Below are 230,686 nucleotides of genomic sequence, written 5' to 3'. Positions count from 1 at the left end.
TTATTGTGCGCTGCTTTTTCATAAGGGGGCCTTATTAAAGGATCCACATGGTATATTGATTCAGCAAACGCAAAATGTGCAGGCGGCGCGTCAAATCCGATTCACCAATCTACAGGAAATTACGGACCAAGCAGCACGGATTAAAGCATATATCGACGCTGCAATTGCCATTGAAAAAGCTGGCTTAAAGGTAGAAATGAAAAAGCATGAGGATTATGTTATTCCAGATGAACTGCGAGAAAAGTTCACAGAAAATCCCGCGCTTCAGGCTGCCTTTGAAGCTTTGACACCGGGTCGCCAGCGGGCATATATTTATTATATTTCGCAAGCGAAGCAGTCCAAAACGCGAACCTCCAGAATTGAAAAATATACGGAAAAAATCTTAGCTGGAAAAGGGATGAATGACTAGTTTTGTAAAATGATGTCTATCAAGCATGACTGAGAATCGGGCGCCCCCGGTACTTTTTTGGTCGTGCGTGGCTTTGTTAGTGTGGATAAAAATATATAACAGTTTTAGGTGTCATACCAATGGTGTGGCACCCATTTTTTTTTCAATTACATTTGGTTCTATGGTTTCGTTTTCAAAAATGCAAGGGTCGGATTGGCTAATTTAGACATAGCCATTAATGCCTAATTTTTAGATTTGTCAGTCAAAAGACAATTATAATAAAAAATTCAACAATATTTTTGTAGTGAAAGCGCTTTATACTGATGTACGTTGTCATTGTAATCATTTTAGTAAGACATCTTAGAAAGGAGCAAAGAAGTTAGTTCTAAGTATTAGTTAAAATGACGAAGGAGTGAACGGATTGAAAGCAATATGGAAAAAGTCTATGGCTTTGTTGTTTGCTGTCATGCTGCTACTTCCGGGAACGTTGCCAATGAATGGTACCGTGCTGGCAGAAGGAAGCACCGGATCGCAGGGAGAACAGGCCGCAAAAGTAGATACTGTTAAAGTGGAAAATACGTTTCAATCAAAGATAGAACCGAAACAAGAGATTACCTTTGAAGAAGGTGATGTCGAGGTTATTCAAGGTGATGGCGAGCTAACCTATAATGAAGATGGTTCCATCACATTTGATGTAACTTCAAAGGACCGTAATAAAATAGTTCTTCGCAATGTAGAGGACATGAAGGATGGCATCATTGAAGCGGATGTTAAAGCAGACAAGGATTTAGGGAGATTTGGGTTTATTTATCGAGTCCAAGATGAAACCAAATATAAATATACGGGTACAGAAGATCAAAATAATCAGTATTTTAGTCAAATCTTCAATCCTGTGAATAAATGGACAGGTAAAACAAAAGGAACAGCGCTGGAGGCAGACCAAACCTATCGTCTACGCATCAAGTTTGTAGATGATGTAGCAACGCTTTATGTAGATGGCGAAAAGATTGATTCCTGGTCTCAGCCGGAAGGTGCAAATGAAGCAGGTGCGATTGGTTTTGAAAAATGGCGTGGTGCTGCAAACATTACGATTTCGAATGTAACGGTGCAGGAATACCATGCACCAGAGCCACCTGATACGGAGCCGATTTTGGAAACCATTCAATCTGATTATCTGGATGTAACGATTGATCAAATTTTCCCACGGGTTACGGAATATAAGGTTGGAGAAAAAGTCATGCAAGGACAGGAAACTCCTGTGTATGGATTAAAGGTCAATAATGTGCTCTATTATCCAGATGTACATTTTGAAAAGGTGAGCGAGCAAGAAGCACGCTATACGATGACTTTTCAAGACGAGTACGAGGACATGGATGCAAGTGTAACCGTATCATTAAAAGTGAAAGATAATAAGGTGATTTATCAATTTGAAGAGATTGAAAATGCAGGGGATACACCAATTGAAACCGTTGCATTTAATGACATGAATTTAATTTCAGCTGATGCATCTCAGACAGATGCCGCAGCAAAATTAACGAAGCTTAGTGGTGACGTGAATAAACCGGGTGATACAGATGTCGCTATTACAGAAGATATGAAGGACATTGGTACAACTGCAACGTATTACACTGGATTTTTAACAACTGGTGAATTAAGTGCTGGTGTTTGGAGTAGCTCAGAGGCAGATGGTCATAGCAATTTGGTCGCTAGCCGTTATGAAACAGAAGCTGGTGACAAGGCGATGGGGATTGGATCCAACCAACTGTATTACCATCGATCCTTTATGCCAAAGGCTCCTGAAGAATTGCCTTCTATCAAAATTGCCTTTGCGGAGGATTTAAATGATGATAATAAGGTGGATTGGCAGGATGCGGCAATTGCTTACCGTGATATGATGCAGGATATTCCGGGATCAGAGAATGTGAATAATAATGTTGCGATGCGAATTGCCATGAACTTTGGTTCCCAGGCTCAGCATCCATTTCTAGAGACAGCAGATAATATCAAAAAAGTTCATTTAGCAACAGATGATCTAGGACAAGCTGTTCTGTTAAAAGGTTATGGAAATGAAGGGCATGATAGTGCACATCCAGACTATGGTGATGTAGGTCAGCGTATGGGTGGCGAAGCAGATTTAAAGACATTAACAGATATTGCAGAACAATATGATACTGAAATTGGTGTTCATATTAATGCACAGGAAACGTATCCAGAGGCAAAAGCATTTAATGATGACTTCATTGAAGGACCAGGCTCACTTGGCTGGAGCTGGCTGGATCAGTCATATGTTATTGATAAAATTAAAGATTTAGCATCTGGCACGCGTGCAAAGCGCTTGGATGAATTAAAAGCAGCCGCCCCTGGAATTGATTTCATTTACTTGGATGTTTGGTACCAGGATCAGTGGGAATCCAACCGTATTTCCGAGCAATTGGTTGAGCGTGGCTGGAGAGTATCCACTGAATTTGGAACTTCTATGCCAAACTATTCCACTTGGCAGCACTGGGCAACAGATAAGAACTATGGTGGTTCGACCAGTAAAGGCATTAACTCAGACGCACTGCGTTTTATTAGTAACCACCAAAAAGATTCTTGGGTTTTAAACTGGCCGGAAGCGGGCGGTACAGCAGACCATCCATTATTAGGTGGTTTTGAATTATCTGGTTTTGAAGGCTGGCAATCAGAAAAGAACTTTGATCAATTCATTCATATGACATATGATACGAATTTACCTACGAAGTTTTTACAAAAGTATTATGTAACGAATTGGGAAAAGGTTGAAGGAGATGCAACGAAAACCAATTTAGAAAAGAAGATTACGTTACAGGATCCGAGCAATGGGGACAAAGTAGTCGTAGAAAGAAAAGACAACTCCAGGGACCGTACCATCGAATTAAATGATCGAGTGATTTTGGACGGGCATCAATATCTTATCCCTTGGGTGAAACAGGACTTTGAAAATCCGACACCAGAGGCAGAAAAATTATATCACTGGAATTTAGAAGGTGGCACATCTACTTGGGAATTGCCTGATGCATTCCAAGACGCAGAAGAAGTGGCTTTGTATAAGCTAACAGATCAAGGACGTGCTGATGAGCAAATCTTACAAGTGCAGGATGGCAAAGTTACAATTGAAGCAGAAGCTGCAACACCTTACATCGTTGTAAATACAGGTGACGAGGGCGTTTCTATCGATAACTGGAAAACGAATGGTCATATCCATGATACAGGCTTTAATACCGGAACTATCGATGATCGTTATACAGAAGTAGCTGGTGACGAGAAAGCAGTGGAAGTGAAACGTACGGATCAAACAGGCGCTGGTAGAAACTTAAGTAGTGGAGATTATTATTTGGAAATGGCCAATCCAGCTAAAGATACCACGGTCACAAGAACAATTGATGATCTAGAATCAGGCAAGGATTATGTCGTCGAGGTTTATGTTGAAAATAACAGCGATGAAAAAGCTACATTAGCAGTAACAGGCGGCGAAAAGGATGTAAGTAAATACACACTTAGAAGTCTGCAAAAGAACTATGTGAAAGCTGATTCGCATGCAACCAATGATGGCTATGATAGCAAAATGCAGCGGATGCAGGTGAGCTTTACAGCGAAAGGTGATAAAGCACAGTTGAAGCTTAGCCGTGAAGCTGGTGAAGGAGATACGAAATTCGATGATATTCGTATCGTACAAAAAACATTGCAAAACGAGGTTTCTGATACCGTATTTGAACAGGACTTTGAAGATGTCGTTCAAGGTATCTATCCATTCGTTATCGGTAACACAGAGGGTGTAGCGGAAAACCGCATCCATTTATCTGAGCTCCATGCTCCATACACACAAAAAGGCTGGGCAGGTAAAAAAGTGGTGGATGATGTTCTTGATGGCAATTGGTCTGTGAAGGTAAATACCGGAAATAACGGCTTGTTGTATCGCACCATTCCACAGCATTTCCGTTTTGAGGATGGAAAGACATACAAAGTATCCTTTGATTACCAGACAACTGCAGAGGATTTCCGGTTTATTTCAGGTGATCAAGAAATCGACGTAAAAACCATTGACGATGCAAAAGGCTTGCAGGTAAATGAAAAACTTTCCGCTGCAACCGATACAAAAACAGCAGAATTTACTGTCACAGGCTCTGACAATGGCCAAACCTATATTGGTATTTTCAGTGACGGAACAGAATTGAATATGGATACTGGTGCTGGCACATTCGTGTTGGATAACTTGCGGATTGAACAGGTTTCTGATGCGGAAAGCGCAACGGACCTAAAAGAGTTGGTTTCTGCACTTGCTGAGGATGGAGCGTTCTCCAATCCAGGTGTTGCAAGACAGCTAACCGTTCATTTGACAGCAATCGAACGTTTTGAGAAAACAAATGCGACAGACAAAGTAATCAAGCATTTGAACGGATTTAAAACATTGCTCGATCAAGCGAAAAAGGTAGACCATATCTCTGATTCTGCATATGAAACATTAACTAAAGCAACCGATGACGTATTGAAGCAATACGAAAAGTAAAATCGATGAGAGAGATTGATTTTATGGTCAATCTCTTTCGTTCATTTTTTAGCAATGTGCATAAAGTTTTGTACAAATCACCGTTTTTAAAATATATAGTCTTAAAGTATAAGCTTTATATATCGCAAGTGTCTTTGTATCCAAGTTTTAACTAGTCAATTTTACCTAATTTTTTAATTTATCTGTCAAAAGACAATTTAAATAAAAAAAACAACAATATCCTTGTTGTGTAAGCGCTTTAGGTGAGGTAATTTGTCATTGAAGTACCTGCTTATTTATCACGGATTAACTGTCTGTAAGCTCCCCACTTTAGAAATTATTGTTGATAACCAGCATTGTAAGTGGGTGATCAACAGCCAGTAAAGGCCTGATTGGTCAACTAACAATCAGTAGGGAAAGTGCAAGAACCCCCACTGATTGAAGTTTCACTTTATCACAGATTAACTGTCTGTAAGCTCCCCACTTTAGAAATTATTGTTGATAACCAGCATTGTAAGTGGGCGATCAACAGCCAGTAAAGGCCTGATTGGTTCAACTAACAATCCGTGGGGAAAGTGCAAAACCCCCACTGATTGAAGTTTCACTATATATAAGGGAGGGACAAACAGTTAGTTGTTGTTGGTAAAGATATACAAATTGGGAGGGGAAACGGTGAAAAGAATTTCCAAAAAAATCATTACCTTATTGTTTGCATGTATGCTCGTACTTCCAGGCATGATTAATGGAAGTGGCGTGGTTCTAGCTAAAGACGCAGTGAATGCGGATGAGGTTGTTGCAAAAGAGATCCAAACAGCAGCTAAGAAACAACCAACAACACAAAAAACAAAAGCAGCTCCTAAACAAGTATTGTCTTTAAAAGAGGGAGATGCAGAAGTCATTCAAGGGGATGCAGAATTAACGTATAACGAGGATGGATCCTTGACGTTTGGTGTCACATCCACTGGAAAGAACAAGGTCATCTTTAACCATATCGAGGATATGAAAGATGGCATTATTGAAGCAGATATTAAAGCAGATAAGGATTTAAGTCGCTTTGGATTTATTTATCGTGTTCAAGATGATGCAGCTTATAAATATACTGGGACTGCAGATCAAAACAATCTATATTTTAGTGAAATATTTGCACCAGTAAATGAGTGGACAAGTAACACAAAAGGAACTCCACTTAAAGCAAATCAAACCTACCACCTTCGTCTGAAATTTGTAGATGATGTGGCTACATTATATGTAGATGATGAGAAAATAGGTTCCTGGTCTCAACCAAATGGATTAACAGATGCTGGTGCCATCGGTTTTGAAAAATCTCGTGGGGCAGCGAATATTACCATTTCCAATGTGCAAGCAGAGGAATATGTCGCACCAACACCACCGGATAAAGAACCAGTTGAAGCAACATTACAATCGGATTATATGGACGTGACCATCGATGAGAACTTCCCTCGCATCATTCAGTATGCGGTTGGAAATCACATCATGGTCGGGCAGGAAACACCAGTCCATGGTATCAAGGTAAACAATGAACTGTATTATCCAGAGGTTTCCTTTGAACAAACAAATGATTCCGAAGCATTGTATACGATGACATTTGCCGATGAGTATGAGGATATCGATGCAACTGTTCAGGTTTCTCTAAGTGTGGTCGATAATCAAGTCGTTTACCAGTTTGAAGATATTCAAAATGCTGGAGATGCCGTCATTGAAACGATTGCTTTTCATGATTTGAACTTGATTTCAGCTGATGCTAGCCAAGAAGGTGCTCATGCGAAATTGACCAATTTAAGCAGTGATGTAAACAAGCCTGGCGATATCGATGTTAATATTGATGAGGATATGGAGAACGTTGGCACATCGGCAAGCTATTATACTGCTTTTCTAACTACTGGAGAGCTGAGTGCAGGAGTTTGGAGCAGTTCTGAGGTAGATGGCTATAAAAATTTAGTCGCAAGCCGTTATGAAACAGAAGCGGGTGACAAGGCAATGGGCGTTGGCTCCAACACCTTATATTACCATCGTTCCTTTATGCCGGAAGCACCTGAAGAACTACCATCTATTAAAATCGCATTAGCGGAAGATGTGAACGATGATTCCGTTGTAGATTGGCAGGATGCAGCGATTGCTTACCGAGATATTATGCAGGAAATTCCTGGCTCAGAAAATGTTAATAATAATGTTGGTACACGCATCGCAATGAACTTCGGCTCACAGGTTCAACAGCCATTTCTAAAAACTTTGGACAATATTAAAAAGGTGTCCCTCGCAACGGATAATTTGGGACAGGCCGTATTGTTAAAGGGTTATGGAAATGAAGGACATGATAGTGCACATCCGGATTATGGTGATGTAGGAGAACGGATGGGTGGCGAAGCAGATTTAAAGACACTAACTGATGCAGCTGAACAATTTAATGCGGAAATTGGTGTTCATATTAATGCACAAGAAACCTATCCCGAAGCAAAAGCATTTAATGATGACTTTATTGAAGGTCCAGGCTCATTAGGTTGGGGTTGGATTGATCAGGGATATGTCATTGATAAAATCAAAGACTTAGCGTCTGGTACTCGTGCGGAGCGTTTGGATCAGTTGAAAGAAGCAGCTCCTGGTTTGGATTTTATCTATCTTGATGTATGGTACCAGGATCAATGGGAGTCGGATCGAATTGCTGAACAATTAATTGACCGCGGCTGGCGTGTCACGACAGAATTTGGTACATCAGTTCCGAACTACTCCACTTGGCAGCACTGGGCTACTGACAAAAACTATGGTGGCTCGGAAAGTAAAGGAATAAACTCGGATGTACTACGATTTATTAGTAACCATCAAAAGGATTCCTGGGTATTGAACTGGCCAGAGGCTGGAGGAACAGCTGACCATCCACTACTTGGTGGTTTCGAATTGGCAGGATTTGAAGGCTGGCAATCAGATAAGAATTTTGACCAATTTATCAGGATGACCTTTGATACAAATATTCCAACGAAATTCTTGCAGAAGTATTATGTAACCAATTGGGAAAAAGTTGACGGAGACGCGACAAAAACCAACCTGGAACAAACGATTAAACTACAGGACCCAAGCAATGACGACAAAGTGGTGGTAGAAAGAAAAGAAAATTCAAGAGACCGCATCATTACATTAAATGATAACGTCGTATTGGATGGTCACCAGTACTTGTTACCATGGGTGGAGCAAGATTTTGAAAATCCGACCCCAGAGGCGGAAAAGCTATACCACTGGAACTTAGAGGGCGGCTCATCTACCTGGACTTTACCTGAAGCATTCGGGGATTTAGATGAAGTTGCATTGTACAAGCTGACAGATCAAGGACGTCAGGACAAGCAAATCCTACAAGTGAAGGATGGAAAAATTACGATTGAAGCAGAAGCAAAAACAGCCTACATCGTTGTCGCAACCGATGATGATGCTGGTGTAGAAATCGATGATTGGATGACTGGTGGTCATGTACATGACACTGGATTCAATACAGGCACAATCGATGACGACGATACAGAAGTAACTGGTGATGAACAAGCCGTAACAGTGAAAAGAACATCACAAACTGGTACCGCACGAAATGTCAGCAGCGGTGATTACTACTTACATGTAGACAGCCCTAAAGAAAAGACGACGGTTTCCAGAACCATCCATAACTTAGAGCCTGGCAAGGATTATGTTGCTGAAGTGTATGTAGAAAATAGCAGCAATGAAAAAGCTTCCATCCAAGTAACGGGTGGTGAAGAAGACGTAAGTAATTACACATTACGCAGTCTACAGAAAAATTACGTAAAAGCAGATTCTCATGCGACAAATGACGGCTATAATAGCAAAATGCAGCGCATGCAGGTCAGCTTCACTGCAACAAGCGAAACAGCTACACTAACGCTTGGACGAGAGGCTGGGGAAGGCGATACGAAGTTTGATGATATTCGCATCGTTCAAAAAACATTGCATAACCAAGTATCTGACAAAGTTTTTGAACAAGATTTCGAGTCCGTTGTCCAAGGCATTTACCCATTTGTAATTGGTAATACCGAGGGCGTAGAGGATAATCGAATTCACCTATCTGAACTTCATGCACCATACACGCAGAAGGGCTGGGCAGGTAAAAAACTAGTCGATGATGTCATCGATGGAAATTGGTCTGTCAAGGTGAATACTGGAAACAGTGGGTTGCTGTATCGCACGATTCCACAGCACTTCCGCTTTGAGGAAGGAAAAACGTATAAAGTGTCGTTTGATTATCAAACAACAGTGGACGCATTCCGATTCATTTCCGGTGATGAGGAAATCGATGTTCGCAACATTAAAGATGCAAAAGGATTGCAAGTGAATGATACCTTGTCCGCATCAACAGATACAAAAACAGCCGAATTCACGATTACTGGTTCAGATAATGGTCAAACCTATATTGGAATTTTTAGTGATGGAACAGCATTAAACATGGATACAGGCGCCGGCACATTTATTTTAGATAATCTGCGTATTGAAACCATATCAGATGTGGAAAGTGCTGGAGATCTCAAAGATTTTGTAACGGCACTTGCAGAAGCTGGCGAGATTTCAAATGATACGGTCTTAAGACAATTAACCACCCATTTGACAGCCGTTGAACGCTATGAAAAAACGAATGCTTTAGATAAAGCACTCAAGCATTTGAATAGCATGCATATATTACTGGAACATGGAAAAGATGCTGGTCAGATTTCAGAATCCGGCTATCACGCATTAACAAAAGCAACTGATGACTTATTAAAACAATGGATGCTTGACTTAGCAGCCCAGGCAGAAAGCGCATCTGATATCAAAGAATTCTTGAAGGTGCTGGAAAACACCAAATTGATAGAGGATAAAGAGCTTGTGAAACCGCTAAACCTTCATTTGACTGCTGTTGAACGCTATGAGCAAACGAATGCAGCAGATAAAGTCATCAAACATTTAAACGGTTTTAAAACGATGATTGGCCAATTGCATGAAGCCGATAAGCTGGATCAACATGTATCTGAAGCAATCGACCATGCAGCGAACACAGTCATTCAGATTTGGGAGTAAAACATGTTAAGAAAGGTTGCCCTCGTACTAACCGGGGCAACCTATCAAATAATATAAAAATATCAGGAGGAATTGATCATGAAATTGAAAAAACAACTAGGTATGGGAATTATGTCAGCAGCTTTGGGATTAACTTTAATAGGTGGAGGAACTTACGCATATTTTAGTGATAGTGAAACAACTTCAAACACATTTGCAGCAGGCACACTAGATTTAGCTGCTGATCCAACAACGATCGTGGATGTAGGCGATATGAAGCCAGGAGATTACATTGTTCGTGACTTTGAACTACAAAACAATGGTACACTAGATATTGATAAGGTCGTATTGAACACAGACTATCAAGTAATTGATGCAGAAGGCGATAACACAGAAGACTTTGGCGAACACATTCAGGTAGAATTCCTGTATAATGCAGATAACCTGGATGAAGTAATCTATGAAACTACTTTGGCAGAGTTAAAGAATATGTCTCCAGAAGCAATTAACGAGCACATCTTCTACCCAACTCTAGGAAGTAAAGGCTTGCCAGCAGGAGATACAAATGACCTTGTTGTTAAATTTAACTTTGTTGATAATGGCGAAGACCAAAATCAATTCCAAGGTGACTCTCTAGAACTAGAGTGGACATTTGTAGCTTCCCAAACAACTGGTGAAGAGAAATAAGCAAGGAATTACAGTGTATTTATTTTTCCAAGGATGAGGTGATCTGATAGATAATGAAACGTTGTCGAAAGCAGGATAAGACCACCATCGTCACCCTATGTAAACTCGTCGGGAAAACAATTGTTCTCGGATACTTATTGTTTTTTGCCGTATCACTTTTGGAGCGTCCTACCGAAGCAACTTTTTATGATGAGGGCAATCAAGAAATAACGCTCCAAGCAGCAGAGGTATTTGAGGATACGCCTGAAGAAGATGCTACCGACGAACAAGAAGCAGAAGTGGAAGAAGAAACGGACACATCTATTACAGATGACAAAGCCTTTGAAGAGGAAGAAGAATCCTCTTCAAAGCAAGATAAAAAGGCATCAAACAAGGATTCAGATTCATCTCAGGAGCAAGAGAATCAAGCACCAGACAAAGATGAAGAAGAAGGCACCGAACCGGACAAACCATCATCAGATAGGAAAGAAGACACCATGAAAGAACGGGATGAAGATGGAAAAGCCGAACAGGATGATGCCAAATCACCTTCAGACAAACAGGAAGAAAAAGAACCTTCCAAGGAAAAGGTGAAGGAGCAACCAAGCAAAGAAAACGATCTAGTTGAAAACGAATAGTAAGGAGTGAAATGATTATACAGATTTTCACCCCCTACTGAGAGGCAAGGGATTGGAGCGCAACACCACGTTTGTTGTTGCACCAATCCCTGTTGCTCCATATACAGGGAAAGGAATCGGCTCGCCGATTCCAACTACATAGATCAAAAGAGAATGAAATGGGCCACGCCCCATTTCAACACTTGCTGATTTGGCGAAGTCGGGCACCGCCGGGCGAAAGTCGCGCCCCACCGAGCGAAAGTCGAGCACCAACCGGTAAAGTCGGGCACCACTGAGAGAAAGTCGGGCACCACCGGGCCAAAGTCGAGCATCACCGGGCGAAAGTCGCGCCCCAGCGGGCGAAAGTCGCGCGCCACCGAGCGAAAGTCGAGCACCAACCGGTGAAAGTCGCGCGCCACCGAGTGAAAATCGAGCACCAACTGCAAGAAATCTGGTCCAATGTGATGATGCGAGAACATTGTTTTTTCCAATCATGGTAGAAGGAGTAGAAGCATATGAAAGCTTTGAAGTTCACTTTGCAAATGTTGAATAAAGGATTAAGTATACTTTTGTTCATTGTTTTCTTTGCGGTCATTGTGCTTGTCGTTTCAAACAAGTTTACTGGCGGTGATTTCCAGGTATTTGGTTATGAGCTGAAGACCGTTCTTTCTGGATCGATGGAGCCCGATATCATGACTGGGTCTGTGATTGCAATCAAAACGACGGATGAGGGGCAGCGGTTCGAAAAAGGAGACGTTATTACCTTTCGGGCGGATGAGCATATGTTAATTACCCACCGAATTACAGAGGTGATTCAGGGTGGGCAAGCATATCGAACAAAAGGGGATGCAAATAATGCGCCTGATCAGGAACCCGTTCCTGCTGAGAATATCGTTGGACAGTATACAGGTGTACATTTACCTTATGTCGGCTATGTGCTTAGCTTTGCTGGTTCCAAGGAAGGTGCGGCGCTGTTGATGGTGCTGCCGGGATTATTCTTGCTCGGATATGCGTTCTTTAGTATTGGAAGTGTGCTTCGGCAAATTGATGATAAAAAAGAGGAGCAAACAGCAGAGGAAATCATTAAATAATTCATTACCTTTTGCCCTAAGCTCTAACTATAAATATAAGGGACAGAAACTACTTTTTCATCGTCGTTTCTGTCCCTTTCTTGTTAAGGAAATGGTATGATGGAAAAAGAACAATTTTACTAATATTTTTACTAATACTACTACATTTGCAGATAGGGAGGCATAGCAGAACGATATGAATGAAACAAAACATCAACAACGATATGAAATTTATCCCGTACCACAACATGAAAAGAACTTACAAGGAACTTTAAAACTGACCGATGAAGTAAATATTGTATTAGAATCCGGAGTGGATAAGGCATCAAGCGATTTTCTCCAGCGAATATTGGATGAAAAGGGATTGACCTATCATATAGGAGCAGAGACAGTTTCCAATCGGACAAATATCCTGCTCGGAATAAAGGGTTCGCAGGCATTTGTTGATCAATATGTGGCAAAGCATGTTACTTATGATGCAACTATATTCGAACAAATTGATCCGTATGTGCTGACGATAGACCCGCAAATGGAGGAACATGGAGTTATTGCCATTCTTGGGCAGGATACGGAGTCCGTATTTTACGGGTTGGCTACCTTACAAATGTTGGTGCAACAAGTGAAAGACAATCAGATTCATGCGGTCACATATGAGGATTTCTCAGATATGAAATGGCGTGGGTTCATTGAAGGATTTTATGGTTTTCCATGGACACATGAAGCACGCATGGATTTAATGCATTTTGGCAGTAGGTTAAAAATGAATGCGTATATTTTTGGACCTAAGGATGATCCTTACCATAATCGTGAATGGCGTACGCCTTATCCAGAAAAAGAATTGGAGAAAATAAGAGCGCTTGCAGCAGTTGGAAATGAGACGAAAACACAATTTATTTGGGCGATACATCCCGGTTTTAATATGATTCAATGGGAAGATTATGATCAAGAATTGAGTACACTGTTGACGAAGCTGGATCAATTATATGATGCCGGCGTCCGTCAATTTGGCTTGTTTATGGATGATATTAGCACGGCACAGGCCCTGCAAGATAGACATAAACATGTACGTTTAATTACAGATGTCGCCAATTGGATTTCCCAAAAGGGTGATGTGAAATCATTGGTGTACACACCTCCTTTTTATAATCAAGCGTGGACCGGTACAGATGGACAAGCCTATTTGGAGGCATTGAGTGAAGTTCCAAAGAACGTAGAAATCATGTGGACTGGTAGCGGTGTGGTTGGAACAGTTAATGAAACAGATTTGGCATGGCCGAAGCAATTTACGGGTCGTGAACCATTCGTTTGGTTGAATTGGTCTGTGAATGATTATGTGGATAGCAGATTGATGATTGGTAAAGGAGAAGTATTGAAAAAAGGCACGCGAAATCTATCCGGTGTCGTGTCGAACCCGATGGAGCAAGCACAATTGTCTAAAGTCGCATTATTCGCTGTAGCTGATTTTACTTGGAATGTGGACGATTTTCATGACGAACAAAGCTGGCTCGATTCTTTTGACTATATTGAACCTGAAGCAGCAGATGCATTAAGGACGATAGCCTACCATGTCAGTGATCCTTCACCGAGCAGTCATGGATTGGTATTAGGAGAATCGGAAAATTTGAAAGCAGGATTGGGACAGTTTTCTGAAGACTTTGCACAGGGAAAATCAAATCAAGCAGCTGGCGTGACTTTGATTGAAGAATTTGACAGTGTCTTAACAGCAATTACTGATTTTAAAGAACAAAGTAAGAATGAGGAAATGAAAGCTGAAATCGAACCATGGCTTCATTGCCTGCATCATGTATTATTGGCGGATAAACATGCAGTACAATCGGCAATCGCGATGCAAAATGGAAATCATCTTGCTGCATGGGAAGCATTAGCAAAAGCAGCGGATGCGATGGAGCAATCGAAGCAATATACCGTAAAAAAATTGAATGCGCCTGATATAACGGTAGAAGCGGGTGCCAAACGATTGGTGCCTTTCGCCAATCAGCTCATAGACCAATTAGATGGTGATGTGTATCAAGCAATTGCGCCGAATTCTATTACCAATACGCAGTGTAAGCAGACCGATATGCAGGCAAACATTTATACGAATGCCAAAGCGTGTCAAGGTATGAGGGTTACTACAACAGATCATACGGTTCACCTGGGAGAACTGAAGGGGCTGACGCTAAAGCCAAATGAATATTTCGGAATCGCATTGCCAAACCTGGAACGGGTGAAGCAGATTCAGCTGAAGGCAACTATAGATCAATTAGCTGTAGAAGTATCTCAGAATGGGGTGGAGTGGCAGCAGATGATGCCGGATGAAATCGCTTATCCAAACACGGCATATGTACGGATCTGTCCGACAGTGCAACAGGCCATTACTTTCGATTTACACAACTTAGATGTGGAATTGAACCGTTTTTCCGAGCCAGCCATCACGCATAATTATGACAAAGTGTATCAGGGGGAGCTTGACGATTTATTGGATGGCCGCTTAAATAACAACGTGAGATTTATTGGTACACAGGATGAAGGAAAATATATTCAACTTGATTTAGGTGGATTATTGGACGTGAATAATGTAGCTGTCGTCATCCATGATGGAGAAAATCATTATTTCAGACAGGGTGATTTACAAGTATCTCCAGATGGTGAGAACTGGGAAACATTGCATACGTTCTCGCATCCAGAAGACAAGAACTTGAATTTCCCTGAACATGAAGTGCCATACCGTTATCAGCGTGTACAGACAGATGGTGTAAAGGCAAGATATGTACGGCTTATTTCTACAGCGGATCATCATGTATGGTTTGCTTTGAATAAAATAATAGTGAATGAAGGAAGTGTACTGCCAGGTAATGAGGATCTTGCTATTCAAGCAGATCCGGCAGGCGCAACAGGATATGAGGTGAGAAATGCCAAAGATGGTAAGCTTTCAACTGCATACCGTCCGGTGGAAAAGGACAAAGGTGAACTGCTATATAGACTCGTGAGAGAAATAAAGCTGCGTCGGTTGTTGATCCTACAACATCCTGCAAGTATTTCGAAAGCAAATGTAGCGATTCGTGATACAACAGGCTGGCATGAGGTCGGTACACTATCTGCATCTTTAAATTCTATTGACACAGCAGATTTTAAACATGTACTCGAAGTGAAAATAACGTGGGGAACAGACGTCTCACCGCAAATTCACGAAATCATTCCGATAACAAGCTAACCGAATCGTATAGACACGCGAGCAGAAGGAAAACAGCCCGCTTTCTATAATAGGGCTAATCCTTATCAAACAAAACGCCAATTTCAGTCCGTTTTTCAAACTGAAATTGGCGTTAACCTTATCATTTATTCTTTTTCCAATGATGCACCGTTAGTTTCAATTACTTCTTTATACCAATCAAAGCTCTTTTTCTTGCTTCTCTGGAGTGTGCCACTCCCGTCATTATTTCTATCGACATAAATATAGCCGTAACGTTTTTTCATTTCACCTGTAGAAGCACTGACGATATCGATTGGTCCCCAGCTTGTATAACCGATTATTTCCACCCCATCCTCAATTGCTTCAAGCATCTCCTTGAAATGTGCACGTAAATAGGCAATCCGATAATCATCTTGGATGGTCCCATCTGTTTCCGGTGTATCAACTGCACCGAGTCCATTTTCCACGACAAACAAAGGTTTTTGATAACGGTCCCAGAGCTGGTTGGCGGTAATGCGGAAGCCTTTTGGATCAATGGTCCAACCCCATTCGGATACCTTTGTGTACGGATTTCTTACAGAGCCAAACACATTTCCAGATGTTTGATTTTTTAATACTTCTGGGTCTGTACTTGCACATCTGCTGGAATAATAGCTAAATCCGATATAATCCACAGTATTTTCTTTCAACAGTTCTAAATCGCCATCTTCCATTTGAATATCGATGTTGTTTTCTTTGAAAAACCGCTTCGCATATCCAGGGTATGTCCCGCGTGACTGTACATCAATGAAGAAAAATGACTCCCTATCTTTATCCATTCCTTTCCATACGTCTTCCGGATTACAGGAATATGGATAGTTCATGCCCGCCGCAAGCATACAGCCGATTTGTGCTTCCGGCATCATTTCACGAGCAGCCTTTACAGCCTTTGCACTAGCCAAGAGCTGATGATGTGCTGCCTGGTAAAGCGCTTGATTTCTGTCCTCGTCCTCCTGTAATACAATTCCTGCACCCATGAATGGCAGATGGAGCAGCATATTAATTTCATTAAAGGTCATCCAGTATTTTACTTTACCTTGATAGCGTTCGAAAATCGTACGTGCATATGTTTCAAAAAGATCTACTAGCTTACGGCTTTTCCAGCTGCCAAAACGTTCAATCAAGGACACAGGTACATCGAAATGGGCGATGGTAACGACTGGTTCAATCCCATGCTTCCGTAATTCATCAAAGACACGGTCATAAAAAGCTAGACCAGCTTCATTTGGTTGTTCATCATCCCCATTTGGAAAAATTCTAGCCCAAGAAATGGATAGACGAAATGCTTTAAAACCCATTTCTGCAAATAAAGCAATATCTTCTTTGTAATGATGGTAGAAATCAATTGCATCATGGCTTGGGTAAAAATTTTCATGATTAAGTGTAAATGAATCCACTTTACCTTCCATCATCGCTCTGCGTTTTTCGCCAGCAGGTAGTAGGTCTACATTGGTTAGTCCTTTTCCATCTGCTAAATAACTACCTTCTGCCTGGTTGGCAGCAATAGCGCCACCCCATAAAAATCCTTCTGGAAACTGTGATTGATTTGTCATAATGATTACCTCCAAATATAATGTTTATTTTTTAGTAATAAGAAGCAGATCCCCTTGGTTTACTTGTTTACTTGCGGTTAATTCAATGTCCCCATACGCATTGCTATTTGTCACAATAATTGGCGTAATAACAGGGTAACCAGCTTTTTTAATGGCATCTACGTCAAATTCAACGAGTAAATCGCCAACCTTTATTTGATCACCTTGGTTGATATGAGCGGTAAAATGTTTTCCGTCCAATTGAACGGTATCAATACCAATATGGATAAGAATTTCGGCACCTTGATCGGATGTAATTCCAATCGCATGTTTTGTGTTAAAAATGGTAGTGATGATGCCGTTTACCGGTGACTTTACTTGACCGTCAGCAGGATTGATTCCAATGCCTTTTCCCATTGCTTCTGACGCAAACACTTGGTCAGGCACTTCAGCTAATGGAATGATTTCCCCGTTTAGCGGGCTGACAATGTTTTCCGCTTGGGCTGTTTCTGTTGCATGAGCGATGACAGGATTTTCATCTGTTTGGTCCTTATTTTCTTCATCAACGACCGTTACTCCTTTATCCTTACGATTCACACCACCAAAGAATAGGGTAAGCACGAAAGCAAGTACAAATGCAACGACAATTGAAATCAACATTCCCCAGAAGCCAGTAGTAATTCCTTGTTCCGGATGGATAAATGTAGGTATCTTTAAGATACCAAGTGGTCCTGCACTATAAAGAGCAGCTCCTGTTACGGCAATAATCGCCCCACCAACAGCAGACGCAATACAACTGATGATGAAAGGTCGCTTTAATGGCAAGGTAATCCCGTAAATGGCCGGCTCGGATACTCCGAATAACCCGGAAATAAACGCTGGGAAGCTCAATCTTTTCAGCTTTTTATTTTTGGTCGTTAACCAAACACCTAATACTGCACCAATTTGTGCAAAGGATGCGGCAAATGTCATGGCAATCAGCATGTCTGAGCCTTGAACTGCTAGGTTATTGTAATAGATTGGGATAAGGCCCCAATGGACACCGAAAATAACAAATACTTGCCAAAACCCACCAATCACGATACCAGCAACTATCGGTGCAAAATCATAAATGGCGGAAACGCCGGCACCGATCGATTGTGCAATCCATGTTGCAATCGGTCCGATAACTAAAAATGTAATTGGTACAATAATTAACAAAGTTAAAAACGGTACAATAAACGATTTGACTACAGTAGGGATAATCGCCTGAAACTTTCTTTCCACCTTGGATGCAAAAAAGGTGGCAAAAATAATGGGCACAACCGATGAAGTATAGCTCATTAAAATAACCGGAATACCTAAAAAGGTAATTTGAACTGGTGATTCGAAAATCGTGCCGCTAAATAATGTTTTAATGGTTTCGCCTTCAGCAATCCCAGCAAGACTTGGGTGAACCAATGCAGCAGCAATGGCCATTCCAAGAAATGGTGTTCCACCGAACTTTTTCATAGCTGTATAGCCTAGGAAAATAGGCAGGAATGTAAAGAATCCATCACCAATGGCATTTAATAATTGATACGTACCACTTGTCGTTTCCATCCAACCTAAGGCAACAAATAAGGAGTTAAATCCTTTGATAATCCCAGTTGCCATCAAGAGTGGCAGGATTGGAATGAAGATATTAGAGATAATGTCAACAAACTTATTGAATAATCCCTTTTTCTCTTCTGTTTCTTCCGTGTTTTGTTGCTTTTGTGCTTCAAAGCCGCCTTCTTCTACAACAGCCTGGTACACATTCGGTACATGATTTCCAATCACGACCTGATATTGACCAGCACTTTGCCTGACGGTAACAACCCCATCATGGTTGTTTAACGCTTCGGTATTCGCTTTCCCTTCATCCTTCAAATGGAAACGAAGTCTTGTAATACAATGCGATACACTGCTAACGTTCTCTTTGCCGCCAACCAATTCAATTATTTCCTTCGCTAACTCATTGTAGCTCATATGAAACACCCCCAGATAGATTTTCATTACAATTGGTCATGAAAAAACAAAAAACCTAAATCATTAAAAGATACAATGCACCTAGGGCACATGTATATCCATTAATGATTTAGGTTTTGCCTGCTGACCAGTAACAATCCCGATAAATCAAGATTGATATGAAATTGTAAACTTCACTTTAAATTTAGCACGGTCCATTTGACTTGTCAACACCCATGTAACCGTTTCATTGTAAAACATAAATTTACCGATTCATGACACGTTCAATATGGATGGTTAAGTAAAGCTTCTCTTCATTGGATAGCTGATAGCCATATTCCTTTTTAATATATGTTTCAATTTTCTTCGTGCATTCAAAGGAATCTGGATGTTTTTCTTTGATTAATTCATATAAAAATTCATCATGATTTTTGAAATCGGTATGTGTCATTAAACGTTGGGCAAAAAACTTCAAATGGGTAATAAAACGGAAAAAATTTAATGAATCCTCATCGAAATCCGTTCGAAAATGATATTTTACAATATTTAGCACATCTTGAATGATGCCGGTAATTTGTTTCATATTGGATACATTTTCATTTAGCTCAGCATTGACAATATGCATGGCAATAAAGCCCGCCTCGTCCTCAGCTAAATTCACATGCAGTCGTTCTGCTATCATTTGAATTGCTTTTAAACCGATTGCATATTCATCCTTGTACAGCTTCTTGATTTCCCAAAGCAAGCCATTTTTAATGCTTTGATTATTTTTTTGTCTCTCGATAGCAAAATTTACGTGATCCGTTAAAGCGACATAAATAATATCGTTTAACTGTTTATGATATTCTGTCTTGGCAATTTGGATAATATCCTCGACAATCTCCATCGTTTCAATCGGAACTTCTCTTAGTAACGTTTTGAATTGATCGGATACATCTTTACTATCCAGTGTGAATATCTTTTCAATCTTACTTTCATCTATCATATCCCCAGGTTTGCGTTGGAAGCCGAGGCCTCTTCCCATAATGACCAATTCTTTATCTTGATCATTGATCACACTGACGACATTATTATTAATTACTTTGTCAATATTCAAGATGGACCATCCTTTAAATACAATATGTATTAACATTATATAGCAGCATCTATTATTTTCAAAGCTGTGCAGATAAATTTATTGTGGAGACCATTTTGTTTGTTAAAATGGATAGGAGAGGAGAATTATAATGATACCTATTTCAATAAACGATTTTGTAAAAAAATACTGTAAAACAAATCCCAATCAAAATCCGGAACAGTTAAAGAAAAGATTGCAGGAGGCTGTAAAGGATAAGAAAAATGGTGCAACCTGTTCCAATTGCGGTGAAGCGATTTGGGCTGTAGGAAGTGCCATTGGATATTATAGTTGCTTTACTTGCTTGACTGGTGATGCTGATTCCTCGGGAGATTATGAGATTGATGAGGTATGTTGGTTCTAAGGAATTCATGCTGGCGTGAGGACAACCTGTTTAATTGAAAATAGGGAGTGTGTTTCAATGGATGATGCAAAAAAGCGGTGGTTGGATATTCCAGAATCCTTACGGGAAAAAATCATACAAAATGTATTTTGTAGATCCTGTTTAGATGAAACGACCATAGTTGATTATGAAATTGAACCTAGCGGTAAGAACGATGTGATTTTAAATGGAAGTTGTAAAAAATGTGGACATCCAGTAAGACGTTATGTTGAAAATGATTTTTAACTCAAAAAACACCGTCATAAGCCTTATGACGGTGTTTTGATTTGGCTAACCTGGGAAGTCAGGCGTAAAAAGCCATCATAAATAATGGTGCCAAGATAGAAACGGTAATGGCACAAAGCGTCATTGCGACGGAACTAACGGAAGCAGCATCCTCGCCATATTCAAAAGCTTTTGCCGTGCCGATCGCATGTGATGCACTTCCCAATGCAATCCCCTGTCCCAATGCATGATCAATCCGGAATAGCTTGATCAAATAAGGGCTTAGTACAGTACCACCAATACCGGCAATCATAACAAAAGCCACCGTTAAAGAAGGGTTGCCACCAATTTCCGTAGCAATATTCATGGCAACTGGTGTCGTTACCGATTTGGGAACGAGGGAGGTTACGAGCATTTTTTCCACGCCAATTCCCTTTGCCAGCCAAAGCCCAGTTAAAATCCCCGCGAGAGAACCAACCAACACTCCACCAATGAGAGATACCATGTTTTTCATTAACATGATGCGCTGTTTATAGAGAGGAATAGCCAAGGCGACAACTGCTGGCCCCAATAAGTAATCAATGAATTTTCCACCTGTCATGTAAGTATCATACGGTAAACGCAGACTTAGCAAAATGGCAATGATAATCGCTGTCGACGTTAAGATCGGAATTAAAATCGGAGTAGGAAACCGCTGATATAGACGGGTCATCAGAAAAAAAGTCGTGACCGTTAATAAAACCATGGCAATTATGATGAGTGCTTCTGACATGATATCTTCTTCTTTCTTTTCGCAAAATAATTTGCAGTTAAACCTGCTGAAACCATGACACAAATCGTACTGAACAAGGTAATGAAAAATAAAAATATACCGCTTCCGGCAAATAATTGATAATGATTCATGACCCCGACCGTGACTGGGATAAAGAATAAGGTTAGGTGGGTGAGGAGAAACCCTGCCCCGGTTTCAATCCATTTTAGAGGAACCGCCTTAATTAATAAACAGATGAACAACAGCAGCATGCCGATGATACTGCCCGGAATTGGCAAATGCAACAGCCTCTGCAACCAATCCCCAACTAAATAAAATACGACCAATAAAGCAATTTGAATGATGGTTACGAAAATCTTCATGCGTGTCCTTCCTTCATTTCAAGCATGTTACCTATTTCTTATCAATACTTTTACTATCATACCACTTTTGCAGAGGCGAGTGGGGGATGGTGAACGATGATGAAGGTTGTGGAAGCGGCACCATGTAAGCAGCCCTGCATGGTTAAAAAATTTGCCTAGCCCCGTGAGAAATTCGTTTCAAACAAACAAAAACCTCTTAGGAAGTAAATATCCAAAGAGGTTCTCTTGCTTATTCAACTTCTAAATAATGATCTAATGTTTCTTCATCCACATTATTTTCAGTGACCTTGATCTGATCGCCTTCTCGTTCCATTTTAAAACGGTTGAAGACGGGACTATAGTCAAATTGCCATTCTAATTCCACTCGATCAATGATGGAAAGTTCACTAAGTTGTTCTGCGATATGTTCAGACTGTTCTGCAGCAATTTTTTTCATTTCTTCCGGGTCATCAGTGTCATTTTCTAAATTGACCAGCAGACGGGAACGAACACCATCTTCCTCGATATCCACTCCATTATTCTGAACAGAAAAATCTTCAGAAGCAGCTACCAACGCAGAAAAAATCGCCTTTTCTATTTCTCCTGGATCTAATTCGCCAGCTTCATTATAGAACGCCTCCTGATCCTCAGGTACTTCACCAGCGTTATCAGTGGAATTGTCATTCGTGGCCGATTCCGTATCACCGCCCGATACATCGCCCTGTGTGTCCTGCGCATTGTTATCCCCGTCATTGTCTGAAGAACAAGCTGCCATAGAACAGACGATGAATAGCAGAGACATCCATAAAAATACATGTTTTTTCAAAACCTTACACCCCTTTGCCAAAATCATGCTGGAAAAAACCAACAATGATTATGTTACACGTTATATGAGATATTAACAATGTTAGGGTTTTAATTTTCCAAAAATATTAGTATTATTTATTATCGTGTTTATGATTTAAGTGGTGGGGCTTTGCATTTTATAGCCTTTGGCAGGTTTTCCACCAATCGGGTGAAAAAAACGGTTGAATCTTGTCGGAAATTCGTCTCTGCTCCCGCGCGAGTGAAATAATTAGCTGAACCTAGCCGAAAATTCGCTTCGGTTATTCTGCGAGTGAAAAAATCAGCTGAACTTCGTCGGAAATTCGCCTCGACTCCCGCGCGAGTGAAAAAATCAGCTGAACTTCGTCGGAAATTCGCCTCGACTCCCACGCGAGTAAAAAAATCAGCTGAACTTCGTCGGAAATTCGCCTCGAGTCCCACGCGAGTAAAAAAATCAGCTGAACTTCGTCGGAAATTCGCCTCGAGTCCCACGCGAGTGAAAAAATCAGCTGAACTTCGTCGGAAAATCGCCTCGAGTCCCGCGCGAGTAAAAAAATCAGCCGAACCCAACCGGAAAATCGCCTCGAGTCCCCCGCGAGTAAAAAAATCAGCCGAACCCAGCCGGAAATTCACCTCGGCTCCCACACGAGTGAAAAAATCAGCTGAACTTCGTCGGAAAATCGCCTCGAGTCCCGCGCGAGTAAAAAAATCAGCCGAACCCAACCGGAAAATCGCCTCGGCTCCCGCGCGAGTGAAAAAATCAGCCGAACCCAGCCAGAAATTCGCTTCGGTTATTCTGCGAGTGAAAAAATCAGCTGAACTTCGTCGGAAAATCGCCTCGACTCCCACGCGAGTGAAAAAATTAGCTGAACTTCGTCGGAAATTCGCCTCGACTCCCACGCGAGAAAAAAAATAAGCCGAACCCAACCGGAAAATCGCCTCGACTCCCCCGCGAGTAAAAACATCAGCCGAACCCAGCCGGAAATTCACCTCGAGTCAAGTTGGTAGCCCTTTGCGTACGCAGTTTCAGAAGTACGATGCAGACTTGCTTCATTGTGCTCACCGCTTTATCTGAAAAGGTTTTTTAAGTAAAATTATTTTACAAAGTCTCTTGACAGGGAAATAAAATCATTTTACTATATATGTAACGGGTTACACATTAGGCGATTTGGAAGCGCTTTTTATTTTTCGTAAACATGTAACCCGTTACATAAACGTGTAAAGGTGGTCATGCCAATGACGACAATCAGGGATGTTGCCAAACTGGCTGATGTTTCTGTAGCGACTGTATCACGGGTGATCAATGATAAGGGCTATGTAAATAAAGATACGAAAAATCGGGTGGAGGCGGCCATTCAAGCATTGGATTATCGACCAAATGATGTTGCACGCAGCCTTTTTAAAGGAAAATCAAAGATGATTGCGCTATTTGTTCCGGATATCAAGAACCCGTTTTTTCCAGAGCTTGCCAGGGCTGTTGAGGATATTTCCAATCAATATGGCTACACCTTTATTTTATGTAATACAGACAATAATAACAAAAAGGAAATCACCTATTTGCAGGCACTGTCTCAAAAGTCAATTGATGGCATTATTCTTGTGTCCAGTACGATGTCTTCCACGCAAATGAAAGGTATTAAAGTACCGATGATTGCGTTGGACCGTAAAATGGAATCTGATCTTATTTCTGTCACGGTAAATAACCGGGAAGGTGCTAGACAAGCCGTTCAATACTTAAAGCAAACAGGATGTCAGCGAATTGCTCACATTGCCGGGCCGGAAACAGTGAGCAGTGCCATCCATCGATTAGGTGGTTACGTTGATGAGGTGAAGAATGATGCCTGGTTCACCAGTCATTATATTCGAGCTGGTGATTATTCGATGGATAAAGCTTTTGAAGAAACAAAACAGTTATTAGAAATAGAACCAGATGTAGATGGTATTTTTGTGGCGAACGATGTGATGGGTGTAGGGGTTCTGAAGGCAATAAAAGCATTAAATAAACGTGTGCCAAAGGATATTTCAGTAATCAGTTTTGACGGAATTGAGCTCGGGACGATTTCCACTCCTTCGCTTACAACGATGGCTCAGCCCATTTATCATATTGGAAAAAGAGCTGCGGAAATTTTAATACAAAAGATTGAACATCCGAAAACGAAGGTTCAGTCAGAAGAGCATGAGGTAACATTAACGATTAGAGAATCAACACGGTGAAGGGGCTGAGGTAATGAAACATGGTCCACGCGTTTGCGTAGTTGGCAGTATTAATATGGATTTGGTGACAACAACAAAGAAGATACCTACCCAGGGTGAAACTGTTTTAGGAGAAAAGTTCGAAACATACCCAGGTGGAAAGGGAGCCAATCAGGCAATTGCAGCAGCAAGACTTGGAGCAGATGTAACGATGATTGGTGCAGTTGGTGATGACGCATTTGGTGCAGATTTATTAAAGCATTTTGAATCTGAAAGTATCCGAAGTGAAGGCTTACAGGTAATACCAGACATGTCGACTGGGATTGCAACTATAATTTTATCAGAACATGATAATCGGATTATTGTTGCAGCAGGTGCAAATCAAATGGTTATGCCAAAAGTGGTGGAGTCAGCACAGGATATCTTACTTTCCAGTGACATGATTTTGGTTCAATTTGAAACCCCATTGGAAACAGTGAAATATACAGTTGAATTTGCTTCTAAGCATGACATACCTGTTATCGTGAATCCGGCTCCTTTTCAAGAGATGCCTAAAGAAATTTTGGAAAAAGCCGCATATATTACGCCAAATGAATTGGAGTATGCTGGCATTTCCAGCATGGCCCATGTCGATGTATCAAAGGACAAGATGATTATCACAAAAGGTGATCAAGGTGTGGCCTATACGGATGCAGCAGGCGAAGCCCAACTGATTCCCGCCTATTCAGTTCACGTAAAGGATACAACAGGTGCTGGGGATACATTTAATGGTGCGTTGGCTACTGAACTTGCAAGCGGTAAAACGCTAGCGGAAGCAATTGACTTTGCCAACGCAGCTGCAGCGCTTTCTGTTCAGGCCATCGGTGCACAGGGTGGCATGCCTACGAGAGAAGCAGTAATTGACTTTATAAACGAAAACATGAGGAGGAAGTTAACATGATTAAAAGACCGATCATTATTGACACTGACCCAGGAATAGATGATGCAGTTGCATTGGCAATTGCCCTTTTTAACGAAACATTGGATGTACGTTTAATTACAACAGTGAATGGCAATGTAAGCTTAGATAAAGTGACATACAATATGCTTCGTTTAATGAAGTTTTTTGATAAACATGTTCCAGTTGCAAAAGGTGCTTCCACACCTTTAATTGTGGAGCCAGTTGATGCGAGTGATATTCACGGCGAAACAGGTATGGATGGCTATGAATTTGAAGAACCTGATGAAGGAATGCTATTGGACGACCATGCGGTTATCGCGATGTACAAAGAAATCATGAATAGTGAGCAGAAAATAACGCTCGTTCCCATTGGTCCATTAACCAATATTGCATTATTGTTCAGAATGTATCCGGAAGTGAAAGATAAAATTGAAGAAATTATCTTAATGGGCGGTTCAACTAGTCGTGGAAATGCTTCTGTGATGGCGGAATTTAATATTTATGCTGATCCGGAAGCAGCGAAAATTGTATTTTCAAGCGGTGTTCCAATTGTGATGGCTGGTTTAGACGTAGGATTAAAGGCATTGGTGTACCCGGAGGATAGCGAAATCTTGAAGGACATGAATGACACGGGCCACATGATTTATCATTTATTTAAAAAATATCGCGGTGGCAGCTTCAATAAAGGATTAAAAATGTATGATAGCTGTGCTGTTGCCTATTTACTACAACCTGATTTATTTGAAACGGTTGATACGTTTGTTGACGTAGAGCTAAATGGTGAACTGACCAAAGGAACAACAGTGGTTGATTTAAAGGGTTATTTGAAAAAAGCAAGCAATGTGAAGGTTTGTATCGATGTGGATGCCGATCGATTTAAACAATGGCTAATGGAAAATCTGAAAAAATGTAAGTAAGCGTAATGATCCATATACAGAAGGGAGCAACATCAAATCATGGATAACATCATCATGTATGGATCAGCATTGTTAGCGGTTGCAGTAATTGTTTTCATGCTGATTAAAAAAATGGATATTAAAATAGCTTTATTTTCTATGGGAATTGCGTTATTGTTAATCAGCATTTTCATGGGAAATGATATTGTTTTTAAAGACTTTGAGCCGACTGGTTCGGTATGGCTAGACCCACTACAAGTGATTGTCCAGCAATTTAAATCAACGCTATCATCTGCTGGATTAATTATTTTAATCCTTGGTGGATATACCGCCTATATGTCATCCATTGGGGCAAATGATTTAACCGTACAAATGTTAACGAAGCCAATTAGCAAGGTGAAATCCGTATATATATTGGTGCCAATCATTTTCCTATTGGGGAATGTGCTGTCCTTGGTCATTCCAAGTGCATCCACATTGGCGATTTTGTTGCTTGCAACATTGTATCCAGTGCTGAAGAAAGCGGGCATGTCTACATTGAGTATTGCAGCTGTCATCGCAACCTCTGCAACGATTATTCCAACCCCGCTTGGAAGCGATAACGTAGCAGTAGCGGAAGAATTGGCAAAGTATGCAGCATTTAGTGATTTAACCGTTACCCAATATGTCTTTAGCTATCACGCGATTGTATCTTTACCAACGTTACTCTTTATCGCGCTTGTACATTATCTATGGCAAAAGCGAATGGATAAACGGCATCCTGTCGAAGAATCGGATGAAGCTGTATCTGTAAAAGAGTTTGAGGAAACAGAGGGCAGCACATTGTTCAAAACCGTATATGCGATCCTTCCTGTATTCCCAATTATTATTTTACTATTGTCCTTTATTTTGGAAATAACGGTAAATGCCCAAGTATCGATTAGCGTTGAAATCGCCGTGTTCATTTCGTTTATTTTGGCGATTATTTGTGAATTGATTCGTCATAAAGGAAGTAAGGACGTGTTGTCCAATACAGAGAAGTTCTTTACCGGTATGGGAGGCATGATTTCGGTCGTTGCGCTCCTTGTGGCAGCATCAGTATTTGTTGCTGGACTACAGTCTATTGGGCTGATTGATACCCTTCAGCAGTCCATGGAAAACATTCACGGTCAGGGCTTAGACTTTATCCTGCCATTGATTCTCGTCGGATTTACAGCGCTCATTGTCATCTTGAGTGGTAGTGGAATTGCATTATTCTTTGCCATGGTGCCACTGATGGTTCCATTGGCAGATGCAGCAGGTATTAATCCAATCGCGATTAGTATCCCAATGGGTCTAGCAGGAAACCTATTCCGGGCTGTATCCCCAGTTGCAGCCGTCGTCCTGATTATCGCGGGTACATTAAAGGTCGACCCGATTAATATTATTAAGCGGACGTCCGTCCCGATGGTTGCTGGTGTGATTTTCATGTTTATTTTATCCATGATAGTGTATTGATTAAGTTTAGGTGAAGAACCCATGTATCACTTATGATGCGTGGGTTTTTCTTTGTTAAAATTAAGAAGTAATTCAGGCACTTATGTTATCCTTAGAGGAACCAATAGAAGTCAAGAAGGAAATTGCTGCAGCTAAGGAAAGTAATAAGTGGTTGAAACCTTGGGATTTGGCAGAGTTCATTATTTCAATAACGGGCCAGATTGTTGAAAAGTGCTTTGGTGTAGTTGTAGAATTGAAAGAAATAAATGGTAATTTCTTTAGGGGGATTTATTTATGGATTATAAGGTTATTGAACTTAATGATTCGCAGGTAGAAGATATAGAAAATAGACTTGAGCAATATGATAAAAATCATATTACTTATGATATCTCAGGTAGTATAAAAATTGGTGTGGTTGATGGAGATAGATTAATTGCTGGCGCTGATGCGGATATGACAGCATATAAGATATTGTATGTTTCCACTGTATTTGTTGATAAAGATTATAGAAACAATAAAGTTGGAACAAAATTAATGTCAGAGATAGAAAAACAGGCAAAATTATTAGGGGAAAATATGATAAGATTAGATACATTTAACTGGCAAGGTCGAGATTTCTATCGTTCGATAGGATATGAGGAAGTGGGCTTTTATGAAAATAAAGATGATGGTTTTTCTGAACATTTCTTTTTAAAAAGAATATAAAGTGGCATCATCATTTATACGATTTGTAAGTTATTGTTCCGTAACCGGGCACGATTGCGGTAAATATGAATGAGGTGATTCAAAGTCTGCTTGGTCATGAAAAAAGTGAATCAACAAGAATATACGCACATCTTAGTGGGGAATTAAGACATGACTTTTATAGTAAATACTTTTAACTTATTTCTTAGGTTAAAATAAATTGAACATTTTTGCTACCGTAAAAATAAGATATAATAAGTATATAAGTAACGAAGGTGGCTTATATGTCTATTCCTGATAAAATTATAAAAGAAATTGATATGTTAAGTGAACAAGAACGTAAAAAGGTCCTTGATAAAATTAAAGAAAAATATATGGCCGAGGACGTTATTTTATTGGGGGAGAACTACTCCTGGTGGGATAACGAAGAGGATGATATATACAATGAGCAGTAAAAAGAAGCAGGGTGAAGTTTGGTTGGCAGATGTTCTATTTAAGGGTACACAGCAAACTAAACAGCGCCCTGTTGTTATTGTTGGAAACGAATTAGCCTTGGATATAGATGTTATTATTGCACCAATTACAAGTCAGAAATCAAGAAATCGATTTGACATTGTCTTGAAGTATTGGGAAGAGGCTGGATTATTAAAACCATCAGTTGTACGTACTTCCAAAATCACTTCCATTCATGGCACAGAATTGCAACGTCATTTGGGAGAATTACATAACCATAATCTTGAAAACGTATTAAATATGTGTAAAAAGCTATTTTAATGTTTAGTTATTCATTCAACAAATGGGCCATTTAATGGAACAAGGATTTGTAGAATATCTTAATCGAAGACGTAGGGGTGCGATGATAATGGCAATTTATCTTGTTCGACATGGTAAAGATGAAGATGGATACCGTGGTGGTTGGAGTCAAAGGGGACTGGTTGAAGAAGGTATTCAGCAATCCAAGATGCTTGGAAAGTATCTGAAAGAACATCAAGATGATTTAAGATTCATCGTATTATTACAAGTGATTTAAAAAGGGCAATGGAGACTGCAAATTTCATTGGAGATATTATTCAATTACTTATTGAAAAATCTATGGAATGGCGTGAAACGAATAATGGGATTCTTGCTGGTATGCCAAATGATGATGCAAATAGACTGTATCCAGGATTATACTTCAACAGTTTGAAAATGGACGAGAGGTACCCTGGTGGTGAAAGTCCAATTGAAAATTTCAACAGAATAAAGAAGGTATTTGGAGAGATTTGCGACGAACAAAATAAAAGTAATCACCAGGAAAATGTTTTAGTAGTAACTCACGGGGGAGTTATAAATATTATTTATCATATACTCAAAAAGAAAGAATGGACAAATAAAAGTACGTTTTTCCCTGCATCAAATACAAGCATTCATAAGATAGAATATGTTAATGATAATTGGGATATTACACAAGAAAATATAGATGTGCATTTAAATTTATAAAAATATTTCTTCAGCAATAGGGGACGATTGCGGTAAATATGAAGTAGGAGACGGACCGGTACTTTAGCCAATCCGTTGTTTTTGTATTTGCAGATATTCATTCTATTTTTCTGGTCTTAATCAGGTATGCTAATGTTCTTTGCATGTTATCGGCAGGCTATCGAACATCCCATATAATCATAAACCAGTAGAGAAAATATAGAAGAATATCACCGTTAATAAGGAGGGATGAAATGGGATATGATTGGGATTCTTGTCCTGCGTCAGTAAAAAAATGGATCAACCATCTTGAAGCCGGCATTCGACATGCCAGACAAGTGGAAATCGTAGGAATCTATCTGCATGGTTCACTGGCGATGGGGGGATTTCATCCAAAGCATAGTGATGTGGACTTGTTAGTAGTTATTGCTTCCCCATTAGGTGTGGAAGATAAAAGAAGGCTGACTTCATTATTTCTATCCATTTCCAACGAGCCATACCCAGTTGAGATAACCTTCTTGCATATGAGGCAACTGGAAAACTGGAGCCATCCTTGCCCGTATGAATTTCATTATAGTGAGTATTGGCGGGAAAGACTGGAACAGGACTTACAGCATCATACGAATTTATACTTACATACAGACATAAAAACAGACCCGGATTTAGCAGCGCATATGATGATCGTTAACCAGAGCGGAATTTGCCTTTCTGGGTTGCCGATTGCTGACGTTTTTCCAAACATTCCACAATCGGATTACATTGCATCGATAATGGGGGACTTTCAGGAATGTTTGGAACAAATGACTGTGAATCCAATTTATTGTGTTTTGAATACATTACGTGTTTACAGTTTTTTATTAGAAGGAAGCATATTATCGAAGCTGGAGGCGGGGAAGTGGGGGATAGACATTTTACCCGAAATCTATCATTCTACTGTTCACACGGTCGTGAATGCTTATACTGATGGTGAGCCATGTAAAAATATTTCCCATACGGAATTAGTAACATACAAGAACTATATTTCGAACAAAGTACAGTCATTGCTGTGTACATAACATGAAATCAAAAAGACAGTTACCAACGCGGGTAACTGTCTTTTCATTTGGTCGCTTAAAATTCTGCTCCGTTATCTGTCTGCTTTGCTTCTACTTTGAATTCGGCATCATATTGGGCACCTTGGTATTCATTTCCAGCTGTGTCACTCAGTTTCACTCCGAAAACAATATCGATATATTCATCTGCCTCTAATGTCCAGAATTCATGATCTTCACCTAATGTAAGGCTTTGGCTGGAGGTGATATCTTCCTCGCTGAGCGCCTTTACTTGGTCAGCTGACAGTATGCCACTCATCACCTCAACACCTGAGGTTGGAACGTAATATGGGTTTAGTGGATTGGTTGTTCCTTCAAAAAGCTTTTCCAGCTCATAGATTTGATCCTGCAACTCGTCCTCATCCGGCTTTTCCGTGTATTTCAAGGCAGTGAAGCCGACCTTATATGCTTCGATTGGAACTTCTTTGTTTAGCTGATGGGAATAGGTTGCGCGCAATACCTGATCCATATCACCAGTATTATTAATCGTTTGCCAATCACTGAATAATAGCTGTGATGGTGCAAATGCCTGGTGATCAAATAGCTGTTCCATTTCCCCTAAGGAAAATGTTCCAGTTACCAATGTTCCATTCGCGTTCGTTTCAGAAGTGAACCATGAGTACGTCCCAACACCAGCACCAATCGCCAGTGCTCCTGCCAAAGCAGTCCCTAAAAATAAATGCTTCATTTTTTTCACCGCGTATGCTCCCCCTTTATTTGGAATATATGTGAACCCTATTCAACTGTTTATCTATTATTTTCGCCCCTAAGAAGCGACGAAAAAGATGTCTGTCTCTCATTATAATAATGTTTTAATCATTAGACTATTGGGGTTATTTGTTGAAAAGTGTAATAGGTCCATCGTATGAAGTGCTTGCGTTATACCCCCTTATTCCTCCTATTTTTATCATTTACCTAGCAAATCCAGACCTAAGTCATGGGCGAAAATACCTGATGATTTTGGGGTTATTGAAATAAGGCAGGATTATGATTTCCTTTTAACGAATTATCCCAACTGTGCTTGAAAAAAGGAATTGCAGCAGTCCGTCTATTTTTAAATTTACGGATCACGTACCCTGCCGTGTATGTCGTAAATCATTTCTGAAGATAGATGACCTGGATGTGTTCCGGATTTTTACGAAGAGAGGAATGGTAGTTAATGAAGGGTCGAAGGTTTTATACTGTAAATGTTCTGACTATATTTGTTATGCTGCTTTCCTTGTTTTTTTCTTCAACCGTTTTTGGAGAAGGAAATAATGGAACAGATATAACAAATAAGATTGCTAAGCAAGGGCAAGAATTATTGATGAAAGAAAGACAGCAAACAGCTGCTAAGTTGAAAGAAGAGCTTGGCTATGGTGACGTGGACAATGGCCAGCTTCAAGCTTATCAACCGAATGAACAGGTTCGCGTGATTGTCGAAATTGAGCAACCAAAAGCAGTGCAAAAGGCAGGTAAGGTTGATCAGAAACAACAGATTAAAAAGGTTCAGGATCAAGTGATTCGCTCGATTCAGAAGACAAGATTAAAAAGTGATGTTCGCCACCGATTTTCTGAAGGTGTACAGGGATTTAGTATGGACACACCATTTAAAGAAGTAGAACGCATCAAAGAATTGGATCTTGTGAAGGATGTTCATATTGCGAAAACTTTTAAACCAGCATTAAATGCGAGTAAAGACCTTGTTCAAGCCAAGGAAACGTGGGAAAACTATGGCTTGAAAGGGGAAGGGTTATTAGTTGCAGTAGTAGACTCCGGATTGGATTATACCCATGAAGATATGAAGCTTTCTGCGCAAGGAAAGGAAGCGGCAAAATGGTCGGAATCCTCCATCCAATCGAAGCTGGATGAAACAGAAGTAGATGATGTTTGGCTATCTGACAAAGTTCCTTCCGGTTATGACTGGGCTGATATGGATTCTAATGTGATTCCAAAAAGCGATACACATGGCATGCATGTTGCCGGTATTGTTGGAGCAAATGGAGAGGAAGCAGATGGCGGCGTTGTAGGTGTCGCCCCAGATGTGCAATTATTGGCAGAAAAAGTTTTCTCTGATGAAAGTGGTTTTGCCTATGAAGATGATATCATAGCTGGGATTGAGCACGCAGTTCAATTGGAAGCAGATGTGATTAACTTGAGTCTTGGTACAGATTCGGGATTTGTTGGGGAAGAAAATGATCCCATTCAAAAATCAATTCGCGAAGCAACAGAACAAGGAACATTGGTTGTTGCAGCTGCAGGGAATGCGTATTACAGTACAAAAAATAGTATATTGGAAACCGCCCAGCTACCATATGCAAGCAATCCTGACATTGGGATTGTCGGTGAACCGGGTGTCAGTCCATATGCATTATCAGTGGCATCCTATGAAAATGAACAAATACGCTATGGGAATCTCAAGCTATCCAATGATATAGAGCTGCCATATTTTGATCAAACGTATTTTGGTTTTGTATTGCATCAGGTATTGGATGTAGGTACATCCTATGAGTTGGTTTATGGTGGAGAGGGTACGGATTCGGATTTAAAGGATGTGGATGCAGAAGGAAAAGTTGTTATTGTACACCCATCGCTACCATATGCAAGCTATAACTATGCACAATTTGCTGCAGAAAGAAAAGGTGCTATCGCATTAATTGTAGTCCCGAACAAGGAAATCGATGACTTTCCAATGCTCAATTTAAGTCCATACTCACTTTCTACTGTGTCTACCGGAAAATCTGTCGGATTACAAGTTATTGAAGCGTTGGAAAACGGCGAACAATTAACGTTACAGGTAGCGGATGGTGTATGGATGGATAATCCGCACCAAGATGAGTTATCCGATTTTTCATCCATTGGAGCCCCACACACATTGGATTTTAAACCAGAGATTTCCGCACCAGGTGGAAGTATTTTTTCTACCTCAGCAGACAATGATTATGAAGTAATGAGTGGAACATCGATGGCATCACCACATGTTGCTGGAGGAGCAGCGTTGGTTCTGCAATCCTTGTATGAAAAAGGGTTGGATCAAGCGGAAACATCAGCTCTGCAAGCGAAAATTGCATTAATGAATACGAGTAAAATCATTCACCAGCCTGGAACAGACATACCTTATTCTCCAAGAAAACAAGGTGCTGGATTAATGCAAATAGAGCATGCGATTGAAACACCGATTCTTGTTACAGATAAAAATACAGCATTGGAACAGGGTGGCGCTGTCGCCTTAAAAGAAATCAAAGGTAATACAGCACAATTTCTACTGGATATCGAACCGTTGACAGATGAAAAGATTGAATACGATGTCTATGTAGATGTGCTGACAGATGAAACAGAAACGAAGGAATTTGACGTAAATGGTGATGGGAAAATAGATGAATCACGTGAATATTTAACCCTGAATAGCAAAAGAGTAGAGGGTGCAACGGTATTAGTGAATGGTAGCCTAGCAACCCACGAAAAAAGTGCAAAGGTTCTCGTTTCACCTCAGAATGGTGTGAAATTGTATGTGAATATCTTTTTGCCAAAAAGCGTACAAGATAACAGTTTTGTTGAAGGGTATGTCAGATTGGTACCAAAGAATCCAGAGCAAAGTCCGGAATTAACTGTTCCTTACATGGGCTTTAAAGGAAAATGGGATACACAGCCAAACATTGATCCAGCACCATGGGAGGACGATAAGTTTCTAGGGTTTACCGTATTATGGGATGATATGACAGAGCTGCCATTAGGTTTAAACATGGAAACAGGAAAATTTGATATAGAGAAAATTGCTATATCAACACTTTCCTCTGCACCAGGCGTTTTCTCGACCTTTACGGCAATGAGAAATATGAATAAAACCGAGATGTATATTGAAAAAGAAAATGGTCAAAAGCTAACCGAACTAGGGGACTTCAGTGAATTTACGGGAGAGCCATGGAAATTCGCCAAAAACATCCTACCGTTTCAAGATAAATTCTATGAAGGTTATTTATGGGAAGTAGCGGATGATGAAGGCCATTATATACCAGATGGGGATTATCAATATGTGATTGAATCTACACTCGCCTTTGACGGTGCGGCACCACAAACGACAAAAATGCCGATAAAAGTAGACTCTGTTGCCCCTGCAGTTGAGAACATTCAAGTGCAACCAAAGGCAGACGGCTATGAAATCAGCTTTCAAGCAGAAGATAATGAAAACGGTAGTGGCTATTACGGTGCACTGCTATATATTGACGGCGAGTATACACCATTAGAAGCTGGCGCGACTTCCTATATGGTAGATGAAGAACCAGTAAGCGTCATAGTGATGGCACAGGATTATGCCTACAACACATCTATTGAAATATGGGGTGACCCAAGCTATGCAGATCCGTACTTGCTTGTGTCCTGGTTTACCGCATATAATCGTGATGCAGTAAATGAAAATAATCCATTAGAAATTGTCGGTTATGCCCTAAACCGAATCGATTGGATTGTAATCATTGAGGATAGCGAAGGAAATGAAGTAGATCGTTTCCAAGAAGAAAGACAACACACCCTTGTCACAGACTGGACGCCATCAGCCGACATTCCAGCAGGAGAATATACCGTACATGCAACCGTGACAAACTCGGATGGATTCGAAATATCAACAGAAAAAGTATCCTTCCAAATCGTAAAAGAAAACCAATAATCATCAAACAGAGCAGCGGTCCATGACCGCTGCTTTCTATTGGATAAGGAAGGGATCGGACTACCGATTCCAACTGTATTTTATTTTGAAGACATGTTCATCTGACTCTGTCAGAAAGTCGCATGGCTTTGTGTAGAAGTTGCATGACTTGACCTGAAACTCGCATACCATTAGCATAAACTCGCATGCCTTAGCCCTAATCTCGCATAGGTTTGGTCCAAAGTCGCATACCTTTCATCGGAAGTCGCATGCATCAAGTGGGAAGAAATCAGCAATGGCCGATTTCAACATCATTTAAGAAGTCCAATCTTAGTACTCCTAAAATGACTTGTGTCAATCACCTGAACTTGCTAACCAACCACAGCAAAAACAGTTACGAGTGAAAATTGGCATTACATAATGTAGCAAAAAAGATATTTGAAAACGGTATGGCAATTTTTGAAATAGAAGTGTTTATAGTTGGCTGCTCGTTAAAACAAATAGTAGATTGGAGATAAAAGCATAAGCATAGTGAGGAGAAAAAAATGGCTAAAGAAACATTTTATTGTATTAAAAAGGTACAGGAATATGATACGGATCAAGTAGTAGAATTTATGAAGCGGATGCGTAGCGAAAATTTTCCGATGGCGAATCATCATAAATTGCCGCTGGATATCCGTCATTTTGAATCCTATTATGTTGACCAAACCGATGCAGGCTTATTTGCTAGTGTAAATAATGAGGGGAAAGTATTAGGTACCATTGGATATTTACCGTATGATGGTCGTTTTGATTCATTATTGGATATAAAGAATCCAGTAAAAACTACGGAGCTGGTAAGGTGTTATGTTGATTCAGACTATAGACGTTTAGGAATAGGATCCTCCCTTTATAACAAAGTTCTGTCATCCATTCGTGAAGCTGGCTACCAAACAATATATCTTCATACGCATTCATTTCTGCCTGGAGGCCCGTCTTTTTGGAAAGCGAAAGGATTTGAAGAGAAGGTAGCTGAGCAGGATCCAGTATGGCAGACATTGCATATGGAAAAACAGATATGATTACGTACGTTTCTTGTGCGCGACCATGAGAGAAAGAATTTAAACGAGGGAATCGGTTTGCCGATTCCAACTACATTTTTTTAGAAAATCTGTTTATCTGATTATGCTGAAAGTCGCATGACTTTGAATAGAAGTCGCATGGCCCAACCTTCAACTCGCATACCATTAGCATAAACTCGCATGCCTCAGCCCTAATCTCGCATAGGTTTGGTCCAAAGTCGCATGCATTAAGAGGATAGAAATCGGCCCGTGCCGATTTCAACAACAATGAATCAACCCAAATCCAGACTCACCCGTAAAGTCGCGCGCCAAGCGGAAGAGGTAGCGCATCAACCACCCCAACTCGCGCGCCAATCACCCCAACTCGAGCACCAACCGGCCCAACTTCCGCACCTCCAGCCAATTCCAACTCTTGAAGTGTAATATTACTTTACAAAAAGGATGAAATCAGCAATGGCTGATTTCAATATTCTAGGATAAAGGAAGGAATCAAATCAACAGCAAAGAAAAGATGTGTTGCTGGAGGATAATTGGTAATAGGTATAATGAATCGTTTTTTCCTTTTTAAAGTTTGCTATTATAGATTTTTAAAAAAGTGATTATTTTGTTAGTTGTATGGAAAAAATGTCATTCATTCAGATTGTGTCAACTAGGACTAAAGTTATAATTTGCTCGTTTCGCTTTGTCAAGCGTTCAAAATACGCCTTGAAAAGAAAAGATTATATTTGATAATATAAAAAGGTAAAATTTACCTATGAAATGGAGTAGATGTGATGTGAATAATGACTTAATAAAATCACCTTATGTCAAAGCATATGTAAGTAAAAAAAGAAAAGCTGCTATTATATGTTTGATTATTAGTTTGCTATGTCTTGGCTATGGTGGTGCAATTGGTTTTAATAATGTAAAGGAAATAATGACGAGCTATGATCCTGTTGAAGTTACTGCAACAGATGAATTTAAGGGACGTCAGGCGGTTGGAACGAGGAAGTCGCGTCGTATGGTAGAGGTGCGTATGGTTGGAGTAGAATTGCCAGATGGTTCTCGGGGAGAAGTACGTAGTGACAAGATTGAAGTTGGGGAAAAGGCAACCGTTTTGCAATCATCTGCGAATGGAAACCTGTATGAAGAGCAGCCTGATGGTCCGAGTTTCCTGGAGTGGTTAATTACAGTCGGCGCTTTGGCGATTGGCATATTGTTTTTCCTTCTTTTATTAAATCCAATAAGCCAAATTCGTGCAGTAAAAAGAGCATCGAAAGGTGACAAAGGTCAGCTGCAATTAGAAGTAACCCATTTTGACAATGAATTGTTTACAAATGGACAAATACAATTACCAGCCGTTATCAAGCATTCAACATTTGAACAATTATCAGCTGGTACAACTATTGACATTTCCATTGATAAGCTAAGCACTGTGCCAGAATTACCAAATCCTGTACAGGCGTTGGTTCTAAAATATAACGGGGATGAAGTTGCAGTTGTTTTAGCACTGCAAGGGAAAGATCAATGGTATATCGGTTATGGTGAAACCGAAAAGGCAAAAGCAAAACGTTTAGCAGTAAATGGAATGAATCAATAAGACGTCATATGTGATGTATATTATTGCTTGGGAAATACCAGGTCGCTTTTCAATGCTTGAAAAGCGGCTTTTACCTGGAATTTTTAAAAATATCGAACAATACTTTTCAATCAATTGACTACCCGCTCCGGAAATATACTTCGCTTTCACCACTGCCTGCGAGTACAAATGTGACAATAGTTCAATGACTTAAGGCTTGACTTCATCGTTGTCTTTTTAGTCGTAGGTGAGCAAAAGCGTAGCCCCAAAAGTTTTTCGGTGAGGCGATCGAAAGTTAAATAGCAGATATCTAGCCTTCCTAACATTATTTTGCCTTGAGGAGTCTTATATGGCTCTTTTCCGCTACAGGACAGGGTTGCTATAACAGCGATGCATCGCACGCAGAAAAAGTGCCCTACTTTTACAAGGAGGCTGCGTATCTTTCCAGAGTTAATTCATGTTATTTTTCGACTTCTCAACTGATGATTCATGTTGTTACTCGGTCACAGAGATTATATCTATTAGAAGTCTACCTTCACATCGTGTTCAGCTATCGTATCGAATGTTTCATCATCCAAAATAATAAGTTTAAATTCAATGTCTTCATTCATTTCCGGAAGTTCACCTTCGTAATTTTGGATATCTAACTTCCCTTTTGATTTTTTGCCACCCGCTATATCTTCGCTAAAAAATACCATATCATCAACCATTGTTCCATCAATTGACACATCTTCTGATTGGACAACAATTTTCTTTTCAGTTTTATTTTCCAAATCGATGTTAAGGGTATACTTTTCTTCATCAAAATCTTTATCTACTTTGTGTTCAACGCTTACTAATGTTGCTTTTATATAATCGTCATCTGCAATGACCTTGTCCACCTTTTCTGTATCTGACTCTTCAGCAGAAGCTTGATCATCTGAGCTTTTTTCAGTTTCACTTCCAGAATCTACGGAACTAACCTCTTTTTTCTCTGTGGTAGAATCCCCACACGCTGCTAATAGTAATACCAATGCCAAGACTAAGATAGTCCAAAGTTTTTTCATACATAATACCTCCCAAATTTTATGTTCATTATTTTCATCGGCTAATTCATATGTAATATAAAGTAATAGCTTGAATAATTAAGGGGATCATACTGGTATATTTATCCAACCGGATGTTTTAATTATCAAAAATTAACCCTCATCCCTACGATATTTAATATGCTAGCCTTAACAAATACTACTATCAGTGGGGGAGGAAATTCCTATTATGGATTTACTGTTGAGTTTAATTCGATTGCTGTTAATTATCTTGACGATGCGATGGATCTATCTGATCAAGGTGAATAGTGATAAACAAGTGGAACAGAATGAATTAATGATTCATTTGCTGTTAAAAAACGAAAAAGATAGTGCTGAAAACCTTGATGCGTAAACATTTATGGTCTTCCTTTTTGTTATTTCAGCATTTTTAGACAAAGTAATCTGAATAATGTATTTATAATTGTATAACGCTATTTTACGCTATTTTTATACAAATTACTTCGATTTCCGAAATTGTATTCTTCCAGTGTTATTGATATAAATATAGATATCTTTTTTAATAGGAGCTGGATGAATGGAAGAGAGAACGGAATTAAAGAAAACATTAAAGCCACACTGGGTATGGGCTATTGCACTTGGTTCTTCAATTGGATGGGGTGCGTTTGTACAACCAACTGTGTGGATGAAAGATGGTGGCCCTGCCGGGGTTATCATAGGTTTTTTAATCGGTGCCCTCTTAATGATGCTTATTGCAGGCAGCTATGGTTTTTTAATTAGAAGTTTTCCAGTATCGGGCGGTGAGTTTGCCTATGCGTTTGTGAGTCTTGGAAGGACACATGCGTTTATTTGCGGGTGGTTTCTAACGCTTGGATATATTTGTATCGTAGCTTTGAATGCTTCCGCCTTTGCGTTGATGTTTAAGTTTCTGTTTCCAACTGTGATTGAAAAGCTGTATTTATATCAAATTGCTGATTGGAATGTGTATGGTACGGAGATTATTATTGCTTCAGTTATCCTACTTATATTTGGCTATTTAAATGTACGGGGAACTGGATTGTCTGGTAGACTACAATTTATTTTTTGTATCATTATTGTAGCAGGTGTAGGTATCCTGGCTTTACTGATGGGGGTAAGTCCAGAAACGTCAATAACGAATGTGAAGCCGTTTTTCCCAACGGAGACTACGACATTTGCAGCCATTATTTCAATTGTAGCTATTGCGCCGTGGGCATATGTTGGTTTTGATAATGTGCCACAAGCTGCAGAGGAATTTAATTTTTCTTCTAAAAAAGCATTTTCACTGATCATCTTGGCAATTTTATTTGCGGCAATATTGTATAGCATGATGATTATTGCTACAGCAATGGCACAGCCTTGGGAAGGATTGGTTGCCGAAAACCATATATGGGGGACGGCAAATGCCGTGAAGGATATCCTTGGCACAACCGGAATCGTCGTATTGGCTTTAGCATTATGTATGGGGATTTTCACTGGATTAAATGGATTTATCCTATCTGCTAGTCGTTTGTTATTTGCCATGTCACGGGCAAAAATTATTCCGGAAGCATTTTCAAAGGTGCATCCGAAATACAAAACACCTTATGTGGGGATTTTATTTACGGCAGTGCTTGCGATGTTTGCACCTTGGTTTGGACGTGAAGCACTTCTATGGGTCGTAGATATGTCCTCCATTGGTGTATCGATTGCCTATTTCTATACGTGCTACACAGCATATACGATATTTACATGGTCTATGGATAATGGATTTAATGTGAAGCGGAATGTTGTTGCACCAGGTAAAAAAATCGTTGCATTAGTTGGTATGATTGCGAGCTTAATTTTCATCTGTTTATTGTTAATTCCGGGGTCTCCAGCATTCTTAGGTATCCAATCTAGAATTGCGTTAATTGCCTGGATTCTATTGGGTGTTGTATTCTACTTTGTAAAGCGAACCGAATTACACAGTATTCCGAAACAAGAATTGAATTTTTTAATACTTGGAGATAAGAAAATTGATGTTCAGCATCAAGATGATTAATACGAAAAGTCGGCCGTTCTTGGTCGATTTTTTGTTTTCAAATATATTTGTTACAACGGATACGCTTTTACAAGATGGGCTAAGCTAGAAATGCCGATTTGTAAAATGCGTATGTTAAGATAGATTGGTCATCTATATTGGAACACGTATGATATTCATTACGCCGCAAAGGAAGTGAACAGTATGAAGCGCATCGTACTAGACGTGATCATCATGACCATTGGGGGATTATTATTTGCCCTAGGTATTAATTACTTTATTTTACCGAACCACTTGTCAGAAGGTGGAATTATTGGGATTACGATTATATTGCATTATGTGTTGGAATGGGATCCCGGGATCGTCAACTTTATATTAAATGTTATTTTAATTGGGATTGGGTATAAGTATTTTGATAAAAAAGCGATGCTGTATACCGTATATAGTGTAAGTGTGAGTTCGTTACTCATTTCATTAACAAGTGGCATCGATCATACACTTACAGACGATGCATTGCTTGCGGCGATATTTGCCGGTCTCTTAATTGGAATCGGGCTGGGCCTTGTGTTTTATGTTGGCGGAACAAGTGGAGGAACAACGGTTTTAGCTGGCATTGCGAAGCAGCTTTGGGGCTGGTCTGTTGGTAAGGCGTTATTAATTATGGATCTGGTCATTATTGCTGGTGCAGTTTACGTTATAGGTATTGAAAAAGCGATGCTCACCTTAATTACCGTCTATATTGTTGCAAAAGTGATTGATTTTATAGTGGAAGGTTTGAATGAACGGGTAGCTGTTTTCATTATTTCCAATGCTGCTGATGCAATCTTGAAAGAGGTTTTAGAAGGCATGTCAAGAGGGGTTACTGTATTAGATGGAAAAGGGGGCTACACCGGAACAGACAAACAAGTACTCTACCTCGTTATTAGCAAGCAGGAAATTGTAAAGCTACGGCATATTATGGAGGAAATTGATGAACATGCTTATGTGACAATTCACAATGTCCACGAGCTTTTGAAGCGTGGATATCGAGCCGAAAAGCTAAGAAAGGAAATGCGTTAACGCGATTAAAGTCTAATAGGAAAAGCGGATTCTTCATCGGAGGAATCCGCTTTTCTTATGCAGGATTATATACCTAGTTAAATATACCTAAATAATTTCAAAAATATAGGTAATTAGACTTAATTTTTATAAATGCCTGCCGATATATAAAATAGCAGCATTATAACTGCTATAAAACAAAGTCGGAAGGGGAGAAGTAGAAATATGTTAAAGAAAGCGTTATCTATTTTTACGGCATTTGGTTTATTATTTGGGGTGATTGTACCGGTTTCGGCTGAATCAACCAAGGATGCAGATTGTGAAATGACCATCCGTGTAGATGAAAATGTGTTTGGTGTAAATCCATCAAAGGGTGCACAACAGGATGGTGGCTGTGATGCTGAACTATCTGGATACTTCATGGGCAACAAAGCCGCAGTAATTGAAACAAAGGATAGAGTCAAATTTACAACAACAGTAGACAACGGAGACTTGATAGAATTATCGACAGGTGAAAAGCTGTTAACACATGTCGTTTTACCTGAGGGCGAAACAGTCGAAGAAGTTGCTAACTTAACGATTACGGATCAGGGCACAACAGAGCTTGGATTTACTTATGAACTGCCGGAGAGTGAATACTTGCGTGAGGTAAATGTATATCGTGATGGTGAGCTTGTAAAAAATACAGCAAAAGCTACCTTTACGGATGTAACCGTATCGCCTGGTACTACATATGAGTACACATTCAAAACAGTTGCAGTTACTGGTGATGAAAGTGAAGGGGTAACCATTACTGCAGAAACAAAGCCATTAGAACTCATTACAAATGTAGAGGTTGTTTCTGTTACAGATACAGAAATCCATTTTGCTTATGATCTTACCGAATCAGAGGAATTGGCAGCTATCCATGTATACAATGGAGAAGACTTAGCAGGTACAACAACTGAAAAAGAATATGTTTTGGAAGAATTAATGCCAAATTCAACATATGAAGTTACTTTTGAAGCAGTAGACAAAGATAAAAAAGTGCTATCAAAGGTTACAGTGGAAGCAACTACTGCTAAATATGTCGAGCGAATCTTTGGAGATAATCGTTTTAAAACGAACTCAGCATTTATAGAAAAAATAGATGCACAAACATTGGATAGTGTATTTATTGCCAATGGTCTGGATTTCCCAGATTCTTTAACTGGCGCCGTATTGAACAATACGATGAATGGTGCGATTCTACTTGTTTGGGATAATGAAAAAGTAATTAAGAAAAAGATTGCTGAAGCAGCACGTGTGCTAAAGCCAGGTGGTAAAGTGTACATTCTAGGTGGGGAAGTTGCCGTTTCCAATCATATTGAAAAAAGCTTTGCTGCTGCTTTCGATGTAGAACGGATTGAAGGTGCGAATCGCGCGGAAACTGCGATTGAAGTTGCCAAACGTGTCACTGATAAGCCTACTGAGCTATTCATCACGTATGGTATGGATTTTGCAGATGCCTTAAGCATTACACCATATGCAACCAAATCTGAAACACCAATTCTGCTCAATACAGCGAAAGATAAACTAACTGCATCTGTTGCTGATTATATTAAAGCGAACAAGACAATAGAAAAAGTAACGATTATTGGTGGGGAGCAAGCAGTGCCAAAAGCAGTAGAAGATGCGTTGAAGGCACTTGTTGGTGAGGTAGATCGTATTGCTGGTGACAATCGTGAACTGACAGCACTTGCTATTGCTAAAGCATTTTATCCAGAAAACCTTAAAATGGCTGTAGCCAATGGTTACGATTTCCCAGACGCCTTAGCTGGAAGTCAGTTTGCTTATCAAGAAGATATGCCAATTCTTTTGGCACAGGCTAAAAAAGTCAATACTTCTGTAGTGGAATACGCCGAAAAAGTACAAGCGATTTATTTGTATGGTGGCGACAAAGTCATTACAAATGACGTAAAAGAAAAATTGCAATAACGAAAAAGAAGACTGGGTTGTACTTCGATATATCTTGATTCATTTAAAAACGGGCACTAAATCGCAAAAGATTTAGTACCCGTTTTATTGTATCGCGTCTCCCGTTCTTAGCATTTAATCCTATTCACATTCTCTCATTTAACTACTTTAATAATTTAATTAACAAAAAGCATTGCAAAACACGGTAAAAATAAGTTTGGACAGCTGTGTTTGGATAGTGCTTTTATGGTGTTATAGTCGATTGTTGCTTGCGGAATGTGAAGAAGTTGTATCCGTTTATTCCTTATACCGGCGTTTGCTGGGTTATCGTTCTCCGATAAACAGATGGTGTTTCGCCAGTTTCTCGTTTAAAAGCCTGTGAAAAAAAAGATTGGGAGGAAAAGCCATTGAATGTCGCAATTTCTGCTATTGTGTAGTCGGTTGTTTCAAGCAGATTCTTTGCTTCCCGTATCCTCACTTCATTTAAATAGCCGATGGGAGAAATACCTAAATCCTCCTTAAAACAGTGTGAAAGATAATATTTATTAATATTTCCGATTTGGGCCAGTTGATCCAACGTAATATTATCACGAAAGTTTTGATTAATATAATGCTTGACGAGTGCTACTGATTGATTCATGCGGTGGGATTTTTTGTTTTCGACTACGAAATCCTTCTCGCGATGAAGCTTAATTAATAGGATATCAATGATATTGCGGCAAACCGCTTCATAGTTTTTCGGGCGAAGCTGCACCTCATCCAATAATTTCTTTAGGAAAAATAAAATATCCTTTCGATCGCCTTGATAAGTGAACAGACCTATTTTTGCTTCCCCTTTTTCCTCAGGTAATGAGAAGGAGATTCCCTCAATACCTAATGCAATGTATTCTAAAGAATCTTGAGCGTTGGAGCGTTCTGTATGCTCCACATTGGGATTAATTATGACAAGATCATTTTCCTTTACCGGTATTTCATGTTCCGTTAAAAGAAATGAGCCTTTTCCATTAACAATGTAAAAAAGCTCTGTGAAATGGTGGGTGTGCTTTGTACTATGCCAGCCTTTATCGTATTCAGAGTGCGTAATATAAAGAAGCTTAAATGGAATTGTGTCCTCAGGGGCTTGTTCCAATTTATAAACTTCATGTGACATCATTATCCCTCCAATCAATACTACTTTCCACTATATTTTACTCGCTTAGTTTACAAAAAGCAATAAGCCTAAAAAAGTTGGCAATATGTCAATTGTGAAAGCGCTTTTCATTTTAGTAAGATGAACATGTAGTTAATAATATTTAGGGGGCATTAAACATGAAGATGAAAAAATATCTTTTGGCTTTGTCACTAGGTTTAATCCTTGTACTAGCAGCATGTGGCGGCAGCTCTGATGATAGTAAGAAGGATGATGGAGATAAAGATTCTTCAAGCGGTGACAAGGAAGTAACCTTGCATCTAGCAGCACTTGAGTCTGCTTATGGTGCGGACGTATGGAAAAACATTATTAAAGCATATGAAGGTATTAATGAAAATGTCACAGTGGACTTAACGATTGCTAAAAACCTGGAGGAAGTTATCCGTCCAGAAATGCAAGCAGGAAACTATCCTGACATTTTCATGCTAGCAACAAGCCGTGAAGAAGCTTTGACTGAAACATTAATCAAAGAAAACGGTGTAGAAAATCTTTCAGATGTACTTACGATGACAGTTCCTGGCGAAGAGGTTCAAGTACAGGACAAATTATTGGATGGATTTACAGACACATTGGCAACCAATCCATATGATGATGGAGAAATGTATTTAGCACCAATGTTCTATAGCCCGACAGGACTTTTCTACAACGCAGCATTGTTTGAAGAAAAGGGCTGGGAAGTTCCAACCACTTGGGATGAAATGTGGGAACTAGGTGAAAAAGCAGATAAAGAAGGAATTGCTTTATTCACATATCCTATCGCAGGATACTTTGATACTTTAATCGGTTCTTTACTTTATGCTTCAGGTGGTCCAGAACTATTTACATCTGCAATGACTTATGAAGAAGGCGCATGGCAGACAGATGAAGCAAAGCGTGTACTAGAAACAGTTGAAAAACTATCTGAATATACACATCCAAACACAGTAGCAAACGCAAACCCAAATGACTTTACGAAAAACCAACAGCTTGTATTGGATAACGAAGCACTATTTATGCCAAACGGTAGTTGGGTTGTAGATGAAATGAAAGAAGCACCACGTGCAGATGGCTTTGAATGGGGTATGACAGCGGTTCCTGCTTTTGAAGAAGGCGGAGATCAGTATGCATTTACTTTCTTTGAACAAATCTGGATTCCAAAAGAAGCAGAAAACATTGATGCAGCGAAGGAATTCATCTCCTTCCTATATTCTGATGAAGCATCTGATATTTTCTTAGAGGCTGGCGCAGTACAGCCAATCGAGGGTAATGTAGACAAGCTTGACGAACAGAAAAAGCTATTCTACGGCATTTATGAAGAGGGTGCACTACCAGCAATGGGTACATTCGCTTCTACAGATCCAGTTCCTGGTGCAAGCATTTCCGATGAACTATACGGAAAAGTAGATAGTATCATGAGTGGAAAGCTTACCGTTGAAGGATGGCAAAAAGCAATTCAAGAAGTAAGTGATAAGCTACGTCCAGCAATGAAATAATAAGTAGCAGAAATTGGATAAGGTGGCAGAAGCGTTGGAGCTGCCGCCTTATCTATTGTTGAAATGAGGTGCAATCTGATGAGCAAGAAGAGATCAAGAAATATATTTATAGCTATCTGTGTGTCACCAGCGGTTATTTTGTTTACCTTATTTATGGTATTGCCTACGATAGAAGTTTTTCGTATGTCACTTTACAACTGGGGCGGTTTTTCTAAAACGAAGGAGTTTGTTGGTTTTAACAACTTCAAATTGCTTTGGAATGATATGAACTTCATTCAATCATTTCAAAACTCTGTCCTGTTAATCGTATTGGTGGCAATTATTACCATCATCTTTGCTGTATTCTTCGCAGCTGTTTTAACGAAGGAAAAGGTCGTTGGTGGTAACTTCTTCCGGGTTATATTTTATATTCCAAATATTTTATCCATCGTTGTCATCGCGGGGATATTTTCTGCTGTTTATGATGCGAAAAGTGGTTTGTTGAATAGTGTATTTGGCGTACTAAAATTAGATACCTTTAAACAGATGTGGCTTGGTAACCAAGACATTATCATTTACAGTATTGCTGGTGCATTGATCTGGCAGGCAATTGGTTATTATATGGTGATGTATATGTCAAGTATGGCTAGTATTCCAGAAAGTTATTATGAAGCTGCTTCATTAGAGGGAGCTGGCAAGTTTAAGCAGTTTACCAGCATCACACTGCCTTTGATCTGGAATAACATCAGAACCACATTAACCTTTTATATTATTAGTACCATTAACCTAAGCTTTCTACTGGTGAAGGCGATGACAGGCGGGGGACCTGATGGATCCACAGAAGTATTTCTATCCTATATGTATTCCCAAGCATACGGAAACTCAACATATGGCTATGGTATGGCTATCGGTGTAGTGGTATTTACCTTCTCATTTGCACTCGCAGCGATTGTCAGTCGGATCACAAAGCGCGATGTGCTCGAGTATTAAGGAGGTTTCATAATGAAGAAGTCAAAAGGCATGCGTACGGAAACGTTATATAAGATATTTATTTATGTGACACTTATTGCGCTCGTAATTACGATACTAATTCCGGTTGCATGGGTGTTCCTAGCTTCTATTAAAGAGAATAAAGAATTCTATGGTAGTCCTTGGACATTACCAGATGGATTTTATTTTCAAAACTTTGTAGAGGCATTTGTTGATGCGAAAATGGGTGACTATCTATTAAACTCTGTTATTGTTACCGGATTGTCACTGCTCATATTGCTGGTTGTTGCTTTGCCATCAGCATACGTTCTTTCTCGGTTTGAATTTCGTGGAAGATCCCTTTTAAACTCTTTTGTAAAGGCTGGCTTATTTATTAACGTGAGTTACATTGCAGTACCAATCTTCTTGATGCTTTTGGATTGGGATTCTGTTCTTAAGGTAATGTTCGGTGATGGGATGTTATTGAACAATAGATTTATACTAGCGACCATCTATGCGTCTACGGCATTACCATTTACCATCTTTTTATTATCAAGTTACTTCCAAACCTTGCCATCTGATTTTGAAGAAGCGGCAAGTATTGATGGAGCAGGTTATTATAAAACAATGATTTCAATCATGTTCCCAATTGCGATGCCAAGTATCGTTATCGTCATTCTATTTAACTTCTTGCTCTTCTGGAATGAATATATCCTGGCATTGACGCTCATGCCTGGTGATAATAAGACATTGCCTGTTGGGCTGTTGAATTTAATGGCAGCTGAGCGGGCCGCAGTAAACTACGGACCGATGTATGCCGGTATGGTAATTGTTATGTTGCCAACATTGATTTTGTACATTTTGGTTCAAAAACGACTTACACAAGGAATGACAGTTGGTGGAGTGAAAGGATAGGTGTCTATAATGAAGCGAACTACAGGACGTGTTACATTACCGACCGAACAAAACTTTTTGAAAGAGACAAAAGAATTAATGACCCGATGGGGTGCAGATGCGATTCGTGATAGCGATGGCACAAAGCTGGATGATGAGTTAAAGCAATTAGATGCTAAAATCTATTCCACTTATTTCGTTGCACGTAATCATAATGATTTTATCGAGCAGCATCCAGAAGAGATTCAGCAGCTTTATTTAATGTCCCGTTACTATACAGCGAAAGAATCAACTTTGGTAATTGACTTTTTGAATGGCTATTTTGAGGATCAGATTTCACCGGATTACCGCCATGATCCAAAAAAATGGTGGGAAGTTATGGACCGAACAACTGGAGAGGTTGTACCAGCAGATGCTTGGGAAGTAAAAGAAGAAACAAATGAACTCGTTATCAAGCATGCAATTCCTTGGCATGAATATACGGTATCATTCCTGGCTTATATGATTTGGGATCCAACGCATATGTACAATCATATAACGAATGATTGGGGCGATGCGCCACATGATATTCCATTTGATGCACGTCAGCCACATGCGAATCAATATATTAAAGATTACCTAGAAGGCTGGTTAAAGGAACAGCCGGCAGTTGATGTCGTTCGTTTCACAACCTTTTTCTATCATTTTACGCTCGTGTTTAATAATCTAGGTAAAGAAAAATTTGTAGACTGGTTTGGCTATGGTGCAAGTGTTTCCGTAGCAGCATTAGAAGCATTCGAACAAGCGAAAGGCTACCGTCTACGTCCGGAAGATATAGTCGATCAAGGCTATTACAATACGACCTTCCGTGTTCCTTCTAAAGCCTATTTGGATTATATCGATTTTATCCAACAATTCGTAGCTAAAGAAGTGAAGGATTTAGTCGATCTTGTTCATGATGCTGGTAAGGAAGCAATTATGTTCCTTGGTGATAACTGGATTGGTACTGAACCATATGGTGACTACTTCAAGGATGCAGGATTAGATGCAGTTGTTGGTAGTGTTGGGGATGGTACGACACTACGCATTATAGCGGATATTCCACATGTGAAATATACAGAAGGTCGTTTTTTACCGTACTTTTTCCCAGATACTTTTTATGAGGGAAATGACCCAGTTGTAGAGGCACGTGATAATTGGTTAACAGCAAGACGTGCTTTAATGCGTAAGCCGCTTGATCGAATTGGATATGGTGGGTACTTAAGCCTGGCATACAAGTTCCCTAAATTTGTAGATTATGTGGAGCATGTAACAGCTGAGTTCCGTGAAATATATGACACTATCAACGGTGTAAAACCATATAGCGGACTGAAGGTAGCAGTTTTGAACGCATGGGGTAAGCTGCGGACCTGGCAAAACTTTATCGTCGCACACGGCAAATGGTATCGCCAAGCATATTCATATCATGGAATTTTAGAAGCATTAAGTGGTATGGCAGTTGACGTCACTTTCCTAAGCTTCGATGATATTGCGAAGGATGGCGTACCTGCTGATATTGATGTCATCATTAATGCAGGAGATGCGGATACAGCATTTTCCGGTGGTGATCATTGGAAAAATGAAAAAGTACTAACTGCCATTCGTTCTTGGGTTGATCAGGGCGGTGGGTTTGTAGGTGTTGGTGAACCAACAGCTGTACATCGTGAAGGTCGTTATTTCCAATTGGCTAACGTACTTGGTGTGGATAAAGAACTAGGCTTTAGTCTATCAACGAACAAATATTTTACAGAAAGAGTAGATTCTCACTTCATTACGGCTGATCAAACAGCTGACTATGATTTTGGAGAAGGGATGAAATACGTTTATGCGCTAGATGAGCAGACGGAAATCATTGCATATTCCGAAGACAGTGTGCAGCTCTCCAGTTCACCATTTGGAAAAGGACGCGGGGTCTACATTGCTGGTTTACCATTTAGCCATGACAATGCAAGATTGTTACAACGTGCTCTATTCTATGCTGCAAATAAAGAGTCTGAGCTGGAAAAATGGTTTGCATCAAATGTTCATTGTGAGGTTCATGCCTACCCATCAATTGGCAAATATGCTGTTTTGAATAATGCAGATACCGAACAAAAGACAACTGTATTTGATGGCAAAGGGAACAGCTATGAATTGACGTTGCAGCCAGGAGAAATTACGTGGAAGGAAGATGGACATGAAGGATAAAATCTTACCAGTTCTAAAGGTGTTGTTTTTCTTTTTCTGTCTATTTCTTGTGATTTATGGTCAACGTACAGTTGGAAAAATGTACTTGTTGGCTCAGCTGATTGGCCTATCCGGTTTATTAGTGTTGTTATGGAATTACAACCGAAAATTTGTTTGACACGTTTATTGGAGCAGGCGGATCATTACCGCCTGCTTGTTATGAAGGAGAGAGAAGTATGAAATATGCGATTGGAATGGACATTGGGGGTACAACGATTGCATGTGGTATCATCAATGAAGCAGGCGATTTGATCCAACAAGAGATTGTACCTAGTGACCCAAGTGATCGGGAAAAAATGTTTGAACGGGTAGTAGCTTGTGTTCAACAGTTGATGGATCATTGTAGTATTCCGTTTAATCAAATTACTGGAATCGGGGCAGGTGTTCCAGGGAAAATTGACCGTGATAATGGTATTGCTGTTTTTCAAAACAACTTGCCATGGGAGAACTTCCCGTTTGTAGAACGAATTCGCGAAGCACTCGGTATTGGGAAGGTTGTCATTGATAATGATGTCTACATGGCTGCCTTTGCAGAGTGGAAGGATGCTGGCTTGGATGAAGGTTTATTTGTCTACATGACAATTAGTACCGGTATTTCAACAGCAATTATTCAAAATGGTGAGTTTATCCGTGGTGCTGGCTTTGCTGGAGAGCTTGGACTTGTGCCGGTCACTTCACCAAATGAAACAATTGGGCATTCACATACAGAGGAACATAGCGTCTTTGGTTCTGCAGTTACACGCTTGGAAAAAACGTCTGCAGGTCCTGCACTGGAACGACATGCACAGGCGCTGTTCCATTCAACGGATATGACGGCTGAAAAGCTGTTCCAGTTGTATTACCAGGGCGATGAAAAAGCAATCACCCTAGTAAATGGGGCTATTGATTCCTGGACACATGGTATTTACATGATTAATAGTATGCTTGATCCACATAAAATTGTTTTTGGGGGAAGTGTGGCTACCCATAACCCTGTTTTATTGCAAAAAATCAAGGAAAAACTGGATGCTTTGTTAATAGACGAGCAAAAACATATTTTAAATGAACTTTGCATTAGTCGACTAGGTAATAATCAAGGTATCATTGGCGCAGGCTTGCGTGCATTAGCCGAAGATTAATCTGCATAGATAATAGAAATCCCTTCTGTCTACCGTAAAGGATGGCAAAAGGGATTTTTTGTTTCGCGTTTTTCTAAACAGACCGCGATGAAAGCATGTATTGTAAATCCTCGTATCAAAAAATGCCTACGTGCATATAGCCTGTTTATTCTATTTGAAAAGATGCTGTGTGATGGCATTCTTTTTTTATTTTTTCTTGATCATGTCACGCTGCTATTGCACTTACAGAATTCACCCGATTGGCAATAGTCTAAAAGGTATTGACTAAACTTTTTAGTAGATGTATAATTTTGATAATTAAATTAACTAATGAATATCTTATACTAGAAATAGGGATGGACATCATGTTTTGAAGTACATATTTTTGTTTTGTCATGCCTGTATACGGTATCGTACAACGGTTAATCTGGAGGTTATTTCATTGAAAAGACCAAATGTTTTACTAATTACGAGTGACCAGCAGCATTTTGACACGATAGGTGCGTTTAACCCGGAAATCTCGACACCTAACTTGGATCGCTTGGTAAAGGAAGGCACCACCTTTAAACGTGCCTATTGTCCGAATCCAACTTGTACACCGACACGTGCATCCATCATTACCGGGCAATATCCGAGTCAGCATGGTGCCTGGACACTTGGTACGAAATTAATGGAGGATCGGCATACAGTCGGTGAGGATTTCCTGGACAATGGATACCGTACTGCACTAATTGGCAAAGCCCATTTTCAACCACTACGGGAAACGGAAGAATATTCTTCACTTGAATCTTATCCATTGCTACAGGATTTGGATTTTTGGAAGCGCTTCAATAACAAGTTTTACGGGTTTGAACACGCTGAGCTTGCGCGGAATCATACGAATGAGGCGCATGTAGGGCAGCATTACGCACTATGGATGGAGGAAAAAGGCTGTACAAACTGGCGGGATTATTTTGTTGATCCAACTGGTACGATGGATCGCAATCAAGAGCATACATGGCCAATCCCGGAAGAATTTCACTACAATACGTGGATTGCTGAAAGAACGAATCACAAAATGGAAGAGTATGTGCAAAAGGATGAAAACTTCTTTATGTGGGCTAGTTTTTTTGATCCGCATCCACCATATTTGGTTCCAGATCCATGGGATACAATGTATGATCCAGAGAAATTAACAATACCAAAGGGAAAACCAGGAGAGCATAAGCAGAACCCGCCACATTTTCAAATGACGCAGGAAGATAATCCTGATTTTTCCGCCTATAACGAAACGAAAAAAGGCGCACATGGTTACCATTCTCATACCATTTCGGAGGAAAGACATAAAGAAATTACCGCCACCTATTACGGCATGATTAGTATGATGGACAAATATATCGGGAAAATCCTTGATAAGCTGGATGAGTTAGGGATTGCAGACAATACCATTGTTGTATTCACAACCGACCACGGCCATTTCTTCGGACAGCATGGACTGCAATATAAGGGCGGTTTTCATTATGAGGATTTAATTAAGCTGCCATTTATTGTCCGGTTTCCAGGAAGAGTTCCCGCTGGAAAAGAATCCGAAGCGATGCAATCCCTCGTCGATTTGGCACCAACCTTTTTAAGCTTTGCGAATATAAGCGTACCGAGACAAATGACTGGTGTAGATCAAAGCCTTGTATGGACTGGGGAATCGCCATCAGCAAGGGATCACATTATTTGCGAATTCCACCATGAACCAACGACGATTCACCAAAAAACATATGTCGATCAGCGATATAAAATAACAGTTTATTATAATCAAACCTATGGTGAAATGTTTGATTTACAGAAGGATCCGGGAGAATTTAATAATCTGTGGGATAACCCGGATTATCAAGCTTTGAAACAAGAATTACTTCTTAAATATATTTGGGCAGAATTAGGGAAAGAACCAATGCCAATGCCGAGAATTTGGGGGGCATGACTTCCCAATCGATTCGAATAGGAGGTGTTGCCGGCGAAAACGCAGCCAAGCTGTCATTGTGAAAATAGAGGTAAATTTGGAAGAGGGAAGCAATCATAATAGGGAGGGTATGCATTGAGGTATGTTAGGCTTTCAATTGTAAGTTTACTGATGATTTTTCTGTTGTTTACCGTAGCTTGCAGTGGGAAAAAAGAGGATGATTTTTCCGGACCAAGTGATGAGGAATTGGAAAACCTGAATGAGCAGGACTTTCCAATTGTGAAGGACAAGATTACATTGAACTTTTTTGCAGGGCAAGCACCGGCTACGAATCCAAATTGGAATGACGTCATGATCATGAATGAATATGCAGATCAGACCAATATGGAAATCAAGTGGAAGATGGTACCTCATGAGGTACTGGAGGAGCAAAGAAACTTGGCTTTTGGTAGTGGGAATTTACCAGATGCCTTTCATAGTGCATCCATTGGGGCCTCTGACCTGATGAAGTACGGGGGACAGGGATTGTTGATTCCCTTAAACGACTTAATTGATCAATATGCACCGAATTTTAAAAGAATAATGGAAAAATATCCCGAGGTAGAAAAACTAATTACGATGCCAGATGGGAATATTTATTCCTTCCCATTGATGAGCGATCCGGATTTTTTATCGTATCGAGTGGGGCCAAAACCATTTATAAATAAAAAGTGGTTAGATGCATTAGGCATGGATATGCCTGAGACAACGGAGGAATATTATCAATTTTTGAAAGCGGTTAAAGAGGAAGGTCCTAGTAATGGAGAGGTGGATGAAGTCCCATTTGGTGGACCGAATGTTTCTTCATTATACCAGTATTTACTAGGCTCATTCGGATTAGCCAATAAAGGTACTTCAGTCGGATTAATTGATGAAAATCCATCATCTGGAGAATATCGATTTTATCCAGCTGCAGATGAATACAAGGAATTGCTAACTTATCTAAATAAATTATATAGTGAAGGACTTATCGAAAAAAATATCTTTACCATTGATCATCATCAATATCTCGCTAATTCATCGGAAGGCAGATATGGCAGTGTTGTTTGGTACAGTCCAACACAAATTATGGGAGAAAAGGTCGGCAGTCAATATGTAGGGATGCCTGCTTTGGAAGGACCTCATGGTGATAAAACATGGGTAGGTTTATATGACATTGTTCTGAACCCTGGTGCCTTTGCCATAACGAGTGAAAATGAAAATCCAGCGGCGACCGTTCGTTGGGTAGATTATTTTTACGGGGATGAAGGAATGGAGTTTTTCTTCATGGGTAAAAAGGGAGAAACCTATGAAGAAAAAGAAGATGGTAGCCTTGTGTACATGGATCATATTATGAATAGCAAGAATGGATTAAGCTTTGAAGAGGAGCTTGCTAAATACTTAACATTTCCCGGGGGTGGCTTTCCATCGATGACCTCAGAGAAATTTTTCCAAGGTGCGGAAAGCTCTGACATATCCCTTGATGCTGCGGAAAAACTGAGCAATAACTTAGTAGAAGATGGTTGGGTTGCGATGCCGCATACAAAGGAAGAAAATGATGAACTTCGTGGATTTGGGGCAGATATTGAGAAGTATGTAGCAGAAATGCGTGAAAAATTTATCTCCGGCGACCAGCCATTAAGTAAATGGGAAGATTATGTGAAAGAACTAGAAAAAATGGATGTTGCTAGATATGTGGAAATTAAAAAACAAGCTATTGAAAGACAGTTTGAAGATTGATTCATCTATTTGAGTGAAAAGGGGATATTCCTTTCCCTTTTCCACTCATCGCTTTATACACTTTTTTAAAAGGGGAAGATGCAATGAAAGCAAAAAGACTACTTATACTCATGTCCATCATGGTCCTTATGATGCTAGCTGCTTGTGGCGGAAAAGAACAAGAGGAATTTACGGGTCCGAGCGATGACGAATTAGATAACTTAAATGAAACTGGTTTTCCAATCGTTAAAGATCAAATTAAAATAGATATTTTTGCTAGAAATGATCCTGCCTCCAATGATAATTGGAATGATGTACTGATTTTTAATGAATATGAAAAGATGACAAATGTAGATGTAAACTGGAAAATGGTTCCACATGAATCGGTTGAGGAACAGTTGAACCTAGCCTTTGGTGGTGGGAATTTACCAGATGCATTTCATAGTGCATTTATTGGCAGCTCGACATTGATGAAATATGGGGAGCAGGGAGTATTAATTCCATTAAATGATTTAATTGACAAGTATGCTCCAAATTTTAAGGCTTTAATGAAAGAATACCCAGAAATAGAACAAGCAATTACGATGCCAGATGGGAATATTTATGCGTTCCCAACGATGGGGGATCCTGACTTTCTATCCTATAACACTGCTCCAATGATGTATGTGAATGAAGAATGGTTGGATGAAATGGGCATGGATATGCCGGAAACTACAGAGGAATTTTATGCGTATTTGAAAGCAGTGAAGGAAGAGGGACCAAGTAATGGAGAAGTAGATGAGGTTCCATTTGGTGCACCAACTATTGGTCATTTATATGACAACCTACGTGGTGCATTTGGAGTCGCAAATCGCGGTGGACAGGTTGGGTATATCGATGTAGATCCAGAAACAGAAGATTATCGGTTTTATCCAACTTCTGACCAATATAAAGAGCTATTGGAATACCTTAACAAGCTGTATACAGAAGGTCTAATCGAAAAGAATATCTTCTCCATTGAACACGAACAGTATTTAGCTAATTCATCAGCAGGAAAATATGGCAGTACGGTTTGGTATAGTCCAACACAAGTAATGGGTGAAGAAGTAGGAAGTAAGTATACCGGTGTTCCTGCTTTAGAAGGTCCACATGGAGATAAAATGTTTGTTAACTTAAAGAGTGCGGTAAGAAGTGTAGGTGCATTTGCAATTACGAAAGAAAATGAAAATCCAGCATCAACGGTTAGATGGATTGATTATTTCTATGGTGAAGAAGGAATTAGAATGTTTTTCATGGGAATAGAAGGCGACACGTACGAGATAAACGACAAAGGTGAAGCAGAGTATACAGATAAAGTTATTGGTGATCCTGATATGCCGTTCTCTGAGCAAGTTTCCAGATTCCTTACCTTCCCTGGTGGAGGCTTCCCAACAATGGTGAAGAAAGAATACTTCCGTGGTGCAGAAAACTCTGATGTTTCTGTCGAAGCAGCAGAGAAGCTGAAGGATGACCTTGTGGAGGAGCTTTGGCCACCACTGCTTCATACAGAAGAGGAAAACAAGAAGCTGCAGGGCTTTGGTGCAGATATTGAAAAGTATGTTCAGGAAATGCGGGATAAGTTTATTTCTGGAACAGAACCATTTTCCAAATGGGATAGCTATGTAAAAGAGCTGGATAAAATGAACTTGGATGAATACATGGAAATAAAGAAGGCCGCAATTGAAAGACAAGTTGAACAATAATAATGAAATAAAGAGTGGGAAAATCCCACTCTTTATTTCATGAGAGGATTCATCACGATTTAATAGGCATAAAGTGTAAAAAAATAAAGATTATTAAATAATTTACTAAAAAAATTACATTGACTTTATGGTTTGTTATTGCTAATATTTAAATAAGTTAATTTAACAAAGTTTAACTTATTAACTGTAGTGTTCATATTCTGAATCTTGTGGTTTTCGTTTAGAGAGTTCTTTAATCTATTCCTAAACCAGTATAGCATAAGGCTTTTTGCTAATAAAGCTGCAACGTTTTTATGACAAGTTTATATCTTTTCAAACATGTTTTCTTTTTTTATTTAATTTGTAAGCGGTTTTATATTTAATTTTCATAAATTTTAAATATGAAAAGAGAAAATCCCATTTGACTATTTCGTCAATATGGGAATAGGAGGTGGATTATGAAGCAAGTAAGAATGGGGATTATTGGAACTGGCCTAAGAAGTGGTATTGCCAAGCACTGGCATCAACCGGAAGGGGAGTCGATTATCACTGGTGTAGCTGATATTAATCCAGAGAATCTGGAGAAATTTAAGGAAAAGGTTACTTCCGACTGTTTTACAACAGACAGCTATGTAGAACTATTGAAGCGTGATGATATCGATGCAGTTGCTATTTTATCACCTGATTATTTGCATGAGGAACATGCTGTTGCTGCGTTAAAGGCAGGTAAACATGTTTATTGCGAAAAACCGCTTGCCATTACTGAGGCGGGCTGTGATCGCATTATGAAAACAGCCGAAGAGACAGGTAAACATTTGATGGTGGGCTTCAATATGCGCTATATGCGAATGTTTCAAACGATGAAAGGGATTGTCGATTCCGGTGTCATTGGTGACATTAAAGCAGTTTGGGTTCGCCATTTTGTCGGCTATGGGGGCTATTTTTATTATCATGATTGGCATGGCTTAAGCAAAAATACTACTTCCCTATTATTGCAAAAAGGCTCACATGATATTGATATCATCCATTGGATTGCTGGCGCTTATACAAAAAGAGTGTCCGCGTTTGGCAGTTTAAGCTTCTATGGTGGCGACAAACCGAATGACCTCACTTGTCCAACATGTGATATTAGAGATACTTGTACAGAGGCTAGTCCTGGAACTTTAATTGAATGCGCTTTTAGGGAAGAAATTGATGTTGAGGACAATAATGTCGTTATTATGGAATTGGAAAATGGGATTAAAGCATCTTATTTACAATGTCATTTTACACCTGATTACCACCGGAATTATACGTTTATTGGTACAAAAGGAAGGATGGAAAATTCTGAGCCAGATGGAAAAGTATATGTGAAGACTAGAAAGTCAAATTCCTGGGAAGAATTTTCTGATCAAACGTATGACATCAAACCCGCAGAAGGTGGACATGGCGGGGCAGATCCAGTTATATGTAAAGAATTTATCGATTTGGTTTTACATGGTAAGGAACCTATTCCAACACCGCTGGATGGAAGAATGAGTGTCGCTGTCGGCTGTGCAGCAACTGAATCAATTAGGAATAATGGAAAGGTCATCGAAGTTAACCGACCTACATAATGGAAAATCGCACAAACGGATATGTAATCTATACCATTTAATCTATTAAAATTGGGGGGTAACCAAGTGAAATATACAAAATTGCTTCTAGTGTTGGTAGCGTCATTATTTTTATTTACTGCATGTAGTAAAGACAAGGAGCAGCCGAAGGCGGATGGTCCATCTGATGAAGAATTGGAAATTTTAAATGAGAAGGACATGCCGATTGTAAACGAAGAAGTAGACCTGGAATTTTTTGCAGGTCAGGCTCCTGCTACAAATCCAGACTGGAATGATGTATTGATATTTAATACGTATGAAGACATGACAAACATGAACATCAAATGGAAAATGGTTCCACATGATTCCATTGCAGAACAACGTAACCTGGCATTAGGAAGCGGCTCCCTACCAGATGCCTTCCATAGTGCGCAAATTGGAGTATCAGATTTAGCAAAGTATGGAGAGCAAGGCGTATTTGTCCCATTAAATGATTTAATCGATAAATATGCTCCTAATTTTAAAAAGATTTTAGATGAAAACCCGGTTATTAAAAAGGCTATTACCATGCCGGATGGAAACATTTATTCTTTCCCACTTATTAGTGACCCGGAGTTTGCTTCTCATAGAATCCAAGCACGTCCATTTATTAATAAGAAATGGTTGGATGAGCTGGGAATGGATATGCCGAAAACAACCGATGAGTTCTATCAATATTTAACAGCTGTGAAAGAAGAGTTAGGTGAAGTACCATTTGGTGGTCCATATATCGATACGTTAACAGAGTATCTACTGGGATCATTCGGTCTAGCCACAAAGGGTGGCTCCAACCTATACCTAGATGAGGATCCGGAAACAGGAGATATTCGTTTCTATCCTACATCTGACGGTTACAAAGAGCTGATTGAATATGTGCATAAGCTGTATAGTGAAGGTTTAATTGAGAAAAATATTTTCTCCATTGATCACCATCAATTTATTACCAACCTAGGTGATGGGAAATATGGAAGTGTTGTTTGGTTTGCACCTGAAGAGGTCGCTTCCAAAGAAAATGGTAAAGACTTTGTTGGTATGCCAACACTTGAAGGGCCACATGGGGATAAGACGTTGAATAAAATCGGTGATCCGGTCATGAGTCCGGGGGCATTTGTGATTACGAGTAATAATGAGTACCCAGCAGCTACAGTAAGATGGATTGACTATTTTTACGGTGAAGAAGGCATGAAGCTGTTCTTCATGGGGGTAGAGGATGAAACGTACACAGTTGCTGATGATGGCACACTTCAATTTATGGACCATATCACCAACAGTAAAGATGGGTTGACATTTGAAGAGGAAGCAGCAAAATATCTCACTTTCCCAGGTGGCGGTTTCCCTTCTATGGTTAAAGAAGGCCTATTCCAAGGAGTGGCAAGTGCTCCACAATCTTTAGAGGCAGCAGACTTGCTGAAGCCAGATATGATCCCAGATGACGAAATTTGGCCTAGCCTAACGTACACGAAGGAAGAAAACGACAAGCTGCAAGGCTTTGGTAAAGACATTGAAAAATATGTGGCGGAAATGACCGATAAATTCATTTCTGGTGCGGAACCTTTATCAAAATGGGATACGTACGTGAAAGAGATTGAAAATATGGGATTAGATAAATATTTGGAAATTAAAGAAACTGCTTTGGAAAGACAATTAAAATAAAAGAACTTACGGTGGGGGGATTATCCCCCCTTTGTATTCAAAATGATCCAAGGAGGGGAAACGATGGCTTCAAAGAATAGTGCTAGTCAAGCTTTACCGAATGGAAAGCCCAAAACATCATTAAAAAAGCATTTTGCAGCGAATTGGCAAGTATATGCTCTTTTAATGCCGGCGCTTATTTATTTCTTCATTTTTAACTATATCCCAATGTACGGGATTCAAATTGCGTTTAAGGATTTTATCGCGAATTTAGGGTTCTGGGGGAGCCCTTGGGTAGGATTTGAACACTTCGAAAGATTTTTTAACTCCTATTACTTCGTCCGTTTATTAAAGAACACATTGTTACTTAGTTTATATATGCTTATTTTATTTCCTTTGCCAATTATTTTTGCCCTCTCCTTACACGAGCTAAGCTACGGCAAATTTAAAAAATGGGCACAAACCTTAACGTATGCACCACATTTTATTTCAGTAGTAGTTGTTGTTGGTATGATTGTTGCCTTTTTAGACCCAATTACTGGTTTAATAAACCATGTTATTGAATTCTTTGGAGGTACGTCGAAAAACTTCCTGACAGATCCTGATTGGTTTAGACATATCTTTGTCTGGTCTGGTCAATGGCAATCATTAGGTTGGGGTACCATCATTTATCTTGCTGCATTGGCTGGTGTAAACCCTGAATTGATTGAAGCGGCTAAAGTTGATGGTGCGACAAGAATGCAAAGAATTCTTCATATTAATATCCCAGCGATTATGCCGACAATCGTTATCCTATTTATTTTGAACATGGGAAGCTTTATGCAAATCGGCTTTGAAAAAGTATTACTTTTGCAAAACAATCTGAACTCAGAAACGTCCGATGTTATCGCAACATTTGTATATCAAACGGGTATTTTAGAGGGACAATATAGTTTCTCAACTGCAGTTGGTTTGTTTGAATCGGTCATCAATATCATTGTACTCGTTTCAGCAAACTATTTAGCTAGAAGAGTAAGTAATAACAGCTTATGGTAAGGAGGAGAATAAATGTCTGATAAAACGTTTGATATACTGAATAAGATACTTGTAAGTTTAATTGTTATTATCATTGTATATCCGCTGATCTTTGTCGTTAGTGCATCGATTAGTGACCCGGCGGCAGTAAGTACGGGGAAAATGTGGCTATGGCCAGTGGATATTACATTAGATGGATTTAAAATTGTATTCCAAAATGATGATATTTGGATGGGTTATCGTAATACGATTATTTACGTTGTTTTAGGGATTGTGGTACATTTAGCACTTCTGTTGCCATGTGCCTATGCATTATCTCGTCCTGAAGTAAAATGGAAGACAGGAATTCTTTGGTTTATCCTATTTACCATGCTGTTTAATGGTGGTATGATTCCTACGTATCTAGTTGTTAAGAATCTAGGAATGCTAGATACGATTTGGGCAATTGTTATTCCAGGAGCTCTCGGTGCATGGAGTATATTGGTTGCGCGTACTTTCTTTGAACAGAACGTGCCAAACCAACTGGTAGAAGCCGCTAAGATTGATGGTGCGTCTGATTTCTACATATTCTTTAAGATTGCACTCCCATTGTCCATTCCAATTATTGCGGTAATGGCATTGTTCCACGGGGTTGGACTATGGAATCAGTATTTCTCGGCTTTGATTTATTTATCCGATCGAAACCTCTTCCCGTTACAGCTTATCTTGAGGGAAATATTGGTACTGAATGAAATGAGTGCCACAGAAGGTGTACAGGATATATCCGGAAGTGTTGGGTCGTTTGCAGACCAGGTTAAGATTGCGGCACAAATTAAATATGCCGTCATGATTGTTTCCACGTTACCATTAATTATCGTTTATCCTTTTGTACAGCGCTTTTTTGTACAAGGTGTGTTAATTGGTTCCGTAAAAGAATAATAGATGTATAGCACGCTAACCTGAGGAGGTTAAAGAATGAACAGCTTAGTGAATGGATTTTATCGAATTTCAGAATGGATCACAAGATTAGTCTACGTCAATCTCCTTTGGATAGCTTTTACGTTAGTTGGTCTGGTCGTCTTTGGGTTTGCTCCGGCAACTGCTGCTATGTTTGCAGTCATCAGAAAATGGGTCGCCGGAGAAGACGACATTCCAGTATTCAAAACCTTTTGGGGAATATATCGGAAGGATTTTTGGAAAGTAAATGTACCAGGACTCCTTTTGGCGCTCGGTGGCTACCTGATTTATATCGAATATGCCATCCTGCGTTCCCAGGATAGTATGGTTTACTATATTGCCAGCTTTGGCGTGATTGCTCAATTGATTTTGTATTTTATTATTGTGATGTATTTCTTTCCAATTTTTGTTCATTTTAATTTAAAATCATTTTCTTATTTAAAATGGCCATTCTTAGTTGGTGTTGGCCATCCAATTTTAACTATATTTCTAGCAGTCGTTACAAATGTATTATTATATGCAGTAGTAAAAACAGTTCCCGTATTACTCGTCTTCTTTGGCGGTAGTGTCACAGCCTTTATTATCACGTGGGGAGCATCGAAAACATTTTCAAAATATGAGCAAGCTACGGAATAGACTTGCACAGCATGGATAAAGGAGAGAAATTGATTGTCGAATTTGACTGTAAAAGGCAAAGAATTATATTTGAATGATAAACCATTTCAGCTTATAGCTGGCGCCATTCACTATTTCCGGGTTGTTCCCGAGTATTGGGAGGATCGTCTTTTAAAATTGAAGGCATGTGGTTTCAATTGTGTAGAAACCTATGTTGCCTGGAATTTGCATGAGCCAAAAGAAGGAGAATTTAATTTTTCGGGTATCGCTGACTTGGAGAAGTTTATTCAAATTGCGGATAAGGTTGGGTTATATGTAATCATTCGACCTAGTCCATACATATGCGCGGAATGGGAATTTGGTGGGCTGCCAGCATGGTTATTGGCGGATCGTAATATGAAACTACGCTCTGTTTATCCGCCGTATTTAGAAAAGGTAGATCGTTATTATGATGTATTGCTGGAAAAATTACGTCCATTGCAATCTACAAATGGCGGGCCAATCATTGCGATGCAGGTGGAAAATGAGTATGGCAGCTTTGGTAATGACAAAGCCTATTTAAAGCATTTACAGGATGGCATGATTTCTCGTGGTATCGATGTACTACTCTTTACATCAGATGGACCGACAGATTTAATGCTGGAGGGCGGTACATTGGACAATGTCCTAGCAACAGTTAACTTTGGGTCAAGACCGAAGCTAGCCTTCGAAAAATTGCAGGAGCATTTTCCGAATACGCCTCAGATCGTTATGGAATATTGGAATGGATGGTTCGATCACTGGGGGGAAGCGCATCATACAAGAGACCCGCAGGACGCAGCGGATACGTTCCAAGAAATGATTGAAAATGGTGATTCCGTTAATTTCTACATGTTTCATGGTGGCACGAATTTCGGCTTTTATAATGGTGCCAATCATGGTGGCAAATATGAACCAACCATCACCAGCTATGATTATGATTGCCCGATTAGTGAGGCGGGAGATATTACCCCGAAATTCCATGCGGTAAGAAAAGCATTAGCGAAGCACCAGGATGTTGGCGAGCTTGTACTTCCGGAGCCAATTCCTAAAATGGATTATGGTACGGTAAAATTAGAGGAGTCTATCAGTTTATTTGAAGCACTGGAACAGCTATCCCAACCCGTTCGACGGGCCAATCCCGAGACGATGGAAGAATTGGGGCAGAATTATGGATTTATCTTATACCAAACCCATATCAATGGACCGCATGAAAAAGCACCATTGACTATTAAAGACGTGAGAGACCGGGCGCTCGTTTTCGTAAATAAGCAGTATGTAGGCGTGATTGATCGCTGGGAAAATAATGCATTGGATATTGAAATTCCAGAAGAAGGCGCTACTTTGGATATTCTTGTTGAAAATATGGGAAGGGTCAATTATGGTCCGGAGCTATATGACATGAAAGGAATTACTCGTGGTGTACGCTATCATTATCAATTTTTATTCGATTGGACGATTTATACCTTGCCATTAGACAATGTCGAGCAATTGCAATTTAAGAAAAATGCCTCCCAAGGAGATCCCAGGTTCTATCGCGGAACATTTGAAGTAGATGAAATCGGGGACACATTTGTTGAATTGGCAGGCTGGAAAAAAGGCGTTGTCTTTGTGAATGGATTTAACCTCGGCAGGTACTGGGAAAAAGGTCCACAGGAGACATTATATTTACCAGGCCCATTATTGAAAAAAGGTGTGAATGAGGTGGTTGTCTTTGAACTCCATGAACATGAGCATGACAGCATATCACTCATTGATGAACATAAATTAGGTTAAAAACGAAAACACTATGGAATCGACAAGACGATGTCGATTTCATAGTGTTATTGTTGTTGCTGTATTTTTTAGTGGGCATACTCAAAAGCGCATACAGTAAAGGAACCGTGATAAAATAGAAGTGGATCATCAAAGTAAAATAAGCAGTAAATATTGTAAAAAAATACCGAAGGAGAATCGTAATCATGAAACCGAATGTGTTACTAATCATGGTCGATCAAATGCGAGCAGATTGTTTAAGTATACTAGACCATCCTGTGGTAGATACCCCAAATATTGATCAGCTTGCAAGGGATGGTGTGTTATTTAACCACGCGTATTCTGCAACACCAACCTGTGTACCTGCACGTGCGGCAGTTTTGACTGGTATGTCACAGGAAAATACGGGACGGGTAGGCTACCAGGATATGGTGCCGTGGAATTATAAGCATACCATTGCAAGTGAATTCGCTCATGCAGGCTATCATACGCAGTGTATCGGAAAAATGCATACTTATCCGACTAGAAATTTATGTGGCTTTCATCATATTGAATTGCATGATGGATATATGCATTATGGACGTTTTAAATATAATACGACAACGATGGAATCACAGGAATATACCGATGATTATTTAAATTGGCTTCGGGATAAAACAGGCAGTCAGGCTGATTTAATTGACCTTGGCCTGGATTGTAACTCTTCAACCGTTGCAAGACCATGGCATCTGGCCGAAGAACTGCATCCAACCAATTGGGTAACGACACGCTCGATTGATTTTTTAAGAAGACGGGATCCGACAAAGCCATTCTTCTTGAAAATGTCCTATGTGCGGCCACATCCACCATTTGATCCACCGCAAACATTTTACGATATGTATCGGGATATGGACATGCCGGAACCACCAGTTGGGGACTGGGCAATGCAGGATGATGAGAAACAAATGGGCTTCAATCCGATTACGGATAGAGGAATTGCACCAAAAAGAAGATTGCAGCGTGCACAGGCAGCCTATTATGCATTAATCACGCATATAGATCATCAAATTGGTCGCTTTATTCAAGCGATGCAGGAATATGGTGTATACAATGATACCGTCATCTTATTTACGTCTGACCACGGTGAATTAATGGGAGATCATCATTTATTCCGCAAGTCATTGCCATATGAAGGTAGTGCCAAAGTACCTTTTATTGTAGCTGATCCAGGTAATAACCTGAACATAGAGAAAAACACACGGGCAAATGAAGTGGTGGAAATGAGAGATATCATGCCTACCCTATTGGATGCAGCAGGAATTGCTATCCCGGATACGGTAGACGGAGAAAGTACAATACCCATTTGCCAAGGGAAGACAATTGATTGGCGTTCCTATTTACATGGGGAGCATATGTATGGGAAGGAATCCTATCACTACGTTACAGATGGCTATGAAAAATATATTTGGTTCTCCCAGACAGGCAAGGAACAATACTTTGATTTACGAGACGACCCGCAAGAGCTCCATAATTTAGCTGACAAACCAGCATATGCAGAGCGAATCAAAGCATTGCGTGATTTCTTAATTAAAAAACTGGAAAACCGTGAGGAAGGCTATTCTGATGGAAAGAACTTAATCGTTGGCCAGCCAGCTAAAGCAGTACTTGATCATGTTTTATCTGATGCAGAGAACTGATACCGGCCAAACGATATCGGAAAGTAAAAAAAGAATGGGGACCAATAGATGTTATATCTTGCGGTCCTTCTTCATATCAAAATACGCGCAAAAGAGTGATAATGACATGACGAAAAATTATATCAATCCTAACACACCTTATCTGTTACATGGTGCGGACTATAACCCGGATCAGTGGTTAAACCATCCGGAAATATTGGAAGAGGATATTCGTTTGATGAAGCTGGCACATTGTAATGTAATGTCGATTGGGATGTTTTCATGGGTGTCCATGGAACCTGAGGAAGGTAAGTATGACTTTGCATGGCTTGACCACGTGATGGATAATTTAGCAAAAAATGATATCCATGTTTTTTTAGCAACACCGAGTGGAGCAAGGCCTGCGTGGATGTCCGAAAAATATCCAGAAGTATTACGTGTAGGAGCAAATAGGGTTCGTAATTTACATGGTTTTCGTCATAATCATTGTTATACATCCCCTGTATACAGGGACAAAGTGACATTAATGAATACTCGGCTTGCAGAAAGGTATGCCGATCACCCTGCAGTAATTGGCTGGCATATTTCGAATGAGTATGGTGGAGAATGTCATTGTGATTATTGTCAGGAAGCTTTTCGTCAATGGTTAAAAGAAAAATATCGTACGCTCGACGCATTAAATGCTGCCTGGTGGACAAGTTTTTGGAGTCATACGTATACAAGTTGGGAGCAGGTTGAGTCACCAGCACCACATGGTGAATCGATGGTACATGGCTTGAATCTGGATTGGAAACGCTTTGTTACGGCACAAACCATTGATTTCTTTCGTCATGAAATAAAACCATTACGGAAGAAAAATCCTGAAATTCCGGTCAATACGAATTTTATGGAGTTATTTGCAGGGCTAGACTATGCAAAATTCGCTCCCGAGATGGATTTCATTTCATGGGATTCCTATCCAACCTGGCATGATCAAACAGATGAGAAACGACTGGCAGCATATACAGCGATGAATCATGATTGGTTCCGCTCCCTAAAGGATAAACCCTTCCTACTGATGGAGAGTACGCCAAGTACAACGAACTGGCAAGGGGTTAGTAAATTAAAACGCCCTGGTATGCACCAACTATCTGCCTTGCAGGCCATTGCTCATGGTTCAGATTCCGTGCAATATTTTCAATGGCGTAAAAGTCGCGGCTCAAGCGAGAAGTTCCATGGTGCAGTCGTTGATCATGTAGGGCATGAGGAAACAAGGGTATTTAAGGATGTAACCAATGTTGGAATAGCATTGGAAAAGTTACAAGAAATTGCCGGTACGATTACACAGGCAGAAGTAGCAATCATATTTGATACAGAAAATCGCTGGGCCGTTAATGATGCGGAAGGACCAAGGAATGTCGGTGTAAAATATGAAGAAACAGTTGTCAGCCATTATCAAGCCTTTTGGGAACAGGGCATATCTGTTGACGTCATTGATATGGAAAAGGATTTATCAAAATATAAATTAGTCGTAGCTCCAATGCTTTACATGGTAAAGCCCGGTGTTGGCGAACGAATTGAACGATTTGTGGAGCAAGGTGGTACGTTTGTTGCTACGTATTGGTCCGGCATTGTTAATGATACGGATTTATGCTTTTTAACTGGATTCCCTGGACCATTAAGAAAAACACTCGGCATTTGGTCAGAAGAAATAGATGGTTTATATGACGGACAGACAAATGAAATAAAAATGGCTGATGAAAATCAGCTGGAGCTTGATCAAAGCTATACGGCGCATGAACTTTGTGACTTAATCCACTTGGAAGGTGCACGGGCCTTAGCTTATTATCAACATGATTTTTATAAGGGAATGCCGGCACTTACTGTTCATGATTTTGGCCAAGGGCAAGCATATTATATTGCTTCCAGGAATAAAGGGGATTTTCATCTGGATTTTTATAAAAAAGTAGCGGAGAAGGCGGGGGTAAAGCCGGTATTATCTACTAATCTACCAGCTGGCGTGACAGCCCAAAAACGTACTAATGGGGAGCAAGATTATATCTTTTTACTCAACTTCACCGATGAGAAACAAATGATTCAGCTAGAAGATGGTGTCTATGAAGACTTGCTAGAAGATTACCAAGTACAGGAAGAAATGGAGCTTGCACCTTTAGACGTCCACATTTTGAAATGTAAAGCCCAAAAATAAATCATTTCCAAAGAGGCCTGGTGAGATGCGATGTTACGAACGACGGATAATCATTTCATAGATTCAGCCGGAAGACAAGTTATTTTGCATGGGGTGAATATGGTTTGTAAGGATAAAAGCCGTCAATACATTGGTCAGTGGGATATAGAAGATATTAAGAAATTGAAGCAATGGGGTATGAATGTGATTCGGCTTGGTGTTATATGGGATGGCTTGGAGCCAGAGCCAGGGATGTTTCATGATGCGTATATTGAAAAACTGCGTCGATTTATTCAGCTTGCTGCCGAACACGAGGTTATGGTGATTTTGGACATGCATCAGGACCTGTATAGTGCTGCATATGCAAGTGGTGCACCTACATGGGCAACCATAACCGATGGGGAAATCTATGAGCCAGGTCCGGTTTGGAGTGATGCCTACTTGTTTAATCCTGCGGTGCAGCATGCGTTTGATCATTTTTGGGCGAACACTGCTGCACCGGATGGAATTGGGATTCAAGATCATTTTATTCAAGCATGGACCTATTTGGTGGAAAAGTTACATGTCGAATCGAATGTCATTGGATATGATTTAATGAATGAACCGTTCATAGGGGGTCCCGTAGAACAGGTTAATGAAGCACTGTTTTCAACCTTTGCAGAAAAATACCGCGAGCGGTATGGGGATATCTATATGGAAACCTTAATTGCCGCCTGGGGAGCGGCCGATAAGAAGTTGGAGTTATTAAGTTTACTAGACGATATCGAAGTCTTCACAAGTGTAATAGATGCAACAACCCTTGTATTACAACCGTTTGAAAAACATATTTTAACTTCATTTTATCGAGACGTTGCAAGTGCTATTCGACCCATCGACCAGACAGGAATTCTATTTCTTGAAACAAATTACTTCTCGAATCTAGGTGTAGAAAGCAGGATTGAACCTATTCGCGATGCGAAAGGTAATAAAGATAGGAACCAGGCCTATGCACCACATGCCTATGATCTTGTAACCGATACAGATGCCAGTCATTTAGCAAATGGAAAACGACTGGAAGTTATTTTCAATCGTCATGAACGAACACGTCAAAGATTGAAGATGCCCATGGTCATCGGTGAATGGGGTGCATTTTATCAATCAGATTCATGCGCCCATGTTTCCCTTTACATTCAACGATTATTGGAAGCGTTATTATGTGGTGATACGTATTGGCATTATGAAAAAGATATGGATCAAAGTACTGCTTTTTTGGGGGTTCAGCGTGGTTATCCAATGGCTGTTGCGGGCGAATTATTGACGTATCGTTATGAACATATCGTTCGTGCTTTTCATATGTCCTGGTCTGAATCAGATAAATTAACACAGCCTACGATAATCTATTTACCTAGTGTAAAGGATATTCAGATTACCTTGACACCAATCGGAAGTGAATATGAAGTCGAAAAACTTGCTGAAACAGATGCAGGAATAGTAAAGATTCCAGTTGTTGGAAATTGGAATAGAAACATCGTCATTACAGAGATGAATCAGTAGAAACACAATTGAAACGTATCGGAGAGGAGAAAACTAATCATGCATGCAACAGGGGCAAAGCCAAATATCGTTTTTATATTGTCGGATGACCAAGGTGCATGGGCGCTAGGATGCGCAGGAAATCATGAAATACGCACTCCGAATTTGGATCGGCTTGCTGCATCGGGAATTCGTTTCGAGAATTTCTTTTGTACATCCCCCGTCTGCTCGCCAGCAAGGGCTTCCTTGTTTACAGGGAAGATCCCGTCCCAACATGGTGTCCACGATTGGATTAGGGAAGGGAATACTGGGGTAGATGCGACAGCATACCTTGAAGGGCAGACCGCTTTCACAGAAATTTTGGCAGAGGAGGGCTACCACTGTGGAATCAGTGGAAAATGGCATTTAGGTGATAGTCAAACACCACAAAAAAGCTTTCAGCACTGGTTTGTTCATGAAAAGGGCGGGGGTCCATACTATGGTGCAAAAATGGTTCGTAATGGAGAGCTTGTGGTAGAGGAAGAATATCTAACAGATGTGATCACCGACGATGGAATTGATTTTATTAAGCGACATGCCAAGGATACTGAACCTTTTTATCTAAGTGTACATTACACAGCACCACATGATCCCTGGATCAATCAGCATCCTCAGGATATTGTTGATTCCTATGACGATTGTTTGTTTGAAACCTGCCCTCAGGAAGAGAGACATCCATGGACCATTCCAACCGCTCCAGGACGTGAGAATACGAGGGAGCATTTAAAAGGATATTTTGCCGCAGTTACCGCGATGGATGCTAATATTGGCAGGATTTTGGACACATTAGAGGAAGCAGGAATTCGCGATGATACACTTGTTGTTTTTTTAAGTGACAATGGTTTTAATTGTGGGCATCACGGAATCTGGGGGAAAGGAAATGGTACTTTTCCACAAAATATGTATGACACATCTGTAAAGGTCCCTGCCATATTCAGCCATCCCGGAAGCATACCAGCAAATAGAGTTGCTAATGACCTGGTAAGTGGCTATGATTTTATGCCAACATTGCTAGATTATTTGGGGCTTGCTTCATGCGCACCGAATAACATACCAGGCCACAGTATACTTTCCGTTTTACAAGGAAAGCAAATGAAAGAACGGCAAAACATTGTCATATATGACGAATATGGCCCGGTCCGGATGATTCGTAATAAGGAATGGAAGTATATTCATCGATATCCGTACGGACCACATGAGCTGTATCATCTGGTGGAGGATCCGGGAGAAACACATAACTTAGTAGACAAGGAAGCATATGCATCCATTCAGACGGCACTCAAGGCTGAGCTGGAGCAATGGTTTTACGAATATGTTGATCCAGCAAAAGATGGAACACATCAGCCTGTCAAAGGCTATGGGCAGCTTGGACTAGCTGGGATTCAAGCAAAAGGTAAAAATGCATTTGCATCAGACAATTAATATTTAAAGTTGGTGGTAAAATGGGAACGACAGCAAAGCAATTAAAGACGAGATGTTTAAGTTCTTTGACGAAAGTATTTGCGGATGAGGAATTGCAAGATACAGCATATAATCGTGGCTCCGCATTAAGGAATGAAACCTATTCTTTCCAGGTCGCTTTTTATACAAATGGACCAATGATAAAAGATATTCAAGTGCATATAGAATCAGAAATAGATGCCGAAATTCAACTTCGAACAGTTGGTTTAGCACCTTCCGAGTTTCCTTGTTATGTGCATCATGATGAGAACATATTACGGTCCACTCCTGGGTTGTACCCGGATCCGCTCTTTCCCGTAACAGAGGAAGGATTGACCGCTTTTACCAATCAGTGGCGATCCCTGTGGGTAACCGTGGATGTAGATACACATGCACCAGCTGGATTACATGATATAGGTGTTTCTTTTCAAGCGGCATCTGGTGAAACTTTAGCTAATGAAGTGTTTCAATTGGAAGTCATTCCTGCCGAGCTACCTGAACAACAGCTGATTCATACGGAATGGTTTCACACCGATTGTATTGCGGATCAGTATCAGGTTGATGTGTTTAGTGAGCCTCATTGGAAACTCGTGGAAAAATATGTACAAACAGCCGTGAAGCACGGTATGAATATGTTATTGACCCCCATATTTACACCACCGCTAGATACAGAAATTGGGGGGGAGCGCCCAACAGTTCAGCTGGTAGCAGTTGAAAAAGAGGGAGAGCATTATACTTTTTCTTTTGAAAAACTAAAGCGTTGGATTGATATGTGTTCGAACATTGGAATCCGATATTTTGAGTTTTCCCATTTATTTTCACAGTGGGGAGCAAAACATGCACCAAAGATTATGGCTACTGAAAATGGGGAAATGAAACAAATATTTGGCTGGGATACGGATGCAAGTGGAGTGGATTATCGTTCGTTTTTAAATCAGTTTTTACCTGAATTGGTTCGCTTTATTCATGAACAAGGTCTAAAGGATCGTGTCTATTTTCATGTATCCGATGAACCAAGTATTCAAGATATCGAGTCATATAAAAGCGCGAGTGAGCAATTACATGAACACCTATCGGCATTTCCAATTATGGATGCTTTATCCGATTATGATTTTTACCAGAAAGGACTTGTTAAAAACCCGATACCTGCAAACAATCATATCGAAGCCTTTTTAGAAAATGGGGTTCCAGATCTTTGGACATATTATTGCTGTGCCCAAAATGTAGATGTATCCAATCGTTTCTTTGCCTTTCCGTCTGCAAGAAATCGTGTAATTGGGATGCAGCTTTATAAATATGACATAAAAGGATTCTTACATTGGGGCTATAATTTTTGGTTTACCCAGTTTTCTAAAAGGTCACTTGATCCATTTCGTAATACAGATGCTGGCTATGGTTTTCCATCTGGAGATGCGTTTGTCGTATACCCAGGGGAAGATGGCCCAATAGAATCGATTCGTTTGGAGGTTTTTTATGAAGGTTTACAAGACCAAAGGGCATTACAATTATTGGAAAGCTTGATAGGAAAAGAAGAAGTAGTTGCTTTATTGGAAAAGGATTTAGACAAGCCCATTACTTTTAAAGCATACCCTGAGGATAAACTCGACATATTACAGAAACGAGAAGAAGTGAATCGGCTCATTGCAAAAAATATTAAATGAGACGAAAGATCAAAAGTGAAAGCAATACATTACAACAAAAAAGCTTCAATAACGACTTGTATCTTAGTCTGTATGGTACATTGAACACTTTCATTATTTTATATAACGAGGGAAGTGAAAGGATAGAGATGAACCAATTAAAGCCAACAGAAAAACAATTAGCTTTTCAATCATGGGAGTTTGGTTTGTTTATACATTTTGGACTGCGAACATTCTATGAAGGCTATGTCGATTTTGATAAACGAGACATGTCTCCAGAAAAATTTAATCCTAATCAATTAAACTGTGAGCAATGGATTGAAACTGCAAAAAAAGCAGGAATGAAATATGCTGTTTTGACAGCAAAACATCACGACGGATTCTCAAATTGGCCTTCCGATTATACGGATTTTTCAGTTGCAGACTCGCCGTGGAAAAATGGGCAAGGGGATGTTATTGCAGATTTTGTCGATGCCTGCAGGAAGTATGATATTAAGCCAGGCCTTTATTATTCCCCCTATGACGGTGCTGCTGATTTTTATGAGGATAAAGATAGCAAGGCATATGATGATTATTTCGTTAATCAAATCACTGAATTGCTTGGTAATTATGGTGAAATAGATATTCTTTGGTTTGATGGGGCTGGTTCTGCTGGGCATGAATATGACTGGCCGCGTATTGTGAAACAGATTCGAACATTGCAACCCAATATTCTCATTTTTAATATGGCTGATCCGGATTTTCGCTGGATTGGCAATGAAGATGGGATTGCGCCGATTTCGAGCTTTAACGTGGTTAATCATGTTGAGGTTTCTATTTATGATAAGGAAACAACCACGCTCACAGAATCTCGTTGGTTACCGGCGGAATGTGATGTTCAGATGCGGTCTAACTGGTTCTACAGTGATCAGGACGAAGATACCATAAAGAGCTTGAAAGAATTGATGGGAATTTATTATCATTCGGTCGGTCGTGGTACAAATTTGCTATTAAATATCGGTCCGAATCGTGAAGGAGTTTTACCTGCAAAAGATACAGAAAGATTGCTCGAATTTGGAGAAGAAATCAGAAAGCAATTTGATCATCCGATTCTGTCAGAAAAGAATTTTAAGCGTCAAGATGATAAATGGATATATCAAACTAATAACCCAAAATTCATTGAACGAATTGTTATTCAGGAAGATCTGACAGAAGGAGAAAACATCATTCATTTTAAGGTGAATATCATAACAGCCAAAACACGACATCACGTGTTGATACATGAGGGAAGAAATATTGGCAATAAAATCATTATTCCTATTCCGCCTGTAAAGGTTAGTGGCTTGGTAATTGAGGTTGTCGAACGTATTGGGCATCCACAGATTCATAAAATAGCAGTTTACTAATTTTATACATCATGCAGCAAGCTTTACAAATTTAATGAATAAGGAATAGATATTTGAGACATAATCAGTTCGCCTTGTGTGGGCTTATATGGATCTTTGCCCCCATGGTAATGCATCGCACACAGAAAAAGCGCCCTGCTTTTCCAAGGAGTCTGTGTATATTCCTTGAGCTGATACATGTTATTGTTTGTCATCTCAACGGATAATTTAATTTTACCAGTGCGTACTATTTTTATATCTATAAAGCGGAATAAAACTACGGAAACTATTAAGGGACCAGCCGTGTACGCAACCGACAAAGAAAGTGAACTTCTTCTTAGTCGGTTGCGACCGGCCCGTGGAACGCGGAGTAGATTGATGGAGCGACGAAGTTAATCAAATAAAAGGGAAAAAATTAGTAAATCTACTCCATCACTTACGGAGGTGATCCTTATAAAAATCAACTAGGATTTGCTTTCCCAGGCGTGTAGAGATACTACCAGTACCCCTCATTTCAACAAATTCACAATAAAAAATAGCCATGTTTATCCTTTCGTGATAAACATGGCTGTGTGACTGGTTAAGTCCCAGTCTTTTTTTCACTTAATTTTCTGTGAAGCGTTTGTAGGCTTTTTCTTGTACTTCCATGTATTCATCTAGCCCGATGTTTTTAACCGTTTCAACATATTTATCCCATTCATCGAGTGATTCGCTTCCTGAGATAAATTTATCGCGCATTTCATTCACGTATTTCTCCAAATCGGCACCGGAAGAAGTCATGATTCTGATTTCTTCATCCGTGTACGTGAAGGATGGCCATACCTCTTCTACAAAATAAGGTTCTAATTTTTTAGCTGCCTCCTTGGAAGAAGGTGCGCCTTCTGCACCTTTAAAATAATCTTCCTTTAAAATGCCTGGATATTGCCCTCCTGGCCAAGTTAGATATTGTGCAACTGCCTGGTCCAGCGATAATTCCGGATTATTAGCAATTTCATCTATATATTCATATTCTCCATCTTCCGTTACTTCATATGTTTCGCCTTCGAAGCCCATGAAGAACATTCTTGCACCTTCATCACTATAGAAATAGTCCATCCATCTTACTGTTGCTGCTGGATGTTCATTTGCACTTGTAATGACAAAACCAGTGATACTAGATGGAAAACCAATTCCACTAAACGCTTTTTCACCATGTGGACCTTCTAATGCATTTCCACCAGTGTAATTCTTTCCTATATCACCACTAAAGAGTTCCTCAGGACTATGGTTATAGACACTACCATATACTCCCTCTGCACCATTAGCATAAAAACGATCATGCTCAAGCGTGAAGATATTTTTTTCAATTAAGCCTTCATCATATAATTTTTTCACGTATTCAAGCATTTCTTTATAATCATCCGAAATTGGATAGAATCGTAATTGATTACGCTCTGGGTCCATATCGATGAATTGATGGGTTTGCCCACGGTTTCCAACTCCAAATGAGCCCTTTAACCATGTCAATATACCGCCAATCGATTGTGAACCAAGTGGAATGGCATTGTTGTTGCCGGGATCCTTTTCTTTAACAGCTTTTAAATATTCATAGAGTTCTTCTGTTGTTTCAGGGTTATCCATTCCAAGCTCATCTAGCCAATCCTGTCTAATCCAAGGTCCTTCACTAATTTGCAATGCAGTGAAATCCGGATCTGAAATGAGCGGGAAAGAGTAGATGTTTCCATCTGGAAATGTTATTGCTTTTTTAATCTCCGGATTTTCATCTAATATCTTTTTAAAGTTTGGCGCATATTTATCAATTAAATCGTTTAAAGGAATAAACATGCCTTGTTCACCATATTTTAAAATGTCTGTTACTGGTATAACTGCACTATGGTATGCATCAGGCAGGTTATTGCTGGATAGCGATAGATTTCGTTGCTCTGTCAAACCTTCCCATGGTACCATTTTCCACTTCACATCTATATTTGTCATTTCTTCATATTTATTAAAGACTAAAACATCGTTCCAATCATCAGCGGTAGCTGGTGCCTTTCCGGCAAAAAAGTTTAGTTCGATTTCTTCGTCAACAATTGGCATTCCGGTTTCATTTACATTATCCAGATCTTCTTTTTCAATATTTTTTGTTGCTTCATCCCCCTTACCGCTACAAGCACCGAGTAGTAAGATGGAACAAAGTATGAACAATGATATGGAAAAAGCTTTAAATCTCATTTGTACACCCCTAATTCTGTAATATTTAATATCTAGTTGTAAATGTAAATAATGGTGTCCATGTGATTCCATAGACTAGGATTCTAGTGTTAATCACTTTCCCCCCTTCTATATAAATTTACCTATTTATCTTAAAATTAATAGATTGCGGCATTGGTGTTACATAGAATATTTTTTTATATTTTTATATAAAGCCTTATAGCTACCCATTGACTATACAATAAGTGAATTAATGTATAGTGCTGCATATAAAAAGCTTGAATGCTTCATACAGATACGATTATATGTGAAAACGCTTTATAACCGCGATTATGAAAAGAGGTTGGACAACACTATAATTATCAGTTGAAAAAACGAACTGCAAGATGAATACGAATTAACTTAGAAACAGAATGGAGCTTTTTCTACTTGTGATAACCCGCTTTTTGAAGCGATCTTTCATGATGGTAGCTGCGATGATACGGAATCAAGCAGCTACCATCTAATAATATCGTATCGCCTTCTAGCACATCGATTGTATACGGTCGATGAATTAAGAGGGATCAAAGATAGCAATGTTCGTTATTTGATAGATAAAAATAGTGTTGTTCCAGCCTCCTTTTGGTTTAAAAAAAGAATTGATTCTTCTTAGTTTTCACTATATCGGTCATAAGCGTTTTGCTGTACTTCCATATAATCTTCGAGTCCCATAGCATTGATTTCTTTTACGTAGTCATCCCATTTTGAAAAAGGAATTTCCCCTACAATAAATTTATCGCGCATTTCTTGAACATATTTTTCAATATCTGAACCGGCAGATGAGAGAATACGGTTTTCATCTTCCGTATAGGTAAAGGATGGCCATGACACATCTGATAAATAAGGTTCCAATTTTTTAGTAGCCTCCAAGGAAGCCTCTGATGTTTCTGACCCCATAAAATAGTCCTGACGCATAATTCCTGGTGGCCATAGCCCAACCCAGGCTAATCGCTTTCTTAATTCTTCATCCAGGGTCAGTCCATCCGGGCTATTTGTAATTTCGTCAACATATTCAAAACCATCTTCAGTTTCTTCATATGTTTCACCTTCAACACCCATATACTGGAATCTTGAGCCCTCTTCTGTATAGAAATAGTCCTGCCATTTAACAATTGCTGCAGGGTTTTCAGCATTACTTGTGATAACGAGACCATCTATTCTTCCAACAGCATTACTCTTACTGTAAAATTGATAGCCTTTAGGACCTTTTAGTGGAACACCACCTACATAGAGTCCTGTTTTTGTTCCAAATGTATCATCTGGGCTATAGAAAACGGTGCTACCATACATCCCATTCGCACCATTCGCCAGAAATTGGTCATTCTCTATTGTAAAGATATTTTGATTGATTAACTTCTCATCATATAGCTTGTGAACGTATTCTAACATTTCTTTATAGTCATCTGAAGTGGGAATGAAGCGCAGGTCATCTTTTTCTGGATCAAGGTCGATATATGGATGACCTTGGGCATTTAACCCAAATGATCCTCTAAGCCAGCGAATTAATTCTGAAATGTTTCTACCACCATACGGTACTGCTTCAATATTCTTATCACCAGGGTTGTCCTCTTTAACCGCCTTTAGATAGTCGTAATACTCTTCAGTTGTTTCCGGCATTTCCATATTTAATTCATCCAACCATTCTTGATTATACCAAGGTCTTGCTCCTACAAGTAAGGACAGGAATTCCGGGTCTTGAATGGTAGGCAATGCATATATATTGCCATCTGGGAATGTAATTGCCTTTCGTACCTCTGGATATTCATCCAAGACTTGTTGCAGATTTGGTGCGTATTTCTCAATTAAATCATTTAATGGAATGAACGAACCTTGTTTTCCATATTTAAATAAGTCAAGATTCTTTAGACCGGCCGCATAAAAAGCATCTGGTAAATCCTTATTTGCTAATCTTAAATTTCTTTTTTCTTCCAATGTAGAATCAGGTACTTGCTCCCATTCCACTTTAACATTGGTCATTTTTTCATATTCATTCCAAATAAATAAATCATTCCAATCCCCTTGATTAGGGTTGGATGCAGAAAACATAGATATTGTAATAGGCTCTTTAACGACTGGGAATTGTTTATCTGTAAGATTATCTAAATCTTCTTTTTCAACATTTGAATTCCCTTCGTCTGTTTTGCCTCCACTACATGCTGCAAGCAACAGAATTAGTATGAGTACTGAAAACAGATACACTTTTTTCATCGACTGATTGACACTCCTCTTTTTTATCTTTCCTTTGCCTGAACCAGTTTATCCTCGACATGTCTCACTGTATATTTGTTAGGAGTTTAAGGAAAATTAAGTTAACTTATGAAGGAGTGGGTGAACCAATGCCTATCATGGATTGAGTTCGTCCTTCAACAAACTGTTTTCACTCTATTTATATCCTTTCAAACCGTTATACAGTTAGGAATACAATTATGAACCACATTCACCTCCTTTTAACAATGATTAATAAATTATTTATTAAATAAATTACTAAAATCATTCTAGCATGTGAAAGTTCATGTGTAAATAACGGATGATAGAAAACAGGTAATTATTAAAATATTTACAATACGGTAGAGAAAGGTTTAAGATGAGGTCCATCGCTTTCATTTTTATTTGCATTGTCTAGCATTTGTGTAAAGAAATGATGATATATTATTCGTAAGATGGATAGGGACAGAACCATAAAGAACATATAATTTACAAATTTTGGATTAAAATATCACAAAAGTAAGTTAATTTTAAAAAGTTGTGATATAATTGACGAAAAGTGTTTTTTAATAGGGGGGGTTCTATGAAACGTGGAACATTTCAATTAATGAAATCAGTTAATAAATCCTTAGTTTTAAATAAAATACGTACCAACCAGCCAATTTCTCGTGCACAAATAGCTAAAGATACAAAACTTACACCACCCACGGTAAGCAGTATCGTTAGAGAATTATTGGCAGAGGATTTGGTTGTAGAAAGCAGTCTTGGAGAATCCCAAGGTGGTCGCAAACCAACCATGCTGTTAATTAACCAGGATGCCTTATGTGTGATTGGAGTGGATGCTGGTGCAGATTGGATAAAATGTTTTGTAAGTAATTTGTCCGGTAAAATTGTGGCAAGGGTAGAGCCAAAATCAATTAAGCGGCCAATTACGGAAGCAGATTTTCTAGCAGATTTAATCGAAGTAATTCATTCCGCCCTGGATTCATTGTCTAAACCAGATAAAGTGATGGGAATCGGTGTAGCGATGCACGGGGTAGTAGACGTAGAAAATGGATTATCATTAGTTGCACCAAACCTGGGGCTTCGTGATATCCCTATCATGGAAGCGCTTGAAAAAGAGTTTGAAATGATAGTGAAGGTTGAAAATGATGTACGAGCTATGGCACTTGGTGAATCTTGGCTTAATCAATTGGACCATATTGGCAGTATGTTAATGGTTAATATGGGCAGCGGTGTCGGTGCAGGACTTGTAATTGATGGTAAGTTATATCATGGTGCCGCGGATCTGGCTGGTGAGGTTGGTCATATGACCATCGATCTGAACGGAGATGTTTGTACATGTGGAAATAAAGGATGTTTTCAAACCTTTGCTAGTGGAGATGCCATCGTAAAACAAGCGAAGTCATTTATTAAACAAGCGTTGCAACAGGGAAACCAAATAGATCCGTCCCGTTATTCAGCTGTCCAGTTGACAGAGGATTTACAGGCTCTTATTCAACAGAATGCTGAGGATTATCAGCAGTTTTTGGATGCGGATATTACCTTTGAAGACATACATAACAAAGCAATAAAAGGCGATGAAATCTGTGTTCATCTTTTACGAAAAATAGGAGAAATTATTGGAATTGCATTAACCAATTTGGTGCATGTTATTAATCCAGATTTGATTGTGTTGGGGGGAAGTGTGTCCAAAGCGAAAGCATTTATATTGCCTGTGATTACGGAAATGATACAGCAACGAGGATTGACAAAGGAGGCAAAGCAAACCAAAATTGCAGTAACTGCTTTTGGTGATGATGCGACACTAATGGGTGCTGTTTCCTTATTATTAGTAGAGTTGTTTGAAACGGTTTAATTTTAGGTATCATAATCCCGAAGGAAAACTGAGGAAAGAGTATTTTCTTTTGGGATTATCCTAATAAATTATAGCTAACTATGCATTGGATTTTATTTAATTCTTTTAAAATATTGTATTGTCAGTTTATATTCTATATAATATTAATTAAGTTAACTTACTCCATAAAAGAGTACTACAATAATGCTTTATGATGGGACAGGAGGACGAAAGGACATGTTTGTTGAAGATTTAAAGGACTTGGATATGCTTCACCGGAACCGAATGGAGAGCAGGTCTTATTTTTTTCCCTTTCAAGATAAAAAGAAAGCGTTATCTTACAATCAAAATGTATCATCAAGATTTCGGTCATTAAATGGTGTATGGCGGTTTAAATATACAGATAATCCGCATGAAGCGCCGGCAATCAATCAAATTAGCGAGGAAAACACGACGCATTGGGATACTATACAAGTTCCCCACCATTGGCAATTACAGGGATATGATTATCCGCATTATACAAATGTAGATTTTCCATTTCCTGTTGATCCGCCACATGTGCCAACTGAAAATCCAACGGGCTCCTATCACCGTGAATTTACAATTCCTAAGAATTGGACAGGAGATGAGATTTATTTACGATTTGAAGGCGTTGATAATTGCTTCCACGTTTGGGTAAATGGGGAAGAGGTTGGTTATAGTGAGGGTAGTCGCTTGCCTTCGGAGTTTCATATTACCAAGTATTTACGGAAAGGAAAAAACACGCTTGATGTTCGGGTTTACAAGTGGTCTGTGTCTAGTTATATGGAAGACCAGGATATGTGGTGGCTAAGTGGTATTTTCCGTGATGTATATTTACTTGCACGTCCATCTGTACATATTCGTGATACTTTTATTCGCACTTACTTAGATGATGACTATCGTGATGCAAGGTTAAATATGCAAGTAGATCTTGCGGAAACTTGCGGCGAACAAAACACTGCATCCATTTTGGAATATCAATTGCTGGATGCGTTTAACGAGGAAGTTGTTTCTGAAGAAATAAATGTATCAGCAGGGACATCTCAACTAAATATCGATGTGAAAATAAACGAGCCAAATAAATGGTCTGCAGAGAACCCATATTTATACCATTTATTAATCATATTGAAAAATGATCGACATGAAGTGTTAGAAGTCGTTCCACAGCGGGTTGGTTTTCGTAAAGTTGAAGTTAAAGATGGTCTTTTCCTAGTTAATGGCGTAGCAGTAAAATTCAAAGGCGTAAACCGGCATGATAATCATCCGGATTTAGGACGTGCAGTGCGTCGGGAACACATGGAAAGAGATATTATTTTAATGAAACAGAGTAATGTCAACGCTGTCCGTTGTGCACATTATCCAAATGACTCACAATTTTATGATCTATGTGACGAATATGGTTTGTATGTCATAGATGAGGCGGATTTAGAAACGCATGGTTTTGAAGTTACCGGGAATATTCATGAATTAAGTAATGATCCCGCCTGGGAAAAAGCCTATGTTGATCGGATGGAAAGAATGGTAGAACGCAGTAAAAATCATCCATCCATTGTAATGTGGTCACTCGGTAATGAATCAGGCTATGGCTGTAATCATGATGCGATGCATAGATGGGCACATGAACGGGATGATACCCGAATTGTCCATTATGAAGGAGAGTGCCGAACCATTCCCTATTGGGAAGATGATTCCATAGATGAGCCAGTATCATCTGATATCTTTTCATCCATGTATACCCCGATAGACAGATTAATCAAGCTTGGCCAACGCACAGACTACAGTCGCCCGCATATTATTTGTGAGTACGCACATGCAATGGGGAATGGACCTGGCTCTTTCAAGGAGTATTGGGAAACCTTTTATCAATATGATCGATTACAAGGTGGATTTGTTTGGGAATGGGCTGATCATGGAATTCGCTCCCGCACAAAAGAAGGAGAAGAATTTTTTGCGTATGGTGGTGACTTTGGAGATCAGCCGAATGATTATAACTTTGTCATTGATGGGTTGGTTATGCCAGATAGAACTCCATCACCAGGTTATTATGAACATAAAAAGGTGATTGAGCCAATTAATGTGGAGATTGAGAGTATAGAAAAGAAGCAATTTCGCTTGCATAATCGGTATGATTTTCTGGATTTGTCTCACCTGCACGCAACGTGGAGTGTAGAGGCGGCTGGCGATGTCATTCAACAGGGCACCTTAGCAGTTTCTAATGTGGAAGCTCGTTCGACAAAGTCAATTACAATTCCTTACACCATACCAGCAGCACGGAAATCAGAAACGGAATATGTATTGAATGTGCGATTTACGCTTGCAGTTGATACAAATTGGGCACAAGCAGGTCATGAAATAGCATGGTCGCAATTTATCCTGACTGAACAACCTGAAGTAACAGAACCTGCAGCAAATGATTTGGATATAAACCCATTACACGTTCACGTGATAAATCATACCCTCCAAATTGAGGGAAGTAATTTTTCAGTAGACTTCAATAGGATTACCGGGGAAATGTCATCATGGGTTACAGATGGCATGCAGCAAATCAAAACAGGTCCGAGGCTGCAATTCTGGCGTGCAATGACCAATAATGACCATCGTTCCGAACATATGTGGAAGAAATACCGTGTACATGAACTTCAGCAAAGAACAGATGATGTAACATGGGAATTAAACGATTCTAATACGAAGGTAACGGTTCGTGTTGCACAGCGTATTGCACCACCTGTTCTAGCATGGGGGATTCATGTAGCGCTTGAATACAGTATCTATGGGAATGGACATATTTTCGTAGAGGTTTCTGGGAACCCTGAAGGAAATGTCCCGCGCACATTGCCGCGTATTGGATTGGAAATGACCATTCCTACAGAAACAGATGAAGTGAGCTGGTATGGTCGCGGACCTGGTGAAGCTTATGCAGATACGAAAGAAGCGGCACGTATCGGATTATACCGAAAATCTGTTGCAGATATGATGACAAATTATATATACCCTCAAGAAAACGGTAATCGTATCGATGTAAGATGGGCTTCCTTTACGAACCGTTCCGGAATGGGATATAAGGTAATAGGGCAACAGGATTTTAACTTTAGTGCCCACAGATATTCGGTTGCGGATATAGACATGGCCCAGCACACGTATGATCTGGAAGCGCGGGATGATATATATGTTCATCTTGATTATCAACAGCATGGAATTGGAAGTGCGAGCTGTGGTCCAGACGTATTACCGGAATATGAATTATTAACAGAGGCTTTCCGCTTCAAGCTATGCTTGGCCCCTTCGCAATCATAATGATATTGCGTGTGGCACGAAATGAGTTTGGTAGTGGTTTGTATATAAATTAAAAAGGAGCTGGGGTTTAAATGGCAGAACATAAACAGCCAAACGTTATATTTATCATGAGTGACGATCATGCAGCACATGCGATGAGTTGTTACGACAGCAAAATTAATGAAACACCAAATCTTGATCGAATTGCAAATGAAGGAATGCGCTTTGATAACTGCTTTTGCACCAATTCTATTTGTGCACCAAGCAGGGCAGCAATTTTAACGGGATTATACAACCATAAAAATGGGGTCAAAACATTAGGCGATAAGTTTGATAGCCGCCAGCCAACTGTCCAAAAAATGATGAAAGAAAATGGTTACCAAACGGCATTAATCGGGAAATGGCATCTTGGTAATGGAGGAAACAGTGATCCAACTGGTTTTGACTATTGGAATGTGTTCCCGAATCAAGGTGAATATCACGATCCAGTAATGTATGACATGGGTGTAGAAAAGGTATTTAAAGGATATGCAACAGATATCGTTACAGATCTTTCCCTCAATTGGATGAAAAGTCGTGATAAAGACAAGCCATTTATGCTGATGTGCCATCATAAGGCACCACATCGTCCGTGGGATCCCGACGAGAAGCATATGCATCTGTATGAGGATGTTGATATTCCAGAACCTCCTACGTTCCATGATGATTACAGCAATAGAGCAGAAGCTGCAAAGGAAGCCAAGATGCGTATTGACCGAGACTTACGTGAGCGGGATGTAAAAGCAAAGCCACCTGAAGGATTATCTGCTGGGGAGCTAAAAAGCTGGTACTATCAGCGTTATATTAAGGATTATTTGCGCTGTGTAGCTTCAATTGATGATAATGTTGGCCGTATTTTAGACTACTTAGATGAAGAAGGGCTAGCAGAGGATACTATTATTGTTTATACATCTGATCAAGGATTTTTCCTCGGCGACCATGGTTGGTATGATAAACGTTTTATGTATGAGGAATCCTTAAGAATGCCATTTGTAATCCGCTATCCGAAAGCAATTAAAGCCGGATCGGTTACGAAGGATTTTGCATTAAATGTAGATTTCCCTGAAACATTCCTTGATTATGCTGGTATTGATATTCCAGATCATATGCAAGGCAGAAGCCTACGTCCAGTATTGGAGAACAATACGCCGGATGATTGGCAGACGTCCATGTACTATCGATATTGGGAGCATTTAAGTATCGAGCATCGTGTAGGAGCCCACTATGGCTTGCGTACACATGATTATAAATTGATTTACTATTACGGCGAAGCACTAGGCTCAGCAGATTCAATGGATGAACCAAGAACACCGGAATGGGAGCTATTTGATTTAAATAAAGACCCATATGAACTAAATAATGTTTATCATGATCCTGCTTATCAAGAAACTGTCACAACATTAAAGGAAGAGTTATACCGTCTAAAGGATCAAGTAGAGGATTATGAATAATAATAATGATTACGTTGGAAGAGGGGGAAGCCCCTTTTCCTCCAACGTAATTCCTCAATGGGGTAAAGTTGCTATATTTCACAATAGAAAACTTTCAAAAAATATTGACTTGAAAAAAATCGTCTGCTATAATGAAAACGCTTTTACAATTAGTTAATTAATCTAATTAAAAAGGATTAAATGAGAAAGGAGCAAATAAGACTAGGGTTTTTAACCATATAACATGAATAGTAATAGGGGGAAAATAGATGAAAAAGGCTAAGCGTTTACTTTTTGTATTTTTAATCGTTTTGATGGTTGGATTTTTAGCCGCTTGTGGTGGTAAAGGTAAAGAAAATGAGGATGGCATGGATGAAGAAGCGTTGGAAAATCTGAATGAAAAAGATCTTCCAATTGTCAAAGATGAAATTACATTGAAGTTTTTTACTGCAAAATCGGATATCAGCTCGAAGATAGATTGGAATAAACTGCCTGTTTGGGATAAGTACAAAGAGATGACTAATATCAATGTAGATTGGTCTGAGCAGGTGCATATGGATAGTTTAGCCGAAAAAAGAAACCTCGCACTAGGAGGTGGAAACATTCCTGATGCATTTTTTGCAGCGGATATCTCAAATACAGACTTATTTAAGTATGGGGAGCAAGGCACATTTATTAAACTAAATGATTTAATTGATAAATATGCCCCTAATCTGAAAAAAATTATGGAAGAGGATCCTAACATTAAAAAAGGGATGACTTTTCCAGACGGAAATATTTATTCAATGCCAGGTCTAAGGGATAATGATTTCTTATCCATTCGAATTGGTGCTCGTCCTTGGATTGATGAAACATGGTTAGAGAAGCTAGATATGGATATGCCTGAGACTACAGATGAGTTTTATGAATTTTTAAAAGCAGTTCAAGAATCAGACAGTGGCGTTGTACCATATAGCGGTGTAAATATTAATGATCTTATTTCATGGGTACGTGGCTCCTTCGGTTTAAATAATACAGGTGCAGATATGATTGATTTGGATCCAGATAGCGATGATTTGAGATTTGTTGCCGCATCTGACGAATATCGTCAAATGCTGGAGTATGTACACAAGCTGTATGACGAAAAACTAATTGAACAGAATATCTTTTCTATCGAGTGGGGTCAATATATGGCCAATGCTGGAGAAGGTAAATATGCAAGTACAGTATTCTATGATCCATCCTTAACCTTTAAAGGGGACAACTTTGTAAGTGCTTCCGCGTTAAAAGGGCCGAATGGCGATCAAATGTATACAGGTGTAATACCGCCTCTATTTAACAACGGACAGTTCGTTATTACGGATAAAAACCCAAATCCAGCAGCAACAGTGAGATGGATGGATTATTTCTACGGGGATGAAGGCGCGAGACTTATGTATATGGGGATTGAAGGTGAATCCTATACAGAGGAAAATGGTGAATTTAAATATGTAGATGAAATTGAAAATGCAGAGCATAGAGAGCAAGCGATGTCAGAATATGTACCTTGGGTCGGAGTAAACCCTCCAGGACTTGTGAAAAAGGATTACTTTACAGGATCCGAGGCTTCTGAAGCATCTCTAGAAGCAGCAGCAAAAATTGAACCTTATATTCCTGAAGAACTTTGGTCTAAGTTTACGTATACGAAAGATGAAAATAGATTTATGAATGCGACTGGAACCGACATTGAAAAGTATGTAAATGAAATGCGTGATAAATTTATTTCGGGCGATGAGTCGCTAGATGATACAAACTGGGAGCGTTACTTGAAGAATCTAAAGGATATGGGGTTAGAAGAATATATGGACGTACAAACAGAAGCATATAAACGATATAGCAGTAATTAATTCGCTGATCCCCCCTAACGCAGGGGGGATTTTGATTATTTATTCTCTTATTTGAATAATGAAAAAAGTAAAAGGGTGATCATATTGTCAACAAAGAATACACAACAATACATCAATACACTAAAAGAAATGGACCAGCTTTTTTATGATGCGGATTCCATGACGCTGGTATTGCCAGCTATTCGTGATGGGGAGGTAGTAGTTGCCGGAAGTAATGCATTGTCTATTATTGATTTAAATGGAAAGATATATATGCCATTACAAGATAAAACGGTAAAGGTTACCTTGAAGCTGACAAAAGAGGATTCTGAGGAAACGCAGGAATTTCATGTTTCCGTTACGGGGAAGTATTCAGATACCGGTGCAAATCCAAAACCAGCTGTTATTCCGGCCTTAGCGGAATGGTACGGTTTAAAAGGAAAGATGAAAATCACTGACGACACCGTTGTAGTGGTAAAAGATGAACGATTCACCGACGCGGCCGGTATGCTCATCCAGGATTTGCAAGCGATTGGGATTGAACTGGTAATGGGGCCGGATGACAAGCAGAAGCAAGCGATTGTATTTGCTTATGACGATCAGCAAGGCTATCAAAAGGAGGGCTATGGTCTTACGATTGAGAACAATCAAATTGTCATTCATGCTGCGGATCATGTGGGCGCTTTTTATGCGACAAGAACACTTCATCAAATGTTAAAGAACAACAAAGATCATCTGGTGGACAATGGATACGCACGAGATTATCCAAAATATCGAATTCGCGGATTCATGCTGGATGTAGGCCGTAAATTTACTAGCTTGAAGGGCCTCTACGACCTTATGCGGGCTATGAGCTATTATAAAATGAATGATTTTCAAATTCATTTAAATGATAATGCCATTTTCTTAGAGCATTTTAAAGATGCTTCCGAAGCTTTGAAGCATGCTTATACAGGCTTTCGACTGGAATCGGATTTACAAGGAAATGGGTACACGCTAACCTCCACGGATGCTTTTTATACAAAGGATGAATTTAGAACATTTATTGCCGATGCTAAAAAATATGGCGTAACCATTGTGCCGGAATTCGATACACCTGGGCATGCGATGTCCTTTGTGAAAATCAGACCAGACCTCATGTACCCTGGAAGTATTGTCAATGATAAGATTGACCAAGAACGTGCTGCGATGCTTGATTTAGGTAATAAAGAGACATTGCCGTTCATCCAATCAATGTATAATGAATATTTGGATGGTGATGACCCTGTTATAGGTGATGTTCCAGTTCATATCGGAAGTGATGAATACTACGGAGAGGCGGAGGTTTATCGTAAATATGTCGATGAGCTGCTTCGGTTTATTAGGGATGATAAAAAACGGACAGCAAGGGTGTGGGGAAGCCTTTCTATTAAAAAAGGAGACACACCGATTACCGCAAAAGGCATTCAAATGGATGTATGGAATACAAATTGGGCCGAACCTCAAGACATGCTGGAACAAGGATTTGACATCATTCACATCGAGGATCATCAGGTGTATATGGTTCCGGGAGCTGATTATTATCAGGATTATCTGGATACGAAAAAACTGTTCACAGCGTATGAGCCAAATAAATTTAACAATGGGACGGTCATTGATGAATCACATCCACAACTGCTGGGGGCAGGCTTTGCATTATGGAATGATCAGATAGATGCGCTTGAAAATGGCATTACCAGCTATGATATGTTTGATCGAATATTGGATGCCTTGCCTATTTTGGCACAAAAAATATGGGGCACTAAGATGACGCTAACCTATGATGCGTTTCGAAAGCTAAGTAAAGCCTTGGAGCATATGCCGCAAACCAATTTACGTTATACCGTACCATCAGTAACTCAAACGATTGTCGCATATGATTTTTCCAAAGGGACAAAGGATGATAGCGGCAATTTATATCATGTGAAAAAGGAGTTTAATGCAAGCTTGGAGGATGGTGTGAGATTTAATGGCATCGATAGCTATTTGGAAACACCGTTAACATCTGTCGGTCCTAATGTAACGCTGGAAGTGGAGCTCGTATTAGACCAAGTTGACACACAGCAAATATTATTAGAGGCAGATAATGGTGGCACGATTCATGTTGTAAATGAACAAGGAAAGATTGGCTACACGTATGAAAATAATACGTATACCTTTGATTATCAAATGGTTCCTTTACAGAAGACGAAGCTTACATTTATCACCAGCTTACATCAAACAAGACTATTGGTAGATGGTAAGGAAGTACCAGTAACACAGGAAACGGCCAAGCCATTCCAAACATTCCCGCTCCCTGTTCAACGAATTGGTGGGATGCATCAAACAATCGATGGTGTTGTGAAAACGTTCAAGCTATTTAAATCTTTGTAACATAAAGTTTTTATTGAGATTTGAACCATTGCCTGATACGATAGTTAAGCGTAAAATTGGACGTGGAGGTGTGAACGGATGACAGATGAGAAAAAGAAAAGCTGTTGTGCAGCAGGTAGATCAGAAGTAACGCAACCGACAACGAATGCTGCAGCGATAACCAAGCGTCAAACCAATTCAAACGTTCAGCCAATAGAACATGAAATGGTATATATACCAGGTGGTAGTTACTTGATGGGCACCAATTATAAACAAGGCTTTCCAGCAGATGGGGAAGGACCGATACATAAAGTAGAGGTGAAGCCATTTTATATAGATGTTCATACAGTAACTAATAAACAATTTCAAACTTTTATTGACGCAACTGGATATGTTACAGAAGCGGAGCGGTTTGGTTGGTCATTTGTATTTCATCTGCTCGTAAGTCCTGAAACGAAGAAAAAAGTAGTTCAACGGGTACAACAAACCCCATGGTGGTTTGTCGTGGAAGGCGCTTATTGGAAGCAACCGGAAGGACCGGATTCAAGTATTGAAAATCGCCTGGATCACCCGGTTGTTCATGTCTCGTGGAATGATGCACTAGCCTATTGTGAATGGGCCGGAAAAAGATTGCCAACAGAAGCAGAATGGGAATTTGCAGCACGAGGTGGACTGGAGCAAAAGATGTATCCATGGGGAGATGAATTGACTCCAGATGGTGAACATTACTGCAATATTTGGCAAGGGACATTTCCGAATGAAAATACGGCAGAAGATGGCTTTATTGGCACAGCACCAGCCAAAAGTTTTCCTGAAAACGGATTTGGACTGTATAATGTGGCGGGAAATGTGTGGGAATGGTGTTCGGATTGGTTCGCAACGAATATTCATAAGCGTGGAGGCAAGCAAAATCCGCAAGGCCCAGACACAGGCAAGTCACGCGTGATGCGGGGCGGATCTTATTTATGCCACTATTCTTATTGTAATCGTTATCGTGTAGCAGCAAGAACATCCAATACTCCTGATAGTTCTACGGGGAATATTGGCTTTCGCTGTGTAAGAGATCCAGAATAAATGTAAAGACGAGTTAGGTAAATACTAGAATCAAATGAGGCATGTAATTCATGTATCGAATTGCTCCTTGTTTGATTCTTTTTTTATGGGAAGCTCTATATTTTAAATCAATTATTCGTCCTATTTTTCATAGATAGGAAAAAAGTCACAAATTTATCATAGAATGGCTTGATAAAAACGGTTGTTTTGGCTTAAAATGGAGTAGATTAACAGAAGCGGTTGTCGAAGTATGGGGAAAATGAGAGACATTCCATGTTTTTTGGTAATCATGCGTAAGTCGGGAAACATGGAAGAAGATGGGAGAATAGAAATGTCTAGGAAAACGTCAAGAAAAAAAGGCCGCAAAAAGTGGCTATGGATTGTACTGGGGATCATATTGGTATTTGTGCTGGCAGTGGGGGGATATGCATATTCCATCTATCATAATACGAAAACAACCTTGAATGAGAAAATGCATGAACCAGTAAATTCAATTGATATTGAAGTTACTAAGAAAAAAGTCAAAGATGCGCAGTCATTGAATATTTTACTATTGGGTGTCGATGCGCGCGGTAATGATAGGGGGAGATCAGATGCCCTCATGGTACTGACATTGAATCCGAAGCTGGAAACGATGCAATTAATTAGTATTCCGCGTGATACCCGAACAGAAATTGTAGGTAAAGGAATTCAGGATAAAATCAACCATGCTTATGCTTTTGGTGGAACCGAAATGGCCATTGAAACGGTAGAAAACTTGTTGGATATCGAGCTGGATTATTATGTTCGTATGAATATGGAAGGCTTTCAGGAGCTTGTAGACCAGCTAGGTACGATTACCGTCTACAATGATATTGCTTGGAGCGACGGCAAATATGACTTCGGTTTTGGGCCGACAGAGATGGACGGCGATAAGACGTTAGCATTTGTGCGCATGCGTAAGCAGGACCCGAGTGGTGACTTCGGTAGAACGAAGCGTCAGCGTCAGGTTATTCAAGGAATTGTAAATAAAGGTGCCTCTGTTGGTTCTGTAACGAAGATTAACGGATTAATCGATGTGCTTGGAAATAATATGGCAACTAATTTAGACTTTGAAGACATGAAAAAACTGATTAAAGATTATAAAGGTGCTAGAAAGAACTTTGTCGATTATCAGTTAAAAGGAACTGGTACGAAAATCGATGGCATCTATTATATGCAAGTGGACGATACGGAATTGCAAAAAGTCCGCGACATGATTAAAGAAATGGAATCTTAATACTGATAAATGGTGAGGCTGTGCATAACTAGTCTTTTACCATGAAAAAACGGTCAAGTTTATCCCGAATAGATAATCATGATCGTTTTTTTAAATAAATTTGTTGAGGTGATGGGAGCTGGCAGTATATTTTCTTTAATTTACTGCCAATTAGGCAAATCCTGGTCCATTTTTATAAGGAGCACCTTCAGTTACGGCATAGGTACTTTCATTTTACCGGAGCGTGCTCTTTTCGTATGTCTATATTTTACTAAAGTGGAATAGATTTATGGAGCGACGAAGTTGAGCAAATTAAATGAACAGGAGTACCATACAATACATTTACTGAAACTCTTTTTGTTGTCCCTCACCGGTTTTTGTCCCAACACTATCTTTTTGAGTTGTAAATGCTGCATGATTATGTATAATTTGGTTTAAATAAACAAAGGGACGGGGAGCGACTTCATGTCTATCGATATAAGAAGATGCAGGTTTCAAGACTTACCAACACTTCGAAAGATTAGTATAGAAACATTTCAAAGTACTTTTGAAGATCAAAATACAACTGAAAATATGGAGGCTTATGTCAATCAAGCCTTTCATCATAACCAATTGGAAAAAGAATTATCCAATCCCCATTCACAATTCTATTTTATCTATTTTCATCGTGAAATTGCCGGATATTTGAAAATCAACATAAATGAAGCGCAGTCTGAGAAAATGGGCGATTACTCACTGGAGATTGAAAGACTATATATAAGAAATACATATCATAGACGAGGGCTTGGTAAACAATTACTAGATTTTACTTATGACGTTGCAAAAGATTATCATAAAAAGAAGATTTGGCTTGGGGTTTGGGAAAAGAATGATTCTGCAATCCTATTCTATATGAGATGTGGTTTTATTCAAACAGGCGAGCACGTATTCATGATGGGAGATGAGAAACAGATGGATTTTATAATGACCAAATATCTTGAAAACGAGTGAGAGGTGGATTGTATATGTATATTCCGTCACGTTTTAAGGTCACAGATGCTGCGGAAATAGCAGGGTTTATACAAGAAAATTCCTTTGGTACAATCATTACAATAGAAGATGGTAAGCCAATTGCGACACATATACCGATGCAATTTCATCAGAAGCATGAAGCTTCCTATATTACTGGACATTTTGCTATTGCCAATCCACAATGGAAAACAATGAAGAACGGGAAGGAAAAGGTACTTGTTATTTTTCAAGGTCCACACGCTTATATTTCCTCAACATGGTATCAGCATGAAAATGTGCCGACCTGGAATTATCAAGCCATTCATGTTTATGGCATGCCCCGAATTTTAAATGACCAGGAGCTTGAAGAAGATCTAACAGCATTACTTGAAAAATATGAGCGACACCGAAGCCCAGCAGTATTATGGGAAAACATGTCTTCAGAAACTAAAAAGCAAATCAAAGGTATTGTTGGATTTGAAATCAAGATAGAAGAAATTCAAGCTGCTTATAAATTAAGTCAAAATCGAAACGAGGTAGATTATCAACAGATCATCCAGCAATTGAAACAGGAAAATAATCCAAACGCAGCGCAAATTGCACAACAAATGGAAAAGAAGAAGAATGATAGAAGGTAGGCCATCAATTATCACAGATTCACTGGCTGTAAGACAAGAAGTGTAAGTGGGGTTCAACAGCCAGTAAAGGCTTGATTGGTTCAACTAACAATCAGTGGGGGAAGTGCAAAACCTCCACTAATTGAAGTTTCACCCTATGTTATGGTTAATTTGGAATAAGTGAAAATGGTTTTGATAGAAATGATTATATAATAAATGGAGGCTTGGGGGATTTGCAACAGATTGATTTTGTCATTTTTGATATGGATGGTTTACTGTTTGATACGGAACGAATTGGTTTTCGGGCGATGGAGAAGTCCATGGTACAAATAGGTATGCCATTCACATTGGATACATATAAGCTGTTAATTGGAGCAGGAAAAAATGAAGATGAACGGATTATGCAGGAAGTTTATGGGCCGGAATTTTCCATGAAGCGTATTGTGGAGCATTCCCGCACAGAGCGGAATCGAATCATTGAGTCGGAAGGGATTCGTGTGATGCCTGGTGTGCAGGAATTATTGGACAAATTGGATGAGAAGGGTCTGAAACGGTGTATTGCTTCTTCCAGTTCCATCGACACGATAGCATATTATTTAGAATTGACAGATCTGAAGGAGCGTTTTGATTTTTACATTAGTGGAGATGAGGTTCCACGTGGCAAGCCTGAGCCGGATATCTTTTTGGAAGCGTGCAGACGGGGAAAAGCCGACCCAGCTTCGAGCCTTGTATTAGAGGATTCATTAAATGGACTGCGCGCAGCAAAACGTGCAGGAATCAAATGTGTGCTCATTCCAGATTTGGTTGATCCAAATGAAGAAATGAAAACGAATGCCTTTCAAATGCATCATAGTTTACTAGACTTGGTTGAACAGCTAGGTTAACAATAAGCCAATTGATTATATACACAGTATAGGTCAATTGGCTTTTAATATGTTTCATCGTCGTAGATAAAAATAAAAATACCTGGAACCCAAGCTATATGAAATAGGAAGATTACTCCTTAAAACTTTCAAACTACCTATTAATAGTATATATTTAGAATTGACTGAATCATGTGACGAAAAAGTGATTCAGGATGAATAGAATAGGGGGGGTTCCATTGCGGAAACAATTAGTAACCAAAGTATTTAGTACGGTGATGGCAGTCATGCTAATGATTGGTATGGTTTTACCAACCATGACATATGCGCAAGCGAAGGATTTGAATAAACATTCCGATGCACAGTCGCATATGCTGGATGCTGTCCAAAAACAGGAAGCTTTTCAAAAGCAGAAGCCCTATCTGCATACGGAATTACAAGGTTTAAAGGGTGATAAGCAGATAGAGGTAATCGTTCACCTTTCGGAAAATCCGGTTGCATTGGAAAAAGCCAAAAAGCTAACGAACCAGCTGCAATTCACAAGGGCAGATGAACAGCGAGCTTTGAAAAAGGTTTCTAAACAGCAGGTTACATTTCTGCAAAAGCTAAAGACAAGCAATATTCAGGCGAATAAAGGCTATAGCTTTACCCATGTATTGAATGGTGTCGCTTTATCGTTGCAGGAAAAGGATGTAGAAACGCTGTTAAATTTACCTGGTGTGATACATGTGGAACCAGATGCAGAAATGATTGCATCAGAGGTCACAAATGCTTCTCATCAACCGAAAGCTTCTATGAAAACGAGTATTTCCCATTTAGGAATCGAAGAGTTATGGGAGCAAGGGCTGGAAGGACAAGGTGTTAAGGTTGGTGTAATAGATTCCGGTATCGATTATCAGCATCCGGAGTTTGCAGATGTGTATAAGGGGGGAAGAATTATGTCGTGCATGATGGTAATTATTTAAATCCGAGAGCGGATGATGATCCGTATGAAACCTCACCGAAAGATCGTCCAGATCATATGTCGCCAGTAGATGCACGTGGCAACACCTATGAAACATCTCATGGAACACATGTGGCTGGCACCATTGCGGCAAAAGGTGACAATCCATATGGTATCAAAGGACTTGCACCAAAAGTGGACTTATATGCCTATCGTGTTCTTGGTGCGTATGGATCAGGGAATATGTCTTGGGTCGTAAAAGGAATTGAGGATGCTGTCACGGATGGAATGGATGTTATCAATCTATCTCTTGGGGCATCCAGTACCTCATCAACAACGGCTGATGCATTAGCGATTAATCATGCAATGCTTGCAGGAGTTGTGTCCGTTATCTCAAGTGGTAATTCCGGACCAGATCGGAAAACAGTTAGTTCTCCGGGGACTGCCTCCCTTGGTATAACAGTAGGGAATACAACAAATCCGGAAATCATTAAGGAAAGTGACGTAACCATCCAGGCTGGAGCGTATGATCGTACCGTTCATCTGGCATTAATGGGTTGGAAATATGGAGAAGAGCCAGAAGAAGTGTTAGCAGGTGAACTGGATGTCATCGCCATTCCTGGTGTAGGGAATCCAGACGACTTTGCAGGGCTGGATGTGAAAGGAAAGATTGCCCTCATCGCTCGCGGCGAAATTCCATTTGTAGATAAAATTGCTGCTGCCAAAGATGCTGGTGCTTTGGGAACGCTCATTCATAATGCTGAAGATGGTTCGAATGCGCCAGGGGTATCAGATGTGTACTTAGGTGATTCATTCGCATATATTCCATCCTATGATATGTCCTACACCGATGGTCAAGCATTACGCGAAGCATTAGCTGCAAATGGCGGTGAAGGAACGGTTTCATTTCATGATTTTTCGTCATCTGAAACAACAGGTGATGTGATGAATGACAGTAGCTCACGTGGGCCAAGTGATTTTAATCTGGACATTAAACCGGATGTGTCTGCACCAGGTACGAATATTATGTCATCTGTTGCAGCGTATCAAAAGGATTTCCCAGATGCGACCTATACAGAATCCTATGAGCGTTATACTGGAACAAGTATGGCAGCCCCGCATATAGCTGGTATTGCCGCATTGCTCGTTCAGAAAAATAACGATTGGTCCGCTTTTGATGTGAAAGTCGCTTTATCAAATACTGCTAAAGTTTTGGATACGAAACAATTTGATGTGTATGACCAAGGTGCTGGAAGAGTAAATCCAGTTCAGGCAGTAGCTGCGGAAGCACGTGCCTATCATGTAAAGAGCGAAGTGATCAATGGAACAGACTACTCAGGAGCAAGAGGTACCGTTTCGTTTGGAGCGCTTCAGGTATCCAACAGCGAAGAACTCGTGCATCGTGAATCGATTACAATTGAAAATTTACGAAGTGAAGCAGCTACGTATACGGTGGAAGTGGAAGTAACGGATCGTCCAACTGGAGATATGGCTGGTGTACAAGTGACTGCAGACCAAACAGAAATTCGGTTGACGGACGAAGCAAGCTTTGCACTTCAGGTGAAGGTACCTGCTGGTAAAGCGGACCGAAATGATGAAGTCCTTGGTTTTGTTCATATTAGTAATGGCACGACTGTACTTACTCTACCATTTGCGGCAGGATTGGGTGAACAAACCGTAGAAGGTATAAAATCAATGGCATTGGAAGGCTATCATATTTCGCCAAATGGTGATGGCAAGTCTGACACAACCAATGCAGTATTTGAATTTCATGATATGCAATTTATAAGTTTACTTTATTTCTGGGATGCACTTGATCCAGAAGGTGGTCTTGATGGAGACGGCACAGCTGGGGATATATGGCAAGAGGTAGGTGTTGAGGCCGGTCAACATAAGGTTGAAATATCTAACACCATTCTGGACCCAGCGGATAATTCGAAAACAAAAACCATTCCAGACGGGGTTTATACAGTAGATCTTGTTACTTTAACCTATGAATCCAATGAACTTTACGCAGAATATGATGGACCGCTTTTCATTGTATCTGAAGCACCGGAAATTACCCTGGAAAATAAAACAAAGCAGGACGGCGTGATAAGCGGCTCAGTTGCTAGTAAATATTTTGAATTTAAAGAGCCGTTGGATAGATTACATCCGAATCTTGGCTATGATCCACTTGATTATTTGGATACGAGCTATGTGTTAAATAATCTTCAAACCAATAAAAAAGAAACTGGATCACTAACCATTCAGCAAGATGGTACATTCGAATTGCCTGTTACAAAGGCTGGCGATTATGCATTGGAGGTAAAGGTCACAGATGCAGCACAAAATAGTGGTACTGCTACGGTAGATTTTCAGATAAATGGTGATTTAACCATGAAATACCTCACTCCTGGGCAGGATGTCTATGCAGTTGCTGGTGATCAAGTTAAGATTTCCTTCTATAGTGATTATTATGGTGGTGACGCATCGTATTCCGTATTGGTTCCGAATGCAAAAGCTGCTGATCGTGTATCTGCTAATATGAAGGAAGTGAATCCAGGTTATTATGAGGCAATCTGGACGGTACCAAATAATGTGAAATTGGAAGGGGCCGAAATTCAGGTTGAACTGAAAAGCAAGGAAGGAAAGAAAGTAACGAATAAAACAAAAGGAAAGCTCTACATTTATCCGGAAGCAATAGAGCGGTTATCTGGTTATTTACGTTATGACACAGCTGTTGAAGTGAGTAAAGAAGGTTGGGCTTCTGCAGATACAGTTATTCTTGCAAGAGGAGACGATTATGCAGATGCGTTGGCTGGTGTGCCTTTAGCATATGAACTGGATGCGCCAATTCTATTGACGGCCAATAACAAGCTAGTGGAACAGGCTGAAAAAGAAATCAAACGTCTGAAGCCAAAGAAAATTATCTTACTTGGTGGAGAAAATGCGCTTAGCAATCATGTAGAGAAAGCTGCGAAAAAGCTCGCAAACACAGAACGGATTCAAGGGAATAACCGTGTTGAAACAGCAGTAAAAATTGCTGGAAAAATGAAGCCAAATCAAGCTGGGAAAGCAGTGGTCGTTAATGGTTATGACTTCCCAGATGCCATGTCTGTAGCGGCACATGCTGCAAAGGAAGGCTTGCCGATTTTACTTACCCAAGCGAAGAAGCTATCGGCAGGAACGAAGCAAGCGATTCAAGATTTAAATGTGAAGCAAACAATCCTTGTTGGTGGCGAAAAAGTTGTGGCACCAAATGTTGCCAAGCAGTTACCCAATACGAAGCGACTAGAGGGTTCTGACCGTTATGGAACCAATATTGAGGTTGCGAAACATTTCGGTGTGAAGAGTAAGAGCTTGTATGTGGCAACTGGCATGGAATTTGCAGATGCTCTAACAAGCGCTGTACTGGCAGCGAAGAAGGATAGTGCGATCATCCTCGTACACAGAAAGGTACCGGCTTTAACAGCAGATTATTTGAAGCGTTACAATACGAAGCACTTAACGGTGCTAGGTGGACCAGTTGCAGTGGATGAAACAGTCTATGAAGCATTGCGAAAAATAGTTAAATAACTATGGAAAAAGCGTTCTCAGGGCGGGAACGCTTTTTCTGATGATAGGCTTTGCGCTACATATGGTTTAGAAAAATTCAATCCAAATTTTGATTGCTGTTGATAGAATGAGTATAGCAAGGATACCTTGTAAGATTTTTGTATTCATTTTTTTACCAGTATTTGCACCTAGTGGGGCTGCAACAAGGCTAGCAATAATCATAATAGCTGCTGGACCATACAATACTTGACCGGTTACAACCTTGCCAAAGGTAGATCCGATGGAAGATAGAAAGGTAATTGCAAGGGAAGAGGCGATTGTCACACGTGTAGGGATTTTTAAAAGTACGAGCATAATGGGAACCAATAAAAATGCTCCTGCCGCACCGACAATTCCAGAACCAATACCTACGATAAAGGCACTACATGCCGCAAGTGGAACATGAAAGTTCAGATCGCCCTCGCCCTGGTCGTCAACTTCTTTCTTCGGTATGAACATCATGACAGCTGCAATGGTTGCCATGATAGCATAGACGAAATTGATGACATCGTCACCAAGATAATCTGATCCGAATCCACCAATAAAGCTTCCAATGAGGACGGAGATCCCCATAGTTAGTATAAGCCGTTTATTTAAATATCCGCCTTTTCGGAATGCCCAGACACCACCAATTGTCGCGAAAAAAACTTGTACTGCCGAGATGCCCGCGACTTCCGCGGCTGTTAGCATACCAACACCTAGTAGGGGTGGAATATATAATAAAAGTGGATATTTAATGATAGAGCCACCGATTCCAACCATGCCAGAAAGGAAAGAGCCAATAAAACCAATTAAAAATAATACAATCATATAATCCAATGCCAATTTTATCACCTGTTTCTATACGATGACTTCATGAAGTAAGTGGAAACAAGAACAGCTGGGCAAGAACCCAGCCGCCGTTGTTCACGATGTAGAAGGAAAGAATGGCGTAAATATCTTACTTTATCACAGATTAACTGGCTGTAAGCCCCCATCGATTGAAGGTTCACTTTATCACTGGATACTTTTCCTTTGTCCAGGCTAAATATCCACCTTTTACATTCTTCACATCTTTTATGCCGTTAGCTTGCATTATGCTTGCAGCAATAGCAGATCTTGCACCGGATCGGCAGTGTACAACATACTGTTTATCCTTTGGCAAAGCTTGCAGTTGATCCTTTAATGTTCCAAGCATGTGGTGTGTAGTTCCTTTGATTCGCCCACCATCCCATTCTGATTGATTGCGGACATCGATGACTTGATAGGAACTGTCGGTTAGTAATGCACGTAGTTCTGCCACGGAAATCTCCTCATAGCTTTCCAAGTTTGACGTATCCGCTAAGGCAACTTGTGGTTCCATAAATGCAATGATTTGATCCAAACCAATCGAGGACAAGCTCCGTCGAATATTTTCAATATCAGCCTGTGGAGCAAGAAGTACAATATCCGTATCATAATCCAAAATCCAACCTGCCCAATTCGTAAAGGATGAATTGAATGGGATATTGATCGATCCAGCATAATGCTCCGTACCAAATAACTGTGCATGTCTGGTGTCTAATAAAACGGCATCCTGCATATAGTCGGTTAATTCAGAAGCGTGTTCCAGTTGTTTAATTGGTCTATTATCAGTTAGGGCTGGTCCTTCTTTGTTTAATTTCTTCATCATCGCAAAATAACGTGGTGGCTCGGGTTGTCCGGAAAGCAATGTATCGATAAATTCTTGCTCGTCTTTTGTTGTAAATGCCCAATTGTTGATTTTTTCGTAACCGATAGTTGACATAGGGACAGCGCCAAGTGATTTACCACAAGCACTGCCAGCGCCATGTGCAGGCCATACTTGAAGGAAATCTGGGAGCTCCTTAAACCTTTGAATGGATTGATACATTTGGCTAGCCCCGATTTTTGCAGTATTGGCGATGCCAACTGCTTTTTCAAGCAAATCTGGTCGACCGACATCTCCGACAAACACAAAATCCCCAGTAAAAACCCCCATCGGCGCTGTAGACCCAGAACCATGATCGGTCAAAATAAACGAGATACTCTCTGGCGTATGTCCTGGTGTGTGCATCACTTCAAATTCAATCCGTCCAATGTTAAAAGTATCCCTATCCTTTAAAAGGCTGTGGGCATAAGGAGCGACATATTCATATTTCCAATTTTTATCTCCTTCATCAGATAGATAGAGCTTCGCAGCAAAACGTTCAGCGATTTCCCTTGCTCCGGATAAATAATCTGCATGAATATGCGTTTCAGCAGCTGCTATAATGGTTAATCCTTCCTGTTTGGCTACCCGTTCATATGGTGCAATATCACGTGCTGGGTCCATTACGATTGCTTCACCTGTACGTTGACAGCCAACTAAATAAGACATCTGTGCTAAATTTTCATCGAAAAATGATCGAAAAAACATGTTTACTCCTCCATTGATTGTGTTCTATTTTGAATGACTTGTAATAGTGTTTCCACGTAATGAAAACCTTTTTGAATTGTTGGATCCTTTAGTAGTCGATACATCCTATATAAGGAGATGGATGCGTTGTCTTGGTTATTTCTAAAGCGTTGATTGGTTTCCTGAATCACTTCGGCAGTTTCCTGTATGGGGACAACATCATTTAACCCATTGAGTGTATACTCGATAGATTGTTGATCACCTAAAAAGTCAGTTGCAAAAGCAATAATTTCATCTAAGCGCTTCATCATTGGTACAAGAGATGGCAGCAGTTGTACGATTTGTAATAATGCATCGAGATGGGCTTGATTGATATGAAGTTGTTCGACTTTTTGCTCCACTTCATTGCCAAGCTGATGTAACGATTCTTTATCCTGCATCATGCTTGTTAGAAAGGATAGCTTGTCCTCCATGGATTGTATGGCGTTCGTGAATTCAGGCAGCTTTTGGACAAGATAGTAAAGAGAGTCCATTTGTTCTTTATTTTCTAATGCTTGGATAATATGATCTAAGCTGGCTTGATGATTTGTGGTTTCCATCCATGTTCCTCCCCGTAATGTAAGTATATTTCTTGTTCACTTCCAACTGTTTTACGTGGCTTCGCTTCCGAATCAGACGGCCTACATGACCAGAGTAGTTCCAGTACAGGTTGGGATTACGGCTAATTGTATTCATCTATTAATAGCCATTTCTAGCTAATTGCTACATGGTTCCTTTTAGCATGCCATTCCAATACATGATAGGTAATAGATTTTTCTTTACTAGATACATGCTCATTCGTTCCTTGGATTGATCTATCGGAAAGGTTTCAGCAGGAATATTATCATAGGTGAATTCTGCCATAATAAGACGATTAACCCCTGTCACGAGTGGACATGACGTGTAACCATTATATTTGTGCTGAAGTGGTTGTCCGTTCATCGCTGCCAATAAATTATTTGCTGCAACAGGAGCTTGCTGTCGAATAGCTGCACCAGTCTTAGAGGTTGGCAGACTTGCACAATCCCCTGCACTGAAAATATTAGTATAGCTTGTATGCTGTAAAGTATATGGATCTACATCAACCCAGCCATCCGAGTTTGCTAGAGAACTGGAGGCAATAAAAGCTGGTGCGCCCATAGGTGGAGTGACATGAATCATGTCGTATGATTCGGTCGTTTGGTCCCCTGTTTCAATATGCTGAAATGTGGCTGTTTTTTGTTCTCCATCTATTTCGACCAAGTCCATTAAATAACTAGCTTTGATTGCCTTTCTGGTAATAACCTGTTCAAGTGTTTTTGCATAACGAGGTACCGCAAAAATACTTCCTGTACCTGAGTAAAATTGTATTGTTGTTTTGTCCTTGATTCCTGCTTTTGCAAAGGCATCATCTGCCAAATACATAATTTTCTGGGGTGCACCTCCGCATTTTATTGGAGTGCTAGGCTGTGTGAAAATAGCATTTCCGCCTCGGAAGTTTTGGATGTTTTTCCATGTATCTTCCACCGAATCTGCAGAGTAGTTTGTTGAAACACCATCTGTAGTTAGCGCCTCACGAAGTCCTTTTACTTGATTCCATTTGATTTCAATACCAGCAGCGACTACCAAATATTCATATTGCAATGTAGTTCCTTTGTCAGTGATTACGCAGTTTTCATCTGGATGGAATGCTTGTACTGCTTCCTTGATCCAGGTGACATCATGGGGCATGACAGATGCTTGGGTTCTTCTTGAATCTGCTAATTGCGATTGACCACCACCAACGAGTGTCCATAGTGGCTGATAGTAATGAACCTCTGCGGGATCGATTAATGTGATCTGATTTTTTAAATAAGGTGCTTTACGAAGTAGTCGTGATGCGATAGAGATACCTGCCGAACCTGCTCCAACAATAACCACTTTAGAACTGTTAACTTCAGTCAATGTATTGCCTCCTCTTATTTGATGACGCTTTCACATTTACTACTTTCACATATGACGGATACGGAACTGCTATCTACGTTTGTATCAACAAATCGGTATGCGCAAAGGCATGTCCATTCACTATTCATACTATCATAAGGATAATCGGAGCAGTCATAGGGATTTGCTATGGGGTATAAAGAAAAAAACAGACCATGGAGCGTGTCTGTTTTCCGTTAGAAAGTATTATTTTGAATGAAATCAGTCAGTAGGCGAATGCTATCTCGAGGTATTCGTTCATGCCGTTTCACAATCCATAAGTCTCTGGATATTTGACATGAAGCGATGGGAACTTCTTTGATGACACCAAGCTTTAATTCGTGTGCTACGGAGAGTTTTGGAACGATACCGATTCCTAATCCGGATTCGACAGCACTTTTAATTGCCTATGTGCTGCCGAGTGTTAATGTGGATGACATTCGCTCTAAAATGCCATGCTGCTGGAATAGATTTTCTAATATTTTTCGTGCTCCGGCATCTTTTTCCCGCCAAATGAAGCATGCTTGTAATATATCTTCTATATGTATCTTTATTCGATTGTTCCATGGATGGTTAACGGGAACAATTAAAATTAATTCATCTGTAGCAAATTGCTGGATTTGAAATTCTTTATTTGTGACCATGCCTTCGACGAGTGCGATATCGATATCGTGATTTTCCATGCTAGCCATAATATGTGGCGTACTGCCTATTTTTAAACTGAAGTCAATATGCGGCTCCAGCTTTTTAAATTTCCCAAGCATTTGCGGGAGGTAATATTCACCAATCGTTAAACTGGCCCCAATCCGTAATGTTTCCTGATAAGCTGTATAGAGCTGTTTGACCTCTTCCTCGCTGCGTCGAAAGCAGGATAATATCTCTTTTGCATATGGGTAAAGCACCGTTCCAGCTTCAGAAGCGGTAAGTTTGCCTTGGGTTCGGTCGAATAAGGGAATACCATAATGATTTTCTAATTGTTGAATTTTACTTGTAACTGCAGGCTGTGAAACGTAATTTAGACGTGCGACCTGGCTAATACTTCCTTCTTCTATGACTTGGCAGAACATGTTTAAATTATCTATATGCATACCTTTGATTACCTCCAGGCTTCATTTCCAATATTTTAATGCGAAAGACTTCCATTCCCTCTATTTATCCAGATTAATTGGCTGTAAGCCCCCCAATTCAAGCATTTTTGTTGATAACAAGAATTGTAAGCGAAAAACCCACTAAGAGAAGTTTTACTTTATTATACCCCAACTGCCGTATTGGTGAAGTTCTTCACCTGTTTCCTGGATATTCTATCGATTTTTTAGAAAAATACTTCATTTGTTGCTGATTTTTGCCGATAACAAAAATAGGTCTATTTGCCTGCAGCTATTTAAGAACACAAATCCCTATCCTGGAGAGGTCGTGCACACCAAATCAGAATAGGGAGAAGGTATACAGATTGTGAGCATATTTTTATGTGAACAATTCTACATTAATTGCTGCATAATAAACATCGAATTGGGGATATCAACATGAAGAAATGGTTTCAGTTTAATAGTATTCGCAAAAAAATAATTACTGGATTTTCCCTTGTATTAGCATTGGTCATTGTACTTGGTGTACTAGTTACACTTGCATTCCAGGAAATCACAGAGAAGTCCGAAGATATGGTGGAGCAGCAGTTGCCGCTATTGATTGCGGATGAAAATTTGACAATGAATATACTTGAAATCAATTCCTTGGCACGAGGATATATTTTATACAATGAGACAGGTCTAAAGGATCAATTTTTTACAGCTATAGAAGCCGGTGACGTGTACGAGGAAAATATATTAAAGGTAACAGATTCAGAAAAGGCCAAATCCCTTATTGAACAAAAGGGAAGCTGGGAGCAGTATATAATAGAAGCCGTAGAAACGTTTTCGGAAGGGCATACGAATGAAGCGAAGAAGCTCATGAAGGAATCAAATGCAGCCGCTAATGAAATTATTGATGGGATTAAACAAATGGCTGCAGAACGTGAAGAAATTATTATGGATTCTGGTGAAGATACGCTGTTTGTCAGTTCCAATGCCATGATTTTTCTAATGGCTATTATGGCTTTGGTAATTATTGCTAGTATTATCGTAACATTTATTACCTCGCGTTCTATCTCCAAACCAATTGTTGCCGTGCGTGACCGGATGAATCAGATGGCTGAAGGCGATTTAAGTCAGGAACCGATGGAAACCCGTACGAAAGATGAGATTTCTCATCTTATTGAAGCAATGAATACGATGAGTGATAAAAATCGTCATATGCTGCAACGGATATTAGAACTGTCTGAAACGGTTTCCAGTCATAGTGAAGAGCTTACACAGTCTGCTGGTGAAGTGAAGTCCGGCACAGAGCAAGTAGCGATTACGATGGAAGAACTCGCAACAGGAGCGGAAACTCAAGCGAATAGTGCCAGTGATTTAACTTCTATTATGGGAGTATTTACAGAAAAAGTAGAAATGGCGAATGAAAATGGTAACCGAATTGAGGAGAACTCATTAAAGGTTCTCGATATGACTGCGGAAGGAAGAGAGCGAATGGATTCTTCAACCGCACAAATGGAAAAAATAAACACGATTGTGAAGGAATCCGTTGAACAAATGCAGCTGCTGGACCAGCAATCCCAGGAAATTTCCAAGCTGGTTTCAGTGATTCGAGATATTGCAGACCAGACCAATTTACTTGCATTGAATGCAGCGATTGAAGCGGCACGTGCTGGTGAACATGGCAAAGGGTTTGCTGTTGTCGCAGATGAAGTAAGGAAGCTTGCTGAACAAGTCGGACTTTCGGTGAATGATATTACGGGCATTGTTACCTCAATTCAGGATGAATCAAGTACGGTTGCTGCTTCTTTGAAAAATGGTTTTGCGGAAGTGGAAGCTGGAACGGAACAAATACAGGCTACTGGTACAACCTTCCATCAAATAAGCAATGCTGTTACGGAAATGGTGAATAATATTAAAAAGGTTTCAGAAGGGCTAACAGAAATTGTTTCGAATAGCCAGGAAATGAATGGCTCCATTGAAGAAATCGCATCCGTTTCTGAAGAGGCAGCTGCAGGTGTCGAGCAAACAGCTGCATCCGCACAGCAATCAAGCGGTTCGATGGAGGAAGTGGCAGCAAGTGCTGGTCAATTGGCAGAGATGGCTGAAGAATTGAACGTACTTGTTGGTCAATTTAAGCTTTGATTCGCAGAGATTTTTGGAACAGGAGGCAAGCGAATGGGATTGAACCGTTCATCAAAAAACAAAGATATTGTTTTTCACCATGTTTTTCAGCCGATTGTGCATTTGGCGAGTCAAACATTGCATGGATACGAAGCATTACTTCGTGCAGAACAGTTTCCAAGTCCAGTCGAGTTCTTTCATCATGCAAGAAAGCATCATTTATTATTTGAATTAGATATGGAATCAATAGACCAAGCACTGGATACAAATTGGAATATTCCAGAAGGTCAATTCTTATATATAAATATTTTCCCTTCGACCATCGTTCATCCGACGTTTTTAACACGCGTTCAACAGATGAGCAGTAAGGCAAAAATCAGTCCATCACAGGTCGTGCTGGAAATAAACGAAGGGGAAACGATTGAAAGCTTCCAAGCATTAAAAGGACAGCTGGAAATTTTACGTCAGGAAGGTTTTCGAATAGCGCTCGATGATGTCGGAAAAGGAAAATATCCGCTCCTTACCATTGTTGAATTGGGGCCAGATATTATTAAATTTGACCGATATTTTGCAAAAAACTTCGTAGACTCTAGCATAAATCAAGCTTATATTGAAAAAATGTTGCATGAACTTGGGGATCAGTATCAAGTTGTGCTGGAAGGATTGGAAACAGCGGAAGATATCGAAGTAGCAAAACAAATTGGGGTTGAGTTGGGACAAGGCTATTACCTTGGTCGGCCATTGCCGTTGGAGCAGCATGGCTAAATATAAAAAGATCAGTAGAGGATCATCCCCTGCTGATCTTTTTTGTTGGCATGCATTTGAACGATGCCACATGATTTTCCGATAAGCTGCTTTATAGCAGATTAGCAATTTGCTGCTGTAAAAAAAGAATATGATCCGGCTGAATCGTGTGTGTGGCAGCCTTGTTTTTCTTAATTTCACCACATGTTTGACATTGGTGAATGATTTGGTAGCCTTTTTTATTGGAATAGTCCAGTCCAATTGGTTCCATTAACCCTTTACAGTTATTGCTTCTATCACCTGGTTGGTTATCTAAATGCTTCGAATACAGGCAGAAGGGACAATGGTTTCGGTAGCTGCCGTTTGTTAGTGGTAATACGTGCTGATCACAATGCTCACATTGAAATGCTGTGTTTTCTAGTCGTCTACTCATTTGCTTTCCTCCAAATCGTTTTATGAACGATGGAGAAAAGGGTTCTGTTCGCTTTTCTGCCTGCAAAAAAGGCAGCTTCAGGCTTTCCATGGAAGGGATTGATTCACCGTTTTGTTTTCAAAACGATTACTTCTTGTTCCGACTTCACAAAGGCATTTTCCATCCTTTGATCCGAACCCCGATTGGTTTTAAATGTCGTTTCCGTTTTTGTGCCAACCACTGTGAGGCGGAAGCTACTCCACCTCCCACAAGTACATGTTCACATGAATCACTGACAGTGGCATCATCCCCTAGAAAGCAATGTGTAAACGTTTAACATGTTTTCTAATGATAATCACTCCTGAATTTTTTCAAACTATAGAACAACTCCATATTACCACAGATTAACTGGCTGTAAGCCCTCCACCTCAAGAATTTTGTTGAAAACAAGCATAGTAAGTGGTGGATCAACAGCCAGTAAAGGCCTGATTGGTTCAACTAACAATCAGTGGGGGAAATGCGAAGACCCCCACTGATTGAAGTTTCACTTTATCACAGATTAACTGGCTGTAAGCCCCTCACCTCAATAATTTTGTTGAAAACAAGCATTGTAAGTGGTGGATCAACAGCCAGTAAAGGCCTGAGTGTTTGAGGTTTCACTTTATGATATATGCTGCCGTTCATTTTTTCAATAATAAAAAACCCGCCACTTCAGGAGTGACGGGTTATGTATCTGTATCAAGCTGGTAACGTGGAAGGACCAGCACTTCCACACGACGATTTTTTCTGCGATTTTCTTCGCTGGTGTTAGGGACGATTGGCTGAAATTCACCATAGCCTTTCGCACTGAATTTCGTCGGGTCAAGCTTGTCATTATTTAGCACAAGACTCATGAAGTTAACTGCTCTAGCAACGCTAAGCTCCCAGTTGGATGCAAATTCATGGTTGTGCATGGGGCGATCATCGGCATGTCCACTGACAATCACTTGCAGCGGTGGATCATTATTTAACAGCTTCGCAATGGCATGGGCAATATCTTCACCACCGCTTTTGACAATAGCACTACCTGAGTCAAAAGTGACATCATTGGAAATGGTAATGAGCAAGCCTTCGTCTGTCAGCTTCGTTCCCAGTACATCACTTAGGCCTTGTTCATGAATATATTGATTAATGTCTGCCTGAACCTGCTTCAGATTTTCAAGGCTTTCTGCATAAATTTTTTCTGAATCTTCTTCTTCTGATTCTTTTTTGTCTGGAACATCTAAAGAATCTGGTTCTTCCAGCATATCATCCTCAGGGCTTTCGACATTCATATCTTTACTTTCCAAAATGCCATCTCCACTTGATGAGAATTCACTCTTAAATACTTCGGATAGTTCTTTGTATTTCTTGACATCGACTTCACTCATGGCAAATAAAACGATAAACAATGCCAAGAGCAAGGTTAGTAAATCAGCATAGGGGAGGAGCCATGATTCATCAATATGCAATTTTTTCTTTGTTTTTCTATTCCTCATTTGACTTTTCCCCAAGCATGGCTGCTTCGCGTGCGGTCAGATGTGAACTTAGCTTGTCTTTTACAACAATTGGAGAATCACCACTAGCAATTGACAGGATTCCCTCAATCATTAATTCCATACGATGAACCTCACGTTTAGATTTTTCACTGAGCTTATTTGCGAAAGGGTGCCAAAGCACATATCCGGTAAAAATTCCAAATAATGTTGCCATGAAGGCCGCAGATATGGCGGTCCCTAATACATTCATGTCCTCCAGATTTCCAAGTGCAGCAATCAAACCAATTACCGCTCCGAGTACACCGAGTGTTGGTGCATAGGTTCCAGCCTGTGAAAATAAGGCAATACCTTCTGCATGTCGCTTTTCCATGGCGTCTACCTTTTCAAGCATTACTTCCCGAATAAACTCCGGTGTCTGACCATCAATTGCAAATTGTAGGCCGGAGTTGAGGAAGGGATCGTCTGATTCTTGAATCTTTGTTTCTAATGCTAGTAATCCTTCACGTCTCGTTAACTCTGTCCAGTCTGTAAACTGTTCGATTAATTCGCGGAGATCCTGTTGTTGTTGATTAAAGAAAATAATCTTTAATAATGCTGGTACCTTTTTTACCGTTTGCCATGGGAAGGCAATACAAATGGATGCAGCCGTTCCGACAAAGATGATCAACAGAGCCGCTGGATTAAATAATGCACTGAAAGCAACCCCCTTCAGCACCATCCCTACTAAAACAGCTACTAATCCGAGCACGATTCCTACTAAAGTTGTTTTATCCATTTTGAACCTCCATCCATATCGCCAATCTTTGCATTGGAGAATAAACATCTATCATTGACTGTCATATCAGTTGAAACACTTGGATAATAAACGGCATACTACGGTTTATTTATTTCCAATTATTAGTTTCACTAATTTACCTGAACAGCCTCTCTCATTATTTATCGGTTATGCAGTCAAAAAATAAAGGATAACTAAAAAATGTTTGTTGAAAAAATGGTGAAATACCAGTTTGTACAAGAAAGTGTTGGAATCCCAGTTTTTTGCAAGCTCAAAATTGAGCAAAAATTTGTCGACTTATGTTATGATATGTACGGTAAGATTGTGAATAATATAACATAGTTAGAGCGCTTACAATGGCGCGATGTATGGAGGGAATAGAGAAATGAAGATTGGAATTGATAAAATAGGCTTTTATACGCCGCATTTATATGTTGATATGAACAAACTAGCTGAAGCACGTGGGGTTGAACCAGCTAAATTTACAATTGGTATCGGACAAAGTGAAATGTCGGTAGCTCCATTAACGCAGGATCCTGTTACATTGGCAGCAAATGCTGCATTAGATATGTTGGATGAAACGGACCGCGCACATATTGATATGGTGCTCTTCGGTACCGAATCAGGTATCGATCATTCCAAAGCAGCAGCCGTATATGTGCATCGTCTGCTTGATTTAAAACCAGAAGCCCGTGCGGTAGAATTAAAACAGGCATGCTATGGTGCAACAGCTGCTATTCAATTAGCAAAAGGACATATTGCACTTAACCCTGATAGCAAAGTACTCGTGCTGGCATCTGATATTGCTCGATATGGTTTGAATACACCAGGAGAATCCACTCAAGGAGCTGGAGCGGTAGCCTTAATCATTTCGGCAAATCCGCGTGTGTTAGAATTAGATGATGAAACGGTTTATTATACATCTGATATTATGGATTTTTGGCGTCCTGTATACTCTAATACAGCGTATGTCGATGGTAAGTTTTCGAATGAGCAGTACATGGCATTTTTCAAGCAAGTATGGGAGCAATATAAAGAAAAATCAAACCGCAGTATTCATGATATGGAAGCAATTTGTTTCCATATGCCTTATACAAAAATGGGTTTAAAAGCTTTACGCCAAATTTTAGACGAGGGCAATGAAGCGGATCAGCAACGATTACAGGACCATTATCAAACAAGCACAACATATAATCGTAACGTTGGAAATATTTATACAGGTTCACTATATTTAAGTTTGCTGTCTTTACTCGAGCAAGCCGAAAATATTCAATCAGGCGCACGTATAGGGATGTATAGCTATGGATCAGGGGCTGTGGGAGAATTTTTCTCCGGTGTATTGGCAGAACATTTCCGCGAGAATCTTTACTTGGATCGACATCGTGAATTGTTTGCAGAACGGAAAGAAATTTCTATAGCGGAATATGAGGAACAATTTGTAAAAACACTGCCGACAGATGGTTCTACATTGGAACTGGATATTACGAAGGATCCTGCATCCATTTGTGTTACTGGAATTACAGAACACATGCGCCAGTATACGAATAAAAATAAATAAAATGTAATGATACGTTGATTTGCTGTAATTGCTTATCATTCCCTGAATAATGTTTGATGATTTACAAAGGAGCTTGTAATGCTATGAAGAATCTTTCGGACCAGCTTCGTAAGGCATTTGAATACTTTGATCAAGGTTATTTTCGCCAGGCAGAAATGCTTTATTTGAAATGTATCGATCAAATAGACGATACGACCTCTATCGCATTTAAACAGGCAGTACATGGCTTGGGGTTTGTAAAAAGTGAGCTTGGTCAATACGAAGCAGCGAGTGACCTTTATCTAACCTTGCTAAAATTAGCGGTTGATGAGCAGGATCGTGAAGCAGAGGCCATTGCCTATCATCAACTAGGTATGGTGAAGCGAATGGCCGGACAAATAGAACAAGCAAGTCATTATTTTGAGGAAGAGCTTGTGATATTACATGCACATTTACCACAATGGCCGCTTGGTTATTCCGCTAACTACTACGAACAAGGCATGCTGTATATGCAGCAGCAACAGTGGGGAAAAGCTTATGAAATGATGATGGAAGCACTACATTATGCCAAAAACTCATTGGATCACGTGGCAATCGGATGTGCTTACCGCGGACTTGGTGATGCATGCCGCCAAACAAATCGCAATAAAGAAGCCCTGCAACATTATCAAGATGCAAGAGCAGTATTTCGTAGCGTGCAAGACACACGCGCCATCTCTGAATTGGATGAACGAATCGCTCTATTATAGGAAGTGATATGGAAGGAATCGGTCATTGGATCGATTCCTTTTGTTGATTATTTTTGTATTTCAATTGAAGCGAACCGTATGTCGATTGCTCTATTTGATGACAGGTGGAAGTAGCGCGCTGCTTACCCAAAGTCAAGCGCCAATCATCAAAAGTCGAGCACCAACCGGACGGACACGCGCGCCGACCACCCCAACTCGCGCGGCTATGGTGGAAAGATCCTTTAGGATAAGGAAGGAACCGGCCCTCCGATTCCAACTACATTTTATTTCGAAGACCTATTCATCTGATTTGGCTAGAAAGTCGCATGGCTTTGGGTAGAAGTCACATGACATGACCTCGAACCCGCATACCTTCCACCCAAACATACCCTTTCCGCCTCTTACAAGAGAATGATAGTGGCGGGAATTAGCTTGCTATACCTGTTTTAGTCGTGAAAATAGTTTACTAGACCAGTGGTGATAGCTTTTGCTGCTTGTTGTTGGAAGGTTTTTGATTGAATGAGCTCTCGATCTGCTTGGTTGGTTAGGAATCCAAGCTCAACTAATACAGCTGGTTTTGTGTTATTTCTTAATACGTAATAGGCCGCTGTTGCAACGCCGCGATTAGAAAGGTTGGTCTCCTGAACCAATCGTGTTTGGATGGCTTCAGCAAGTGCTTTGTTTCCAGCGCTTCCGTGATAAAAGGTATGGAGACCTTGTGCTGCTGGATCTTCAAATGCGTTAATATGCAGACTGATGAACGCATCAATTTCTTTTTGATTACTTTGTTGAACACGTTTTTCCAGTGATATAAATTGATCTGTGTCACGTGTCATTGTAACCGTTGCGCCTTGTTCCTGAAGTGCAGCGGCTGTTTCTTTTGCAGTGTGAAGCGTGATGTCTTTTTCATAGACTCCCGCCTCCATCGCACCACTATCTTTTCCGCCATGTCCAGGATCTAATAAAATGTGATAGTCTTGTAATGCCTTACCATCAACAGGTTCTCGGCTGATTTCCATTGAGGATAGCAGTCTTCTGGCACTGCCATCTTCCCTTTTCCATATGTTTTCCTGTTCTATTTTCAAGTCACTTGTGATTGCTTCGGGAAATTCAGGTAATTGATTTTTTACGTTCTCTTCGTCTTGTATATCTTCTGACTCTATGTTCTGCTCGGATTCTTCTTCCGATTGATTGTTTTGTTCTTTCGCTTGGTCATCTTTTTGTGGTCGGATCAATTGGTAGATAGGCACCCATGCTTCTTCCCCTTGGAAAAAAGTTCGCCCCCAGCCATAGCTCTCCTGAAAGATAGTAATGCTACTTCCTTCATGCAATGTCACGATAACCTGGCCATTTGCATCTGGGGTATCTTTTAATTCCACTGATTTGATACCTACTGTATAGGTTGTGCCATTTTGTTCATTCGCGTTGGTTACGAGTGGACTCCATAGGATAAATAATAGAATCCCTAGTCCTGCAAGATATAATGATTTGAAATTCATCCTCATTCCTCCGTTTCTATTAATCCATTATTTCCAGCAAAATCTCACAATATACCTACCTAGTGGACTAGTATTAAAAATAGAATTTAGCAGAGGGACTTGGGAAAGTATTAATTTTCATAGAAACGCTACAACTTCCACTCCTTACAACCGATATAAGGAGAAACTAGGTATTATCGACTGGTTCTTTATGACCATTTACCTTGGGTAATCATTTAAACGTAAAGTGAAAATGCTTGCGTTCAAATAAAGAATAACCATGGCAATTGTTCATAAGGAAGCATGGTGCGAAGGGAAATCTGTCGCTAATAGTTGAAAGGAGTTCGCGATGACTGCAACAGCAAATACAAGGAATAAAATTATTTTAGACTTATTAAATGGAACCAAGGCTGCCCTGCAAAACATTGTTCCTATTCCATATCAGATGTCAAAGCCGGCATTATTAGGTGAATCGCTTCACTTGGAGTATGGTGTATTAATTGGAATTGCAGGAGATGTAAAAGGACAGTTGATTTTGGGAGGTAAACCAGGTGTATTTGCTGCCATTGGCAAATCTATGTTTGGGATGGATATTGCCGGGGAAATGTTAGCCTCCTTTAGTGGTGAGCTAGGCAATATGCTGGCAGGCAGTTTATCGACCAATATCGTCCAAAATGGTCTGAATACAGACATTACGTCACCAACCATCATGGAAGGAACGACACGTTTATCTGGATATGATCGGGCGATTCAAATGAAAACGGCATTCGAGCAAACAGGCAACCTAGATATCTATCTGTTACTCGATTAAGGGGAGGAAATAGTAGTGGAATTGGATCAATATATTGATGTATTCCTAGATGAAAGCAGGGAGCATCTACAGTCAGTTAATGATCATATTCTAGAGTTAGAAAAGCATCCCGAGGACCTAACCATTGTAAATGAAATTTTTCGTTCGGCACATACCTTAAAAGGAATGGCTGCAACGATGGGATTTGAAGATATAGCAGCACTTACACATCATATGGAAAATGTCTTGGATCAAATTCGCCATGAAGCGTTAACGGTTACTACAGAAGTGATTGATGTTACATTTTCTGCAATTGAAGCGTTGGAAGAGATGGTGGCAGATGTTGCCGAGGGCAAAGATGGTAAAAAAGATGTGCGTGAACTTGTTTCTCGACTGGAGCGAATTAATTCAGGAGAAGCGATAGCTGCAACTACTGCAGAAAATCAGGCTGAATCTGAGCAATTCCAACTGGATGAATACCAGCTAACCGTAATAAATCAAGCGGTAGAGCAAGACTTTCAAGCATATCAGATCCGTGTACTTTTAACTTCCGATTGTATTTTGAAAGCAGCCCGGGCATATATGGTGCTTGAAGCGCTGGAGGGATTGGGAGAAATGATTCAAACCAATCCTTCCGTCGAAGCGTTAGAAGAAGGGGAATTTGAGCAAGGATTTGATTTATTACTATTGACGAATGAATCCAAGCAGGAGGTAGAAAAGGCTGTTCATCGTATATCTGAGGTGGAAGAGGTTCAAGTAACAGACTTTATTTACGTGGACCAATCAGGGCTTACACAGGAAACAGACCCAACTGCGAATGCACAACCAATTGAAAAATCGGATACATCGGAAGCAGAACATAAAGAAAAAAATGCGCCAACAGCAGCGACAAGAAATACTTCTAAGACGATTCGTGTTAATCTGGATCGCATTGATCATTTAATGAATTTATTTGAAGAAGTTGTTATTGACCGAAGTAGATTGGAAAATTTAGCCCAGCAATCAAGAGATATGAAAATACTGGAAACGGTTGAAAATATGGCACGGGTTACAAGTGATATGCAAAACTTAATCCTCTCGATGCGGATGGTACCTGTGGAGCAGGTGTTTAATCGCTTCCCAAGAATGGTCCGCGGACTTGCAAAGGATTTGGATAAAAAGATTGAACTGACCATTGAAGGAGCAACAACAGAATTGGACCGGACCGTAGTTGATGAAATTGGTGATCCGCTTGTACACTTGATTCGTAACTCTATGGACCATGGAATTGAAGCCCCTTCAGTGAGAAAAACATTAGGTAAACCAGAGATCGGCAATCTTTCTCTTCGCGCATATCATAGTGGAAATCACGTCTTCATCGAGATTGAAGATGATGGAGCTGGAATCAATCGAGAGAAAGTGTTAGCAAAAGCAATCGAAAATGGCATCGTAGCACAAACAGATGCTGAATTGCTTTCAGATGATGAAGTAAATGAATTAATCTTATCCTCTGGTTTCAGTACTGCAGATCAAGTATCCGATTTATCTGGGCGTGGGGTTGGGCTTGACGTGGTGAAGAATAAAATTGAATCACTTGGTGGCAGAATCACGATTGAATCAACCAAAGGAAAGGGAAGCAAGTTTTCGATTGAACTACCGTTGACCCTATCCATATTATCGTCCCTACTCGTAAAGGTTGCGGATGAAATTTATGCCGTGCCATTAACATCTATTATTGAGACTGCATTGTTGCAAGAAAGTGATATCTTATCTGCACACGGTCAAAAAGTAATGGATTTTCGAGGGCGTGTCATTCCACTTGTTTCATTAGAAGAAGTATTTGATATTCCCCGACAGGAAGTAATGGAAAGAAAAGACTATGCCGTAGTTATCGTTAAAAAAGGGGATAAGCTGACAGGTCTGATTGTGGATTCCTTTATCGGACAGCAGGAAGTAGTATTGAAATCCCTCGGCAATTATTTACGAGATGTATTTGCCATCTCTGGTGCTACGATTCTTGGCGATGGAGCTGTGTCTTTAATTATTGATCCAAATGCATTAATTGCATAACCAAGGTGACTACATTTGCCTGGGAAAACCAGCAATGAAGCATATAGGAGTTGTAAACATGGAGCAAATAACAAAATATATTGTGTTAAAATTAAAAAATCAATCGTATGGGGTCAATGTAAGCCAGGTACTGACCATTGAACGATTAATGGAAGTGACACCAGTACCTGGAACTGCCGAATTTATTAAAGGAATCATTAACTTACGTGGCGATACGATTCCTATCGTTGATTTACGTGAGCGTATGTTTCATGAACCAATTGTTGCAACAGATGATACACGGATATTGATTGTGTATGCAAGAGAGGTTCAAATTGGTTTAATTGTGGATTCTGCTACAGAAGTAATTGATATTGACACGAATAGTTTAGAACCGGCACCAGGTTTTATTGGTGGTATTCACGAAAAATTTCTACATGGAATTGCTAAGCTGGAGGAACGACTTCTCATCATTCTCGATTTAGAGCGCGTACTAGACTGGGATGAAATAAATGATGCCGAAGAGGCGGTTCAGCTAGCAAACGGAGAATCAATGGCAGAGGCCGATGAAGCGAATGATGTCGTTGAGGAAAATGTTGATGAATCATCTATGGAACAAGATGAAAAAGAGTCACCAATGGAGGAACAGCTTGCAGTGCATGATGTTGACAACTTAGAGGAAGTTGACATAAATCAAGCAGAAGATCGGGAAACATCTGCCTCTAATCAAGCGGACGAGCATACGGATCAAAAGGCATAACAATGGGAGAGGGAGCAACATTGCTGTTGGAGATGCGGGAATCAGGGGGACAACGAGCGGAAGACGGCAGCAAGAACATCTACATATATGAATTGATAAAGAAAGGAATAGGGAGATGGAAATGAAACAGAAAATGAAACGATCCATTCTATTAAAAACAATTCGTTCCAAGATGATTGCAGGCTTTGCCATTGTTTTAATTCTGATTGGCGTTCTTGCCGTTTATAACTATTTAGTCATACATAAAATGAATAACGATGTAGATAAAATGGTTGGCCAGGATTTGCAATTATTAATTAATGATGAACAAATGAATAGCATCTTGGCAAACCTAATTGCAGAAGCAAGAGGCTATGTGCTTTATGGCGATAAGCTGTATAAAGAAAATTTTCAAAGCTATGCAGATAAAGCATATGATTATATTGATACATCCGCAAAAACAGCTAATGCAAAAGAATTTCAGGAGCTTATTGATCAAATGGAGGCTTGGAAGGAAAACATACAAGTAAATGTTTTTGAAGAGCTGGAAAAAGAACGTGTGAATCGAGCAAAGGTAAATTTGGGTAAAGCTGATGTGGAAGTGCGCGCGTTAATGGAAAGCTTTGAGAATCTGGCTACTTCAAAAGAACAGTCCATGAAAGCAACGGGCAAGCAGGTATTGGTAGATGGTCGTGCTATTTCCATTATTGGTGTGATTGTTTCGGCAGCTGCGATTGTTCTCGGATTATTTGTAGCTTATTTCACCGCCATTGCTTTGACACGACCAATTATACGCGTTGTGGAGCGGATGAAGCTGGTAGCAGCAGGGGATTTAAGCCAAGAACCATTGGAAAGTAAATTGCAGGATGAAACGGGGCAATTGATTGAAGCAACGAATACGATGACTAGAAATACACGGGATTTGCTTTATCAAATTCATACCGTTTCAGAAACAGTCTCCAGTCAAAGTGAAGAACTCACACAAGCAGCAAGTGAGGTGAAATCTGGAACGGAGCAAGTAGCACTGACAATGGAAGAACTGGCCCAAGGAACAGAATCACAAGCGAACCATACTGGAGATTTAGCTCTAAATATGGGCACATTTACGGTAAAGGCAGATGAAGCGAATAAAAACGGGGAACAGGTATTAAATGAATCCTATGAAGTGCTGGAGCTGGCAAATGAAGGTAGTATTCGCATGCAAGCATCCACGGATCAAATGAAGCAAATTGATGATATCGTTCAAGCTGCCATGAAAAAGGTGCAAAATTTGGATGGACATACTAGAAAAATATCTAATCTTGTTTCTGTCATTCATGATATTGCCGATCAAACGAATTTACTCGCTTTGAATGCTGCGATTGAAGCGGCTCGAGCCGGTGAGCATGGGAAAGGTTTTGCAGTTGTTGCGGATGAAGTCCGTAAGCTTGCAGAACAGGTATCTCATTCTGTAACGGATATAACCGAAATTGTAAGCAATATTCAACAGGAATCCGGAATGGTCGTAGAATCCTTAAACAACGGCTATCAAGAAGTACAAGAAGGAACAACACAAATTCAAACGACCAATCAAACCTTCCATTCCATTGGTGAATCCATCATGGGAATGGTCAATCATATGACAGCTATTTCTGAACAATTATCAGATATGGCTGGCAAAAGTCAAAGTATGAATGCATCGATTGAAGAAGTGGCATCAATTGCAGAAGAATCCGCAGCTGGTGTGGAGCAAACTTCCGCATCTGCAGAGCAATCAAGCAGTGCTATGGAAGAGGTTGCCGGAAGCTCTGACCAGCTTGCCAAATTAGCAGAAGAATTGAACGGATTGGTTGGTCGATTTAAACTATAGACTTTTTAAGCAAATGAACACCCCAGTAGAGAAGTAAAACCAATCTACTGGGGTGTTTTCATGACTAATATTCTGGCAAGCTTGACCATGAATGTCTGGGCCTGATTTTGGGTTAGATAGATTATTTCTGTTTATATGCATTCCAGGCAGTAATGCCGCCGTCCAATACAGACACCTGGTAACCTTTTTCCTGTAAAACCGTTGCACAACGTTGGGCAGAATTTCCAGTTGTACAAGTCACAACAATCGGCTGATCCATAGGCAAAACAGTCAGACCATTTAAATCCTGTTCATCGCCAGGTAAAATTTTCTGCTTTGGAATATGCATACTGGAGGGGATATGCCCGGCAGCAAATTTATCTTCCGCCCGCACATCTAAAATGATAGGACGCTCTGTCTGTTTTAATTTGTCATTCAGTTCCGCTGCAGTCCACTTTTCCATGCCTATCACGCTCCTTTCAGTTGATAATTTAATGGTATCATATAATTAGCAGAAAATGCTGTAGATTTTACGATATACTGATGGAAAAAGAAAATAGAGAGAAGGATGTAATGATGCAAATAGTTGTTGCACCGGATTCATTTAAAGGAAGTATCGATGCTCGTACAGCTGCAGCGATTGTGAAAGCAGCTATAAAAGAAGCGGATGCACATTATCATGTGATTGAAAAACCGATGGCAGATGGTGGTGAAGGAACGATAGATGTGCTGATTACTTCTATGGGTGGACATATGCAATCTGTGAATTGCACACACGGAACGGGAAAGGAAGAGCAGGCATTTTATGCAATCTGCGAAGGGAATCGGGCGGTAATAGAAAGTGCAGAAATAATTGGCTTAGCGGATATCCCCGTGGATCAACGTCACCCCGGCAGAATGACTTCATATGGGCTGGGACAAGCCATGCTGCATGCAATGGATACAGGCTGTACAGAGCTACAGCTGACACTTGGTGGAAGTGCCACAAATGATGGGGGATTAGGAATGTTGCTTGCATTAGGCATGCAGGCTTGGGATAAGCAAGGGAATCCCATTGGCATCTTTGGCAGACATCTATTAGAGGTTGAGCGATTAGATATCTCTGGATTGGCTCCACGATTGAAACAGATTTCTATTGTGGCTGCCTGTGACGTTACCAATCCGCTATGTGGAAATGATGGTGCCACATCTGTTTATGGCCCGCAAAAAGGGTTAGCGGCAGCTGAATTACCAGCCTATGACGCAGCAATGGCTCATGTTGCCAATCTATTGGAAAAACAACTAAATAAATCATTACAACAAACTCCAGGTGCAGGAGCGGCAGGTGGTCTTGGGTTTGCATTACTCGTGCTCGGCGCAGAATTAGTTCCGGGAGCTGCACTTGTTGCAGAAGCGATTGATCTGGAGACGGCTATACAGACTGCAGATTTAGTGATTACAGGGGAAGGGAAGAGTGATGATCAAACACAGCTAGGAAAAGCCCCTGGACATGTAGCCAAACTCGCGCAAAAACATCAAGTTCCAACCATTTTACTTTCTGGAAAATTAGGTCGCGGATGGAATGAACCAGAGCGATTATTCATTGCTGGCTATGAAACGGCACCAGCAAACATGCCCATTGAATTAGCAATCAAACAAGCGAAGGAATTATTAAAAGAGCGGACGAAGCAGATCATGCAGGAGATTCATATAATAATAAAGTAGACATGCACTACTGGGGGGCAACAGCCAGTAAAGGCCTGATTGGTTCAACTAACAATCAGTGGGGGAAGGGCAAAAAAACCACTGATTGAAGTTTCACTTTATCACAGATTAACTGGCTGTAAGATCCCCACTGCAATAATTTTTGTTGATCACGAGAATGGTAGGTGGTGGATCAACAGCCAGTAAAGGCCTGATTGGTTCAACTAACAATCAGTGGGGAAGGGCAAAAAAACCACTGATTGAAGTTTCACTTTATCAGATCATTGGACCGTTAGGGATGAAGTTCACTCCGCAAATATATTGATATTCAAATTCAAAAAAGTTGCTAGCATAACCATTATGTTTAAAGAGAGAGATCATCATACATTAAAAATGACATTGGCTAATGGAATGAATGAATACATGAGATATGAACCAGAATCTTAGTGATGCGAGAGAAATGGCTCGTATCTTTTTTTTGTTTCGTTTTGTCGTTGGTTTTGGCGAAAAACGAATAAAATGAATGAAACTATTTGCTCACGCATTCATAATTTAGCCATAAATTACGATCGAATTATTGAAATTGGTAATTTTAGGGTTGTATTTTGGGGCTAAACATCTATAATAATTTTTGAACTAGATATTTATACCTATAAAATTTAATAGAATAAAGGCAAACTATCTGAAAGGATAGGACGCAAAGCCTAGGGTCTAAGATGCTTCTTCAATAAGCATGATGATCGCCTGGTTACCAATGTATAGATACATCTATTTGGCTGTTCAAATTTTCATTTGGATGGCTATTTTATATATATATAATGGCGAGGTGTATAGAAGGGATTTGGTATGGTATATGGAAAAGAAACGTAACATGTCAGTTCGGGCCAAGCTCACGATTGTGTCTTTAATACTGTTGGTCATTCCGCTTACTGTGTTAGGATGGTTTAGTTATCAAAAAAGTGAAGCGGGTCTCAATGATTTAGGAGAAACGATTTTAAAAAATAGTGTTGAGATGACCGTAGAGCGGATAGAAGCGTTAGATGCTGAAGTAAAAAAGGGCCATTTAACTTTAGCAGAAGCCCAGGAACAAGTGCGTGTATCCATTCTTGGAGAAAAACAGGCAGATGGTACACGACCGATTAACGATGCTATTGATTTAGGGGAATATGGTTACTTATTTATTTTGGACGAAGATGGAAATCAAATGGCCCACCCATTACTGGAAGGACAAAATAGCTGGGATTCAGTGGATCCGAATGGTATTCATTCCACTCAGGAATTAATTAAAACAGGAATGGCAGGTGGGGGGTACACGTATTTTGACTGGCCATTAACGAATGATGAAAGTAAAATTGAGCCCAAAGTCGCATATTCGAAGCAAGATAAGGCCTGGGGTTGGGTTGTTGTCGCAGGTACTTATATGTTAGATTTTAATGAACCGGTGAATGACATACTAATCGTGATTTTAATTGTAGCAGGAGTAGCAATTATTGCAGGTATATTTATTATTTGGTGGTTTGCTAACAATTTATCACGACCAATTCGTATGGTAACTGCTCAAATGAATGAGCTTGCTTCAGGAAACTTAACAACAGAAGCGATAAAAGTGAAAAATCGAGATGAAACCGGAATGCTTGCTAACGCGATGAATCATTTACAAGTACAGCTTCACGAAACAATTACAAATGTTGCCAAAGCATCAGCGCAATTGACAGCACAAAGTGAAGCATTATTCCAATCTGCAGATGAGGTTAAATCTGGCTCTAATCAGGTGGCATCTACCATGCAGGAGCTTGCCTCAGGTGCAGAAACGCAAGCGAACAGTGCAGGTGATTTGGCACAGGCAATGCAAGTATTTTCTGAACGAGTAGATGCTGCGAATGATGCAGGTGAAGAAGTGAAGAAATCCTCTGACACTGTACGCACATTAACAAATGAAGGTAGTTCCTTAATGGATTCTTCTAAACAACAGATGGAGAAGATTGATCAGATGGTACAGGGAGCGGTCGATAAGGTACATGTGTTGGAAGTGCAATCTCAGGAAATCACGAAGCTTGTCACTGTTATACAAGATGTAGCTGATCAAACCAATTTGTTAGCATTAAATGCAGCAATCGAAGCTGCCCGCGCAGGTGAACATGGAAAAGGGTTTGCAGTAGTTGCTGATGAGGTTCGTAAATTAGCGGAACAGGTAAGGCTTTCCGTTGGAGATATTACAAATATCGTAGCAGGCATGCAGAATGAATCACAGCAGGTTAAGGAATCATTGGCTGAAGGCTATCAAGAGGTTGTACGTGGAACAGAAGAAATTTCGATTACTGCTGAAAAATTCGAAGGTATTCATGCAGCAGTTGCTAAGATGGGAGCACAAATTCAGTCTATTTCGAGTCATTTATCGGATATTGCGGCCCAAGGAAATGAAATGAATGACTCTATAGAAGATGTTGCAGCTATTTCCGAGGAATCAGCAGCAGGAATTGAACAAACATCAGCTTCCTCAGAGGAAACAAGTTCGGCAATGGAAGAAGTAGCTTCAAGTTCTCGAGAGCTAGCGGAATTAGCAGATGTATTAGGAGAATTAGTGGCAAAATTCAAATATTAGTCACTTTGGAAAAATGAATGGATTGAGGAGTCGATGTGAAAATGGTGTCGAATTTATTTAGGGAGCTTGGCATGCAACATGTAAAGGGTTATGATAAATTATCTGACTGGCATAAAAATTTATTTGATCGAATGTATAAAAAACATATCGCATCCTTACAAGGGCATGTAGCACGACTGTATTCGGAACAAAACATCGTAGAAATTAAGTCTGGTCTAGGCTATGTGAAAGTGTATTTTAGGCATGGCAAATGCTCGACATACTCCATGAAGAATCAAAAAGGCTTTTCCTAATATAGTGGTTATAAAAGGGCTGGGATGCAATGGCGCATTCCAGCCCTTTAAAAATGAAAAAACTTCACCACGGACTGTTGCCGGGTGAAGCTCTTTAGGGAAAGAAAGTATGGTTAGAGCAGCCTTTATTCCTTGGGGAGAGGCTGCTTTAACAGTAAATAAATATAACTTATAATACGCCGAGATCAATCATTTCAACGACATCATCAATGGAAAAATTCTTTCCATTGACATCATTAGCTGTTTGATTGTATTTCATAACTGGCTTCCTGTTAGAGGTTTGCCTGCACTCATCTGGTACTTCGATGACGGATAAATAATAGCGTTTATTATCTAATTCAAAAAATGAATTGTTTTGATCAATAATTTCCTTCATAATCTCCGCTTCATGTTGTTTTAATTGCTTCATTTACAAGTGCACCCTCCTCAAATATTTTAGCACATGTTTTATACATACCTGTTTAACTATAAGATACGGAAAGCATCTGGTACTTTTGGGGGTGTTTGTAAAAAAACTTTTTTTATAAAAAAATTAGGACTTTGGATAGAGGTAAACAAAAAAACGCCTCCCTGATGATGAAATCCAGAGAGGATATGTGTGTCGCTAAAGGCGGTAACTTATTTCACTTTTGAAACGTTTCAAAACAATGTTACTATCGATACGAATAATTCCTGGTAAGGTATACAGTTCATCTGCCATAAAAGCCTCTAATGCATGCAAATCGGTGACAAGTACATGCATGTGTAATGTTCCTGGACCAGTCATTTGAAAAATATTCACTACCTCTTCTTTTTCGGTGAGTGTGTGTGCCACATCATGTAGCTTGTTTGGTTCAACCTCTAATTCAAAAAAGGCTGATATTTGCAAACCAAGCATGGCTGGATTTACAGATGCAGTGAAGTTTTCTATGATGTTCTTATCTAACATATTTTGAATACGATCTTTAATAGCTACTCGTGAAAGCCCGACCTCCTCCGCAAGTTCAACATAGGATATTCTGCCGTCTCGTACTAATAAATCAACGATCTTCTTATCCATTGCATCGAATTTCATATGTTTTATCTCCCATCATCTATCTACCCAGATTATACTACAGATAAATGGTATGAAAAAGTCGACTGCTTTAAAATTTAGAAATTTTAGTGATTTTGTGATATATGTCCTGTTTTTGAAATAATATAGTGCATTTGACTCTGAAACCAGACTGATTCATGATAGTTGATGATATGTCTAAATATCTTCATTATAGAAGTGGGATAGTCTTCTCGGTAGATGCATTTGAAATGAAAATATGCAACAATGGTTATGGTAAAGGACTGATCACATGCATAAAGACTTATTTATGGCCTTTTTTAGGGCTGGTATGCTTGGCTATGGTGGTGGATTATCGGCCATCCCACTCATGCATAAAGAAGTAGTGAAAACGTATAAATGGATGGATGACGATGAGTTTTCCGATATTCTAGCGCTGGCAAATACGCTGCCTGGACCAATTAACACGAAGCTTTCCGGTTATATTGGCTGGCGTTTAAAAGGTTTTTGGGGCATGGTAAATTGTGTTTGTGCAACGGTATTGCCAACTGCTTTTTTGATGATTATGCTACTGACCGTATTGAATGCATATAAAGATAAACCGTGGGTGGAGGGAATGTCGAAAGGTGTCTTGCCAATTGCTGCGGTGATGCTTGGAATATTAGCATGGGATTTTGTCAAAAAATCAAAGCTGTTGATGGGGTGGCCAGCTACTATGATCTTAACCATTATAAGCTTGCTCGTTATCCAATTTCTAAACCTTCATCCTGCCTTGGTTATTGTTGTACTTATTGCTTATTCTTTATTATCCAAAGGTGCGAAGGATGATCGGAAAAAAGCAGGTGGTTCCGGATGATGAAATATTGGGATATTTTTTATTCGAATTTTATTGCGAACTTGCTTGGTTATGGCGGAGGTCCTGCGACCATTCCACTGTTAGAGCACGAAGTAGTGGATCGTCTTGGCTGGTTTTCAACACGGGAATTCTCTGAGATGGTTGCACTTGGGAATGGCTTACCAGGTCCAATCGCTACTAAATTGGCTGCTCATATTGGCTATGTACAGGGGGGCATACCGGGTTCCATCATAGGCCTATTTGCCTCAGTAGCCCCTTCGCTTGTGATGCTCTTGGCATTATTAGGTATTTTAATGCGCTATAAGGATTCACCAAAAGTTAAAATGCTGACGCGGGTTGTGCGCCCAACGATTGCTGTATTGCTTGGGATTATGACCTATGATTTTATTTCTGATTCTTATACTGGGGTAGGGTGGATTCATACGGTGATATTGTTGGTGGCAGGATATATACTTTTGGAGAAAAAAGGTGTTAGTCCTGCTTATGTTGTACTTGGTGCTTTGATTTATGGTGCTGTACTACTTGGATAATGGAAATGAAAACCACAGTGAAGTAGGGATGCAAGTAGTGATTCCACATTTTATTATCAAAATGAAAAACACCGATTTGTATCGCGTTCATTGGGAACATCAAATCGGTGTTTGTTGTTGGCATAGCCTAGTTTCGTTTAAATTTACTTCCTTGTTTTTTTCTTCTTAAAGCATCCATCAACTCAGCAGAGTGAGTCGCTTGTTTTTTTGTATCTTCTGCATCTATTCCGGTTATTTGGTAGTCTCCATCTACCTCTGATAGCTTCAATATTGTGCCAACTGCGGCACCTGTTGGTAGATTTTTTACAGGGAAATGCAGCTCTTTTCCTGTATCCTCTATTAAAATAACTGCCAGTTCTTTATCAGCAAATCGATCAATAATTCCCTTCAATTCATTTCCCTCCTATACAGGCTTTCCCTTCTTGTTTGATTTCATTTAATCGTTTTTCACCTATGCCATCTACTTGTAATAAATCATCTATGGAATGATAAGGCCTTTCCTTGATGATATCCTGTGCTCTAGCTTTACCAATATGGACGATTTGTTGTAATGCTTCCGCAGTCGCTTGATTTAAATCAATGCAGTCTTGATTACCGTTTACTTCTTTTGATGGGTCTTGGTCTTTTTCAGTTTCCAGCGTATAATTTTTTCCATCTGTCGTAACAATGATGTTACCTGATTCATCTGTTCCATAGACAGGTATGTCTGCTTTTTGCAGTCTTGATAACACCTCTTGATGTGGGTGACCGTATGTATTATCTGCTCCAGCACTGTAAATGGCTACCTCTGGCTTAACTGCCTGCAAAAATGCAGTGCTTGTGGAGGTGTCTGAACCATGGTGTCCAAGCTGTAAAATGGTTGCGTGGAGATTATGCTTTCGATCAATCATTTCCTGCTCATCTGCTTTACCAGCATCTCCAGTAAATAGGAAGGATAACTCCCCATATGTAAATTTTACGGATAAGGATTCTTCATTTGCTTTTCCGGTAATTTTCTTTGGATGCACCACTTCTATTGCAAGCGGACCGATATCGAATTGATCACCTGCACGTGGTTCCTCGTATGTTGCATCACTATCAAGTACGGCCTCAATTGCTTTTTGGAATGTATTGGAGGCATTTTCATTCCCGGTCATCCACACCTCACCAACATCAAGACTTTGCATGATCTTTGCCATTTGCCCAATATGATCTGCATCTGGGTGACTAATAATGAGTAGATCAAGATTGGTTACCTGTTGTTGATGTAAATAATCGATAACATCTGTACGATTCCAATCTCCTGTGTCATACAGGATGTTTCTCATTTTTCCTTCATCTGCGAATTGTAATAAGGTCGCATCTGCCTGCCCAACATCCATGTAATGAATGGTTAGCTTGTCTTTGTCTGATAAATCTTCTTTTGCTGTCTGTTTGGAAGCTTGTGGACTGCACGCTGCTAGTAGTGCAAGCAGTAGCATCAACGACAGCAATATTCTCTTTTTCATCTGTCATCCCCCTGTTGTCATGTAACTCTATTTTAGAATAGCAGAGAAATCCCAAAATGTCTGTGCTTGAAAAAATCTATCCGTTGTGAAATGCGCTGTTTCATAATAAAATACGGTGATGGACATGTTTGTAGGAGGTTTGACATACACTTTATGGAATAAACCTTGAAAAATATAAGTGTAGCATATTGGGGTATATGAATAAAATGTCTGTTTGATGAAGCAGAATGTGCATGATTCACATGCGATGCGTATTTCTGCGTGATTGACGGGGGTAAACATGTTATGATATGGGTGAGATTAGCAGCTTGGAGAGGCCAGGGGGAAAAAGGATGAATTTTAATATTGGACCGCGAATGATGAAAACAGGCTTGGCTGTAGCTTTGTCAATCCTAATCACTGAAAGTCTAAATTATCAGCTTGGCATGGTTGCAGTTATTACTGCAGTTGTGGCAATGCAGCCATCCATTATGCGCTCGATTACTCATATAAAAGAAACGTTTTTATCGACATTAATTGGGATTGTTTTTGCGCTTGCTGGCGCATATACAATTGGCTTGCACCCAGCCTCTATTGGGATAACGGTCATATTGGCAATTGCTGTGAATATAAAACTTGGTTGGGTGAAGACGGTAAATATTACCATACTGACAATTGCCATCATCATGATGTCGGGAGATCAGACGATTGATTTAATGTATATGGTACACCGGTTATCATTGATTTTAATTGGTATTTCATCTGCATTTGTAATTAATGCATTGATTCTACCACCAAATCATCAAAAGATTTTATATGATATGGTAAAAAAAGCATCGGATAAAACGAATTTTTTATTGCGTGTTATTCCGAATAAAACGATGAAAGTAAAAGAATTAAAGAAGATTGAATCTGATTTATCGAAGAATATTAAAGACATCAATAATTATCTTGGGATTATAATTGATGAGAAGGATCGTATGTTTGTCCGTAATCGATTCCATTTCATGCGGGATATTGTAACCTTCCGACAAATGCTGCGGGTGATTGAAATGGAAGAGGATTTGATCGAAAATCTGGAGCTGAAGTTGGAGAAAATCGAGGAAATTTCCAAGAATCAGTCCTTTCTAGTGAAAAAGCTTGTTGCTAAGATTGTAGAATACCATGAAAATATTATGCTAACTTATGAGAAAAAAGTCATTGTTCAGAAGGAGTTGCAACGGGAAAGTCAAGCAGCAATGAATTTGACGATTAATGACCTGATTAATGAATTGCAACAATCAGAGATGGAAAAATGGATTGACATATTTCCTGTGGCGAGTAGTATTGTGAAGCTTATGGTGGAATTGGAGCAGCTGGATAAATATATTCGTCGTCAGGAAATGCAGTTCTAATGAATAGAAAAAGAAATGTGTATGCAGGGGGTAATGATTTGGAAGAGAGAAAACCAGTTATTATGGTCGATATGGATGATACGTTAAATGATTTTGCGAAGACCTATTGGAAAAATTATAATGAAATGTATGGAGAACAGGTAGATTTTCAGACGGTTAATAATTGGAATTTACAACAATTTGTTCGTCCAGATGTAGATGCCTACGGGTTGCTGCGTCATCCAGGTTTATTCCGTCATTTGCCGCTTCGGGATTATGCGGTAGAGTTTATGCAGCATATGTATGATCGATATGAGGTTTATATTGTTACGGATTCACCACCTGGAACCAGTCATTGCGATGCAGCAGGTGCAGCATATTCGAACCCCGCAGATGATAAACGAAAATGGTTGGCAGAGCATTTTCCCTTTTTACCACAGGATCGAGTGATTATTTGTGCCCATAAATGGATGATTGCAGGGGATGTGCTTGTTGATGATAAGCCAGCTACTTTTGAAAAATTCACCGAGCTCGGCAAGAAATGTATTTTAATGGATATGCCATACAATCAGCATATTGATACGAAATGGCGAGCACATAATTTACGTGAAGCAGAGCAAATGGTGGAAGCTATCCTACAGGAATCAGCTCCTGCAACCTCTGTTGTTCGCTAATAGCTTACCCTTCGTTATTCACATATAGAATAGCGAAGGGTTTTTTCAATTCATTTGTGGAAAATGGATTTTTGCGTTAGCGTAAAATAAATCCCAGGAAACAGGAGATCACATTGACATACCTGGCTTATTAGCCGACTTCAGACAGCGAAGGGCTGCACGTAACGCAATAACGGGATGGATTTCTATCAAACGATACAACATGAGGTAATTTTAAAAAACTTGATACATTCGATAGTTGCAGGTCCATATGTACTTCGCTATAATCGAACTAAAAAATAGAAGGTTGCATTGGAGGAATAAGATGGATGCGATTTTAGGAATTATCATTGTTTTATTACTTATTTATTTTATCCTACCTTCTCCATATGGGATTCTCGCATTGTTGCTCATTGCGGCATCTGCAATTGGTGGTTGGATGCTCTATCGAAAACGTAAACAAACGCAATCGGAATCAATTCACGAAGAGAAGGAAAAAGCAAGGCCCGATCAACCCAACAAACAAACTGAACCGGTACATGAACAAATCAAACAACATGAATCATAAAGTGATTGAATAGCTCCCCATCCTCACATCTTGTGGATGGGGATATTATTTTTTCACAGATTAACTGGCTGTTGACCCCCCCACATCAAGGGTTTTTGTTGATCACAAGAATAGTAAGTGGTGGATCAACAGCCAGTAAATGCCTGATTGGTTCAACTAACAATCCGTGGGGGAAGGGCGAACCCCCACGGATTGAAGTTTCACTTTATTCATTCCTCAAAATAAATGTATGAAAATGCATATGTATGAATAAGAAAGAATCATGTATCTATCACCTCGTATGGAACAGTTCACATTCCCACCTATTTTAACTTCCCTATATTAGTCTTGGAGTTGACTGGAAAGGTATCTTTTTTTATTTCCTTTAAAAATATTAAAAATACCTCTTGCATTAAAATACATTTTGTTGCATAATTAATCAATATTAAATAATAGTAATCAACAACAAGGACGAATTAGGGAGTGGATAATATGGCAAAGGAAAAGATTGTATTGGCATATTCGGGGGGACTGGATACGTCAGTTGCGGTAAAATGGTTGCAGGATAAATATAATTACGATGTCATTGCAGTGGCATTGGATGTTGGAGAAGGTAAGGATTTAGAATTTATTAAAACGAAAGCACTTGATGTAGGAGCAATCAAATCTTATGTCATCGATGCAAAAGAGTTATATGCAACAGATTATGTGTTACCAGCATTGCAGGCAAATTTACTATATGAAGGAGTTTATCCGTTAATTTCTGCTTTATCACGCCCGCTCATTGCGAGGGTTTTAGTTGATATCGCAGCAAAAGAAGGGGCAGTTGCAGTTGCACATGGCTGCACAGGGAAAGGTAATGATCAGGTTCGCTTCGATGTTGCGTTTACAGCCTTAAATCCAGAGTTAAAAATTGTTGCCCCAGTAAGAGAATGGGCTATGACGCGGGATGAAGAGATTGAGTACGCGAAGAAGCATGGCATTCCAGTACCAGTTGATGTCGATAATCCATATAGTATTGACCAAAATCTATGGGGAAGAAGCTGTGAATGTGGAGTACTGGAAAATCCTTGGGTGGAAGCGCCAAAAGGAGCATATGATTTAACTACGGACCCTGTAGAAGCTCCAGATGAACCAGAAGTAATTGAAATTGAATTTATTCAGGGGAAGCCTGTTGCCATGAATGGAGAAGCATTCGAATTAAATGAACTTATTTTAGAGTTGAATGATATTGCTGGTAAGCACGGCGTTGGTCGTGTCGATCATGTAGAAAATCGCTTAGTAGGAATTAAATCCCGTGAAATTTACGAAGCTCCTGCTGCCTTGACCTTGATTGCCGCGCATCAAAGCTTAGAATCTCTTACTTTAACACGTGAAGTGGCACAGTTTAAACCGATTATCGAACAAAAATTGGCACAGGCAGTCTATGATGGGCTTTGGTATTCGCCATTAACGAAAGCACTGCAGGCATTTATTGAAGAAACGCAAGCACAGGTAAATGGAAAAGTGAAGGTCAAATTGTATAAGGGACATATCCAGGTGATTGGACGTCAATCCGATCAATCCCTATATGATTTAGATTTGGCAACCTATGATGCAGGAGATGCATTTGATCATGATGCAGCACTTGGATTTATCAAGCTGTGGGGACTACCTACGAAAGTGCATGCTGCAGTAAATAAACAAAAACAGGATGGTAAAACAATTGATGCGATAACGGTTGATGTGAAAGAAGCGGTAAAACTATGAAACTATGGGGTGGAAGATTTACGAAGCCAACAAATGAATTAGTAGAAACCTATACAGCTTCCATTTCCTTCGATCAAAAAATGGTAAAGCAAGATATACAAGGTAGTTTGGCGCATGTTGACATGCTAAAGCATTGTGGCATCCTGTCAGCTAAAGATGCAGATCAAATTGCTGCTGGCTTGGAAAAGGTTGCCGAAGCAATTCAATCCGGTGAGGCCGCATTATCTGAAACAGATGAAGATATCCATATGAATGTAGAGAAGCTGCTGATTGATGAGGTTGGTGCTGTCGGCGGAAAGCTCCACACCGGGAGAAGCAGGAATGATCAGGTTGCCTTGGATATGCGGCTCTATCTACGAGAAGAATTATGTACATTGGTACAAGGGCTGCTCCAAGTTCAGCAGGCACTATTGACACAGGCCGAAGCAAATTTGGACACCGTATTGCCTGGCTATACTCACTTACAGCGTGCGCAGCCGGTTCTGTTCGCTCACCATATGATGGCATATGTATTTATGCTGCAACGTGACATAGAACGTTTAACAGATAGCTGGAAGCGGGTCAACCAATCCCCGCTTGGCGCTGGAGCTTTAGCGGGAACAACCTTTCCAATTGATCGCCAATTTGTAGCGGAACAGCTTCATTTCGATGGGATATGTGCAAATAGTTTAGATGCCGTAAGTGATCGTGACTTTGTCGTTGAATTTCTGTCAGCTGCTTCTCTAATTGCTGTGCATCTGTCCAGGCTTAGCGAGGAATTGATCATCTGGTCCAGTGCGGAATTTAATTTTATTGAATTGGACGATGCATTTTGCACAGGGAGCAGCATGATGCCACAAAAAAAGAACCCGGATGTAGCCGAGCTTGTTCGTGGAAAATCGGGACGGATATTCGGTCATTTGATTGGCATGCTAACAACATTAAAAGGGCTGCCATTAGCCTATAACAAGGATATGCAAGAGGATAAGGAAGGTATGTTTGATACAGTGGACACATTAAAGGGTGCATTGGCGTTGTTTGCACCAATGATGGAAACGATGACGGTGAAAAAAGATCAGATGTATCAAGCAGTTCGACATGATTTTTCCAACGCAACAGATCTAGCCGATTATTTAGTTGGAAAGGGACTGACCTTTAGGGAATCTCATGCCGTGTCCGGTAAAATAGTCCAGTCCTGTATCCAACGTGGAATCTATATTTTGGATACGACCTTAGAGGAATTGCAGGAATTTTCACCTTGTATTGAAGCAGATGTATTTAAAGTTTTGACTCCGGAAGCAGTTGTAAATGCAAGAGATGTTGCAGGCGGCACAGCTAAAAAACGTGTAGAGGAACAGCTGGCTGGGGCAAAGCAATTATTTGATGAAACAGCTAGTTGGATAGACGAAAAGATTCAGCAAATAGGTTCTTAGAATTTATTTTTATTAAGAAATGACGAGATAAATAGATAAATAGTTTAACTTCATGTGAAATGGAAAGGTGTGCGAATAAGATGGGAGCAAAGGTTACAAAGATGGGCTTAGAGGATGGATTATCTGGAAAGGATTTTCTAACATTGGAGGATTGCAGTCAGGATGATTTGAATCAGCTGCTTGAGCTAGCCGCAATCCTAAAGAATCAACAAAAGCTCGGTAAACAAGTTCAGCCATTGCAAGGAAAAACGTTGGGAATGATTTTTGAAAAAGCTTCGACAAGAACCCGGGTATCATTTGAAACAGGAATGTTCCAGCTAGGTGGGCATGCGTTATTTTTGAGCCCGTCTGATATGCAATTGGGCAGAGGAGAGACAATCGCGGATACAGCAAAAGTATTATCCGGTTACTTAGATGGCATTATGATCCGAACATATTCCCAGGCTATGATTGAAGAGATGGCTGCACACGCCACCATTCCGATCATCAATGGTTTGACTGATATGTATCACCCATGTCAGGTGCTTGCTGATTTATTAACCATTCAAGAGAAAAAAGGCGGATTGAAAGGAGTGAAGGTTGCCTATATCGGTGATGGAAATAACATGGCGCACTCCTTACTTTTAGGCGGGGCTAAAATGGGGATGCATATTCACATTGCATCGCCAAAAGGTTATGAACCAGACCCGAATATCGTTGAAAAAGCAAAGCATTTAGCTGAAATCACCGGTGCGCAGATAGAAGTCAGTCATCAAGCTGAATCTGCTGCTTCCCATGCAGATGTGCTTTATACGGATGTGTGGACGAGTATGGGGCAGGAGAAGGAACAAGCGGAACGTCTAGCTGAATTCTCACCATTTCAAGTGAATGAATCGTTATGCGCTTTAGCAAAAAAAGATATGGTTTTCATGCATTGTTTGCCAGCGCATCGTGAACAAGAAGTAACAGCAGGCGTACTAGATGGCAGCCATTCGATTGTATTTCAACAGGCGGAAAATCGACTCCATGCCCAGAAAGCATTGCTGGTAGGATTAATGGCATAATATAATCGGCAAATCACCGGGCGAACAATTCATATCGTCCGGTTTTTTTGCATTGGCTCAATTGCAGATTTTGAAATCTGAAATAAAAATTATTTTCCTATAAAAGCCCAGTGTGTTGTGTATCCAAACTAAATTTATTTGTATAAATGATTTGAATTATATAATAACTAGCTCTATAATGATTCGAAAGAAAGGGGCCATGCTGGATGAAAAAGGATTTGCGAATCAAAAGTCATGTGTTTGAAGGAACAATGAAAGCACCGAATCGTGCCATGTTACGGGCTGTTGGAGTAGAAGATGAGGACTTCAAAAAACCGATGATTGGCATTGCAAGTACGTGGAGTGAAGTAACTCCTTGTAACGTTCATATATATGATTTGGCGGTTAGTGCAAAAAATGGTGCCAAACAAGCTGGAGGCGTTCCGTTAATTTTTAATACAATTACTGTATCAGACGGGATTTCAATGGGAACCCAGGGGATGCGCTATTCCTTACCAAGTAGGGATGTGATTGCGGATTCCATCGAAACAGTTGTTGGGGCGGAAAATTTGGACGGGCTTGTAACCATTGGTGGCTGTGATAAAAATATTCCAGGTTGTATGATAGCAATTGCCAATGCAGAAGTGCCATCCGTATTTGTGTATGGTGGCACTATTGCACCAGGTACACACCGTGGAAAGGATATCGATATCGTTTCTGTCTTTGAAGGTGTAGGCCAGCATAATAATGGCAAGATTGATGATGGTGAGTTACAGGCAATTGAATGTAAAGCATGCCCTGGCGCAGGTTCATGTGGAGGCATGTATACGGCGAATACGATGGCTTCTGCTGTCGAAGCCATGGGAATGAGTCTGCCCGGGAGTGCATCGAATCCTGCTGAATCAGGTCTAAAAGCGAAGGATTGTGAAGCAGCAGGAGAAGCTGTCTATCATTTATTGGAAAAGGGTATTTACCCGAAGGATATTATGACGAAGGAAGCATTTGAAAATGCGATTACCGTTGTGATGGCTTTGGGAGGTTCCACGAATGCCATTTTACATTTACTTTCGATTGCGCATGCTATTGATGTGGATTTATCCATTGACGATTTCAATCGAATTCAAGCGAAAGTACCACATTTGGCAGATTTGAAGCCAAGTGGAAAATATGTCATGCAGGATTTACATCGTGTAGGTGGTGTGCCTGCTGTTATGAAAATGCTTTATGAAGCTGGATATTTGCATGGTGACTGCTTAACAGTAACAGGTAAAACAATAGCTGAAAATCTGCAGGATGCCCCCTCTCTTGCAGAAGGTCAGGACGTTATTATGCCATTTGACCAGCCAAAGCGTACCGATGGACCATTGATTGTACTGAAGGGGAATCTAGCACCACGTGGAGCGGTTGCGAAGGTTTCAGGTGTGAAGGTGAATCAGCATACCGGCCCTGCACGTGTATTTGACACGGAGGCAGAGGCAACAGAAGCTGTGATGAATAACGAAATAAATGCTGGTGATGTACTCGTCATTCGCTATGTTGGTCCAAAGGGCGGTCCAGGTATGCCAGAAATGCTATCTATTTCCGCTATTCTTGTTGGAAAAGGACTTGGCGAAAAGGTTGCTTTATTGACAGATGGACGCTTTTCGGGTGGAACCCATGGGCTAGTGGTTGGTCATATTGCACCCGAAGCACAGGTTGGTGGACCAATTGCTTTACTGGAAGAAGGCGATTTGGTAACCATTGATTCAGACGAAAAACGCATTTCGGTCGCAATAACAGATGAGGAGCTGGCATTACGAAAGAAACAATGGACTGCGCCACCGTTATATACAAAAGGTGTGCTTGGCAAATATGCGCATAATGTGTCATGTTCCTCCAAAGGAGCCGTCACAGATTTCTTTCATCGCACACTGGAGGAAAGTGAATATTAAGTCGTACCGTACCAAAAGCTTCAGCCGAACTGGCTGAAGCTTTTTTATTTAGGCGAACAAGTATACATGGTTAAAGTGACACCCTTTGAAGCAACAACCAAACTTTTTAATGGCCATGCATAATCCAAAATGGGGGCCCATCACGGATCAAAAACAATCCCAATTATCTTATAAAAATGGCCTTTAAACCTTGTTGAATCAAAGGAAACACACTTGAATCACGATGTAATAGAAATGTAATAAACTTTTTTGTGTTTTGATGAAGTTGACAAGGACAACGTTGTAAACGCATTCATTTTATTTGATTAATCAAAAGTGTCAAAAAACTTTATTTTAGCTATTGACCTAATACGAAAAACGTTATATGATTAGTCGCAATATATCAGACAGTCAAAACTTTCACTTTCCAAAAAAACTTGGTATGTGAATGGGAATGTTATTTTACATTCCAATATTATAAAATGCGATGACGGGAAAAAAGGAGCATCACCATTGTACTCTCAGAGATCTGGGGTTGCTGGAAGCCCAGAAGTACAATTTGCTCCGACATCATCCCTGAGTGCTGGATTGAACAGCTTTTGCTAATTAGATCTAGCCAGGTGCTACCAAACCAGCACCTGTTATCAAAGAGGCTGTTTATCAGCTTCATGAGGCCGTATTCGTAAGAATGCTGTAAACCTGGGTGGTACCGTGAAAGGAAGACTCTTTTCTCCCCATACTAATCTGATTCATCATGGACAGATGTGTGGGGAAAGAAGGGTCTTTTTTCGTTAAGAATGAAAGATGAACAATGACTAAAAGGAGGCGTGTTTGAATTGCGTGTGGAGGCAAAGCAAGAAGTAGAAGGGACAAACAAAGTAATGACGGGTGCTGATCTGCTCATTGAATCATTGGTGGCAGAAGGAGTCGATACCATTTTTGGCTATCCTGGAGGTGCAGTACTCCCAATTTATGATGCGATATATCGCAGTGAAGCACCATTTGAACATGTCCTATTCCGTCACGAACAAGGATCCATCCATGCGGCGGAAGGTTATGCTCGGGTGACAGGGAAACCAGGGGTAGTGCTGGCTACATCGGGTCCAGGTGCAACCAATTTAATAACAGGCATTGCTGATGCGATGATGGACTCCCTTCCATTGGTTGTATTTACGGGCCAGGTAGCAAGAGGAGTAATCGGAACAGATGCATTTCAGGAGTCCGATATTCTGGGAATTACAACTCCGATTACGAAATACAATTACCAAGTGAAACAGATTGATGATTTACCACGAATTATAAGTGAAGCTTTTCATATTGCAACAACAGGAAGACCAGGGCCGGTAGTAGTTGATATTCCTAAGGATATTTCAGCAGATTTAACAACCGGAGATTTCGATAATCATTTTGATTTACCAGGCTACCAACCGACAGAGAAGCCGAATCCACTGCAAATTGTGAAGCTGGCTGAAGCACTGGGAAGGGCAAAGCGTCCCGTTATCTTAGCTGGGGCTGGCGTACTATTTGCTGACGCAGCCGAAGAGCTCAAAGAATTTGCAGAGCGCTATGATTTACCTGTTGCAACAACTTTACTAGGTCTAGGCAGTTATCCAGGAACAGGCTCACAAGCATTAGGCATGGCTGGTATGCATGGCACATATGCGGCAAACATGGCCATCTATGAAAGTGATTTACTCATTAATATCGGCGCAAGATTTGATGATCGACTTACTGGTAACTTAGAGCATTTCGCAATTCATGCGAAGGTCGCGCATATTGATATCGATCCGGCTGAAATTGGTAAAAACATCAAAACAGATATACCAGTGGTTGCAGATGCAAAGGAAGCATTACTTGCATTGCTCTCAGCAGATATCACACAGCCGGATATCACAGCATGGAATGAAAAGATTGCCAGCAATCAGCAGGCGTTTCCATTATGGTATGAACGTTCGGATCAGCTGTTATCACCTCAATGGCTACTGGAACAAATTTATAAAGAAACAAGTGGTAAGGCAATTGTTACGACAGATGTAGGTCAGCATCAAATGTGGGCCGCCCAATTCTATGCATTCGACAAGCCGAATCGTTGGGTAACATCGGGCGGACTTGGAACAATGGGATTTGGATTTCCAGCAGCTGTAGGAGCACAGCTTGCTTGTCCAGATGATACAGTAGTTGCTGTCGTAGGTGATGGTGGCTTTCAAATGACGTTCCAGGAGCTCGCTGTCGTTCGGGAAAGAAATTTATCGGTAAAGGTTCTCATTGTAAACAATGAAGCCCTTGGGATGGTAAAGCAATGGCAAGGCAGCTTTTATGAAGGACGTTATTCGGAATCCTTGTTTGGATTCAATCCGGATTTCGTCAAGCTGGCAGATAGCTTTGGTGTACGCGGTATGCAGATTACGAAAGAAGCAGATTTACCAGCTGCATTAGCAGAGGCCTTTGCTTATGATGGACCAGTTGTCATCGATTGCCGTGTCGTTAAACAAACAGCTGTTTATCCAATGATTGCCCCTGGCAAAGGAATACATGAAATGATAGGGGTGACGAAATGAAGCGTATCATAACAGCAACCGTACAAAACCGCGGTGGTGTGTTAAATCGAATTACTGGTATGCTGCATAAGCGCCAATTCAATATTGATAGTATTTCTGTTGGCAGCTCGGAAATAGAGGGTATTTCAAAAATGACCTTCGTAGTGGAAGTGAGTGATCGGCAAAAGCTGGAGCAACTCACCAAGCAGCTGAATAAACAAATTGATGTGATCAAAGTTTCCGACATCACAGAAAAAGCAATCGTTGCTAGAGAGCTCGCATTAATCAAGGTAGGCAGTTCAAGTCAATCCCGGTCAGAAATACAAGGGATTATCCAGCCATTTCGCGCTTCAATCATTGATGTAAGCCGCGATAGCTTAGCCATTCAAGTAACAGGTAAGCCAGATAAGGTGGATGCATTGATTACATTGCTCCGACCATATGGCATTAAGGAATTAACCCGTACAGGTGTGACTGCATTTTTACGCGGACAACAACCACAAGTATCGGAAATGAATGCATTTACCGTCTAAATTATCGGAATAGTACGTAAACCACAAACAATTATTTAGGAGGATTTTAATATGACAAAGGTACTTTATGAACAAGATATTCAAACAGGAGTTTTACAGGATAAGAAAATTGCAATCATTGGTTATGGATCCCAGGGCCATGCACATGCGCAAAACTTAAGAGATAGCGGCTATGACGTGGTAGTTGGTTTACGCCCAGGTAAATCTCAGGAGAAGGCAGAAAATGATGGTTTTTCCGTTGTCTCAGTAGCAGAGGCTGTGAAGCAGGCAGATGTTGTCATGGTATTGCTTCCAGATGAATTACAGACTGCCGTTTATAAGGAAAGCATTCAGCCGAATTTAGAGGCTGGCAATGCATTGGCATTTGCTCACGGTTTTAATGTTCACTTTACTCAAATTGTACCGCCAGAAGATGTAGATGTATTTTTGGTAGCACCGAAGGGTCCTGGACATTTGGTACGAAGAACTTTTGAAGAAGGAGCAGGTGTACCAGCGTTATATGGGGTGTATCAGGACGTGACTGGTAATGCGAAGCAAATTGCCTTGGCATATTCACAAGGAGTTGGGGCAGCACGGGCTGGTGTATTAGAAACTACCTTCCAGGAAGAAACAGAAACGGATTTATTTGGAGAGCAGGCAGTGCTTTGCGGTGGTGTAACAAGCTTGATCAAAGCAGGCTTTGAAACTTTAACAGAAGCTGGCTATCAGCCAGAAGTTGCTTATTTTGAATGCTTACATGAAATGAAATTGATTGTAGATTTGCTGTATGAAGGTGGACTAGAAAACATGCGTTACTCCATTTCTGATACAGCGCAGTGGGGGGATTTCGTTTCTGGACCAAAAGTGGTAAATGCGGAAACAAAAGCACGTATGAAAGAGATTTTGGAAGATGTTCAATCCGGTGAATTTGCGAAGGGCTGGATCTTAGAAAACCAAGCAAACCGTCCGAAGTTCAATGCGATTAATGCGAAAGAAAATGCGCATCCAATTGAAAAAGTAGGAAAGGAGCTCCGTGCGTTAATGCCTTTTGTCAATCAGCCATTACAAAACAAACAAGACAAACAAAAGGATGTGAAGGTGCATGTCACGAATTAATATTTTCGATACGACATTGAGAGATGGTGAGCAGTCACCAGGTGTTAATCTAAATCAGTTGGAAAAATTAGAGATTGCCAGACAGCTGGAACGATTTGGAGTTACAAGGATGGAAGCGGGCTTTCCTGCTTCCTCCAAAGGTGACTTTTTAGCAGTAAAGGCAATTGCCGATACGATTAAAGATACATCTGTAACAGGATTAGCACGAACGGTGAAATCAGATGTGGATGCGGCTTGGGATGCACTTAAGGGTGCTGCAGAGCCTTCCCTTCATCTCTTTCTTGCCACCTCTCCGATTCATATGACGCATAAGCTGAAAAAAACACCGGAGCAGGTGATTGAAACAGCAGTTGAAATGGTATCCTATGCCAGAAGAAAATTCCCTATTGTGCAATGGTCAGCAGAGGATGCCTCCAGATCAGATTGGAGCTTTCTGGCTCAAATAATCGAAAAGGTTATTGATGCGGGTGCGACAGTAATTAATTTGCCGGATACCGTCGGCTATACAACACCAGCAGAATATGGTGCTTTGTTCCGATATGTGAAGGAAAATGTTCCGAATATTGATGGGATTAGTCTTTCCTGCCATTGCCATAATGATCTGGGCATGGCGGTTGCGAATTCTATTGCAGCAGTGGAAAATGGAGCCACACAAGTTGAGGGAACAATTAATGGAATTGGCGAACGTGCAGGGAATGCAGCATTGGAAGAAGTAGCTGTTGCATTGAAAATTCGTTCCGATGTTTATCCATATTATACCGACCTGAAATTAAATGAAATAAAACGAACGAGTGACCTTGTTGCTAAGCTGACAGGGATGTATGTGCAAGCGAATAAAGCAGTTATTGGTCGTAATGCATTTGCACATGAGTCAGGTATCCATCAAGATGGCGTTCTGAAGCATGCAGAAACCTATGAAATTATCACACCAGAGATGGTTGGGGTTCAATCCAATACATTGTTCATGGGGAAGCATTCTGGACGGCATGCATTTAAGGATAAAGTAGAAGCAATGGGCTATCAGCTAACAGATGAAAAGCTAAAAGCAGCCTTTGAAGCATTTAAGAAGCTGACAGATTATAAAAAAGAAGTAACGGATGATGATTTGTTTACGATTTTGACAGAAATCCAGACAGAGCACGCTTCTATCGGAAAATATAAGCTGAATATGTTTCAGGTTCAATATGGATCAGCAAACATACCAACCGCAACCGTATCTTTAACAACACCAGATGGGCGCGAGGTGGAAACCGCTTGTACCGGGCAGGGTAGTGTAGAAGCATTGTATAACACATTGGATGCACTTGTGTCGGAAAACTTGAAGCTCGTAGACTATCAAATTAATTCGGTTGGTGGCGGAAAGGATGCGTTAGCAGAATCGCATGTACAAATAGAAGTAGATGGCGAAACCGTGAATGGACGTGGCAGTGCGCAGGATGTGCTGGAAGCGTCGGCAAATGCATTCTTAAATGCGGTTAATCGTTATATTGTCCAGCAGGGCACGCAACGTACAGCAGATGGCATGAAGTAATCAAAGTTGCAGGAAGAAATGACGGCAGCAGTTAAAATGAAGCGGGGATTAGAAAAGTTTTTCTAAATCATGAGGAGGGCCAAATGATGAATAAGCAAATTATAACGCTTCCGGGTGACGGTGTAGGCAAGGAAATTATGGAGTCGGCAAAGGTTGTCCTGAACACAATTGCAAGTGAGTTTGGCCATCAGTTTACGTTCCACCAGCATGCCATTGGTGGAGATGCCATTGACCAATTTGGGACACCTTTACCAGAAGACACGGTAAAAGCTTGTACACATGCAGATGCCGTGTTACTAGGAGCAGTTGGTGGACCAAAATGGGATATTCAGCCAGCACATCTTCGTCCCGAGCGCGGCTTGCTAGGGATTCGGAAATCAATGGGCTTGTATGCTAATTTGCGTCCGGTAAAGGCAATGAAACCATTGTTGCATGCCTCCCCATTAAAGCAAGAGCTGGTTGAAAACAGTGATATTTTAATCGTCCGGGAATTGACGGGTGGTTTATATTTCGGTCAGCCAAGTGAACGACGTAATAATGGGAAAGCAGTCGTTGATACATTGGCATATGAACGGGTGGAAATGGAACGAATCATTGATACCGCTTTTCAAAGTGCCCAGCAACGAAGGAAGCATCTTACATCAGTGGATAAAGCAAATGTTTTGGAATCCAGTCGGATGTGGCGTGAAGTGGTGGAAGAGAAACGAAAAGATTATCCTGACGTCACTGTTGAACATCTATTGGTCGATGCAGCAGCGATGAAGTTAATTACAGACCCAAATCGATTTGATGTCATGGTTACCGAGAATTTATTTGGCGATATTTTGAGTGATGAGGCATCTGTATTAACTGGTTCACTTGGAATGCTTCCATCTGCTAGTGTCAGAGCGGATGGAGTGGGATTGTATGAGCCTGTTCATGGATCGGCTCCAGATATTGCTGGTACAGGTGTTGCCAATCCATTGGGAATGATATTATCAGCTGCCATGATGCTACGTCATTCCTTCCAAATGGGGAATGAAGCATTCGAAATAGAGGAAGCTGTACAGACTGCATTGGAGCAAGGCTTCCATACACCGGATCTGAATATTGCAGGTGGAACACTGGTAGGCACGGAAGAATTAACTGAAATTATTATTGAAAATCTAACGACAAAGAGTGTGTCAAATAGTATTTGCAGTATGTACGCATAAGTAGTGGAGGTGCTAGAAGCGTGGGAAAACCGGAAACACTTTTTTCAAAGGTATGGAAGAAGCATGTCGTTCATGGCGAAGAAGGAAAACCGAATCTATTATATATTGACCTGCATTTGGTTCATGAGGTCACGTCACCACAAGCATTTGAAGGACTGCGGATGAATAATCGGAAGGTGCGCCGACCAGATCGGACCTTTGCGACGGTCGACCACAATGTGCCAACGCGCAATCGTGATGTTATTAAGGATAAAATTGCGAAAAAACAAATGGAAACGTTGAAGGCCAATTGCGCAGAAAATGATATTCCTTTGGCGGATATGCACCATCCCGATCAAGGTATTGTTCATGTGATTGGGCCAGAGCTTGGGCTAACCCAACCTGGAAAAACCATTGTTTGTGGAGATAGCCATACGTCTACACATGGCGCATTTGGAGCACTGGCTTTTGGAATTGGAACGAGCGAAGTAGAGCATGTGCTGGCAACCCAAACACTTTGGCAGGATTGTCCAAAAACAATGAATGTGAAAGTAGAAGGTGAACTAGGTGCAGGTGTTACGGCAAAGGATTTAATCCTTGCGATTATTGGGAAATTTGGCGTTCGATTTGGAACCGGCTATGTTCTGGAATATACAGGAGAAGCCATTCGTAAGCTTTCCATGGAAGAACGGATGACTGTTTGCAATATGTCAATAGAAGCTGGTGCGCGGGCTGGAATGATTAGCCCGGACGAAACAACGATTTCCTATTTAAAGGGAAGAAGACATGTGCCCGTGGGTGCTGATTTTGATGAATTAGCACAGGAGTGGCTCGCATTAGCGACAGATGAAGGTGCTGTATTTGATGCGACAGTTACCATTGATGCAGCAACCGTTGAACCGCAAGTAACATGGGGTACAAACCCAAGCATGTGTGTACCAGTGAATAGTACAACTCCTGCACTAGCGGACACTTCCTATCCAGAGGACGTACAACGTGCACTGGATTATATGGGACTAGAGGAAAGTCAAGCAATCACCTCTATTGAAATTGATCATGTTTTCATTGGCTCTTGTACGAATTCCCGCTTGGGTGATCTACGAAAAGCAGCAGCTATTGTAAGAGGAAAACAAGTAAATCCAGGTGTGAGAGCCATTGTCGTTCCTGGTTCCTTCCTTGTCAAAATGAAAGCGGAAGAGGAAGGCTTGGATCAAATATTTACACAAGCAGGCTTCGAATGGCGTGACGCTGGTTGCAGCATGTGTTTGGCAATGAATGATGACGTCGTGCCTGCGGGTGGTAGATGTGCATCCACGTCTAATCGTAACTTTGAGGGTCGACAAGGAAACGGTGCTCGCACCCATCTTGTTAGTCCGGAAATGGCCGCGGCCGCAGCAATTGCTGGTCATTTTGTTGATGTTCGAACCTATGCTGGAAATGTATTGCAGGAGGGCTGATCATGGAAGCAATTAACAAACATGAGGGAAAAGTTTATCCACTAAATAGAACCAATGTCGACACCGACCAGATTATCCCGAAGCAATTTTTAAAACGAATTGAACGAAGTGGATTTGGGCAATTTTTGTTTTTTCATTGGCGCTTTGATGATGAGGGTATGAAGCGCGCTGATTTTAGCTTAAATCAGCCGGAATATGACGGAGCATCCATTTTATTAGCTGGAGAGAATTTCGGCTGTGGATCTTCCAGGGAACATGCACCTTGGGCATTGTTGGATTATGGCTTTCGCGTAATTATTGCTCCCAGCTTTGCTGATATTTTCTATAATAATGCATTGAAAAATGGTATATTGCCAATTGCTCTGGAGGAAGAACAGGTTCAGCAATGGATGGAGCAAGCAGAGCAAAAACATTTCACATTGGCAGTACATTTAGAAAACCAAGAGATTACAGCACCAGATGGCTCTGTAGTATCCTTTGATATACCGGCACATCAAAAGGATAAATTATTGCATGGCTTGGATGATATTGCATTAACGTTAACGTATCAAGATCAAATCGAAGCATATGAACGTCGGATGCAAGGGTAGATTATTTAAGAACCATACTAGCCTTTGTTTTACAATACCGATATGAAAGTGGTGCCGGATCGTGGATAGGCGATGGATTCACATTTGAATGAGAAAATGGTTGTAAGAGATAGCGATGTAAAAATTTGTAGGAATAATTCAAGGGGAGTGAATGTAATTGGGGATTGCGGCTTAACAGGTGAAAAAGTGCATACAGCATACAAGCGGCTCATGCCGCTTGTTCACCGTACACCATTATTAACATCAGAGACGACAAACAGACTGTTGGGAAAACATCTGTACTTTAAAATGGAAAACCAGCAAAAGACAGGTGCATTTAAGTTTAGAGGTGCTACCTTTAAATTAATGCAGCTATCAAAGGAACAACTTGCAAAAGGCGTTATTACCGCCTCCGCGGGAAACCACGCACAAGGTGTTGCACATGCAGCTGCTAAATTAGGTGTGAAAGCAACTATTTTTATGGCAGAAAAAACACCTCAAGCAAAAGTAAATGCAACGAGAAGCTATGGAGCAGATGTGGTGCTGGCGGGAGAATCCTTTCAAGAAGCGTATGAAGCATCCTTAAAAAGACAATTGCAAACAGGAGCAGTTTACGTCCACCCATTTGATGATTATGATGTTATGGCGGGACAGGGCTCTATTGCTTTGGAAATGCTTCGACAGGAGGATCGTATCGATACCCTTGTTGTGCCAATCGGCGGAGGGGGCTTAATTAGTGGCATTGCTGTAGCAGCAAAGCATGTAAATCGTAATATACGTGTCATTGGTGTTCAGGCAGAAGGTGCAGCAGCAACCTATTCAAGCTATCATTCCAACCAAGTGAAAACAACGCCAACGGTTCACACCATTGCGGAGGGAATTGCTGTGAAGAAGCCAGGCAAATATACCCTGCCAATCATTCGGGAATATGTAGACAATGTGGTGACTGTAACTGACGAAGAAATTGCTTCAGCAATCGTATACATGCTGGAGCGTAATAAAACGCTCATGGAAGGTGCAGGAGCTGCAGCATTAGCAGCTGTATTTGCTCATCAACACAGTATCAAATCACGGCATTGCGGCATTATTGTTAGTGGTGGTAATATGGACATCAGCACGATGCCGAAGATCCAAAGGTTAGCGGAAAAGCTACATTACCCCGCATAAATAGGATGAGCGATAACTCAGGATAAAAGAGCTAGGATCAATACGATTCCTGGCTTTTTTTATTTTGTCATAAAATGTCGATGCCTAGTGACGTACTACAATCAATTGTTTATGAAATATTGTCCGTCCTTTTGGATTCGTCAACAAACGTTCATAGATTGCGCTGAAACTTCGTGCTATAATAGAAACGATTAATTATTTTTGCTAATAAATACTTTATACATGTTACAAAGGTTGAATATGGGGTGAAGCTCGTGGAGAAAAGCTCTCTACAATTAACAACTATGGACTCAGCAGACATGTCAAAGCAAAGTATTATGACATTTCTTGCAGATTTAAAATCGATTCTGAAATTAATTGTATTAATTTTGAATGTGCTTCCTGTCTTGACAGGTTTTTTATTGGCCGTTCATTTTACAGGTGGTTCACTGTCAGCAGAGTTCGGGAATCTAATGCTAACCTTAATTGGCAGTACATTAGTCATGGCAGGTGCATTGCTGCTGAATAATTGGTATGAGGTTGATTTAGATAGTAAAATGCTGCGTACGCAAAAACGACCAACTGTTACTGGTAATTTTAGCTTAAAAGCTGTCCTGCAAATGGGGATTATTTCGTCTGTATTGGGGATAATCATTCTATTATTTACAACTAAGGAAGCAGCGATTTATGCATTTATTGGTTGGTTTATATATGTCGTATTATATACGTTCTGGTCGAAACGCAGATATACCTTGAATACGGTTATCGGTAGTTTTTCTGGTGCAGTTACACCATTGATTGGGTGGGCAGCTATTGACTCTACCTTTCATATTGTACCAGTTGTGTTATTTATGGTTTTATTTTTATGGCAAATCCCACATACATTTGCGATTGCCATGCGTCGTTACCATGAATACAAGGCTGCAGGAGTCCCAATGCTTCCGGTTGTATATGGATTTGATATTACGAAAAGACAAACCGTTATTTATACGGCCTGCTTGCTGCCATTACCATTTTTCCTGACAGAGCTTGGCATGCCATTTGTTATTTTGGCAACAGTATTAAATATAGTGTGGCTCGGGATTGGATTAAGTGGTTTTCGAATGAAAGATGATATGAAATGGGCAAATATTATGTTTAAAACATCACTTTATTATTTAATGGTCTTATTCTTTGCAATGATATATGTATCACTAACTGCATAAGAAAAGAGAAAGAGTTTGAGACAAAACCTTGTGAAACACAACAAAAAGGAGTTTCAGTAAATTAATTCTACTGGAACTCCTTTTCGTTTTATTGGATTGACTTCGTCGCTATCTACTTCGCATTCCACGAGCCGGCCTCAACCAACTAAGAAAGAAGTTCACTTTCTTTGTCGTTTTCGGATACGGCTGGTCCAGGCATCTATTTAACTTAGTTACCAGCTTGTGAAACGGCTTCGACTAATTTCTGATAGTCCGGTACCGGTTCAATCCAGCCAAATGGATCTTCCATCGTTCCATACTGAATACCTGTTAACGTATCATATAATTGCTTCGCTAGTGCACCTGTTTTTTCACCATTAATGACGATGTTTTTGTCATTCCAGGATAATTGTCCCATTGGGGAAATAACGGCTGCTGTACCAGTGCCAAATGCTTCTTCCAGGGTACCATTCGCATGTGCTTCAAATAATTCCTCCACGGAGATTCTACGCTCGATCACTGGAATGTTCCAATGCTTTAGTAATTGGATGACAGAATTTCGCGTAACGCCTTCTAAAATACTTCCGTTCAAAGCAGGTGTAACAACTTCACCATTGATTTTGAAGAACACGTTCATACTGCCAACTTCTTCGATATATTTCTTCTCGACACCATCCAACCATAATACTTGGGCAAAGCCACTCTTATCAGCAATTTCTTGTGCCTTTAAGCTTGCAGCATAGTTTCCACCAGTTTTCGCTTCACCGGTACCACCCTTTACCGCTCGAATGAATTGATTTTCTACTGCAATTTTAACCGGATTGATTCCTTCCTTATAATAAGCTCCGACTGGTGATAAAATGACCATCAGCTTGTAATGATGTGATGGTGCTACGCCTAGAAAAGGCTCTGTTGAAATAATGAAAGGTCGAATGTATAGGGAGGTACCCTCTGCTTTCGGAATCCAATCTTTTTCCAATGCGATAAGCTCGCGGATGGCTTCCAACAGAAATTCCTCATCTACCCGTGGAATACATAATCTGTCATTGGAACGGTTTAATCGTTCCAGGTTTTTTTTCGGGCGAAATAATTGCGCTTCACCCTCTGGTGTTACATATGCCTTTAAGCCTTCGAATACAGATTGACCATAATGAAACACCATCGCTGACGGGTCAATTGTAATCGGCTGATATGGCACTATACGCGCATCATGCCAGCCAACTGGCTCCGCATAATCCATCACCAGCATATGGTCGGTGAACACTCTTCCAAATACGAGCTCCTGTGCATCCGGTTTTTCCTTTTTTGCTTGACTGCGTTCCACACGAACCTTACATTCTTCCATGTCACTATCCCCTTGTTGTTAAAAAGTTGATAATAATGATAGAACAAATAAGCTATGAAAGCAAGGCTTTAAACACATAAAACCCAAAAAATCCGAATTTTATTGACAAAATGCCGTTTATCGTAATATACACGCCGTATTTCAATTTGTTATGCCTATATTTGGGACTCGGGGGAAATTAAAAAGCTGTATGAAAGGCCTGGATAAAACCATTTCATACAGCGGGATTCAATTAGATAGCTTCCATCGTCTCTTTTAAACTGTCATATACACCATTCCAAAGTGCTTGATTTTCACGAAATGCTTTAGATGACACCTTGATCATTAGCTTGAAGGCTTCCTCATAGGCGGGATCATCCTTTGCTGGCATATCTTTTTGGAGGGTATCTATAAATTGCTTCGTCGTCTTTGCACGGGGACCCCATACAGCCTGTTCATTGCCCAGTTCATCTATGAAAATAAAAATCGGGATAATTCGTTTTCCGTCTGTTTGATATTGATCCATCAGCTCCAGGTTCGCATCTCTCGGTAGAAATCGAACATCAATTCCGGTCTTTTCAGCTAGCTGCAGCAGAATCGGGATATTAAGCATACAATGCCCGCACCATTCCTCTACAATGGCGACTATCCGTAAGTTTTTAGATTTTGTGTCAGAAAAAAATGCCTCATCTTGAGGAAGTTGAAAATGATTAGCAATATGCTGAAAGTTATCAGCGTGCTTATCCAATGTTTCGATATATGCCTCAGGGGTCAATCCTTTTTCAAACCAATCGTTTAACTGCATACTCCTCGCTCCTTTTTAAGATATAAATGAATACTATTTTTTTATTGTCATTCATGTAGTAGACATTTCATTAAATCAGTAATTGCTCTGAATATTAAGTGTAGGAAAATTATCCGGATAAGTAAAGATAATCGTTTAGGAGCATTGCTGTGTTCTATGCTTATTTTTCTAATAGCTTGTCAAAGCATTCCCACCCAGCCCTGTGCATAAGCTATACAAACCGCGATAGGTTGGAGGGATTGGATATGGATATATTAGATCGAGTGAAGCAATATCGTGAAGAAGAAGACCGCTTAAAATGGGAAGGGTCATTCGCGGAATATTTGGAGCTGGTGAAAGAGCGTCCAAATATCGCACAGTCAGCACATTCACGTGTATATGAGATGATCAAACAAGCAGGTGTGAAAGAAAAGGATAATCGCAAGCTGTATGAGTTCTTTGGGAATGAAATCTTTGGTTTAGAGTCGGCAATTGAACGGCTTGTTGAGGAATATTTTCATCCTGCTGCAAAACGATTGGATGTTCGAAAACGAATTTTGTTATTAATGGGTCCGGTCAGTGGCGGGAAATCGACCATTGTAACGATGCTCAAGCGTGGACTGGAGCGTTTCTCGCGTACTGATGAAGGAGCTGTCTACGCGATTAAAGGCTGTCCAATGCACGAGGACCCATTGCATTTAATTCCCAATCATCTACGAGAAGATTTTTTCAAAACCTATGGTATTCGTATTGAAGGAAATTTATCACCGCTTAATCAGATGCGATTGGAACAGGAGTACAATGGAAAAATTGAGGAAGTTCGAGTGGAACGGATTTTCTTTTCGGAAGACAAACGTGTGGGAATCGGAACCTTCAGCCCTTCAGATCCAAAATCACAGGATATTGCAGATTTAACGGGCAGTATCGATTTCTCTACGATAGCAGAATTTGGCTCCGAATCAGATCCACGTGCATATCGCTTCGATGGAGAAATCAATAAGGCAAATAGAGGCATGATGGAATTTCAAGAAATGCTGAAATGTGATGAGAAGTTTCTTTGGCTATTACTTTCCTTAACGCAGGAAGGCAATTTTAAGGCTGGTAGATTTGCGTTGATTTCTGCGGATGAATTAATCGTAGCGCATACCAATGAAACAGAATATCGTACGTTTATTTCCAATAAGAAGAATGAGGCATTACACTCTCGCATTATTGTGATGCCAATTCCATATAACTTAAAGGTTAGTGAGGAAGAACGTATTTATGAAAAAATGATTCAGGAAAGCGATATGGCCCATGTGCATATTGCGCCACATGCTTTACGTGCAGCAGCGATTTTTTCTGTTTTATCACGATTGAAGGAATCGAATAAGCAAGGTGTCGATCTCATTAAAAAGCTTCGTCTTTATGATGGGGAAAGTGTGGAAGGATATAACCAGGTAGATTTGGAGGAGTTGCGCAAAGAATTTCCGGATGAGGGGATGTCAGGGATTGATCCGCGCTATGTTATCAATCGGATTTCTTCGACAATCATTCGCAAGGAAGAACCGTCCATTCATGCACTGGATGTGTTACGTTCATTAAAAGATGGTTTGGATCAGCATCCATCGATTTCCGATGAGGATAAAGAGAAGTATATGAATTATATTTCTATAGCACGTAAGGAATACGATGAAATGGCCAAAAAAGAAGTTCAAAAAGCCTTCGTATATTCCTATGAAGAATCAGCCAAAACATTGATGGAGAACTATCTGGACAACGTGGAAGCATTTTGTAATAAGACGAAGCTTCGTGACCCGCTTACAGATGAAGAGATGAATCCCGACGAAAAACTCATGCGATCTATCGAAGAGCAAATTGGAATTTCTGAAAATGCCAAGCGTTCCTTCCGTGAGGAAATTTTGATTCGTATTTCCGCCTATGCACGGAAAGGGAAGCGTTTTGAATATAATTCGCATGAGCGCTTGCGCGAGGCAATTCAGAAGAAATTATTTGCCGACTTAAAGGATATTGTAAAGATTACGACAAGCTCCAAAACACCGGATGAGTCACAATTGAAAAAGATAAATGAAGTCATTGCGCGGTTAATAGATGAATATGGGTATAATTCCATTTCAGCTAATGAACTGCTGCGCTATGTTGGCAGTTTGTTGAATCGTTAATGGTAGACAAGGAACAGGAATGTTTTCTCCTGTTCCTATTTTTTCATATCTTTAAATCGCCCAAATAGCGCAATGGCTGCTTGTCTATTGCATACGCTATATCAAATAGGTAAAGCAATACCTATTTAAATGTTGAAAGCTTTTGGAGTTAAATAGTAAGGGTATAGATATCTGTCTCGATCGATAAATTTGGGAGGGTGAAGCATGCAGGATGGAAAGGAGAATTTTGTCGTCTCCCAGGAGGATTGGACACTTCATCGCAAAGGATATCAAGACCAGGAACGACATACCGAAAAAGTAAAGGAAGCCATTCGAAATAATTTACCTGATTTGGTAAGCGAGGAAAACATCATTCTATCAAAAGGAAAGGATGTTATTCGCATACCCGTGCGATCCTTGGATGAATATAAAATTCGTTACAACCATGATGCTGCAAAACATGTGGGGCAAGGAGATGGAGATAGTGCAGTAGGGGATGTCATCGCAAGGGATGGTAGGAAAGCGAAAGGAACTGGTACTGGAGAGGAAGCTGGAGAATCACCTGGTGTTGATTATTATGAAGCCGAAGTATCATTAGCTGAGCTGGAGGAGCTATTATTTTCTGAATTGGAGCTGCCTAATTTACAGGAGAAGGAACAAGCAGAGATTGTTATAGAGGACATTGCCTTCCATGATATTCGCAAAAAAGGTTTGATGGGAAACCTGGATAAAAAAAGAACCTTATTAGCTGCTTTTAAACGCAATGCAGCTGCAGGTGATCCGAGCTTTGCCCCAATCTTCGAGGATGATCTTCGTTTTAAAACATGGGATGAAACGATTCGACCAGAGTCGCGGGCCGTTGTACTGGCGATGATGGACACAAGTGGGTCGATGGGAACCATCCAAAAGTATATGGCGAGAAGTTTTTTCTACTGGATGATTAAATTTTTACGTACCACCTATAGCGCAGTTGAAATTGCTTTTATCGCGCACCATACAGAGGCTAAGGTTGTTTCAGAGGAAGCCTTTTTTACAAAGGGGGAAAGTGGTGGAACGCGCTGCTCTTCAGCTTACCGTAAGGCATTGGAATTGATTGAGCAAAAATATCATCCAGCCCGGTACAATATTTATCCATTTCATTTTTCCGATGGGGAAAATTTAACGATGGATAATCCGGTCTGTATTGAGTTAATCGAAGAAATCATGGCAGTATCCAGCATGTTTGGCTACGGTGAAGTAAATATTCATAATCGTTATTCAACGTTAATGAATGCCTTTCAAGCGATTGAAGACCCAAAGTTTCGTACGTTTGTATTGAAGAAAAAAAGCGACGTATATGAAGCCCTAAAGGCATTCTTTTATCGTGAAGAAGCGTATGTATAAACGACTGACGGATGCTGAAGTGTTAGCATCCGTCATACTTTATCACCCGTAAGCCCCCCACATCGAGATTGTTTGTTGATAACGAGAATTGTAAGTGTGGGGTATCAACAGCCAGTAAAGGCCTGATTGGTTCAACTAACAATCAGTGGGAAAGAGCGAAAATCCCCCCTGAATGAAGTTTCACTTTATGCTTGAGTTGTTGCAGCTATTTTATACAGTGCACGTTCGGTACTTATGGTAAATTGGTTACCATCCCATTCATACATAGCTGTATCCTGTAGCGGAATATCATAGGTATCGTCTGGTAGTGGCTGCATCGTTTCATCATCGTTTTGAATATTGCCTTTTCCATGTAGCTGTAGTATGTAACGGGAGCGATAGCCATCTATATCAGGCTGTTGGCGGTGGAATGTTACATTGGTTAACTCTAGATAGATGTGATCCCAATCCTGTAATTCTTGTTTGGTAATGTGAATCGTTGTACCAGACCATTTTTTTAATTGCTCATGAAAGGCTTCTATAGATGTCATCTCATGTTTCAAATATATCCCTCCTTTGATTAGATTCTCCTCATCTGCTGAACTCATGCAGTTGTAAAGCATATTTCTGTGGGGAGGAACACAAATTTCATCAGAAACATTAAAAATCATTTTAATTCCGGGCCATCTAGTCTATTATTGTATTATGATGCAAGACAAGCACGTATTGGCAGGTAGAAATGTAGGATGAGGCATGGGAGCCTGTTTTACAGGAAAAAGGAAGGTAATTATGGCAGAAGACATAAATGATACGATAACACGTATAGAGATAAATGATAAAGAGCTTATTTTGATTGGTACAGCACATGTCTCAAAGCATAGTGCTGAACAGGTAAAGGAAGTTATTGAGCAGGAACAGCCGGACACGGTATGTATTGAGCTGGATGAGCAGCGCTACCAATCGATTACAGATGGAAATAAGTGGAAAGAGATGGATATCTTTAAGGTAATAAAGGAGAAGAAAGCAACCTTATTACTTATGAATCTAGCCATTTCTTCCTTCCAAAAAAGGATGGCCAGTCAATTTGATATAAGCCCCGGCCAGGAAATGATTCAAGGAATTGAATCAGCCAAGGAAATCGGCGCTGAGCTTGTGTTGGCAGACAGGGATATTCAAATAACTTTTTCCCGGATTTGGCGAGGTATTGGTCTAAAAGGTAAAGCAATGTTACTGATGCAAGTGATTGGTGGAATCTTTTCCAAAGAAACCATTACAGAAGAAGAATTGGAAAAAATGAAGTCACAGGATATGATTAATTCGATGCTGTTGGAATTCACAGATAGCTTTCCGAGATTAAAAAAACCATTAATTGATGAGCGAGATCAGTATTTAGCTCAGAAAATTAAGCGAGCCCCAGGCAATAAAATTGTTGCTGTGCTGGGAGCGGCACATGTTCCAGGTATCAAGCGTGAAATACAGAAGGACCATGATTTAACTGCACTGCGTCAAGTACCACCAAAGTCAAATTGGCCGAAAATAATTGGTTGGTCGATTCCAGTGCTTATTCTCGCTGCGATTGCATATACATTTATGTCTAATCCTTCTGCGGGTTGGCAGCAAACATTGAGCTGGATTATTTGGAATGGTTCCTTATCTGCTCTTGGAGCGCTGATTGCATGGGCACATCCGTTGGCAATTCTGACAGCCTTTGTTGCAGCTCCACTCACATCTCTGAATCCGTTACTTGCTGCTGGTTGGTTTGTCGGAATTGTACAAGCAACCATGAAACGTCCAAATGTCGCTGATTTTGAATCATTATCAACAGATGTTTTCAGTGTAAAAGGTTTTTGGCAAAATAAAGTGTCACGAATCCTGCTTGTTGTCATTCTCGCTAATCTTGGCAGTTCCATTGGTACATTCATCGGTGGCGCAGATGTTATTCGATTATTCTTTAACAACCTATAATTAATATGATAATGGAAGCCTTAAGGGAAGAAACTTTTACCCTTAAGGCTTTTTTATCACAGATTAACTGGCTGTAAGCCCCCCACATCAATAATTTTTGTTGATCGCAAGAATAGTAAGTGGGGGATCAACAGCCAGTAAAGGCCTGATTGGTTCAACTAACAATCAGTGGGGTACGTACGAAAATCCCCCTGATTGAAGTTTCACTTTATTGGTAACTACAGCCCCTATCGTACACGTTCTTATCTTGTCAAGTAGCTCATGCTGTTATTCTTTGCCAATCGGATGGCATTCCGATCCGCGTTCATCATTCCTCCTATCCTTTCATAAGCTATAGAAAAGTGATTCGCAGGAGGAATCTGTACATGAATAATCAAACGCTACATCGGGCTATTGATGAAATTACAGAAATTGCTACAGGATTTGGTCTTGATTTTTATCCGATGCGTTATGAGATTTGCCCAGCAGATATTATTTATACATTTGGTGCATATGGTATGCCGACACGTTACAGTCACTGGAGCTTCGGCAAACAATTTCATAAAATGAAGCTTCATTATGATTTGGGCTTGAGTCAAATTTATGAACTCGTCATTAATTCTAATCCATGCTATGCATTTTTACTGGATACAAATAGTTTGATTCAAAATAAGCTAATTATCGCTCATGTCCTTGCCCATTGCGACTTCTTTAAATGCAATGTGCGATTTTCGAATACACGACGGGATATGGTTGAAAGTATGACAGCTACTGCTGAGCGTATTTCCCATTATGAGATGAAGCATGGGAAGGAAGAGGTGGAACGATTTTTAGATGCAGTGCTATCGATTCAAGAGCATATTGATCCGTCCATTATCCGTCCGAAATTACCATCCTATCAAGCATTGGAACAAGAGGAAGATTCGAAACCGCAGACAAGTCCATATGATGATTTATGGGATTTGGATGGGCAGGCAGCGAAAAAACAGCAGAAAAGGAAGCGAGAACGAAAACAAAGGAAGCTGCCGCCTCAACCAGAGAAGGATTTACTCTTATTTATAGAAGCGTATAGCCGTGAACTAGAAGATTGGCAATGTGATATGTTAACGATGCTACGTGAGGAAATGCTTTATTTTTGGCCACAATTAGAAACAAAAATTATGAATGAAGGCTGGGCAACCTATTGGCATCAGCGAATTTTACGTGAAATGGATTTAACGCCAGCCGAAACAGTTGAATTTGCGAAGCTTAATGCAAATGTAGTGCAGCCATCGCGAACACAAATGAATCCGTACTATCTCGGATTGAAAATATTTGAAGAGATAGAACAGCTTTATGATCACCCAACAGATGAAATGAAACAGGCCGGCGTTCAGCAGGAATCTGGAAGGGAAAAGATGTTTGAAGTACGTGAACTGGAATCGGATTTATCATTTATTCGGAATTATTTAACCGATGATTTAATTAAACGTGAAGACCTATTTTTATTTGAACGACAGGGTCGCGAATATCGCATCACAAGTAAAGAAGCGGAAGCAATTCGTCATCAGCTCATGACAGAACGTGTAAATGGCGGGTTCCCATACATTACCGTGGAGAATGGGGATTATCTGCGCAATGGTGAACTGTATCTTGTTCACAGCTTTGAAGGAATGGAGCTGGATATTCACTATTTGGAAAAGGTTCTCCCGTATATTCATCAGCTTTGGGGGAGAGTGGTTCATTTGGAAACAGAAATGAATGGACGAATGATTGTCTATTCTTGTGATGGAGATCAGGTTACGAAGCGACATGTATGACCCATTATAGAGGTGGACTATCTTCATGAAGCTGCCATTCAGTAAGATAGTCCTATTTTTCTAAAAATAGAAAAAATGGTGGACTTCATTAAAAAGAATGGTAAAATAAATACTATATATATCAAAATAAGGGGAATACATAATGAAGCTCTGGATGCGTAAGTTTGCCGTTATTTTAATAACAATTCTCACATTAGGTACTTATATTCCACCGTCTTTTATCCATACGGATGCAGATGAAAATAAGGATGCGGTGTCGAAATCCAATGCGAATGAGGATGTAGGTAATTCAACGGCGGTTGCAGCATTTGCCGAGCCTATACAGGAAACTGCTGCCCCATTAACCTATGATGACTATGTAGCCACTTTAACCGAAAAAGCGAAAGCGCAGGCGATTACAAAATTGGGACCTAAAATTATGCATCAAGTAGAAGATGAATTCATGGATGTTATTTTGCCAACAATGGAGACTGTTTTACAGACCGTTTTTGCAGATGCAGATGAACAAGAAATTCCTTACTATGGAATTACAGAGCATCCAACAAAGGGGCTTGGCGAAAAAATATTCCATGTGTATGATGAACGGACGAAATTAGATATTGCTAGATTTCATGTGCGTCGTGATAATCGACCATTAGAGGGATATTGGTTTAACTTCCATTATCATCTGAGTGCAGATAATTTTGAAACACATCACGAAATAGGAGAAATATACTGGGATAAAAACATTCCACCAAAATGGATGGCATAATTAAATAAATGGGCCTTGCTGAATAAGTATTTCAGCAAGGTCTATTTTTTTCTGAAAATAAGAAAGTATTACCGAGATCATTGTCTCTTTTATGGATTTGCCAAAGATTCGGATAACTTGAATCCAAATACCTAAGGAGGACATTTTAAAGGTGCTTTTGGACTGAGGGGATATAGAAAGTGTGTAGTTCCATTATCCTAATTCACAAAAAAGTTAAATTATTTAGCAATATACATAAAAAAGTAACCAATATCCTTATTGTGAAAGCGCTTAGACTTGATTATCTTTGAACCAGTTAGATGCGCTTTAGGCCAAGATAAAAAGGGAGGAATGGAATAAAAAAAGCAAGAGCAGTTCGTGAACATACCATATGGGAGGTAAAAAATTGAAAAAGAAAAGAAGATCAGCACTCAGTTTATTTTTAGCTTTTACGATGGTCATCAGTATGATTTTTGGATCAAATGGGATGGCACTTGTGGCATTTGCTCAAGCGGAAGATACGGCTGAATCAGACCGATATACCATTTATCCAGCTCCACATGAGATGAATTATCATGGTGAGCAGTTTGAAGTAAGTGATAAGGTAAATATTGTTTATGAATCCAAAGTAGATTCCTACACCAAAAAAAGAGTCGAAGAAATATTAGAAAGTAAAGGAATAAACTACTCCGAATCTGACGCAATCGCTTCGGGTGTAACAAACTTTTTGGTAGGTACATACCAGTCAGAGGGATACGTGGATCAATACTTTGCAGAAAATGAGTTAATGGATGAAACAACATTAAGTAATATAGATGGTCATATCGTTTCCATTAAAGACGATGTCATTGCAGTATTAGGTAAAGATGTGGATGCTGCATTTTATGGCGTTACAACGATTAAGCATATCTTTAAACAAATGAAGGATCGTTCGATTGAAGCATTAACAGTGCATGATTATGCAGATGTTAAAGGAAGAGGATTCATCGAAGGGTACTATGGGGAACCATGGTCTAATGAAGATCGCGCAGAATTGCTGATTTTTGGCGGTGACTTCAAGATGAATTCATATGTTTATGCGCCAAAAGATGACCCGAAGCATAATGGTAAATGGAAAGAACTGTATACAGATGAAGAGTTGGAAGGCATTCGCAAGCTTGCTGAGGCAGGAAATGCAAGTAAAACAAGATTTGTCTATACACTGCATCCATTTATGAATGATCCAATGCGTTTTAATACAGAAGAAAATTACCAAACCGATTTAAATATCGTGAAGGAAAAGTTTACGCAATTATTGGATGCTGGAGTTCGAAAGTTCGGTATTTTGGGCGATGATGCAGGCGTACCCGGCGGTAATGCAGAAAATTATGTCACTTTAATGACTGATTTAACAGATTGGTTAATCGAACAAGAAGAGAATTACGACGGCTTAGTAACCGATATGATTTTCACTCCTAATGATTATATGGGGTGGGGTGATAGTCAGCAAATTCAAACCTTAAAAAATTTACCTGAATCAGTGAGCTTGGTTCAAACAGGTGGTAAAATTTGGGGAGAGGTTTCTAATAATTTTACCAAGACATTTACGGAGAATGCTGGAAGAGGTCCATATATGTGGATCAACTGGCCTGTAACAGATAACTCCAAAAACCATTTAATTATGGGTGGAAATGAAGTATTTCTTCAACCAGGTGTTGATCCGGCAAATATTGAGGGAATTGTCTTAAATCCAATGCAACAGTCGGAACCAAGTAAAACAGCGATTTTTGCGAATGCGGATTATGCATGGAATATCTGGGAAAATGTTGAGCAAGCACAGCAAAATTGGAATGATTCATTTGCCTATATGGATCATTTAAATATTAACGAAACACCTGCTTCCAATGCTTTGAGAGAATTGTCCAAGCATATGATTAACCAGGACATGGATGGTCGTGTGGCAAAACTGGAGGAGTCCGTTGAGCTAGCTCCAAAATTAGATGATTTTAAGAATGCATTAGGTAAGGAAGAAATTACGGAAAAAGCACAGGACCTGATTCAAGAATTTGAGATTATTCGTCAAGCGGCTCAAACGTATAAAGATAATCCTGGTAATGAAAGAATAAGAGATCAAATCATTTACTGGCTGGATAGTGCTTTGGATACTGCAGATGCAGCTATTTACTTGTTAAATGCTGAAATTGCTGATGAACAAGGTGATGAAACAGCCATATGGGAGAATTATAGTCAGGGACAGGCAGCTTTTGAAGCATCAAAAAATCATCCATTCAGCTATATTGATCATTATGAATACGCTGAAGTAGGTGTACAGCATATTGTTCCGTTCATTAAAACATTAATCAATGATGTTTCAACAAAGGTAGAGACGATTGTAAATCCTGATTTAAATCCAGCTAAATATATTACCAATCGGACAGATACACCAACTGGTGATGTGGATGGCGTGCTGGATAATAACCTGAATACAGAAGTTGTCTATAAAACACCAAATACAATTGAGGCAGGCACGTATATTGGAGTGGAATATAAGAAGCCAATGACATTGCATACAGTACGATTTGAACTTGGTAGAGTAGGTAACGAGAAAGATACCTTTAGTGCGAGTAAGGTTCAATATACTGTCGATGGAGAAACCTGGAAGGATATAGAAGATGCAACGTATGGACATGTTAGTCAAATTGTTCTAGAAGATCTGGACTTGCAGGTAAGGGGCATCCGTTTAATTGCCACAGAAGATAGAGCAAACACATGGTTAGGGATTAGGGATATTGTCGTGAATGAAGAAGCTGGTGAAGATGAAGAACAAGCACAACAGCTGATGGTTCCGGATCATTTTACAGTATATCAAGGAACGGAAGACGCTTTATTCGATGATAATGATGGCACATATATTTGGTATAATCCATCAGGAGAGAAGAAAGATACCTCTGTTGTAGGAGATTATATTGGTGTTGACCTGTTGAAAGTAAAGGAGTTAGGGGAAGTTTCCTTTACTGTAGGTCATGATAATGGTGATAAGTGGTCAGATTATCAATTGGAATACTCTGTTGATGGAGAAACATACACGAAAGTGAAAGCGTACCATAATCAAGGTCCGGGAATGGATAAAATCAAGGAAGACTTAACAGGTATTGAAGCACGTTACGTACGTTTGACAAACTTAAAAGAAGTTCCAGTCTGGCTTAAATTTAGTGGCATTAACGTGGAAACAATAGGTGGAACTGCCAAATACACGTATACCAATAACGAGGATTACCAAACAATTAAGGCCCAGCATACACTGAAGGAAACAAGCTTACACCAAACATCCGATATTACCCTTAAACCAGGGGAATATATCGGTGTGAAATTAGAAAGAATTAAAGAATTAGACCGCGTCGTTGCAGAAGAAACAAGTGGAGAATTAACATTACAAGCAGCGATGAACGAGGTTGAATGGGTCCAACCGGCTGAAGGTGTGAATGCGCGGTATGTAAGACTACTCAATGATACAGACAAGGATGTCACCTTTGATTTAGAAGCATTTCGTGTCATTTCCAAGGAATTGGTGCCACCAAGCTTTGTCGAAACATCTTTAGGCATCCATCCTAATTATGCGGATAGTGATTCAAGAAATAGTGGAACGTTATTAAACGTGTTCGACAAGGACTTGAAAACAAAATCTATTTTTACAGATTACCAAAAAGAAGGCGAGTACATTACGTATTCTGTAGGTGAACCTAGAGTTTTTGATAGTTTACGAATCTATAATGAAGAAAATAGTATTAACTATATTCGTGATGCCAAGGTTCAATTATCCATGGATAATGAAAACTGGACAGACGTTGCCAGCATTGGTGATGGAGAGGATAACCTGAAGGATGGAACAGCAGATTATGCTGATATGATCAAGGATGGTTATACACATGACTCTGAAAATCCAGGAAACTATTACTTTGGTAATGATGATATCGGCGGCATAGAAGCGAAATATATTAGAATCATATTTACCGCGGATTATGACGTGAGATTTGCTCATATTAATGAAATTCTCATTAACGATGGTGAATATGTGCAAACGGAAAATAATCCGACGTTTGTGGCTGATCCAATTGAAGAGGAAGGACATAAACCGGAACTGCTTATTGATGGTGATTTAACAACTGCATTTAAACCAAATATGACAGACCGTACAGAAGGCTCATTAACTTATCGTTTGTCAGAAAAGACAGATGCAACGGTTATTACCATTGTACAAGGAGCTAATGCCATCTCGAATGCCACAGTCAGTGCTAGAGTTGGAGAAGATGAATGGGTTGAATTAGGTACCCTGGATGAAAGCTTGAATACGATTTATAACACCAAATATGAACATATTTATGAAATCAAGCTTAGCTGGGGAGATGTACAACCAGTAATTTATGAAATGAATATTTCAAATAACGAAAGCTTACTTCCAGTGTCAAGCATTTCTGATCTAAAGGATCTCGTGAATCAATATGAAGAATCAGGCGATCTGTCAGCAGAAGCTGTCCATACCTTAAGTCTGCATTTAAAAGCATTAGAACAATTTGAAAAAATTGGTGCGGATGCCAAAGTGAAGAAACACTTAAAGGGCATGAAGGATTTACTGGATCATCAACACGCTGAGGAGCAGATTTCAAATCAAGCTTATGAAGCGCTCATGAATGGTGTCAATCATTTAATGGAATAGGCGTAACGTTTGTATTGTAAAGACAGAAACCCGCTTATCATGTAAAGGTTGAGGAAAAGCCCGGGTAGCCCAAGGTAACGGGTGAAAAAAAGGCTACTAACCATCCGTGATATATATAGGTGTCCCCAGACCATTATGGTATTGGTGTTGGTTCGGGGTACCTATACATGGATGAGAATCAATTTGTCCCATGCCTTTTTTTCTTGAAGGGAGTGATTGTATCAGAAAATTAGCTTGGCATGTTAGGTCAAAAAAATTTATAAGGAGGCTATTTGATTGAAAAAGAATTCATTGAAAAAGTTATTTACAATGTTGATGGCACTTACTTTGATTTTGCCAGGTATTTTTTCTCCTCTTCGTGTAGGAGCGGAAAAAATCGATGGGGCTATCTATACTGCTTCAGGATCAGAAGGCTCAGATTGGGGACCAGAGAAAGCCTTTGATGGTAAATATAATCGTTATGTGGATAAAGATTCCAGATGGGCTAGTGATGTGTCTTCTGCTTCAGTAGACAATCCAAAATGGCTGCAGGTAGAATACCCACAAGCTAAAACGATGGAAGGTTTTAAAATCCATTGGGAAAGAACAAATGTGAACCAATATGCTATCCAGGTCTCAGATGATGGGGTCGATTTTGATACCGTATATCAATCAGATGAAAATAAAAAACAATGGATTGAAACCATTAAATTGGATCAAGAAATAACTGCTAAATTTGTAAAGCTTGTTATTACAGATTTCGATGAAAGCGCACCGGCAATAGATGGTCCAGTGTCCTGGAATAACGTTTCTGTTTATGAACTGGAAGTATTGGAAAATGTTGATGCTGTGGTAACAGGAACTGACAATCTGGCAGAAGGAAAAACAGCAACCGCTTCAAATGAAGAGGCGAACACCGATTTTGTAGCAGGCAACACCGTAGATGGTGATTTAACAACACGCTGGGCAACAGATGTAAGCAAAGAAATAGAGACAAGAACCCTTGATATTGATTTGCATGCATTAAGTGAGATTCAATCCATTATTATTAATTGGGAGCGGGATGTAAGTAATATTATTGCTTTTAAACTGTCTTACTCAGAAGATGGAGAACAATATTTTCCTTATAGCGAGCAAACAGAAAAGTCGAATATCCAGCGTCAAGTGTTAAATTTGGAGGATGCAGTAAATGCTAGGTATATACGACTTGATGTAACAAAGTATGATGGTGGAGACAGTAATTGGCCAAATGTGAGTATAAACGAGGTTGAAGCATTCTCAGAAGCGAAGGATGAAGATTTGGATGAAATAGATTCCCTTTCACAAATTTCCAAGCTGAAAATAGATGAAGAAAATGGGAAGCTGGATCTACCAAAAGCCAAATCCGGAACCTTATCTGTAGTTGGTAGTAATGCACTACCAGTCATCGATTTGGAAGGCAATGTGATTGATCCGTTAAACGATAAAGAAGTTAAAGTGACATTGGAATTAGCGAAAGAAAATGGGAGTATTGAATCGAAAGAATTTACTGTACCTGTTAAAGGAATTTATGCAGATGAGGGAATAAATCAAAAGCCGAATGTTATTCCTGCATTACAAGAATGGTATGGTTTAGAAGGTTCTATGACAATTGACCAAACAACGAGTCTCGTCGTAGAACATGCAGCATTTGAAAAAGCGGCTCAAATATTTCAGCAGGACTTGCAAACGGCAGAAAACTTGGAGCTTCCAATTCAAGCAGCGGATGCCAATGCCATTATTTTCAAACAAGATGAGGAAAAGGTATATGGAGAAGAAGGCTATGGAATCGAGATCAAAGCTGGCAATATTGTAATTACTGCGGAAACATATACAGGAGCATTTTATGCGACAAGAACTTTACTTCAAATTTTAAAAACGAATGATACGAATGAAATTGCTAATGGGCTCATTCGTGATTATCCAAAGTTTAAAATCCGTGGATTCATGCTGGATGTGGGGAGAAAATTTACAGACTTGGATTATCTCTATGATTATATGAAAAACATGAGTTATTACAAATTGAATGATTTTCAGATTCATTTAAATGATAATGAATTGGAAATGAATTTATTCGATTCCATTGAAGATGCAATAGAAAATGGGCACGCAGGATTTAGAATGGAATCAGATATCGTTGGTGATAATGGCGTTACTCTAACATCAGCGGATGGGTTCTATACGAAAGAAGCATTCCATCAATTTATTTCTGATGCAGCAGATTATGGCATGGAAATTGTTCCGGAATTTGATACACCAGGTCATGCGCTATCCATGGTAAAGGTCCGACCAGATTTATATTATAAGGGTGAGATTGTGAATGGAAAGCCACCAGAGGAAGCTGCAGCAATGCTTGATTTATCACATGAGGACACTTTACCATTTATTAAGTCCATTTATAATGAATATTTAGATGGAGAAAATCCTGTGTTTCAAGATACAACCATTCATATTGGTAGTGATGAATACTATGGTGGTGCAGAAGAATACCGTGCATATGTGGATGATATGCTGAAGTTTATTCGGGATGACAAGGATCGCACTGTCCGTCTATGGGGAAGTCTTACCAACAAAGCAGGAGAAACACCGGTAACTTCAGAAGATGTCCAGATTCAAGTGTGGAATACGGGATGGGCTAATCCGGATCAAATGCTAAAAGAAGGGTTTGACATTATCAATATTGATGATGCACAGGTATACATGGTACCAAGAGCAGGCTACTATTATGACCGTTTGAACCCACAGCATTTGTATCAAAATTATTTGCCAAACAAATTCTCAAATGGGACAATCGTTGACGAATCCAATCCACAATTTTTAGGAGCTATGTTTGCTCTATGGAATGATAAAGTAGGGAAACTCGAAAATGGAATCACGCAATATGACATGTTCGACCGTACATTTGAAGCAATCCCTGCAATGGCTCAAAAAACTTGGGGCAGTGATAAGGATTTATCCTATGAGGAGTTTGCACAGTTGGCTGAAAAGACAGGATATGCAGCAGGAACGAACCCAACATTTGATATCGACACCATTGGTTCAACCGTTGTAGACTATGATTTCACAACAGACAGTAAGGATCAGAGTGACAATGGTTATGATGTAGAGGAGCAAGTGAATGCAGAAATACAAAAGGAAACAGGGCTTCAATTACAGGGGAATGAAAGCTTTGTGACGACTGGATTATCTGAACTTGGACCTGATGCAACAATGGAAGTTACATTGACATTAGATAACACAGATCAAGTTCAGGTCATTGCCGAGAAGAGCAATCACGCCTCCTACGCAGAAAAATCCTATCAAGATGATGCAACCATTTATGCTGTAAATGACGATGGTTACGTTGGTTATGACTTTGGTAATTTATCCTACTCATTTGATTACAAGCTAAAGCCTGGTGAAGAAACAACCTTGACGTTTGTAACAGCATTAGAGAAAACAAAACTGCTGGTGAATGGGGAAGAAGTGCCTTTATTAGAAGAAACAAGTATGCCTTATAATACGTTGGTGCTTCCGCTTGAGAGGATTGGAAGTGCAACGGATGCTATGCATGGAGTAATTACATCATTTAAGGTGGCAAAAGGAACGTATGTAGATCCAACAATGATTGATCCAAGCACGATGAAAATATCAGCAACAAATGAAGAATTAGAGCAAAGCAATCCAGCTGTTGAAGGGCCAATTGAACTTGCATTTGACGGAAATTTAAATACAATGTGGCATTCTAAGTGGAATGACGCGGATCCATTTCCGATTGAAGTGAATCTTGAGCTCGAAGAAGAGACAGACTTGCGTAAATTTGTGTATACACCAAGACAGTCAGGCAATAATGGAAACATTAAGCAATATCGTCTCGAAGTAAGTATGGATGGGGATACGTATGAAGTTGCTGCAGAAGGAACATGGGAAGCAAATGCAAGACCCGAAACCATTGACTTAACAGGAATAACAGCCAAATATGTGAAATTCATTGTGGAAGATGGGCAAAATGGTTTTGCAAGTGCTGCTGAGTTTTCACTACATCGTGTATTGGAATCAGAGCCGGAAGTTCCAGCTCCAATAACTGATATCTCAGAGCTATTGGATGCGGTTGTTAGCTATGAAGCATCAGGTGATATTACGGATGAGGCTGCACATGCCTTAAAGCTACATTTGCAAGCCTTACAACAATTTGAAAAAATAGGAGCAACCACGAAGGTTAAGAAACATTTAAATGGAATGAAAACATTACTCCAACATCAACATCAGGAAGGACAAGTTTCTAAGGAGGCTTATGAATCCCTTCTGAATGGGGTAGATACACTGTTGGATAACTTGAAGTAAGTAACACAATACAAAAGGAATGGGTACAGCTGCAATGGTTGATCTGCCATCTGTTACCCATTCCTTTTTTTGTTTGAATGGACGGTTGCAAACAATCTGCAATCATTGGTATTAGACCGTTTCCTAGCCAAATCGTCCCGCTACATAATCAGCAGTTCGTGGATCTGCAGGGTTGGAAAATAACTGCTTTGTTTCATCATGCTCAATTAATTCTCCATTAAGAAAAAAAGCTGTTTTGTCAGAAATTCTAGCCGCTTGCTGCATATTATGCGTAATGATAACAATAGCGTAATCCTGCTTCAACTTCTGGATGAGTTCTTCTACCATGTAGGTTGATTTTGGATCAAGTGCGGATGTCGGTTCATCCATTAAAATAACTTCGGGCTCGATCGCAAGGCATCTGGCAATACACAGTCTTTGCTGCTGACCACCAGAAAGTGCATAGGCATTTTCATGAAGGCGATCCTTAACTTCATCCCACAGATAGGCTGCACGCAGGCTTTTTTCCACTATGCTTTTTAACATCGCTTTATTCCGAATGCCGTGAATACGTGGACCATATGCAATATTATCAAAAATGGATTTCGGGAATGGATTAGGCTTTTGAAATACCATTCCTACAAAGGTCCTTAATGCTTCTGCAGAATAAGAAGGTTGTAAAATATTCTCTCCGCGATACTGCACCTTACCAGTCATTTTTACACCAGGAACGAGTCCGACCATAAGGTTAAGGGATTTCAGATAACTGGATTTTCCGCAGCCAGATGGCCCAATGATAGCAAGTACTTCTTTGTCATAAATGGATAGATTGATATTTTTTAAGGCATGGACCTGCTGATACCATAAATGAAATGCTTCCGTCTGATAAATCGTTTTACTTGGCTTTGGAGCTAATTCCAATAGATTCCGCTGTTGATGCGCTTGTTTCATTTTTACGTCGGTTACTACACTCATATATATCCTCCTTTAGGATAGATGCTGTTGAAATTTATTTCGTACGATGATTGCCGAAAGATTAAGTGTGAACATGACAATCAATAAAACGATAATCGCTGCAGCAGCTAGATTGGCATAGGCTGCTGTCAAGGATGAATCCAATGTCCAGTAATAAATTTGTGTTGGCAGCACTGTGAACTTATCTAGAATACTGCCAGGAAAAGGCATGAGTAGTGCAGGAATGCCGATGACGATAAGTGGTGCAGTTTCACCAATTCCCCTTGACATGGCTAAGATGGCCCCCGTTAAAATGCCGGGAAGTGCTGCTGGTAAAATAATGTGGCGGATGGTCTGCCATTTCGTTGCACCGAGACCGATCGAACCTTCACTTAAATGAAATGGTACTGCACGAAGCGCTTCCTGACTTGCAGTAATCACAATGGGCAATAAAAGCAGAGACATTGTCAACCCGCCTGCTAAAATCACATTACCTAAATTTAGAAAACGAACAAAAATTGCCATCCCTAAAATGCCATATACGATAGAAGGAACACCAGCAAGATTGGCAATATTCGTTTGGATAAATGAACGTAATCTGCCCTTGGAAGCATATAATTCCAAGTATATGGCAGTAGCTACACCGATAAATAAAGTGAGAGGTGCAACAACAGCCATGAGCCAAAGGGTTCCAAGAATGGCCCCCATAATACCGGCACGTTCAGCTTGGGTAGAAAATTTACCGGTTATAAAGTCAAAGCTTAGGAAACTAGCTCCTTGTGAAATGACCCGGATGAGTAATACTGCTAATACAATTGCCCCAAATAATACGGCGAGCATACTAATGACCTTGGCAAGCCGGTCATAAAGTGAACGTCTGCGAATATTTTTTTCCAATTGAGCCATTGCTGTCTGTTTCATTCATATGCCTCCCTAAATTTTCTTGAGATAAATCGGGCGATCACATTCATCACTAATGTAAACACAAATAATGTCATCGCAACGGCATACAAGCTGTAGTATATCGTTGACCCTGCTGGTGCATCTCCTCCGGTTACTTCCACAATATAGGCAGTCATCGTTTGCATGGACTGAGTAATGTCAAAAGTAAATTGCTTGGAACTGCCACTTGCTATTGTTACAATCATCGTCTCGCCAATTGCCCGGGAAATGCCAAGCACAAATGCGGCCATAATACCAGAAAATGCAGCTGGGATGACGACCTTTGCAGTTGTTTCCAATCTCGTTGAACCAAGTGCGTAGGCTCCGTCACGTAAGGAATTAGGGACGGCACGCATCGCATCTTCAGATAAGGAGGCAATCATAGGTATAATCATGATACCCATGACTATTCCAGGGCTTAAAATATTCGTTGCTTCCAAATTAGGGATTACTAGTTTTAGAATCGGTGTTACAAAGGTAAAAGCAAAAAAACCATACACAATTGTCGGAATGCCTGCCAGTATTTCCATGATTGGCTTAAGCCAAATACGGATTTTCTTTGAAGCATATTCACTTAAATAGATAGCAATCAGTAATCCGATTGGTACAGAAACAAGCATGGCTATTCCTGCTGATAGAACTGTCCCCGTAATGAGTGGCAGGATACCAAACGATGGATTTTGACTTAATGGCTTTAATACTGTTCCGGTAAAGAATTCAACCAATGACACTTCTTGAAAGAAGGAGATGGTTTCTTTTAATAATGTGAATACAATCCCGACCGTTACCAGGATGGAAATACTGGCTAAGATAAACAAAAGCACCGGAATGAAAGCTTCTGTTTTTCGTTTATGATGTGCACGAGATTTTTTCTTTTGCAGCAGTGCATGAACACTGTTTGAATGCTCGCTATGATTTACAGATGACATATGTGGTTTCCTCCTGCATACTACAAGAAACAGGGTGAGTGGGTATTGCCCTCACCCTGTTTGCTTATAGGTCATTTAAATATTCCAGGTTTTGGTCTATTTCCTGTTGAGGAACTGGTGCAAAGCCGGTTTCACCTGAGAAGGTTTCAAGATTTTTTAGCAAGTATTTCGCAAAATCCAGTACCTGTGGTTTCTCTTGTGCGTGCTTCACATTTAAATACGTAAAGACTGGGCGTGTGAAATCTTGATAAGCCCCATCTTCGGCAATGGTGTCTAGACTAGGCTCAACCGCACCTTCTCCAAAGTCAACAGCTACAGCCTGCAGCTTATCTTGATTATTGACATAATAGCCATATCCGAAGAATCCAATTGCATTTTTATCTTCAGAGATTAAGCTGACTAAAGTGGAATATTCTTGTTGTAAATTAATATCGGAATGAAGATCTTTTTCTTCTAAAATATTTTCATAGAAAAATTCATACGTACCGTGATTTTCATTTGGACCATATCGTTTAATTGGTTCGTCCGGAAAATCAGGGTTTATATCAGACCAATTTTCAAGCTTACCATCAGCTAAAAAGATTTGCTTTAGCTCATCTGATGTTAGTTCTTTTGCCCAATCATTATCTGGATGGGTAACAAAAGTAAGTCCATCAAGTGCTACTTTCAATTCTTTCACTTCGATACCAAGATCTTTAGCTGATGCAGCTTCCTCTTCCTTGATTTGTCGGGAAGCATTATTGAAGTCTGTTCCATCTTCAAGGAGAAATTTCTTAAAGCCTGCACTTGTTCCTGCGCGACTGACCTCAACAGAAACACCTTCTTGTGTAGTGCTCATATATTCTTCAGCGATTCTTGCCATAAGCGGATAAACTGTACCTGAGCCATCAATGACAACACTGCCTTCCAGTTCTTCAGATTGACCATCTGATTGGCTACCTTTTTCTTCATCCTTCGATTTAGCATTGGCTCCACATGCTGCTAGAAAAATAGCTAGTATGAGCACTAGCGCCCCCTTGAAATATCTGTTTGTCATGAATTGATTCCTCCCTTTTTATATGTGAGAAGCAAACTCCCTCTCTACTGCAACTATAGCAACCGAATGTAAAGGGAATTTGAATCTAGTGTAAAGGGTATGTAAAATTAAAAATGAGCGCGAAAAAGAATGGACAATGCTATAATGGGCTACAAGGAATTATTCTAATGCTTACGTAGATTGACGATAGTTCTTCTGGATTGGGGAGAGATAAAGACGATGGAAAGTTATTATGATCAACTGTCAGCAGAAGTGTATGCAATCGATAAAAAAATTGGTCATACCTTTGGAGATGTTGAATTTTATCGAGATAGGCTCTCTGGCTGTACCGGAAAGATTCTTGAACCGGGTGTCGGTACAGGGCGAATCTTAATTCCATTACTTGAAAGTGGTCTTGATGTAGATGGCTTAGATATGTCTGCTGCGATGCTGGCGCATTGTAAAGAGAATTGTAAGCAACGTGGATTAGATGCACGTTTGTTTCAAGGAAATATGCAATCTACTACTTTTAAGGATACGTATGATGCAATCATCATCCCAACAGGGACCTTCCTGCTTTTGCATCAGCGTAATGAGTCGACTCAGGCATTACACAATTTTTACGACCATTTAAATGATGGTGGCAGGTTTATCTTTGATATCTTTTTACAAACGAAGCTTAATCCGGGTACAGTGAAAACGAGGACCTGGGAAACAGAGACAGGGGATATCATTTCACTGGAGGAAAAGCTTGTCACAGTAGATGCAGTAAATCAATATACCGTTTCCCACAATCGGTATGAAAAATGGCGGAACGGAAAGCTTATTCAAACGGAATTGGAGCAATTTCCACTGCGATGGTATGGGGTTGAAGAAATGAAGCTGTTATTACAGCAGGTGGGCTTTGAAAAAATCACCATTTCTGCAGATTATAAGCAGAATCAATACCCAAATGCTGCTGATCAAATCATTACATTTGAAGCAGTAGCAGTGAAAAGTGAATGAAGCTATGAATAGCTTGCTCAAAATAAATGATAAAGGGTTGAACTAAATGGAGAATAAATACATAGGTTATGCAGGAACATATACGCGACAAACGAGTGAAGGTATTTACCGCTTTGAACTAAATACAGAAACGAAGAAACTACAAGCGGTAGAGGTTGCTGCAAAAATCGGCAGTCCTACCTATTTAACTATTGATACAGCTGGAACATATCTATACGCTGTAGCCCAGGATGGAGAGCAGGGTGGTGTTGCAGCTTTTTCGATCACCAAGGATGGCACCCTGGAAAAAACAGCACAAATTTTAGAAGCAGGTGCACCGCCATGCCATGTAGATGTTCGTGCGGATCATCTTTTTGCAGGCAACTATCATAAGGGAACAGCACAGAGCTATGCTGTTGATGGTCAAGGTGGATTGGAGCAAGAAGCAGTAGTAGCGCATGCAGGACAGGGTCCACATGAACGACAGGAAAAGCCACATGTTCACTTTGCAGGTGCAGTACCAGATGGGCGATTTATCGTCGTGGCAGATCTGGGTACAGATGAGCTGGTTACGTATGCTGTGGAAGACCAAAAGTTAATTAAAAAACAGACCTATCAAGCGAAGCCTGGCAGTGGTCCGCGACACATCGTCTTTCATCCGGATGGAAAAACAGCCTACCTCATGACAGAGCTGAGCTCAGATGTAATTGTGCTGGATTATGCTACAGAAACAGGAAGCTTCACTGAAAAGCAAGTCATTCATGCTATCCCAGATGATTTTACGGAAACAAATGACGCCAGTGCTATACGGATAAGCAGCGATGGACGATTTGTTTATACTGGTAATCGTGGTCATAATAGTATTACGGTATTTCAAGTAGATGAAACAACGAAGGAATTAACCTGGATTGAACATACACCAACCGGTGGGGAGTGGCCAAGAGATTTCACACTTGATCCAAGTGAACGTTTTCTAATTGCTTCGAACCAGCATACAGGTAATGTTGTATTATTTGAGCGGGATACCGAAACAGGTAAGCTAACGAAGCTGCAATCCGAAATTGCAGTGCCAGAAGTAGTTTGTGTAACGTTTAAATAGGAAGATGAAACAGGAGTGAGGGGTTTTCCTTCACTCCTGTTTTATAATTTCCCATCAGTGGATAAATAGTAACCAGACATATAGGCCTGATAAAGTGATGAAAAGTGTTGGTACGGTTAACAGAATTCCAACCTTAAAGTAATAGCCCCAAGAAATGGATATGCCTTTTGACCGTAATACATGCAGCCATAATAAAGTAGCTAATGATCCGATTGGGGTGATTTTAGGTCCCAAATCAGAACCAATGACATTGGCGTAAATCAATGCTTCTTTCATTACACCGACTGTCTCTGTTTCAGAAATGGCTAGTGCATGAATCATCACAGTAGGCAAATTATTCATTACAGATGATGAAATCGCTGCTAAAAATCCAGTAGCAATGGTAGCAATAAATAATCCTTGTTCAACAGCTATTTGGATAATATTGGCTAGCATACCTGTTAATCCAACGTTTTTAAGACCGTAAACAACTACATACATCCCAATCGAAAAGAATACGATTGCCCACGGGGCCCCTTTTATAACTGCCTTGGTTTGAACGGCAGGGCTTTTTCTCGCAATCATAAGAAATATAATGGCGACTAATCCTGCAGACAAGGAAACCGGGATACCGAATAATTCCCCACTAAAATAACCGAATAATAAGAGCGTTAATACAAGCCAAGAGAGGCGAAACAGCTTTAAATCTTTAATCGCATGTTTCGGATCTTCGACTTGATCTGCATTATAATGGGTTGGAATTTGCTTTCGAAAATAGATGTAGAGTACAAGCATACTCGCCACAAAACTAAAAAGATTGGGGACAAGCATGCGGGATGCAAATGCTGCAAAGCCAATTCCAAAAAAATCTGCAGATACAATATTGACTAGATTACTGACGATAAGTGGCAATGATGTTGTGTCAGCGATAAATCCACAAGCCATAATAAAGGGCAAAATCATTCGTTCATTGAACTTCAAGGATCTTACCATTGCTAATACAATAGGGGTTAAAATTAAAGCGGCACCATCATTTGCGAATAGCGCAGCAACAACTGCACCTAATACACCAATAAGTATAAATAATTTCAAGCCATTTCCCTTGGCGGTTTTTGCCATATGTAAGGCTGCCCATTCGAAGAAACCAACTTCATCCAGAATGAGAGAAATAATAATTAAAGCGACAAATGTGAGTGTCGCATTCCAAACGATGCTTGTTACTTCTGCGACATCGTGAAATGTCACAACACCTGTAGCAAGCGCAATACCCGCTCCTATACAAGCAGACCAGCCGATAGACAAGCCTTTAGGCTGCCAAATAACAAATAGTAAGGTTATCAAAAATATCATGATGGCTAGATAAATATGCATCTGATTCTTCCTTTCCTGACTGTTCGATTGCCACCACATCCTATTACCATTTATATATGCCTGTTTTTCCTATAATCGATGGTGAAAAATTGCATAACTTGCATAACAAAGCAAACTGGGATAGTGCAGCATTCATTTCGAATAAAACAAAAAAGTTGCCACATTTGGCAACTTCCATTATACATCTGTCTATTAATTTTCTACATTAAACATGCTCCACTGCCAACTGTTTTTTGTTTAGTTTATTAGCCATGGCAATGGTGAGGTGGTTGGTCAGTTTTGGGAGGCGCGGCTTTAGAAATGCATGTAGCATCGGTGCCATCCAGCCCTTTGCTGTTGCGTGCAGACTCCCTGTCATATTGGATTCCCCAACTGATCCCTCCTGTACTCGGATGGATCCTCCTCCGGTGACTTGCATGTTTTGTACGGCGTTGTGAAAAGTAATTTCGTGGAGCTGCTCATTCAGCGTCATCTCCACATCTACGTAGACCACTTTCTGTAACCCGCCGAATTCCCCTTGTAGCATCCAGGTGGATTGTTTATCATTATGCCATACATGATCCTCATAACCGGGCAGTAAAGATACCCAATTATCCATGTCTCGTACATAACTCCAAACAATGGGTAATGGCAGATTTAGCTGCACATGATGCATTCCATTTACCAATATACATTTCTCCTCTCACGAACCAATTCAAGCTCCATTTATAACCATATGTATCCAATCATGCAATATGCCTGAAAAAATAAAATGAACGAAAGAAATCATTGGATATATCTCGGTTTTTTGTCCTTGATTTTAAAGATTGTGATACAGAGGGTTTTGAAAAATGGTAAACTGGAATCAATTCATAAACACGTTATTTGTATATATTTGGAAAGGGAGAGGGAAATGGGGAAAACAATGCAACGCTTAAGGTCTGAACGATTTGAAGTTTCCTATAATAAAATCCATTTAGAGCTGAAGCGTCTTGTGAAAAATGAAGCACCACATTTTCAAAATCTAGTATTTAAAGGGGCAAAGCGATTTTCTGTTATCAAAACCTACCAAGAGGAATTGCATCAGTTCGCTAGACTACGAAATGCGATTGTACATAATAAATATGATATTGGCGAATACATTGCTGAACCGCATGAGAAAACAGTGGAGCAGATTGAGGAGATTTGTCGTATTTTCACCAAACCGAATGATGCACTTACAATCGCAACGAAGCAAGTGATTGTATATGATTATCATGCCCCGATAGCTAAAGTCATACAGGGTGTTCATAAACATAATTATTCTCAATATCCAATCTACAATGGTGACATTTGTATTGGATTATTAACAGCGAAAGCGATTGTTCGCTGGGTTGCCAAGCGGGCAGCTGAAGGAAAATACAATCACGAGCATATTCAAGTAAAGGAAATTTTTGATATGGACGAGGATCACCCGATTGAGTTCGTTTCCAGATCAGCAAATATATTTGATGTTGAAGAAATATTTGCCGCAGCACATATGGAAAAGCAAGATTTAGAGGCAATCGTCATCACGGAAACAGGCGAAAGAAATCTGCTTCCAATAGGAGTTATCACCCCATGGGATTTAATTGAAATTGATTTCCTTAATGAATAGAACATTCATGATAGAATGGGGTAAAAGGAAATACGGATAGAGGCAGATGTGGCTGGAGGTAGCTGGATTTGGTGGCTGTGGAATACATGATCACCGTGCCTTGGAAGGTACATTTGTCGGTTGCTGCTTGTTTAGCGGTCAGGTTGCAGGAAAGGTTATAGCAAGTATATTAGGCTGAAAATGATTCTTTGCAGTATGAATGTATAAAAGGGCCAGCTATCTATTCATTGGATAGCTGGCCTTTCTGGATGATTCTATCTTTCTCGTAAAACTTCTACTAAAATATTTGGGTAATTCGTGAACATGCCAGTTGCTCCCCAATCCAATACTTTATGCATGTCTTCCCGCGTATTCACGGTGTACGGGTGCATCAGAAGCCTGTGCTTACGTACTTGTTGAACATATTCACGATCTATTCTTGTATGACTTGCCCCAACTCCAATTGCATACTGCTTGATTTCGTTAAGCTCCTCATCTGTTATCGTTGCAGGAGCGGAATAAGAAAAAAGCTGAACAAGCGGAATGTTAGGGTTTAGCTCGTTCAGGATAAGCAAGCTATCTTTGCTGAAGGACTGAAGTAATACCTTGCTTGATGGTCCATTAGGTCCAATTAACTTATATTTATTTAAAATCCGAAGCAATTCAACCTCCATTCCCGGGTACACCTCAGGAGATTTGGTTTCTATATAATACCTGGAACCTTTGCCGAATGTTAGGATGACTTCCTCTAACGTTGGCACCTGTAAACCAACATATTCAGGCTTGGCCAAGTCAGGATATCGCTCATTGAACCAAGAACCAGCATCCAGCTGCTTGATTTCAGCTAATGTCATATCTTTTACTGCTCCAGTGCCGTTTGTCGTGCGGTCTACTGTTTCATCATGCATGGCAATCAGTACACCATCTTTTGTCATTTGCAGGTCAACTTCGATATAATCGGCATTCATATTTTCACCAAGTTCATAGGCCTTCAGCGTATGCTCTGGTGCCAATCCAGATGCTCCGCGATGGGCTACATTTAGAATACGATTCGGATTTATTTCAGGTTTACCCGTGTCTGCGAATGCGGTGTTCTGGATGGGAAAAATAACAAGGGAGAAAGCAAATAGGAAAATGATACGCTTTAATCGTTTCGCTTTTTTCATGGATTCTATCTCCTTTTGTAGTGGAATAATGGTGCACGCAAAAATGAGATTACTTGAATGCTGGATGGCTCAACCACTTAGTTTCATATATTAGATGTTTTCTTTCATCACACACCTCCATTCTGTGGGAAGTGATAAAAAAAGAGAAGACCCAAAACAATTTCCTTACGGTCATAAGGAATCTGATTAGGGTTCTTCTCTGTGACTCTTCCCTCGCTATATACAATTCAAGTATGCTTGGTGTGTGTTAAATTGTCTATGGGGATAACGAATGAAAATACAGAAACAGTTCTGTAGTTTCGAACTAGGTCTAAGGTTTTATTTATTGGAATTATCTAAATTAACTGTTTACATAAATGAAAGCGTTTGCTAATATAATAGTAATTGAATATCTCTAGGAGAAGAAGAGAAGAGAATCAAACAGAATGCCTATAAAAGGTTATTTGTTTTGTTTCTTTTCTCTTTTTTATTTCTCTTAAGCAGATTCAATAATATGTTTTAAAGGAGAGAGGGTATTGGGAAGAACGTTATCTATATTTACCGTGTTATTATTCAGCCTGTTTTTACTCGGAGCTTGTGCAGGTGAGAGTTCAGGAGATGGCGAGGGAGACGGAAATGGAAAAAGCATCACCCTATATTCGCCGGAAACACCCGATCTCAGTAAAGAGCTTGCTCAAAAATATGAAGAATTGCATGGTAACAAAGTCAATGTACATTATGCTGGGACGAATGTTCTCGTTAATCAGATGATGGCTGAAAAAGGGAATCCCAAAGCAGACATCTGGTATGGGGGAGGAGGAATTCTTCCATTTGAAGCCGCTGTTGATAAGGATATTGTGACACAGTATATTCCGCCAAGTGCCGAGGATTGGGAAGTGGTTGAGGATGGAATAAAAGTAAAGCATGAAGACGGTTATTATGTTGGCGTTGAATTATTTGTATTAGGATTTTCATACAATACAGAGCTGGTGACAGAGGAAGAAGCACCGAAAACTTGGGAGGATTTACTAGATCCAAAATGGGAGGGGAAAATACAATTCCCTAACCCAGCAGCGTCTGGTACATCTACTTTAATGGTTTTAAGCTACATGATGGAGCACGGAGAAGAGGCTGGTTGGGAATACTTTCAAAAGCTGACAGATCAGGCAAATTCAATTCCCGATTCAGGTTCCGCACCAACAAAAGGGGTAGCAATGGGTGAGGCATACATTGGGATAGGGTTTGACTTTATGGCATATGAGCACCAGAAAAATGGAGAAACAGTTGATTTTATTGTTCCAGAAAAAACACCTATTTTGGTTAATCCAATCACACTTGTAAAGGATGGACCAAATCCAGAGGGTGGTAAGGATTTCATGGAATTCATGTTAAGTGAGGAAGCACAGCAAATTCTTGCTGATTGGCAGCATATTCCAATCAATCCGGATGTAGAATCAACTACACCATTATCTGTCGACAGTATCAAGGAAAATGCTATCGATTTAGATATTGATTGGGTTAATGAAAACTATGATCGGATTAGGAATGAATGGACAAATAAAATTAAGTAGAGGGAATGATACTATGGGGGCAGTTGTAGTAGAAGGACTAACAAAGGATTTTTCAGGGGTAACTGTTCTTCAACATATCAATCTTGACATCAAGGAGGGCGAGTTTTTTGCCCTTCTGGGTCCCTCAGGGTGTGGCAAGACAACAACGATGCGATGTATTGCTGGTTTTGAAAAACCGACAAGCGGCAGGATTAAACTTGGTGACCAAGTAGTAAATGATTTGGCACCAAATGAAAGAAACTGTGGAATGGTATTTCAGAGCTACGCTTTATTTCCGCATATGAATGTTTTTGATAATGTAGCCTACAGCTTAAATATAAAACAGCTTAGAAAGAGCAACTTGTTTAAAAAGCTTGGCGTATATACGAGGATGTTTAATAGTAAGCTGGTTAAATATCCTAAGGAAATGAAGCAAAAGGTGATGGACGTACTTGCCTATGTTGAATTAACAGATCACGCACATAAACTCACAAGCGAGCTATCTGGTGGGCAACAGCAACGTGTAGCACTAGCTAGAGCGTTGGTGATGGAGCCACAAGTTTTATTAATGGATGAACCGTTATCCAATTTAGATCAGAAGCTTCGACATACAATGCGCAATACCATTCGGAAAATGCAGCAGGATTTAAAAATCACCACTATTTTTGTCACACATGATCAAGAGGAAGCCATGAGCATGGCCGACAGGGTTGCAGTAATGAAGGATGGTCAAATTCTGCAAATTGGAACGCCTACAGACTTATATAGTAATCCACAATCACCATTTATTGCGGATTTTGTAGGGACATCTAATATTCTTCCAGGTACATTCTTAAAGCATGAGGCTGGAATTACTACTGTTAAAATTGGTAATCAAGAAATCAAATCCGTAACGAAAACAGATCAGCAGGATGTTCAGGTAATTATTCGACCGGAAAATATAAAGGTGCTGGAGGAAGCTTCCATTACAGATGATAATTCATTTGAAGGAACGATAGAGGTCGCAACGTATCTTGGATCTACTGTTCGCTATGAAATGAAGGTTGGTGACTATCGGTTAATTGCAGATACGATTTACGAATCAGGTCATCGAATTTTGCAGGAAGGGTATAAAGTAAGGCTTGGGGTATCACCTGAAAGGGTGTTGCTCATATGAAGCGATTGAAGAAACATCTTACTGGAATCGGTATCATCAAGCTGTTGCTGTACGCATTCTTTATTCTGTTTTTGGTCATACCACTTGTTGCTGTCTTCATTGTTAGCTTTACAAATGAACCGATAAACTTTTTTGGTTCTTTTATCAGCATGGAGACGATGCAGACAACCATTGATCAATTAAAGCATGCAACACTTGATAATTTTAAATCTGTATTCCAAAACACCCGTTATTTAGATGCCTTATTAAACAGTCTGTATTTATCCTTTGTTGTTTCTATTGTTGTATTATTAATTTGTGTACCAATTGCATATGGCATTGCAAGAACGAAGCTGCCATTTAAGAAGACGATTAGTGCATTATGTACGATCCCATTGATTGTACCGACATTTATTTCTGGCTATGCGTTTATCATTATGTTTGGCCGGTCGGGATGGGTGACCTATCTTTATCAGGCGCTTGGAGGAGAAGGGCTTTTTATTGATCCTTATTCCTTAACCGGAATTGCAATTGTCCAGATTTTTTTCTTCTTTCCATATGCGTTATGGCCGATGGTGGCAGCGTTTAAGGTAAGTGATGTATCATTGGAAGAAGCCTCACGTAACATGGGAGCAAAGGGTTGGCTAACCTTTTGTACGGTTACTTTTCCTTTGGTGATACCAGGAATGCTTTCAACTGCTTTAGTTATTTTTGCGGTTAGTTTTTCCGATTTTGGAACACCAATTGTACTCGCTCCCACTGACCTTAATTTATTAGTTGTTCAGGCATATCGTGAAATTGCCGGCTTTTATAACTGGGGTGGAGCAGCCATTTTGACATTGATTATGATTGCGGTAGCAGGCTTTGTGTATTGGGTGCAGAACTTCTTCTTTAAAGGGAAGAATTACGATTCCGTCTCCGGTAAACCAAAGCAGTCGAAGTTGAATCAAAATAAATTGGTTACTGTACCAATTGCTGTTTTTTCCGGCATTGTTGTGCTGGTACCATTATTGGCCATGTTAACGGTGTTTCTGCAATCGATTGCAACGACATGGGGGAAGGATCCATTACCAAAGGGATATACGTTGGCACATTATAAAATGATCTTTACTTCTTCCCTGGGAAACATTCAGAACAGTATCGTACTTGCGCTTGGGGCATTGGTTCTAAGCATTATTATTTCAGTTTTTGTTTCTTATTTTGTTGTCCGACAACAGGCTGTTACATTGGATTTCATGACGACTGTGCCATTGATTGTACCAGGTATTGCATTTGGTATTGCGCTTATTCAAACGTTTAATGTCGCACCGTTACAATTAACGGGGACAGCTGCAATATTAATCATTGCCTACTCTATACGCAGGTTGCCGTATATGGTTCGATCAACGGTTGGGACAATGAAATCCATTAAAGCAGATATCGAAGAAGCAGCGATTAGTCTAGGTGCTTCAACGTTAACAGCTGCTATTACCATCATTGGGCCATTAATGATTCCAGGAATTGCTGCTGGTTCATTACTCGTATTTATTACGGTTATCAAAGAAACGAGTATTTCTATCCTGATGGCTCCGGCAGAATGGGCACCAATGAGTCTTGCTATTTTCCAAAACATTTTGCGTGCTGAATATTACTCGGCCGCTGCCATGTCTATTATTCTAGTCGTTTTAGTACTTGTACTTCAGGCCATTGCAAACTTGTTTACAAGAAAGCAATCCGATTGACCACAGTCCTCCTCCCACTGTTTGGGAGGGGACTGTTTTTTATAACTAAAATAGCATGGTGCCTTTATTCCTTCATAACGAATCGATCAGTCTACTTTGTTCGTCTATTTACAATTTAGAATAATAAGATTAGAATTACTTGGAGCAATTGAATAAGGGAAAGTAGTGGGTGTACAAGTGAATTTCATCCGGGACTGGGCAAAACAGTTAAAAACATATAATCAGAATGTGAAGCTAGCCATTACAGCCAACATTTTTTCACAAATTGGCATGGGTATTTTTATGGTTGTTTATAATTTTTACATACGTGAATTGGGCTTTAGTCAAGATGTCAATGGAAAAATAATTGCACTAACCGCTCTAGCAACTGCTATTATTCTCGTACCTGCTGGCATGCTTAGTGACCGGGTAGGACGGAAGAAAATAATGACCTTTGGTGTGATGGCTTCCGGAATCATACTATTTATGCGTGGAATGATGGAAGGAGAATCGGTTTTATTAACGACTGGTTTTTTAACCGGTTTAACAACCGCATTCCTTCAAGTGTCTGCCATTCCTTGGTTAGCTGAAAACTCTACACCTGTACAGCGGGTTCATTTATTTAGTTTAAATGCTGCACTGATGACTGTTGCAAATGTGATTGGTAGTTTATTAGGTGGAGGGCTGACGGATTTATTTTCATTCGGCTTTAGTGATCTTATTAGTATCCGACTAACATTGATTATTGGCAGTGTCTTTTATTTTCTTGCTGTCTTTCCCATTATGCGAATGCAGGAGGTTCGTAAAAGACGTCCAGTTAAAAAAGAACATGTGCGGGTTAGTCCTGTACTATTTTTCAAGGCAAATCGAATCGGTTTTCAAATTATCGGTATTTTTGCGATAGCCCAGTTATTAATTGGTTTTGGAAGTGGTCTGGTTATTCCATATTTAAATCTGTATTTTGCAGATCGATTTGCAGCATCCACGACATTAATTGGTTTAATCATTTCATTAGGGCAAGCAGCAACGGCTGTTGCAATGTTTATTGGCCCACTTGTGGTAAAGCGTGTAGGTGAGGTGCGAGCAGTAGTGTTTTTGCAGTTGCTATCATTGCCCTTTTTACTTCTGACTGCCTTTACAGAAAATCTACTGCTTGCGAGCATTGGATTTTTATTTCGTCAAGCGTTGATGAATGCTGGTAACCCCATTCAAATGTCGTTGATGATGGCGAAGGTTGATGATTCTGTAAAAGGTCTAGCCAATTCTATTAATCAAATGGTATTTAGCCTTGGCTGGGCATTGATGGGTCCAGTATCTACCTCCATAGTCATGCAGTATGGAGCTTATTGGGGGTACGCCCATGTATTTTCCATCACAGCGGGATTATATGTTGCAGGTTCTCTATATTTTTATTTTGCATTTAAACGTATCAAGGAATAGCAGGATTTTCGTCACTTATGTCGAATATTGTTTAGGGAGGCGAAATATTGGCCGGTTTTTATCGCCAAAACCAATAGCCTTCAAATAAACAGAGGAACAACGGGGGTAGAAGAGATGAGTCAACAAGCAATTATAATTTCAGAAAAAGATGTACGATTAGACCAAGCATCCATACTGCAGGAATTGCTGGCAGGCGAGAAGAAGGACTATAGCCTGCTTCCAACAGAAAACGCATTGTATATGGTTGTGAAGGAAGTAGAGGAAAAGAAACAATCAACGGAAAAAATCCGAATGATTGCTGGAGGAATTGCCCGTTCCCTTCAAAAATATGGTCTGACATCAGCGAAATTGGAACAGGACGTCCTAGCAACACTTTTTGCAAAAATAGATGAAGCAGCTGCAATTACTGCTTTTGTAGAAGGCTGGCATTTGGGGAATTACGCATTCTCCAGCTATTTATCCAAGGAACAACCAAAAGCCGTAGCAATTGAGGTTCCAGCTGGATTTGAAACAGCTGTTCAAGCTGGTGAGGTTCGTGCACAAGCCATGTCATTTTCGCGGGACTTGATGAATGATATTCCAAGTGCATTGAACCCTTCCACGTTCCCAAATAGACTGGAAAAAGAATTTGCAGGTACAGATGTTTTGGTTACAGTCCATGATAAGAAAGCAATTGAAGCGATGGAAATGAATGGGGTGCTTGCAGTTGCGCAAGGGAGTAAGCATGCCCCAGCATTTGTCGAATTGACCTATACGTATGACTCGAAACAGCCGCTTATCGCACTTGTTGGAAAAGGGGTTACCTTTGATACAGGTGGGATTAGCCTAAAGGGTGGACGTGATCTAAGTGACATGCGTATGGATATGGGTGGTGCTGCGGCAGTTGCTGGAGCGATGAAGCTGTTAGCAGCTTCAAAAGCGAAAGTGAATGTCGTTGCATTGATTCCTATTGTTGAAAACATGCCAGATAGCAACTCTATTTTACCTGGTGATGTCATTCGCTATAAAAATGGTCATACGGTTCAAGTGGGAAATACAGATGCGGAAGGCCGCTTAATTTTAGCTGATGGTATATTACGTGCTGAAGCGCTTGGTGCGAAAGCGATTATCGATATTGCAACACTAACTGGTGCGATTTGGAGTGCGCTTGGATCCAAGCTGGCTGGTGTATTCGGTACAGAACAACTAACTTTGGATATAAAACGTATCGGTGATGAGAATGGTGACTTTGTGTGGCCAATGCCACTTGTGGATGCATATGATAGCTATTTAAAAAGTGATTATGCAGATTTCAGTAATATTAGCTCGAAAGGTGAGGCTGGCTCGATTACTGCTGGATTATTTTTGCGCCGCTTTGTCCCAGAGGCAGCGGACTGGTTACATGTTGATATGGCAGGTGTTATGAGCCGCTCAGCGGAAGGCTATTATGCGAAATCCGCTACTGGCTTCGGTGCACGACTGCTAGCTGACTTTGCAGTACATTATTCTAAATAAATGCTGGAAAAAGCATCTATCCTAAATGGGGTAGATGCTTTTCTTATGCTTGGAGCAGGGACATGGTAGGATATCCCTGGGAAAAAATACTAGCTCGCTTCCTTCTGACAAGACAGGAGCAGGACTTCTGTATTAAATTTCTGAATCTTCGTTACTTTGGAGTTAGAAGGGGTATACAAGGAGCAGAACGACAATATGTTTTAAAAGGAGATGTGTAAGGATGCGAAGTTGTCAGAAATGGCTTATCTTGCCTGCTTTCTTGCTTCTCTTCATACTACCAATGAACATACACGCGGATACAATGCTTACGGAGAATAAGGAACAGGTTGCAGCTCAACCAACTGTAGTAGGAAAAGGAAAGGCTGGACTGTACGGGAAAGGTGGAAATGGAAATGACGAAACGCCAGGAGAATGGTATGCAGGTGATACACCGCCTAATTTATTACCGAATGCACCGATCCTGCTATTTGTACCAGGACTAAATAACGTGGCACAAATTTGGTGGGAAGAAAATAATATGTATCAAACCGCATTTGATGCTGGTTATCAAACAGCCTTTGTCCAATTACATGATGCTGGTGGTGAATCAGCTGATATGTGGGACAATGGGGAATTATTAGCAGAAAAAATCAATGAAATAGCTGCCCATTTTGATCATCAGCCAATCACGATCATTGCTTATAGTAAGGGAGGTGTCGATACCCAAACTGCTTTAACCTATTTTGGCGTACAGGATAAGGTGGACCAAGTCATTACGCTATCGAGCCCGCATCATGGTTCGCAGCTTGCTGATTTAGCATATAGCTTTTGGGCTGGCTGGTTGGCTGATTTGATTGGTATGCAAGGAGATGGCACCTATGCAATGGAAACTGGATATATGGCGCATTTTCGCTCCATAACAGATCCAGAACCACTGGCAAGCTATCATCATTATTACACACTTGGTGGAACGGATTGGGGAAGTGCTTTTTCCTCGAATTGGTTTGGTGGAATGTATTTATCCAGTTATGGTCCCAATGATGGTGTCGTGACAACTGATAGCAGTAAGCTGCCAGGAGCTCAGGAATTGGCAATTGGCGATTGGAACCACACTTCGATACGAACAGGTGTCACTTTTCCTGTTTTTGAAAATTATTTAAGCAGTGCCAATGTACAAAAGCAAGCAAGCCAACGAATCATACCGGTTGACACAATAGAAAAGAATAACCATCATGCAAATCGTTGGATTCACGGAGGACCGCTTGAAATTACTGGTATGCACGAGATAGAAATTCCAATTGAAGACCAAGTTCAGGAAACAAAATTGCAAATCATGTCAGCCAAGCCATTAACGGATTTTCAGCTTGTAAATGAAGATGGGCAGGAAGTACCTGTAACGGTAACATCTGGTCAGGAGATGGAAGGATATTTTCCCAATGCCTATATCTATCAGGTCAACATTCAGCAACCTGCCTCAGATGAACTCAAGCTGCGTTTCCATTCTGAAAAGGAAAATGCTTATCTGCTCGTCGCTGATTATCAAGCTGCAAATCAACTATCGGTAAAACGTGCAACTACCTTACTCGGACCGATGTCAGGTGGTATTCAATATGAACTAAAACCGGAATCAAGTGGATTTGACATGGATAAATGGAATGTAACGTATCATGTGATGGAATCTGGTAATCCCGCCAGTATAAAGACATGGACAATGAATGGCAAGGCTGGACTTACCAAACATCTCACCTTGGCAAAAGAAGAAGAAGTATATAATATTACGATTGATATCGAAGGGAAAACAACTTCCGGATCCACCTTTAAACGGACGTATATAGACACCATATATACTGGGAAATAATAGTCCATTTAATAGGGGTTGGAACTGCAACCTGAAATCATCATGCTGGTGTTTAACACCAGCATGAAAATGGTTAACAGCAGTATTTAAGTGTTCTAGTTCTGGTCTTTTTTCATGACAGTGCTGTGAAATGCAAAGAGGATGGAGGAGGATGCAATGGCACAGAAAATTGCTATCCTTGTTTTACATGGAGCTGGCACGCCAAAAGAAGATTTCGCAGATGATTTAATAGACCGAATTGCGAAACGAGTTGCCAGGAAATTGAAGCTGCCAGCAGAAGAGGTGCTCGTTTTTCAACCAGTGTTTTGGTCCGCTATCTTTTCGAAGGAACAAACTGAATTATTTAGACGAATTGAAGATGGAAATGCGTTGAATTTCCATCGTTTACGACGTTTTGTTGTTGAGTTTTTGGCGGATGCAGTTGCCTATCAACCTACCATACAAGGAGACCAAAATTACCATCAGGTGCACGGACTAGTGGCAAAATCTGTTAACTTACTCAAAGAAAAAGCGGGCGAGCATGCACCGCTTTGCGTTATTAGTCATAGTTTAGGATCAGTGGTAGCTAGTAATTATTTCTATGATTTACAATATAACCATGAACAATTAGGAAGAAAAACAATGGAGCAAAAGGCTGAAACGCCAATCGAAACATGCCAAACCTTGGCTTTGTTTTACACGCTGGGAAGTCCACTAGCACTCTGGTCGCTTCGGTACCTGGATTTCGGCTCACCGATTACAGTACCAGCGCCTGCCGCGCGTCATTTTTATCCGAAATTAACAGGAGAATGGTTGAATTTCTTTGATAAGGATGATGTCCTTGCTTACCCATTGAAAAATGTAAATAAAGCATATGATGATGCGGTTACCGAAGATGTAGAGGTGAATGCTGGAGGCATGCTCACCCATTGGAATCCCTTATCGCATCGAGAATATGATCGCACTCGCCGCGTTATAGACCGAATTGTAGACGGCTTGGTTCGAACCTGGAGGGAAATAAATTAAAGCGGGACTGCCAAAAATGTGACGTCCCGCTTTTTTGTTCGCCCAGCATGGGCGAGCTCTAACAGGTGAAAGTCCTTAGTGTGACCCAATAGCGGTAAACACATAGCCAAGAACAAGGGTGTCCACGGTGACGTGGAATCTGAAGGAAGTTGGAGGCAAATCTCTGGTCTGACGAACAGAAATCATATAGGAGGCAACATGTAGGGATAAGGCTGCGAAAGAAGCTAAAGTCCAATAGCTATTGAAATAACTACATGGTGTATATATGGCAGATGGATGGAGAGAAAGAGTTCGCACCTTAACTGGGGAGATCTCACATGTCTACACCAAACCCTTACAGTGATGTAAGACTGGAATGTGAGAAGTCAGCAGAAGTCGTAGTAGTGAAGACATCTAATGAAAATTAGAAAGAGCGAAGGGCTGAACAGTTTTAACGTTTTGGAAATCTGATTTGGGAAAGGAAATAGACCACTGGTGAAAAACGTAAAAGTGGATACCGATTCTACGGAAAAGAAAGGAAATAACAAATATGCACGAAAGAAAATTACTAGACAAAATTTTAAGTAGAGAAAATTTAAACCGAGCTTATAAACAAGTTAAAAGGAAAAAGGGAGAACCTGGTATAGATGGCATGACCGTATCTGAACTGCGTAGTCATATATTGAAAAACAAACAGGAAATTATTACGCAAATCGAACAGAGGAAATATCAACCATCTCCAGTGTTGCGAGTGGAAATTCCAAAAGATAATGGAAAAGGAGTTCGATTGTTGGGAGTTCCAACGGTCCAAGACCGTTTGATTCAACAAGCCATCTCACAAGTTCTCACACCTATCTTTGATAAAAAGTTTAGTGAATATAGCTATGGATTTAGACCAAAAAGATATGCGGAAATGGCCATCGTCCAAGCACTAGAGTATATGAACGATGGATATGATTGGATAGTCGATATTGATTTGGAACGTTTCTTTGACACGGTACACCACGACCGTCTCATGAACTTAGTTTCGCGAACAATTGATGACGGAGATGTGATTTCACTTATTCGAAAATTCTTGGTTAGTGGTGTCCAAATAAATGGAAGGGTTGAGAAAACCTCAATCGGAACACCTCAGGGTGGAAATTTATCGCCACTCCTTAGCAATATCATGCTTAACGAATTAGATAAAGAACTGGAATCACGAAAACTTCGTTTTGTCCGTTATGCCGATGACTGTATTATCTTAGTTAAGAGTGATATGGCGGCAAGAAGAGTCATGCGTTCGATTACTAAGTTTATTGAAGATAAACTTGGATTAATTGTAAACACATCAAAATCTAAAGTTACAAAACCTTATGACCCTACTTTGAAATTTCTAGGATTTGGTTTCTTCAGGGATTATAAAACAAAAGAATATAAAGCCAAACCACATCAATCATCCGTCAACTCATTTAAGTATAAACTAAAAGAGTTAACAAGGAAAAATTGGAGTGTAGATACGAAGTATCAGGTAGAGCGTCTGAATCAAGTGATTCGCGGATGGATTAACTACTTCAAGATAGGGGAAATGAAAACCATTTTGAAGAAAATTGAAGGTCATATACGCCTTCGCCTCCGCATGTGTATTTGGAAAAAGTGGAAGACTGCGAAGAATCGTAGGAAGAACTTGATAAAGCTAGGAATGGATAAATTCAATGCGTACAAATACAGTCATACAAGTAAGGGTGCGGTACGTATTGCATATTCGTGGATACTTACAACAACAATTACAAACAAGAGACTATCACAATTTGGATTAGTCTCCTGTCTAGAACATTATAATAAAGTGCATATTTAAAACTGAACCGCCGTATACGGAACCGTACGTACGGTGGTGTGAGAGGACGGGAGCTAGTAACTCCCTCCTACTCGATCATTATTTTATGGTTTAACAAGTATTTTTACTTGAGACTTTTCTTGGATGAGCGCATCAAAGCCTTGTTCCACAATGTCATCGAGAGCAATTTTTTTCGTAACCAATTTCTCTGCAGCAAATTGACCGGAAGCGATGAGGTCAATCACAGCAGGGAAGATATCACGGTAAGCAATGGTACCTGTGACATAACGTTCTTTTAGGACAATTTCATTGGCATTAAAGCTGGGATTTGTTTCCCAAATGCTTACAATAACTGTTTCGCCAGCTATTGCTGTACAGTCTATCGCCTGCTGTAGTACCGCTGGAATACCTGTTACTTCATAACTGACAGCAACTCCATCTCCTGTTGCATTTCGAATTGCTTCAACTGGATCCCCTTCTGTCGGGTCAATAACAATTGCACCGAGTTCAGCGGCAAGCTGCTTTCTTTCTTCTGAAATCTCGACAGCAAATACTTTACTTGCACCAGATAATAGCAGAGATTGAATGGTAAGTAGACCGATTGGCCCCGCTCCAAACACTGCTGCTGTATCTCCAGGACGTAATTTACTCATGCGAATAGCATGGAGGGCAACTGCTGCAGGTTCTACAAGTGCTGCTTGTTCAAAGGTCATTTCGTCTGGAATAGGATGAACCATCACTTCTGGAACAGTAGTGTATTCAGCAAATCCACCACCGCCGCCAGCTAATCCATGAAAGCCAAGATGTTCACAAAGATTGTAGCGACCGGTCTTACAAGCGGCACACTTTCCACATCTATAAATTGGTTCAATGGTGACCCGATCACCAGGCTGGAATCGTTCAACGCCTTCACCGACCTCAGTAATTTCACCAGAAAATTCATGTCCCATAATAATCGGTGCTGTATCTTTTGTTAAGACATGTGGCTCCCCAACAGGAATGAATATAGGCCCTGCCACATATTCATGCAAGTCACTACCACATATCCCTGCCCAAGCAACCTTAATTTTAACTTCTCCTGGTTGTGGTGTTGGTTCTGTTGTTTCTTCCACACGAATATCATGTTGATTGTACCAACGTGCTGCTTTCATTAAAATCCTCTCCTTAGCTAAAATAGGTTGATATATGATGCAATTTCATTATTGCTGCAAATAGTAAATATTTCCTGCCGATTAATCTTAGTGCCGTTATGTTTATATAAGGCGGCTGTCTATATTCCCCATGTGGCAAAGCGTATGGGCATCACAATGCAGCGTGAAGAATTCTTTTTGCATTTTCAACACGGTCTTCCGTTGGTGGTTCTGTACCCTCCAATGGATAATCAAGTCCAAGTTCTTTCCACTTATATACACCTAGCTGGTGATATGGCAGGACATCGATTTTTTCCACATTAGTTAAAGTTGAAATGAAACGAGATAGTTTCGTTAAGTCCTCATCAATATCTGTTTTCCCAGGAATGAGGACGTGACGAATCCATACTGGTACATGACGTTCATCTAAATAAGCGGCAAAATCCAAAATATGCCGATTAGACATACCAGTTAATTTTTGGTGCTTGTCTGCATTGATTTGCTTTAAATCAAGTAAAACAAGGTCAGTTAAATCCAACACTTCGTCTAACTTTTTTCGGAAGGTGGGGGAGCTGGAATAACAGCCCCCAGACGTATCAATAGCTGTATGGATTCCACGTTGCTTCAATTCTCGGAATAACGCTGCTAAAAAATCCAGTTGTAGTAATGGTTCCCCACCACTAACGGTTACGCCTCCACCAGCCGCTTCGAAAAATGGTTGATAGTCTTCTATCTCTTTGATAATTTCTGCAACGGAAACCTGCTTTCCTTCCGAACGCTTCCATGTGTCGGGATTATGGCAAAATTGGCAGCGCAGCAGACAGCCTTGCATAAATAGGACGTAACGTAATCCTGGTCCATCGACTGTTCCAAATGTTTCGATTGAATGTATTCTACCTAGCATGGGAGGCACCCCTTTTCCGATTATCGACTTTCGTGAAATGTTCGCTGAATTACATCAAGCTGCTGTTCACGAGTTAATTTGATGAAATTAACAGCATATCCGGATACACGAATCGTTAACTGCGGATATTCCTCAGGATGCTCCATTGCATCCAGCAGTGTATCCCGATCAAAGACGTTCACATTCAAATGGTGTCCACCTTTTCTCATGTAACCATCCAGTAGTCCAGCTAAATTCATTTTACGTGTATCTAATTCGTGACCTAAAGCCTTTGGTACGATAGAGAAGGTGTTACTAATTCCATCTAATGCATCATCATAATTAAGCTTGGCGACTGATGATAAGGATGCGAGTGCTCCTTTTCGGTCGCGACCATGAAGTGGGTTGGCTCCAGGTGCAAATGGTTCCCCAGCTTTTCTTCCGTCTGGTGTGTTACCTGTCTTTTTACCATATACAACGTTAGAAGTAATCGTTAATACAGATTGAGTAGGTACTGCACGACGATAGGTTTGATGTTGTCTGATTTTATTCATGAAGTTCTTAACAAGCTCGACTGCAATATCGTCGACACGGTCATCATTATTACCGTACATTGGATAGTCGCCTTCAATTTCATAATCAACTACAAGTCCATCATCATTACGAATCGTCCGGACCTTCGCATACTTTATGGCACTCAATGAGTCTGCAACAACTGACAATCCGGCAATTCCACAAGCCATGGTCCGAAGAACTTCCTTGTCATGTAATGCCATTTCCAATCTTTCATAGCTATATTTATCATGCATGAAATGAATGACGTTCAAGGTGTTGACATAGAGACCAGCTAACCAATCAAGCATCCGATCATATCGTTTCATGACGTCATCGTATGCCAAGTATTCTGTCGTAACAGGTTCATATGCTGGACCTACTTGGATAAATAACTTTTCATCTACACCACCATTAATGGCATACAGTAATGCTTTAGCAAGGTTGGCACGTGCTCCAAAGAACTGAAGCTGCTTACCAATAGCCATTGCGGATACACAGCAGGCAATTCCATAGTCATCGCCATATATATCGCGCATTAAATCGTCATTCTCGTATTGAATGGAACTCGTTTCAATCGACATCCGTGCACAATATCGTTTGAATTTCTCTGGAAGCTTCTCTGACCAAAGTACAGTTAGGTTTGGTTCAGGTGCAGGTCCAAGATTCGTTAAAGTGTGCAAGAATCGATAAGAGTTTTTCGTTACGAGTGGTGTGCCATCAGCCGCAACACCGCCAATTGCTTCTGTAACCCAAGTAGGATCACCACTGAATAATTCGTTATAGTCAGGTGTACGTGCAAATTTCACGAGACGCAGCTTCATGACAAAATGGTCGACAAGCTCCTGTGCTTCTTGTTCGGTTAGGACATTATTTTCTAAGTCACGTTCGATATAAATATCGAGGAAGGTGGAAACACGTCCTAAGCTCATTGCAGCACCGTTCTGTTCCTTGATCGCACCTAGATATGCAAAATATAGCCACTGAAAAGCTTCCTTCGCAGTTGTAGCTGGTTGAGAAATATCATAACCATAGGAGGCAGCCATTTGTTTGAGTTCTTGTAGTGCACGTATTTGTTCTGTTAGCTCTTCACGATCCCGAATTATTTCTTCGGACATGACTCCGTTGCCACCTGTTAGATGTAATTCTTCTTGTTTGTCTTCAATTAAATAATCCACACCGTAAAGGGCAACACGACGATAATCCCCAATAATTCTACCTCTTCCGTACGCATCCGGCAGACCTGTTATGATGCCCGCTTTTCTTGCCAGACGCATTTCAGGAGTGTATGCATCGAATACACCTTGGTTATGCGTTTTACGGTAGTCAGTAAATACTTTTTTAACGGTATCATCAATTTTAAAACCATAAGCGTTAGCTGCATCAACGGCCATACGGATACCTCCAAATGGCTGTAAAGAACGTTTAAATGGTTCATCTGTTTGCAGACCAACAATTTGCTCCGTATCTTCATTTAAATAGCCTACACCGTGAGAAGTAATGGTGGACACAATTTCCGTATCCATATCCAATACGCCACCATTTTCCCGTTCGCGTTTTGTTAGGTCCATCACTTGCTCCCAAAGGGATTCTGTGTTAGTTGTTGGTCCAGATAAAAATTGTTCATCACCTACATATGGCGAGAAATTTTGGATTATAAAATCTCGAACATTAATTTCCGATTGCCACTTTCCACATTTAAATAATTTCCAACCATCCTTCGTTTGCATAGAAATTACCTCCTAAATTTCATACATTAAAGTATGTGAAATATTGAGCATGTGTTTCTATAACTAGAATAACATAGTTTTATTGTTGAAAACTGAAAAAATGTAACAAATTTATGTCAAATTCATAGGAAGTTGACAGGATTTTGTTACATTCTAGCGAAAATATTATATAGTAGAGAATAAGGTCAGTTTTTAGAAAAAACATCATGAACTGATTTCATCGTAGGGAAGGAGGGGCTATTATTGGACGTTAGGCGGGAAGCTGTTGGAATTGTAGCTACTATTTTATTATTAATACCGATTGCAGTGGGCGGTTTTTGGGTCGTCAAAAGTTTTTTAGGCGGACCTGTTGAATCAACTACTCAAGTTGATGCACCTCAGGAAGCACATGAACATATCATGCGTACTGTCGCAGATAAAAAACAATTATCCGAGCTATCAGAAGATTTCTTTGATCGAGAAGATATGGACGAAATGGTGCTGGATGAGGAGGAACTGGAAGAAGCAGATGAACTGGAAACAGAAGAGGATCAAATGATTGTGACAGAAGAGCCTGATGATGCTTATGCACAAACAGATCAAACCAATACCGGATCGAATGGCTCAAGTGATTATGGTTCAAATACAGGAACGAATGGGAATAACGGAAATACTGGTGGCAATCATAATGGTCATACAAATAAGCCAGGAAACCAGGATAAAGATGCAGGGAAAGACAAAGGTCCAGATAAAAAGCCTGGTGACAAGGACAAGGATAAGAACGAGGACAAAGATAAGGATAAAGACAAGGAAAATAATGACAACGATAAAGGAAATGAAGATAATAAACCAAAGGATCCAAAACCGGAAGAGCCAAAAGATCCACCGGCTGAAGAACCACCAGGTGATGGTGGGGGAGATGATAGTGGAGACAACGGTGGCGATGATGGTAGTGATGATGGCGGTGAGAAAGACCCTGGTGATGATTTGCCCGATGCAAAACCATTTGAATGAAATAGTAGGATGGCGCATTTGTCCTGCGTGATGTAGCGTAGGGTGAATGCACCATAGGAATTTGGTTCTGTAAATTGCCAACATTTCGTAGAATACATATAAAGGAGGCATTTGATATGAAGCCGTTAATTGGAATTTCTCCTTCCATGGAGGTTGACGAGGCATATTATATGATTGCAAATGATAATGTCAAAGCTATTGAATCCGTTGGTGGCTTACCAATTGTGCTGACTTACACAGAAGATGATGATGTGATTGAGCAGCTTGCCCAGCAAATAGACGGGCTCTATGCTACTGGTGGCTATGACATTGATCCAACTTTGTTTGGCGAGGAGCCTCATCCGCAGTTGGGAACGATTATCCCTGCACGTGATGCATTCGAATTGAAATTAATCAAAAAAATGATGTTGTTAGATAAACCAGTATTAGGCGTTTGCCGTGGTATTCAAATTTTGAATATTGCTGCTGGTGGAGATATGTACCAGGACATGTATAGTCAGACAGATAATGCATTGCTTCAGCATGCCCAAAAAGCGCCAAAAGCGCATGGATCCCATTTCGTTGAAGTAGAAGCAGACAGCTTATTGTATCGATTGACGAAAACAAGCAAGCTAAGGGTGAACAGTCGTCATCATCAAGCAAATCGATCGGTAAAAGAACCAATCCGGGTAAGTGGTAAGGCAAGTGATGGTGTGATAGAAGCGATTGAAAGCAGCTCACACCGTTTTGTACTTGGGTTACAATGGCATCCCGAGAATATGCTCCCTGCTGGTGATGCAGCGTCATATTCCATTTTTCAAGGCTTTATCGATGCTTGCCGGTAATACAAAGGAGAATGCTTCTTGAAAATCATTGATACACATTGTGATAGTTTATATAAATTACAACTGAATAAAAGAAACCCACAAGGGAAAACATTACTGGATTATCAAACAGCAACACAGTTGGACTGCAGTTTTCAAAAGTTAAAACAAGGAAATGTTTGGGTCCAGTTTTTTGCTATTTTTATTGAACCGAATGTACCTTCAGATGAAAAATGGCAGCATGCTTTAGAGCAAATTGATCTGTTTTATACAGAGGTTATCGGGAAAAATAAGCAAATGAAGCATATCAAAAGATGGGAAGAAATGGATCAGCTTCAAGAAGGGGAAATTGGTGCCGTACTAACACTTGAAGGTGCAGATGCATTTGGCAATGATTTGATGAAACTAAGACAGTTGTATCGATTAGGGGTTATGTCCATCGGCTTAACATGGAATAATGCCAATCTGTGTGCGGATGGTGCAGGAGAACCAAGGGGCGGTGGTTTAACCCTGCTTGGTAAAGAAGTGGTTAAATTGAACAATGCGCATCACGTATTTACGGACGTATCCCATGCATCTATCAAAGGGTTTTGGGATATTGTAGAATTGGCAGATTATCCTTTTGCAAGCCATTCCAATGCTAGGGCACTTTGTGATCACCCACGTAACCTGGATGATGAGCAGATTAAGGCATTGTTTGCGAAGGGTGGACTAATTCATTTGGTCTTTAATCCTCCATTCATTCAAGCGGGCGGCGAGCAATCCACTATTGCTGATTTGATTCGACATGTGGATCATTTGTGTGCGCTTGGAGGAGAAACACAAATCGGTTTTGGTTCCGATTTTGACGGTATTGTCTATTACGTAGACGGGTTGGAGAATGCCGCCAAATACCAAGCATTGATTGAAGCATTACGCAACCACTATTCAGACCAACAGATTGCTGGCTTTGCCTATCAAAACTTTCTTAATCATCGTCCGGGACTGGTGAATGTATAAATATATCCGCCCTTTCAAAAGCTAATCGTGAGCAGAACATTCTGCCACAACCCACAAGGAGTGATCAACAATGGATCAACGTGAACGAAATCAATTGTTGGTGCCTAAAGCAGAAAATGCAGTCAACCAGTTAAAGGAAGAAATCGCAGCGGAATACGATGTGGAATTGGGTGCTGATACAACTGCAAGGGAAAACGGTAAAGTGGGTGGCGAAATGGTCAAACGAATGATCCAAATCGCCGAGGAGAGCATGGCTAATAGGAAATAAGTACCAGGCTTTCCATGACTGTCTCTGAATTGAAATTATCAGAGATGGTACAAAAACCCCGCCTTTGATTGATTGGAGGCGGGTTTTTCGAATTTTTAGGATTGTAATCAAGTATAATAAATGACTTATATATGCAATATGAGGAGTGAGGGAACAATGTCAAAAAAAGATATTGGCAAGGATTTAACTTTATTAGGAAAAGAAGCTACATATACCTTTCAGTACAATCCAGATATATTAGAGGCTGTTGAGAATGATTATCCAGATCGGGATTATTTCGTTAAATGTAATTGTCCTGAATTTACAACATTATGTCCAGTAACCGGCCAACCTGATTTTGCTGCTATTTATATCGCTTATATACCAGATGAAAAAATAATTGAAAGTAAAGCATTAAAGCTATACTTATTTAGTTTTCGAAATGAAGGCGGCTTTCATGAAGCAGGAATGAATCGAATCATGGATGATTTGATCAAAGTAATTGAACCAAGGTATATCGAGGTATGGGGAAGGTTCATGCCACGTGGTGGAATATCTATCGATCCGTATTGTAATTATGGAAAGCCTGGTACCAAATACGAAGACATGGCAGTTCATCGAATGATGAATCATGACATGCATCCTGAGAATATTCATAATCGCTAGGTTAAGTCCTTTGGAATAGTGACATGCTTTATCCATGTAGAATTTGGGTATCGAACAATATGTATTTCGATGTAAATCAATACTTTACCATGAACGGGGAGTGACAGGATGGGCGAAAAATATATGATGGCACTGGATCAGGGAACGACAAGCTCACGAGCAATCATTTTTAATCGGAAGGGCGAAATCGTTGAAACTGCTCAGCGTGAATTTGAACAATTTTTTCCAAAGCCAGGCTGGGTGGAGCATGATGCGAATGAAATTTGGACTTCGGTGCTTGGATGTATTGCAGAGGCATTACGGAAATCAGATGTAGAGCCAGAACAAATAGCGGGAATTGGTATTACCAATCAGCGAGAAACAACCGTTGTTTGGGATCGTAAAACAGGTAAACCTATTCATCATGCCATCGTTTGGCAATCCAGACAAACAGCAGACATTTGTGAATCATTAAGAGAAGGCGGCCATGAGGAAACCTTTCGTAAAAAGACAGGGTTATTAATTGATCCGTATTTTTCAGGGACAAAGGTGAAATGGTTGCTTGATCATGTAGACGGCGCCAGGGAAAAAGCAGAGAATGGTGAGCTGATGTTTGGTACCATCGATACGTGGCTTATCTATAAGCTTTCCGGTAGAAAGACACATGTTACAGACTATTCCAATGCGTCACGTACATTGATGTACAATATTTATGATTTGGATTGGGATGAGGAGTTACTTTCCATTCTGGATGTACCAAAAAGTATGCTTCCGGAGGTACATGATTCTTCTGCAATTTATACGAAAACAGCTAGTTACCATTTCTATGGTCATGAGGTCCCCATTGCTGGTATCGCAGGAGATCAACAAGCTGCTTTATTTGGTCAAGCCTGCTTTGAAAAAGGAATGGCAAAAAATACGTACGGTACTGGTTGCTTTATGCTGATGCACACAGGTGAGGAGGGAGTCGTCTCAGAAAATGGTCTGTTGACGACAATAGCCTGGGGATTAGACGGAAAAGTAGAATACGCATTGGAAGGTAGTATTTTTGTAGCTGGTTCAGCCATTCAGTGGCTACGTGATGGCTTGCAAATCATCAAAGATTCACCTGAGAGTGAAGACTATGCCAAGCGGATTGATTCAACAGATGGCGTTTATGTCGTGCCTGCCTTTGTAGGACTTGGTACACCTTACTGGGACAGTGATGCGCGTGGTGCCATGTTTGGCTTGACTCGCGGTACAGGTCGGGAAGAAATTGTAAGAGCAACACTAGAATCTTTGGCTTATCAAACGAAGGATGTCATAGATGCAATGATGACCGACTCAGGTATCAAGTTAAAAACACTGCGTGTAGACGGTGGCGCAGTAAAAAATGATTTATTAATGCAATTCCAGAGCGATATGCTGGATGTATCAGTGGAAAGACCAGCTGTACAGGAAACGACTGCATTGGGAGCGGCATATTTGGCAGGATTAGCAGTTGGTTTTTGGCAGGATCAAAAAGAAATCTCTGCATTATGGCAGCTGGAAAAAACGTTTGATGCCAATATGGAAGCGTCTAAACGGAAACAATTATATCAGGGCTGGCAAAAAGCTGTGGAAGCGACAAGGGTATTTAAGTGAAGACAAAAGAAAGCGAGTGATGTCTTATGTTAGAGCTTAAAGATATATATGCTGCGCGTGATCGCATTGCATCTTTTATTCACCGAACCCCGATATTTGCTTCGGAGCAATTGTCCAAGCGAACTGGCCAACAAGTTTATTTTAAAGGAGAACATTTACAAAAAACAGGTTCTTTTAAAATACGGGGCGCAACCAATAAAATACTTCAAGTGCAAGAGGAGGGGGCCCAGCTTGTTACTGCAGCATCTTCAGGTAATCACGGCCAAGCTGTAGCCTATATCGCTAATCGGCTTGGGCTTCAATCCATTATCGCTGTTCCTGAGGATGCCAATCCGAGTAAGGTTTCGGCCATTCAAGCTTATGGGGGCAAGGTGGAGTTTTTTGGAACAACTTCAGCGGAACGACTGCCTGCAGCACAAGACTTAGCAGCCGGAAATAATGGGGTATATATTCCTCCTTATGATGATCCATTCATCTTAGCAGGGCAAGGAACAGTGGGCCTGGAAATCTTGGAACAATTACCAGATACCGATGTAATTGTCGTACCGATTGGTGGAGGAGGATTATCTTCTGGAATCCTACGTGCTGTCAAAGAAGTAAAACCATCTGTACGGGTTATTGGTGTAGAGCCGGCAGCAGCTAATGACACTTATCTTTCTGTGCAAGCAGGAGAAATAACACCCATTTCACAGGCCAATACCATTGCGGATGGCTTACGGGCTTCTCAGCCGGGAGATTTAACCTTTCCGTTGATTCAGAAATATATAGATGATGTAGTGCTTGTTGAAGAACATGAAATCCGTGAAGCTTGTGCTTTTATGTTGGAGCGAACGAAACAATTGGTAGAGCCATCTGGTGCTGTTACAGTTGCTGCATTACTATTTAACAAGATTCAAATACAAAATGAAAAGGTTGTTTGTGTGCTATCGGGTGGAAATGCTGATATCCGGCAAATTTCCAGTATCATCAAACAATAATATCATGAAAAAAAAGCAAGGCATCCGTTCCAGCAGTCCGGATGCCTTGCTTCATTATGCTAGTTCAGTTTTTAGAAAATCGATTACTTTTACAAATGCCGATTTTACTGCAGGTGCTTTCATTTCTTCATCGAATACATGCTTGCCATTTTCTATCGTAATGAGTTCATTTTTTATTCCTGCTGCTGTCAATGCATCATGCATCGCCGCAGATTCTTCATAAGGCACATCCTCATCCTTCGTGCCATGCAATAACAGTGTGGCAGGATAATCTGGCTTAATATGCTGGATTGGACAATATGCAGCCAATTCCTTTGCATCTGTTATTGGGTTTTTATCAGAAACAAATTCATTCCACTTCCCTTGCTGACGGCAATACATATAAATAGCATACCGTCTTTCAATAGGGGCTTCTGAGATGGTTTTGTTTTGTATGAGCTGGCGTGCAAGCATTTCCGGCACATTTGTCATCTTTTGATAATGTGTGGAAGGCTTATGATACCATTCCCCAAGTATGCTGCCATAACCATAAAAAGAAATAATCGCTTTTGGTTTCATCGCAAACGTACCTGTTTGTAATGCCAAAAAAGCCCCGGCAGAACTGCCGATGACAGCAATTTTTTCTGGATCGAAAGGGAATTGCTGTGCCCCTTCATTCCTTAACCAAGTCAATGCATCTTCAATATCAGAGACAATGCCCGCAAGCTTCGTTTCCGGTGCTAGTCGATAATCAATGGTGCATACGTGGAAGCCATGACGAAGATACAGTTCGATTTGCTCGGACATCATATCCTGCCTGCTTCCCCAAATCAGGCCACCGCCATGAATATAGACAATCAACGGTGCATGTGTACGAGCAGCCTCATAAAAGTCACCTTTAATTTCACAGCCATCGATGTGTTTGTAAACAAATGTTTTCTTCATAGACCATTAACTCCCTTTTAATGCTGATTTGAGGAGAAAAGGGCAGCCAATTTGCTCATCCCTTCAGATGAAAAACTGCTGCCCATAATCTCCGGATGGTTAACATATCACTTTGGGGGGTGAAATGTTTAACGTGATAGCTCTAATCATACATCAAATGGAACTGTAAAAAAGAATAAACCTGCATTTTTAATGTTTTTTTAATGTGATGATGACATGTCATGAAGACACCAATCAGTTATTAGCCATGACTCCCTTGTCCGTAATTAGCCTGTTGGATTCACATTCGGGCGGTTATTCTCATCCATTAAAAGGACAGAAATTACTGCGATAATAAGCAATATGCCAGCAAAATAAAAACCAGCATTTAATGTTCCTGTTATATCTGTCAAAAGCCCGGTTATATATGGCGCTAGGATAGATCCGCACATTCCAAAAAAATTGTATACACCAAATGCTGTACTATATGCATGCTTTGGCGCATTGTCGGCAACAACTGCCACTAATACAGGGTTTGTACTAATTTTTCCAAAAATACCATAGCCTATCAAGGCGATATATAATACAGTCATACTTTCGAATGCAACAATGGAGACGATTGCGATAATAGATAAAGGAAGCATAACGAGCAGGACAGGACGTCGCTTCCCAAGTCTATCTGCAATCCAGCTGAAGAAAAGGGATCCCGGAATAGCTGCCCAAGGTACAAGCGAAGATACGACAGCTACTTCTGTTCCGTGAATACCACGAGCATGCTGCAAATAATAAGGAATCCAGGTAACAACAACGAAAAATGCATAAATTGCACAAAAAATTGTAATGTAGGCATAATTTAAGTTCTTATTTTTAAAGAGATCCGCAAAATGAAGCTTTTCACCATTTAGTGCTGCTTCACTGCGTTCTTCTTTCGTTTTAGGTTTATCCTGAATGACCCACCACATTGCTAATCCAATTAGGATAACCGGTATGGCGATAATATAGAAAGGTACCCGCCAGCTCATACCAAGTGTTTGTACCGTATAGCTTGATATGAAATAACCGAGCGAAAGACCAAATGCCATTCCACTGTTAATAATTGCACTCCCTAATGTTATATGTTTTGGTGGGATTGCTTCGGATGATAATCCGTATTGAGGGCCATAGTAAAAGCCTTGGAAAATTCCCACCAGAAGCCAGGATATAATAAATAACACAAATGTTGGCATCATCCCGGTAATAGCTGCAAAAATCCCGAATAATAATACCCCGGGCACGAGAACCTTCTTTTTCCCGATTTTATCCCCCAGGATTCCCGACGGTATGTTTAACCCCGCATATCCCAGGAAAAAGATACTACTAATGAGTCCAAGCTGTGCTCCAGATAACTGGAATTCATCCTGTATATTATCCATAACTGGATTGAGTACGGAACGTGTTCCATATAAAGCAACCCAACCAAGGAAAAATACAATAACTGCTTTGATCCAGTAAGGTATTGATTGTTTAGTTTGATTGTTATCTTTCATCTTGCTTCCTCCATGTATAGTAAATTTAAGCATTTCCAGCCTAATAACTACTGAGAAATTCATAGTTGATAACTCGGTTACCTTTCACTACTGGCGGATGCTTTCCGCGGGCATGGCAAAAGCCTCCTCGCTCGCAAATTCGGCTCGCTGTGGGGTCTCAAGACTCACGCTTTTCCCGCTGAAGTCGCCGCCATCCGTTCCAGGTAACTAGGTTTGAGTGACCTGTTATGTGGTATCAAATACATACTTGGACACTGCGTAATGTTCCTTGATAATGGTCTTAGAATAATTTGGTGGAATTCTTTTCCTTACAATCATAACCACGTGAACAAGACTGTTTCCCAGTGTACGTCTGACTTCATACATGCGGGTTAGACACCTCAATGTTTGAACCTAGATGAGGCGGCTTCGACTCAAGGATAGTAATCATACACGAGGCTGCCAATTGGCGTTCACATTATGAATATCTCAGAGCGTCCAAGATTTGGTTTAAATGTTTTTAAATAGAAAGGAATTTCTAACCGCGGAAATTAATGGCTGGTCTAAATGTTAGTTCTTTTGATATCAAGATTTGTTTTTTTAATGGCGAATCGACGAGTGTGTATTTAGAATTGTCTTTTTAAATAAATTGTACCTTGATAATCAAAAAACATTTAATCATTATATTCTTCACATATAATCGCAGGGTTTTCCCTTAAAACTTCTATTATTAAATGAACGATTTCCACGGACGTGCCTTCTTAACATCCCAAAAGCAGTTTTGATTTATACTGGAAAACCAAGGCAATTCCCCTTTAAATCAGAAAAGATATAGTCGGGAATGGAACAGTTAAACTTGCAAATAATAAGTACGGTACTTGGACAAATGAGGCATTCGTACAAAGTTTAATGTTTTTGTAATGTAAACACTTTCAATTTTATTCGATTGTAATGGAAGCTTTATTATAATTCGGATGAAGCATAAATAAATCGCCAATTTTCATGCTTTCATTCCTTTAAAACATGTAGTTGGAAAAGCTTAAATACTATAATTGATGAGGTGATTTAACAGTGATTCATACTATTATTAAGAAAAATTCGTATCAGGACTCCATTAACTTGATGCTTTTGACAAATGCTGTTTCGTCAATCGAAGGCGTTAATAAGGTCCAAATCATGATGGGAACACCAGCAAATAAAGATATTTTTAAGGATGCAGGTTTGTATACAGAAGACTTGGCAACAGCTGAATCCAACGACATGGCGATTGTTATTGATACAGAGGATGAGAGCAAGGTTGACGAAGTATTGGAAAAGGCAGATCAGTATTTAAAAGATCAGTCCATTAGTGGCGGTAGTGAAGCTTTTGAGACCGTGCGGACATGGGATCGCGCAACAAAAGCATTACCAGATGCAAATTTAGCATTAATTTCTGTACCAGGGCAATATGCTGCTGAGGAAGCACATAAAGCACTGGATCTTGGAATGCATACATTTTTATTCAGTGACAACGTACCAATGGACGATGAGGTAGCGTTGAAACAGAAAGCGCATGAAAAAGGATTGCTCGTTATGGGTCCTGACTGTGGAACTGGAATTCTTGACGGCATTCCAATGGCATTTGCGAACGTAGTAAAAAAAGGAAGAATCGGGGTTGTTGGGGCTTCCGGAACAGGAATTCAGGAAGTAACTGCAATCATTGATCGTCTCGGTGAAGGTGTCAGCCATGCAATTGGTACTGGTGGACGCGACCTAAAGGAACCGGTTGGTGCGATTACGATGATGGATGGGATTAAAGCTTTAGAAAACCATGCCCAGACCGATATTATTGTGATTATTTCCAAGCCACCAGCTAAAGAGGTTCGTAACGAAGTGGTAGAATTGCTTCATGGTTTAAGTAAACCAGTTGTAACGATTTTCCTAGGAGAAAAACCAACGAAGCATGAAGGGAATATTTATCAAGCATATACACTAGAAGAAACAGCACGTATTGCTGTGGATTTGGCAAGAGACAAAGAAATTAAAAAGAACTATGCAGATGGAGATTACACTGTAGAACATGCGGAGCTAGCTGAAGGTCAGAAAACTATTAAAGGTCTATTCTCCGGTGGGACACTTGCTTCTGAAGCAGCAGTACTAATTTCCGATGCTCTTGGTCTTGGCAGTGAAATTACAAACGTAGATGGTTATGTATTGAAAGAAAATGGTCACGAGGTAGTTGACCTCGGAGATGATAAATATACACAAGGTAAACCACACCCGATGATTGATCCGGAAACTCGTGCGAAATTTATAGAGAAAGCTGCTGAAGATGAATCGACTGCTGTTATCGTACTTGATTACGTGCTTGGATATGGCTCACACGAAGATATGGCAAGTGCACTCATGCCATCTATTGAAAAAGCAGTTGCTACTGCAAAAGAAAATGGCAGAACACTACATGTGGTTGCTTCTGTATGTGGTACAGACAATGATCCACAAAGCTATCAGGGACATCGTGATCGCCTAAAAGAAGCTGGTATCATTGTGAAAGATAGCAATAATGAAGCCGTTCGTACAGCGATGAATATTGTTGGTCTTCAAGTGGAGGATCCTGAAAAGGAACTGGTTCCATATGAAGCATCCAAGCAATTTGATCTTTCTGTATCGGAAGAAATCAAATCATTATTAAATAATAAGCCAACGATTATTAACGTAGGTTTGAAGAGCTTTACAGATGCGATTACAGCTTATGGTGGCAGAGTTGTTCAATATGACTGGCGTCCAATTGCGGGCGGCAATGAAAAAATGAGAAAGATCCTTAGCCTATTGAAATAAAGAAGGTAGATTGGATGAGGCGACTGCTTCATCCAATATGCCCATGCTTTTATATGTATGTATTACAATTTCTAGGAGGAACGTAAAAATGAAATACAATTCAATTGATGAAGCGAATAAAGCAGTCGTGGAAAAAATCGTAAATTCTGCACCATTTCTAGTAGATGTCGTTCCAGCAAAGTCCAAAATTAAAGAACTAAACGAAGGAAAAGTTATTCTTCATGCTGGTCCACCAATTCAATGGGATGATATGACTGGTCCAATGCAAGGTTCATGTATCGGTGCTTCCCTGTTCGAAGGCTGGTATGAAGATGCAGATAGTGCGGAAAAGGCACTTGCGAATGGTGAAGTTACTTTCATCCCATGTCATCACGTTAATGCTGTTGGCCCAATGGGTGGTATTACGACTGCAAACATGCCGGTATTTGTGGTTGAAAACCGTACAGACGGTAATGAAGCCTATTGCATCATGAATGAGGGTATTGGTAAAGTACTACGTTTTGGTGCATATTCTGAAGAAGTAGTAAATCGTTTGAAGTGGATGCAGGATGTATTAGGCCCAACCCTATCCAAGGCGTTGAAGCTAACTGATGATGGTATGAATTTGAATGTTATGATTGCGAAGGCAATTACAATGGGGGATGAGTTCCACCAACGTAATATAGCTGCATCTCTTATTTTCATGAAGGAAATTAGCCCATTCATCGTTCAATTGGATATGGATGAAAAGGATATGAAAGACGTTATTCAATTCCTAGCTGATACCGACCAGTTCTTCCTAAATATTGCGATGGCTACTGGTAAAGCTGTTATGGATGGTGCAAGAAAGATCGAAGAAGGAACAGTTGTTACTGCAATGTGTCGTAATGGTAAAGACTTTGGTATTCGCATAAGTGGCATGGGAGATCAATGGTTTACTGCTCCAGTTAATACACCACAAGGCTTATTCTTTACTGGTTATTCCCAGGATGATGCCAACCCGGATATCGGTGATAGTGCCATTACGGAAACCTTTGGAGTGGGCGGTATGGCAATGATTGCCGCACCAGGAGTAACACGCTTTGTTGGTGCTGGTGGATTTAATGATGCCCTTTCTACAAGTAATGAAATGATGGAAATTTGTATGGATCAAAATAGTAACTTTACAATTCCTACATGGGATTTCCAAGGGGCATGCCTTGGAATTGACGCAAGAAAAGTAGTTGAAACCGGGATTGAACCGGTAATCAATACTGGTATTGCTCATAAAGAAGCAGGTGTCGGTCAGGTTGGTGCGGGAACAGTAAGAGCACCAAAGGAATGCTTTGAAAAAGCTTTGGAAGCATATGCTGAAAAACTAGGCTTGATCTAATTAACGATGAAAACAAACATAAAGGGAGAGGAATATAGTCAACATATTCCTCTTTTATTTACACAAGCGGATACTGGAATTGTGCATAGTAAATTTGATAATGGATTGAATGTTAGGATGGGGGAGCACCTTCTTTTTATTGGAACAACTAAAAATGGAAAGCTGCCATTTGGAATCCATGTAAAACAGGAAGCATTGCAAAAGCTCCTCCAGCATGTCAATCAATTTGATCAAGTATATTGGATTCAATCAACTTGTGAACTACAATTTCATGAAGGTATGATTGCACTGGATATAAAAGCTGCTTCCAAATTTAATTTTGCTATTGAGCCAGTCATCCATCGAAAGGTAATGCTGGAACATCTACCAGCGCTTGCTTCATGTTTCATTCAGCATACAGCAGAAACTGGTCTGAATGTATTGGTGGAGGATTATTTATTACATGAATTGGATGGAAGTCACGCAGAAAATGAAGTTATCGAAAAACACGATGCACTTTTGGCTGCAATTACTACCAATAAAACGGAGGATGCAATCCGCGTCCTACGTTATTTTTTGGGCAGGGGTAAAGGGCTGACACCGTCCGGCGATGATTATATTGTCGGTATCCTTGCTGTACATGCCGCAACTTCCATATGTTCAGAAGCATTCATACATGCTATACAAGTATTGTTGGATGAACGGATAACAACGGATGTAAGTAGGGAATATCTTTTTTATGCATTACAAGGGGCATTTAGCTCCACCGTTGTCCATGTCATTCACGAGCTTACGAAAAAAAACACAAAAAATAATTTACAAGCGCGTCTTGAAGCGTTATTATCAGTAGGACACAGTTCTGGAGCTGATACAGTTTTCGGAATATTAGTCGGATTGTTAACGATTAGGAGGAAATGAATATGTCAGAAAAAGTAGTTATTGCACTAGGCGGGAATGCAATCCTGCAGCCAAAGCAAGAGGCAACTTATGAAAACCAACTGGAAAACGTACGTAAAAGTAGTGAAATCATTGCTAAAATCGTTAAAAATGGACATAAGGTTATCATCACGCATGGTAATGGTCCACAGGTTGGAAATATTTTGCGTCAAAACGAAGAAGCAAAAGACGTTGTACCACCATTTCCACTTGATGTTTGCAGTGCAGAATCACAAGGCTTTATTGGCTATATGATGGAGCAGACATTGATCAATGAATTGAATAAAGCTGGTGTTGATAATGAGGTTGTAAGTGTATTAACACAAACAGAAGTATCCAAAGACGATCCTGCATTCAACAATCCGGAAAAACCAATTGGTGTATTTTATTCCGAAGAGGAAGCAAAACAATTGGCAGCAGACAAAGGCTGGGTTGTTAAGGAAGATGCCGGGCGCGGCTGGAGACGAGTAGTACCTTCTCCAATGCCAACATCTATCCTAAGCTCTAATACGATTAAAACATTGACAGATGCTGGTGCGGTTTGTATTGCATCCGGCGGTGGCGGTATTCCTGTAGTGCGTAAAGAAGATGGTACACTAGAGGGAATCGAAGCAGTTATTGACAAGGATCGCAGTGGATTCCGTCTCGCGGTCGAAGCAAAAGCAGATACATTCATGATTTTAACGGATGTAAAAAATGTATTTGTTAACTACGGCAAGCCAGATCAAAAGGCTTTAGGAATCATTTCGTTAGAAGAGGCAAAGCAATATGAAGCGGAAGGTCAATTCTCTGCTGGAAGTATGGGTCCTAAAATGGAGGCTGCCATTCGTTTTGCTGAGCTAGGTGGTAAAGCAATTATCTGCTCGCTAGAAGAGGCAGACCTAGCAATGGAAGGTAAAGCAGGAACACAAATTGTAAAATAATTTCTTGAAACCGGGGCGTGGAATCACGCTCCGGATTTTGGTATTCATAGCGCCATTCTTGCTGGTATGTTTTGTTAGGGAGGAAACGGAATGCGAAAAAACCGATCATTTAAAAAAGAACTCATATACTCATTTATTGCGATTACCTTCGCCTCCATTACCATGCTAGGTATTTTTCAAGCATTCCAATTGTCTAAATTAATTAATGAGAATCAACAAAAGCAAAATCAAACAACCGTATTTCTTGAAAATAATATTAAAAATTATATTCAGGAGCATCAACGCGTGGTGCATGTGCTAGCAAAAAGTCTAGAGCCGTTGCTGATAGAAAATGACCTGCAATCGATTCAAAAAAAGCTAGAGGATATTAAGGATACATTTCCTGGCTTCGTCAATTTATATGTCGGCAATGAAAAAGGGCAATCCGTCGTATTTTATCCGGAAGTATATACAGACGGTGCCCAACGAGGGAATCTCGACTTCAGTGACCGTGATTATTATAAAGAATTGGTGAAAACAAAAAAACCCGTATTATCCTCTGTTTTTCATGGGCGGGGAGGTACCAATATTATGCTGGTAACGACGCTCGCACCAATCTTAAGCGCTTCGGGTGAAATGGAAGGATATGTACTTGGGGCATTGGATCTAAATGTATTGGCGGAAGAAGTAAAAGCAAGTATTAATGACAAAGAAAGTCATGCAGTTGTTTTGGATCAGGAGAATAATGTTGTTGTGCATCCCAATGTCGATACCAAAACAGAGCTCGTTAATCTATCAGAGGATCAACTGGTAAAATATATCAATGGGGAAAGCGATGCTGCTTCTGGTGAATTTGTTGGGGATGGGACAAGCGGGGAAGAAGAATTTATCACCTATACAAAAATAAAGGACCTAGATTGGAAGGTTTGGATTGGGACACCAACACGTATTATTAATCATACCTTCCGAAAAGCTATTTTAACGGTCGTAGGTTTTGTCGTTATAACAACGCTGATCATGCTTGGTGTGAGCTATATCTTAACCAACCGCTTAGAACGCACCATTCGTAATTTGCTGGATTATATTAAAGAATATAAAAACTATACAAAAGGTGTCATTCATAAACGGAGTATCAAACGTAAATCAAATGGACCAAGAGAGATGGAAGAGCTCTTTGACTACTTTGATAATCTCATAGAAGAAGTGGAAACCAATCGGGAAGGTCTGGTGTTGTTAAATCGGGAGCTCGAGGAGCGGGTTCAAGACCGAACAGCTACGTTGGAAAATAAAAATATGGAGCTTAAGGCTGTTAATAAATTGATTACATCTGTATCCTCAGATAAGGATTTGACCCATTTTATTCAGGATTGTCTCATCAAAATTAAACCATTTATGGATAACAAGGTTCATGTCATTTTTCAAGATATTGCTGTTACCTCTGATGAAATTATTAAAAATAAAAACATCCAGCATTATTTAAATCATCATATGACTGGACAATTACAGCATATGGAGCCAATTCAGATTGGCAAGGATTTAAAGGGATTTCTAGTCGTCGATTTGCAACATGAACAGGAAATCGTCGCAAGTGATCAAGAATTTTTACAAACCTTTGCAACCTCCTTGGCAATTATGCTGCAAAATAAGTTTTTATTTGAAAAGATTCGCAACAAGCATGCTGAGTTGGAAGCCATTTTGGAAAGTATGTCAGAAGGGTTAATGCTGCTTAATAATCATAATGAAGTTGAATATGTCAATGAATTTTTCCAATCGGTCGTAATGGAAGATGCAAAAGGTGAATTACTAACCTTAGAAGATGTATCAAACCAGTTTACCCGGATATTTGAAATCAATGAGGAGTCGTTAGAGGAATTTTTCCAAAAAGAAAAAAATGCGATTAAACTGGAGCGAGTCACACCAGCTGGCAAGACTTTCTATTATGCTGTCCATAATTTTTCCGTTATTTTAGATGATGCGACGATTGGCCAAGGGTTGCTATTACGGGATATAACGAAAGAGGAAGAAATAGATACGTTGAAAAACAATCTAATTTCACTCACCTCACATGAATTTAAAACGCCGATTACGAACATTAAAGGCAGTGTTGAAACGCTACTGCGTGCAGATGTGCAATGGGAGCCTGATTTCCAACAGGAGCTATTAGAGGGCGTGCATGAGGATATTGAACGAATCCAACATCTTGTTAGTGATTGGATGGATATATCCAAGATTGAGTCCGGTACGATGTATATTGTACCGAATATGATTCGTGCAGATCATATCATTGAAGAATCTATCGATCAAATACCTCAAATGCTCAAACAGCATGTTACATTTGAATTTGTGGAAAAAGCGGATGAACCATTGTACTTTTTCGCAGATAAAATACGTGTTCAACAAGTGCTCGTTAATTTATTTATGAATGGCATTCGATATAATGATGAGGTAGAGAAAAAAATCAATATTACACTCGAGCAGAAAGAAGAATGGATTTGTATTTCTGTTTCAGATAATGGTATTGGTATTTCTATGGATCATATTCAAAAGATCTTTAACCGATTCTATCAGGTGGATATTACCGCAACGAGAAGAACAGGTGGGACCGGTTTAGGTCTGGCAATTTGCAAAGGAATCATGGAAGCCCATGGTGGTACGATAAATGTTTCAAGTGTACCTGGAGAAGGCAGTACCTTTACATTGTATTTCCCTATACGGGAGGAGGATGAAAGTGTATGAAGAACCAGACGATTTGTATTGTAGATGATGAACCAAAAATTTTACGATTTATTGCTGCTAATTTAAAATCGGTTGGTTATGATGTCGTCACAGCCGGTTCTGGTGAGGAACTATTGGAGAAATTTGATTTAATGTCACCAGACCTTATTCTTCTGGATATCATGATGCCAGGCTATGATGGATTTTACGTGCTGGAAAAATTGCGGAAGTTTACGAATGTACCCGTTATCATGCTCACAGCAAGAAGTAACCCACAGGATAAAGTGCATGGTTTAAATGTTGGGGCTGATGATTATTTGACCAAACCTTTTTCATTGGATGAGTTATTTGCCAGGGTAAATGCGGTGTTAAGAAGGAGCCAACCAACCCTTGCAGAACAACAGGTTGTTACAACACCGATGATCTATACAGGCGAATTTGCAATTGATATTGGCAGTAAACGTTGCTGGATCAATGATGTTGAATTTAAACTCACGCATACCGAGTTTATGATGATGGAAATACTCGCACTTAATTTGGATAAGGTTGTTCAACATGAAAAGCTGCTTACCGAAGTCTGGGGAGCACAATATCGGGATGATGTGGAATATTTACGTGTTGGAATAGCTAGAATTCGGCGAAAAATGAAAGAAAAACTTACGGAAAAACAAGAATATATTATTACGTATCCAGGACTTGGGTATATGCTAAAAAGTATACCAAAACCAGAATAGACCTTCTATTCCATAGATATGATTGAAAGTATCGAAATCTCTGAACGGATACGAATGAAAGATAACTCTGTCATGGAGCACCATTGATAACAATATCAATGGTGTTTTTCCAATGACCACCGCTTAATATTGGTATGGATTGTTGGTTGTGTAATAGAATTCTTGATAATTGTTATAGGGAAGGAAGAGATGAAGGTTGACGTTACAACAATTAAAGTATGTGCTTGAAGTGGCAAGATGTCGATCCATCAATAAAGCGGCACAAAAATTATTTATTAGCCAGCCAAGCCTATCGAATGTATTAAAAGAGTTAGAAAAGGAATTGGGAATAACAATCTTTTTTAGAACCAATCAGGGCATTATGCTTACCTCAGAAGGGTCGGAATTTCTAGGTTACGCAAGACAAGTAGTGGAACAAGCCGAATTGCTTGAAAATCGCTATGCCAATGCACCTGCACCACAACAGTATTTCTCAGTATCCACCCAACATTATGCTTTTGCGGTTAGTGCATTTGTTAAATTATTAACGGAATACGATCCAGCGGAATATGAGTTTGTATTAAAGGAAACGAAAACGGCGGATATTATTGCAGATGTGAAGGAATTACGAAGTGAAATTGGGATATTATATGTGAATGATTTTAATGAGAAAATTATTAATAAGTTTCTCAGAGAAGGAAATTTATCATTTCATCATCTATTCGAAGCCAAACCGCATGTGTTTATTAGCTCCAGTAATCCACTTGCCAACAAGGATTTAGTCACATTAACTGATTTACTGCCATATCCATATCTCTCTTTCGAACAAGGGGATTTCAACTCGTTTTATTTTTCGGAGGAGATTTTAAGCACAATGTTTAGACCAAAAAACATTCGGGTGAGTGATCGCGCGACCTAATTTAACCTATTGATTGGTCTAAATGGATATACCATTTCAACAGGAGTTATCAGCCATACATTGAACAGTAAAGATATTATAGCGATTCCTTTGGATGTCGATGAACGCATTACGGTTGGTTATATAACACATAAAAATGTAAAAAATAATACATTGGTGAATACTTACATTCAATATTTAAAGGAAACCATTGCTAAAGAACTGTCCTCGTTATAGGAATAAGCTATAACGATGGATAGATATTAGGTGTTACACTATAAGGTTGATAATTGTTATACTTTTCTTATATTGACATAAGGAGAGAATGGATACATATGATGCATAAATTACCTTTAAAGGCTGATCATGTAGGGAGTTTATTAAGAAGCGCGCCAATACAATCAGCAAGAAAAGCTTATCAACAAAAAGAAATGACACAAGCTGAGCTTACGAAAGTAGAAAATATAGAAATCAAAAAATTGGTCCAAAAGCAAATAGATATTGGACTTAAAGCTATTACCGATGGCGAGTTTAGACGTTTGTTTTGGAGTCATGATTTCTTCGTAGGTTTGGATGGAATAGAATTTATCGAAGTGGATAGAGGCATTCGTTTCAGCGATGGTGTTAAAACAAAGCCTATCGCGTTTGAAATTGTTGATAAAATCAAGTTTAATCATCATTATATGATTGAGCATTTTAAATTTTTAAAGCAGACGGTAGATGAACTAGGTGATGGAAGTCAGGTTGCAAAATTTACGATTCCAGCTCCAAGTGTGATTATGTATCGTTATGTGAATGAACGTGAAAAAGTTATCTATCCTGATGCGACAGACATGTTTAAGGATTTAGCAAGAGCGTATCAAGAAATGGTTCAGGCTTTATATGAAGCTGGTTGTCGTTATCTTCAATTTGATGATACGACATTAACGACATTTACAGATCCTAAATTCTCCACCATGATGGTAGAAACAACGGGCTTGGCATTACCTGAATTGCTTCATACAATTATTGAAACAACGAACACTGCATTGCAGGACAATCCTGAAGATTTAACGACTACCGTTCATATGTGTCGTGGCAACTTTCGCTCCAAAAGTATGCATGCAGATGGTGGGTATGACTATGTAGCGCCATTCTTTGACCAACTAAATTATGATGCGTTTTTCTTGGAATATGATGATGAACGAAGTGGCGGATTCGAACCGTTGAAAGATATAAAACGACGTGATGTTGAAATCGTGCTGGGGCTGATTACTTCAAAAACTCCTACTTTGGAAGATGTTGATTATATTAAAAATCGAATCCAACAGGCAAGCCGATTTATTCCTAAAGAAAATCTGGCATTAAGTCCTCAATGTGGGTTTGCAAGTACAGAAGAAGGAAATGATTTAACAGTAGAACAACAGTGGGCTAAGCTAAGCCATGTGATTAAAATAGCTGAAGATGTATGGAACTAAATGTTATAAGTGTGTAGGTTTATAACTGTATGAAATGAATCCACTAGCGATGTTATGTTTTTAAAACATGCTCTCTGGTGGATTTTTTATGAGGTTTTTGTCCTGAAAATCATTCTTTTTCCCCATGAAATAGGATTGGAAATATGTCTTCATTTTGCCTTCTTGATAATTTTAATGTTTTTGCAATGTAAACACTTTCAATTTTATTCGACTGCAATGTGTTTTATCGTATATTTCAATTGTAATAGTAATCTATCTATCTAACTTTTCAATTTAAACATTATATTAGGAGCAGGAGGAAAAGGAATGGAGAATGAAAAGAAAGTTTTAATTCCTTATTGGATCAAGATTGTAACAGTATTTTTCCTTGGTTGGGTGGCGCTTTATGCTACACGTGCCGTTCTAAACCCAGTAATGGATAATATCCAGGGTGAGTTTGGTTTATCTGGTGCACAGCTAGGACTTATCAGTAGTATCTTCTTCATTGGTTATGCTGGTTTAAACGTCCCTTCAGGAATATTAGGAGATAAAATTGGGAAGAAAAAAGTACTTGTACCTGGTGTCATTATGTTTGGTCTTTTGGCAGCTGTTACAGGACTTATGCCTAACTTTGCATTTTTCATGGTTGCTTGGTTGCTCGTTGGTATGTTCCAAGGCTTCTACTATGGACCGCAGTACGGACTATCTTCTGAAGCAATTCCCCCAAAGCATATTACTTTGGGGAGTGCCATTATCAATAGTGGGATGGCGTTCGGTCTTTCCATCGGTTACTTTATTTCAAGCTATACCGTTGGAACACTAGGAATGAGCTGGAGAACACCATTCTTTGTTATCGCTATACCTGTTGTTTTAATCGGTATCGCGATGTTCCTTGTGATTAAAGAAAAGCCAAAAACAAAAGAAGAACGCGCTACGGAAAATGGTGGTCAAAAGCTAAAAGTAAAAGACCTATTCAGTAAGAACCTAATCTTTGCTTATATTACTATTTTCTGTGCGATTTATGCTTTCTTCGTAGTTGTTACTTGGATTCCTTACTACTTGCAGCACGCACGTGGTATCGATGGTACAGAAGTTGCCGTTGTTTCATCTTTAGTTCCTTGGGCTGCTATTCCAGGTTCCATTTTATTTAGCTGGATTGCTGACCGAATGGGAACACGTCGTCCAGTATTGATGGTCATGATTCCACTATCTATCATTGCGATTGTATCTATCGTTGCATTTGACAGCATGTGGGTATTATATGCGGCATTAATTGGTTACGGTATTTTTGGTAAAATCAGTACGAATCCAGTATTGGTTGCAGTTGTTGCAGATAATGCACCGAAGCACGCATTAAGTACGGCGTTTGGTGTGTACAACTTTATCGGTATGTGTGGTTCTATCTTAGCGCCATATATTACTGGTCTGTTGGTTGACGTTACTGGATCGTTGAATGCTGGTTTCTATTTTGCTGGTGCATTGCTAGCAGTCGCCTTTGTTTCTGTATTGATGATTGATGAGAAAAACCGTCCGAATGTAGAAGGCGCGGTCGTCGCAGAAGCAAATTAATTCAATCACGTTACTTGAAAGGTTAAACCTCTGTTTCACTAATGATGCGGGGGTTTTTCCTTACATAAAGTAAAATGTGGTAGGGGAAAGTAGAGAGAAGTTACATTCATTGTTTCAAGTAACAGTATCCGATTCATAATAAGCAGATGGTAAATGTTGTCAAGAGCAATAGAAGAGGAGTGGGAGGATATGCGGGTAACGAAAGAAAAGCTACATCAGCTGATTGCACAGAAACTAGAGCGAGCAGGACTTTTAAATGAACATGCGACGGTTGTTGCAGATGTTCTTGTTCATGCAGATGCACGTGGAGTTCATTCACATGGTGCTATGCGTGTCGATTATTATGCAGAACGAATTGCCAAAGGTGGTATTACCATTGAGCCGAACTTTCACTTTGAAAAAACAGGACCTGCAACAGCGACCTTTGATGGGGACAACGGCGTTGGGCATGTTGCTGCCAAGCTGGCAATGGAAGAAGCAATTGAAATGGCAAAGGAAAGTGGTGCTGCGGTAGTTGGGGTAAAACATATTGCGCATAGTGGTGCATTGTCATATTTCGTAAAACAAGCTGCAGACGCAGGAATGATTGGAATTTCTGTTTGTCAGTCTGATCCAATGGTTGTGCCGTTTGGCGGTGCAGCACCATATTATGGAACAAATCCAATTGCTTTTGCGGCACCAGGTAAACAGGAGCCTCTGATTTTTGACATGGCAACAACGGTTCAAGCGTGGGGGAAAATCTTACATGCGCGTTCCAAAAATGAAGCCATTCCTGAGGGGTGGGCAGTGGATCAAGATGGGAATTCAACGACAGATGCACATGCTGTTCAAGCACTTCTGCCAATTGCTGGTGCAAAAGGGTATGGTTTGATGATGATGGTTGATGTACTATCAGGTATCTTGCTTGGACTGCCATTTGGTAAGCATGTTTCATCCATGTATGACGATTTGACAGCTGGGCGTAATTTAGGTCAGCTCCATATCGTCATTAACCCGGAGTTCTTTACCAGCTTGGCAGCGTTTAAGGACCGCATTGCACAAACGATGGAAGAGCTGCAAGCGATTCAGCCAGCACCAGGTTTTGATCAGGTATACTATCCAGGGCAGCCAAACACGATTACCGAAGCATCCTATGAACAGGATGGAATTGAAATTGTAGATGACATTTACAACTATCTCATTTCAGATACGATTCATTTTGACCAATATGGGAACAAGGATCCTTTTGCAACTTAAGCTGTTACACAATAGAAAAACCCACTTGTAAGCCATGGTTGACCCCTTATGAAGTCTACTATCATGCGCTATCAAGTGGGTTTTGTTTGTCAACTATACGAGTCCAATTTGTTTTAAACCATTGTATATGCCGTTGTTTTCGACAGAAGTTGTTTCAAATTTGGCAGCCTTCTTTAGGTCAGGATGGGCATTCCCCATGGCAAAACCAGTTCCGACGGTTTCCAACATTTCTTTATCATTCATCCCATCGCCAAATGCAATTGCAGCTTCAGTTGGTATGTTTAAATGTTCCAGCATCTGCTTAACGGCAGCACCTTTGTTCACTTGGCTTAAAATAACGTCATAGCTGTTTTCAATTCCTTCTGTATTCACTGGCGCCAACCGAAGAGACGGGTCGACTTCAAAATGGGCTGGCGATGATCCTGTCACATGGACGATGGATACACTTAATACTTGATCCAACATATTTTCTTCAATCAGCCCATTTTTTCGCAGTTGGAAGGTATCCATAAATTGTTTGGCATATTTACTATCCAGTGTTGAAAAATGATTGGTACTACTTGTATAAAATAATAATTCATCGTTATGGTCTCTTGCGGCTTTTAGTAGTTTTTTGGTTATATTTAACTGCATGGGCTCATGAATAATCTTCTCCTGTTGAAAACTTGCATAGGAACCATTGTAGCCAATAAAGGATGTCACTTGTAATGCAGCTGCAAGCTCATCAAGCTCGTGCAATGGTCTTCCAGTAGCAAGTACGACATGAATGTCCTGGTTCTGTAATGCATGGATCGCAGTCTTCGTTGATTCTTCATATGTGTTATCTGGTCGTAAGATTGTCCCATCAATATCAAAAAATGCGATGCGGTATGTCATGGTTGCCTCCTAAAATAACGTTCTTGAACTTCCCACCGATACTTTATCAAAGGGAAGCGGATGTCTTCTGTTGGAATGGAAATAATTATATTGACTAGAGTTGTTTATCATCGACAGAATCAAGCCATGTCTCAATGGACTCAAGTACGGAATCGACCGTTCCCTCGGCAAATGGTGATTGCAGATTTGCAGCTTCCACCAATTCCAAGAAGGAGCGAGAGCCACCAAGACCGCAAAGATGTAAATAATCCTTCCAAGCCTGTTCATGATCATCCTGAAGCTTCGTCCAAAATTGCAAGGCACATATTTGTGCAAGGGTGTAATCAATATAGTAAAACGGCGCGCCATATATATGTGATTGTCGCTTCCACAGGTTTCCACTTTCTAAGTATGGATTCCCATCATAATTCCGATGTGGAAGATAAACATTTTCGAGTTGCTTCCAAGCTTGTTTCCGATCATCAGGCGTCCATTCCGGATTCTCATAGATCAGGTGTTGAAATTCATCCACTGCTACGCCATATGGCAAGAATAAGAGTGCATCTGCAAGGTGAGAAAACTTGTATTTATCTGCATCCTCTTTAAAGAATAGTTCCATCCATGGCCAGGTAAAGAATTCCATACTCATGGAATGAATTTCTGCTGACTCCAGAGTTGGGAAAACATACTCGGGAATTCCAATGTTCCTGCTCTGATAACATTGAAATGCGTGACCTGCTTCATGTGTGAGCACATCAATGTCACCAGATGTACCGTTGAAATTGGAGAAAATAAATGGTGAGGCATAATCCGCAATAAATGTGCAATAGCCACCAGCCTCTTTACCTTTTTTTGCTTCTAAATCCATTAAGTTTCTTTCCAGCATAAAATGGAAAAATTCATTCGTTTCCGGTGATAGTTCTTCATACATTTTTAAACCATTTTCAATAATCCATTCCGGCGTTCCCTTTGGCTTGGCATTCCCAGATTTAAATTTAAAGCTTTCATCATAATATTTCAATGTATCCACATCAATCCGATTTGCTTGTCGTTCAAATAACTTGGTTGCAAGCGGCACAATAGATTCCCTTACTTGCTTACGGAATGCTTCTACCATTTTTGCATCATAGTCGACACGCATCATGCGAATATAACCGAGTTCTACAAAGTTTTTATAACCAAGCTTCACGGCTATGTTATGGCGCAGTTTAACGAGCTGGTCGTAAATATCGTCAAACGTATCGCTGTGCTGCTCAAAAAATCCTGCACTTGCTTCCACCGCTTTTTTACGAATGCTGCGATCTTCACTTTGGGCAAATGGGGCAAGCTGTGCGAGGGTGTATGTGTCACCGTCAAAATCGACCTGTGCTGATGCCACAAGTTTTCCGTAATCAGATACAAGTTTATTTTCTTTTTGCAGGAGGGGAATAATCTCTTTGGAAAATGCTTTAATTTCATATTCTGCAATATCAAACAACTGAGTACCCCACGCTTGTTCGAGTTCGGTACGAAATGGTGAATCGAGTAATGCACGATAATAGGCGGTCACCAATTCATTTAATTCAGGTTCCAGTTGATCAAAGAAATCCCGCTCTGCTTGATAGAAAGTGTCATTTGTGTCAATGGAAGCGCGAATTGCGACAAGATTGGAGAGGGTGGACATGCGATTGCGGAGGATATTTATTTCCTCCATTGCTGCTGTCTGGTCTGCTGCAGTTTCTGCTTGCTTAAAATGGTCTAAAAGTGTGTAAAACGTTTCTTTTACTTCATTTAGATTTGGCCTTTCATATGTATAATCTTGAAATGTTTGCATCATAATACCTCCCTTTTAACCGATATTATACGGTAAAATGGACTTGGATGCGAAGGAATCTAATCATTTTTGCACAAATAAAAGATAACGGTAAAATAGAAGACAGAAGTCATAAGATGGGAGAGAGAAGAAGATGAAGCAGCAATTCAACATCTCAAAGGAACAGCGTGATGTATTGGTCAACAGTATTATGACATACTATGAACAGGAACGGGGAGAGGAACTTGGAAATTTAGAGGCAGGTTTTATTCTTGATTTCTTTATCGAAGAACTTGCACCTATATTTTATAATTTGGCAGTTGAAGATTGCCATACCTATCTCATGGAGAAGCTTGAAGATGTATATGAATTAAAAAAAATCTAATCCTTGTCACGCTTTATTTGTTCACCCGTTTGCATCATCAATTTGAATTGACTTTATCCTAGTTCAAATGTAGACTAGAAAGAGGATTGTTATGTAATACATATTATTTTTTATTTTAAGAGGTGAAAAATATGGTAACAGCGGTATTATCCATTGGTGCAGTGTTAGCAGCAGTAATGGTTGTTATCGGATTAGTGCTTGCGAAGGCATCTTCTAAGAGCGTATACATGCCTTATGTACCAGGTATGATTGTGTTCGTAGGCGGAATTGTGCTAATCGTTGTAGCGGCAATTGCTGGTAAGATTGAAATTTTAGGAGCAGGTCTAGGCGGCTGGGGAATTGCATGTCTATTTGCGTCAGCATTTGGATTTATCATCACTTCCATTGTAGATGCTTATAGCTCACCGGCAGCATAATTGATCAGGACATAAAGAAAGAGCGGACATAATAATGTCCCGCTCTTTTTTAAATATCTATTATTTTTCAATTAAAAATGTCTTACCGTCGCGTTGCTCTATTTTGCCAGCTTTCATTAATGTACCCAATGCTCGTTTAAATGCTGCTTTACTAATATTTAATGCAGTACGTATGTCTTCTGGATTGCTTTTGTCACTAAGCGCTAATACGCCATCGTTTTCCTTCAGTAAAGCCAAAATTGCTTCAGCATCTTCAAGCATAACATGTTCCTTCTGTGGACGTAAAGATAGATTTAAGGTGCCATCTTCTTTCACCGCAATAACACGGCCTTTCACCAATTCTCCAAGTCTCGGCTCCACTTTTCGTTCGGTATGATGGATAAAACCACGATAGCCATCCTCTGTAATGATAGCAGAGCCTTCCTTATCTGCGCGATAAACCCAGCCCTCTATTTCCTGGTGCAGTAAATGTTCTGGTGCCGGCTCATAGGAATCAGAAATAACCCCTTCTGATGCTGGAATGGCAAGCAACCGACCTTTTCTGTCTTTACCAAGTGTAACAAATAGGCTATCGCCAGGTTTAGGCCAGACACGTTGTAATAATGGGAGGTTATCGACAGACACAAGAATTTCTTTTGTCGTACCAATATTGACGAAGGCGCCTAAGTTGGGAATGACCTCCATAACATCTGCCCAGCCATAAGTCTCTATTTCAATAGGAGGTAAAGTCATTGTTGCAATAACCTGCCCTTTTTTATTTGGATATAAAAATACGGTAACTGCTTGGCCAACTTCTAATTCTGAAGTTGCCTCATTCGTATGCAACATTGCTTCTTTCCTGTGTTGCTCCAATACATATCCGGTATCGATGATGCGACTAACAGTCATTTGTTGATTGGTCCCAATAACAAGCTCATCCATTTGAATCCCTGCCTTTATTTCATTTTTATTTCAAGTTGTTCTATGTTCAATCATGCCATGTATTCCAAAATGATGCCATTGGAAAAGGGGTAATCCTTATTGTTAGGAATACCCCTTTGATTGCGAAAGTAACACATAAGTTTTTTTATATAATGGTTGTTCAAAGTCTCCGGAAAAAATAGAACTATTTGAACCTACCATTTTCGTCCGAATATATGGACTGGAAATCCTTCTATTAAATGCGCATGTAATGATACGCATATTCAATTATTTTAAGGAATGATTGTTCCTTTCCAACATGGATCCTGTGCTGCAATTCTTGGATCACACGAAGGATTTCTTCACCGCGGTATCAAATTCCACTGTCTGTTTTCTAACTTAAGCAACGCAGACCCTACCTGCTTCTGCGTCCTTGCGACCCTATAGTCGCGCCAGTGTGAATAAGCATCATCAAAAACATTCGTTGAATGCCAGAATACTTATCTGCTACTTCACTGTGTTAACTGATGTATCATCTCATGGATGGCTAGACTTGTCAAGCTTTCAAAAAATATGGATGGAAAAAGCATCAATCTACCTACGTTTCATTGACATCCTATATGATTCTATATATTATTGAATTATTATGAAAAGAGAAAATAAACAACAAATGGTTTATCGAAAATTGAAAGCAAGAATTATCGAACGTGCCTATGTGCCTGGACAACGACTCGTCATTGATCAAATTGCCAGGGAACTGCACACGAGTAGTATCCCTGTGCGTGAAGCAATCCGTCAGTTGGAGGCAGAGCGGCTGATTGTGTACAAACGAAATGTTGGTCCAGTCGTTGCAGAGGTCAATGAATCAGATTACTCGGATACACTAAGGGTGCTTGCTGTGCTGGAAGGCTATGCGGCAGCATTAAGTGCAAGCCGGTTTCCTGCAGATAAACTTGTCCAACTGAAGCAGCATAATCAACGGATGGAGGAGGCATTGGAAGATTTTAATATGATTGCTTATAGTCAATTAAATGCGGGTTTTCATCGTATCTTGTCTGAGCCGTGTGGAAATGTTTATTTGTTTGAATCCATTAAGGACACGTGGAATCGAATGGATTCTATTAGAGGGACGGGTTCCACATTGTATTCGCTTCGGGTAAAAGAATCCATTCAGGAACATGCACAGATGATTCATTTATTGGAATCTGGTGGAGATGAACAGGAATTAGAAATGCTAGTGCGCATGCATAAAATTCGGACGGCTGAAGATTTTGAACGACGCAGACAAAATCAGCTTGAACGGAAGAATAAAATGACACCTTAAGAACCAGCATAATATCTGGTTCTTTTTGGGTTGAGCAATCAAATGGAGTTGATAAAAATATGGCAGAACAAATACCGGAAAAGAATCTATTTATGATGTGCACGAAACTAGTGCAAGACGCTGTAAGTGAACTACCAAAAAATTTTTATATTCGTCCATGTGAAAAAAATGAATTGGATATATGGAAAGCCATGCCCTTTGATACCCCTGAATTAGCCTCAGAATACGCCGATTTTATGACGACATATTTTGAAGATGTGTATTTACCGAAAGGGGATTTGTTTTTTCAACAATGCATGTTTGTCTGTAATCAAGAAGATAAGCCGATTGGGACCTGTTTTTTATGGAAATCTTACAATTCGATATGGACCCTACATTGGTTAAAGGTTTTAAAAGAATATGAGAACGAAGGAATCGGGAGGGCATTACTTTCCTTTGTTATGAATCGTTTACCGGAAGAGGAATACCCGATATTTTTGCATACTCAACCAGAAAGCTATCGGGCAATCAAGTTATATTCCGATTTTGGATTTCGCTTTTTATTAGATCCCGTAATAGGCAACAGACAAAACGATTTAGCTGCATGTTTGCCCATATTGCAAAAATATATGCCACCATCAGATTTTGAGAAGTTAAAAACCGCCCATGCTCCTGCGTACTTTCTGGAAGCCGTATCTCGCACCAGTCTGCATGAATTTTAAAATATATTTTATCACAGATTAACTGGCTGTAAGACTCCCACTGAATGAAGTTTACCTTTATTAAAAACAGGCGGGAAAATTCTGCTTCAATCGTATGAAGGGCAAAAATCAGCGGTAAGTGGGAGGTAAATCGCCTTCGATAGTCTAACTGAAGCCTTTTGAATGAAACGAATAATAATCAGCGTATACTTGGGCATCCATTATATAAAACTTTACATGCTAAAAAATTGCTTTGACATTATATGTGAAATCATATATGATTTAATTGTTCAGAAAATTTACAGTTATTTAATTTTAAAATTAGCTTTAGGATATAACTTTTCTTGAAAATTTTTTTGAAGTTTACTCGGCCACCAAGTGATGGATTAGCTTCATCAGGATGTGAAAACACGGCCGGATGAAAGCTATATACATACTCGTTGATTCAAGACCGATATCACATGACGTGTAGGTCAATCATGTTGAATACCGAAGTTTCAATCAAGTTTGAAATGAATCAATAAATAAGCCAAAAACAAGGCTTAAACATAGGATACGAGGAGGATATGTAATGGCTTTTTTTGAAGAAAAGAAAAGACTTCGTGGCTCGATTGCACCAGTGATTACCCCGTTTCATGAAGATGAGCGAATTGATTTCGATACGTTTAAGGAATTAATTGAATGGCAAATCGACAGTGGCAGTCATGGAATTTCTGTAACTGGTACATCTGGTGAACCAAGCTCGATGACGCTGGAAGAGCGTGAGCAGGTGATGGAAACAGCCTATCAAACCATTCAGGGCCGGGTTCCTTTTGTTCCTGGAACTGGATCAACCAACCACCAAGAAACACTACGATTAACCAAAACTGCAGAGGAAATAGGAGCTGATGGTGCATTAGTCATCGTTCCTTACTACAATAAACCAAATCAGCATGCTTTATACCAGCATTTTAAAGCAGTTGCCGATTCCGTATCTATTCCTATCATTTTATATAACATCCCAGGTCGAACAGCAGTCAATTTAGAAGCAGACACCATCGCGAGTCTTGCAGCCGATTGTCCCAATATCATTGGTGTAAAAGAATCTAACAAAGATTTTGAACATGTGAATAAAGTGTTATTAAAGTGTGGTCGTGACTTTAATCTATATTCCGGCATTGAGGTATTATGCTATCCTATGCTTGCTATTGGTGGTGCTGGACATATTAGTGCAACCGCTAATGTAGCACCAAAGGAAGTGGCAGAACTTTACAATCGCTGGGTCGCAGGGGATGTGGCTGGTGCGCAGGAGCTTCATTATCACATGATGCCGCTAAATGATGTGTTATTTCGTGATACGAATCCCGCTCCGGCAAAAGCTGCACTTGGCATGATGGGAAAGGTAAAGCCGATACTACGCAAGCCACTTGCTACCCCAGCTGATTCCATTCAAGCGGAAATACGTGCCACATTACAGCAATATCATCTTGTATAATTCATGTTTAAAAAAGGTAGGTGAACCAGATGAATCATTGTAAAGTAGCTGATGTGCAGCTATATATCAATGGGGAATTTGTAGATGCGACAACCGAGGAACAAAAGGAAAATAGAAATCCATATACAAATGATATCACTAATCGTACTACGATGGCGACTGCAGCTGATGTGGAATTAGCTGTAGATGCCGCGGAAAAGGCATTTCATGAGGGACCTTGGGGAAAGATGAAGCTGAAAGAGCGCATGTCCTATATCGAAAGAATTGCAGACCTCATTGATGAAGAGGCTGAAGACATTGCTTTATTGGAGTCCCTCGATTCAGGATTACCAATTAGCCAAACGAAAAAAATGGCAGCAAGGGCTGCAGAAAATTTTCGTTTTTATTCACGAATGGTTCAAGCGAGATTGCATGGGGATGCCTATCCAGTGGATCAAGACTTTATTAATTACACAATTTATCAACCACTTGGTGTTGTCGGTCTCATTACCCCATGGAATGCACCGTTTATGCTAACAACCTGGAAGGTCGCACCCGCACTCGCTAGTGGGAATACGGTTGTACTGAAGCCTGCTGAACTGTCTCCTTTGTCCGCCAATCGGCTTGCAGAAATTATCCAGCGTGCTGGTGTTCCTGCAGGAGTATTCAATGTGGTGCATGGGTACGGAGAGGTTGCTGGAGAAGCACTTGTAAAAAACGCAAAAGTGAAAGCGATTTCATTTACGGGGGAAACGACCACTGGCAAAGAAATTATTCGGAATGCTGCCGATTCACTGAAAAAAACATCGATGGAGCTTGGCGGGAAATCACCACTAATTGTATTTGATGATGCAGATATGGAACAGGCCCTGGATGCTGCTGTTTGGGGGATATTTTCATTTAATGGTGAACGTTGTACGGCTAACTCGAGGGTGTTTTTACAACAAGGAATAAAAGAAAAGTTTATAGAGAAATTGAAAGAACGCGTCGATCAAATTGTGATTGGTGACCCAATGGACACAAAGACAGAGCTCGGTCCTTTAATTGATCGCGGTCATTATAATAAAGTGACAAACTATATCAAAATAGCGAAGGAGGAGGGGTGTACTGTCTATCAAGGAACGGTTCCAGCTGATCATAAGGCGGGCAATTTTGTTCCACCGACATTACTCTTGGATGCCACCAATGAAATGAAGGTATGTCAGGATGAAATATTTGGTCCAATTATGGCAGTTATTGGCTTTGATACAGAAGAAGAAGTGATTCAAATGGCCAATGATGTGGAGTATGGATTAGCAGGCTATGTCTGGACAAATGATATCAAACGCGGTCATCGAGTCGCACAAGCAATTGACTCTGGTATGTTGTGGATTAATGCGCAAAACGTACGTGATTTAAGAATTCCTTTTGGCGGCATGAAAGCAAGTGGCATAGGTCGTGAAGGCGGACATTTTGCATTGCTGGAGTTTTATACAGAACCAAAAGCGATTCACGTTGCAATCGGTAATCACGCGATACCACAGTTCGGTAAATGATGGAAAGAGATGGAAATAAAAGAGGAGGGAAAGAACCATGCCGGCAAAAACAGGTCAGGAATATATAGATGGTCTAAAAAAAGCGAATAACAATGTGTACATTCACGGAGAACGTGTTGACGATATCACAGAACATCCAGCATTTAAAAATGTCGTACGGTCAATGGCTCATTTATATGATTTGCAATATGAAAAGCCAGATAAAATGCTGTATGATTCACCAACTACTGGTGACAAAGTTGGAATGACATTTTTACAACCGACTTCAATTGATGATTTAATAAAACGACGAGAAGCAATCATGGAGTGGGCAAGAACCTCTGGTGGCATGATGGGAAGATCACCGGATTATTTGAATGCAGAGGTTATGGCAATGGGAATGAATAACAGCCTATTCGCTGAAGGGGATCCAAGATTTGCAGAAAATGCAAGAAATTATTATGAATATGCAAGGGAGCATGATATTAGTCTTACTCATACACTGATACATCCCCAGGTGAATCGTGCCAAAATGCAGCATGAACAAAAAGATGCCAATGTCGCATTACATTTGGTAGAGAAACAGGATGATGGAATTATTGTCGATGGGATTCGCCTGCTGGCAACACAAGGGGGCATCACCGATGAAATATTAGTCTTCCCTTCGACCGTGAAGAAAGCAGGAGAACTCAATGATCCATATTCCTTGGCATTTGCGATTCCCAATCACACAGAAGGGCTTAAATTTATTAGCCGTGAATCATTTGATTATGGAAAGAATAGCTGGGATCATCCACTCGGTTCACGTTTTGAAGAAGGGGATGCGATTGTATCCTTTGATCATGTTTTTGTTCCGTGGGAGCGTGTTTTTGTTTGTGGTAATGCCTCAGTATGTAACCGAACTTTCCGAGAAACGAACGCAGTCGTGCACATGGCCCATCAGGTTGTTGCAAAAAATATTGTTAAAACGGAATTTGTTCTTGGCGTGGCTCTAAGTATGATGGATGCCATTGGTATTGATCAATTCCAGCACGTCAAGGATAAGGGAACAGAAATTATGCTGACACTGGAGACGATGCGTTCGCATTTGTATCGTGCAGAACATCAAGCAAAGCTGGATCAATCCGGCACGATGACTCCTGATTATGCCGCTTTGGACGCTGCTAGAAATTGGTATCCGCGTATTTATCCTAAATTAACGGAGATTGTCAGAATTCTAGGAGCATCTGGTTTAATGGGGATTCCAACTGAAGCCGATTTTCAGCATGAAGAAATCGGTCCAATCATCCATCGGGGTTTACAAGGGAAAAACCTGGAGGGTTATGAACGGGTACAGCTATTTCGTTTAGCGTGGGATATGACGTTAAGTGCATTTGGCGCAAGACAGGCACATTATGAATATTACTTTTTTGGTGATCCGGTTCGGATGGGAATGACCTATTTTGATGGGTATGACAAACAACCATACAAGGACTATGTGGCCGACTTTTTGAAAAAATCTTCTAGCATGAAGGTGTAATGTTGGAAGGATCAAACGGGGGGAGCTTACGTGGATTTTAGCATTATTCGCTGCGCGCGTGCCGTTTTACATGTCACCGATTTAGAAGCTTCTAGACGGTTCTATGTAGATGCACTTGGCTTTATTGAAACGGCTAATGATGGAACTTGTTTATATTTGCGAGGCTTAGAGGAGCATGGACATCATAGCCTGGTATTAAAAGAAGCTGACAGACCAGCAGTGGAAGTACTAGGTTATAAGGTTGCTACGGAAGAAGATTTGGAACAGTTGGCAGCATTATTTAAGCATCATCAATTACCCGTAGCTTGGATAGAAAAAGGCGAGCAGCTTGGTGTTGGCAGAGCACTACGGGTACAGGATGTGAATGGCTTGCCATTGGAATTTTTTGCGGAAATGGAGACAGTGGAGCGGTTGCTACAGCGGTTCGATTTATATAAGGGGTCAAGAATGCAACGGATTGACCACTTCAATTGTCTCGTTCCTGATGTTGGTAAGGCGGAGCTATTTTATCGAAAACAGCTTGGATTTGCTTGTTCAGAGTTTACCGAAACCAAGGAGGGGGCCATTTGGGCAACATGGCTGCATCGTAAACAGACAGTTCACGATCAGGCGTTTATGAATGGATCAGGTCCGAGGCTCCATCATATAGGTTTCTGGTTACCGGACCCATTGGCACTCATTCATACATGTGATGTGCTCGCAGCTATGGGATATGGTGAAAGTATTGAACGTGGACCAGGCAGGCATGGACTATCCAATGCTTTTTTCCTCTATTTACGAGATCCGGATGGACATCGTGTTGAACTATATAATGGTGATTATTTAACGAGTGACCCGGATTTTGAACCAATAAAATGGGATATTGATGATCCGATGCGACAAACGTTCTGGGGGCATGCAGCACCAGACTGCTGGTTTCAAGAAGCTTCTACTGTGCTGCATGTGTTAACGGAAGAAGCAGTAGTAGAACAACCTGCCAAGCTGGAGCAGCATAAGCCAACCTTTATCATTTAGACCATCAGAATGGGAGGGTACATTGTGAATGATCATACGTTCAGGACAGCCATGGGGAAATTTGCAACAGGTGTTACTGTCATAACAACGATGATAGGCGAAGAAGCATATGGTATGACAGCAAATGCATTTATGTCTGTCTCTTTAAACCCAAAGCTTGTTCTGATTTCTATTGATGAAAACGCACATATGAATCAATATTTACAGCAATCGAAAAAATTTGCAGTTAGTATGCTAAATGCAGATCAACAGCATATGTCTGCTTATTTTGCTGGGCAAATAAAGGAAAAACAAAATATCGATTTTCATTGGTTTCAAGATATGCCAACCATTAAGGATGCGATTGCAGCCATTACTTGTGAGGTTGATCATGCTGTTGTTGCTGGAGATCATACGTTATACATTGGGCGTGTTACCGATCTATACCTGCGTGACGGGGAACCACTTACCTTTTTTGAAGGGAAATATAGAACGATTGCGCCTTCGGTTGTTAAATAGACTACTAGAGCGAAATCTAGTAGGGAGGGGGATAGATGCATGAAGCCACAAATGAATGCATCAAATACGGTAGCGATAGATATATTTGATACAATTTCTAGTCATGAACAGGTTGTATTCTGTAATGATCCAGCTACAGGACTGCAAGCAATTATTGCCATACACGATACAACCCTTGGTCCAGCACTTGGTGGAACCCGGATGTACCCATACCAAAGCTGGATCCATGCACTAGATGATGTGCTGCGCTTATCTGAAGGAATGACATATAAATGTGCTGCTGCAGATTTGGATTTTGGTGGTGGTAAAGCGGTGATTATCGGGGATCCGAAGACAGATAAAACACCGGCTTTGTTTCGAGCTTTTGGCCAGTATGTGGATGCATTAAATGGTCGATTTTATACAGGTACGGATATGGGAACAACGATGGATGATTTTGTGCAAGCCATGAAGGAAACGCCATATATAAATGGAATACCAGAGGCTTATGGTGGTAGTGGAGATTCTTCTATTCCTACTGCTGAAGGTGTTGTAAATGGCTTGAAAGCAACGGTCTATCATTTAGATAAACATACAAATCTAGCGGATTATACTTATGCATTACAAGGACTTGGAAAGGTCGGTTCCAAAGTAGCGACCTATTTATTAGAAGCGGGGGCAAGTCTATATGTGACCGACGTGGATGACCAATCCATTCGTGAAGTAGTAACACGCGGAAAGGATGGGCAAGTAACGGTTGTGGAACAGGAAGATATTTATGCAGTCCCTGCTGATATTTTCATCCCTTGTGCTGTGGGGGGAATTATTCATACTGCAACTGTGGAACAATTCCAGGTTAGAGCGATTGTCGGATCAGCGAATAATCAATTAGCAGCAGATCACTTTGCTCAAGTTTTACAGGATAAGGGCATCTTATATGCGCCAGATTATATTGTGAATGCTGGTGGATTAATTCAAGTGGCTGATGAACTTTATGAACCGAATCAAGAACGTGTGAAATTAAAGACAAAAGCAATTTATCATTCCCTTTTGGATATTTATGAACAAGCTGCAATGACAGGTCAAACAACCGTGGCTGCAGCCAATGCTAAATGCTTGCGTTATCTTGAATTACAGTCGAAACGGAATAGCTTTTATTCGCACAGTAAACGTCCGAAATGGCAGGTGCGCGGCACATAACCTCTAGTAGATGCATTTGAAAAAGGGGGCGTGTAAACATGGTAGAGGTGGCATTCCATGATATTGGAGAGGGAATGACAGAGGGGGAAATTCTTCGATACCTTGTTCAAATTGGGGATGAGGTTGTAACAGACCAGCCATTAATTGAGGTGCAAACAGATAAAATGGTTGCCGAAATACCTTCTCCAGCGGCAGGAAAGGTTGCAACCATTCATAGGGAACCTGGCAGTGTCGTTCCAGTTGGTACCATCCTTTTGGAATTGGAACCATTGGCGAGCCAGACCTTGCAAAATCTTACA

178 protein-coding genes, 2 pseudogenes, 1 riboswitch and 1 other annotated feature (2 of these 182 running past the window's edge) are annotated in these 230,686 nt (G+C 40.1%); of the genes and pseudogenes, 135 read left to right on the top strand and 45 right to left on the bottom strand.

The genetic code is table 11. The annotated features are described in order from the left end of the window. The 5 genes from DX933_RS09905 to DX933_RS09885 all read left to right on the top strand — a co-directional run. Window positions 1-409 carry the 3' portion of a YdeI/OmpD-associated family protein gene (locus DX933_RS09905; protein WP_123316268.1) on the top strand. It extends 182 nt beyond the left edge of the window, so 409 of the gene's 591 nt are visible here — the last part of the coding sequence; its start codon lies beyond the left edge, outside the window; its stop codon occupies window positions 407-409. Window positions 410-809: 400 nt separating this feature from the next. Beyond that, the gene (locus DX933_RS09900; RefSeq protein WP_223805936.1) at window positions 810-4,913 is read left to right on the top strand and encodes an endo-alpha-N-acetylgalactosaminidase family protein; all 4,104 of its coding nucleotides are present in this window, start codon (window positions 810-812) and stop codon (window positions 4,911-4,913) included. Window positions 4,914-5,564: 651 nt separating this feature from the next. Then, complete coding sequence (locus DX933_RS09895; protein ID WP_223805935.1) at window positions 5,565-9,956, top strand: endo-alpha-N-acetylgalactosaminidase family protein; 4,392 nt, start codon at window positions 5,565-5,567, stop codon at window positions 9,954-9,956. A 78-nt stretch (window positions 9,957-10,034) separates the two neighbouring features. After that, window positions 10,035-10,622: a CalY family protein gene (locus tag DX933_RS09890; protein ID WP_123316267.1), complete on the top strand. Its 588-nt coding sequence runs from the start codon at window positions 10,035-10,037 to the stop codon at window positions 10,620-10,622. A gap of 53 nt (window positions 10,623-10,675) precedes the next feature. After that, complete coding sequence (locus DX933_RS09885; RefSeq protein ID WP_123316266.1) at window positions 10,676-11,239, top strand: hypothetical protein; 564 nt, start codon at window positions 10,676-10,678, stop codon at window positions 11,237-11,239. Window positions 11,240-11,382: 143 nt separating this feature from the next. Here DX933_RS09885 and DX933_RS18250 read toward each other — a convergent pair whose 3' ends face one another. Continuing rightward, a complete protein-coding gene (locus DX933_RS18250) occupies window positions 11,383-11,664 on the bottom strand; it encodes a hypothetical protein (RefSeq protein WP_145962271.1) in 282 nt (93 codons plus the stop codon). A 69-nt stretch (window positions 11,665-11,733) separates the two neighbouring features. Between DX933_RS18250 and sipW the strand changes: the two genes are divergently transcribed. Further along, the gene (gene sipW, locus DX933_RS09880) at window positions 11,734-12,309 is read left to right on the top strand and encodes a signal peptidase I SipW (protein ID WP_123316265.1); all 576 of its coding nucleotides are present in this window, start codon (window positions 11,734-11,736) and stop codon (window positions 12,307-12,309) included. Window positions 12,310-12,484: 175 nt separating this feature from the next. Next, complete coding sequence (locus DX933_RS09875; RefSeq protein ID WP_123316264.1) at window positions 12,485-15,502, top strand: beta-N-acetylglucosaminidase domain-containing protein; 3,018 nt, start codon at window positions 12,485-12,487, stop codon at window positions 15,500-15,502. 125 nt (window positions 15,503-15,627) lie between these two features. Here the strand turns inward: DX933_RS09875 and DX933_RS09870 are convergent, their stop codons facing one another. From DX933_RS09870 to licT, 3 genes are all read right to left on the bottom strand, one after another. Next, on the bottom strand, window positions 15,628-17,073 hold the full coding sequence (locus DX933_RS09870) for a 6-phospho-beta-glucosidase (RefSeq protein ID WP_123316263.1): 1,446 nt from the start codon (window positions 17,071-17,073) through the stop codon (window positions 15,628-15,630). A gap of 24 nt (window positions 17,074-17,097) precedes the next feature. Continuing rightward, window positions 17,098-19,041, bottom strand: a complete 1,944-nt coding sequence (locus DX933_RS09865) for a beta-glucoside-specific PTS transporter subunit IIABC (RefSeq protein ID WP_123316262.1) — start codon at window positions 19,039-19,041, stop codon at window positions 17,098-17,100. A gap of 244 nt (window positions 19,042-19,285) precedes the next feature. Then, window positions 19,286-20,116, bottom strand: coding sequence for a BglG family transcription antiterminator LicT (gene licT, locus DX933_RS09860; protein WP_123316261.1), 831 nt, complete (start codon window positions 20,114-20,116; stop codon window positions 19,286-19,288). 130 nt (window positions 20,117-20,246) lie between these two features. Between licT and DX933_RS09855 the strand changes: the two genes are divergently transcribed. Then, on the top strand, window positions 20,247-20,498 hold the full coding sequence (locus DX933_RS09855) for a hypothetical protein (RefSeq protein WP_123316260.1): 252 nt from the start codon (window positions 20,247-20,249) through the stop codon (window positions 20,496-20,498). Between the two features lie 57 nt (window positions 20,499-20,555). Next, complete coding sequence (locus tag DX933_RS09850) at window positions 20,556-20,762, top strand: hypothetical protein (protein WP_123316259.1); 207 nt, start codon at window positions 20,556-20,558, stop codon at window positions 20,760-20,762. Between the two features lie 58 nt (window positions 20,763-20,820). On the opposite strand, the gene DX933_RS09845 is transcribed toward DX933_RS09850, so the two are convergent. The 4 genes from DX933_RS09845 to DX933_RS18455 form a co-directional block, all read right to left on the bottom strand. Next, window positions 20,821-21,513, bottom strand: coding sequence for an LrgB family protein (locus DX933_RS09845; protein WP_123316258.1), 693 nt, complete (start codon window positions 21,511-21,513; stop codon window positions 20,821-20,823). Beyond that, window positions 21,492-21,875, bottom strand: coding sequence for a CidA/LrgA family protein (locus tag DX933_RS09840; protein ID WP_123316257.1), 384 nt, complete (start codon window positions 21,873-21,875; stop codon window positions 21,492-21,494). Before DX933_RS09840 ends, DX933_RS09845 begins: the two co-directional genes overlap by 22 nt. 229 nt (window positions 21,876-22,104) lie before the next feature. After that, entirely contained in the window at window positions 22,105-22,680 is a 576-nt protein-coding gene (locus DX933_RS09835; RefSeq protein WP_123316256.1) for a hypothetical protein, read from the bottom strand. A gap of 128 nt (window positions 22,681-22,808) precedes the next feature. Then, on the bottom strand, window positions 22,809-23,606 hold the full coding sequence (locus DX933_RS18455) for a hypothetical protein (protein ID WP_123316255.1): 798 nt from the start codon (window positions 23,604-23,606) through the stop codon (window positions 22,809-22,811). 309 nt (window positions 23,607-23,915) lie between these two features. Here DX933_RS18455 and DX933_RS09825 point away from each other — a divergent pair, with 309 nt between their 5' ends. From DX933_RS09825 to DX933_RS09780, 10 genes are all read left to right on the top strand, one after another. Further along, a complete protein-coding gene (locus DX933_RS09825; protein ID WP_123316254.1) occupies window positions 23,916-24,893 on the top strand; it encodes a LacI family DNA-binding transcriptional regulator in 978 nt (325 codons plus the stop codon). A 13-nt stretch (window positions 24,894-24,906) separates the two neighbouring features. Next, window positions 24,907-25,812, top strand: a complete 906-nt coding sequence (gene rbsK / locus DX933_RS09820) for a ribokinase (protein WP_123316253.1) — start codon at window positions 24,907-24,909, stop codon at window positions 25,810-25,812. Then, window positions 25,809-26,729 carry a ribonucleoside hydrolase RihC gene (rihC, locus tag DX933_RS09815; RefSeq protein WP_123316252.1) on the top strand — a complete coding sequence of 307 codons (921 nt, stop codon included), beginning with the start codon at window positions 25,809-25,811 and terminating at the stop codon, window positions 26,727-26,729. The genes rbsK and rihC overlap by 4 nt, the downstream gene beginning before the upstream one ends. Window positions 26,730-26,768: 39 nt before the next feature. Further along, the gene (gene dcuC / locus DX933_RS09810; RefSeq protein ID WP_123316251.1) at window positions 26,769-28,184 is read left to right on the top strand and encodes a C4-dicarboxylate transporter DcuC; all 1,416 of its coding nucleotides are present in this window, start codon (window positions 26,769-26,771) and stop codon (window positions 28,182-28,184) included. 273 nt (window positions 28,185-28,457) lie between these two features. After that, the gene (locus tag DX933_RS09800; protein WP_123316249.1) at window positions 28,458-28,868 is read left to right on the top strand and encodes a GNAT family N-acetyltransferase; all 411 of its coding nucleotides are present in this window, start codon (window positions 28,458-28,460) and stop codon (window positions 28,866-28,868) included. A 263-nt stretch (window positions 28,869-29,131) separates the two neighbouring features. After that, complete coding sequence (locus DX933_RS18450; RefSeq protein WP_190279481.1) at window positions 29,132-29,302, top strand: hypothetical protein; 171 nt, start codon at window positions 29,132-29,134, stop codon at window positions 29,300-29,302. After that, window positions 29,292-29,621: a type II toxin-antitoxin system PemK/MazF family toxin gene (locus DX933_RS09790; protein ID WP_123316248.1), complete on the top strand. Its 330-nt coding sequence runs from the start codon at window positions 29,292-29,294 to the stop codon at window positions 29,619-29,621. The genes DX933_RS18450 and DX933_RS09790 overlap by 11 nt, the downstream gene beginning before the upstream one ends. A gap of 88 nt (window positions 29,622-29,709) precedes the next feature. Beyond that, entirely contained in the window at window positions 29,710-29,877 is a 168-nt protein-coding gene (locus DX933_RS18735) for a phosphoglycerate mutase family protein (protein ID WP_263363193.1), read from the top strand. A gap of 8 nt (window positions 29,878-29,885) precedes the next feature. Then, the gene (locus DX933_RS09785) at window positions 29,886-30,326 is read left to right on the top strand and encodes a histidine phosphatase family protein (RefSeq protein ID WP_263363192.1); all 441 of its coding nucleotides are present in this window, start codon (window positions 29,886-29,888) and stop codon (window positions 30,324-30,326) included. Between the two features lie 233 nt (window positions 30,327-30,559). Then, on the top strand, window positions 30,560-31,360 hold the full coding sequence (locus DX933_RS09780) for an aminoglycoside adenylyltransferase domain-containing protein (RefSeq protein WP_123316247.1): 801 nt from the start codon (window positions 30,560-30,562) through the stop codon (window positions 31,358-31,360). Window positions 31,361-31,415: 55 nt separating this feature from the next. Here DX933_RS09780 and DX933_RS09775 read toward each other — a convergent pair whose 3' ends face one another. Further along, on the bottom strand, window positions 31,416-32,093 hold the full coding sequence (locus tag DX933_RS09775; protein ID WP_123316246.1) for a hypothetical protein: 678 nt from the start codon (window positions 32,091-32,093) through the stop codon (window positions 31,416-31,418). Window positions 32,094-32,555: 462 nt separating this feature from the next. Between DX933_RS09775 and DX933_RS09770 the strand changes: the two genes are divergently transcribed. The 3 genes from DX933_RS09770 to DX933_RS09760 all read left to right on the top strand — a co-directional run bounded on the left by DX933_RS09770 (window position 32,556) and on the right by DX933_RS09760 (window position 38,657). Continuing rightward, entirely contained in the window at window positions 32,556-36,038 is a 3,483-nt protein-coding gene (locus tag DX933_RS09770; RefSeq protein WP_223805934.1) for a S8 family serine peptidase, read from the top strand. 524 nt (window positions 36,039-36,562) lie between these two features. Beyond that, entirely contained in the window at window positions 36,563-37,078 is a 516-nt protein-coding gene (locus DX933_RS09765; protein ID WP_123316245.1) for a GNAT family N-acetyltransferase, read from the top strand. 775 nt (window positions 37,079-37,853) lie between these two features. Beyond that, window positions 37,854-38,657 (top strand): hypothetical protein, encoded by an 804-nt coding sequence (locus DX933_RS09760; RefSeq protein WP_123316244.1) that lies wholly within the window; start codon window positions 37,854-37,856, stop codon window positions 38,655-38,657. 500 nt (window positions 38,658-39,157) lie between these two features. Here DX933_RS09760 and DX933_RS09755 read toward each other — a convergent pair whose 3' ends face one another. Then, entirely contained in the window at window positions 39,158-39,682 is a 525-nt protein-coding gene (locus DX933_RS09755; protein WP_123316243.1) for a hypothetical protein, read from the bottom strand. A 208-nt stretch (window positions 39,683-39,890) separates the two neighbouring features. On the opposite strand from DX933_RS09755, the gene DX933_RS18445 reads away from it, so the two are divergent. From DX933_RS18445 to DX933_RS09740, 4 genes are all read left to right on the top strand, one after another. After that, window positions 39,891-40,055: a hypothetical protein gene (locus tag DX933_RS18445; RefSeq protein WP_190279480.1), complete on the top strand. Its 165-nt coding sequence runs from the start codon at window positions 39,891-39,893 to the stop codon at window positions 40,053-40,055. 183 nt (window positions 40,056-40,238) lie between these two features. Continuing rightward, a complete protein-coding gene (locus DX933_RS09750; RefSeq protein ID WP_123316242.1) occupies window positions 40,239-41,702 on the top strand; it encodes an APC family permease in 1,464 nt (487 codons plus the stop codon). Between the two features lie 183 nt (window positions 41,703-41,885). Next, complete coding sequence (locus tag DX933_RS09745) at window positions 41,886-42,740, top strand: YitT family protein (protein WP_123316241.1); 855 nt, start codon at window positions 41,886-41,888, stop codon at window positions 42,738-42,740. Between the two features lie 204 nt (window positions 42,741-42,944). After that, entirely contained in the window at window positions 42,945-44,675 is a 1,731-nt protein-coding gene (locus DX933_RS09740; protein WP_123316240.1) for a cell wall-binding repeat-containing protein, read from the top strand. Window positions 44,676-44,958: 283 nt separating this feature from the next. On the opposite strand, the gene DX933_RS09735 is transcribed toward DX933_RS09740, so the two are convergent. Beyond that, on the bottom strand, window positions 44,959-45,804 hold the full coding sequence (locus DX933_RS09735) for an AraC family transcriptional regulator (protein ID WP_123316239.1): 846 nt from the start codon (window positions 45,802-45,804) through the stop codon (window positions 44,959-44,961). Between the two features lie 158 nt (window positions 45,805-45,962). Between DX933_RS09735 and DX933_RS09730 the strand changes: the two genes are divergently transcribed. The 21 genes from DX933_RS09730 (at window position 45,963) to DX933_RS09635 (ending at window position 75,286) form a co-directional block, all read left to right on the top strand. Beyond that, window positions 45,963-47,315, top strand: a complete 1,353-nt coding sequence (locus DX933_RS09730; RefSeq protein ID WP_223805933.1) for a carbohydrate ABC transporter substrate-binding protein — start codon at window positions 45,963-45,965, stop codon at window positions 47,313-47,315. Between the two features lie 78 nt (window positions 47,316-47,393). Continuing rightward, complete coding sequence (locus DX933_RS09725) at window positions 47,394-48,284, top strand: carbohydrate ABC transporter permease (RefSeq protein ID WP_123316238.1); 891 nt, start codon at window positions 47,394-47,396, stop codon at window positions 48,282-48,284. Between the two features lie 12 nt (window positions 48,285-48,296). After that, window positions 48,297-49,178, top strand: a complete 882-nt coding sequence (locus DX933_RS09720) for a carbohydrate ABC transporter permease (RefSeq protein ID WP_123316237.1) — start codon at window positions 48,297-48,299, stop codon at window positions 49,176-49,178. A 9-nt stretch (window positions 49,179-49,187) separates the two neighbouring features. After that, complete coding sequence (gene gnpA, locus DX933_RS09715) at window positions 49,188-51,362, top strand: 1,3-beta-galactosyl-N-acetylhexosamine phosphorylase (RefSeq protein ID WP_123316328.1); 2,175 nt, start codon at window positions 49,188-49,190, stop codon at window positions 51,360-51,362. Further along, the gene (locus DX933_RS18440; protein ID WP_190279479.1) at window positions 51,352-51,519 is read left to right on the top strand and encodes a DUF6903 family protein; all 168 of its coding nucleotides are present in this window, start codon (window positions 51,352-51,354) and stop codon (window positions 51,517-51,519) included. Before gnpA ends, DX933_RS18440 begins: the two co-directional genes overlap by 11 nt. A gap of 58 nt (window positions 51,520-51,577) precedes the next feature. Next, entirely contained in the window at window positions 51,578-52,519 is a 942-nt protein-coding gene (locus DX933_RS09710) for an ROK family protein (RefSeq protein WP_123316236.1), read from the top strand. Between the two features lie 421 nt (window positions 52,520-52,940). After that, complete coding sequence (locus DX933_RS09705; protein WP_123316235.1) at window positions 52,941-54,449, top strand: sulfatase family protein; 1,509 nt, start codon at window positions 52,941-52,943, stop codon at window positions 54,447-54,449. Between the two features lie 114 nt (window positions 54,450-54,563). Beyond that, window positions 54,564-56,186 carry an extracellular solute-binding protein gene (locus DX933_RS09700; RefSeq protein ID WP_123316234.1) on the top strand — a complete coding sequence of 541 codons (1,623 nt, stop codon included), beginning with the start codon at window positions 54,564-54,566 and terminating at the stop codon, window positions 56,184-56,186. Window positions 56,187-56,269: 83 nt separating this feature from the next. Then, a complete protein-coding gene (locus DX933_RS09695) occupies window positions 56,270-57,886 on the top strand; it encodes an extracellular solute-binding protein (protein WP_123316233.1) in 1,617 nt (538 codons plus the stop codon). A gap of 437 nt (window positions 57,887-58,323) precedes the next feature. Further along, entirely contained in the window at window positions 58,324-59,460 is a 1,137-nt protein-coding gene (locus tag DX933_RS09690) for a Gfo/Idh/MocA family protein (RefSeq protein WP_123316232.1), read from the top strand. Between the two features lie 66 nt (window positions 59,461-59,526). Beyond that, window positions 59,527-61,131: an extracellular solute-binding protein gene (locus DX933_RS09685; protein ID WP_123316231.1), complete on the top strand. Its 1,605-nt coding sequence runs from the start codon at window positions 59,527-59,529 to the stop codon at window positions 61,129-61,131. A 63-nt stretch (window positions 61,132-61,194) separates the two neighbouring features. Next, window positions 61,195-62,145 (top strand): ABC transporter permease, encoded by a 951-nt coding sequence (locus DX933_RS09680; protein WP_223805932.1) that lies wholly within the window; start codon window positions 61,195-61,197, stop codon window positions 62,143-62,145. Between the two features lie 12 nt (window positions 62,146-62,157). Next, window positions 62,158-63,042: a carbohydrate ABC transporter permease gene (locus DX933_RS09675; protein WP_123316229.1), complete on the top strand. Its 885-nt coding sequence runs from the start codon at window positions 62,158-62,160 to the stop codon at window positions 63,040-63,042. Between the two features lie 36 nt (window positions 63,043-63,078). Further along, the gene (locus DX933_RS09670) at window positions 63,079-63,696 is read left to right on the top strand and encodes a YesL family protein (RefSeq protein ID WP_123316228.1); all 618 of its coding nucleotides are present in this window, start codon (window positions 63,079-63,081) and stop codon (window positions 63,694-63,696) included. Between the two features lie 33 nt (window positions 63,697-63,729). Next, entirely contained in the window at window positions 63,730-65,469 is a 1,740-nt protein-coding gene (locus DX933_RS09665; protein WP_123316227.1) for a glycoside hydrolase family 35 protein, read from the top strand. A 185-nt stretch (window positions 65,470-65,654) separates the two neighbouring features. Next, window positions 65,655-67,124 (top strand): arylsulfatase, encoded by a 1,470-nt coding sequence (locus DX933_RS09660; protein WP_190279478.1) that lies wholly within the window; start codon window positions 65,655-65,657, stop codon window positions 67,122-67,124. A 106-nt stretch (window positions 67,125-67,230) separates the two neighbouring features. After that, on the top strand, window positions 67,231-69,291 hold the full coding sequence (locus tag DX933_RS09655; RefSeq protein WP_123316225.1) for a beta-galactosidase: 2,061 nt from the start codon (window positions 67,231-67,233) through the stop codon (window positions 69,289-69,291). 30 nt (window positions 69,292-69,321) lie between these two features. After that, window positions 69,322-70,803, top strand: coding sequence for a cellulase family glycosylhydrolase (locus DX933_RS09650; RefSeq protein ID WP_123316224.1), 1,482 nt, complete (start codon window positions 69,322-69,324; stop codon window positions 70,801-70,803). A gap of 39 nt (window positions 70,804-70,842) precedes the next feature. Further along, complete coding sequence (locus DX933_RS09645) at window positions 70,843-72,243, top strand: sulfatase-like hydrolase/transferase (protein ID WP_123316223.1); 1,401 nt, start codon at window positions 70,843-70,845, stop codon at window positions 72,241-72,243. Window positions 72,244-72,263: 20 nt separating this feature from the next. Continuing rightward, a complete protein-coding gene (locus DX933_RS09640; protein ID WP_123316222.1) occupies window positions 72,264-73,922 on the top strand; it encodes a DUF4091 domain-containing protein in 1,659 nt (552 codons plus the stop codon). Window positions 73,923-74,050: 128 nt separating this feature from the next. Continuing rightward, window positions 74,051-75,286, top strand: coding sequence for an alpha-L-fucosidase (locus DX933_RS09635; protein ID WP_123316221.1), 1,236 nt, complete (start codon window positions 74,051-74,053; stop codon window positions 75,284-75,286). A 582-nt stretch (window positions 75,287-75,868) separates the two neighbouring features. Here DX933_RS09635 and DX933_RS09625 read toward each other — a convergent pair. Continuing rightward, window positions 75,869-77,479 carry an extracellular solute-binding protein gene (locus DX933_RS09625; protein WP_123316327.1) on the bottom strand — a complete coding sequence of 537 codons (1,611 nt, stop codon included), beginning with the start codon at window positions 77,477-77,479 and terminating at the stop codon, window positions 75,869-75,871. A 627-nt stretch (window positions 77,480-78,106) separates the two neighbouring features. Continuing rightward, window positions 78,107-79,705 (bottom strand): extracellular solute-binding protein, encoded by a 1,599-nt coding sequence (locus DX933_RS09620; protein ID WP_123316219.1) that lies wholly within the window; start codon window positions 79,703-79,705, stop codon window positions 78,107-78,109. A gap of 580 nt (window positions 79,706-80,285) precedes the next feature. On the opposite strand from DX933_RS09620, the gene DX933_RS09615 reads away from it, so the two are divergent. The 12 genes from DX933_RS09615 (at window position 80,286) to DX933_RS09560 (ending at window position 99,777) form a co-directional block, all read left to right on the top strand. After that, window positions 80,286-81,560 (top strand): ROK family protein, encoded by a 1,275-nt coding sequence (locus tag DX933_RS09615; RefSeq protein ID WP_123316218.1) that lies wholly within the window; start codon window positions 80,286-80,288, stop codon window positions 81,558-81,560. A gap of 216 nt (window positions 81,561-81,776) precedes the next feature. Beyond that, window positions 81,777-84,854: a glycoside hydrolase family 2 TIM barrel-domain containing protein gene (locus DX933_RS09610; RefSeq protein WP_123316217.1), complete on the top strand. Its 3,078-nt coding sequence runs from the start codon at window positions 81,777-81,779 to the stop codon at window positions 84,852-84,854. 71 nt (window positions 84,855-84,925) lie between these two features. Next, complete coding sequence (locus DX933_RS09605) at window positions 84,926-86,323, top strand: sulfatase family protein (protein ID WP_123316216.1); 1,398 nt, start codon at window positions 84,926-84,928, stop codon at window positions 86,321-86,323. Between the two features lie 248 nt (window positions 86,324-86,571). Further along, window positions 86,572-88,167 carry a type 2 periplasmic-binding domain-containing protein gene (locus tag DX933_RS09600; RefSeq protein ID WP_123316215.1) on the top strand — a complete coding sequence of 532 codons (1,596 nt, stop codon included), beginning with the start codon at window positions 86,572-86,574 and terminating at the stop codon, window positions 88,165-88,167. Window positions 88,168-88,251: 84 nt separating this feature from the next. Continuing rightward, the gene (locus tag DX933_RS09595) at window positions 88,252-90,537 is read left to right on the top strand and encodes a family 20 glycosylhydrolase (RefSeq protein ID WP_123316214.1); all 2,286 of its coding nucleotides are present in this window, start codon (window positions 88,252-88,254) and stop codon (window positions 90,535-90,537) included. A 78-nt stretch (window positions 90,538-90,615) separates the two neighbouring features. Continuing rightward, window positions 90,616-91,590 carry a formylglycine-generating enzyme family protein gene (locus tag DX933_RS09590; RefSeq protein ID WP_123316213.1) on the top strand — a complete coding sequence of 325 codons (975 nt, stop codon included), beginning with the start codon at window positions 90,616-90,618 and terminating at the stop codon, window positions 91,588-91,590. 310 nt (window positions 91,591-91,900) lie between these two features. Next, window positions 91,901-92,827, top strand: coding sequence for an LCP family glycopolymer transferase (locus tag DX933_RS09585; RefSeq protein ID WP_123316212.1), 927 nt, complete (start codon window positions 91,901-91,903; stop codon window positions 92,825-92,827). A 444-nt stretch (window positions 92,828-93,271) separates the two neighbouring features. Continuing rightward, complete coding sequence (locus DX933_RS09580) at window positions 93,272-93,796, top strand: GNAT family N-acetyltransferase (protein WP_123316211.1); 525 nt, start codon at window positions 93,272-93,274, stop codon at window positions 93,794-93,796. Window positions 93,797-93,810: 14 nt separating this feature from the next. Beyond that, complete coding sequence (locus DX933_RS09575) at window positions 93,811-94,434, top strand: FMN-binding negative transcriptional regulator (protein ID WP_123316210.1); 624 nt, start codon at window positions 93,811-93,813, stop codon at window positions 94,432-94,434. A gap of 212 nt (window positions 94,435-94,646) precedes the next feature. After that, window positions 94,647-95,297 carry an HAD family hydrolase gene (locus DX933_RS09570; RefSeq protein ID WP_123316209.1) on the top strand — a complete coding sequence of 217 codons (651 nt, stop codon included), beginning with the start codon at window positions 94,647-94,649 and terminating at the stop codon, window positions 95,295-95,297. A gap of 218 nt (window positions 95,298-95,515) precedes the next feature. Beyond that, complete coding sequence (locus tag DX933_RS09565; RefSeq protein ID WP_190279477.1) at window positions 95,516-96,241, top strand: protease inhibitor I9 family protein; 726 nt, start codon at window positions 95,516-95,518, stop codon at window positions 96,239-96,241. Continuing rightward, on the top strand, window positions 96,220-99,777 hold the full coding sequence (locus DX933_RS09560; protein WP_123316207.1) for a cell wall-binding repeat-containing protein: 3,558 nt from the start codon (window positions 96,220-96,222) through the stop codon (window positions 99,775-99,777). The genes DX933_RS09565 and DX933_RS09560 overlap by 22 nt, the downstream gene beginning before the upstream one ends. A 66-nt stretch (window positions 99,778-99,843) precedes the next feature. On the opposite strand, the gene DX933_RS09555 is transcribed toward DX933_RS09560, so the two are convergent. The 5 genes and pseudogenes from DX933_RS09555 to DX933_RS09530 all read right to left on the bottom strand — a co-directional run bounded on the left by DX933_RS09555 (window position 99,844) and on the right by DX933_RS09530 (window position 105,216). Then, window positions 99,844-100,605 (bottom strand): sulfite exporter TauE/SafE family protein, encoded by a 762-nt coding sequence (locus DX933_RS09555; RefSeq protein WP_397316332.1) that lies wholly within the window; start codon window positions 100,603-100,605, stop codon window positions 99,844-99,846. A 178-nt stretch (window positions 100,606-100,783) separates the two neighbouring features. Beyond that, window positions 100,784-102,190 carry an MBL fold metallo-hydrolase gene (locus DX933_RS09550; RefSeq protein WP_123316206.1) on the bottom strand — a complete coding sequence of 469 codons (1,407 nt, stop codon included), beginning with the start codon at window positions 102,188-102,190 and terminating at the stop codon, window positions 100,784-100,786. A 2-nt stretch (window positions 102,191-102,192) separates the two neighbouring features. Continuing rightward, window positions 102,193-102,768, bottom strand: a complete 576-nt coding sequence (locus DX933_RS09545; RefSeq protein WP_123316205.1) for a hypothetical protein — start codon at window positions 102,766-102,768, stop codon at window positions 102,193-102,195. Window positions 102,769-102,931: 163 nt separating this feature from the next. After that, entirely contained in the window at window positions 102,932-104,131 is a 1,200-nt protein-coding gene (locus DX933_RS09540) for an FAD/NAD(P)-binding oxidoreductase (protein ID WP_123316204.1), read from the bottom strand. Window positions 104,132-104,346: 215 nt separating this feature from the next. Continuing rightward, a pseudogene (locus DX933_RS09530) lies at window positions 104,347-105,216 on the bottom strand (LysR family transcriptional regulator). A 456-nt stretch (window positions 105,217-105,672) separates the two neighbouring features. On the opposite strand from DX933_RS09530, the gene DX933_RS09525 reads away from it, so the two are divergent. Further along, the gene (locus tag DX933_RS09525) at window positions 105,673-107,364 is read left to right on the top strand and encodes a methyl-accepting chemotaxis protein (protein ID WP_123316202.1); all 1,692 of its coding nucleotides are present in this window, start codon (window positions 105,673-105,675) and stop codon (window positions 107,362-107,364) included. Window positions 107,365-107,397: 33 nt separating this feature from the next. Then, window positions 107,398-108,108, top strand: a complete 711-nt coding sequence (locus DX933_RS09520; protein WP_123316201.1) for an EAL domain-containing protein — start codon at window positions 107,398-107,400, stop codon at window positions 108,106-108,108. A gap of 91 nt (window positions 108,109-108,199) precedes the next feature. On the opposite strand, the gene DX933_RS09515 is transcribed toward DX933_RS09520, so the two are convergent. The 3 genes from DX933_RS09515 to motA form a co-directional block, all read right to left on the bottom strand. Continuing rightward, complete coding sequence (locus DX933_RS09515) at window positions 108,200-108,520, bottom strand: RNHCP domain-containing protein (protein WP_123316200.1); 321 nt, start codon at window positions 108,518-108,520, stop codon at window positions 108,200-108,202. Window positions 108,521-108,605: 85 nt separating this feature from the next. After that, window positions 108,606-108,793: a sequence feature (16S ribosomal RNA rRNA prediction is too short), on the bottom strand. A 431-nt stretch (window positions 108,794-109,224) separates the two neighbouring features. Next, window positions 109,225-110,016 carry a flagellar motor protein MotB gene (gene motB / locus DX933_RS09510; RefSeq protein ID WP_123316199.1) on the bottom strand — a complete coding sequence of 264 codons (792 nt, stop codon included), beginning with the start codon at window positions 110,014-110,016 and terminating at the stop codon, window positions 109,225-109,227. Beyond that, window positions 110,006-110,791 (bottom strand): flagellar motor stator protein MotA, encoded by a 786-nt coding sequence (motA, locus tag DX933_RS09505; protein WP_123316198.1) that lies wholly within the window; start codon window positions 110,789-110,791, stop codon window positions 110,006-110,008. The genes motB and motA overlap by 11 nt, the downstream gene beginning before the upstream one ends. A gap of 385 nt (window positions 110,792-111,176) precedes the next feature. On the opposite strand from motA, the gene DX933_RS09500 reads away from it, so the two are divergent. Together DX933_RS09500 and DX933_RS09495 are read left to right on the top strand one after the other, a co-directional pair. Further along, window positions 111,177-112,349 (top strand): hydroxymethylglutaryl-CoA synthase, encoded by a 1,173-nt coding sequence (locus DX933_RS09500; protein WP_123316197.1) that lies wholly within the window; start codon window positions 111,177-111,179, stop codon window positions 112,347-112,349. Window positions 112,350-112,432: 83 nt separating this feature from the next. Beyond that, complete coding sequence (locus DX933_RS09495; protein WP_190279476.1) at window positions 112,433-113,077, top strand: tetratricopeptide repeat protein; 645 nt, start codon at window positions 112,433-112,435, stop codon at window positions 113,075-113,077. A gap of 425 nt (window positions 113,078-113,502) precedes the next feature. On the opposite strand, the gene DX933_RS09490 is transcribed toward DX933_RS09495, so the two are convergent. Next, window positions 113,503-114,555 carry an N-acetylmuramoyl-L-alanine amidase gene (locus tag DX933_RS09490; RefSeq protein ID WP_190279475.1) on the bottom strand — a complete coding sequence of 351 codons (1,053 nt, stop codon included), beginning with the start codon at window positions 114,553-114,555 and terminating at the stop codon, window positions 113,503-113,505. A 328-nt stretch (window positions 114,556-114,883) separates the two neighbouring features. Between DX933_RS09490 and DX933_RS09485 the strand changes: the two genes are divergently transcribed. From DX933_RS09485 to DX933_RS09470, 4 genes are all read left to right on the top strand, one after another. Then, window positions 114,884-115,345: a chemotaxis protein CheX gene (locus DX933_RS09485; RefSeq protein ID WP_123316194.1), complete on the top strand. Its 462-nt coding sequence runs from the start codon at window positions 114,884-114,886 to the stop codon at window positions 115,343-115,345. Between the two features lie 15 nt (window positions 115,346-115,360). Then, the gene (locus DX933_RS09480; RefSeq protein ID WP_123316193.1) at window positions 115,361-117,373 is read left to right on the top strand and encodes a chemotaxis protein CheA; all 2,013 of its coding nucleotides are present in this window, start codon (window positions 115,361-115,363) and stop codon (window positions 117,371-117,373) included. Between the two features lie 58 nt (window positions 117,374-117,431). After that, on the top strand, window positions 117,432-118,112 hold the full coding sequence (locus DX933_RS18815; protein WP_123316192.1) for a chemotaxis protein CheW: 681 nt from the start codon (window positions 117,432-117,434) through the stop codon (window positions 118,110-118,112). Between the two features lie 121 nt (window positions 118,113-118,233). Further along, window positions 118,234-119,940 carry a methyl-accepting chemotaxis protein gene (locus DX933_RS09470; protein WP_223805931.1) on the top strand — a complete coding sequence of 569 codons (1,707 nt, stop codon included), beginning with the start codon at window positions 118,234-118,236 and terminating at the stop codon, window positions 119,938-119,940. Between the two features lie 121 nt (window positions 119,941-120,061). Here the strand turns inward: DX933_RS09470 and DX933_RS09465 are convergent, their stop codons facing one another. Next, window positions 120,062-120,382: a rhodanese-like domain-containing protein gene (locus tag DX933_RS09465; protein WP_123316191.1), complete on the bottom strand. Its 321-nt coding sequence runs from the start codon at window positions 120,380-120,382 to the stop codon at window positions 120,062-120,064. Between the two features lie 113 nt (window positions 120,383-120,495). On the opposite strand from DX933_RS09465, the gene DX933_RS09460 reads away from it, so the two are divergent. The 3 genes from DX933_RS09460 (at window position 120,496) to DX933_RS09450 (ending at window position 124,497) form a co-directional block, all read left to right on the top strand. Further along, window positions 120,496-121,623: a glycerate kinase gene (locus DX933_RS09460; RefSeq protein ID WP_123316190.1), complete on the top strand. Its 1,128-nt coding sequence runs from the start codon at window positions 120,496-120,498 to the stop codon at window positions 121,621-121,623. 641 nt (window positions 121,624-122,264) lie between these two features. Beyond that, window positions 122,265-122,358, top strand: a riboswitch (cyclic di-GMP riboswitch). 97 nt (window positions 122,359-122,455) lie between these two features. Then, window positions 122,456-124,204: a methyl-accepting chemotaxis protein gene (locus DX933_RS09455; protein ID WP_123316323.1), complete on the top strand. Its 1,749-nt coding sequence runs from the start codon at window positions 122,456-122,458 to the stop codon at window positions 124,202-124,204. A gap of 71 nt (window positions 124,205-124,275) precedes the next feature. Continuing rightward, a complete protein-coding gene (locus tag DX933_RS09450; RefSeq protein ID WP_145962270.1) occupies window positions 124,276-124,497 on the top strand; it encodes a hypothetical protein in 222 nt (73 codons plus the stop codon). 169 nt (window positions 124,498-124,666) lie between these two features. Here DX933_RS09450 and DX933_RS09445 read toward each other — a convergent pair whose 3' ends face one another. Together DX933_RS09445 and DX933_RS09440 are read right to left on the bottom strand one after the other, a co-directional pair. Beyond that, complete coding sequence (locus tag DX933_RS09445; RefSeq protein ID WP_123316188.1) at window positions 124,667-124,906, bottom strand: hypothetical protein; 240 nt, start codon at window positions 124,904-124,906, stop codon at window positions 124,667-124,669. Between the two features lie 195 nt (window positions 124,907-125,101). After that, complete coding sequence (locus DX933_RS09440) at window positions 125,102-125,551, bottom strand: Lrp/AsnC family transcriptional regulator (RefSeq protein WP_123316187.1); 450 nt, start codon at window positions 125,549-125,551, stop codon at window positions 125,102-125,104. Between the two features lie 271 nt (window positions 125,552-125,822). Here DX933_RS09440 and DX933_RS09435 point away from each other — a divergent pair, with 271 nt between their 5' ends. Together DX933_RS09435 and DX933_RS09430 are read left to right on the top strand one after the other, a co-directional pair. Continuing rightward, complete coding sequence (locus tag DX933_RS09435) at window positions 125,823-126,386, top strand: chromate transporter (RefSeq protein WP_123316186.1); 564 nt, start codon at window positions 125,823-125,825, stop codon at window positions 126,384-126,386. Beyond that, window positions 126,386-126,916: a chromate transporter gene (locus tag DX933_RS09430; RefSeq protein ID WP_123316322.1), complete on the top strand. Its 531-nt coding sequence runs from the start codon at window positions 126,386-126,388 to the stop codon at window positions 126,914-126,916. The genes DX933_RS09435 and DX933_RS09430 overlap by 1 nt, the downstream gene beginning before the upstream one ends. Window positions 126,917-127,043: 127 nt before the next feature. Here DX933_RS09430 and DX933_RS09425 read toward each other — a convergent pair whose 3' ends face one another. Next, window positions 127,044-127,307 carry a DUF3006 domain-containing protein gene (locus DX933_RS09425; RefSeq protein WP_123316185.1) on the bottom strand — a complete coding sequence of 88 codons (264 nt, stop codon included), beginning with the start codon at window positions 127,305-127,307 and terminating at the stop codon, window positions 127,044-127,046. 1 nt (window position 127,308) lies between these two features. Beyond that, the gene (locus tag DX933_RS09420; RefSeq protein WP_123316184.1) at window positions 127,309-128,403 is read right to left on the bottom strand and encodes an MBL fold metallo-hydrolase; all 1,095 of its coding nucleotides are present in this window, start codon (window positions 128,401-128,403) and stop codon (window positions 127,309-127,311) included. Window positions 128,404-128,735: 332 nt separating this feature from the next. Between DX933_RS09420 and DX933_RS09415 the strand changes: the two genes are divergently transcribed. The 16 genes from DX933_RS09415 to cyoE all read left to right on the top strand — a co-directional run bounded on the left by DX933_RS09415 (window position 128,736) and on the right by cyoE (window position 148,293). After that, window positions 128,736-129,776, top strand: coding sequence for an FUSC family protein (locus DX933_RS09415; RefSeq protein WP_123316183.1), 1,041 nt, complete (start codon window positions 128,736-128,738; stop codon window positions 129,774-129,776). Window positions 129,777-129,814: 38 nt separating this feature from the next. After that, window positions 129,815-130,429, top strand: coding sequence for a 5' nucleotidase, NT5C type (locus tag DX933_RS09410; protein ID WP_190279474.1), 615 nt, complete (start codon window positions 129,815-129,817; stop codon window positions 130,427-130,429). Between the two features lie 304 nt (window positions 130,430-130,733). Further along, window positions 130,734-130,976, top strand: coding sequence for a hypothetical protein (locus tag DX933_RS09405; RefSeq protein WP_123316181.1), 243 nt, complete (start codon window positions 130,734-130,736; stop codon window positions 130,974-130,976). 471 nt (window positions 130,977-131,447) lie between these two features. Continuing rightward, the gene (locus tag DX933_RS09400) at window positions 131,448-132,704 is read left to right on the top strand and encodes an argininosuccinate synthase (protein ID WP_123316180.1); all 1,257 of its coding nucleotides are present in this window, start codon (window positions 131,448-131,450) and stop codon (window positions 132,702-132,704) included. Beyond that, window positions 132,701-134,116: an argininosuccinate lyase gene (argH, locus tag DX933_RS09395; RefSeq protein WP_123316179.1), complete on the top strand. Its 1,416-nt coding sequence runs from the start codon at window positions 132,701-132,703 to the stop codon at window positions 134,114-134,116. Before DX933_RS09400 ends, argH begins: the two co-directional genes overlap by 4 nt. 80 nt (window positions 134,117-134,196) lie before the next feature. Next, window positions 134,197-135,159, top strand: a complete 963-nt coding sequence (argF, locus tag DX933_RS09390; RefSeq protein WP_123316178.1) for an ornithine carbamoyltransferase — start codon at window positions 134,197-134,199, stop codon at window positions 135,157-135,159. A gap of 206 nt (window positions 135,160-135,365) precedes the next feature. Beyond that, window positions 135,366-137,069: a dihydroxy-acid dehydratase gene (gene ilvD, locus DX933_RS09385; RefSeq protein WP_123316177.1), complete on the top strand. Its 1,704-nt coding sequence runs from the start codon at window positions 135,366-135,368 to the stop codon at window positions 137,067-137,069. A gap of 815 nt (window positions 137,070-137,884) precedes the next feature. Beyond that, window positions 137,885-139,606, top strand: a complete 1,722-nt coding sequence (gene ilvB / locus DX933_RS09380; RefSeq protein WP_123316176.1) for a biosynthetic-type acetolactate synthase large subunit — start codon at window positions 137,885-137,887, stop codon at window positions 139,604-139,606. Beyond that, the gene (ilvN, locus tag DX933_RS09375) at window positions 139,603-140,118 is read left to right on the top strand and encodes an acetolactate synthase small subunit (protein ID WP_123316175.1); all 516 of its coding nucleotides are present in this window, start codon (window positions 139,603-139,605) and stop codon (window positions 140,116-140,118) included. Before ilvB ends, ilvN begins: the two co-directional genes overlap by 4 nt. A 51-nt stretch (window positions 140,119-140,169) precedes the next feature. Beyond that, entirely contained in the window at window positions 140,170-141,213 is a 1,044-nt protein-coding gene (gene ilvC / locus DX933_RS09370; protein ID WP_123316174.1) for a ketol-acid reductoisomerase, read from the top strand. Continuing rightward, window positions 141,200-142,744 (top strand): 2-isopropylmalate synthase, encoded by a 1,545-nt coding sequence (locus tag DX933_RS09365; protein ID WP_123316173.1) that lies wholly within the window; start codon window positions 141,200-141,202, stop codon window positions 142,742-142,744. The genes ilvC and DX933_RS09365 overlap by 14 nt, the downstream gene beginning before the upstream one ends. Window positions 142,745-142,830: 86 nt before the next feature. Further along, complete coding sequence (gene leuB / locus DX933_RS09360; RefSeq protein ID WP_123316172.1) at window positions 142,831-143,937, top strand: 3-isopropylmalate dehydrogenase; 1,107 nt, start codon at window positions 142,831-142,833, stop codon at window positions 143,935-143,937. A 20-nt stretch (window positions 143,938-143,957) separates the two neighbouring features. Then, window positions 143,958-145,373: a 3-isopropylmalate dehydratase large subunit gene (leuC, locus tag DX933_RS09355; RefSeq protein WP_123316171.1), complete on the top strand. Its 1,416-nt coding sequence runs from the start codon at window positions 143,958-143,960 to the stop codon at window positions 145,371-145,373. 2 nt (window positions 145,374-145,375) lie between these two features. Continuing rightward, the gene (gene leuD / locus DX933_RS09350) at window positions 145,376-145,963 is read left to right on the top strand and encodes a 3-isopropylmalate dehydratase small subunit (protein WP_123316170.1); all 588 of its coding nucleotides are present in this window, start codon (window positions 145,376-145,378) and stop codon (window positions 145,961-145,963) included. Window positions 145,964-146,173: 210 nt separating this feature from the next. Then, window positions 146,174-147,109, top strand: a complete 936-nt coding sequence (gene ilvA / locus DX933_RS09345) for a threonine ammonia-lyase (RefSeq protein ID WP_123316321.1) — start codon at window positions 146,174-146,176, stop codon at window positions 147,107-147,109. 284 nt (window positions 147,110-147,393) lie between these two features. Then, the gene (gene cyoE / locus DX933_RS09340; protein WP_123316320.1) at window positions 147,394-148,293 is read left to right on the top strand and encodes a heme o synthase; all 900 of its coding nucleotides are present in this window, start codon (window positions 147,394-147,396) and stop codon (window positions 148,291-148,293) included. A 208-nt stretch (window positions 148,294-148,501) separates the two neighbouring features. Here the strand turns inward: cyoE and DX933_RS09335 are convergent, their stop codons facing one another. Together DX933_RS09335 and DX933_RS09330 are read right to left on the bottom strand one after the other, a co-directional pair. Next, entirely contained in the window at window positions 148,502-149,617 is a 1,116-nt protein-coding gene (locus DX933_RS09335; protein ID WP_123316169.1) for a branched-chain amino acid aminotransferase, read from the bottom strand. A 232-nt stretch (window positions 149,618-149,849) separates the two neighbouring features. Then, window positions 149,850-150,401: a thioredoxin family protein gene (locus DX933_RS09330; protein WP_123316168.1), complete on the bottom strand. Its 552-nt coding sequence runs from the start codon at window positions 150,399-150,401 to the stop codon at window positions 149,850-149,852. A 245-nt stretch (window positions 150,402-150,646) separates the two neighbouring features. Here DX933_RS09330 and DX933_RS09325 point away from each other — a divergent pair, with 245 nt between their 5' ends. Both DX933_RS09325 and yhbH read left to right on the top strand, forming a co-directional pair. Beyond that, complete coding sequence (locus tag DX933_RS09325; protein WP_123316167.1) at window positions 150,647-152,542, top strand: PrkA family serine protein kinase; 1,896 nt, start codon at window positions 150,647-150,649, stop codon at window positions 152,540-152,542. 204 nt (window positions 152,543-152,746) lie between these two features. Next, a complete protein-coding gene (yhbH, locus tag DX933_RS09320; protein ID WP_123316166.1) occupies window positions 152,747-153,904 on the top strand; it encodes a sporulation protein YhbH in 1,158 nt (385 codons plus the stop codon). Window positions 153,905-154,089: 185 nt separating this feature from the next. Here yhbH and DX933_RS09315 read toward each other — a convergent pair whose 3' ends face one another. Continuing rightward, window positions 154,090-154,446 (bottom strand): hypothetical protein, encoded by a 357-nt coding sequence (locus tag DX933_RS09315; protein WP_123316165.1) that lies wholly within the window; start codon window positions 154,444-154,446, stop codon window positions 154,090-154,092. Window positions 154,447-154,672: 226 nt separating this feature from the next. Between DX933_RS09315 and DX933_RS09310 the strand changes: the two genes are divergently transcribed. The 5 genes from DX933_RS09310 (at window position 154,673) to DX933_RS09290 (ending at window position 167,369) form a co-directional block, all read left to right on the top strand. Further along, window positions 154,673-155,848: a TraB/GumN family protein gene (locus DX933_RS09310; RefSeq protein WP_123316164.1), complete on the top strand. Its 1,176-nt coding sequence runs from the start codon at window positions 154,673-154,675 to the stop codon at window positions 155,846-155,848. A 365-nt stretch (window positions 155,849-156,213) separates the two neighbouring features. Continuing rightward, complete coding sequence (locus DX933_RS09305; RefSeq protein ID WP_123316163.1) at window positions 156,214-157,626, top strand: SpoVR family protein; 1,413 nt, start codon at window positions 156,214-156,216, stop codon at window positions 157,624-157,626. A 142-nt stretch (window positions 157,627-157,768) separates the two neighbouring features. Continuing rightward, window positions 157,769-158,377 (top strand): YpjP family protein, encoded by a 609-nt coding sequence (locus DX933_RS09300; protein WP_123316162.1) that lies wholly within the window; start codon window positions 157,769-157,771, stop codon window positions 158,375-158,377. Window positions 158,378-158,762: 385 nt separating this feature from the next. Then, window positions 158,763-163,049, top strand: coding sequence for a beta-N-acetylglucosaminidase domain-containing protein (locus DX933_RS09295; RefSeq protein ID WP_190279473.1), 4,287 nt, complete (start codon window positions 158,763-158,765; stop codon window positions 163,047-163,049). Between the two features lie 276 nt (window positions 163,050-163,325). Beyond that, complete coding sequence (locus DX933_RS09290) at window positions 163,326-167,369, top strand: discoidin domain-containing protein (protein WP_123316160.1); 4,044 nt, start codon at window positions 163,326-163,328, stop codon at window positions 167,367-167,369. Between the two features lie 123 nt (window positions 167,370-167,492). On the opposite strand, the gene pstB is transcribed toward DX933_RS09290, so the two are convergent. The 4 genes from pstB to DX933_RS09270 all read right to left on the bottom strand — a co-directional run bounded on the left by pstB (window position 167,493) and on the right by DX933_RS09270 (window position 171,209). Beyond that, complete coding sequence (gene pstB / locus DX933_RS09285) at window positions 167,493-168,323, bottom strand: phosphate ABC transporter ATP-binding protein PstB (RefSeq protein WP_123316159.1); 831 nt, start codon at window positions 168,321-168,323, stop codon at window positions 167,493-167,495. A gap of 12 nt (window positions 168,324-168,335) precedes the next feature. Next, a complete protein-coding gene (gene pstA, locus DX933_RS09280) occupies window positions 168,336-169,223 on the bottom strand; it encodes a phosphate ABC transporter permease PstA (RefSeq protein ID WP_123316158.1) in 888 nt (295 codons plus the stop codon). Then, window positions 169,220-170,173: a phosphate ABC transporter permease subunit PstC gene (pstC, locus tag DX933_RS09275; RefSeq protein WP_123316157.1), complete on the bottom strand. Its 954-nt coding sequence runs from the start codon at window positions 170,171-170,173 to the stop codon at window positions 169,220-169,222. The genes pstA and pstC overlap by 4 nt, the downstream gene beginning before the upstream one ends. Before the next feature lie 64 nt (window positions 170,174-170,237). After that, window positions 170,238-171,209 carry a PstS family phosphate ABC transporter substrate-binding protein gene (locus DX933_RS09270; protein ID WP_123316156.1) on the bottom strand — a complete coding sequence of 324 codons (972 nt, stop codon included), beginning with the start codon at window positions 171,207-171,209 and terminating at the stop codon, window positions 170,238-170,240. 219 nt (window positions 171,210-171,428) lie between these two features. On the opposite strand from DX933_RS09270, the gene DX933_RS09265 reads away from it, so the two are divergent. Both DX933_RS09265 and DX933_RS09260 read left to right on the top strand, forming a co-directional pair. Further along, window positions 171,429-172,193: a class I SAM-dependent methyltransferase gene (locus tag DX933_RS09265; protein WP_123316155.1), complete on the top strand. Its 765-nt coding sequence runs from the start codon at window positions 171,429-171,431 to the stop codon at window positions 172,191-172,193. A 46-nt stretch (window positions 172,194-172,239) separates the two neighbouring features. Beyond that, the gene (locus DX933_RS09260; protein ID WP_123316154.1) at window positions 172,240-173,271 is read left to right on the top strand and encodes a lactonase family protein; all 1,032 of its coding nucleotides are present in this window, start codon (window positions 172,240-172,242) and stop codon (window positions 173,269-173,271) included. Between the two features lie 54 nt (window positions 173,272-173,325). Here DX933_RS09260 and DX933_RS09255 read toward each other — a convergent pair whose 3' ends face one another. Continuing rightward, window positions 173,326-174,621 (bottom strand): arsenic transporter, encoded by a 1,296-nt coding sequence (locus DX933_RS09255; protein WP_123316153.1) that lies wholly within the window; start codon window positions 174,619-174,621, stop codon window positions 173,326-173,328. Between the two features lie 205 nt (window positions 174,622-174,826). Further along, window positions 174,827-175,288 (bottom strand): SRPBCC family protein, encoded by a 462-nt coding sequence (locus DX933_RS09250; protein ID WP_123316152.1) that lies wholly within the window; start codon window positions 175,286-175,288, stop codon window positions 174,827-174,829. A gap of 225 nt (window positions 175,289-175,513) precedes the next feature. On the opposite strand from DX933_RS09250, the gene DX933_RS09245 reads away from it, so the two are divergent. Both DX933_RS09245 and DX933_RS18730 read left to right on the top strand, forming a co-directional pair. Further along, entirely contained in the window at window positions 175,514-176,236 is a 723-nt protein-coding gene (locus DX933_RS09245) for a CBS domain-containing protein (protein WP_190279472.1), read from the top strand. 46 nt (window positions 176,237-176,282) lie between these two features. Then, window positions 176,283-176,414: a hypothetical protein gene (locus tag DX933_RS18730; RefSeq protein ID WP_263363194.1), complete on the top strand. Its 132-nt coding sequence runs from the start codon at window positions 176,283-176,285 to the stop codon at window positions 176,412-176,414. Window positions 176,415-176,490: 76 nt separating this feature from the next. On the opposite strand, the gene DX933_RS09240 is transcribed toward DX933_RS18730, so the two are convergent. Next, window positions 176,491-177,381: a glycerophosphodiester phosphodiesterase gene (locus tag DX933_RS09240; protein WP_123316150.1), complete on the bottom strand. Its 891-nt coding sequence runs from the start codon at window positions 177,379-177,381 to the stop codon at window positions 176,491-176,493. A gap of 515 nt (window positions 177,382-177,896) precedes the next feature. Here DX933_RS09240 and DX933_RS09235 point away from each other — a divergent pair. From DX933_RS09235 to ltrA, 8 genes are all read left to right on the top strand, one after another. After that, a complete protein-coding gene (locus DX933_RS09235) occupies window positions 177,897-178,931 on the top strand; it encodes an ABC transporter substrate-binding protein (protein ID WP_123316149.1) in 1,035 nt (344 codons plus the stop codon). 13 nt (window positions 178,932-178,944) lie between these two features. After that, window positions 178,945-180,066: an ABC transporter ATP-binding protein gene (locus DX933_RS09230; protein ID WP_123316148.1), complete on the top strand. Its 1,122-nt coding sequence runs from the start codon at window positions 178,945-178,947 to the stop codon at window positions 180,064-180,066. Then, complete coding sequence (locus DX933_RS09225) at window positions 180,063-181,766, top strand: ABC transporter permease (protein WP_123316147.1); 1,704 nt, start codon at window positions 180,063-180,065, stop codon at window positions 181,764-181,766. The genes DX933_RS09230 and DX933_RS09225 overlap by 4 nt, the downstream gene beginning before the upstream one ends. 177 nt (window positions 181,767-181,943) lie before the next feature. Then, window positions 181,944-183,185, top strand: coding sequence for an MFS transporter (locus DX933_RS09220; RefSeq protein WP_123316319.1), 1,242 nt, complete (start codon window positions 181,944-181,946; stop codon window positions 183,183-183,185). A 114-nt stretch (window positions 183,186-183,299) separates the two neighbouring features. After that, complete coding sequence (locus DX933_RS09215) at window positions 183,300-184,679, top strand: leucyl aminopeptidase family protein (protein WP_123316146.1); 1,380 nt, start codon at window positions 183,300-183,302, stop codon at window positions 184,677-184,679. A 220-nt stretch (window positions 184,680-184,899) separates the two neighbouring features. Then, the gene (locus DX933_RS09210) at window positions 184,900-186,516 is read left to right on the top strand and encodes an esterase/lipase family protein (protein ID WP_123316145.1); all 1,617 of its coding nucleotides are present in this window, start codon (window positions 184,900-184,902) and stop codon (window positions 186,514-186,516) included. 156 nt (window positions 186,517-186,672) lie between these two features. Continuing rightward, a complete protein-coding gene (locus DX933_RS09205) occupies window positions 186,673-187,521 on the top strand; it encodes a chemotaxis protein (RefSeq protein ID WP_123316144.1) in 849 nt (282 codons plus the stop codon). Between the two features lie 529 nt (window positions 187,522-188,050). Beyond that, window positions 188,051-189,337 carry a group II intron reverse transcriptase/maturase gene (ltrA, locus tag DX933_RS09200; protein WP_123316143.1) on the top strand — a complete coding sequence of 429 codons (1,287 nt, stop codon included), beginning with the start codon at window positions 188,051-188,053 and terminating at the stop codon, window positions 189,335-189,337. Between the two features lie 83 nt (window positions 189,338-189,420). Here ltrA and DX933_RS09195 read toward each other — a convergent pair whose 3' ends face one another. From DX933_RS09195 to pflB, 3 genes are all read right to left on the bottom strand, one after another. Beyond that, window positions 189,421-190,467, bottom strand: a complete 1,047-nt coding sequence (locus tag DX933_RS09195; RefSeq protein ID WP_123316142.1) for a 2,3-butanediol dehydrogenase — start codon at window positions 190,465-190,467, stop codon at window positions 189,421-189,423. Window positions 190,468-190,618: 151 nt separating this feature from the next. Then, window positions 190,619-191,350, bottom strand: coding sequence for a pyruvate formate-lyase-activating protein (gene pflA, locus DX933_RS09190; RefSeq protein WP_123316141.1), 732 nt, complete (start codon window positions 191,348-191,350; stop codon window positions 190,619-190,621). 20 nt (window positions 191,351-191,370) lie between these two features. After that, window positions 191,371-193,611, bottom strand: coding sequence for a formate C-acetyltransferase (gene pflB / locus DX933_RS09185; protein WP_123316140.1), 2,241 nt, complete (start codon window positions 193,609-193,611; stop codon window positions 191,371-191,373). A gap of 243 nt (window positions 193,612-193,854) precedes the next feature. On the opposite strand from pflB, the gene DX933_RS09180 reads away from it, so the two are divergent. From DX933_RS09180 to DX933_RS09150, 7 genes are all read left to right on the top strand, one after another. Beyond that, window positions 193,855-194,604, top strand: coding sequence for a hypothetical protein (locus DX933_RS09180; protein ID WP_123316139.1), 750 nt, complete (start codon window positions 193,855-193,857; stop codon window positions 194,602-194,604). 116 nt (window positions 194,605-194,720) lie between these two features. After that, on the top strand, window positions 194,721-195,428 hold the full coding sequence (locus DX933_RS09175) for a gamma-glutamyl-gamma-aminobutyrate hydrolase family protein (protein ID WP_123316138.1): 708 nt from the start codon (window positions 194,721-194,723) through the stop codon (window positions 195,426-195,428). A gap of 18 nt (window positions 195,429-195,446) precedes the next feature. Further along, the gene (locus DX933_RS09170; RefSeq protein WP_123316137.1) at window positions 195,447-196,406 is read left to right on the top strand and encodes a dipeptidase; all 960 of its coding nucleotides are present in this window, start codon (window positions 195,447-195,449) and stop codon (window positions 196,404-196,406) included. A 70-nt stretch (window positions 196,407-196,476) separates the two neighbouring features. Beyond that, window positions 196,477-196,674, top strand: coding sequence for an alpha/beta-type small acid-soluble spore protein (locus DX933_RS09165; protein ID WP_123316136.1), 198 nt, complete (start codon window positions 196,477-196,479; stop codon window positions 196,672-196,674). Window positions 196,675-196,830: 156 nt separating this feature from the next. Further along, window positions 196,831-197,319 (top strand): preQ(1) synthase, encoded by a 489-nt coding sequence (queF, locus tag DX933_RS09160; protein WP_123316135.1) that lies wholly within the window; start codon window positions 196,831-196,833, stop codon window positions 197,317-197,319. Between the two features lie 108 nt (window positions 197,320-197,427). Continuing rightward, window positions 197,428-198,921 carry a glycerol kinase GlpK gene (gene glpK, locus DX933_RS09155; RefSeq protein ID WP_123316134.1) on the top strand — a complete coding sequence of 498 codons (1,494 nt, stop codon included), beginning with the start codon at window positions 197,428-197,430 and terminating at the stop codon, window positions 198,919-198,921. Between the two features lie 26 nt (window positions 198,922-198,947). Then, window positions 198,948-199,898 (top strand): threonine ammonia-lyase, encoded by a 951-nt coding sequence (locus DX933_RS09150; RefSeq protein WP_123316133.1) that lies wholly within the window; start codon window positions 198,948-198,950, stop codon window positions 199,896-199,898. Window positions 199,899-199,952: 54 nt separating this feature from the next. Here the strand turns inward: DX933_RS09150 and DX933_RS09145 are convergent, their stop codons facing one another. Both DX933_RS09145 and DX933_RS09140 read right to left on the bottom strand, forming a co-directional pair. Next, the gene (locus tag DX933_RS09145) at window positions 199,953-200,822 is read right to left on the bottom strand and encodes an alpha/beta hydrolase (RefSeq protein WP_123316132.1); all 870 of its coding nucleotides are present in this window, start codon (window positions 200,820-200,822) and stop codon (window positions 199,953-199,955) included. 266 nt (window positions 200,823-201,088) lie between these two features. Next, the gene (locus tag DX933_RS09140; RefSeq protein WP_123316131.1) at window positions 201,089-202,327 is read right to left on the bottom strand and encodes an MFS transporter; all 1,239 of its coding nucleotides are present in this window, start codon (window positions 202,325-202,327) and stop codon (window positions 201,089-201,091) included. A gap of 1,050 nt (window positions 202,328-203,377) precedes the next feature. Between DX933_RS09140 and fdrA the strand changes: the two genes are divergently transcribed. From fdrA to allD, 10 genes and pseudogenes are all read left to right on the top strand, one after another. Next, window positions 203,378-205,123, top strand: a complete 1,746-nt coding sequence (gene fdrA, locus DX933_RS09135) for an acyl-CoA synthetase FdrA (RefSeq protein WP_123316130.1) — start codon at window positions 203,378-203,380, stop codon at window positions 205,121-205,123. Window positions 205,124-205,211: 88 nt separating this feature from the next. After that, window positions 205,212-206,474: a YlbE family protein gene (locus tag DX933_RS09130; RefSeq protein WP_123316129.1), complete on the top strand. Its 1,263-nt coding sequence runs from the start codon at window positions 205,212-205,214 to the stop codon at window positions 206,472-206,474. A 6-nt stretch (window positions 206,475-206,480) separates the two neighbouring features. Beyond that, the gene (locus tag DX933_RS09125) at window positions 206,481-207,371 is read left to right on the top strand and encodes a DUF2877 domain-containing protein (protein ID WP_123316128.1); all 891 of its coding nucleotides are present in this window, start codon (window positions 206,481-206,483) and stop codon (window positions 207,369-207,371) included. 2 nt (window positions 207,372-207,373) lie between these two features. Further along, a complete protein-coding gene (gene arcC / locus DX933_RS09120; RefSeq protein WP_123316127.1) occupies window positions 207,374-208,312 on the top strand; it encodes a carbamate kinase in 939 nt (312 codons plus the stop codon). Between the two features lie 90 nt (window positions 208,313-208,402). Next, window positions 208,403-211,027: a sensor histidine kinase gene (locus tag DX933_RS09115; RefSeq protein WP_123316126.1), complete on the top strand. Its 2,625-nt coding sequence runs from the start codon at window positions 208,403-208,405 to the stop codon at window positions 211,025-211,027. After that, window positions 211,024-211,740: a response regulator transcription factor gene (locus DX933_RS09110; RefSeq protein ID WP_123316125.1), complete on the top strand. Its 717-nt coding sequence runs from the start codon at window positions 211,024-211,026 to the stop codon at window positions 211,738-211,740. Before DX933_RS09115 ends, DX933_RS09110 begins: the two co-directional genes overlap by 4 nt. Before the next feature lie 196 nt (window positions 211,741-211,936). After that, window positions 211,937-212,854: pseudogene (locus tag DX933_RS09105) on the top strand (LysR family transcriptional regulator). Between the two features lie 98 nt (window positions 212,855-212,952). Then, window positions 212,953-214,074: a 5-methyltetrahydropteroyltriglutamate--homocysteine S-methyltransferase gene (locus tag DX933_RS09100; RefSeq protein WP_123316124.1), complete on the top strand. Its 1,122-nt coding sequence runs from the start codon at window positions 212,953-212,955 to the stop codon at window positions 214,072-214,074. 306 nt (window positions 214,075-214,380) lie between these two features. Further along, window positions 214,381-215,622: an MFS transporter gene (locus DX933_RS09095; RefSeq protein WP_123316123.1), complete on the top strand. Its 1,242-nt coding sequence runs from the start codon at window positions 214,381-214,383 to the stop codon at window positions 215,620-215,622. 189 nt (window positions 215,623-215,811) lie between these two features. Further along, window positions 215,812-216,858 carry an ureidoglycolate dehydrogenase gene (gene allD, locus DX933_RS09090; protein WP_123316122.1) on the top strand — a complete coding sequence of 349 codons (1,047 nt, stop codon included), beginning with the start codon at window positions 215,812-215,814 and terminating at the stop codon, window positions 216,856-216,858. Window positions 216,859-216,951: 93 nt separating this feature from the next. Here the strand turns inward: allD and DX933_RS09085 are convergent, their stop codons facing one another. Further along, the gene (locus tag DX933_RS09085; protein ID WP_123316121.1) at window positions 216,952-217,734 is read right to left on the bottom strand and encodes an HAD family hydrolase; all 783 of its coding nucleotides are present in this window, start codon (window positions 217,732-217,734) and stop codon (window positions 216,952-216,954) included. Window positions 217,735-217,828: 94 nt separating this feature from the next. Then, entirely contained in the window at window positions 217,829-219,526 is a 1,698-nt protein-coding gene (locus DX933_RS09080) for a M3 family oligoendopeptidase (protein ID WP_123316120.1), read from the bottom strand. Between the two features lie 133 nt (window positions 219,527-219,659). On the opposite strand from DX933_RS09080, the gene DX933_RS09075 reads away from it, so the two are divergent. Beyond that, on the top strand, window positions 219,660-219,890 hold the full coding sequence (locus DX933_RS09075) for a DUF2164 domain-containing protein (protein ID WP_123316119.1): 231 nt from the start codon (window positions 219,660-219,662) through the stop codon (window positions 219,888-219,890). A gap of 131 nt (window positions 219,891-220,021) precedes the next feature. Beyond that, window positions 220,022-220,306: a hypothetical protein gene (locus DX933_RS09070; protein ID WP_123316118.1), complete on the top strand. Its 285-nt coding sequence runs from the start codon at window positions 220,022-220,024 to the stop codon at window positions 220,304-220,306. Between the two features lie 60 nt (window positions 220,307-220,366). On the opposite strand, the gene DX933_RS09065 is transcribed toward DX933_RS09070, so the two are convergent. After that, window positions 220,367-221,227 (bottom strand): CvfB family protein, encoded by an 861-nt coding sequence (locus DX933_RS09065; RefSeq protein WP_123316117.1) that lies wholly within the window; start codon window positions 221,225-221,227, stop codon window positions 220,367-220,369. Between the two features lie 625 nt (window positions 221,228-221,852). Here DX933_RS09065 and DX933_RS09060 point away from each other — a divergent pair. The 9 genes from DX933_RS09060 to DX933_RS09020 form a co-directional block, all read left to right on the top strand. Next, on the top strand, window positions 221,853-222,530 hold the full coding sequence (locus tag DX933_RS09060) for a GntR family transcriptional regulator (protein WP_123316116.1): 678 nt from the start codon (window positions 221,853-221,855) through the stop codon (window positions 222,528-222,530). A gap of 59 nt (window positions 222,531-222,589) precedes the next feature. After that, window positions 222,590-223,231, top strand: a complete 642-nt coding sequence (locus tag DX933_RS09055; RefSeq protein WP_123316115.1) for a GNAT family N-acetyltransferase — start codon at window positions 222,590-222,592, stop codon at window positions 223,229-223,231. 550 nt (window positions 223,232-223,781) lie between these two features. Further along, window positions 223,782-224,684 (top strand): 2,4-dihydroxyhept-2-ene-1,7-dioic acid aldolase, encoded by a 903-nt coding sequence (gene hpaI, locus DX933_RS09050; protein ID WP_123316114.1) that lies wholly within the window; start codon window positions 223,782-223,784, stop codon window positions 224,682-224,684. Window positions 224,685-224,713: 29 nt separating this feature from the next. Then, the gene (hpaE, locus tag DX933_RS09045) at window positions 224,714-226,198 is read left to right on the top strand and encodes a 5-carboxymethyl-2-hydroxymuconate semialdehyde dehydrogenase (protein ID WP_123316113.1); all 1,485 of its coding nucleotides are present in this window, start codon (window positions 224,714-224,716) and stop codon (window positions 226,196-226,198) included. 37 nt (window positions 226,199-226,235) lie between these two features. Next, window positions 226,236-227,696 (top strand): 4-hydroxyphenylacetate 3-monooxygenase, oxygenase component, encoded by a 1,461-nt coding sequence (gene hpaB, locus DX933_RS09040; RefSeq protein WP_123316112.1) that lies wholly within the window; start codon window positions 226,236-226,238, stop codon window positions 227,694-227,696. A gap of 30 nt (window positions 227,697-227,726) precedes the next feature. Further along, window positions 227,727-228,710 (top strand): 3,4-dihydroxyphenylacetate 2,3-dioxygenase, encoded by a 984-nt coding sequence (hpaD, locus tag DX933_RS09035; RefSeq protein ID WP_123316111.1) that lies wholly within the window; start codon window positions 227,727-227,729, stop codon window positions 228,708-228,710. A 24-nt stretch (window positions 228,711-228,734) separates the two neighbouring features. Further along, on the top strand, window positions 228,735-229,208 hold the full coding sequence (locus DX933_RS09030; protein ID WP_123316110.1) for a flavin reductase family protein: 474 nt from the start codon (window positions 228,735-228,737) through the stop codon (window positions 229,206-229,208). 39 nt (window positions 229,209-229,247) lie between these two features. Beyond that, complete coding sequence (locus DX933_RS09025) at window positions 229,248-230,387, top strand: Glu/Leu/Phe/Val family dehydrogenase (RefSeq protein ID WP_123316109.1); 1,140 nt, start codon at window positions 229,248-229,250, stop codon at window positions 230,385-230,387. 38 nt (window positions 230,388-230,425) lie between these two features. Then, window positions 230,426-230,686, top strand: partial view of a dihydrolipoamide acetyltransferase family protein gene (locus DX933_RS09020; RefSeq protein WP_123316108.1) — the 5' end (the start) only. 966 nt of this gene lie beyond the right edge of the window; only the first 261 of its 1,227 coding nucleotides appear in the window; it begins with the start codon at window positions 230,426-230,428; the stop codon falls past the right edge of the window.

The organism is Ornithinibacillus gellani (assembly GCF_003730295.1).
Classification (GTDB): Bacteria; Bacillota; Bacilli; order Bacillales; family Amphibacillaceae; genus Ornithinibacillus_A; species Ornithinibacillus_A gellani.
The sequence above is the reverse complement of the archived record's forward strand: the minus strand, read 5'-3'. Positions and strand labels throughout refer to the sequence as shown.

Excerpts from the sequence above, each read along its gene's own strand:
- DX933_RS09890 (WP_123316267.1), top strand. The coding sequence starts at position 10,035 with ATGAAATTGAAAAAACAACTAGGTATGGGAATTATGTCAGCAGCTTTG.
- DX933_RS09885 (WP_123316266.1), top strand. The coding sequence starts at position 10,676 with ATGAAACGTTGTCGAAAGCAGGATAAGACCACCATCGTCACCCTATGT.
- sipW (WP_123316265.1), top strand. The coding sequence starts at position 11,734 with ATGAAAGCTTTGAAGTTCACTTTGCAAATGTTGAATAAAGGATTAAGT.
- DX933_RS09875 (WP_123316264.1), top strand. The coding sequence starts at position 12,485 with ATGAATGAAACAAAACATCAACAACGATATGAAATTTATCCCGTACCA.
- DX933_RS09870 (WP_123316263.1), bottom strand. The coding sequence starts at position 17,073 with ATGACAAATCAATCACAGTTTCCAGAAGGATTTTTATGGGGTGGCGCT.
- DX933_RS09865 (WP_123316262.1), bottom strand. The coding sequence starts at position 19,041 with ATGAGCTACAATGAGTTAGCGAAGGAAATAATTGAATTGGTTGGCGGC.
- DX933_RS09855 (WP_123316260.1), top strand. The coding sequence starts at position 20,247 with ATGATACCTATTTCAATAAACGATTTTGTAAAAAAATACTGTAAAACA.
- DX933_RS09850 (WP_123316259.1), top strand. The coding sequence starts at position 20,556 with ATGGATGATGCAAAAAAGCGGTGGTTGGATATTCCAGAATCCTTACGG.
- DX933_RS09845 (WP_123316258.1), bottom strand. The coding sequence starts at position 21,513 with ATGTCAGAAGCACTCATCATAATTGCCATGGTTTTATTAACGGTCACG.
- DX933_RS09840 (WP_123316257.1), bottom strand. The coding sequence starts at position 21,875 with ATGAAGATTTTCGTAACCATCATTCAAATTGCTTTATTGGTCGTATTT.
- DX933_RS09825 (WP_123316254.1), top strand. The coding sequence starts at position 23,916 with ATGACGACAATCAGGGATGTTGCCAAACTGGCTGATGTTTCTGTAGCG.
- rbsK (WP_123316253.1), top strand. The coding sequence starts at position 24,907 with ATGAAACATGGTCCACGCGTTTGCGTAGTTGGCAGTATTAATATGGAT.
- rihC (WP_123316252.1), top strand. The coding sequence starts at position 25,809 with ATGATTAAAAGACCGATCATTATTGACACTGACCCAGGAATAGATGAT.
- dcuC (WP_123316251.1), top strand. The coding sequence starts at position 26,769 with ATGGATAACATCATCATGTATGGATCAGCATTGTTAGCGGTTGCAGTA.
- DX933_RS09800 (WP_123316249.1), top strand. The coding sequence starts at position 28,458 with ATGGATTATAAGGTTATTGAACTTAATGATTCGCAGGTAGAAGATATA.
- DX933_RS18450 (WP_190279481.1), top strand. The coding sequence starts at position 29,132 with ATGTCTATTCCTGATAAAATTATAAAAGAAATTGATATGTTAAGTGAA.
- DX933_RS09790 (WP_123316248.1), top strand. The coding sequence starts at position 29,292 with ATGAGCAGTAAAAAGAAGCAGGGTGAAGTTTGGTTGGCAGATGTTCTA.
- DX933_RS18735 (WP_263363193.1), top strand. The coding sequence starts at position 29,710 with ATGGCAATTTATCTTGTTCGACATGGTAAAGATGAAGATGGATACCGT.
- DX933_RS09785 (WP_263363192.1), top strand. The coding sequence starts at position 29,886 with ATGGAGACTGCAAATTTCATTGGAGATATTATTCAATTACTTATTGAA.
- DX933_RS09780 (WP_123316247.1), top strand. The coding sequence starts at position 30,560 with ATGGGATATGATTGGGATTCTTGTCCTGCGTCAGTAAAAAAATGGATC.
- DX933_RS09770 (WP_223805934.1), top strand. The coding sequence starts at position 32,556 with ATGAAGGGTCGAAGGTTTTATACTGTAAATGTTCTGACTATATTTGTT.
- DX933_RS09765 (WP_123316245.1), top strand. The coding sequence starts at position 36,563 with ATGGCTAAAGAAACATTTTATTGTATTAAAAAGGTACAGGAATATGAT.
- DX933_RS09755 (WP_123316243.1), bottom strand. The coding sequence starts at position 39,682 with ATGAAAAAACTTTGGACTATCTTAGTCTTGGCATTGGTATTACTATTA.
- DX933_RS18445 (WP_190279480.1), top strand. The coding sequence starts at position 39,891 with ATGGATTTACTGTTGAGTTTAATTCGATTGCTGTTAATTATCTTGACG.
- DX933_RS09750 (WP_123316242.1), top strand. The coding sequence starts at position 40,239 with ATGGAAGAGAGAACGGAATTAAAGAAAACATTAAAGCCACACTGGGTA.
- DX933_RS09745 (WP_123316241.1), top strand. The coding sequence starts at position 41,886 with ATGAAGCGCATCGTACTAGACGTGATCATCATGACCATTGGGGGATTA.
- DX933_RS09740 (WP_123316240.1), top strand. The coding sequence starts at position 42,945 with ATGTTAAAGAAAGCGTTATCTATTTTTACGGCATTTGGTTTATTATTT.
- DX933_RS09735 (WP_123316239.1), bottom strand. The coding sequence starts at position 45,804 with ATGTCACATGAAGTTTATAAATTGGAACAAGCCCCTGAGGACACAATT.
- DX933_RS09730 (WP_223805933.1), top strand. The coding sequence starts at position 45,963 with ATGAAGATGAAAAAATATCTTTTGGCTTTGTCACTAGGTTTAATCCTT.
- DX933_RS09725 (WP_123316238.1), top strand. The coding sequence starts at position 47,394 with ATGAGCAAGAAGAGATCAAGAAATATATTTATAGCTATCTGTGTGTCA.
- DX933_RS09720 (WP_123316237.1), top strand. The coding sequence starts at position 48,297 with ATGAAGAAGTCAAAAGGCATGCGTACGGAAACGTTATATAAGATATTT.
- gnpA (WP_123316328.1), top strand. The coding sequence starts at position 49,188 with ATGAAGCGAACTACAGGACGTGTTACATTACCGACCGAACAAAACTTT.
- DX933_RS18440 (WP_190279479.1), top strand. The coding sequence starts at position 51,352 with ATGAAGGATAAAATCTTACCAGTTCTAAAGGTGTTGTTTTTCTTTTTC.
- DX933_RS09710 (WP_123316236.1), top strand. The coding sequence starts at position 51,578 with ATGAAATATGCGATTGGAATGGACATTGGGGGTACAACGATTGCATGT.
- DX933_RS09695 (WP_123316233.1), top strand. The coding sequence starts at position 56,270 with ATGAAAGCAAAAAGACTACTTATACTCATGTCCATCATGGTCCTTATG.
- DX933_RS09690 (WP_123316232.1), top strand. The coding sequence starts at position 58,324 with ATGAAGCAAGTAAGAATGGGGATTATTGGAACTGGCCTAAGAAGTGGT.
- DX933_RS09680 (WP_223805932.1), top strand. The coding sequence starts at position 61,195 with ATGGCTTCAAAGAATAGTGCTAGTCAAGCTTTACCGAATGGAAAGCCC.
- DX933_RS09675 (WP_123316229.1), top strand. The coding sequence starts at position 62,158 with ATGTCTGATAAAACGTTTGATATACTGAATAAGATACTTGTAAGTTTA.
- DX933_RS09670 (WP_123316228.1), top strand. The coding sequence starts at position 63,079 with ATGAACAGCTTAGTGAATGGATTTTATCGAATTTCAGAATGGATCACA.
- DX933_RS09660 (WP_190279478.1), top strand. The coding sequence starts at position 65,655 with ATGAAACCGAATGTGTTACTAATCATGGTCGATCAAATGCGAGCAGAT.
- DX933_RS09655 (WP_123316225.1), top strand. The coding sequence starts at position 67,231 with ATGACGAAAAATTATATCAATCCTAACACACCTTATCTGTTACATGGT.
- DX933_RS09650 (WP_123316224.1), top strand. The coding sequence starts at position 69,322 with ATGTTACGAACGACGGATAATCATTTCATAGATTCAGCCGGAAGACAA.
- DX933_RS09645 (WP_123316223.1), top strand. The coding sequence starts at position 70,843 with ATGCATGCAACAGGGGCAAAGCCAAATATCGTTTTTATATTGTCGGAT.
- DX933_RS09640 (WP_123316222.1), top strand. The coding sequence starts at position 72,264 with ATGGGAACGACAGCAAAGCAATTAAAGACGAGATGTTTAAGTTCTTTG.
- DX933_RS09635 (WP_123316221.1), top strand. The coding sequence starts at position 74,051 with ATGAACCAATTAAAGCCAACAGAAAAACAATTAGCTTTTCAATCATGG.
- DX933_RS09625 (WP_123316327.1), bottom strand. The coding sequence starts at position 77,479 with ATGAGATTTAAAGCTTTTTCCATATCATTGTTCATACTTTGTTCCATC.
- DX933_RS09620 (WP_123316219.1), bottom strand. The coding sequence starts at position 79,705 with ATGAAAAAAGTGTATCTGTTTTCAGTACTCATACTAATTCTGTTGCTT.
- DX933_RS09615 (WP_123316218.1), top strand. The coding sequence starts at position 80,286 with ATGAAACGTGGAACATTTCAATTAATGAAATCAGTTAATAAATCCTTA.
- DX933_RS09610 (WP_123316217.1), top strand. The coding sequence starts at position 81,777 with ATGTTTGTTGAAGATTTAAAGGACTTGGATATGCTTCACCGGAACCGA.
- DX933_RS09605 (WP_123316216.1), top strand. The coding sequence starts at position 84,926 with ATGGCAGAACATAAACAGCCAAACGTTATATTTATCATGAGTGACGAT.
- DX933_RS09600 (WP_123316215.1), top strand. The coding sequence starts at position 86,572 with ATGAAAAAGGCTAAGCGTTTACTTTTTGTATTTTTAATCGTTTTGATG.
- DX933_RS09590 (WP_123316213.1), top strand. The coding sequence starts at position 90,616 with ATGACAGATGAGAAAAAGAAAAGCTGTTGTGCAGCAGGTAGATCAGAA.
- DX933_RS09585 (WP_123316212.1), top strand. The coding sequence starts at position 91,901 with ATGTCTAGGAAAACGTCAAGAAAAAAAGGCCGCAAAAAGTGGCTATGG.
- DX933_RS09580 (WP_123316211.1), top strand. The coding sequence starts at position 93,272 with ATGTCTATCGATATAAGAAGATGCAGGTTTCAAGACTTACCAACACTT.
- DX933_RS09575 (WP_123316210.1), top strand. The coding sequence starts at position 93,811 with ATGTATATTCCGTCACGTTTTAAGGTCACAGATGCTGCGGAAATAGCA.
- DX933_RS09555 (WP_397316332.1), bottom strand. The coding sequence starts at position 100,605 with ATGATTGTATTATTTTTAATTGGTTTTATTGGCTCTTTCCTTTCTGGC.
- DX933_RS09550 (WP_123316206.1), bottom strand. The coding sequence starts at position 102,190 with ATGTTTTTTCGATCATTTTTCGATGAAAATTTAGCACAGATGTCTTAT.
- DX933_RS09545 (WP_123316205.1), bottom strand. The coding sequence starts at position 102,768 with ATGGAAACCACAAATCATCAAGCCAGCTTAGATCATATTATCCAAGCA.
- DX933_RS09525 (WP_123316202.1), top strand. The coding sequence starts at position 105,673 with ATGAAGAAATGGTTTCAGTTTAATAGTATTCGCAAAAAAATAATTACT.
- DX933_RS09520 (WP_123316201.1), top strand. The coding sequence starts at position 107,398 with ATGGGATTGAACCGTTCATCAAAAAACAAAGATATTGTTTTTCACCAT.
- DX933_RS09515 (WP_123316200.1), bottom strand. The coding sequence starts at position 108,520 with ATGAGTAGACGACTAGAAAACACAGCATTTCAATGTGAGCATTGTGAT.
- motB (WP_123316199.1), bottom strand. The coding sequence starts at position 110,016 with ATGAGGAATAGAAAAACAAAGAAAAAATTGCATATTGATGAATCATGG.
- motA (WP_123316198.1), bottom strand. The coding sequence starts at position 110,791 with ATGGATAAAACAACTTTAGTAGGAATCGTGCTCGGATTAGTAGCTGTT.
- DX933_RS09500 (WP_123316197.1), top strand. The coding sequence starts at position 111,177 with ATGAAGATTGGAATTGATAAAATAGGCTTTTATACGCCGCATTTATAT.
- DX933_RS09495 (WP_190279476.1), top strand. The coding sequence starts at position 112,433 with ATGAAGAATCTTTCGGACCAGCTTCGTAAGGCATTTGAATACTTTGAT.
- DX933_RS09490 (WP_190279475.1), bottom strand. The coding sequence starts at position 114,555 with ATGAATTTCAAATCATTATATCTTGCAGGACTAGGGATTCTATTATTT.
- DX933_RS09485 (WP_123316194.1), top strand. The coding sequence starts at position 114,884 with ATGACTGCAACAGCAAATACAAGGAATAAAATTATTTTAGACTTATTA.
- DX933_RS18815 (WP_123316192.1), top strand. The coding sequence starts at position 117,432 with ATGGAGCAAATAACAAAATATATTGTGTTAAAATTAAAAAATCAATCG.
- DX933_RS09470 (WP_223805931.1), top strand. The coding sequence starts at position 118,234 with ATGAAACAGAAAATGAAACGATCCATTCTATTAAAAACAATTCGTTCC.
- DX933_RS09465 (WP_123316191.1), bottom strand. The coding sequence starts at position 120,382 with ATGGAAAAGTGGACTGCAGCGGAACTGAATGACAAATTAAAACAGACA.
- DX933_RS09460 (WP_123316190.1), top strand. The coding sequence starts at position 120,496 with ATGCAAATAGTTGTTGCACCGGATTCATTTAAAGGAAGTATCGATGCT.
- DX933_RS09455 (WP_123316323.1), top strand. The coding sequence starts at position 122,456 with ATGGAAAAGAAACGTAACATGTCAGTTCGGGCCAAGCTCACGATTGTG.
- DX933_RS09450 (WP_145962270.1), top strand. The coding sequence starts at position 124,276 with ATGCAACATGTAAAGGGTTATGATAAATTATCTGACTGGCATAAAAAT.
- DX933_RS09445 (WP_123316188.1), bottom strand. The coding sequence starts at position 124,906 with ATGAAGCAATTAAAACAACATGAAGCGGAGATTATGAAGGAAATTATT.
- DX933_RS09440 (WP_123316187.1), bottom strand. The coding sequence starts at position 125,551 with ATGAAATTCGATGCAATGGATAAGAAGATCGTTGATTTATTAGTACGA.
- DX933_RS09435 (WP_123316186.1), top strand. The coding sequence starts at position 125,823 with ATGCATAAAGACTTATTTATGGCCTTTTTTAGGGCTGGTATGCTTGGC.
- DX933_RS09430 (WP_123316322.1), top strand. The coding sequence starts at position 126,386 with ATGAAATATTGGGATATTTTTTATTCGAATTTTATTGCGAACTTGCTT.
- DX933_RS09420 (WP_123316184.1), bottom strand. The coding sequence starts at position 128,403 with ATGAAAAAGAGAATATTGCTGTCGTTGATGCTACTGCTTGCACTACTA.
- DX933_RS09415 (WP_123316183.1), top strand. The coding sequence starts at position 128,736 with ATGAATTTTAATATTGGACCGCGAATGATGAAAACAGGCTTGGCTGTA.
- DX933_RS09405 (WP_123316181.1), top strand. The coding sequence starts at position 130,734 with ATGGATGCGATTTTAGGAATTATCATTGTTTTATTACTTATTTATTTT.
- DX933_RS09400 (WP_123316180.1), top strand. The coding sequence starts at position 131,448 with ATGGCAAAGGAAAAGATTGTATTGGCATATTCGGGGGGACTGGATACG.
- argH (WP_123316179.1), top strand. The coding sequence starts at position 132,701 with ATGAAACTATGGGGTGGAAGATTTACGAAGCCAACAAATGAATTAGTA.
- argF (WP_123316178.1), top strand. The coding sequence starts at position 134,197 with ATGGGAGCAAAGGTTACAAAGATGGGCTTAGAGGATGGATTATCTGGA.
- ilvD (WP_123316177.1), top strand. The coding sequence starts at position 135,366 with ATGAAAAAGGATTTGCGAATCAAAAGTCATGTGTTTGAAGGAACAATG.
- ilvN (WP_123316175.1), top strand. The coding sequence starts at position 139,603 with ATGAAGCGTATCATAACAGCAACCGTACAAAACCGCGGTGGTGTGTTA.
- ilvC (WP_123316174.1), top strand. The coding sequence starts at position 140,170 with ATGACAAAGGTACTTTATGAACAAGATATTCAAACAGGAGTTTTACAG.
- DX933_RS09365 (WP_123316173.1), top strand. The coding sequence starts at position 141,200 with ATGTCACGAATTAATATTTTCGATACGACATTGAGAGATGGTGAGCAG.
- leuB (WP_123316172.1), top strand. The coding sequence starts at position 142,831 with ATGAATAAGCAAATTATAACGCTTCCGGGTGACGGTGTAGGCAAGGAA.
- leuD (WP_123316170.1), top strand. The coding sequence starts at position 145,376 with ATGGAAGCAATTAACAAACATGAGGGAAAAGTTTATCCACTAAATAGA.
- ilvA (WP_123316321.1), top strand. The coding sequence starts at position 146,174 with ATGCCGCTTGTTCACCGTACACCATTATTAACATCAGAGACGACAAAC.
- cyoE (WP_123316320.1), top strand. The coding sequence starts at position 147,394 with ATGGACTCAGCAGACATGTCAAAGCAAAGTATTATGACATTTCTTGCA.
- DX933_RS09335 (WP_123316169.1), bottom strand. The coding sequence starts at position 149,617 with ATGGAAGAATGTAAGGTTCGTGTGGAACGCAGTCAAGCAAAAAAGGAA.
- DX933_RS09330 (WP_123316168.1), bottom strand. The coding sequence starts at position 150,401 with ATGCAGTTAAACGATTGGTTTGAAAAAGGATTGACCCCTGAGGCATAT.
- DX933_RS09325 (WP_123316167.1), top strand. The coding sequence starts at position 150,647 with ATGGATATATTAGATCGAGTGAAGCAATATCGTGAAGAAGAAGACCGC.
- yhbH (WP_123316166.1), top strand. The coding sequence starts at position 152,747 with ATGCAGGATGGAAAGGAGAATTTTGTCGTCTCCCAGGAGGATTGGACA.
- DX933_RS09310 (WP_123316164.1), top strand. The coding sequence starts at position 154,673 with ATGGCAGAAGACATAAATGATACGATAACACGTATAGAGATAAATGAT.
- DX933_RS09305 (WP_123316163.1), top strand. The coding sequence starts at position 156,214 with ATGAATAATCAAACGCTACATCGGGCTATTGATGAAATTACAGAAATT.
- DX933_RS09300 (WP_123316162.1), top strand. The coding sequence starts at position 157,769 with ATGAAGCTCTGGATGCGTAAGTTTGCCGTTATTTTAATAACAATTCTC.
- pstB (WP_123316159.1), bottom strand. The coding sequence starts at position 168,323 with ATGAGTGTAGTAACCGACGTAAAAATGAAACAAGCGCATCAACAGCGG.
- pstA (WP_123316158.1), bottom strand. The coding sequence starts at position 169,223 with ATGAAACAGACAGCAATGGCTCAATTGGAAAAAAATATTCGCAGACGT.
- pstC (WP_123316157.1), bottom strand. The coding sequence starts at position 170,173 with ATGTCATCTGTAAATCATAGCGAGCATTCAAACAGTGTTCATGCACTG.
- DX933_RS09270 (WP_123316156.1), bottom strand. The coding sequence starts at position 171,209 with ATGACAAACAGATATTTCAAGGGGGCGCTAGTGCTCATACTAGCTATT.
- DX933_RS09265 (WP_123316155.1), top strand. The coding sequence starts at position 171,429 with ATGGAAAGTTATTATGATCAACTGTCAGCAGAAGTGTATGCAATCGAT.
- DX933_RS09260 (WP_123316154.1), top strand. The coding sequence starts at position 172,240 with ATGGAGAATAAATACATAGGTTATGCAGGAACATATACGCGACAAACG.
- DX933_RS09255 (WP_123316153.1), bottom strand. The coding sequence starts at position 174,621 with ATGCATATTTATCTAGCCATCATGATATTTTTGATAACCTTACTATTT.
- DX933_RS09245 (WP_190279472.1), top strand. The coding sequence starts at position 175,514 with ATGGGGAAAACAATGCAACGCTTAAGGTCTGAACGATTTGAAGTTTCC.
- DX933_RS18730 (WP_263363194.1), top strand. The coding sequence starts at position 176,283 with ATGTGGCTGGAGGTAGCTGGATTTGGTGGCTGTGGAATACATGATCAC.
- DX933_RS09240 (WP_123316150.1), bottom strand. The coding sequence starts at position 177,381 with ATGAAAAAAGCGAAACGATTAAAGCGTATCATTTTCCTATTTGCTTTC.
- DX933_RS09230 (WP_123316148.1), top strand. The coding sequence starts at position 178,945 with ATGGGGGCAGTTGTAGTAGAAGGACTAACAAAGGATTTTTCAGGGGTA.
- DX933_RS09225 (WP_123316147.1), top strand. The coding sequence starts at position 180,063 with ATGAAGCGATTGAAGAAACATCTTACTGGAATCGGTATCATCAAGCTG.
- DX933_RS09215 (WP_123316146.1), top strand. The coding sequence starts at position 183,300 with ATGAGTCAACAAGCAATTATAATTTCAGAAAAAGATGTACGATTAGAC.
- DX933_RS09210 (WP_123316145.1), top strand. The coding sequence starts at position 184,900 with ATGCGAAGTTGTCAGAAATGGCTTATCTTGCCTGCTTTCTTGCTTCTC.
- DX933_RS09205 (WP_123316144.1), top strand. The coding sequence starts at position 186,673 with ATGGCACAGAAAATTGCTATCCTTGTTTTACATGGAGCTGGCACGCCA.
- ltrA (WP_123316143.1), top strand. The coding sequence starts at position 188,051 with ATGCACGAAAGAAAATTACTAGACAAAATTTTAAGTAGAGAAAATTTA.
- DX933_RS09195 (WP_123316142.1), bottom strand. The coding sequence starts at position 190,467 with ATGAAAGCAGCACGTTGGTACAATCAACATGATATTCGTGTGGAAGAA.
- pflA (WP_123316141.1), bottom strand. The coding sequence starts at position 191,350 with ATGCTAGGTAGAATACATTCAATCGAAACATTTGGAACAGTCGATGGA.
- pflB (WP_123316140.1), bottom strand. The coding sequence starts at position 193,611 with ATGCAAACGAAGGATGGTTGGAAATTATTTAAATGTGGAAAGTGGCAA.
- DX933_RS09175 (WP_123316138.1), top strand. The coding sequence starts at position 194,721 with ATGAAGCCGTTAATTGGAATTTCTCCTTCCATGGAGGTTGACGAGGCA.
- DX933_RS09165 (WP_123316136.1), top strand. The coding sequence starts at position 196,477 with ATGGATCAACGTGAACGAAATCAATTGTTGGTGCCTAAAGCAGAAAAT.
- queF (WP_123316135.1), top strand. The coding sequence starts at position 196,831 with ATGTCAAAAAAAGATATTGGCAAGGATTTAACTTTATTAGGAAAAGAA.
- glpK (WP_123316134.1), top strand. The coding sequence starts at position 197,428 with ATGGGCGAAAAATATATGATGGCACTGGATCAGGGAACGACAAGCTCA.
- DX933_RS09150 (WP_123316133.1), top strand. The coding sequence starts at position 198,948 with ATGTTAGAGCTTAAAGATATATATGCTGCGCGTGATCGCATTGCATCT.
- DX933_RS09145 (WP_123316132.1), bottom strand. The coding sequence starts at position 200,822 with ATGAAGAAAACATTTGTTTACAAACACATCGATGGCTGTGAAATTAAA.
- DX933_RS09140 (WP_123316131.1), bottom strand. The coding sequence starts at position 202,327 with ATGAAAGATAACAATCAAACTAAACAATCAATACCTTACTGGATCAAA.
- DX933_RS09130 (WP_123316129.1), top strand. The coding sequence starts at position 205,212 with ATGAAATACAATTCAATTGATGAAGCGAATAAAGCAGTCGTGGAAAAA.
- DX933_RS09125 (WP_123316128.1), top strand. The coding sequence starts at position 206,481 with ATGAAAACAAACATAAAGGGAGAGGAATATAGTCAACATATTCCTCTT.
- arcC (WP_123316127.1), top strand. The coding sequence starts at position 207,374 with ATGTCAGAAAAAGTAGTTATTGCACTAGGCGGGAATGCAATCCTGCAG.
- DX933_RS09115 (WP_123316126.1), top strand. The coding sequence starts at position 208,403 with ATGCGAAAAAACCGATCATTTAAAAAAGAACTCATATACTCATTTATT.
- DX933_RS09110 (WP_123316125.1), top strand. The coding sequence starts at position 211,024 with ATGAAGAACCAGACGATTTGTATTGTAGATGATGAACCAAAAATTTTA.
- DX933_RS09100 (WP_123316124.1), top strand. The coding sequence starts at position 212,953 with ATGATGCATAAATTACCTTTAAAGGCTGATCATGTAGGGAGTTTATTA.
- DX933_RS09095 (WP_123316123.1), top strand. The coding sequence starts at position 214,381 with ATGGAGAATGAAAAGAAAGTTTTAATTCCTTATTGGATCAAGATTGTA.
- allD (WP_123316122.1), top strand. The coding sequence starts at position 215,812 with ATGCGGGTAACGAAAGAAAAGCTACATCAGCTGATTGCACAGAAACTA.
- DX933_RS09085 (WP_123316121.1), bottom strand. The coding sequence starts at position 217,734 with ATGACATACCGCATCGCATTTTTTGATATTGATGGGACAATCTTACGA.
- DX933_RS09080 (WP_123316120.1), bottom strand. The coding sequence starts at position 219,526 with ATGCAAACATTTCAAGATTATACATATGAAAGGCCAAATCTAAATGAA.
- DX933_RS09075 (WP_123316119.1), top strand. The coding sequence starts at position 219,660 with ATGAAGCAGCAATTCAACATCTCAAAGGAACAGCGTGATGTATTGGTC.
- DX933_RS09070 (WP_123316118.1), top strand. The coding sequence starts at position 220,022 with ATGGTAACAGCGGTATTATCCATTGGTGCAGTGTTAGCAGCAGTAATG.
- DX933_RS09065 (WP_123316117.1), bottom strand. The coding sequence starts at position 221,227 with ATGGATGAGCTTGTTATTGGGACCAATCAACAAATGACTGTTAGTCGC.
- DX933_RS09060 (WP_123316116.1), top strand. The coding sequence starts at position 221,853 with ATGAAAAGAGAAAATAAACAACAAATGGTTTATCGAAAATTGAAAGCA.
- DX933_RS09055 (WP_123316115.1), top strand. The coding sequence starts at position 222,590 with ATGGCAGAACAAATACCGGAAAAGAATCTATTTATGATGTGCACGAAA.
- hpaI (WP_123316114.1), top strand. The coding sequence starts at position 223,782 with ATGGCTTTTTTTGAAGAAAAGAAAAGACTTCGTGGCTCGATTGCACCA.
- hpaE (WP_123316113.1), top strand. The coding sequence starts at position 224,714 with ATGAATCATTGTAAAGTAGCTGATGTGCAGCTATATATCAATGGGGAA.
- hpaB (WP_123316112.1), top strand. The coding sequence starts at position 226,236 with ATGCCGGCAAAAACAGGTCAGGAATATATAGATGGTCTAAAAAAAGCG.
- DX933_RS09025 (WP_123316109.1), top strand. The coding sequence starts at position 229,248 with ATGAAGCCACAAATGAATGCATCAAATACGGTAGCGATAGATATATTT.